Source organism: Sandaracinaceae bacterium (genome assembly GCA_016706685.1).
Lineage (GTDB): Bacteria > Myxococcota_A > Polyangia > Polyangiales > Houyiibacteriaceae > JADJJE01.
In genome coordinates this window covers 1-229,862 of record JADJJE010000005.1, presented here as the reverse complement: position 1 = coordinate 229,862, position 229,862 = coordinate 1, and the positions used below count along the sequence as shown (strand labels likewise).

General features: G+C 69.8%; 197 protein-coding genes, 5 tRNA genes and 3 pseudogenes (1 of these 205 running past the window's edge). 107 read left to right on the top strand and 98 right to left on the bottom strand.

The window, feature by feature from the left end; translation table 11 throughout:
* On the top strand, window positions 1–79 hold the 3' portion of the coding sequence (locus IPI43_10595; protein MBK7774574.1) for a TetR/AcrR family transcriptional regulator. 521 nt of this gene lie to the left of the window's left edge; the window shows 79 of its 600 coding nt (coding positions 522–600); its start codon lies off the left edge, out of view; the stop codon is at window positions 77–79.
* A 428-nt stretch (window positions 80–507) separates the two neighbouring features.
* Here the strand turns inward: IPI43_10595 and IPI43_10590 are convergent, their stop codons facing one another.
* The 11 genes from IPI43_10590 to IPI43_10540 form a co-directional block, all read right to left on the bottom strand.
* Window positions 508–1,659 (bottom strand): hypothetical protein, encoded by a 1,152-nt coding sequence (locus IPI43_10590; GenBank protein MBK7774573.1) that lies wholly within the window; start codon window positions 1,657–1,659, stop codon window positions 508–510.
* A gap of 4 nt (window positions 1,660–1,663) precedes the next feature.
* On the bottom strand, window positions 1,664–2,908 hold the full coding sequence (locus tag IPI43_10585; protein ID MBK7774572.1) for a PrsW family intramembrane metalloprotease: 1,245 nt from the start codon (window positions 2,906–2,908) through the stop codon (window positions 1,664–1,666).
* Between the two features lie 43 nt (window positions 2,909–2,951).
* Window positions 2,952–3,365: a peptidoglycan-binding protein gene (locus IPI43_10580; protein ID MBK7774571.1), complete on the bottom strand. Its 414-nt coding sequence runs from the start codon at window positions 3,363–3,365 to the stop codon at window positions 2,952–2,954.
* Window positions 3,366–3,597: 232 nt separating this feature from the next.
* On the bottom strand, window positions 3,598–4,686 hold the full coding sequence (locus IPI43_10575) for a c-type cytochrome (protein ID MBK7774570.1): 1,089 nt from the start codon (window positions 4,684–4,686) through the stop codon (window positions 3,598–3,600).
* A gap of 124 nt (window positions 4,687–4,810) precedes the next feature.
* On the bottom strand, window positions 4,811–6,109 hold the full coding sequence (locus IPI43_10570) for a HupE/UreJ family protein (protein ID MBK7774569.1): 1,299 nt from the start codon (window positions 6,107–6,109) through the stop codon (window positions 4,811–4,813).
* Window positions 6,106–7,002, bottom strand: a complete 897-nt coding sequence (locus tag IPI43_10565; protein ID MBK7774568.1) for a peptidyl-prolyl cis-trans isomerase — start codon at window positions 7,000–7,002, stop codon at window positions 6,106–6,108. The genes IPI43_10570 and IPI43_10565 overlap by 4 nt, the downstream gene beginning before the upstream one ends.
* Window positions 6,992–9,274: a DUF3604 domain-containing protein gene (locus IPI43_10560; GenBank protein ID MBK7774567.1), complete on the bottom strand. Its 2,283-nt coding sequence runs from the start codon at window positions 9,272–9,274 to the stop codon at window positions 6,992–6,994. The genes IPI43_10565 and IPI43_10560 overlap by 11 nt, the downstream gene beginning before the upstream one ends.
* Before the next feature lie 64 nt (window positions 9,275–9,338).
* Entirely contained in the window at window positions 9,339–10,436 is a 1,098-nt protein-coding gene (locus tag IPI43_10555; protein MBK7774566.1) for a hypothetical protein, read from the bottom strand.
* A gap of 12 nt (window positions 10,437–10,448) precedes the next feature.
* Window positions 10,449–13,085: an AAA family ATPase gene (locus IPI43_10550; protein MBK7774565.1), complete on the bottom strand. Its 2,637-nt coding sequence runs from the start codon at window positions 13,083–13,085 to the stop codon at window positions 10,449–10,451.
* A 153-nt stretch (window positions 13,086–13,238) separates the two neighbouring features.
* Window positions 13,239–13,685 carry a hypothetical protein gene (locus tag IPI43_10545; GenBank protein MBK7774564.1) on the bottom strand — a complete coding sequence of 149 codons (447 nt, stop codon included), beginning with the start codon at window positions 13,683–13,685 and terminating at the stop codon, window positions 13,239–13,241.
* A 538-nt stretch (window positions 13,686–14,223) separates the two neighbouring features.
* Window positions 14,224–14,694 (bottom strand): hypothetical protein, encoded by a 471-nt coding sequence (locus IPI43_10540; protein MBK7774563.1) that lies wholly within the window; start codon window positions 14,692–14,694, stop codon window positions 14,224–14,226.
* A gap of 467 nt (window positions 14,695–15,161) precedes the next feature.
* Between IPI43_10540 and IPI43_10535 the strand changes: the two genes are divergently transcribed.
* On the top strand, window positions 15,162–15,569 hold the full coding sequence (locus tag IPI43_10535; protein ID MBK7774562.1) for a ribonuclease E inhibitor RraB: 408 nt from the start codon (window positions 15,162–15,164) through the stop codon (window positions 15,567–15,569).
* A gap of 20 nt (window positions 15,570–15,589) precedes the next feature.
* Here IPI43_10535 and IPI43_10530 read toward each other — a convergent pair whose 3' ends face one another.
* The 3 genes from IPI43_10530 to IPI43_10520 are packed head-to-tail and all read right to left on the bottom strand — an operon-like array spanning window position 15,590 to window position 18,058.
* Window positions 15,590–16,699, bottom strand: coding sequence for a mechanosensitive ion channel family protein (locus IPI43_10530; protein MBK7774561.1), 1,110 nt, complete (start codon window positions 16,697–16,699; stop codon window positions 15,590–15,592).
* A 25-nt stretch (window positions 16,700–16,724) separates the two neighbouring features.
* Window positions 16,725–17,534 carry a thioesterase family protein gene (locus tag IPI43_10525; GenBank protein MBK7774560.1) on the bottom strand — a complete coding sequence of 270 codons (810 nt, stop codon included), beginning with the start codon at window positions 17,532–17,534 and terminating at the stop codon, window positions 16,725–16,727.
* A 59-nt stretch (window positions 17,535–17,593) separates the two neighbouring features.
* The gene (locus IPI43_10520; protein ID MBK7774559.1) at window positions 17,594–18,058 is read right to left on the bottom strand and encodes a cyclic nucleotide-binding domain-containing protein; all 465 of its coding nucleotides are present in this window, start codon (window positions 18,056–18,058) and stop codon (window positions 17,594–17,596) included.
* 124 nt (window positions 18,059–18,182) lie between these two features.
* On the opposite strand from IPI43_10520, the gene rplU reads away from it, so the two are divergent.
* From rplU to IPI43_10460, 12 genes are all read left to right on the top strand, one after another.
* Complete coding sequence (gene rplU / locus IPI43_10515) at window positions 18,183–18,491, top strand: 50S ribosomal protein L21 (protein ID MBK7774558.1); 309 nt, start codon at window positions 18,183–18,185, stop codon at window positions 18,489–18,491.
* A gap of 18 nt (window positions 18,492–18,509) precedes the next feature.
* On the top strand, window positions 18,510–18,791 hold the full coding sequence (rpmA, locus tag IPI43_10510; protein MBK7774557.1) for a 50S ribosomal protein L27: 282 nt from the start codon (window positions 18,510–18,512) through the stop codon (window positions 18,789–18,791).
* A 122-nt stretch (window positions 18,792–18,913) separates the two neighbouring features.
* Window positions 18,914–19,690 carry an SAM-dependent methyltransferase gene (locus tag IPI43_10505; GenBank protein ID MBK7774556.1) on the top strand — a complete coding sequence of 259 codons (777 nt, stop codon included), beginning with the start codon at window positions 18,914–18,916 and terminating at the stop codon, window positions 19,688–19,690.
* 7 nt (window positions 19,691–19,697) lie between these two features.
* On the top strand, window positions 19,698–20,498 hold the full coding sequence (locus tag IPI43_10500) for an NRDE family protein (GenBank protein MBK7774555.1): 801 nt from the start codon (window positions 19,698–19,700) through the stop codon (window positions 20,496–20,498).
* 76 nt (window positions 20,499–20,574) lie between these two features.
* Window positions 20,575–21,426 (top strand): hypothetical protein, encoded by an 852-nt coding sequence (locus tag IPI43_10495; GenBank protein MBK7774554.1) that lies wholly within the window; start codon window positions 20,575–20,577, stop codon window positions 21,424–21,426.
* 46 nt (window positions 21,427–21,472) lie between these two features.
* On the top strand, window positions 21,473–21,814 hold the full coding sequence (yhbY, locus tag IPI43_10490; protein MBK7774553.1) for a ribosome assembly RNA-binding protein YhbY: 342 nt from the start codon (window positions 21,473–21,475) through the stop codon (window positions 21,812–21,814).
* Between the two features lie 155 nt (window positions 21,815–21,969).
* Entirely contained in the window at window positions 21,970–22,191 is a 222-nt protein-coding gene (locus IPI43_10485; protein ID MBK7774552.1) for a hypothetical protein, read from the top strand.
* A complete protein-coding gene (locus IPI43_10480) occupies window positions 22,188–22,691 on the top strand; it encodes a hypothetical protein (GenBank protein MBK7774551.1) in 504 nt (167 codons plus the stop codon). Before IPI43_10485 ends, IPI43_10480 begins: the two co-directional genes overlap by 4 nt.
* Window positions 22,692–22,819: 128 nt before the next feature.
* Window positions 22,820–23,752 carry a hypothetical protein gene (locus IPI43_10475; GenBank protein MBK7774550.1) on the top strand — a complete coding sequence of 311 codons (933 nt, stop codon included), beginning with the start codon at window positions 22,820–22,822 and terminating at the stop codon, window positions 23,750–23,752.
* 57 nt (window positions 23,753–23,809) lie between these two features.
* The gene (gene pyk, locus IPI43_10470; GenBank protein ID MBK7774549.1) at window positions 23,810–25,219 is read left to right on the top strand and encodes a pyruvate kinase; all 1,410 of its coding nucleotides are present in this window, start codon (window positions 23,810–23,812) and stop codon (window positions 25,217–25,219) included.
* 32 nt (window positions 25,220–25,251) lie between these two features.
* Window positions 25,252–26,190, top strand: a complete 939-nt coding sequence (locus IPI43_10465) for a hypothetical protein (GenBank protein ID MBK7774548.1) — start codon at window positions 25,252–25,254, stop codon at window positions 26,188–26,190.
* A complete protein-coding gene (locus tag IPI43_10460; protein MBK7774547.1) occupies window positions 26,187–26,783 on the top strand; it encodes a hypothetical protein in 597 nt (198 codons plus the stop codon). The genes IPI43_10465 and IPI43_10460 overlap by 4 nt, the downstream gene beginning before the upstream one ends.
* An 835-nt stretch (window positions 26,784–27,618) precedes the next feature.
* On the opposite strand, the gene IPI43_10455 is transcribed toward IPI43_10460, so the two are convergent.
* From IPI43_10455 to IPI43_10425, 7 genes are read right to left on the bottom strand one after another with little or no spacing between them, the layout of a single operon-like run.
* The gene (locus IPI43_10455; GenBank protein MBK7774546.1) at window positions 27,619–28,251 is read right to left on the bottom strand and encodes a protein kinase; all 633 of its coding nucleotides are present in this window, start codon (window positions 28,249–28,251) and stop codon (window positions 27,619–27,621) included.
* Between the two features lie 57 nt (window positions 28,252–28,308).
* Window positions 28,309–28,998: a hypothetical protein gene (locus IPI43_10450; GenBank protein MBK7774545.1), complete on the bottom strand. Its 690-nt coding sequence runs from the start codon at window positions 28,996–28,998 to the stop codon at window positions 28,309–28,311.
* A gap of 40 nt (window positions 28,999–29,038) precedes the next feature.
* Window positions 29,039–31,039 carry a molecular chaperone HtpG gene (gene htpG, locus IPI43_10445; protein ID MBK7774544.1) on the bottom strand — a complete coding sequence of 667 codons (2,001 nt, stop codon included), beginning with the start codon at window positions 31,037–31,039 and terminating at the stop codon, window positions 29,039–29,041.
* 54 nt (window positions 31,040–31,093) lie between these two features.
* A complete protein-coding gene (locus tag IPI43_10440) occupies window positions 31,094–31,669 on the bottom strand; it encodes a thioredoxin family protein (protein ID MBK7774543.1) in 576 nt (191 codons plus the stop codon).
* 48 nt (window positions 31,670–31,717) lie between these two features.
* Window positions 31,718–32,380, bottom strand: a complete 663-nt coding sequence (locus IPI43_10435; GenBank protein ID MBK7774542.1) for a methyltransferase domain-containing protein — start codon at window positions 32,378–32,380, stop codon at window positions 31,718–31,720.
* 7 nt (window positions 32,381–32,387) lie between these two features.
* Entirely contained in the window at window positions 32,388–33,068 is a 681-nt protein-coding gene (locus tag IPI43_10430) for an L-2-amino-thiazoline-4-carboxylic acid hydrolase (GenBank protein MBK7774541.1), read from the bottom strand.
* Window positions 33,065–33,367 carry a hypothetical protein gene (locus tag IPI43_10425; protein ID MBK7774540.1) on the bottom strand — a complete coding sequence of 101 codons (303 nt, stop codon included), beginning with the start codon at window positions 33,365–33,367 and terminating at the stop codon, window positions 33,065–33,067. Before IPI43_10425 ends, IPI43_10430 begins: the two co-directional genes overlap by 4 nt.
* Window positions 33,368–33,435: 68 nt before the next feature.
* Between IPI43_10425 and IPI43_10420 the strand changes: the two genes are divergently transcribed.
* Genes IPI43_10420 through IPI43_10410 form a run of 3 tightly spaced genes read left to right on the top strand, consistent with a single transcriptional unit; the run spans window position 33,436 to window position 35,387 of the window.
* Window positions 33,436–33,783 (top strand): GntR family transcriptional regulator, encoded by a 348-nt coding sequence (locus IPI43_10420; protein ID MBK7774539.1) that lies wholly within the window; start codon window positions 33,436–33,438, stop codon window positions 33,781–33,783.
* A complete protein-coding gene (locus tag IPI43_10415) occupies window positions 33,780–34,760 on the top strand; it encodes a hypothetical protein (protein ID MBK7774538.1) in 981 nt (326 codons plus the stop codon). Before IPI43_10420 ends, IPI43_10415 begins: the two co-directional genes overlap by 4 nt.
* 39 nt (window positions 34,761–34,799) lie before the next feature.
* A complete protein-coding gene (locus IPI43_10410) occupies window positions 34,800–35,387 on the top strand; it encodes a chalcone isomerase family protein (GenBank protein ID MBK7774537.1) in 588 nt (195 codons plus the stop codon).
* 90 nt (window positions 35,388–35,477) lie between these two features.
* Here the strand turns inward: IPI43_10410 and IPI43_10405 are convergent.
* A pseudogene (locus IPI43_10405) lies at window positions 35,478–36,712 on the bottom strand (dicarboxylate/amino acid:cation symporter).
* 151 nt (window positions 36,713–36,863) lie between these two features.
* Between IPI43_10405 and IPI43_10400 the strand changes: the two are divergent.
* Both IPI43_10400 and IPI43_10395 read left to right on the top strand, forming a co-directional pair.
* Window positions 36,864–37,181, top strand: coding sequence for a hypothetical protein (locus IPI43_10400; GenBank protein MBK7774536.1), 318 nt, complete (start codon window positions 36,864–36,866; stop codon window positions 37,179–37,181).
* A gap of 62 nt (window positions 37,182–37,243) precedes the next feature.
* On the top strand, window positions 37,244–37,672 hold the full coding sequence (locus tag IPI43_10395; protein ID MBK7774535.1) for a hypothetical protein: 429 nt from the start codon (window positions 37,244–37,246) through the stop codon (window positions 37,670–37,672).
* 7 nt (window positions 37,673–37,679) lie between these two features.
* Here IPI43_10395 and IPI43_10390 read toward each other — a convergent pair whose 3' ends face one another.
* The gene (locus tag IPI43_10390; GenBank protein ID MBK7774534.1) at window positions 37,680–38,882 is read right to left on the bottom strand and encodes a hypothetical protein; all 1,203 of its coding nucleotides are present in this window, start codon (window positions 38,880–38,882) and stop codon (window positions 37,680–37,682) included.
* Between IPI43_10390 and IPI43_10385 the strand changes: the two genes are divergently transcribed.
* Window positions 38,797–40,701: a glutamine--tRNA ligase/YqeY domain fusion protein gene (locus IPI43_10385; protein ID MBK7774533.1), complete on the top strand. Its 1,905-nt coding sequence runs from the start codon at window positions 38,797–38,799 to the stop codon at window positions 40,699–40,701. The genes IPI43_10390 and IPI43_10385 overlap by 86 nt on opposite strands.
* A gap of 129 nt (window positions 40,702–40,830) precedes the next feature.
* Entirely contained in the window at window positions 40,831–43,092 is a 2,262-nt protein-coding gene (locus IPI43_10380) for a response regulator (GenBank protein ID MBK7774532.1), read from the top strand.
* 20 nt (window positions 43,093–43,112) lie between these two features.
* Here the strand turns inward: IPI43_10380 and IPI43_10375 are convergent, their stop codons facing one another.
* The 5 genes from IPI43_10375 to IPI43_10355 form a co-directional block, all read right to left on the bottom strand.
* Complete coding sequence (locus IPI43_10375) at window positions 43,113–44,711, bottom strand: GMC family oxidoreductase (protein ID MBK7774531.1); 1,599 nt, start codon at window positions 44,709–44,711, stop codon at window positions 43,113–43,115.
* Window positions 44,712–44,957: 246 nt separating this feature from the next.
* A protein-coding gene (locus IPI43_10370; GenBank protein ID MBK7774530.1) for an IS3 family transposase occupies window positions 44,958–46,129 on the bottom strand; the annotation gives its coding sequence in 2 pieces (ribosomal slippage) (window positions 44,958–45,874 and window positions 45,874–46,129; 1,173 coding nt in all).
* A gap of 400 nt (window positions 46,130–46,529) precedes the next feature.
* Window positions 46,530–46,745 (bottom strand): hypothetical protein, encoded by a 216-nt coding sequence (locus IPI43_10365; protein ID MBK7774529.1) that lies wholly within the window; start codon window positions 46,743–46,745, stop codon window positions 46,530–46,532.
* Window positions 46,746–46,790: 45 nt separating this feature from the next.
* The gene (locus IPI43_10360) at window positions 46,791–47,123 is read right to left on the bottom strand and encodes a transposase (protein MBK7774528.1); all 333 of its coding nucleotides are present in this window, start codon (window positions 47,121–47,123) and stop codon (window positions 46,791–46,793) included.
* Between the two features lie 71 nt (window positions 47,124–47,194).
* A complete protein-coding gene (locus tag IPI43_10355) occupies window positions 47,195–47,512 on the bottom strand; it encodes a helix-turn-helix domain-containing protein (GenBank protein MBK7774527.1) in 318 nt (105 codons plus the stop codon).
* A 152-nt stretch (window positions 47,513–47,664) separates the two neighbouring features.
* Between IPI43_10355 and IPI43_10350 the strand changes: the two genes are divergently transcribed.
* Window positions 47,665–47,979 (top strand): hypothetical protein, encoded by a 315-nt coding sequence (locus IPI43_10350; GenBank protein ID MBK7774526.1) that lies wholly within the window; start codon window positions 47,665–47,667, stop codon window positions 47,977–47,979.
* Window positions 47,980–47,998: 19 nt separating this feature from the next.
* Here IPI43_10350 and IPI43_10345 read toward each other — a convergent pair whose 3' ends face one another.
* On the bottom strand, window positions 47,999–48,721 hold the full coding sequence (locus IPI43_10345) for a hypothetical protein (protein MBK7774525.1): 723 nt from the start codon (window positions 48,719–48,721) through the stop codon (window positions 47,999–48,001).
* A gap of 25 nt (window positions 48,722–48,746) precedes the next feature.
* On the opposite strand from IPI43_10345, the gene IPI43_10340 reads away from it, so the two are divergent.
* Entirely contained in the window at window positions 48,747–49,370 is a 624-nt protein-coding gene (locus IPI43_10340; protein ID MBK7774524.1) for a thymidine kinase, read from the top strand.
* Here IPI43_10340 and IPI43_10335 read toward each other — a convergent pair.
* The 4 genes from IPI43_10335 to IPI43_10320 all read right to left on the bottom strand — a co-directional run bounded on the left by IPI43_10335 (window position 49,342) and on the right by IPI43_10320 (window position 55,649).
* On the bottom strand, window positions 49,342–49,785 hold the full coding sequence (locus tag IPI43_10335) for a tellurite resistance TerB family protein (protein ID MBK7774523.1): 444 nt from the start codon (window positions 49,783–49,785) through the stop codon (window positions 49,342–49,344). The genes IPI43_10340 and IPI43_10335 overlap by 29 nt on opposite strands.
* Window positions 49,786–49,814: 29 nt before the next feature.
* On the bottom strand, window positions 49,815–53,720 hold the full coding sequence (purL, locus tag IPI43_10330) for a phosphoribosylformylglycinamidine synthase (protein MBK7774522.1): 3,906 nt from the start codon (window positions 53,718–53,720) through the stop codon (window positions 49,815–49,817).
* Window positions 53,721–53,889: 169 nt separating this feature from the next.
* Window positions 53,890–54,957, bottom strand: a complete 1,068-nt coding sequence (locus IPI43_10325) for an isocitrate/isopropylmalate dehydrogenase family protein (protein ID MBK7774521.1) — start codon at window positions 54,955–54,957, stop codon at window positions 53,890–53,892.
* A complete protein-coding gene (locus IPI43_10320; protein MBK7774520.1) occupies window positions 54,957–55,649 on the bottom strand; it encodes a hypothetical protein in 693 nt (230 codons plus the stop codon). The genes IPI43_10325 and IPI43_10320 overlap by 1 nt, the downstream gene beginning before the upstream one ends.
* Before the next feature lie 73 nt (window positions 55,650–55,722).
* Between IPI43_10320 and IPI43_10315 the strand changes: the two genes are divergently transcribed.
* Together IPI43_10315 and IPI43_10310 are read left to right on the top strand one after the other, a co-directional pair.
* Window positions 55,723–56,490, top strand: a complete 768-nt coding sequence (locus tag IPI43_10315; protein MBK7774519.1) for a serine/threonine-protein phosphatase — start codon at window positions 55,723–55,725, stop codon at window positions 56,488–56,490.
* Window positions 56,491–56,661: 171 nt separating this feature from the next.
* The gene (locus tag IPI43_10310) at window positions 56,662–57,105 is read left to right on the top strand and encodes a hypothetical protein (GenBank protein ID MBK7774518.1); all 444 of its coding nucleotides are present in this window, start codon (window positions 56,662–56,664) and stop codon (window positions 57,103–57,105) included.
* A gap of 57 nt (window positions 57,106–57,162) precedes the next feature.
* Here the strand turns inward: IPI43_10310 and IPI43_10305 are convergent, their stop codons facing one another.
* The 3 genes from IPI43_10305 to IPI43_10295 form a co-directional block, all read right to left on the bottom strand.
* Entirely contained in the window at window positions 57,163–57,990 is an 828-nt protein-coding gene (locus IPI43_10305; GenBank protein MBK7774517.1) for an SDR family oxidoreductase, read from the bottom strand.
* A 108-nt stretch (window positions 57,991–58,098) separates the two neighbouring features.
* A complete protein-coding gene (gene serS / locus IPI43_10300; GenBank protein ID MBK7774516.1) occupies window positions 58,099–59,424 on the bottom strand; it encodes a serine--tRNA ligase in 1,326 nt (441 codons plus the stop codon).
* Window positions 59,425–59,478: 54 nt separating this feature from the next.
* The gene (locus tag IPI43_10295; GenBank protein MBK7774515.1) at window positions 59,479–60,177 is read right to left on the bottom strand and encodes a metallophosphoesterase; all 699 of its coding nucleotides are present in this window, start codon (window positions 60,175–60,177) and stop codon (window positions 59,479–59,481) included.
* Window positions 60,178–60,253: 76 nt separating this feature from the next.
* Between IPI43_10295 and IPI43_10290 the strand changes: the two genes are divergently transcribed.
* The gene (locus IPI43_10290; protein ID MBK7774514.1) at window positions 60,254–61,339 is read left to right on the top strand and encodes a UDP-N-acetylmuramate dehydrogenase; all 1,086 of its coding nucleotides are present in this window, start codon (window positions 60,254–60,256) and stop codon (window positions 61,337–61,339) included.
* Window positions 61,340–61,351: 12 nt separating this feature from the next.
* Here the strand turns inward: IPI43_10290 and IPI43_10285 are convergent, their stop codons facing one another.
* A complete protein-coding gene (locus tag IPI43_10285; GenBank protein MBK7774513.1) occupies window positions 61,352–61,783 on the bottom strand; it encodes a hypothetical protein in 432 nt (143 codons plus the stop codon).
* Window positions 61,784–61,956: 173 nt separating this feature from the next.
* Window positions 61,957–63,330 (bottom strand): glycosyltransferase, encoded by a 1,374-nt coding sequence (locus tag IPI43_10280; protein ID MBK7774512.1) that lies wholly within the window; start codon window positions 63,328–63,330, stop codon window positions 61,957–61,959.
* A 271-nt stretch (window positions 63,331–63,601) separates the two neighbouring features.
* On the opposite strand from IPI43_10280, the gene IPI43_10275 reads away from it, so the two are divergent.
* Both IPI43_10275 and IPI43_10270 read left to right on the top strand, forming a co-directional pair.
* Window positions 63,602–64,276: a hypothetical protein gene (locus tag IPI43_10275; protein MBK7774511.1), complete on the top strand. Its 675-nt coding sequence runs from the start codon at window positions 63,602–63,604 to the stop codon at window positions 64,274–64,276.
* The gene (locus IPI43_10270) at window positions 64,269–65,324 is read left to right on the top strand and encodes a hypothetical protein (GenBank protein MBK7774510.1); all 1,056 of its coding nucleotides are present in this window, start codon (window positions 64,269–64,271) and stop codon (window positions 65,322–65,324) included. Before IPI43_10275 ends, IPI43_10270 begins: the two co-directional genes overlap by 8 nt.
* A 47-nt stretch (window positions 65,325–65,371) precedes the next feature.
* Here the strand turns inward: IPI43_10270 and IPI43_10265 are convergent, their stop codons facing one another.
* From IPI43_10265 to IPI43_10250, 4 genes are all read right to left on the bottom strand, one after another.
* Window positions 65,372–66,691, bottom strand: coding sequence for a flotillin family protein (locus IPI43_10265; protein MBK7774509.1), 1,320 nt, complete (start codon window positions 66,689–66,691; stop codon window positions 65,372–65,374).
* Window positions 66,692–66,747: 56 nt separating this feature from the next.
* Window positions 66,748–68,100 carry a flotillin family protein gene (locus tag IPI43_10260; protein MBK7774508.1) on the bottom strand — a complete coding sequence of 451 codons (1,353 nt, stop codon included), beginning with the start codon at window positions 68,098–68,100 and terminating at the stop codon, window positions 66,748–66,750.
* Window positions 68,101–68,146: 46 nt separating this feature from the next.
* Window positions 68,147–68,767 (bottom strand): NfeD family protein, encoded by a 621-nt coding sequence (locus IPI43_10255; GenBank protein ID MBK7774507.1) that lies wholly within the window; start codon window positions 68,765–68,767, stop codon window positions 68,147–68,149.
* Between the two features lie 159 nt (window positions 68,768–68,926).
* Window positions 68,927–69,964: a helix-turn-helix domain-containing protein gene (locus IPI43_10250; GenBank protein ID MBK7774506.1), complete on the bottom strand. Its 1,038-nt coding sequence runs from the start codon at window positions 69,962–69,964 to the stop codon at window positions 68,927–68,929.
* A 119-nt stretch (window positions 69,965–70,083) separates the two neighbouring features.
* On the opposite strand from IPI43_10250, the gene IPI43_10245 reads away from it, so the two are divergent.
* Window positions 70,084–71,157: a class I SAM-dependent methyltransferase gene (locus IPI43_10245; protein ID MBK7774505.1), complete on the top strand. Its 1,074-nt coding sequence runs from the start codon at window positions 70,084–70,086 to the stop codon at window positions 71,155–71,157.
* Window positions 71,158–71,235: 78 nt separating this feature from the next.
* Here the strand turns inward: IPI43_10245 and IPI43_10240 are convergent, their stop codons facing one another.
* From IPI43_10240 to IPI43_10225, 4 genes are all read right to left on the bottom strand, one after another.
* On the bottom strand, window positions 71,236–72,192 hold the full coding sequence (locus IPI43_10240; protein ID MBK7774504.1) for a hypothetical protein: 957 nt from the start codon (window positions 72,190–72,192) through the stop codon (window positions 71,236–71,238).
* Between the two features lie 484 nt (window positions 72,193–72,676).
* Complete coding sequence (mvaD, locus tag IPI43_10235) at window positions 72,677–73,675, bottom strand: diphosphomevalonate decarboxylase (protein MBK7774503.1); 999 nt, start codon at window positions 73,673–73,675, stop codon at window positions 72,677–72,679.
* Window positions 73,672–74,601, bottom strand: coding sequence for a mevalonate kinase (gene mvk / locus IPI43_10230; GenBank protein MBK7774502.1), 930 nt, complete (start codon window positions 74,599–74,601; stop codon window positions 73,672–73,674). The genes mvaD and mvk overlap by 4 nt, the downstream gene beginning before the upstream one ends.
* Window positions 74,598–75,635 (bottom strand): polyprenyl synthetase family protein, encoded by a 1,038-nt coding sequence (locus IPI43_10225; GenBank protein MBK7774501.1) that lies wholly within the window; start codon window positions 75,633–75,635, stop codon window positions 74,598–74,600. The genes mvk and IPI43_10225 overlap by 4 nt, the downstream gene beginning before the upstream one ends.
* Before the next feature lie 78 nt (window positions 75,636–75,713).
* On the opposite strand from IPI43_10225, the gene IPI43_10220 reads away from it, so the two are divergent.
* Complete coding sequence (locus tag IPI43_10220) at window positions 75,714–76,754, top strand: type 2 isopentenyl-diphosphate Delta-isomerase (GenBank protein ID MBK7774500.1); 1,041 nt, start codon at window positions 75,714–75,716, stop codon at window positions 76,752–76,754.
* A complete protein-coding gene (locus IPI43_10215; protein MBK7774499.1) occupies window positions 76,751–77,872 on the top strand; it encodes a DNA replication/repair protein RecF in 1,122 nt (373 codons plus the stop codon). Before IPI43_10220 ends, IPI43_10215 begins: the two co-directional genes overlap by 4 nt.
* Before the next feature lie 91 nt (window positions 77,873–77,963).
* On the opposite strand, the gene IPI43_10210 is transcribed toward IPI43_10215, so the two are convergent.
* The gene (locus IPI43_10210) at window positions 77,964–78,644 is read right to left on the bottom strand and encodes a GGDEF domain-containing protein (GenBank protein MBK7774498.1); all 681 of its coding nucleotides are present in this window, start codon (window positions 78,642–78,644) and stop codon (window positions 77,964–77,966) included.
* A 361-nt stretch (window positions 78,645–79,005) separates the two neighbouring features.
* Here IPI43_10210 and IPI43_10205 point away from each other — a divergent pair, with 361 nt between their 5' ends.
* From IPI43_10205 to IPI43_10155, 11 genes are all read left to right on the top strand, one after another.
* Window positions 79,006–80,325 (top strand): tryptophan 7-halogenase, encoded by a 1,320-nt coding sequence (locus IPI43_10205; protein MBK7774497.1) that lies wholly within the window; start codon window positions 79,006–79,008, stop codon window positions 80,323–80,325.
* Entirely contained in the window at window positions 80,322–81,116 is a 795-nt protein-coding gene (locus tag IPI43_10200) for a fatty acid desaturase (protein MBK7774496.1), read from the top strand. Before IPI43_10205 ends, IPI43_10200 begins: the two co-directional genes overlap by 4 nt.
* Window positions 81,117–81,123: 7 nt before the next feature.
* On the top strand, window positions 81,124–82,140 hold the full coding sequence (locus IPI43_10195; GenBank protein MBK7774495.1) for a hypothetical protein: 1,017 nt from the start codon (window positions 81,124–81,126) through the stop codon (window positions 82,138–82,140).
* Window positions 82,141–82,264: 124 nt separating this feature from the next.
* On the top strand, window positions 82,265–83,629 hold the full coding sequence (locus tag IPI43_10190; protein ID MBK7774494.1) for a sigma-54-dependent Fis family transcriptional regulator: 1,365 nt from the start codon (window positions 82,265–82,267) through the stop codon (window positions 83,627–83,629).
* A gap of 4 nt (window positions 83,630–83,633) precedes the next feature.
* The gene (locus IPI43_10185; GenBank protein MBK7774493.1) at window positions 83,634–85,640 is read left to right on the top strand and encodes a hypothetical protein; all 2,007 of its coding nucleotides are present in this window, start codon (window positions 83,634–83,636) and stop codon (window positions 85,638–85,640) included.
* Window positions 85,641–85,671: 31 nt separating this feature from the next.
* On the top strand, window positions 85,672–86,259 hold the full coding sequence (locus tag IPI43_10180; GenBank protein ID MBK7774492.1) for a hypothetical protein: 588 nt from the start codon (window positions 85,672–85,674) through the stop codon (window positions 86,257–86,259).
* Window positions 86,260–86,263: 4 nt separating this feature from the next.
* Entirely contained in the window at window positions 86,264–87,382 is a 1,119-nt protein-coding gene (locus tag IPI43_10175) for an SDR family oxidoreductase (protein MBK7774491.1), read from the top strand.
* Window positions 87,379–88,473 (top strand): DUF3419 family protein, encoded by a 1,095-nt coding sequence (locus IPI43_10170; GenBank protein MBK7774490.1) that lies wholly within the window; start codon window positions 87,379–87,381, stop codon window positions 88,471–88,473. Before IPI43_10175 ends, IPI43_10170 begins: the two co-directional genes overlap by 4 nt.
* Entirely contained in the window at window positions 88,470–88,727 is a 258-nt protein-coding gene (locus IPI43_10165) for a hypothetical protein (protein MBK7774489.1), read from the top strand. The genes IPI43_10170 and IPI43_10165 overlap by 4 nt, the downstream gene beginning before the upstream one ends.
* A gap of 9 nt (window positions 88,728–88,736) precedes the next feature.
* Window positions 88,737–89,606, top strand: a complete 870-nt coding sequence (locus IPI43_10160) for a diiron oxygenase (protein ID MBK7774488.1) — start codon at window positions 88,737–88,739, stop codon at window positions 89,604–89,606.
* Complete coding sequence (locus IPI43_10155) at window positions 89,599–90,516, top strand: hypothetical protein (GenBank protein ID MBK7774487.1); 918 nt, start codon at window positions 89,599–89,601, stop codon at window positions 90,514–90,516. Before IPI43_10160 ends, IPI43_10155 begins: the two co-directional genes overlap by 8 nt.
* Here IPI43_10155 and IPI43_10150 read toward each other — a convergent pair.
* The 3 genes from IPI43_10150 to rimO form a co-directional block, all read right to left on the bottom strand.
* Window positions 90,483–91,058 (bottom strand): peptidylprolyl isomerase, encoded by a 576-nt coding sequence (locus IPI43_10150; protein ID MBK7774486.1) that lies wholly within the window; start codon window positions 91,056–91,058, stop codon window positions 90,483–90,485. The genes IPI43_10155 and IPI43_10150 overlap by 34 nt on opposite strands.
* Before the next feature lie 153 nt (window positions 91,059–91,211).
* Entirely contained in the window at window positions 91,212–91,988 is a 777-nt protein-coding gene (locus IPI43_10145) for a DUF695 domain-containing protein (GenBank protein ID MBK7774485.1), read from the bottom strand.
* Between the two features lie 46 nt (window positions 91,989–92,034).
* Entirely contained in the window at window positions 92,035–93,465 is a 1,431-nt protein-coding gene (gene rimO, locus IPI43_10140) for a 30S ribosomal protein S12 methylthiotransferase RimO (GenBank protein ID MBK7774484.1), read from the bottom strand.
* A gap of 138 nt (window positions 93,466–93,603) precedes the next feature.
* Here rimO and IPI43_10135 point away from each other — a divergent pair, with 138 nt between their 5' ends.
* Entirely contained in the window at window positions 93,604–94,332 is a 729-nt protein-coding gene (locus IPI43_10135) for a hypothetical protein (protein MBK7774483.1), read from the top strand.
* A 22-nt stretch (window positions 94,333–94,354) separates the two neighbouring features.
* Here IPI43_10135 and IPI43_10130 read toward each other — a convergent pair whose 3' ends face one another.
* The gene (locus IPI43_10130) at window positions 94,355–95,959 is read right to left on the bottom strand and encodes a hypothetical protein (GenBank protein ID MBK7774482.1); all 1,605 of its coding nucleotides are present in this window, start codon (window positions 95,957–95,959) and stop codon (window positions 94,355–94,357) included.
* 215 nt (window positions 95,960–96,174) lie between these two features.
* Between IPI43_10130 and IPI43_10125 the strand changes: the two genes are divergently transcribed.
* The 6 genes from IPI43_10125 (at window position 96,175) to IPI43_10100 (ending at window position 102,653) form a co-directional block, all read left to right on the top strand.
* Window positions 96,175–97,836, top strand: coding sequence for a putative metal-binding motif-containing protein (locus IPI43_10125; GenBank protein ID MBK7774481.1), 1,662 nt, complete (start codon window positions 96,175–96,177; stop codon window positions 97,834–97,836).
* A gap of 74 nt (window positions 97,837–97,910) precedes the next feature.
* The gene (locus tag IPI43_10120; GenBank protein MBK7774480.1) at window positions 97,911–98,699 is read left to right on the top strand and encodes a 2-oxo acid dehydrogenase subunit E2; all 789 of its coding nucleotides are present in this window, start codon (window positions 97,911–97,913) and stop codon (window positions 98,697–98,699) included.
* Window positions 98,700–98,917: 218 nt separating this feature from the next.
* Entirely contained in the window at window positions 98,918–99,922 is a 1,005-nt protein-coding gene (locus tag IPI43_10115) for a glutamine synthetase beta-grasp domain-containing protein (GenBank protein ID MBK7774479.1), read from the top strand.
* 129 nt (window positions 99,923–100,051) lie between these two features.
* On the top strand, window positions 100,052–101,545 hold the full coding sequence (locus IPI43_10110; protein MBK7774478.1) for an ABC transporter permease subunit: 1,494 nt from the start codon (window positions 100,052–100,054) through the stop codon (window positions 101,543–101,545).
* A 6-nt stretch (window positions 101,546–101,551) separates the two neighbouring features.
* A complete protein-coding gene (locus IPI43_10105; protein MBK7774477.1) occupies window positions 101,552–102,289 on the top strand; it encodes an amino acid ABC transporter ATP-binding protein in 738 nt (245 codons plus the stop codon).
* Window positions 102,290–102,398: 109 nt separating this feature from the next.
* Window positions 102,399–102,653: a hypothetical protein gene (locus IPI43_10100; protein MBK7774476.1), complete on the top strand. Its 255-nt coding sequence runs from the start codon at window positions 102,399–102,401 to the stop codon at window positions 102,651–102,653.
* 141 nt (window positions 102,654–102,794) lie between these two features.
* Here the strand turns inward: IPI43_10100 and IPI43_10095 are convergent, their stop codons facing one another.
* Together IPI43_10095 and IPI43_10090 are read right to left on the bottom strand one after the other, a co-directional pair.
* Complete coding sequence (locus IPI43_10095; GenBank protein ID MBK7774475.1) at window positions 102,795–104,438, bottom strand: protein kinase; 1,644 nt, start codon at window positions 104,436–104,438, stop codon at window positions 102,795–102,797.
* A gap of 12 nt (window positions 104,439–104,450) precedes the next feature.
* Window positions 104,451–104,873 carry a PaaI family thioesterase gene (locus tag IPI43_10090; protein ID MBK7774474.1) on the bottom strand — a complete coding sequence of 141 codons (423 nt, stop codon included), beginning with the start codon at window positions 104,871–104,873 and terminating at the stop codon, window positions 104,451–104,453.
* 293 nt (window positions 104,874–105,166) lie between these two features.
* On the opposite strand from IPI43_10090, the gene sctR reads away from it, so the two are divergent.
* The 4 genes from sctR (at window position 105,167) to IPI43_10070 (ending at window position 109,243) form a co-directional block, all read left to right on the top strand.
* Window positions 105,167–105,814: a type III secretion system export apparatus subunit SctR gene (gene sctR / locus IPI43_10085; GenBank protein MBK7774473.1), complete on the top strand. Its 648-nt coding sequence runs from the start codon at window positions 105,167–105,169 to the stop codon at window positions 105,812–105,814.
* A 31-nt stretch (window positions 105,815–105,845) separates the two neighbouring features.
* On the top strand, window positions 105,846–106,922 hold the full coding sequence (locus IPI43_10080; GenBank protein MBK7774472.1) for a YkgJ family cysteine cluster protein: 1,077 nt from the start codon (window positions 105,846–105,848) through the stop codon (window positions 106,920–106,922).
* A gap of 75 nt (window positions 106,923–106,997) precedes the next feature.
* Window positions 106,998–108,098: a hypothetical protein gene (locus tag IPI43_10075; protein ID MBK7774471.1), complete on the top strand. Its 1,101-nt coding sequence runs from the start codon at window positions 106,998–107,000 to the stop codon at window positions 108,096–108,098.
* A 2-nt stretch (window positions 108,099–108,100) separates the two neighbouring features.
* Window positions 108,101–109,243 (top strand): peptidyl-prolyl cis-trans isomerase, encoded by a 1,143-nt coding sequence (locus IPI43_10070; protein MBK7774470.1) that lies wholly within the window; start codon window positions 108,101–108,103, stop codon window positions 109,241–109,243.
* A 10-nt stretch (window positions 109,244–109,253) separates the two neighbouring features.
* Here IPI43_10070 and IPI43_10065 read toward each other — a convergent pair whose 3' ends face one another.
* The 3 genes from IPI43_10065 to IPI43_10055 all read right to left on the bottom strand — a co-directional run bounded on the left by IPI43_10065 (window position 109,254) and on the right by IPI43_10055 (window position 124,271).
* Window positions 109,254–114,905 (bottom strand): hypothetical protein, encoded by a 5,652-nt coding sequence (locus IPI43_10065; protein MBK7774469.1) that lies wholly within the window; start codon window positions 114,903–114,905, stop codon window positions 109,254–109,256.
* A 246-nt stretch (window positions 114,906–115,151) separates the two neighbouring features.
* Window positions 115,152–122,282 carry a hypothetical protein gene (locus IPI43_10060; GenBank protein ID MBK7774468.1) on the bottom strand — a complete coding sequence of 2,377 codons (7,131 nt, stop codon included), beginning with the start codon at window positions 122,280–122,282 and terminating at the stop codon, window positions 115,152–115,154.
* Between the two features lie 1,317 nt (window positions 122,283–123,599).
* Window positions 123,600–124,271: a 2TM domain-containing protein gene (locus tag IPI43_10055; protein MBK7774467.1), complete on the bottom strand. Its 672-nt coding sequence runs from the start codon at window positions 124,269–124,271 to the stop codon at window positions 123,600–123,602.
* An 87-nt stretch (window positions 124,272–124,358) separates the two neighbouring features.
* On the opposite strand from IPI43_10055, the gene IPI43_10050 reads away from it, so the two are divergent.
* Complete coding sequence (locus IPI43_10050; GenBank protein MBK7774466.1) at window positions 124,359–125,018, top strand: tetratricopeptide repeat protein; 660 nt, start codon at window positions 124,359–124,361, stop codon at window positions 125,016–125,018.
* A gap of 4 nt (window positions 125,019–125,022) precedes the next feature.
* Window positions 125,023–126,498, top strand: a complete 1,476-nt coding sequence (locus IPI43_10045) for a 1-acyl-sn-glycerol-3-phosphate acyltransferase (protein ID MBK7774465.1) — start codon at window positions 125,023–125,025, stop codon at window positions 126,496–126,498.
* Window positions 126,499–126,646: 148 nt separating this feature from the next.
* Here the strand turns inward: IPI43_10045 and IPI43_10040 are convergent, their stop codons facing one another.
* Window positions 126,647–127,156: a VOC family protein gene (locus tag IPI43_10040; GenBank protein MBK7774464.1), complete on the bottom strand. Its 510-nt coding sequence runs from the start codon at window positions 127,154–127,156 to the stop codon at window positions 126,647–126,649.
* A 41-nt stretch (window positions 127,157–127,197) separates the two neighbouring features.
* Between IPI43_10040 and IPI43_10035 the strand changes: the two genes are divergently transcribed.
* The 7 genes from IPI43_10035 to IPI43_10005 all read left to right on the top strand — a co-directional run bounded on the left by IPI43_10035 (window position 127,198) and on the right by IPI43_10005 (window position 132,198).
* Entirely contained in the window at window positions 127,198–127,779 is a 582-nt protein-coding gene (locus IPI43_10035) for a hypothetical protein (protein MBK7774463.1), read from the top strand.
* Between the two features lie 227 nt (window positions 127,780–128,006).
* Entirely contained in the window at window positions 128,007–129,194 is a 1,188-nt protein-coding gene (locus tag IPI43_10030) for an acyl-CoA dehydrogenase family protein (GenBank protein ID MBK7774462.1), read from the top strand.
* A 15-nt stretch (window positions 129,195–129,209) separates the two neighbouring features.
* Window positions 129,210–130,325, top strand: coding sequence for an acyl-CoA/acyl-ACP dehydrogenase (locus tag IPI43_10025; GenBank protein MBK7774461.1), 1,116 nt, complete (start codon window positions 129,210–129,212; stop codon window positions 130,323–130,325).
* 80 nt (window positions 130,326–130,405) lie between these two features.
* The gene (locus IPI43_10020) at window positions 130,406–130,579 is read left to right on the top strand and encodes a hypothetical protein (protein ID MBK7774460.1); all 174 of its coding nucleotides are present in this window, start codon (window positions 130,406–130,408) and stop codon (window positions 130,577–130,579) included.
* Between the two features lie 206 nt (window positions 130,580–130,785).
* Window positions 130,786–131,313, top strand: coding sequence for a hypothetical protein (locus tag IPI43_10015; GenBank protein ID MBK7774459.1), 528 nt, complete (start codon window positions 130,786–130,788; stop codon window positions 131,311–131,313).
* A gap of 8 nt (window positions 131,314–131,321) precedes the next feature.
* Window positions 131,322–131,624: an acyl-CoA/acyl-ACP dehydrogenase gene (locus IPI43_10010; protein MBK7774458.1), complete on the top strand. Its 303-nt coding sequence runs from the start codon at window positions 131,322–131,324 to the stop codon at window positions 131,622–131,624.
* Between the two features lie 127 nt (window positions 131,625–131,751).
* On the top strand, window positions 131,752–132,198 hold the full coding sequence (locus tag IPI43_10005; GenBank protein MBK7774457.1) for a TM2 domain-containing protein: 447 nt from the start codon (window positions 131,752–131,754) through the stop codon (window positions 132,196–132,198).
* Here the strand turns inward: IPI43_10005 and IPI43_10000 are convergent.
* Window positions 132,188–134,476 (bottom strand): CRTAC1 family protein, encoded by a 2,289-nt coding sequence (locus IPI43_10000; GenBank protein ID MBK7774456.1) that lies wholly within the window; start codon window positions 134,474–134,476, stop codon window positions 132,188–132,190. The two genes, IPI43_10005 and IPI43_10000, sit on opposite strands and share 11 nt — an antisense overlap.
* Window positions 134,477–134,604: 128 nt before the next feature.
* Here IPI43_10000 and IPI43_09995 point away from each other — a divergent pair, with 128 nt between their 5' ends.
* Complete coding sequence (locus tag IPI43_09995; GenBank protein MBK7774455.1) at window positions 134,605–137,553, top strand: hypothetical protein; 2,949 nt, start codon at window positions 134,605–134,607, stop codon at window positions 137,551–137,553.
* A 144-nt stretch (window positions 137,554–137,697) separates the two neighbouring features.
* Complete coding sequence (locus tag IPI43_09990; GenBank protein MBK7774454.1) at window positions 137,698–138,384, top strand: hypothetical protein; 687 nt, start codon at window positions 137,698–137,700, stop codon at window positions 138,382–138,384.
* 39 nt (window positions 138,385–138,423) lie between these two features.
* Here the strand turns inward: IPI43_09990 and IPI43_09985 are convergent, their stop codons facing one another.
* Window positions 138,424–139,041, bottom strand: coding sequence for a sigma-70 family RNA polymerase sigma factor (locus IPI43_09985; protein MBK7774453.1), 618 nt, complete (start codon window positions 139,039–139,041; stop codon window positions 138,424–138,426).
* A 254-nt stretch (window positions 139,042–139,295) separates the two neighbouring features.
* On the opposite strand from IPI43_09985, the gene IPI43_09980 reads away from it, so the two are divergent.
* From IPI43_09980 to rpoC, 16 genes and pseudogenes are all read left to right on the top strand, one after another.
* Window positions 139,296–140,429: a tetratricopeptide repeat protein gene (locus IPI43_09980; GenBank protein MBK7774452.1), complete on the top strand. Its 1,134-nt coding sequence runs from the start codon at window positions 139,296–139,298 to the stop codon at window positions 140,427–140,429.
* A gap of 92 nt (window positions 140,430–140,521) precedes the next feature.
* A tRNA-Thr gene (locus IPI43_09975) sits at window positions 140,522–140,594 on the top strand.
* A gap of 22 nt (window positions 140,595–140,616) precedes the next feature.
* A tRNA-Tyr gene (locus tag IPI43_09970) sits at window positions 140,617–140,701 on the top strand.
* 30 nt (window positions 140,702–140,731) lie between these two features.
* Window positions 140,732–140,807, top strand: a tRNA-Gly gene (locus IPI43_09965).
* 36 nt (window positions 140,808–140,843) lie between these two features.
* Window positions 140,844–140,915: transfer RNA gene (locus tag IPI43_09960), tRNA-Thr, on the top strand.
* Between the two features lie 48 nt (window positions 140,916–140,963).
* Window positions 140,964–142,154 (top strand): elongation factor Tu, encoded by a 1,191-nt coding sequence (tuf, locus tag IPI43_09955; GenBank protein ID MBK7774451.1) that lies wholly within the window; start codon window positions 140,964–140,966, stop codon window positions 142,152–142,154.
* Window positions 142,155–142,161: 7 nt separating this feature from the next.
* The gene (rpmG, locus tag IPI43_09950; protein MBK7774450.1) at window positions 142,162–142,320 is read left to right on the top strand and encodes a 50S ribosomal protein L33; all 159 of its coding nucleotides are present in this window, start codon (window positions 142,162–142,164) and stop codon (window positions 142,318–142,320) included.
* Between the two features lie 73 nt (window positions 142,321–142,393).
* Window positions 142,394–142,466 (top strand) — tRNA-Trp (locus tag IPI43_09945).
* A 32-nt stretch (window positions 142,467–142,498) separates the two neighbouring features.
* On the top strand, window positions 142,499–142,909 hold the full coding sequence (gene secE, locus IPI43_09940) for a preprotein translocase subunit SecE (protein MBK7774449.1): 411 nt from the start codon (window positions 142,499–142,501) through the stop codon (window positions 142,907–142,909).
* A 14-nt stretch (window positions 142,910–142,923) separates the two neighbouring features.
* The gene (nusG, locus tag IPI43_09935) at window positions 142,924–143,454 is read left to right on the top strand and encodes a transcription termination/antitermination protein NusG (protein MBK7774448.1); all 531 of its coding nucleotides are present in this window, start codon (window positions 142,924–142,926) and stop codon (window positions 143,452–143,454) included.
* Window positions 143,455–143,574: 120 nt separating this feature from the next.
* Window positions 143,575–144,003, top strand: coding sequence for a 50S ribosomal protein L11 (rplK, locus tag IPI43_09930; GenBank protein MBK7774447.1), 429 nt, complete (start codon window positions 143,575–143,577; stop codon window positions 144,001–144,003).
* Window positions 144,004–144,151: 148 nt separating this feature from the next.
* Window positions 144,152–144,850, top strand: coding sequence for a 50S ribosomal protein L1 (locus IPI43_09925; GenBank protein ID MBK7774446.1), 699 nt, complete (start codon window positions 144,152–144,154; stop codon window positions 144,848–144,850).
* A gap of 4 nt (window positions 144,851–144,854) precedes the next feature.
* A complete protein-coding gene (locus IPI43_09920) occupies window positions 144,855–145,424 on the top strand; it encodes a 50S ribosomal protein L10 (protein ID MBK7774445.1) in 570 nt (189 codons plus the stop codon).
* Window positions 145,425–145,566: 142 nt separating this feature from the next.
* A complete protein-coding gene (rplL, locus tag IPI43_09915) occupies window positions 145,567–145,938 on the top strand; it encodes a 50S ribosomal protein L7/L12 (GenBank protein MBK7774444.1) in 372 nt (123 codons plus the stop codon).
* Between the two features lie 249 nt (window positions 145,939–146,187).
* Window positions 146,188–150,332 (top strand): annotated as a pseudogene (gene rpoB / locus IPI43_09910) (DNA-directed RNA polymerase subunit beta).
* A 3-nt stretch (window positions 150,333–150,335) separates the two neighbouring features.
* A complete protein-coding gene (rpoC, locus tag IPI43_09905; protein ID MBK7774443.1) occupies window positions 150,336–154,511 on the top strand; it encodes a DNA-directed RNA polymerase subunit beta' in 4,176 nt (1,391 codons plus the stop codon).
* A gap of 46 nt (window positions 154,512–154,557) precedes the next feature.
* Here rpoC and IPI43_09900 read toward each other — a convergent pair whose 3' ends face one another.
* The 3 genes from IPI43_09900 to IPI43_09890 are packed head-to-tail and all read right to left on the bottom strand — an operon-like array spanning window position 154,558 to window position 157,324.
* The gene (locus tag IPI43_09900; GenBank protein MBK7774442.1) at window positions 154,558–155,613 is read right to left on the bottom strand and encodes a histidinol-phosphate aminotransferase family protein; all 1,056 of its coding nucleotides are present in this window, start codon (window positions 155,611–155,613) and stop codon (window positions 154,558–154,560) included.
* Window positions 155,607–156,548: a cobalamin biosynthesis protein CobD gene (gene cobD / locus IPI43_09895; protein ID MBK7774441.1), complete on the bottom strand. Its 942-nt coding sequence runs from the start codon at window positions 156,546–156,548 to the stop codon at window positions 155,607–155,609. The genes IPI43_09900 and cobD overlap by 7 nt, the downstream gene beginning before the upstream one ends.
* A 23-nt stretch (window positions 156,549–156,571) precedes the next feature.
* Entirely contained in the window at window positions 156,572–157,324 is a 753-nt protein-coding gene (locus tag IPI43_09890; protein MBK7774440.1) for an adenosylcobinamide amidohydrolase, read from the bottom strand.
* A gap of 255 nt (window positions 157,325–157,579) precedes the next feature.
* Between IPI43_09890 and IPI43_09885 the strand changes: the two genes are divergently transcribed.
* Window positions 157,580–158,008: a hypothetical protein gene (locus IPI43_09885; GenBank protein ID MBK7774439.1), complete on the top strand. Its 429-nt coding sequence runs from the start codon at window positions 157,580–157,582 to the stop codon at window positions 158,006–158,008.
* The gene (locus IPI43_09880; GenBank protein MBK7774438.1) at window positions 157,981–159,015 is read left to right on the top strand and encodes a hypothetical protein; all 1,035 of its coding nucleotides are present in this window, start codon (window positions 157,981–157,983) and stop codon (window positions 159,013–159,015) included. Before IPI43_09885 ends, IPI43_09880 begins: the two co-directional genes overlap by 28 nt.
* 12 nt (window positions 159,016–159,027) lie before the next feature.
* On the opposite strand, the gene IPI43_09875 is transcribed toward IPI43_09880, so the two are convergent.
* The 3 genes from IPI43_09875 to IPI43_09865 form a co-directional block, all read right to left on the bottom strand.
* Entirely contained in the window at window positions 159,028–160,104 is a 1,077-nt protein-coding gene (locus tag IPI43_09875) for an FHA domain-containing protein (GenBank protein MBK7774437.1), read from the bottom strand.
* A gap of 17 nt (window positions 160,105–160,121) precedes the next feature.
* Window positions 160,122–160,844, bottom strand: coding sequence for a tetratricopeptide repeat protein (locus tag IPI43_09870; GenBank protein MBK7774436.1), 723 nt, complete (start codon window positions 160,842–160,844; stop codon window positions 160,122–160,124).
* A gap of 64 nt (window positions 160,845–160,908) precedes the next feature.
* Window positions 160,909–162,258 (bottom strand): protein kinase, encoded by a 1,350-nt coding sequence (locus tag IPI43_09865; GenBank protein ID MBK7774435.1) that lies wholly within the window; start codon window positions 162,256–162,258, stop codon window positions 160,909–160,911.
* Window positions 162,259–162,346: 88 nt separating this feature from the next.
* Here IPI43_09865 and IPI43_09860 point away from each other — a divergent pair, with 88 nt between their 5' ends.
* Window positions 162,347–163,165 (top strand): glutamate racemase, encoded by an 819-nt coding sequence (locus IPI43_09860; protein ID MBK7774434.1) that lies wholly within the window; start codon window positions 162,347–162,349, stop codon window positions 163,163–163,165.
* Between the two features lie 22 nt (window positions 163,166–163,187).
* On the opposite strand, the gene IPI43_09855 is transcribed toward IPI43_09860, so the two are convergent.
* On the bottom strand, window positions 163,188–163,751 hold the full coding sequence (locus IPI43_09855) for a hypothetical protein (GenBank protein ID MBK7774433.1): 564 nt from the start codon (window positions 163,749–163,751) through the stop codon (window positions 163,188–163,190).
* Between the two features lie 105 nt (window positions 163,752–163,856).
* Between IPI43_09855 and IPI43_09850 the strand changes: the two genes are divergently transcribed.
* Window positions 163,857–165,143, top strand: coding sequence for a L,D-transpeptidase (locus tag IPI43_09850; GenBank protein ID MBK7774432.1), 1,287 nt, complete (start codon window positions 163,857–163,859; stop codon window positions 165,141–165,143).
* Here IPI43_09850 and uvrA read toward each other — a convergent pair.
* Both uvrA and IPI43_09840 read right to left on the bottom strand, forming a co-directional pair.
* Window positions 165,124–168,018: an excinuclease ABC subunit UvrA gene (gene uvrA / locus IPI43_09845; protein ID MBK7774431.1), complete on the bottom strand. Its 2,895-nt coding sequence runs from the start codon at window positions 168,016–168,018 to the stop codon at window positions 165,124–165,126. The two genes, IPI43_09850 and uvrA, sit on opposite strands and share 20 nt — an antisense overlap.
* Before the next feature lie 62 nt (window positions 168,019–168,080).
* Window positions 168,081–168,671, bottom strand: coding sequence for a hypothetical protein (locus tag IPI43_09840; GenBank protein ID MBK7774430.1), 591 nt, complete (start codon window positions 168,669–168,671; stop codon window positions 168,081–168,083).
* Window positions 168,672–168,746: 75 nt separating this feature from the next.
* On the opposite strand from IPI43_09840, the gene IPI43_09835 reads away from it, so the two are divergent.
* Window positions 168,747–169,199 (top strand): hypothetical protein, encoded by a 453-nt coding sequence (locus tag IPI43_09835; GenBank protein MBK7774429.1) that lies wholly within the window; start codon window positions 168,747–168,749, stop codon window positions 169,197–169,199.
* Between the two features lie 47 nt (window positions 169,200–169,246).
* On the opposite strand, the gene dnaA is transcribed toward IPI43_09835, so the two are convergent.
* Complete coding sequence (gene dnaA, locus IPI43_09830) at window positions 169,247–170,713, bottom strand: chromosomal replication initiator protein DnaA (GenBank protein ID MBK7774428.1); 1,467 nt, start codon at window positions 170,711–170,713, stop codon at window positions 169,247–169,249.
* Between the two features lie 523 nt (window positions 170,714–171,236).
* A complete protein-coding gene (locus IPI43_09825) occupies window positions 171,237–172,124 on the bottom strand; it encodes a hypothetical protein (protein MBK7774427.1) in 888 nt (295 codons plus the stop codon).
* Window positions 172,125–172,976: 852 nt separating this feature from the next.
* Between IPI43_09825 and IPI43_09820 the strand changes: the two genes are divergently transcribed.
* From IPI43_09820 to IPI43_09805, 4 genes are read left to right on the top strand one after another with little or no spacing between them, the layout of a single operon-like run.
* Complete coding sequence (locus tag IPI43_09820; protein ID MBK7774426.1) at window positions 172,977–173,651, top strand: ribulose-phosphate 3-epimerase; 675 nt, start codon at window positions 172,977–172,979, stop codon at window positions 173,649–173,651.
* A complete protein-coding gene (locus IPI43_09815; protein ID MBK7774425.1) occupies window positions 173,648–175,033 on the top strand; it encodes a sigma 54-dependent Fis family transcriptional regulator in 1,386 nt (461 codons plus the stop codon). The genes IPI43_09820 and IPI43_09815 overlap by 4 nt, the downstream gene beginning before the upstream one ends.
* On the top strand, window positions 175,030–175,998 hold the full coding sequence (locus IPI43_09810; GenBank protein ID MBK7774424.1) for a hypothetical protein: 969 nt from the start codon (window positions 175,030–175,032) through the stop codon (window positions 175,996–175,998). Before IPI43_09815 ends, IPI43_09810 begins: the two co-directional genes overlap by 4 nt.
* A complete protein-coding gene (locus IPI43_09805) occupies window positions 175,991–176,374 on the top strand; it encodes a group 1 truncated hemoglobin (GenBank protein ID MBK7774423.1) in 384 nt (127 codons plus the stop codon). The genes IPI43_09810 and IPI43_09805 overlap by 8 nt, the downstream gene beginning before the upstream one ends.
* 16 nt (window positions 176,375–176,390) lie before the next feature.
* Here IPI43_09805 and IPI43_09800 read toward each other — a convergent pair whose 3' ends face one another.
* A complete protein-coding gene (locus tag IPI43_09800; protein MBK7774422.1) occupies window positions 176,391–176,840 on the bottom strand; it encodes a nuclear transport factor 2 family protein in 450 nt (149 codons plus the stop codon).
* Window positions 176,841–176,854: 14 nt separating this feature from the next.
* On the bottom strand, window positions 176,855–178,135 hold the full coding sequence (locus IPI43_09795) for a hypothetical protein (GenBank protein MBK7774421.1): 1,281 nt from the start codon (window positions 178,133–178,135) through the stop codon (window positions 176,855–176,857).
* Window positions 178,136–178,230: 95 nt separating this feature from the next.
* Here IPI43_09795 and IPI43_09790 point away from each other — a divergent pair, with 95 nt between their 5' ends.
* Window positions 178,231–178,695, top strand: coding sequence for a hypothetical protein (locus tag IPI43_09790; protein MBK7774420.1), 465 nt, complete (start codon window positions 178,231–178,233; stop codon window positions 178,693–178,695).
* Window positions 178,696–178,800: 105 nt separating this feature from the next.
* A complete protein-coding gene (locus IPI43_09785) occupies window positions 178,801–179,466 on the top strand; it encodes a hypothetical protein (protein ID MBK7774419.1) in 666 nt (221 codons plus the stop codon).
* Window positions 179,467–179,494: 28 nt separating this feature from the next.
* On the opposite strand, the gene IPI43_09780 is transcribed toward IPI43_09785, so the two are convergent.
* Complete coding sequence (locus IPI43_09780; GenBank protein ID MBK7774418.1) at window positions 179,495–180,931, bottom strand: acetyl CoA carboxylase subunit alpha; 1,437 nt, start codon at window positions 180,929–180,931, stop codon at window positions 179,495–179,497.
* A 58-nt stretch (window positions 180,932–180,989) separates the two neighbouring features.
* Here IPI43_09780 and IPI43_09775 point away from each other — a divergent pair, with 58 nt between their 5' ends.
* The 4 genes from IPI43_09775 to IPI43_09760 are packed head-to-tail and all read left to right on the top strand — an operon-like array spanning window position 180,990 to window position 185,561.
* Window positions 180,990–181,958: a hypothetical protein gene (locus tag IPI43_09775; GenBank protein MBK7774417.1), complete on the top strand. Its 969-nt coding sequence runs from the start codon at window positions 180,990–180,992 to the stop codon at window positions 181,956–181,958.
* Window positions 181,955–183,652 (top strand): acyl-CoA dehydrogenase family protein, encoded by a 1,698-nt coding sequence (locus IPI43_09770; GenBank protein MBK7774416.1) that lies wholly within the window; start codon window positions 181,955–181,957, stop codon window positions 183,650–183,652. The genes IPI43_09775 and IPI43_09770 overlap by 4 nt, the downstream gene beginning before the upstream one ends.
* Window positions 183,649–185,163 (top strand): acetyl-CoA carboxylase biotin carboxylase subunit, encoded by a 1,515-nt coding sequence (locus IPI43_09765; GenBank protein MBK7774415.1) that lies wholly within the window; start codon window positions 183,649–183,651, stop codon window positions 185,161–185,163. Before IPI43_09770 ends, IPI43_09765 begins: the two co-directional genes overlap by 4 nt.
* Window positions 185,160–185,561, top strand: a complete 402-nt coding sequence (locus IPI43_09760) for an acetyl-CoA carboxylase biotin carboxyl carrier protein subunit (GenBank protein MBK7774414.1) — start codon at window positions 185,160–185,162, stop codon at window positions 185,559–185,561. Before IPI43_09765 ends, IPI43_09760 begins: the two co-directional genes overlap by 4 nt.
* A gap of 5 nt (window positions 185,562–185,566) precedes the next feature.
* Here the strand turns inward: IPI43_09760 and IPI43_09755 are convergent, their stop codons facing one another.
* The 10 genes from IPI43_09755 to IPI43_09710 form a co-directional block, all read right to left on the bottom strand.
* A complete protein-coding gene (locus tag IPI43_09755) occupies window positions 185,567–185,806 on the bottom strand; it encodes an acyl carrier protein (GenBank protein ID MBK7774413.1) in 240 nt (79 codons plus the stop codon).
* Window positions 185,807–185,827: 21 nt separating this feature from the next.
* Window positions 185,828–186,457: an iron-containing redox enzyme family protein gene (locus IPI43_09750; protein ID MBK7774412.1), complete on the bottom strand. Its 630-nt coding sequence runs from the start codon at window positions 186,455–186,457 to the stop codon at window positions 185,828–185,830.
* A gap of 101 nt (window positions 186,458–186,558) precedes the next feature.
* On the bottom strand, window positions 186,559–187,371 hold the full coding sequence (locus IPI43_09745; GenBank protein MBK7774411.1) for an alpha/beta hydrolase: 813 nt from the start codon (window positions 187,369–187,371) through the stop codon (window positions 186,559–186,561).
* Window positions 187,368–188,243, bottom strand: coding sequence for an SDR family oxidoreductase (locus IPI43_09740; GenBank protein MBK7774410.1), 876 nt, complete (start codon window positions 188,241–188,243; stop codon window positions 187,368–187,370). Before IPI43_09740 ends, IPI43_09745 begins: the two co-directional genes overlap by 4 nt.
* Entirely contained in the window at window positions 188,240–189,268 is a 1,029-nt protein-coding gene (locus IPI43_09735) for a ketoacyl-ACP synthase III (GenBank protein MBK7774409.1), read from the bottom strand. The genes IPI43_09740 and IPI43_09735 overlap by 4 nt, the downstream gene beginning before the upstream one ends.
* Entirely contained in the window at window positions 189,265–190,644 is a 1,380-nt protein-coding gene (locus IPI43_09730) for an acyl--CoA ligase (GenBank protein ID MBK7774408.1), read from the bottom strand. The genes IPI43_09735 and IPI43_09730 overlap by 4 nt, the downstream gene beginning before the upstream one ends.
* Before the next feature lie 14 nt (window positions 190,645–190,658).
* Complete coding sequence (locus IPI43_09725) at window positions 190,659–190,967, bottom strand: hypothetical protein (GenBank protein MBK7774407.1); 309 nt, start codon at window positions 190,965–190,967, stop codon at window positions 190,659–190,661.
* A complete protein-coding gene (locus tag IPI43_09720) occupies window positions 190,960–193,578 on the bottom strand; it encodes an MMPL family transporter (protein MBK7774406.1) in 2,619 nt (872 codons plus the stop codon). Before IPI43_09720 ends, IPI43_09725 begins: the two co-directional genes overlap by 8 nt.
* 42 nt (window positions 193,579–193,620) lie before the next feature.
* A complete protein-coding gene (locus tag IPI43_09715) occupies window positions 193,621–195,456 on the bottom strand; it encodes a hypothetical protein (GenBank protein ID MBK7774405.1) in 1,836 nt (611 codons plus the stop codon).
* 83 nt (window positions 195,457–195,539) lie between these two features.
* Window positions 195,540–197,483 carry a hypothetical protein gene (locus tag IPI43_09710; protein ID MBK7774404.1) on the bottom strand — a complete coding sequence of 648 codons (1,944 nt, stop codon included), beginning with the start codon at window positions 197,481–197,483 and terminating at the stop codon, window positions 195,540–195,542.
* Between the two features lie 303 nt (window positions 197,484–197,786).
* On the opposite strand from IPI43_09710, the gene IPI43_09705 reads away from it, so the two are divergent.
* On the top strand, window positions 197,787–199,145 hold the full coding sequence (locus tag IPI43_09705; GenBank protein ID MBK7774403.1) for a sigma-54-dependent Fis family transcriptional regulator: 1,359 nt from the start codon (window positions 197,787–197,789) through the stop codon (window positions 199,143–199,145).
* 34 nt (window positions 199,146–199,179) lie between these two features.
* On the opposite strand, the gene IPI43_09700 is transcribed toward IPI43_09705, so the two are convergent.
* Window positions 199,180–199,680 (bottom strand): hypothetical protein, encoded by a 501-nt coding sequence (locus tag IPI43_09700; GenBank protein MBK7774402.1) that lies wholly within the window; start codon window positions 199,678–199,680, stop codon window positions 199,180–199,182.
* Window positions 199,681–199,871: 191 nt separating this feature from the next.
* Between IPI43_09700 and IPI43_09695 the strand changes: the two genes are divergently transcribed.
* The 8 genes from IPI43_09695 (at window position 199,872) to nadB (ending at window position 207,728) form a co-directional block, all read left to right on the top strand.
* Window positions 199,872–201,419, top strand: coding sequence for a response regulator (locus tag IPI43_09695; protein MBK7774401.1), 1,548 nt, complete (start codon window positions 199,872–199,874; stop codon window positions 201,417–201,419).
* 36 nt (window positions 201,420–201,455) lie between these two features.
* Complete coding sequence (locus tag IPI43_09690) at window positions 201,456–203,201, top strand: zinc-ribbon domain-containing protein (protein ID MBK7774400.1); 1,746 nt, start codon at window positions 201,456–201,458, stop codon at window positions 203,199–203,201.
* A gap of 75 nt (window positions 203,202–203,276) precedes the next feature.
* Entirely contained in the window at window positions 203,277–203,603 is a 327-nt protein-coding gene (locus IPI43_09685) for a hypothetical protein (protein MBK7774399.1), read from the top strand.
* An 80-nt stretch (window positions 203,604–203,683) separates the two neighbouring features.
* Complete coding sequence (gene fliQ / locus IPI43_09680) at window positions 203,684–203,953, top strand: flagellar biosynthesis protein FliQ (protein MBK7774398.1); 270 nt, start codon at window positions 203,684–203,686, stop codon at window positions 203,951–203,953.
* Window positions 203,950–204,783, top strand: coding sequence for a flagellar biosynthetic protein FliR (locus tag IPI43_09675; protein MBK7774397.1), 834 nt, complete (start codon window positions 203,950–203,952; stop codon window positions 204,781–204,783). Before fliQ ends, IPI43_09675 begins: the two co-directional genes overlap by 4 nt.
* A 31-nt stretch (window positions 204,784–204,814) precedes the next feature.
* Window positions 204,815–205,342 carry a hypoxanthine phosphoribosyltransferase gene (gene hpt / locus IPI43_09670; GenBank protein ID MBK7774396.1) on the top strand — a complete coding sequence of 176 codons (528 nt, stop codon included), beginning with the start codon at window positions 204,815–204,817 and terminating at the stop codon, window positions 205,340–205,342.
* Window positions 205,339–205,650: a tetratricopeptide repeat protein gene (locus tag IPI43_09665; protein ID MBK7774395.1), complete on the top strand. Its 312-nt coding sequence runs from the start codon at window positions 205,339–205,341 to the stop codon at window positions 205,648–205,650. Before hpt ends, IPI43_09665 begins: the two co-directional genes overlap by 4 nt.
* 458 nt (window positions 205,651–206,108) lie before the next feature.
* The gene (nadB, locus tag IPI43_09660; GenBank protein ID MBK7774394.1) at window positions 206,109–207,728 is read left to right on the top strand and encodes an L-aspartate oxidase; all 1,620 of its coding nucleotides are present in this window, start codon (window positions 206,109–206,111) and stop codon (window positions 207,726–207,728) included.
* A gap of 191 nt (window positions 207,729–207,919) precedes the next feature.
* On the opposite strand, the gene IPI43_09655 is transcribed toward nadB, so the two are convergent.
* The 7 genes from IPI43_09655 to IPI43_09625 form a co-directional block, all read right to left on the bottom strand.
* Entirely contained in the window at window positions 207,920–208,765 is an 846-nt protein-coding gene (locus IPI43_09655) for a hypothetical protein (protein MBK7774393.1), read from the bottom strand.
* A 92-nt stretch (window positions 208,766–208,857) separates the two neighbouring features.
* Window positions 208,858–209,304 (bottom strand): nuclear transport factor 2 family protein, encoded by a 447-nt coding sequence (locus IPI43_09650; protein MBK7774392.1) that lies wholly within the window; start codon window positions 209,302–209,304, stop codon window positions 208,858–208,860.
* 16 nt (window positions 209,305–209,320) lie between these two features.
* Window positions 209,321–210,280, bottom strand: a complete 960-nt coding sequence (trxB, locus tag IPI43_09645) for a thioredoxin-disulfide reductase (GenBank protein ID MBK7774391.1) — start codon at window positions 210,278–210,280, stop codon at window positions 209,321–209,323.
* A gap of 14 nt (window positions 210,281–210,294) precedes the next feature.
* Window positions 210,295–211,458: an NAD(P)/FAD-dependent oxidoreductase gene (locus IPI43_09640; GenBank protein MBK7774390.1), complete on the bottom strand. Its 1,164-nt coding sequence runs from the start codon at window positions 211,456–211,458 to the stop codon at window positions 210,295–210,297.
* 7 nt (window positions 211,459–211,465) lie between these two features.
* Window positions 211,466–213,961, bottom strand: coding sequence for a transglycosylase SLT domain-containing protein (locus tag IPI43_09635; protein MBK7774389.1), 2,496 nt, complete (start codon window positions 213,959–213,961; stop codon window positions 211,466–211,468).
* Between the two features lie 106 nt (window positions 213,962–214,067).
* Window positions 214,068–214,265: a hypothetical protein gene (locus IPI43_09630; GenBank protein MBK7774388.1), complete on the bottom strand. Its 198-nt coding sequence runs from the start codon at window positions 214,263–214,265 to the stop codon at window positions 214,068–214,070.
* A 5-nt stretch (window positions 214,266–214,270) separates the two neighbouring features.
* A complete protein-coding gene (locus tag IPI43_09625; GenBank protein ID MBK7774387.1) occupies window positions 214,271–216,034 on the bottom strand; it encodes a proline--tRNA ligase in 1,764 nt (587 codons plus the stop codon).
* Between the two features lie 108 nt (window positions 216,035–216,142).
* Here IPI43_09625 and IPI43_09620 point away from each other — a divergent pair, with 108 nt between their 5' ends.
* Entirely contained in the window at window positions 216,143–217,759 is a 1,617-nt protein-coding gene (locus IPI43_09620) for a hypothetical protein (GenBank protein ID MBK7774386.1), read from the top strand.
* 87 nt (window positions 217,760–217,846) lie between these two features.
* Window positions 217,847–219,859, top strand: coding sequence for a PAS domain S-box protein (locus IPI43_09615; protein MBK7774385.1), 2,013 nt, complete (start codon window positions 217,847–217,849; stop codon window positions 219,857–219,859).
* Window positions 219,860–219,873: 14 nt separating this feature from the next.
* Here the strand turns inward: IPI43_09615 and IPI43_09610 are convergent, their stop codons facing one another.
* Window positions 219,874–222,090 carry a PilZ domain-containing protein gene (locus IPI43_09610; protein MBK7774384.1) on the bottom strand — a complete coding sequence of 739 codons (2,217 nt, stop codon included), beginning with the start codon at window positions 222,088–222,090 and terminating at the stop codon, window positions 219,874–219,876.
* 168 nt (window positions 222,091–222,258) lie between these two features.
* Window positions 222,259–222,838, bottom strand: a pseudogene (locus IPI43_09605) (superoxide dismutase).
* Window positions 222,839–222,939: 101 nt separating this feature from the next.
* Between IPI43_09605 and IPI43_09600 the strand changes: the two are divergent.
* A complete protein-coding gene (locus IPI43_09600) occupies window positions 222,940–223,494 on the top strand; it encodes a helix-turn-helix domain-containing protein (protein MBK7774383.1) in 555 nt (184 codons plus the stop codon).
* 4 nt (window positions 223,495–223,498) lie between these two features.
* On the opposite strand, the gene IPI43_09595 is transcribed toward IPI43_09600, so the two are convergent.
* From IPI43_09595 to IPI43_09575, 5 genes are all read right to left on the bottom strand, one after another.
* Window positions 223,499–224,926 (bottom strand): hypothetical protein, encoded by a 1,428-nt coding sequence (locus tag IPI43_09595; GenBank protein MBK7774382.1) that lies wholly within the window; start codon window positions 224,924–224,926, stop codon window positions 223,499–223,501.
* A 20-nt stretch (window positions 224,927–224,946) separates the two neighbouring features.
* A complete protein-coding gene (locus tag IPI43_09590) occupies window positions 224,947–225,648 on the bottom strand; it encodes a hypothetical protein (protein MBK7774381.1) in 702 nt (233 codons plus the stop codon).
* Window positions 225,579–226,622, bottom strand: a complete 1,044-nt coding sequence (locus IPI43_09585; GenBank protein ID MBK7774380.1) for a fibronectin type III domain-containing protein — start codon at window positions 226,620–226,622, stop codon at window positions 225,579–225,581. Before IPI43_09585 ends, IPI43_09590 begins: the two co-directional genes overlap by 70 nt.
* A gap of 81 nt (window positions 226,623–226,703) precedes the next feature.
* Window positions 226,704–227,351 (bottom strand): universal stress protein, encoded by a 648-nt coding sequence (locus tag IPI43_09580; GenBank protein MBK7774379.1) that lies wholly within the window; start codon window positions 227,349–227,351, stop codon window positions 226,704–226,706.
* Between the two features lie 91 nt (window positions 227,352–227,442).
* On the bottom strand, window positions 227,443–229,740 hold the full coding sequence (locus IPI43_09575; GenBank protein ID MBK7774378.1) for an acyl-CoA dehydrogenase family protein: 2,298 nt from the start codon (window positions 229,738–229,740) through the stop codon (window positions 227,443–227,445).
* Window positions 229,741–229,862: the final 122 nt, after the last annotated feature.

Below are 229,862 nucleotides of genomic sequence, written 5' to 3'. Positions count from 1 at the left end.
CGACGGGGTCTACGCCGACGGCGCAGACCTGGCCGGGATGACGGCGGCCACGGCGGACCTGCTGGTGGGCGCGGACTGATGAGCTCACCCATCTCGCCAGAGGGCCGATTCGACTTGCTGCAAGCTGCTTTGGGCACCCACGGCTGAAGCCTGGTGGTTCAACACATCTTGCTTGGGGCTCTCTTCGCCTTGCAGCAAGGTTCTTTGGGCACCCCCGGCTGGAAGCCGGGGGCAGCAGACCAGGTCTGGACCTGCCGAAAGTCCGCCCTTGGGCGGACTACGTGGCTGCCAGCAGGGTTTGCCCTACCCAAGGTACTCCGACACTGCGTCCGGCCACCCTTGGTAGAACACCGCCTGTTGTCGACCACGTAGTCCGCCGCCGCCGGGCGGGGGACTTTAAGTGAGTCGAGGCCAGGTTTGCTGCCCCCGGCTTCCAGCCGGGGGTGCACATTGTGCCTTGCAGCAAGGCCAATCGGCCCCCGCGCAGCAGGCGCGGATCATGAGACGTCAGCCCGCCGTCACGCTAGCGATGACGTGCTGCCCGCCGTGGTTGCTCTCGAACGCGCGCTCGAGGGTCAGCCCGAGATCCCGCACGCGCGGCGGTGGTGTGAGCAACGCAGCGTGCGATCCCGGCGGCAGCCCACGCACCAAGGTCCCCACGCGCTGATAGAGGTTCTGCAGCGTGCGGGTGTCCCCCACGCGCAGCCCATACGGCGGGTTCGTGACCACGGTGCGTGCGCCGAGGGTGCCATCCACGAAGATGGGCGCGTCGCTCAGCGCGGCCACCTCGAAGGTGATGAGCTTCGCCACGCCGGCGCGCTCGGCGTTGTCCCGGGCCGACTCGATCACGCCGGCGTCTCGATCCGACCCGAGCAAGCGTGGCAGTGAGGCGCGCGCGGGCACGTCCAGGCGCGCACGCACGGCGGCGAAGCGTGCCGCGTCGTGGCATGGCGCGGCCTCGAACGCGAAGGCTCGGCCCGCGCCCGGCAAGCGCCCGGAGGCCAGCAGCGCCGCCTCGATCATGACGGTGCCCGCGCCGCAGAACGGGTCGCCGAGAGGCGTGTCCCCCGCCCAGCCGGAGGCCACCACCAGCGCGCGCGCGAGGTCGGCCCGCAGCGGCGCCTTGCCCGTGGCCAAGCGGTAGCCTCGCCGGTAGAGGGGTTCGCCGCTGGTGTCCACGCTCACGCTGAACAGGTTCTCGTTGCCGTCCACGTGCACGCGCGCGTGCGGCTCGGTGCTGTCGGGCTCGAGGGCGTCCACGTTGGCAATCCCGAACGCGTCGGCGATGGCGCGGCGCGTGCGGTCGGCGATGGCCTTGGTGTGGTAGAGGCGGCTGCGCAGGCTGCGCACGCGCACGTCCACCGCGACGCCGCGCGGGATCCAGGGCTGAAATGAAAGCTGCTTCAGCTTGCGCACCAGCTGCGGGAACTGCGACGCCGAGAAGCTGCCCAGCTCCACGCGCACGCCGGTGCTGAGCCCAAGGCCCAGGTTCAGCGCGCCGATCACGCTCAGCTGGTCCGCCGGAGCCGCCGTGACGCGCACTCCGTCCGGCGCCACGGACACGGGGCAGCTTGCGAGAGGCAGGCGGCCGAGGAGGGCGCCCACCTCCGCTGCCAGCAGCTTCTCGAGGCCGGGCGCGCAGGTCACCAAGACGGTCATGGCGTCAGCGGTATCCGCGCTGGGCGAGCGCCTGCCGGCCCTTCGCGATCTTCACGCGCAGCGGCAGGATGAAGTCCATGCTCACGGTGTGCGTGTTCTGCGACTGGGCCCGCGTGGTGTGCCACTTGGACAGCGAGAGACGCGCGATGGCGCGGATGAACTCGGCCCCCTGGCTGCCGTACTTCATGCGGAAGTTCAGCAGGCCGAAGGCGCTGGTCACGATGTCGAGCTCGGTCGTGGTGATGTTGCCGAGGGCCACCTCGTCCAGCAGGTGCGCCCGCAGGATGCGCCCGCGGCGGCGCACCAGGGCGATGATCATGCCGATGAACGCGGTGACGAACGCGAACCAGATCAAGATGCTGAAGCAGAAGATGGCGCCGCCCTCTTCGCTCATGCCCGCGAACGTGGCGCCGCCGTTCCACATGGCGTGCAGCATGACCGCGAGGCCGTAGCCCACGAGCGGCCCGAGCACGCGGATGGCCTTGTGCCGCCCCTCGCGCGCCAGGCCGAAGCCGATGCCCGTCATGGAGGTGTAGACCGGGTGGCCCCACGGAAAGAGGATGCCGCGCAGCACGAAGTTGGCGCCCATCCCGGCCAGGCCACCGTCGGCCGCAGCCCGCCCGTAGTAGAGGACGTTCTCCACGGCGGCGAAGCCCAGGGCCACGAAGCTGGCGTAGATGATGCCGTCCACGATGCCGTCGAACTCGCGCTTGAGGAAGTAGAACATGCCGAACACGGCGAGGCCCTTCCAGAACTCCTCCACGATGGGTGCGCAGATGACGGCGCCCACGATCTCGCCTGCTTCCGCGCCGTAGACGTTGGCCACGCCCTCACCCACCAGGCTGTTGATGGTGACGGAAAAGCCGCAGGCCGCGATGCCGCCCCAGAAGAGGCAGCCCAAGAGCGCGTACCACGGCTCGGGGTCGTAGCGGTCCAGCAGGCGCGGGAAGGTCAGGTACATGACGCCGGCCGGGAAGGCGAGCACCGCGCCCATGCACATGTAGGCCAGGATGGCGCCCTGACCGGCCAGCACGGGGAGCCCCACGAACCAGATGATCAGCTGCAGGAAGCCCAGCAGCATCCCGATGATGTAGAGGCCGAGGCCGATGTGCCGACGCGTGCGTTCGGGATCAGGGAGAGACACGCGGCGAGGGTATGACCTGTTGGCGCGGGCGTCTAGCGCGGTGCCCGGGGGGGCTCCGGGTGGTGAAACGCGACGAGCCCCAGGGGAGGGGCTCGGTGCGTGCATGGCGTGCGGCCTGCCGCGGGGGGCTGGCAGGTCGCGGCCGGGATCACTTCTTGGCGGGGGCGGCCTTCGCAGCGGCAGGGGCTGCGCCCTTGTCGGGGGTCTTGGCGGCGGCGGTCTTGTCGGCGGCCGGGGCGGCCTTCGCGGGGGCACCGTCCTTCGCAGCAGCGGCGGTCTTGTCGACCGGCGCGGCCACCGTCTTGCCCTGGGCCTTCTGGGCCTTCTCGTAGGCGTCGGGGGCGGTGGCGTTCCAGCCGTAGCCAATCTGGGCGTCGATCAGGCCCTGCGTGCCGGGGCCCACGATGCCGTCGGTGTCGTAGCCGAACGAACCCTGCAGGCTCAGGACGGCCTTCTCGGTGCCGGCACCGAAGTCACCGTCCACCTTGATGGCGTAGCCCAGCGTGACCAGCTGCTTCTGCAGCGCCGTGACCGCTTCCCCCTTGGAACCATTCTTCAGCATCTTGCTCATAGTCTTCACCCTTCGTTCGCAATGTTCGCCTCGCGGGCACCGTGCGCGCCGCGTGACGCGACCGCCATCTAAGCACGAAGCAGACCAAGGTGGGCGATCGCAGCGCGCGACGTTTCCGCGACGAAAACGCCGGGTCGCCTCCGCACGGCGATCTCGGTGGGAGATCACCCGTGGGTGCGAACCGGCGCTGTGTGGGCTCGAGCCTACGCCTCGGCGGCGCAGATCACTCGGCGGGCGCGGGAGCGGCGGGGGCCGCCGGGGCGGGCACAGCCCCGGCCGGAGCCACCGCGGGCATGCGGGCGTGAGCGGGCAGCTCGCCGTCCAGCGCGCCGAGGAACGCCACGATGTCGGCCACCTGCGCGTCGGTCAGCTCCAGGTTGAGCTGCACCTGGCCCATGATGCGCACGGCGCTGGCCAAGTCGGCCTGCGAGCCGTCGTGGAAGTACGGCCCGGTCTGGGTGACGTTGCGCAGCGTGGGCACCTTGAAGAAGTGCCGGTCGCTCTCCACCCGGGTGAAGTTGAAGCGGCCCTGATCGGCCTCCGTGAGCTCACCGCCGCGCAGCGCGAAGTAGTCGCGCACCAGGCCCATCTTCTGGAACATCTGGCCGCCGAGCGCGGGGCCCGTGTGGCACGAGATGCAGCCCGAGGTGCGGAAGGTCATGTAGCCGCGCTGCTGCTGCTCGTTCATGGCCGTGAGGTCGCCGCCCAGGAAGCGGTCGAAGGGACCGGGGGTGATGAGCGTGCTCTCGAACGCGCCGATGGCGTCCGTGATGGTGGCCTGCGAGATGCCCTCGTAGCCGGCGGCGCGGAACGCGTCCACGTAGCTGGCGTCGGCGCTGATGCGCGCCACCACGGTCTCCCAGTCGCCGCCCATCTCGATGGGGTTGGTCACCGGGCCGGCGGCCTGCTCGGTCAGGTCGGCGGCGCGGCCGTCCCAGAACTGACGGATGTGCAGGCCCGCGTTCAGCACGGTGGGCGAGTTGATGGGGCCGATCTGGCCGTTGATGCCGGTGGACGTCCGGCGCGGCTCGGCGCCGCCGTGGTCCAGGCTGTGGCACGTGGCGCAGGAGATGGTGTTGTCGCCCGAGAGCGCGGTCTCGTTGTAGAGGCGCCGGCCCAGCTCGAGCTTGGGCACGGGTACCTCGGGCGCCGGCGGCAGCGCAGCCAGCGGGGCGTGGTTGGTGAGCGTTCTGGCCGTCGGCTCGGGGGCCGGCTCCGCGGGCGGCGTGGGGGCGGGTGTCGCCGCGGGCTCGTCGCCACCGCAGGCGCAGAGGCCCGCCGAGAGCAGCGTCAGAAGGGTCAGGGTGCGCATCGAACCTCGCATGGGTGTCCTCATGGCAATGGGGGGAGTCACGACGGGGAGGTCGTCGTGCGAGGTGGAGCGTAACGAAAAGGCGGGGGGCGCACCACGCGACGCAGCGCCTTCGCGCACGTCGTCAGCCCCCGTCGAACACCCGGCTCACACAGGCATACGTGGCTGCGGCTCCGGCCAAGACCGAAAACGCCTGCACAGCGCGCACGCGTCGGGCGGCGTCGGGGCTGCCCAGCCAGCGCAGGAGCGGCCAGCAGAGCGCCACCCAGCCCAGCTGCGCCAGCTCCACGCCCAGGTTGAACGCCACCAGGCGCGGCACGCGCGAGGGGCCCTCCGCGTCGAAGCCGGACGCAAAGCCAAGCCCGTGCACCAGTCCGAACGCCACGGCGAGCGCGAGGCGCACGCGAGCTTGGTGGTCGCTGCCCGGCGCGTTCGTGGGGGTCCCCAGCGCTGCCACGCACATCGCGAACACCGCGAAGTACACCAGCGCGCGCTCGCCACTCAGCAGGCCGAGCCCGAGTCCGCCCAGCGCCACCAGCAGCGGCGCCAACACCCGGACCCGCGGGCGAGCCTCGCCGCGCGCCACGTTCTCGGCGGCCACCAGCACCACCGACGCCGCGATCAGCGACTCCACCGCCACGGCGCGGCTCTCGAGCACGGCCAGCGCGGCCAGCACCAGCGTGACCGCGTGCCCCATGGTGAAGCCCGTGACCAGCACGGCCGCGTCTCGCAGGCGCGGCGCGAACGCCAGCAGCAACAGCACGAAGAGCACGTGGTCCCAGCCCGTCGCCGCGTGCTCGGCGCCATAGCGCAGATAGGCCAGCATGGCCGGGCCCACACCGGGGCTCTCCGCCTCGGGGTTTTCCGCCATGGTCAGGGAGAGCTCGCGCGTCTCGCCCACGATCAGCGTGCCCTCGCGTCCGCTGCCCTCCACGTGCGCCAGGTGGTGGTGCCCCGGGACGGGCCACGGCGTCACCACGTAGCGTGCAGGCTCGGCTCCGCAGTCGAAGGTGAGGCGAAGGCGCAGCTCGGCAGGCTGGCTGGTCAGGCGCAGCGGCGCACGCGGCACGCAGGCGACATCGCCTCGGTCCAGGACGCGGAAGTGCGTGTGCAGCGCCTCCACCAGTGCCTCGGGCAGCGCGTCCGCGGCGGCAGCGTCACGCCCCTCCGCGCGGTCGTGTGCCCACGCGGCCACCTCGGCAGTCAGCGCGCTCAGGTCCACCGTCCGCAGCCGCACCTGTGCGCTCACGGTGGTGCCACGCACGCTCACGCTCGACTGCGACACGCTGCGGTCGTGCGCGAGCGCGTGCGAAGTGGCGAGGAGCAGCGCCGTCGCGAACAGCAGCGCCCCCCCGGCCACCCGAACCACGCACGCGTCCCGCACGTCCCGCGCCACGTGCGGTTGCCGCTGTGCCCGCGTCATTCGACCGCTGCGCCGCGCAGCGTGATGGGCGTGTCCTCGCGCGCGCTCCGCAGGTAGTCCCTCACCGCTTCATCGGCGCGCTCGCGGCGGTAGAGCGCCAGCACCTCGTCGCGCACCTCGGCCAGCGGTGGGGCCTCGGGGGCTTCGCGGCGCAGCACGCGCACACGGTGCACACCGCCGTCGCGTTCCACCGGGGCCAGCCACTCGCCCTCCGCGCCCGCGAGCACCTGCGTGGTGAAGCTGCCACCAAACACCTCGCGCAGGTCGCGGTCGCTCAGCCAACCGCTCGGCAGCGGCAGCGGCGCTGCGTCGATCCCCGCCGTGTCCTCGGCCATCACGCGCGCCATGGCCTCTTCGCCGCGCGCAAAGCGGTGGGTCACCTGCACGCGCGGCGCGCCCCGCAGCTCACCGCGGCGCCCTTCGTAGAACGCGGCCAGCTCTTCGTCGCTCGGCTCCACCAACGCGGCCTCGGTCACCAGCAGCTCGAGCGCGGCCGCGGTCAGGTCCGCGCGCGTGCGTGGGTCGCGCAGCGCGAGCCCCTGCGCGAGCGCCAGCTGCACCAGCAGCGCCTCGTCCACCAAGCGGTCCAGCACGTGCGCGCGGTCGCCGTCGCGCAGCCCCTCGCGGCGGTCGCGCGCCAGCGCTTCGGTGGCCTGGTCCAGCTCGGCGGTCGAGATGGTCATGTCGCCCACGCGCGCCGCCACGTCGTCGGGCAGCGGCTGGTGCGCGCTGGCCACGCGCGTGGTCTCGAGGGCGGCCAGGGCGCCCGACGCCAGCATGCCCAGCGCGAACGCCGCCGTGGCCCACGGCCGCGAGGCGCGCGGCGTCTCGGCGGGGGCGACCGTAGCGGCGCCCAACGTCGGCTCCTGCGGCGCGCTCGGCTCAGCGGGCAACGGCAGGCACTCCAGCGTCCAGCACCTCGGCGGCCGGAGCGGGCGGCGGCGCCTCCCAGCGCACGTAGATGGGCGACGCCCAGGCGCGCTCGTTCGAAGGCCCCGTGCAGTCGTCCTCTGCGTCCGTCCGGTAGTCCCCGTGGCACGGGCGGCACACGTCGCCCTCGCAGCGCAGGCCGCTGGCGTTCACCTCGGTGGTCGCGGCCTGGATGGCACGCACGTAGTACACCACGTCGCGCTCGAAGCTCGGGTACTCGGGATCCGTGAACGACTGCACGCACACGTCGCTGTCGGTCGGGCACGGCAGCACCAGGAACGGGTCGTCGATGAGCCCCGCGACGGGCTCGTCATCGCGCGTCTGCGGGCGGATGCGCACCACCTCGATGCGCTCGATGCGCCGCCGCGCGTCGCCCGGGTGGTAACACTCGCCACGGCACACGCGCTCGAAGCGCTCGCTGCCGAGGGCGTCGATGCGGTCCGGAGGGCAGCCCGGGAGCTGCTCGAAGCTGCCCGCCGCGCGCACGTGGAACGTGGGGGCAACCCCACGACGGACCTCGGAGCCCATGGGCAACGTGGCGGCGCCGTCCTCGATGTCGAACCACAGCAAGATGCGGTCGCCGCTGGTGCCGTACACCCGCCGCGCTTGCAGCGCCTCCCAGATGGCGTCGCGTGAGCGTGACGTGGCGTGCACGGCCACCAGGCCGCCCGTCAGGAAGAACGACGCCTGGCGCTCGAGGTCTACCACGGCGAACGCGGGGATCTCGTCCAGCAGCGAGTCGTCTACCGGGCGGGACTGCGCGGCAGGATCGGGCCGCGCGCCGAAGATCATGTCGCGCGAGGCCTCGTCCACGAAGCCGCTGGCCTCGGTCATCTGCCGCCGGTCGTACGGCTTGTAGCCCGTGCCCGGGCGCGCCGAGTGGTTGTCGCTCGACGCGATGAAGCCCCACGTCGCATGGCGCGGCGGTGCGCCCTCTTCGAAGTGGCCACGCGTCAGGGCGTACTGCACGGACCCGCCGTAGCGCGAGTTGAAGGCCGGCTCGAAGCAGTCGGTGCACTGCCCGCAGTTGCCCCAGTCCTCCACCGAGGCGCCCGGCACGGTGTGGTGCCCCGCCACGCCCGCGTTGGCGTAGTGGCTGCGCGCGGTCTCGGCGCGCCGCTCGCACTCCGCTTCGCTGCCCCCCTCCGCTGTGCAGCGCGCGTGGATGAGCGTGCCCGCGCGCTGACAGCAGGGCTCGAAGCCCGGCACCGTGGGCGGGCAGCGGTAGGTGCCGTCGGCGTTGCGCAGCACGTCGGCCTGGTCGCGGTACTCCTCCGAGTTGCCGTGCCCGCTGTACACCTCCACCAGGCTCTGGCGCGGGCTGTCCATGGCCGGGTCCAGCTGCTTGTCCCACGTGTAGCCCGGCGGCGTGTAGAAGCCCCAGGTGGTGCCGTGCGGGATGACCATGGACTCGAAGCCCCACTCATCCAGCTTGCGGAACAGGATGGCGGGGGTCTCGGCGTACTCGCGGCACTCGGCCGGCAGCCCGGGCGACGGACCGCTGGGGCAGTTCTCGAGCGCCATGTTCTCGCGGAAGAACTCGCCGATGTCGAGGTAGGCCTGACGGTCGCCGAACTCGCGGATGGGGATGCTCAGCAGGGTGGCGATGCTGCCCGGCGCCGAGAACGCACGCTGCAAGAGGCCGCTCGAGGCGATCGCTCGCGCGGGCAGCACGTCGTCGGAGGTGCCCCGGAAGATCACGTTCTTGTGCCCGTAGTGCTCCGCCGGGGTCATGCCCACCTGCGTCCACTCGAAGCCCGTGAAGGCGATCACGTCGGGCTCCGTGCCGCCCGCGCTAGCCAGCGCGTTGCACTCGCGCACGGACCGCTTGGACTCTCGCCACAGGCGCGGCGTCAGCATCTCGGCGTGGTCGGTCAGCGCGTAGAAGTCCAGCTGCGAGCAGTGCCGGGCGTAGTCGCACGCGTCGGCCGGCGGGTGCGCGCCCTCTCCGCCCATCAGCGGCAGCGAGCGCATGAACGCGTCGGCCGAGAACGTGGTGTGCACGTGCAGGTCGCCGAACAAGATGCGCGTGGACCCCGCATCCGCGCCCTCGGGCAGCGCCTCCGCCACGCTCCGGTCGCGCGCGGCCACCACCTCGGCGGGCAGCCGCGGCCCCACCACGTGGCCTGCCGTCGGGGCCTTCCCGCCGCCGAAGATGCCGAAAAGGACGAGGGCGGTCACTGCCAGGCCGCCGGCGAACCAGGCCAGGCGGCGCTTCCACTTGGGGCGGGTCATCTCGCGAAGATGCCCGCATTTTCGGCCCGGCTCAATGGCTCAGGCGAAAATAACAAACAATTTGTCAGGGTGCGTGGTGGGACACCGTGACGATGGGATCCACCTCGGTGGTGCCATCCAGCAAGGCCAGCACCTCCGCATCGTCCGACTGGAGCACATGCCGAATGCCGAAGGCGATGGCGTAGTTGGCGGTGATCCGCCGGCCGAGGGGCAGCGCGAGCGTGGGGCACGAGCCGAAGTTCGTGGACGTGAAGGACTCGTGGCAGGCCCCGTCGAGCTGCACCCAGGTCACGTCCGCGCCCGCCGAGCGGTCGAACAGGTCCTGGTGGCGGGCCATGTCCGCCGGCGTCAGCGCCATGACGGCGGCCTGCATGGAGGTGAAGCCCGTGTCGGCCACGCTGTCGTCGCGGATCTCACCGTCCATCGCGACCACTGCGACCACGCGGGGGTCCGCCTCGTACATGGCGTAGGCGTCCAGCTCGGCCTGCACGCAGGTGGGCGCGCAGCGTGCCTCGATGGCGGTGAGGTCGAGCTCGGCGCCGCCCACCATCCAGGCGGTCTGCCCGCCGTAGCTGTGCCCCACGACCAGGACGCGTGACGTGTCCAGGTGTCCGGCGAGCGGGTGTTCGGCGGGCAGTTCGGCCACCAGGTCCAGCGTCGCGTTCACGTCGTAGGCGCGCACCACGTCGAACTCGAACGGGCGTGGGTCGGTGTTGTCGAGCACCGTGTTTCCGGTGTGATCCACCGCGACCACGATCCAGCCGTTCTGCACGAATTGACGCGCCAACGTGTAGGCGCTCCCACCCCAGCCTTGGTCGCCGTGGGTATAGATCATCACCGGAGCCTGCCCACGCGGCACACGCACGCTGGCGTTCAAGAACGAGTTCCTGTCCACCGAGATGGCGTTGAAGCGCGTCAGCTCGCCCTCCGTGTCCTCGGTGGCGTACCAGACGTTCAGCCGCAGCGTGCGCTCTTCGTTCGTCCCCGGGACCGTGTAGGTGGTCTCCATGAACTCGAAGCCAGCCTTGGGCTCCGCCTCGATGTCCACGAGGGGCACGCCCGTGTTGACGGGCACACCGGGGTCACCATCGCTCCCGCAGCCCGGGAGACCGGTGGCGAGCAGGAGCGAGAGCAGGCAAGCAACGAGCAGGGGGGTGCGCATGGGCGCGTTGTATCACACCTTGGCGAAGGCTAGTGAGCGCCCCGTGCCCTCGCCCACCAGCGACACCTTCACTTGGTCGCCCGGCCCGTAGCCCCCCTTCAGCATGGCCTCGGCCAGCGGGTCCTGGAGCTGCTTCAAGATCACGCGCTTCAGCGGGCGCGCCCCGAACGCGCGGTCGTAGCCCAGCTCCACCACGTAGCGCTGGGCGTCCTCGGCCACGTCCAGCGTGATGCGCCGGTGGGCCAGCATCTTGCCGATGCCGCGCAGCTGGATCTTCGCGATGCCCAGCAGGTTCTCCTCGCTCAGCGGGTTGAAGATGATCACCTCGTCGATGCGGTTCAAGAACTCGGGCTTGAACTGCCGGTGCAGCTCGGCCTCGATCTTCTCGTTGAGCGAGGCGTTGTCGCCCTCGTGGTCCAGGATCAGGTGGCTGCCGATGTTGCTGGTCATGATGACCACCGTGTCGGAGAAGTGCGCCAGGCGGCCGCGGCTGTCGGTCAGGCGGCCGTCGTCCAGCACCTGCAGCAGCACGTTGAACACGTCGGGGTGCGCCTTCTCCATCTCGTCGAAGAGCACCACGCTGTACGGCCGCTGACGCACGGCCTCGGTGAGCTGTCCGCCCGCGTCGGAGTCCTTGTAGCCGAGCGGCGCGCCCAAGAGGCGGGCCACGTTCTGCTTCTCCATGAACTCGCTCATGTCGAGGCGCGTGAGCGAGGCCTCGTCGTCGAACAGGAACTCGGCCAGCGCCTTCGCGAGCTCGGTCTTGCCCACGCCCGTGGGCCCCAGGAACAGGAACGAACCAATCGGCTTCTTCGGGTCACGCATGCCGATGCGCCCGCGCCGCACGGCCTTCGCGATGGCGGTCACGGCGTGGTCCTGGCCGATCACGCGCTCGCCGAGACGCACCTCCATCTGCAGCAGCTTCTCGGTCTCGGCCTCGAGCATCTTGGCCACGGGCACGCCCGTCCAGGCCGCCACCACGTCGGCCACGTCCTCGGCGTGCACCACGTCGTGCAGCACCACGTCGGCGCCCTGGTTCTTGGCGGACGCTTCGGCCAGCTGCTTCTCCAGCAGCGGGATGGTCCCGAAGCGCAGCTCCCCCGCGCGCCCATGATCTTCGCTGGCGCGCACCTGCTCGAGCTCGCGCTCGGCGGCCTGCAGCTCTTGCTTCACGCGCCGCACCTCGGACACGGAGGCCAGCTCCGTCTGCCACTGCTCACGCATGGCCTGTGCCTTCGGGCGCAGCGTCTCGATCTCGGCGGCGATGGCCGTCCGTGCGCGCACGCTCTCGCTGTCGTCGTCATTCGCCAGCGAGGCGTTCTGGATCTCGAGGGCCTCGAGGCGCCGCGTCATGGCGTCCACCGCGCTCGGCACGCTCTCCATTTCCACGCGCACGCGGGCGGCGGCCTCGTCGATCAGGTCTACGGCGCTCTTCGGAAGCTGCACGCCGGTCACGTAGCGGCGCGCGAACTGCGCGGCGGCCACCAGCGCGGGGTCCAGGATGCGCACGCCGTGGTCGGCTTCGAAGCGCCCCACCACGCCACGCAGCACGGCGATGGCCTCCTCGATGGTGGGCGGCTCCACGGGGATGCCCACGAAGCGCTGCAGCAGCGTGGCGTTCTCGTCCTGCGCCTTGCGCAGCGTGGCTGGCGTGGCGATGGCGATGGCGCGCAGCTCGCCGCGCGCGAGGGCCGTGGCGAGCAGCCCACCCGCCGCGGCATCTTGGCCGCCGATCATGGCGCCCAGGTCCGGGATGAACAGCAGGATCTCGCCGCCCGAGTCGCGCACCGTGTCGAGCACGCGGCGCATGCGCTCCTCGAGCTGACCGCGCAGCTTGGCGCCTGCCACCATGGAGCCCATGTCGAGGGCCACGATGCGCTTGCCCTTGAGCATGGTGGGCACGTCGCCCGTGGCGATGCGCATGGCCAGGGCCTGCACGATGGACGTCTTGCCGATGCCGGCTTCGCCCACCAACAGCGGGTTGTTCTCGCGGCGGCGCGCCAGCACCTGCAGCATGCGGCGAATCTCGGCGTCGCGGCCCACCGTGGGGTCGAACTTGCCCTGTGCCGCGAGGCGCGTGAGGTCGCGGCCGAACTCCTCGAGCGGGTCGCCCACGTCTTCGCCGCTGCTCGCGCTGCTCTTGCTCGCGGAGCCCTGCGACGGCTTCCCGCCAGCGGCCGCCGCACGACCCGCGCTGGCGGCCTCGGTCTTCATGGACGTCAGCCCAGCGCGCAGCACCGGCGCGCTCACGCCCACCGCACCGAACACGTCACGCACGGCGCCCGACGTCTCCTGCCCACAGGCCAGCATCAGGTGCAGCACGGACACCGGCACGCCACCATCGCGCGCGGCCTCTCCCTCGGCGCGCCCTAGCAGGTCCAGCAAGCGCGGGGACAAGTACGACGGTGCCCCCTCCACGCTGCGCCGCCGCCGAAGCAGCAGCTCGGCCTCCACCACGAGGTCCGTGGAGTCCACGTTCAAGCGCTCGATGGCCTGTTGCACCACCCGGCTCCGATCGAGCAGCAAGTAGAGCAGATGCAGCGGCTCCACCTCGGGGTGGCGGCGCTCATCGGCCAGGGTCTGAGCAGCGGCCACCAGCTGGCGCGCCTCGGGGTCGTAAGCTTCGAGACGAAGCGTCAGGGTGGACATGCTGGGCAGGTTCCGTCGGCGCGGGGTCCGCGGTCAAGTCCAGTCGCTCGGGACGAGGTGATCGTGGACAGCCGGGGCGGGGCAGGGGTCACGTGGGGCTACGCGACTGGGCTCGACGATGGATGTGGCTGAGCACTTGGGAGGCCGTCTGCGCTATGGGTCTCGCACCTCGTAGTCGATCCGAACTCCGTCGTTGTGGGGAATGGTCACGCAATCGTCGGGCTCGAACACCTCGAGGTAGCCGTCCATCGGGGAGCTTGGATCGGCGTAGGTTGCCTCGGGGTTCGGCATCGCTCGAAAGGTCCACGTGCCCCCACTGGGTTCGTCTTGATCATAGGTCAGCACGCACCCCCCTCGCTGGGCGCCGAACTGCGTCGGCCCGTAGAAGAACGCAGAACTGGCGGTGGTCTCCGCGTCGGCGAACTCACACGAGGCGAACACCGACCCATCCGACCAGTCCACCACCTGGTACCTCACAGTCGTCTCCTCATCGAACTCCCGTTCGCACGACAACGTCGCGATGATGCGCGTATCCGAATCGTCGCAGCCGGCCCCGAACGCGAACGACCCGAGAACCAAGCTCCAGAGCAGATACTTCATCGGCGCCTCCGATCCCATGCTGCCACAGGCTCGCGCGCATCCGCCGAGCAATTCGCGGGTCAGGGGCCTTGGTCGACTGCGCCCTGGTCGTTGCCTTGGTCCACGCCCGCGTCCTCGTCGGGTGGGCACCCGCGCAGGGTGCAGTGCACAAGGCCATCGGTGGAGCACAGACAGGCGTTGCAACCGTCATAGCAGGCGGATGGGCCTTCATGGTCCGGGAAGTAGTTGCCTGCTGGAATCGCCGTACACAGGGTGGAGCACTGCGCCCAGGGCAACAGGGTCGGTCCGCTGCCGGCATCCAAGCACAGAGCGTCGGTGCAATCGCGCGGACCGGAGGCCGTGCACCGACAGTAGTTGCAGCCGTCGTAGCAGACCGAGGGACCCGAAAGTCCAGGTGTTGAACGCGGGAAGCATGCGGGGGCGCACTCCATCGCGGGAACCGAACGCAGCGGGTCTCCGTCGCTCGACGGACTACAAGCGCCCCCCGCAGTGGCACACACGAGGAGCAAGAGGGAGAGCACTAGGCTTTCGCGGGTGTTCACGGGTCTCGCCAATCGAGCTGAGGGGGGAAGGTCACGTCCGAGCACGGGATCGTGGGGCTGTCGGGGAGGCATGCCGAGCGGAAGAGGCGTCCGCCTTCGTCGCAGGCCCACGTCTCGTCCTGCGTCGGGGTGCCGGGCAAGTTGAAGTCGAAGAAGAAGACCGCCGGCTCGTTCGGATCGCAGGCTCTCAACGTGCAGACCGGGCCGCTCTCACCGACGCACTGACACCAGTTGCACCCGTCGTAGAAGGCGTAGAACGGCTGACCGTCGACCACACCGCACGGCGGAGGGCGGCTGATGTCGGGGGCGGTGCAAGTAGAGAGCTGCAGCGTACCGTCCAGACCCCGGATCCAGCGCGCACTGCCGCCGTCGTCCATGCCCATGGCGTCTTCCGACGAGCAGCCCGCCATCGTGCACGCCATCAGCGCCGCGTAGATCAACCCATGCGTCAGTCTCTTGAGGTCCATCGAGCTCCTCCACTCAGCAACGTTCGTGCCACCGGGATCTGAGCCACAGTGTGCCGTATCGCCGAGCCAAGTGCGTTCTGTTGAACCGATTCGTACAGGCCGACGGACCTCCATCACGAGCCCCGAGCGCGTGGCCCCAGCTGGACTCCGTCGAGCACCCCCCGCCCCGGCGAGCCCAGTCGAGCCCACCCGGAGCCAGGCGGGGCTTGCCGCGGGCAGACGGACCCTTCCGCGGCAGAGACGTCAGCAGCAGCCGGGGCGGGGCAGGGGTCAGCAAGGGCGTGGGGGGACCCGGAAATCAAACGCAGCGCGCAGCGCGAAGTGCAGATTTCAAGGGAGTCCCGACAGGACGCGCCAGCGCGTCCGTGCCCGCCGCGACCCCTGCCCCGCCCCGGCGGATCGATCACCCCACCACCCCGAGACAGCCCACATTTGCCCGCGCGCAAACCCCGCCGCATGCTCCGCGCATGAACGACACGTTTTCCGACGATCAACAGGTCCTAGACGCCCTCGCCGCCGACGGCCACGACCTTTCCAGCGAGATGACCATCGACTTCTTCCTGCTGGCCACGGACGAGCCTGCCGCCCACGAGATGGCGGAGGTGCTGACCAAGGCCGGGTACCAGGCGGAGATCGAGTGCGACGAAGACGGCGGTCACGACCACAGCGAGGACGAGCACGCGCCCGACCACGATCACGAGCCGCTCTGGGCCGTGGTGGTGAGCGTGGACATGGTGCCGACCGCGGCCGAGATCACGCGCCTGCAGGGCGTCTTCGAGGGTCTCGTCACGGAGCTCGGGGGTGAGCTCGACGGCTGGGGCACCGTGGGCAACCTCGAAGAGGAAGAGGGCGAAGAGGGCGACGACGAGGCCTGAGTGCCCGCCGCCGCCTCGTGTCATGCGGGGCGGCGCAGCTCCTCGAGCGCGGCCACGGCGATGGGCTTCTCGACGTAGAGCGAGATGGAGGGGAACGCCAGCGTCCAGCCTTCGCGGTCGAAGCGCTGCTTGATGCTCAGGTTCACCTCACTGATGGTCTGCAGGTAGCGGTGCGCGTTGGGCTTGGTCACGAAGAGGGCGAACGAGAACTCGAGCGAGGAGGCCCCGAACTGCCGGAAGTACACGCGGCCGGCGTGCGTGGAGTTGGGGTGGGCGTCGATGATCTCCTGCAGCGCGGCGAGCGCGCGCTCCACCTGCTCGGGCTTCGACCCGTAGGTCATGCCGATGGCGCCCTGATAGCGCCACGAGCCGTCGATGGTGTGGTTGACCACGGGCTTCGCGGCGATGTCCTTGTTGGGGATGCGCACGCGCTCGCCCGTGATGGTGCGGATGCGGCAGGTGCGCAGGCCCACGTCGGTGACCACGCCCTTGTAGCCGTCTACCTCGATCAGGTCGTCCACCTGGAAGGGCTGGTCCGCGAAGATGGTGACCGACCCGAAGATGTTGGCCAGCGTGTCCTGCGCCGCCATGGCCACGGCCAGGCCCCCGAGGCCCAGGCCCGTCAGCAGCGACACCACGTCCACGCCCAGGTTGGAGAAGCAGATCAGCAGCGCGAAGGTCCACACCGCGATGCGCAGCGTCTTCTCCACCACCGGCACGATCTGGTCGTCCAGCTTCGAGTCGCTGGCGGCCACGCGCGGCATGATGATGCGCTCGTGGATCTGACTGATGAGCCGGTTGAGCGTCCACGCCCCCAGCATGGTGAGCGCCACGATCAGCGCGTTGCCGATGGTGGACTCGACGCTGTCTGGCACGCCCAAGAGCTCTACGGCGTAGCGCAGGCCGAAGATCATGGTGCCCAGGTAGATGGGCCGGCCCAGGGTATCCACCAGCAGGTCGTCCAGCTGCGTGCTCGACTTGCTGGCCAGCGCCTTCAGCTTCACCGACACGATCCACTCGGCCAGCTTGGCCAGCACCACCGTGGTGAGCACCGCCCCGAAGAACAGCCCCACGCGCTGCAGGGTGCCCTCGTCGATCGAACTGTTCAGCCACCTCGTCAGCTCTTCCATGCCGCTGACCGAGTGGTACCACGGGTTACCCGAAGACCACCATGGCCTGCCGACTGAGCGCGATGGGCTGGCCGCTGGGACCCCAGATGAAGCACGACTGACTGGTGTAGCCGTCGCGCCCCGCCAGCAGCTCGGCGTCCACTCGCAACCCCTGCATGGCGAAGCCCGTGAGCGTGTCGGTCAGCAACTCCAGCATCCACGTGAGCGAGCTGCCCGGCGCCGGTGTGCGCAACATGGAGAGCGCCAACGGCGGGATGAAGTCCGCTAGCGCCACGATGAGCGCCTCGCTGCTCTCGTGCTCGCCGTGCATGCCCAGCTGCACGCTGGCGGGGGTGTTGGGGCTGCCCGAGAATGGCAGGGCCCCGCTCAGCCAGGTGGCGTCGAAGTGCTGTGTGAAGGTGGGCGTGACCCCCGGGACGAAGCGGAACGGCGTGCGCTTGGACTCGCTCACCTGGGGCATCAGCGGCGTGACCTCCACCACCGAGGCGCGCGCGGCGCCGAACACACCGATCACGATGGCGAGCGTGGCTTCGTCTCCGCTGCCCGCACCGTCGGCACCGTCGAGCAGGCGTGCCTCCACGTGGGTCGCGCTCTTCCCGCGCCGCAGCACCCGCGCCGTCGCGCGCACGCGTGCCGTGGAGGGCGGTGCGAGGAACGTGGTCTGGAGCGTTCGTAGCGGCACCGCAGCGTCCACGACGTCGCGCATGGCCATGAGGCAGAGCGCGGTCTGCAACCCCCCGAACACCGCACGGCCCTGCCGCCAGTCTTCGGGCACTTCCAAGATCCAGTCAGCGGGTGCACGTTCGGCAGTGGCCAGCAGGTCGGTGAAGCGCATGGGGCGAGCTTGACCCATGCCGGGCCGGCGCGCCGCTCACGTGGGCTTGCTGGCCGAGTTCAGCTGAACTGAGCCATGGCGAACATGGCGGTGACCTTGTCGTTGGTGGCCCGCAGGCGCCGCGCCAGGGTGCGCAACATGTTCGACTGGATGGCCAGCGCCAGGTCACGGTCGGTCCCCAGCAGCATGTCCAAGTCCGAGTAGCTGATGGCGTAGAGCACCGAGGCCTCGTGCCCCAGCGCCCGGGCCGCCCGGTCCAGGTCGCGGTCGATGAACTCCATCTCGCCGAAGTAGGCCCCAGGGCGCAGCACGGCCAGCGCCTCTTCCCCGATGCCGGGCACCATCTTGGAGATGCGCACGGAGCCCTCGGCCACCACGAAGATCTCGCTGCCGTTGGCGCCCTCTTCGAACAGGATCTCGCCCCGCCCGAGCTTGCGCTCCTGGGCGATCGAGCGCAGGTGAGCCAGGTGCAGCGGCCCCAGGCCGGCGAACAGGTCGATGGTATTAAGGATGTCGGCGGACATGTCGGTACGCCGAGCATAGCGGTGCTGGCCGGAATTCTCCTCTTTTCCCTTGCAGACCGGCCCGGCACCCTCATAATCCCGCCCCTGCCCGATCACGTCGGGTGGCCCAGATTGGATTTTCAAGATGTACGCAGTCATCAAAACGGGCGGGAAACAGTACCGCGTCCAAGCAGGCGACACCGTCCGCGTCGAGAAGCTCGACGGAGACATCGGTGGCCAGGTCGAATTCGACGAGATCCTCATGCTGGGTGGTGACTCACCGCGCGTCGGCACGCCGACCGTCGGGGGCGCCAAGGTCGTCGCCAAGATCATCGGGCAGGATCGCGCCAAGAAGATCATCGTCTTCAAGATGCGCCGCCGTAAGAACTATCGCCGTAAGTACGGTCACCGTCAGCCCTTCACCGAGCTGAAAATCCAGAGCGTCGTGGGCTGAGCCCAGAGGAATCGTCAGATGGCTCATAAAAAGGGACAGGGTTCTTCTCGCAACGGTCGCGACTCCAAGGCGCAGTACCGTGGCGTCAAGGTCTTCGGCGGCGAGACGGTCAACGCGGGGTCCATCCTCGTGCGTCAGGTCGGCACCACCGTGCACGCGGGCAACAACGTCGGCGTCGGCAAGGACTTCACGCTCTGGGCGCGCATCGACGGCGTCGTGAAGTACGAGCGTCGTGGCCGCACCGCGGGCAAGAAGGTCAGCGTCTACCCGCTCACCGAGCAGGCCGCCGCAGCAGAGTGAGGCGGTGATCGCCTCGGCAGGACGGGCACCCCGAAGGATGCCATAGTCCGCCGATGCGCGAACACCGTCCCAGCTTTACGGCCGCCCTCGTCAGCTTTGGCAGGGGGGTCAGCAGACCGGGCATGAGCGTCGATCCCTTTGCGACCGACCTCTGCCCGTTTCCATTCCGTCCCATGCTGAAGGCCTACGAGGCCACCGGCGCGCTGGGGGAGCCCGTGCGCTCGGTCTACCGGGCGGTGTCCCTGGGGATGGTGGACCACGTCAGCCTGCGCACGTCTGCCATCGACCGCGGCGTGGGCGGGGCACTGGCGGACGGCGCAGAGCAGGTCGTGGTGCTGGGGGCCGGGCTCGACGCCCGCAGCCGCAGGTTGCCGGCGCTCTCCGGTTGCCGCGTCTTCGAGGTGGATCACCCCGCCACCCAGCGCTACAAGCGGGCGCGCATGGGGGAGCACGAAGGGCTCCAGTACGTGCCCGTGGACTTCCAGCACGACGACCTGGGGGAGCGCCTCGCCGCAGCCGGCTTCGAACCGGGCCGGGTCACCGCGTGGATCTGGGAGGGCGTCACCATGTACCTGTCCACACAGGCCGTCACGGCCACGCTGCGCCAACTCCAGAAGCTGTCGCCGCCGGGCAGCCGGGTGCTGGTGTCCTACATGGTGCCCAACAGCGTGCCCGGCGGGCCGGTGGGCGCGCGCGTGGTCCGGCGGGTGTTCGACGCCATCGGCGAGGGGCTGCACGCCAACTACGAGCGCCGCGACATGAACGCGCTGCTGGCGGACCACGGCTTCTCGGTGCTGACCGACACCAACAGCGTGGACTGGGCCGACGCAGCCGGGGTGAGCGCCTGGCAGACCAAGATCTTTCGAGGCGAGCGCTTGGCCATCGCGCGGCGCAGCTGAGGCTCCCATGTGCACGTTGATCGCGCTGCACCGTGTGGCGGGGGCGTCCGGGACGCTGGTCGCCGCCAACCGCGACGAGTTCTACGCGCGCCCCACGCGCCCTCCGGAGCAGCTCGCGCCGAGGGTGGTCGCGGGCGTGGACGTGTCGCAGGGTGGGACCTGGCTCGGTGTGCATGCCTCTGGGCTCTTCGTGGGGCTCACCAACCAGCGCAGCTTCGGCGGGCGCGACCCCAGCAAGCAGACGCGCGGCGCCGTGGTGACCGACGCGCTCGCGGCGGGCGGGCTCGACGCTTCGCTGCAGGTGGTCGCGGGACTCGACGCGCGGGAGTACAACGGCTTCAACCTGCTGCTGGGCGACGGCGACCGCCTCTTCGTGGCCTACGCGCGCCCCGAGCAGCGTGAGGTGGAGCTGCACCCGCTCGCCCCCGGCGTGCACGTGCTCGGCAACGATCGCCTGCAGTCACCCGACTTTCCGAAGGCGGCGCGCATCGCAGCGGACGCCGAGCAGCACGTGGCCACCCACGCGAGCATGCTCCTCCGAGACCAGGTGGAGCCCCTGCGCACGCTGCTCGCCAGTCACACGCAGCCCGAGCTCACCACGCTGCACGTGCCAGCAGGGTCGGTGTTCACCGCCGAGCTGGTGCAGGCGCTCGAGGCCACCTGCATCCACACGCCGCACTACGGCACGGTGTCGGCCACGCTCCTCGCCGTCTCGCCCACCGGGGTCTCCGAGTACTGGTATGCCGACGGGCCACCCTGTCGCACCGCGTTTCGGCCCGTCCCCCTGAGCGCGCTTCTGTTACCTTGAGGTGGCCCCCCGATGGAACGCGACACGTGACCAGTTGGTCGCGGTATCGTGCTAGGGTGTGGCTTCACGAGGACTCATGACGCGCATTGCCCACTCCGTCACCGCACGCCTGCTCGCTGCGGCCCTGCTGTTGGTCTCCAGCTCTTGCGACTCCGAGTCGGGCGGTGGCACTCACGTCGTGCTGATCTCGGAGATGCGTATGGTGCTGGGCACCGACGACGACGGCTCCCTGCGCGGCATGAACCTGGACGACCGCGTGGACGAAGTGGGCTCGCCGGACACCTGCAACAAGGTCGATGGCGTGGCGCCGGACGGAACGCCGGGCATCGACAACCAGTTCAGCATCCTGGGTGGTCTGGTGGTCTCGCAGCTGGGTGGCAACGCCGACGCGCTCATCCAGAGCTCCATCAACGACGGTCGGCTGCTCATCCTGCTCGAGCTGCTGAACGTGGACAACCTCGAGAACGACAACGACGTGACCGTGCGCATCCACGTCGGCTCCGGGCCCGTGGACGTGGGGACCAACGGCCGCCCCGAGCCAGGGCAGAGCTTCGACATCTCGGAGATGAGCGCCCCCATCGAGGTCCGCGACGTGCGCATCGTGGACGGGCGCATCGACATCCACCCCTTCGACATCAACGTGAACGTGGACATCCTGCAAGCGATGTTCTTCCTGACGCTGCTCGAGTCCCGCATCCAGGTGGACCTCCGCGAAGACGGCTCGGGGACGGGCGTGTTGGGTGCCGGCGTGGACTCCGCCATGATCCTGGACATCATCGCCAACGACGAGGTGCTCATGCCCACGCTGGGCGCCGTGCGCGCCGTGCTGCGCGGGCTCGGCGACCTGCAGCCCAACGACATCGGCGGCTGTGACCGCGTGTCCGTGGGCATCGAGATCGACGTGGTGCCGGCGTTCATCCTGCGTTGACGGTGGCGCTAGCAGCCCCGGCCCGCCTTGCGTGTTATGAAGCGGCATGAGTGAGCCAACGGCGGCCCCGGCCCGGCGTCCCCACGAGGACTTGACGGGCAAACAGCGAAGCTATCTGCGAGGGCTGGCGCACCACATCCAGCCCATCGTGCAGCTCGGCCGCGAGGGCGTGACCGATGGGGTGGTGGAGGCCATCACGCGGGCGCTCCGCGACCACGAGCTCATCAAGGTGAAGGTGCAGGAGTCCTCCCCCGAGGACCGGCGCGAGGTCACCCCCAAGCTGGCCGCTGCCTGCGGGGCGCACGAGGTCGGGCAGGTGGGCCGCATGGTCATCCTGTTCCGCGCTCACGACACCGAGCCGGTCATCCGGCTGCCCCGCCGCAGCTGACGCCCCGCCATTCTGTTCATCAGCCATCTGCACGGAAGGGTTGAAATTTTCACCAGACGTGTGACAATCCTGAGGACATGTGGTCGTGGCTACGGCGCCAGCGGGATGCACTGACCCCCGTGATGTTTCGGGTTCGTAACCCGCATGGCGCCGTCGTGGACGTCGTAGAACTGGAGGGTGTGTTCGATCGGCGTGCCCGGGTTCGCAGCCGCAAGCGCACGGCCGATGGCCTTTGCCTGGTGCACTGGCCCGAGGGCTCACAGCAGCTGGACGTCACGTTCCGGCACGATGACGCCAGCGCTTCGGTCACCGTGCGCAGCGACCGCAAGGACCCACACCGCGTGGTGGAAGTGCGGCTCGCGGCGCCCGCCGCGTGAGCCACTCCGAACACCCGCAGTCACCCCTCGAGGTCCGCTGTCCACAGGCCGTGCTCAATGGTCAGCGGCTCTACCTGTTGAACCCGGCCCTTGCGGACGAGCTGCTGGTGACACCGGAGCTCGCCGGGCGGCCGCTCGGGGTGGGGCGGCTCTTTTCGCAGTTCGTGACGCTGGCGCAGCAGACCCCGGGGGTTCGCGTGGCGCTCGGCGACGCGCGCGAGCCCGGCAAGCCGTTCATCCTGTGCCACGTGGTGGAGGTGGACGGAGCGCTGCGCCGCGTGGTGCTCGAGGGGCAGACCTGCTTCGCGTGCGGGTGGCGGGGCATGACCGGCAATGCGCGCGACCTGGCCCTGTACGAAGGGTGCCCCGAGGCCCTCGAGCATGTACGGGCGGCGCTGGCCGAGGCGTCGCTGCCGTGCCCCACCTGTGGCGCGCAGCTCACCCGAGCGTGTGTCTGGCTGCACACCGTGGCCGAGGGCATGGGGCCCGAGCCCACATGACGTGGGAGCCGCACGTGCGCGGCGCTGGGCGCCCGGATTTTCTCCTGCAACGGTCGCAGGGAACGGGTACCCTCGCGCTCGCTCTCGGGCTGCTCGCGGCCCCCTCTCCGGTCTTGGACACGAAGCTCGTGGCATCTCCCCTCCCGCGCCCCCACTCGCGCCCTGCCTGGCGTCCCTCTCCCCACGCGGCGCGCGTCTTCGCGTTGGCGCTCGCGCTCGCGGGGGCGGTCAGCGTGGGCAGCTCGCGTGGGCGGGCGCAGGCACCCGACAGCGCGGATGCTGGCACGGACGCCGAGCCCACGCCGGCCACGGCGCCGGATGCCGCGGCGCCAGCGGATGCCGACGCGGATGCCGATGCCCCACGAGAGTACAATCCGCTCTTCGACGACCCGCCCCCGCCGCCGCCGCGCACCCAGCCGGTGCGCACGGAAGAAGACGAGGACTTCGAGACCCTGCCCGAGGTGGAAGACCCCTGGGTCATGCAGGTCGCGGCGCGCACTGGCCTCGGCTTCGGCCTAGCGTTCGGCGACCTCCCGCGTGAGCTCGTCTGGGACAGCCACCTGCGCGCCGAGATCATGTTCACGCACCGCGGTGACGAGCACTTCTCGGTGGGCCCCTCCATGGAGATCCGTGGCGCCGACATGGACACCTTCGAGGTGGCCGCCGGCATCTCCGCGCTCCTCCCCATCGCGCGCGGCTACCCCCTCGATGTCTCCGCGCAGGTGGGGTACGCCATCCGTCGTGGGCAGCGTCACGGCGGCAGCGCCCCCATCTTCGTGGGCACCCTGGCGGGCGGCTACCGTAGCTTCAACTTCCACCACTGGTGGCAGACCAGCCTGCAGCTCTACGCGCAGGTGCGCATGGACATCACCGAGCCGCGCAACCTGCAGTTCATGATGGGCGTGGAGATCGACTTCGCCCAGGCGGTCATCGTGCCTGCGCTGATGATCCGCATGAAGGTGCGCGGCGGCGACCCGGAGGAGCTGGACCAGGACGAGGATGGCATCCCCGACGCCGAAGAAGAGGACGACGAGGAGTCCGACGACTCCGACGAGGACTGAGCGCGCGTTCGCCCGAAAGTCGCACCCGCTCGTGGCTCGGCGCGGTACAAACGAGGGGTGAGACGCACCAAGATCGTTTGTACGCTGGGCCCCGCGAGCAGCACGCCCGAGGTCCTCGATGCCCTGGTGGCTGCCGGCATGGACTGCGCGCGGCTCAACTTCTCACACGGCGATCACGCCGGTCATGCCGAGATGGTGAAGCAAGTGCGTGCGGCCTCTGCGCGGGCGCGGCGGCCGCTGGCCATCCTCGCCGACCTGTGCGGCCCGAAGATGCGCATCGGCAAGTTCGAGGGCGGGAGCGCCATGCTGGTGGAGGGGGCGCCCTTCACCCTGACCACGCGCGACGTGCTCGGTACCGAGCGCGAGGTGCACATCACCTACGAGCCGCTGCCGCGCGACGCGAAGGTGGGCGACGCCATCCTGCTGGACGACGGCCTCTTCCGGTTGCGCGTGACGGGGCTCACCGCCAACAGCGTGGAGACCGTGGTGGAGGTGGGCGGCGAGCTCAGCGACCGCAAGGGCGTGAACATGCCGGGGGTGGCGCTCAGCACGCCCGCCCTCACCGAGAAGGACAAGCTGGACCTGCGCTTTGCCGTGGACACGCTGCGGGTGGACTACCTGGCGCTCTCGTTCGTGCGCACCGCAGGTGACCTGCACGAGGCCCAAGCGCTCTCGGCCGGCACGCCGGTCATCGCCAAGATCGAGAAGCCCGAAGCCATCGAGAACCTGGACGCCGTGCTGGACGCGGCCGATGGCGTGATGGTGGCGCGCGGAGATCTGGGCGTGGAGCTGGGGGCCGAGAAGGTGCCGCTGCTGCAGAAGCGCATCATCCGCGAGACGAACCTGCGCGGGAAGATCGTGATCACCGCCACGCAGATGCTGGATTCCATGATCCGTAACCCGCGCCCCACGCGCGCCGAGGCGGCCGACGTGGCCAACGCGGTGATGGACGGCACCGACGCGGTCATGCTCAGCGGCGAGACGGCGGCCGGCAAGTATCCCGTGGAGTCCGTGCGCATGATGGACGCCATCGCCCGCGAGGTGGAGCGGGACGTGGTGGAGGACCTCTCGCGCGAGTACCGTCAGCTGAAGGTGGTGCCGCACGAGGACTGGAACTTCCCCACCGCGGCCGCGCGTGCCGCTGCGGTCCTGAGCACGCACTTGCCGCTCCGCGCCATCGTGACGTTCACGCAGGACGGGCGCTCGGCGAGCCTCATCTCCGAGCACCGCCCGCGGGCGCCCATCGTGGCGGTCACCCACAAGGAGCAGGTGGCCCAGCGCCTGGCGCTCGAGTGGGGGGTCATCCCGCGCCTCGAGGTGCGGCCCGAGTCGCTGGACGAGACGCTCCGCATCGCCACGTCGCTGCTGGTGCGCGAGGGGCTGTGTGCGCGCGGGGAAGCGTTCCTGCTGCTCACGGGCTGGCCCCTGTCGGGCAGCACCAACACGCTCAAGCTGCACACGCTCTAGCCGCCCGTCACCGTAGGGGATACGCTGTCTTCGTGTCGGCCCGCGACTCGTGCCTGGTGTTCGTCCTGATCGGTGCGCTGTCTGCGCTGAGCGGCAGCGCCTGCGACACGCCGATGCACAACACGCGCACCCGCACGGCGCGCGGCGTTCCGCGCAGGACGGCCTCGCTCGCGACCGCCGCGCCACCGGGCTCGATGGCCACACCGCGGCCCATCAGCACCGAGCCGCACCCCGTGATGGCCGCCTACCGCGCGGGGCTCACGGAGCTCTTCGGCGAGGAGAGCGTGGTGCTCGAGGAGGTGTCGCTCGAGGGCACACAGCACGGGGACGCCGAGCGCCTGCGCTACATGGCGGCGGATCGCGTGGTGCGGGTGCTGCTGCCGCTGGCGCTCGAGGCGCAGCACGACGTGGTGTTGAACGAGCACGCGCGGCGGCTGCGAGCCCTGCCGCCGATCCTGAACCGTGACGTGGACCTGGCCGTGCTGCCCATCGTGCGTGACGCCATGCGCGCACTGCGGCGCGTGGAGGCCGGCTTCAGCGCCGACCGCGCGCCCATCCGCGGCCTGCCCAGCTCGGGCGACTCTTCCGCCGGGGCGGAGGTGCGTCCCGTCCTCGCTCCCGACGACGAAGCGGTCGCGTTCGACTACGCCGCAGCCGACGTGGTGGACCCTGCCGCCGAGGCCGTCTATGCCGACGCGCTGGCCGAGTACGCCGAGGCGTACGCGCAGCGGCACGGAGTGGGTGACCTGCGCGCCGATGCGGCAGCGGCGGCGGCGGCCGACGCGCTCGCGGCGGGCTCCATGTTCGCTTACGCGGTGGAGCGCTACGGCGTGTCCCGGGAGGACGCCCTGCGTGAGGCCAGCTCGCTCTACGCGGACATGGCCGGCGCCGCGCGGCGTCGTGAGCGCGTGCCGCGGCCGAGCACTCCCCCACCGGCTCCAGCACCCACCGATGGGAGCGCTGCGCCATGAGCGCCGGTGTCGAGCCACGCCGTTCCCCTCTGGACGACGGCCCCCTCGCCGGGCGCTCGCTCGCGGCGTTTCGCTTCGACACTCGGCGTGCGTTGCTGCGCTCGCTCGCTCTGGCCATTCCGCTGATGTGCCTCGGCTCGGCGGCCGCCGTGGTAGGGCTGCGCCTCATCCAGCAGCGCGAGCCCGCCCGCCTCTTTGCGGGGCGCGCCACGTTTCAGCTGGCGCATGCCTCCCCGGCCACCTGGCAGGTGCTGCCGCTCGAGCAGGGCCTCATGGTGGTGGGGCTGCTGCTGGTGCTGGTCAGCAACGTGCTCCTGATCCTGGCGCTGCGGCGCAACCTGGCCACCGAGCAATTCATCCTGCTGCGCGCGGACGGACTGGTGCGCCAAGTGGACACCCACTACACGCACGTCGCGTGGGACGACGTCGAACAGGTCGCTTATGACGCCGAGCGCGGCGCCATCCTGCTCGAGCTGCGCAGCGGTGGCCAGCTCGCGCTCCACGACCGCTACGCCGGGGTCACCCGCGAGGCGCTGGCCAAGCTCATGCGTGACGTGCACCGGAAGGCCATCTGGGGCTTGCTGGTGCTCTGAGGGTGCCCCCGAGCGCCGGCCCTGGTCAGCCTAGGGAGTCGGGGTCGCGGCCCGCAGCGCAGCACGCATGGCGCCAATGTCGGAGTTGCCCGGGTCCAGCTGCTGGGCCAGCCCGAGAGACGCACGAGCGCCTGGGAAGTCGCCGGCTTCGAGGCGTCGCCGAGCGTCGTCGATGGCGTCTTTGGCTGCCTCTTCGCGCTCGTGCGGGGTCATGTTCGCCCCGGGGTCCGGCGGGCCACCAGCGTCCACCGGCTCGGCCGCAGCCGCGCCGCTGCCGCCCGAGTCGGGCACGCTGAGGGCGCTCACGCCGAGATCGAAGCCGTCATCCGCCCCGAAGGTCGCCGTGCCCCAACCCTGGTCCGGTGGGTTCACCACCAAGTCGGCTGCGGTGCGCGTCCCGGCGTCCGGGGTGCCCATGTCCAGTACGGCCCCGTCCGCCAGGGCCAGCTCGTCGTCGCTCGGCCCGGCGAACGCGAAGACCAGCGCCAGCCCCACCACCAGCGTGCCTACCAGCACCGCCGCGAACGCAAACGTTCCGCCGCTCTCGGCGCCCTGCCGCGACGGCTCGAAGGCCCCGCCACCGCCGCCGCCCGCCGTGAAGCTGCGCGAGGGCTCGCGCACCAGGCTGGCTGCCGCATAGGCATCGCGCAGCGCGTCGGCGAAGGCGGGCACGTGCTCATGGCGCGCGCTCGGGTTCTTCTCGAGGCCGCGCATGATGACGGCCTCCACGCCCGCGGGGATGTTCAGCCCGCGTCCGGCCTGGCGCAGGGGCTGCGGCTGCTCGTGCAGCACCTTGTGGGCCACCGCCACCGCGTCCGTGCCCGGGAACGCGCGCTCACCCGAGATGAGCTCGTACAGCATGGCCGCGAACGAGAACAAGTCGCTGTGGGCCCCGTAGCTGCCGCGGTCCAGCGTCTCCGGGGCGGCGTAGCAGGGCGTGCCCAGGAACTGCCCCTCGCGCGTGAGCGTGGCGTTGGGGATGCGCGCGATGCCGAAGTCCGCCAGCTTGGCCCCGCCATCCGGCGTGAGCAGCACGTTGTCCGGCTTGATGTCGCGGTGGATGATGCCGTTCTGGTGGGCCAGCGCGATGGCCGAGGCCAGCTCGTCGGCCACGCGGCACACGGCCTCGGGCTCGAACGCGCCCTGTGCGCGCAGCGTCTGCTTCAGGGGTGGCCCCCGCCACGTACTCGAACACCAGGAACGGCCCCGACGTGGGGTCCTCGCCCACGTCGTAGACGGCCACGATGTTGGGGTGGTGCAGGCGTGCGGCGGCCCGCGCCTCGTTGCGGAAGCGCTCGAGGAACGTGGCCAGGGCGTCCGGGCTCATGCCCAGGTCGCGCACGGTCTTGATGGCCACGGGCCGGTCCAGCTCGGGGTCGCGTCCGAGGAACACGTAGCCCATCGCACCCGAGCCGAGCAGTCGGTCTATGCTGTACCGCCCGATCTGCTTCGGGATGGAGGAGTCCATGCTGACTTCGGCGGTCTACTTCATTCTGGGCCGGATTGCTACGGTGTAGACCGCCCGTCAGGGGCGCGAGCGGGGCGGCTCCCACCCTGCGAAGCGGCCCTCGGACACGCCCAGCGTCATGGCCAGCGAGATGTGCGGCAGCCACTCGGCGGGGGCCGTGCTCACCCCCAGGTCGCGCTGGCTGCGGGCCTCGCGCAGGTGGCGCACGCCGAAACGAAGCCAGATGCCTTGGGAGAAGTGCTTAGGCAGCACCAGCGGCACCTCGAACCCGAGGCCCCAGCCGAAGCTGGTGCGCAGCGTGTCCACGAAGCGCAGCGCCGCCCCAAGTTCGATGTAGAGCGACTGAATGGTGAGGTCGGCCCGCGCGCGTCCCGTGATGATGCCTTGCAGCACCAGCGCGGGGTACAACGGGCGCACCTCGGCCCCCAGGAAGAGGGTGGTGTGCGTGCTGCTCGTACTGGTGCCTACAATGATGCCGGCCACGCCGGTCATGCGCGCGCGCACGTCCACCATCAGCGCCCAACTGGGCTCGCTGTCGATCTCGAAGTCGGGGCTCACCTCGGGGAACAGCCGCACGCCGCCGCCCACCGCCAGCTGCAGGAAGAAGTCGTGGCGCAGGCGCCCGTAGAGGCCGTCGCCCACGCCGTTGTCGGCGCTCGCCCGCGACGCCGTGCCCGCCGCCGTCACCGACGTGAGCAGCGCCAGCAGCAGGGAAAGCGGTCGAAGTGGGGAGGGGCGGCGCGTCACGAAGGTGCTGGAGGCTAGCAGGCCGCGGCCCCCCGCCCAATCATGCCGTGGCCGCGCGCTTCACGGCGTCGCTCAGCAGCGCCGTCATGCGCTGCACCAGCTTGGCCGGGTCGTGCACGGGGCTGCCCTCGGCCAAGAGCGCCTGGTCGTGCACCAGCTCGATCCAGTCCCGCAGCTGCGTGTCGCGTGCGTCGTTGGCATCCGCCCGTAGCAGGTCGCGCAGCCCGGTGACGATGGGGTGCGCCGGGTTGAGCTCCAGCACGCGCTTCTGCACGGGCATGTCGGGGTTCTGCAGGCGCAGCAGTCGCTCCATGTAGGGCGGCAGGCCACCCGCGGGTGACACCAGGCATGCGGCCGAGTCGGTCAGACGGCTGGTCAGGCGCACCTCGGAGACGTGCTCGCCGAGCGTGTCGCGGAAGCGCCGCAGCAGCGTGTCCAGCTCCTCCTTCTCGGCCTCGGTGGGCTTGCTCTCGCCCAGGTCCAGGCCCGCGTCGGTGGCGGACAGCAGCTTCTTGCCCTCGAACTCGCGCAGGCCGTCGAGGGCCCACTGGTCCACGCCGTCCACCATGAGCAGCACTTCGTAGCCGCGCGCCTTGAGCGCCTCGAGGTGCGGGGCGTTCTCCACCGTGGCCCGTGACGCACCCACCACGTAGTAGATGGCGTCCTGCCCGTCCTTCATGCGGCTCACGTAGTCCGCGAGCGATGTCAGCCCCGGCTGCGCGGTGGTCTCGTAGCGCACGAGCTTGGCCAGGCGGTCGGCGTACTCGGGCTCGAAGTGCAGGCCCTCCTTGAGCACGGCGCCATAGGCCGTCCAGAAGGCGTTGTATGTGTCGCGCGTGGCGTTGTCCGCACCCTCGGCCTTGGCGGCGTCGGCCAGCTCCTCGATCATGTCGAGGGTGCGCCGCACCACCTGCTTGCGGATGGTGCGCACGATGCGCGAGTCCTGCAGCAGCTCGCGCGAGACGTTGAGCGGGAGGTCTTCCGAGTCCACCACGCCGCGCACGAAGCGCAGCCACTTGGGCAGCAGCTCGTCGCAGTCGTCCATGATGAACACGCGCTTCACGTGCAGGCGCACGCCGTGGCGCTGGTCCGGCGAGAACAGGTCGAAGGGCGGGCGCTTCGGGATGTAGAGCAGGCCCGCGAACATCTGCGTGCCCTCCACGTGGAAGTGCTTGTGCGCGATGGCCGGCTCCCAGTCGTGCGTGAGGTGCCGGTAGAACTCGTCGTACTGCTCGTCCGTGATCTCGCTGGGACGGCGGCGCCACAGCGCGTTGCTCGAGTTGGCCTGCTCGTAGGTGGGCTCTCCGGACGGCTTCTCGGCGTCCTCCGCAGACTTCTCGCCGTCGTCGTCTTCCTTCTCGTCGTCGGCCGGGCTGGCCACCAGGATGGGGTGCGCCACGAAGTCGCTGTACTTCTTGACCAGCCGCGTGAGCTCGTAGGAGTCCAGCAGCCCCTGCTGGTCGTCCTTCAGGTGCAGCACCACGTCGGTGCCCACGGTGTCGCGCGTGGCCGGCTCGATGGTGTAGGTCTCGCCCGCGTCCGAGCTCCACAGCAGGGCCTGCTCGCTGCCGGCGCGGCGGGTGAGCACGTCCACGCGGTCGGCCACCAGGTAGGCGCTGTAGAAGCCCACGCCGAACTGGCCGATGAGCGACACGTCCGCGCCGTCGCCGGCTTCGGACTTCTTGTCGAGCGCCGCCCTCAGCTTGTCCATGAAGTCGGTGCTGCCCGAGTGCGCCACGGTGCCCAGGTTGGCCACCAGCTCCTCGCTGCTCATGCCCACGCCGTCGTCCGAGAACGTGAGCGTCTTGTGCTCCGCGTCCGGCGTGATGCGGATGGCCAGCACCGCGTCGCCCAGCAGGGAGGCGTCCGAGATGGCCAGGAAGCGCCGCTTGTCGATGGCGTCCGACGCGTTCGAGACCAGCTCGCGGAGGAAGACCTCCTTGTTGGAGTACAGCGAGTTGATCACCAGGCCGAGGACGCGGGTGACCTCGGCTTGGAAGGCATGGGTCTGCTTCTGTTCCGTCATGGTGGGCCGCACCATGACCACGCTCGCGCCGGTGTCAAGGCCGCGAAACTGCTGGGAGTTTCGTGCGCGCTAGCGGAGCGCCAGGCGCATGGCCGCCACCGTGACGCGCGGGTCGCGCTGGTTGAAGAAGTAGCGGAAGCGGGGGTGCTCGCTCACCAGCTGGGTGCGGTGCTGCCCGTTCGAGTCCAGGAAGTAGGTGCGCGGCAGGTACGTCCCGTCCGTGGCGTAGCGCTGGTTGGCCGCGGGGTCGCGGTCGGAGTCCACCAGGATCATCACGAACTGACGGGCCAGTGAGACCACCTCGGGGGCATAGAAGATGCGGGCGTAGTCGTGGCAGGGGCCGCACCACTCGGCGTGCATCACCAGCATGACGGGCTTGCCCGTGGACCGCGCCTCGGCGAGCCCGGCCGCGTGCTCGCGCCAGGCGATGCCGCTCGGGTTCCAGTCGCGCGGGGCCGTGTCGAAGTCGAAGGGGGCCGCGGGGGCGGTGGGGGCAGCCACCTCGCCTTCGGGAGCCACGTCACCCGGGGCAGGCTCGAAGTCCGAGCCGCGGGTGGCACAGCCGAGCAGGGTGCCGAGGCACAGGCAGACCAGCAGCGCGGAGCGCGCAGTCGAAGCGGGAGGGGCACCAGCGGCGCGGAACATCGGCGCGAAGCTACTCGCTGCGGGGGCGTCGGTAAACCAGGCGCGCCATCACAGCCAGCCCAGCAGCAGCCGATTCTTGGGCGTGATGGTCTCGGGGATGGTCTGCGCCAGCACGTGGTACCCGGCTGCCCGCAAGCGCCCGGCGCGCGTCACGTCCATGGCCAGCGCGCCGTCCATCCAGCCCAGCAGCCCGCCGGTATCACCGGTGCGGTCCACGTGACAGCACGGCAGCACGGCCACCCCCGCCCGCGAGGCCAGCGCCACATCCAGCGTGGCATCCGTCAGCCCACCGCACGCATGGGCGGACACCACCAGGTCGCCCTCGGCCGCCTGCACGCTGCGCAGGTCCATCACGCGGCGCTCGATGCGCCCCTCGAGGCGCGGCCACGCGGCCACTAGCGCGGCGTGCAGCGTGTCCGCGCTGGGTGGCGTGCGCTTGTCCACCGCCACGGCGTGCGGCGAGCTGTCGTCCAGCAACAGCAACAGGTGCGCAAGCAGCCCGTGCCCCGCAGCCAGGTCGTACACCACGCCCCCGCGCATGCGCCGCCGCGCGCGCTTGGCCACCTCCCAGCTCTCGTACAGCTCCTTGCGCGGCAGGCACTCGGCCTCGCACACCACGCGGCCCACGCGGTCGAAGAGCGTTTCGCCCGGGAAGCGGCCCACGTCGCGGTGGGTAAGGCGGGAGCGGCTTCCGTCGGAGAAGGAGTGCATCGGCGAGTCAGGAGCGCAGCGTGAAGCGGAAGTCGCAGGGGGCGGCGTCGCGCGCCTGGGTGCGCGTCCGCTTCAGCTCGATCAGGTCACTGCGCTCGGCGAAGAAGCGCGAGTCGGACTCGCAGAACATGGGCGCGAGGTAGGGGCGCTCCAGCTCGTGGCACAGCTCCACGAAGCGGCACGCGCTCACATCGAAGCCCATGGCGACGGCGCTCACGCCCGCAGGCTCGAGCTGCGCGTTGAAGGCCCGCCCGCGCAGGGCCTCCATGAATCGAGCGCGTGCGCTGGGGGCCGCGTCACGCCAGGCGTCGAGGCTGGGGAAGGGCATCGTGTGCTCGATGAAGCGCGAGCCGGTGACCGCGATCACCTCGAGCAGCAGGGCTTGCCGCCGTGTCTCGGGCCAGGCCGGCCCGCGCAGCGCTCGTCTCGTCGCGTCGTCCAAGCGCACGGCGGCGCGCAGCTGATGACGCACCAAGTCCTCCACCAACGGCGACCAGCGAGGTGACTTCGGGAGCGCGCGCAGAGGGTCACGCAGGCCACCCGCCGCCATGGCCAGCGCCACCCCGGCCAGCTCCGCGACCGTCAGCTGGGCGCGCAGCACTCCGAGCGCCGCAGGGATCCCGTGTTGGCGGTCGAAGCGCCGAAGCTCTCGGACCGTGGCGTGGGGCGGGTTGGGCAAGCCGCTCATGACGCTGGCGGCGTGGCGGCGGGGATGGGACGCAGCGCCCGCGGCAGCCACTCGGTGATGGCCACGTAGATGCTGGCCGCGCCGATGGTCAGCCAGAACTCGATGGCGTAGAGGCGGCGCTTCACCACCAGGTCGACGGGCAGGCTTGCCGCCGCACCCCACAGTGGTCCGATGCGGCCGTCTGGCGCGAGCACCACGAACAGCTGGTACATGCAGTAGAAGGTGTTCGTCGCGAAGTTGGCGAGCAGCACGACGTGGAGAATCCGCAGCGCGAGCGGGATACGGTTAGGGGCGTCCATGGGCGCTGAGTATACGCGCTTGCGCGGCTCTGCTTTGCACGATCGGTGGTTCTAGTTATAATAGAACAATGCTCATTCGTGTGGACCCCACCTCCGACGTCTCGCTGTTCGAGCAGATCGCAGCCTCGGTGCGTGGTGCCTTGGCGCGCGGGGACCTTCAGGCTGGGGACCAGCTGCCCCCGCTCCGTGATCTCGCCGACTCGCTGGGCGTGAACATGCACACGGTCCGCGCGGCGTATGGCGTGCTCCGCGAGGAGGGCCTGGTCGACATGCGTCGCGGTCGCAGCGTGACCGTCCTGGGCGGCGCCGAGACACAGGCCACGCTCCTCCAGCTCGCTTCTGGACTGGTGGGCGCCGCCCGTCGCTTCGGGCTCACGGACCGCGCCATCCTCCAGCTCGTCAAGGCCACCCTATGACACCCTTCAGTCGTCGTGCCCTGCTCATCGCCCTCGCGGGTGCGCTGCCCATCGCGGCGCTGCTCCCACTCTGGGTGGCCAGGCACGAGCTGCCTCATGTCGTCGCCACGCACTGGTCGCTCGCGTGGACCGCGGACGGCTTCCAGCGCCTGTCCGACTTTGCAGCGCTCATGGGCACGCTCGCGGCGCTCGGCTCCGGGTTGCTCCTGACGGCCGCCCTCGTTTGGCGCTCGGAGGCCGCATCGCACCAGCTCCTGCGCGCCGGGCTGGCGTTCGTGGGTGCAGAGTCGGGAGGACTGGCCGCCACCATCGCCGGGTGGACCACGCTCACTCAGCGCGGCCTCGCGGACAGTCGCGCGGTGCCCGGGCCCAGCGCTCTCGCGCTCGCGGCCATCATGCTCGTGCCCTTGTTGCTGGGGGTCGCCGCGGCGGTGTTGGCGCGCGGCGCCCGCTCAGGGTCCGAAGACGCCGGCGCTCCGGCATCCCTCGGCCTGCGCGCAGGCGAGTCTGCGGCCTGGATGCGGCGGGTCGCGGCGCCGTGGTCCATCGGAGTCGTCCTCCTGGGAATCGCTCACGTCGTCGTCGGCGTGCTCTCGGAGATCCTCGCGGTGGGCTGTGCTGGCGTCGTGTTGGCGGCGCTCGGGGTGGCCATGGGCTCCATTCGGGTGTCGGCCGATCAGCGTGGCCTGATCGTGCGCTGGGGGCCGCTCGGCCTGCCGCGTACCACGGTCCCGCTGCGCGACATCGTGCGTGCCGAGGCCATCGACATCCGCCCCATGGAGTGGGGGGGCTGGGGCTACCGCGGCAGCCTGCGGGTCCTCGGTCGCGCAGCCATCGTGATGCGTGCCGGTCCTGGCTTGCGGCTGGACCTCACCTCGGGCCGCGTGCTCGCCGTCACGGTCGACGATCCCCGTACGGCGGCCGGCCTGCTCAACGACTTGGTGGCCCGCATCGCCACCGGCCCGGCTCCGCGCTAAGGTGACACCGCGTCGCAGATGACGCCGGAGATCGCAATTATGATTCGCAGCCTCGCCCTCATCCCCATGATCGCCGCCCTCGTGGCATCCCTCGCCTTCCCCACCGCCGCCCTCGCGCGCAGCTGTGGCGGGGTGGACTTCCCCAACAGCGTCACGGTCGCGGGTGAGCGCCTGTCGCTGAACGGGCTAGGCATCCGCGAAGCCACCGTCTTCAACGTGGACGTCTACGTAGCCGGCCTCTATGTCGCCACGCGTGCCCGTACCGCCGACGCGCTGCTGGATCTCACGCACCCCATCGTGCTGGACATCCGCTTCATCCGCGACATCGACCAGGCCACCATGAACGAGGCCCTCGAGCAGGGCTTCACCCGCAACGCGGGCGGCAACCAGGCCGCGCTCCAGGCGCGCATCAACCAGCTCAAGAGCTGGGTGCCCAACCTCACCGAGGGGATGAACATGGTGTTCACCTGGACGCCGGGCACCGGCCTGCAGATGAAGGTGGACGGCCGCGTGCTCGGCACCATCACGGGCGACGACTTCGCGTCGGTGTTCTTCCGCATCTGGCTCGGACCGAACCCGCCCAACCGTGGCCTGCGCACGGGCCTGCTCGGCGGCGCCTGCGAGTGAGCCATCCCCCGCGCGGTACGCGCGGGCTGTGAGGCGGGATGCACGTGGAGGCACGGATCCCGCCGGCTCTATTCCGTCGGGGCCGTAGCGAGGCTCTCCTCGCTGCTGGCTACACACGTGGCGATCACCAGGTCGCCCACCACGTTCAGTGTGGTGCGGCACATGTCCAGCACGCGGTCCACGCCGAAGATGAGCGCTAGGCCCTCGGGTGGCACGTGCACCATGCCCAGGATCATGGCGATGACCGGCAACGACGCGCCCGGGATCCCCGCGGTGCCGATGCCTCCCAGGATGCAGATGACCATCACCACGGCCTGCTGCGACAGGCCGAGGTCCACCCCGAACAGCTGCGCCAGGAAGAGCACCGTCACGCCTTCGAACAGGGCCGTCCCGTTCTGGTTCATGGACGCGCCGGCGGTCAGCACGAACTGAGCCACGGGCTTCGGCAGGTGCAGCTCGTGCTCGGCCGCCTCGAGCGACACGGGCAGCGTGGCGCTCGACGACGACGTGGCGAACGCCGTCTCCATGGGCAGCCGCACGGCGGCGAAGAAGGCCAGTGGCTTGTGCTTCGAGAACAGCAAGAGCAGCGCCGGGTAGCTCACGAACATGTGCAGCGCGATGGCGCCCACTACGACGGCTACGTACGCGCCGATGGCCCCGAGCACCTCGACGCCCACCGTGGCCGTGGTCACGAAGAGCAGCGCGCCCACGCCCACTGGCGCGAGCCGGAGAACCTGTTCCAGCAGGAACATACTCACGTCGAACAATCCCGTGATGGCCTCGGCCAGACGCTGCGTGCCGGTGGTCTTCACCTGCCCGAGCGCCACGCCGAAGCACAGCGCGAACACGATGAGCCCGATCATGTCGCCCGTGGCCGCAGCCTTCACGGGGTTGTCGGGGATCATCTGGATCAGCATGGTGGCGCCGCTGACCTCGGGGGGAGCCACGGCGGGCCGCCCTTCGGACAAGCGCTCGGCCAGCGCGCGCAGGTCGGGCTGGTTCTCGCCGGGGCCCACCACGTTCACGAGCGTGAGACCGATGAGCACCGCTACGGTGGAGGCCAGCACCGTGAGGCCCAAGGTGCGCAGTCCGATGCGACCCAGCGTCTGCAGGTTGAGCTCGGCGATGCCCACCACCAGCGCCGAGAACACCACCGGCACGGCGAGCATGAACAGCAGGCGCAGGAAGATCTGTCCGAGTGGCGCGGCCACGTAGTCGACGAGCGCGGTGGTGACCGCGGCCGGGGCGAGGAGCCGTGCCGCGAGCCCGCCGAGGGCGCCGAGCGCGATGCCCAAGAACACGGTGCGCTGCGAACCAGAGGTCATGCTGCGTGAGATATCACGGTTCGAGGGCTGCGGACGTGCTCACCCACGTGGCACCGGCTTCCCTCGATCGCGAGCGATGTGGTAGTGTCGCGGGCGGAGCGCAGCGCGCGCAGGGCGTATCCGGACTCGCACAGAGAGGGAGAACATCACGATGGCTAGGGTTGATGGTCGAGGGGTTGTGGCGGCGACGTTGCTGGTGGTTTGCGTGCTCGGCTGTGCTGGCCGCATCGCCAGCTACAACCGGCAGGGTGCTGAAACGGTGCGAACGAGGGCTGCGTTCGACTTCGCGTGTAACGAGGAACAAGTCAGCGTAGTGCCGGTCACCACGGGTTCTTCGACAACCGGGTCTGAACGCTATCACCGCGACCTCGTCATCGAATATGGCGCAGCAGGGTGTGGCAAGCGCGCGGTGTTCGTGCGGCTCGACAACGGCCAGTGGCTCCGCAATGGCGAGGTCTCCGTGGACTGACCTCCCAGCCGACGTCCCCGGCGCGCTCTTGTTTGTGACGCGCCGCCGGCTACGCTGAATTCATGCGCACCCTCGTCGAAGACCTCGCCGCCACGCTCGTGCTCGGCGCCTTGCTCGAGCAGCTGAACGCCCGCCACGGGGGCTACGAGCTCCTGGCGCATCACACGCAGGGCGAGTTCCACCACGACGTCATCCTGCGCGTGCTGCAGCGTGGTGAGCTGCCGGGCGACGTGCTGGTGGTGTCCACCAACTGCAACGGTGGCATCAAGGAGGTGCTGGTGTTCGAGGAGGTGCCGTCCACCGAGGCGCTCTGGCATCACCGGTGCCCCACCGAGACCGAATTCGCAGACCTGCCGCTGCCGCCCATGATGGGGCTGGCCCGCACGCTGCACTACTTCGATCCCTGCGAGCTGCTGCGCCCGGATGCCCGCAGTGAGCTGCGCCCCGAGCATCGCCGCCGCCAGCGCGGAGGCGGCTGGGAGAAGGTCTGAGGGGCGACTAGCGCGTGTGGCGCGGGCGTCCTTCGCGCCAGCGCAGCACGTCCACCGTGGCGGGCATCTGCTCTCCGAGGGGCTCGATCTTCAAGCGCGGGTGTCCCATGTGGGCCACCACATCGAAGCCGTCCAGCTGCCCGTCAGCAGCGCCGCGATGCGGACCGTTCGGGTCGCTCCGGTCTTCCCACAGCGCGGCCACGTGGTCCCAGGTGCGCGGTGTGCGGCCCGCATACGCGCCGCCGTAGTCGATGCGAATCAGGTCACCGCGCTGCACCGCCGCGATGGGGCGCTCGGGCTGGCCGCGCTCGCTGATGACCGTGGGCTCGGCCACCACCCGGGTGTGTCGCACGAGCCCGGCCACGTTGGTGTAGCGCACGTCGGTGCGGCCCATGCGTCGGAACGCGCCCACCATGACGTCGGCGCAGTCGGCGCCCGTGAACCGCTCGGTCTGGTGGTTGGCCCCGCCGCCTGCCGAGCCGAACACCTCGGGCACCAGCAGGTAGGCCCCGAGCCAGCCCATGAAGTCGTCCGCGGGGCGCACCGACACGCGGTGCACGCTGGGAAGCAGGCCGAAGCGGTCCACGGCCTCGGCGCCCGGGCTGCTGAACGTGGCGCCGGACGCGAGGCGCAGCTCCACCTTGTAGCGGACCGTGCCCACTCCCTGCACCTGCACGGCGCCCGCCTCGGACGACGTGACCGCCGCGGCCCGTCGTCGTGCCTCCGCGCCTGTTGCCCACGTGCCCTGGACCGTCTCGAAGTAGTCGATGGTGTCGTACCCGAGCCAGCGTCCGAAGTCCTCGGCCGTGGTGGACACGTTCGTGTAGTACGGCGCCGTGGCTCCGTTTGCAGCCGGGCCCACCCGGAAGCCGTGCGGCTCCACGGTGGACCAGCGCACCTCCGCGGGACCCAGGGCCTCCACGTCGCGCCGCTCGCGGTCGGCCACCCGACGACCTTCGATCCGCAGCGGGACCACGGCAGCATCCGCCAGCACCACGCGCCGCCGTCCCTCCCGCGCCAGCACCACCACGGACAGCTCGGCACCGCTGCCCGTTCGCGCCTCGGTGGGGGCATCGGTCCACAGCCCCCCAGGCTCGGCCCGCCCGACCACCAGCACCCGCTCGATGGTCAGGGGTTCCGCAGCCGACGAACTCGCTGCGCAGAAGCCCAGGACCGCCGAGGACGCGAGGACACCCAGGAATCGACGCATCCCAGCAGTATGGCAAGCCGCAGAGCGCCGGCGCCAGACCCGGTGCGGGCACTCCGGGCCCTCGGACGTCCGCAACTACCCTTCCCACGGATCGGGTGTTAGCGTGCGCGCCGTGAGCGAGACCCCCAAGAGCGCCCCCGGTGGCAAGCCCGATGACCGCGCCCCCAATTTCGTCGACGAGCTGGTGCAGGCCGAGATCGACGCTGGCCGAACGCGCCTGGTGACGCGCTTCCCGCCGGAGCCCAACGGCTACCTGCACATCGGCCACGCCAAGTCGATCATCACCAACTTCAGCCTGGCGCAGAAGCTCCCGGGCGCGCACTGCAACCTGCGCTTCGACGACACCAACCCGGCCAACGAAGACACCGAGTTCGTCACCAGCATCCAGGAGGACGTGCGCTGGCTGGGCTTCGAGTGGGGCGACCACTGCTACTTCGCGTCGGACTACTTCCAGCAGCTGTACGACATGGCCGAGAAGCTCATCGTGGCCGGCAAGGCCTACGTGGACAGCCAGTCGCTCGAGGCCATTCGCGATGGGCGCGGCAGTTTCCATCAGGCGGGCGTGGCCAGCCCCTTCCGCGACCGCAGCGTGGACGAGAACCTGGCGCTCTTCCGTCGCATGCGCGCGGGCGAGTTCGACGAGGGCGCCCACGTGCTGCGCGCCAAGATCGACATGGCCAGCAAGGACCTCAAGCTGCGCGACCCCGTCATGTACCGCATCTTGAAGGTGCCGCATCACCGCACCGGCACCGAGTGGCCCATGTACCCCATGTACGACTGGGCCCACGGGCAGTCGGACGCCATCGAGGGCGTGACGCACAGCATCTGCACCCTCGAGTTCCAGAACCACCGCGGGCTCTACGACTGGTTCCAGGAGCAGCTGGGCGTGGTGGACCCGCCACGCCAGATCGAGTTCGCGCGCCTGAACCTGACCTACACGGTGCTCAGCAAGCGCAGCCTGCAGAAGCTGGTGGCCGCCGGGCACGTGAGCGGCTGGGACGACCCGCGCATGCCCACGGTGGCCGGCCTGCGCCGCCGCGGTGTGTCGCCCGAGTCCATCCGAGCCTTCTGCGAGCGCATTGGCGTGGCCAAGCGCGACAGCTTCGTGGACGTCACGCTGCTGGAGCACGCCATCCGCGAAGACCTGAACGCCACCAGCCCGCGCCTCATGGGCGTGCTGCGGCCGCTGCGCGTGGTCATCGAGAACTACCCCGAGGACGCCGAGGAGAGCTTCGACCTGGCGCTCAACCCGGGCGACGAGGCGGCTGGCTCGCGTGCTGTGCCCTTCTGCCGCGAGCTCTTCGTGGACCAGGAAGACTTCATGGAGGTGCCGGCGCCCAAGTTCTGGCGCCTGTTCCCCGGCAACGAGGTGCGCCTGCGCGGCGCCTGCCTGCTCACCGTGAACCGTGTGGTGAAGAACGACGCCGGCGAGGTCATCGAGCTGCGCGCCACGTGGGACCCCGAGTCGCGCGGCGGCAACTCGCCCGATGGCCGCAAGGTGAAGGGCACCGTGCACTGGGTCAGCGCGCGCCACGCGGTGGACGCCGAGGTGCGCCTCTACGACCGCCTCTTCACCGAAGAGAACCCGCTCGGCCACGACGACAAGGACTTCCTCGAGTTCCTGAACCCCGCGTCGCTCGAGATCCTCCCGGGCTGCAAGGTCGAGCCGGCGGTGCGTGACTTCGCGCCGTTCTCGCGGCTCCAGCTGGAGCGCATGGGCTACTTCGCCGTGGACCCGCTCAGCACGCCGGACGGCCTGGTGCTGAACCGCACCATCGCGCTCAAGGACTCCTGGTCCAAGGTGGCCGGTAAGGGCTGACGCCTCGCCGCGCGCTCAGCTCGGCAGACCGTCCCCACTCGCGGGCTGGTGCTCGGCCACGGCCCTATGCCACCATTGGCCATCGGTTCGGCGCTGGAACGCTGCAGCGCGCCTGTTGGAGGAGGGTTCGTGAAGGAAAGGAGCCAACATCTCGTCGCCCGCCCGGCTCCCCCCAGGCACCTGGCGCTGCTGGCCGTGGTGCTCGTGGTGGTGGTGGGTGCGCTGCTCGTCTTCATCAGCCTGGGCGCCCAGATGATGGTCTCCACGCAGGCCTACATCACCGCAGAGGGCCACTACATCAAGGCGCAGAAGGACGCGGTGCGCTACCTCGAGCGCTACATCCGCACGGGCGACGAGCACCAGTGGCGCGCGTACCAACGCCGCGTGGCCGTCCCGCTGGCCGACCGTCGCGCGCGTGAGGCGCTGCAGAGCCACCCGCCCCAGCCGGACGTGGCGGCGGCGGCCTTCGAGGACGCGCTCAATCACCCCGACGACGCGGCCGCCATGGTCACGCTGTTCCCCTACTCGAACGTCATCGAGGAGATGGCCCGCGCCATCGAGATCTGGGAGGCCGGCGACGCCGAGGTGGAGCGCCTGGTCGCGCTGGCCAACCACGTGCGCGAGCGCCGGTTGGCGGGAGCCCGCGTGGAGGACTTCGAAGACGAGTATCACCAGCTCGAGTCGCTCAGCGCGCGGCTCGACAGCCTGGGGGTGCAGTTCTCGGCGAGCCTCAACCAGGGGTCGCGCCGCATCCGTGGGCTGGTGCAGTGGAGCGTGCTCGGGGCTGCGGCGCTCCTGATCCTGATCTCCATCGGCGGGGCGGCCCGCGTGATGGCCCGCACGCGCGACCGCGACGACGCGCTGCGCGCCATGATCAACCACGGCCACGACCTGCTGGCGCTGTTGGCGCCGGACGGGCGCTTCCTCTACGCCAACGGCTCGCTCGAGCGGCGCTTCGGGTGGTCGCCCGAGAAGTACCCCGAGCTGACCCTGCAGCAGTTCGTGGGGCCCGCTGCGGCGGAGAGCGTGGCGCACCTGATGGCGCGCGGCTACGCGTCCGAGGGTGGCGTGACCGAGAGCCTCGAGGTCCTGACGTGCGCGGGCGAGCCCATCGAGGTGGAGCTCACGCTCAGCCAGCTGCCCGTCACCACCTCGTCACGGCTCCTGCTGGTGACCGCGCGCGACGTCACCGAGCAGCGCGCCATGCAGTCGAAGGCCATGGCGGCGCAGCGCATGCAGAGCGTGGGGCGTCTAGCCGGCGGCATCGCGCACGACTTCAACAACATGCTCACGGCCATCATGGCGTCCGCCGAGCTGGGCAAGCGCCACGTCCCGAAGGACCACGCGGCCTTCCTGGACTTCCAGATGATCCTGGACGCCAGCAAGCGCTCTGCCAGCCTGGTCTCGCGCCTGCTGCAGTTCGCGAGCGCGCGTCCCATGGCGGTGCACAGCCTCTCGTGGCGCGAGCTCATGGCGGGGGCCGAGCCGCTGGTGCGACGGCTGGTGGACGAGCGCGTGAACCTCACGCTGGTGCTGCCGGAGTCGCCGGTCATGGTGCGCGGCAACCCCACCCAGCTGGAGCAGCTGCTGCTCAACCTGGTGTCCAACGCGCGCGACGCGCTGGTCGACGGCCAGGGTCAGATTCGCGTCGAGCTGCGGGTGACCGGGGAGGGCGAGTCCGCGCGGGCTCAGCTCATCGTGGAAGACAGCGGAACGGGCATCCACCCGGACATCATGGACCGCATCTTCGACCCGTTCTTCACCACCAAGGGGCCCACCGAGGGCACGGGCTTGGGCCTGGCCAGCTGCCACGGCATCGTGCGGCAGCACGACGGCACCATCGAGGCCAAGAGCGAGCTCGGCCGTGGCGCGCGCTTCACCGTGGACCTGCCGCTCGACGCCGAGGCCACCGCCAGCCAGCAGGAGGCTGCCGCCGCAGTCCCGGCGCCCGTCACGCAGGTGCGCGGTGCCGGGCGACGCCAGACGCTGCTGTACATCGAAGACGAAGACGTGGTGCGCACGAGCGGCGTCGAGATCCTGAAGCGCTTCGGCTACGACGTGCTCGAGGCCGCGTCGGGCGAGCAAGCCCTCGAGCTCTATGCCGCGCACCCGCGCGAGGTGTCCCTGGTGCTGAGCGACGTGGTGCTGCCCGGCATGCAGGGGGTGGAGATCCTAGACGCGCTGCGCGAGCGCGGCGCGCAGATGCCCTTTCTCTTCGTCTCGGGCTATCACGAGAGCCCCACGCTGCGCGCGCGCATGGAGGGCTCGAACGTGTCGTTCCTGAGCAAGCCCTACGACATGGACCAGCTGCGCGACGCCCTGAACGCCCTGCTGCCGGCCTCCGCTCCCCGCGAGGAGGCCCGCGCGGAGCGGGGCGAGGCGTCGCGCTGACGACCAGCGCGGCTCACGCCTCACTCGGCGGCGGCAGAGGCCTCGCCACGAGCCGCGATGAAGCTCATGGCGCGCTCGGCCAGCGCCGTGATGGTGAGCGATGGGTTCACGCCGGGGTTGGCCGACACCGCCGAGCCATCGATGACGTAGAGGCCGTCGTAGCCGAACACGCGGTGCTGCGCGTCGATCACGCCCTCGCTCGCGGAGCGGCCCATGCACGCGCCGCCCAGGATGTGCGCCGTGGACGGTGAGCCGAAGAGCGTCTCGCTCACCATGCTGACCGCGATGCCCTGCACCTTCTCGGCGAAGCGCCGCGCGAGGTCGGTGGCGTCTTCCATGAACGCCTGCGGGGCGTCCTTCGGGTCGTCCAGCACGCTCACCAGCTGGCGCGTGAAGCCGTTGAGCGCGCTGCGCCCGAACTTGAGCGACAGCGTGCCGTCGAGCGTGCGCATGAACAGCAGCGTGGCCGTCTTCTCGGCGAACTCTTCCCGCGGGATGCTGTAGGCGCGCTTCACGAAGCCGGGGCGCTGCGCAAACTGCTTCACCGCACCGCCCAGGCGCGCCACGAAGTTCTTGCCCGGCGCGTGCGGCAGCACCATCCAGCGGAAGAAGTCGCTGCCGTGGCCGTAGCGCACCGGCTCGATGTGGCTGTGGTCGTCCGTGTGCAGGATGGACGTGATGGCGATGCCCTCGGCCATGTTGCCGTCGAGATCCGGCGCCACCACGCCGAAGAGCGCCTCGCTGTTGGTGCGCACGGAGGCGCCCAGGCGGTTGGACAGCTTGGGCAGGCCCTTCGGGTCCTCCTTCATCTTCAGCAGCAGCGGGATGGTGCCCATCACGCCACCCGAGAAGATCACGTTGGCCGCCTCGAACACCTCGTCGGGGCCCTTGGTGATCGACGGCTTGGTCTCCACGCGATAGCCGCCGCCGGCCTTTGGGCGCACGGCCATCACCTCGCGCTCCGGCATGACCACGGCGCCGGCCTTCTCGGCCAGGTAGAGGTAGTTCTGGTCCAGCGTGTTCTTCGCGCCCACGCGGCAGCCCGTCATGCACGCGCCGCACTGCGTGCAGCCCACCCGGTCGGGCCCCTGGCCATCGAAGTACGGGTCCGCGCTCTTCTTACCCGGCTCGCCGAAGTACACGGCCACTTCGGTGGGGCCGTAGTGGTCCTCGCGCCCGATGTCCTTCGCGATCTGCTCGATGATGGTGTCCTGGTACGTGACCAGCGGGTAGCGCGTGGCGCCCAGCATGCGCTTGGCGGTGGCGTAGTGCGGGGCCAGCTCCTGCTTCCAGTTGGCCAAGTGCGCCCAGCTCTTGCTCTCGAAGAACGCCGTCTGCGGGGTGGGCAGCGTGTTCGCATAGGTCAGCGATCCACCGCCCACGCCCACGCCGTGCATCACGGTGACGTGGTCGAAGAACGACATCTGGAAGATGCCGTGCAGGCCCGCCGAGGGCTTCCACATCCAGCGCTTCAGGTCGCGGTTGTCCTTGGGGAAGTCGGCCTTGCCGAAGCGCTTGCCCTTCTCCAGCACCAGCACGCGGTAGCCCTTCTCCGTGAGCCGATGTGCCGAGACGCTGCCCCCGAACCCGGAGCCGATGATGATGTAGTCGTAGGTCATGCGAGTGCTATTGACTGTAGGTCAATAGCAGCCAGCCGCCAAGCCCCTATTGGCCGCGACACGCGGCGCGATGACCAATCTTTCCTACCGTGTTCTGAAGCGTTCGTCGTCGAGGGCGCCCCGCCGACTGGCCCAGGCACGCACCGTGACGCCCACCACGCCGAACCCATAGCGCACGCTCTCACGGAAGCCGATGGACCACGCACCCGCGAAGTTGGAATTGAACCGAATTCGTGGACGGTTTTCTTACGCTGCCAGAATGACCATGGGCTGCTCGCGCCGCTCGAACTCGGCGGGGCTTAGGTAGCCGAGCGCCGAGTGCCGTCGCTGCGGGTTGTAGAATATCTCGATGTAGTTTGCGATGGCATCGCGCACCGCGGCGCGCGTCGTCCAGGGACGGCGGTGGATGAGCTCCTTCTTGATGGTGGCGAAGAAGCTCTCGGCGACGGCGTTGTCCCAGCAGTTGGCCTTGCGGCTCATGCTGCAGACGATGCCGTTGTCGCGCAGCTGCTTGCGGTAGTCGCCGCTGGCGTACTGGCTGCCGCGGTCCGAGTGGTGGAGTAGCCCGTCGTCCGGGCAGCGCCTGCCCAGGGCCATCTGCAGCGCGCTGGTGACCAGCTCTGTGCGCATGTGGTCAGCGGCAGCCCACCCCACGACACGGCGCGAGAAGAGGTCGACGATGACCGCCAAGTACATCCATCCCTCCCAGGTCCACACGAACGTGATGTCCGTGACCCACGCGGTGTTGGGCGCGGCCACCTCGAACTGGCGGTCCAGCGTGTTGGGCGCAATCGCGAGGTCGTGGTTGGAGTCGGTGGTCTTGCGGAAGGCCTTCTTGACGCATCCCTGTAGGCCTTCCTCGCGCATGAGGCGCGCGACCTTGTTGCGGCTCACGGTGAAGCCCTCGGCCTGGAGGTCGGCATGCACGCGCGGGCTGCCGTACGTGCGGCGGCTGGTTGCATGCGAGACCCGCACCTTGGCCCGCAAGAGGTGGTCCGCCTTGGCTCGAGCGCTCTCCGGACGGTGCACCCAGGCGTAGTACCCAGACATCGCGACCTGCATGACCCGGCAGAGTGCCGTGACCGAGTGATTGCCCTTCTCCGCGAGGATGAACTTGAATCTCATCCCCTTTCCTTCGCGAAGAAGGTTGCCGCTTTTTTTAGAATCTCGCGGTCCTCTCTGAGCTGCCGAACCTCGCGTCGCAGCTTTGTGAGTTCGTCACGCTCGGTCGTGGTCAGGGCACCCGGTGTCCCCTTGCCCGCGTCCACCGCCTGCTGCTTGACCCAGCTCCGCAGCACTGACGGGGCCACGTCCAGGCTCCGCGAGACCTCCGCGATCGTCCTCTCCCCGGACTCGAATATCCGGACCGCGTCCTGCTTGAACTCGGTGGTGAAGGTTCTCTTTTTTCTCTTCGTCACTTGGGACTCCTCCTGCGCATCATCGCGATAAACGGGGTGTCCACAAATTCGGGGCAGGTCTAGTACCGCGGATCGGAAGTTCGCTCCGAGTTTCACTCGCGGGGAGCGAGTAGCCAAGGGTAGTCGGTGAGCAGGGCACTGAAGATTTCCATGCGGTTGGCGCGGAGGCCGACCTGCTCCCAGCGGCCGGCGGAGGTGGGTACCTCGGTTCCCACCACTGCTTGGTTACGCGCCGCAGGCTGAAGTGGTTGATGGCGTCGCGCTCTGGGCCCGAGACGACGGTGAGGAACTCACCGCGTCGGCGTGCGCGAAGGTGCTGGAAGCCTTTGCGGCTGTGGAAGAACGAGTGGGTTCCTTCGACGTCGTAGGGCTCAGCGGCGAATTTCGGCATGGCGCCGCATCATGCCGCACGAAGCAGGGGCTGTTCAAAGCAGCCATCGAACGTCCACCGGAAGGGCTTGCGCTCGTAGAGGTTCCAGTAGCGAGCGAAGGCCTCGACCTCCTGCTTGATGCGACCTTGGTGCTCGAAGGAACCGTGACGGATCACGCGACGTTGGAGGATGGAGAACCAGAGCTCGACCTGGTTGACCCACGAGGCGTGCACCGGCGTGTGCACGAACTCGAAGGGGTGCTGCGGTCTGCGTTGAAGCGCTCCCAGCGGTCATCCTTGCCCTCGTGATGGATGTTCAGGTTGTCCCACGACGATCACGCGCTTGCCTCGATAGCGTCGCGCCACGGCCTGCATGAAGCGCGTCAGGGTCGCGGCGTCGCGCTTGTCCACCACCTCGGTGGTGACCTCTCCCGTCACGACGTTCAGCGCCGCGAGCAGGTGTCCGACGCCATGTCGCACGTACTCGAAGTCGCGCCGAACGACACCGTCCGGTCCGACCGTCGTTGGGAACCGGCGCTCCAGCGTCTGCAAAGGCTTCTCGTCGATGCAGAGCACGACGGCGTCGGCAGGCGGGTTGCGGTACAGGTCGCAGATGCGCGCCACCTTCTCGCGGAAACACGGGTCGGGGCTGTGGAGCCATTGCCGCACGCGATGAGGCTTGAGCCCCTTCGCGCTCAAGATCCGCTGAACTGAGCTACGGCTGATTGCGACCCCGTGCGCAACGTGAGAGCCATCGATAGCGCGCCCTGTGTCCAGGTGTCGCGGAAGGGAGTGAGCAGCTTGTCGGGCTTGTCGCATGCGAGCTGGAGCACGGTGCAGCGCGTCTCCGCCACGATCACGCGCGGTCGACCCGGACGGTCGCCGTCGCGAAGAGACTCGACGACAGGGGCCTGCTCCCAGCGCGCCCGCCACTTCCTGACCGAGCGGTCGCACGTGCCCAACGCCCGCGCGGTCTCGGTGGTGCCTACGCCTGCTGCCAGTGAGAGGATCATGCGTGCCCGTCGGACAGCCTCGAAAGGCGCCGTCCGGCTCGAGGCCAGCTCACGAACGCGATGACGCTCAAGCAAAGGGATGAACGTTGTCCGCGCCTTCGGCCCACGACTCATCGCCCCTGAACCCCCCACCGCACACTTCTATTTCCGTCATGCGCAAACTCGGATCGGATTTCCGGGCGGCGGTACTAGTCGACACCTTTCACGGCCACCCTGATCCGTACGCGTGCCCCGAGCACGAGACGCGCCGCTCGATCGCGCTCTACTACTTCACGGAGGGCGAGCCCGTTCGCGTCAGGTCCACCGAGTACCGCGCTCGCCCTGGTGACAGCCGCACGAAACGCGGGCTGATCTGGGCAGACAAGATGCTGCTCCGCGCATACGATCGGGTCAAACGCATCACCGGGATCGACGACCGTGCAGCGAGCCGCATCCTCGCTTGGTTGGACCGATACACACGCCGATAGCCAGCACTCACCGCACGACTCAGCGCGCGGTGTCGTCCGCGTCGTCGCCCTGCAGGATGTCGTCGTTGTCGAGGTCCAGGCACTCCCCGGTAGCCTCGCCGTACGGCGTCTCGCCCAGGAAGTTGCCCGCGGTGCCGTACTCGCAGACCACCACGGTGGCCCCGCCGCAGGTGGCCACGCCGCAGCCGAGCGCGGTGGTGTCGGCCCAGACGATCTGCGTGTAGTGCCCGAAGGCCCCGAAGTTGCCCTGCGTGACGGGCGTGCCGAAGTCGTACTCGCTGCGCTCGCTGGCCCAGTTGGTGGTGGCGCCCACGCCGCTCAGTCCGCCGGTGCTGCCGGCCAGGTTCTGTCCCAGGCTGCTGAAGCCCGCGATGTTGGCGCGGTCCGCGTTGCTGCTGTGCTCGAGCCCGCAGTTGTTGGTGGCGGCCAGGTGGTCGGCCCAGTCCTGCGCGTGGTCGGCGATGCCGTCGTCCCACTCGAGCGGGTCGAGGCCCACGCGGTGCCGCCAGACGTTGTGCGCCTCGGTGGTGCCCGCGAGCGCGGCCGGCTCACCCTGCGAGAGGGCGCTGTCGTGCACGTAGTCGCATTCTGCCGGGACACCCCGATCGGGGCGTGGACCCTGGTCGGCGGGCGTGTTGTCGCCGCCACCACCGCCGCAGCCCATGGCGGCCGGCAGGAGCGTGAGCCAGAGGCTCGCGAGAGACGTTGCAGGCGTGAGGGTGAGTGGGGGTCGACGGCTCATGGGTGCAGTGTAACCTCAGGCGCCCATGGCCAGCCTCTACTTCTACTACTCCGCGATGAACGCCGGGAAGAGCACCACGCTGCTGCAGTCGGCGCACAACTACCAGGAGCGGGGCATGCGCTGCCTGCTCTTCGCGCCGCGCATCGACGGGCGCTACGGCGAGGGCAAGATCACGTCCCGCATCGGGCTCCAGGCCGACGCACGTGTGTTCGAGCGCGACGCGGATCTCTTCGCCAGCGTGCGCGACGACGTGGCGCAGCAGCCGCTGCACTGCGTGCTGGTGGACGAGGCGCAGTTCCTGAGCAAGACGCAGGTGTTGCAGCTGACCCTGGTCGCCGACGAGCTGGACGTGCCCGTGCTCTGCTACGGCCTGCGCACGGACTTTCGTGGTGAGCCCTTCGAGGGCAGCCAGTACCTGCTGGCCTGGGCGGACCGGCTCGAGGAGATCAAGACCATCTGCCACACGGGCCGCAAGGCCACCTTCAACGCGCGCTTGGACGGCACGGGCGCGCGGGTGCTCGAGGGTGCACAGATCGACGTGGGCCACCACTACGTGGCCATGAGCCGCAAGGAGTTCGGGCTGGCCGAGGTGCAGGGCTATGCCCCGGGCGCGGCTCCCGTCAGTCGGGGAGATGATCGCGCGGGTTGACCCCCAGCGCCATGCACAGGTCGCGCAGCGCGCCGATCTCGCTGCGCGTGACGTTCGCGTTGGCCTGCATGGCCAGCTTGGCCGCATCCAGCAGCAGCGTGCGCGTGGCGGCGTCCTTGCCCACCTCGCGCACCAGCTCGAGCGCCCGCGTGCGGCCCACCTGCAAGTCGGTCTGAAGCGCCTCGGCGAAGGTGCGCAGGGCCTGCGCCAACTTGCTCTGGTCCACCTTCTCGAAGCGGGCGTCGCTCTCGGCCAGGCGCACGTACTCGCGTAGCTCGGCGTCGTCCAGGTCGCCGTCCGCGCAGGCGATCAAGCAGTAGGCCGCGCTCACGCCGCGCAGCAAGGGGTCGGTCACGTCCCCGTCGAAGCGAGCGAAGGCGGCGATGGCGATGGCTTGGCTCTTGTCGATCTCCATGCGGGGACCATACACCATCGCGGCGGTGTTCAGCCCACCCAGACGCGTGCGTTGCGGAACATGCGCAGGAAGGGCGCCGCCTCGCCCCAGCCGTCTGGGCGCCAGCTGTGCTGCACGCTGCGGAACACGCGCTCCGGGTGCGGCATCATGATGGTCACGCGGCCGTCCGGCGTGGTCACGCTGGCGATGCCTCCCGGCGAGCCGTTGGGGTTCGCGGGGTAGGTGTGGGCCACGTTGCCGCGGTTGTCCACGAAGCGCATCGCGATGAGGCTCTCGTCCTCCAGGCGCAGCTGGTGGTCGTGCCCCTCGAGCTCGGCGCGGCCCTCGCCGTGCGCCACCGCGATGGGCAGACGCGCGCCCTCCATGCCCTCGAAGAACAGGCTGGGGGAGCGGCGGATCTCCACCAGGCTGAGGCGCGCCTCGAAGCGTAGCGAGCGGTTCTGCACGAAGCGCGGCCAGAGCTCGGCGCCGGGCACGATCTCGCGCAGCGTGCTCATCATCTGGCAGCCGTTGCAGACGCCCAGCGCGAACGTGTCGCGGCGATGGAAGAAGGCCTCGAACTCGTCGCGCACGCGCGTGTTGTAGAGCACGCTCTTGGCCCAGCCCTCACCGGCGCCGAGCACGTCGCCGTAGCTGAAGCCGCCGCACGTGGCGAGGCCGCGGAAGCGCGAGAGCGACACCTCGCCCGAGAGCAGGTCGCTCATGTGCACGTCCACGCACTCGAAGCCGGCGCGGTCGAACGCGGCCGCCATCTCCACCTGCCCGTTGACGCCCTGCTCGCGCAGGATGGCCATGGGCGGGCGCACGCCGGTGTTGATGAACGGCGCGGCCACGTCTTCACCGGGCGCGAAGGGCACGCTCACGCTCATGCCCGGGTCGGTCGGGTCCGTGCGGGCCTCTTGCTCTTCGTCGGCGCAGGTGGGGTCGTCGCGCAGCGCCTGCATGCGGTGCGTGGTGTCGCTCCAGATGTCGCGCAGGAACACGCGCGACTCGTCCAGCACCACCTTGCCGTGCAGGGAGAAGCACAGCTGGTCGTCGTCGCGCAGCTTGCCGATGGCGTGCGCGCAGCCGTTGAGGCCGTGCGACGCGAACGTGAGCAGCACCTCCTCGAGGTCGTCGCTGCGCACCTGGATGACCGCGCCCAGCTCTTCGTTGAAGAGGATGGGCAGCGCCTCGCCGCCCAGGCCGTCCAGCCGGATGTCGAGCCCCGTGCCGCCCGCGAAGGCCATCTCGGCCAGCGTGGCGAAGAGGCCGCCGTCGGAGCGGTCGTGGTAGGCCAGCACGCGCCGCTCGCGGTTGAGGCGCTGGATGGCGTCGAAGAAGCCGATGAGCAGCTCCGGGTCGTCGAGGTCCGCGGGCTCGTCGCCCAGCTGCTCGTACACCTGCGCCAGCGCGCTCGCGCCCAGACGGTTCTGCTCCATGCCCAGGTCGATGAGCACCAGCACCGTGTCCCCGCGGTCGCGGCGCAGCTGTGGGGTGAGCGCCTTGCGTGCGTCGAACACCGGCGCGAAGGCCGTGACGATGAGCGACAGCGGCGCCGTGACGCTCTTGGCCTCGTCGCCCTCGCGCCACGTGGTGCGCATGGACATGCTGTCCTTGCCGACCGGGATGGCGATGCCGAGCGCGGGGCACAGCTCCATGCCGATGGCCTTCACCATGTCGAACAGGCCGGCGTCCTGGCCGGGGTGCCCAGCCGGTGCCATCCAGTTGGCGCTCAAGCGCACCAGCGACAGCTGCTCGATGGGCGCGGCCGCCAGGTTGGTGATGGCCTCGCCGATGGCCATGCGCGCGGACGCCGCAGGCTCCAGCAGCGCGATGGGCGTGCGCTCGCCGAGAGCCATGGCCTCGCCCACGTAGGTGTCGAAGCCGGCGGTGGTCACGGCGCAGTCCGCCACGGGCACCTGGAAGGGCCCCACCATCTGGTCACGCGCCACCAGGCCGGTCACCGTGCGGTCGCCGATGGTGATCAGGAAGGTCTTGTCCGCCACGGTGGGCAGGCGCAGCACGCGCAGCGCGGCCTCGCGCACGTCCATGTCGCTGGTGTCGAGCGGCTTCGGCAGCGTGGCGATGCTGCGCACGTCGCGCGTCATCTTGGGCGGCTTCCCGAACAGCACGGACAGCGGCAGGTCGATGGGCGTGTCGCGGAAGTGCGCGTCCGCGACGGTGAGGTGCTCTTCCTCGGTGGCCTGGCCGAGCACCGCGTAGGGTGCGCGCTCACGCTTGCACATGGCGTCGAACATGGGCAGCGCGTCGGGCGCGATGGCCAGCACGTAGCGCTCCTGCGACTCGTTGCACCAGATGGCCAGCGGGCTCATGCCCAGCTCGTCGTTGGGCACCGCGCGCAGCTCGAACTTGGCCCCGCGCGCCGAGTCGTGCACCAGCTCCGGCAGCGCGTTGCTCAGGCCGCCTGCACCCACGTCGTGGATGGACACGATGGGGTTCGCGTCACCCAGCTGCCAGCAGCGGTCGATGACCTCTTGGCAGCGCCGCTCCATCTCGGCGTTGTCGCGCTGCACCGAGGCGAAGTCGAGGTCCTCGGCGCTCTGGCCACTGGCCATGGAGGAGGCCGCGCCGCCACCGAGCCCGATGAGCATGGCGGGCCCACCCAGCACGATGATGTGCGCGCCCGGCGGGATGCGCTGCTTCTCCACGTGCCCCGCGCGGATGCTGCCGTAGCCGCCCGCGATCATGATGGGCTTGTGGTAGCCGCGCACCTCGGTGCCCGCGGGCCCAGCGCAGCGCTGCTCGAACGTGCGGAAGTAGCCGGCCAGGTTGGGGCGCCCGAACTCGTTGCTGAACGCCGCGCTGCCGAGCGGCCCCTCCAGCATGATGTCCAGGGCCGACGCGATGCGCTCGGGCTTGCCGTAGTCGTGCTCCCACGGCTGGATGGCGTCCGGCAGGCGCAGGTTGCTGACCGAGAAGCCCGCGAGACCTGCCTTCGGCTTGCCGCCGCGGCCGGTGGCGCCTTCGTCGCGGATCTCACCGCCGGCGCCCGTGGCCGCACCCGCAAACGGCGCGATGGCCGTGGGGTGGTTGTGCGTCTCCACCTTGATGAGCACGTGCACCGGCTCGGTGGTCTTCTGGTAGACGCGCCGCTCGGCGTCCGGGAAGAAGCGCTCCGCCTCGCTGCCTTCGAAGACCGCCGCGTTGTCGCTGTAGGCCGACAGGATGCCGTTGGGCGACCGCTCGTGCGTGTAGCGGATCATCCCGAAGAGCGAGCGCGTCTGCGGCTTGCCGTCCACCACCCAGTTGGCGTTGAAGATCTTGTGCCGGCAGTGCTCGGAGTTCGCCTGCGCGAACATCATGAGCTCCACATCGTTGGGGTTGCGGCCCAGCGTGCGGAACGCGTCCACCAGGTAGTCGAGCTCGTCGTCGGCCAGCGCCAGCCCGAGCGTTTGGTTGGCGGCCTCGAGCGCCGCGCGCCCGGCCCCCAGAACGTCCACGCTGGTGAGCGGGGTGGGCACGTCCACGCGGAACAGCGCGCCGGCCTCGGCCTCGCTGCGCAGCACCGACTGCGTCATGCGGTCGTGCAGCAGCGCGGCCACGCTCTTCAGCGTGGTTTCGAGGTCGGCGTCCGGGCGCTCGAGCTCCCCCTTCAGCACGTAGCGCAGCCCGCGCTCGAGGCGCGTGACCTTGGTGAGCCCGGTGATGTGCGCGATGTCCGTGGCCTTGCTGGACCAAGGCGAGCGCGTGCCGAGGCGCGGCACCACCAGCAGCGTGGTCCCGTCCAGCTTGCGGCGCGGCACGCTCGGCCCGTACTCGAGCAAGCGGTCCAGCAGCGCGCCTTCCTTGTCGTCGAGCGCAGCGCTCAGCTCCACGAAGTGAACGTACTCCGCGTAGACACCCCGCACGCCGGGGGCAGCCGCTCGCACCCGCTCGAACAGCTTCTGCGTCTGGTGGTCGGAGAGCGCAGGCGCGCCACGAAGCGTCAGCATGGCCGGGGCATAGCAGCCTCGGGTGGTTCAGGCACGGCGGCAGACGGCTTGCGCTAGAGCGATTGGCACCCCGGACTGAAGCCTGATGATCCTACAGATCTCGCCAGGTGGCCGATTCGCTATGCTGCAAGGTTCTATGGGCACCCTCGGCTTCCAGCCGGGGGTGCCCCTAAGCCCGAATCCGCGACACCACCCAGTCGCCCACCGCGCGCGTGCCCAGCGCCCCGCCCACGTCCGCTGTGCAGTTTCCGTTCAAAAGCCCCTCCCGGACGATGCCGCGCAGGAGCTCCTCATCTTCCGGGTAGCCGAAGTGGGCCAGCATCATCCCCACGCTGAGCACGGTGGCGAACGGGTTGGCTCGGTCTTTTCCGGCCAGGTCCGGCGCGCTGCCGTGCACCGGCTCGAACAGGGCCACGTGCTCGGGCTCGTTGGGCCGCAGGTTGGCGCTGGGGGCCATGCCCATCCCGCCCTGTAGCGCCGCGGCCAGATCGCTGATGATGTCGCCGAACAGGTTGCAGGCCACGATGACGTCGAAGCGCGCCGGGTCCTGCACCACGAACAGGCACAGCGCGTCCACGAACAGCTGCTCGGCCACGATCTCCGGGTACTCGGCGGCCACCTCGCGGAACGTGCGCAGCCACAGCCCATGCGCGTGGGGCATGGCGTTGTGTTTGTCGGCCAGCGTGACCTTGCGGCGCCCGCTGCGGCGCGCGAACTCGAAGGCCGCTCGGATGATGCGCTCCACCCCGAGGCGCGTGTAGACCGCCTCCGTGATGGCCACCTCGTGCGGCGTGCCCTGCTTGAGCGTGCCGCCGATGCCAGCGTAGAGGCCCTCGGTGTTCTCGCGAAACACCACGAAGTCGCAGTCGCTCGCGCTTCGGCCCTTGAGCGGCATCAGCCGGTCGGAGAGGCACAGCACCGGGCGGACGTTGGCGTACAGGTCGAAGCCGAAGCGCATGCCGAACAGGATGTCGTGCGCGTGACGGTTGTCGGGCACGCGGCGGTCCCCCACGGCGCCCAGCAGCACGGCGTGGAACTCGCTCTTCAAGCGGCTGCGCACGTCGTCGGGGAACGTGACTCCGTCGCGCAGGAAGCGCTCGGCGCCCAGGTCGAACGACTCGCACGAGAGGTCACGTGCGCGGACCTCGCGGAGGGCCGCGATCACCTGGGCGCCCACGGCCACCACCTCGGGGCCCACGCCGTCACCGCCGATGAGCGCGATGTTGCGGGCGCTCATCAGAGCTCCTGAAGCTCGGGGGTCGGCGGGGGCGGGGCAGGAACCTCGGCAGGAGCGGGCACGTCGGTCGGCGCTTCCTCGTCCGGGCTGGGTTCGTCGTCGCCCGTGGGGGCCTCCCCATCCAGCGCGGCGGACTGCTCGGCGCGCAGCCGGTAGGTGCGGGCGTTGGCCTCCACCAGCAGCCGGTCTTGGTTGGCGCGCTGACGTTCGGTGTCCAGCTCTTCGTAGCGCCACACGATGCCGTACCAGTCTTCGCCGCCACCCGTGACGCGCAGGGTGCCGCCGCGGGGGGTCTCCACCACCAGCTCGTCGCCATCTTGGCGCTGGCTCAGCGGCGCGCCGATGCGCCCGGCCAGATCGCTCATGCACTCGCGGTCGCAGCGGTCGGCGAACAGCGCGGCGGCGTCCTCCATGTTCACCGCCGAGCCCAGCTCGGCCAGCGCGTCGGCCCGCTGGTCCTCGGGGTAGGTGGTGCGGATCAGCTCGGCCGCTGCGCGCCGATCGGCCACGATGGAGGCCATGGCGTGGCGCGAGCGCGCGTCGATGACGCGGAACAGCGCTCTTGGGTCACGGCGCTCGATGGCGCGGGCGGCGTACTCCAGCATGCCCGGCAGCGTGCGTGGGTCTGGCTCGCCCGTGCACGCTTGGAGCAGCAGCCCGAGGGAGAGGGGAATGAAAATCCAGGTCTTCACCGGGCGCAGCTTGACACATCGGCCCATGCGAGAGACGTTTAGCGCCAATTCCACTTTAGGTTCCGCACCCTTCATGAACTTCATCGCGGCAGGTCTCTCGGACGTCGGTAGGCATCGAGAGCACAACGAAGATAGCTTCTGCATCCTTCCGGAGCACCGCCTGTTCATCGTCGCGGATGGAATGGGGGGCCATCGGGCCGGAGATGTCGCCAGCAAGATGGCCACGCACGCCATCGCGTCCTTCTTCGAAGCCACCAGCTCGGAAGACGCCACGTGGCCGTTCAGCTTCGACCCGCACCTCTCGGTGGACGAGAACCGCCTGCTGACCGGCATCAAGATCGCCAACCGCAAGATCTTCGACGCCTCGGTCAAGCACCGCGAAGTGCACGGCATGGGGACCACGGTGGTCAGCATCCTCCTGAGCCGCGACAAGGGGCAGACGTTCATCGCGCACGTGGGCGACAGCCGTGCCTACCGCGTGCGCCGCGGCGCCATCGAGCTGCTCACGCGTGACCACAGCCTGGTCAACGACTACCTCATGGTCATGCCGGACATGACGGCCGAGCAGGTGGCAGAGCTCCCCAAGAACGTCATCACACGCGCCCTCGGCATGCAGGACTCGGTGGCCGTGGACCTCCTGCCCGACGCGCCGCAGCCCGGCGACGTCTACGTGCTCTGCTCCGACGGCCTGAACGGCATGATCGAAGACGCCACCATCAACGCCATCGCCACGCGTGCCGGGGACGACATGGAGCAGCTGGTGGCCGAGCTGGTGAAGGAAGCCAACGCCAACGGCGGCGACGACAACGTCACGGTGGTGGCGGTGCTCATCACCGAGTGAGCGGTGTCGGGATGACGCCCTGTCATCACCGCTCCACCATGGTCTGCCATTTTGTCTCGCTGCTGGCCCGTCCGTTGGGACCCGGTGGCCGGGATCACGCGCGATATCGCTGAAACCCCGCATGTTCGAGCCCTGTCGCCGGGTGGCATGCAGCGTGCACTACCGTCCCCCGTGCTACGCCGAATCTTCCTCCCCTTCCTGGTGGTCTTCGTCTTGGTCAGCGCCGTCTCCGCGGTGGCCGATGCCTTGGTGGTCACCGAGACCGAGCGCCTCGGGGAGCTCGCCAGTGTGTTCACCAGCGAGGAGCCCGGCCGCCGGGTGGACGAGCTGCTGCGCTACGTGGCACCCGAGCGCGAGGCCCTCGAAGTGACCGTGGGCGGCCGTCACCGGGACTTCGCCGAGGGCGACGAGGTGGACGCCGCCGACACGCTGCGCGCCGCGCTCGACTTCGCCGAGCAACGCGACGTGCAGTCCGTGCAGCAGACCGTGAACCATGACGGTGGCTCGGCCGTGGTGGCCCTGCGCCTTCGTGCCAGCGGCGACTTGCACGACGTGACGCTCTACCTGAACCGCCACGACGACCGCTGGCTCACGCGGCGCATCGTGATCCGCTGAGGGGCGAGGCTCGATTGGGACCCACGGCTTGAAAGACTTCAGTCCGGGGTGCCCACTTCAGTCCTCGGGCACCGGATACGGCGGGTACTGCGGCACGTCGGCAGGGATGAACCACTGCTCGCCCCAGATGCTGGCGCCTCCGTCGATGTACATGGTCTGGCCGGTGATGAAGTCGGCGTAGGTGGAGCACAGGTAAGTGATGAGGTGCGTGACCTCTTCGCCCGTGCCCAGGCGCTTCACCGGGCACGCCTTGATGGCGTTCTCCAGCAGCGAGGGCGGGTACTGCCGGGTGCCGCTGGTCTTGATGACGCCCGGCGCCACCGCGTTCACGCGGATGCCGTGCATGGCCCACTCGACGGCCAGCGTCTTGGTCATGTTCTCCACGCCGGCGCGCGCCGCCCCGGTGTGCACCATGCCGGGAAAGCCCCGCGCGATCTGCGCGATGATGTTCACCATGCGGCCGCGCTTCTGCGGGATGAAGAAGCGGTTGGCCACCGCGTGGGTCATGTTCCAGGTGCCCAGCAGGTTGTTCCGCACCACGGCGCCGAAGCCCTTCGGGGAGATCATGGCCGCGGGGCTCGGGAACTGGCCGCCGGCGTTGTTCACCAGGATGTCCACCTTGCCGAAGCGCTCTTGGATGGCGCTCAGCATGGCGTCGATGGACTCGGGCTCGCGGATGTCGCAGCTGCCCTGGTGCACCTCGATGCCCAGCGCCTCCAGCTTGGTGGCGGCTTCCAGCAGTGGCTCGGGGCGGCGGCCGCAGATGGCCACCTTGGCGCCCAGCCGGCCCAGCTCTTCGGCCACCAGGAGGCCGATGCCCGTGCCACCGCCCGTCACGATAGCGACGTCACCCTCGAACAGACCCGGTCGGAAAATGCTCTCCATGTGTCCTCACAATGAATGACGATTCATTCAGCCGTAGAGTAGGTCGAGGGCCGCCCGGTGGCAAGGCGTCCGCGCACGCTGCCACGATGAGCATGCGCGGCCCGGGGCTCAGCCAGCCGGGGAGATGCGCTCGCGGCCGCCCACGTAGGGGCGCAGGGCCTCGGGGATGATGACCGAGCCGTCCGCCTGCTGATAGTTCTCGAGCAGCGCCACCAGCGTGCGGCCAATGGCCAGACCCGAGCCGTTGAGCGTGTGCAGCAGGCGTGGCTTCTGCTTGGGCGCTGGCCGGAAGCGGGCCTTCATGCGGCGGGCCTGGAAGTCGCCGAACCACGAGCAGCTGGAGATCTCGCGGAACGTGTTCTGCGACGGAATCCACACCTCGAGGTCGTAGGTCTTCTGCGAGCCGAAGCCCATGTCGCCTGCGCACAGCTGCACCACGCGGTAGTGCAGCCCGAGGCGCTTCAGGATCTCCTCGGCGTGGGCCGTGAGCTTCTCGTGCTCGGCTTCCGCTTGTTCGGGGGTCACGAAGCGCACCAGCTCCACCTTGTCGAACTGGTGCTGGCGGATCATCCCGCGTGTGTCGCGCCCGTGGGCTCCGGCCTCACTGCGGAAGCAGGGGGTGTACGCGCAGTACGCGCGGGGCAGGGTGTCGGCCTCCAGGATCTCGTCGGCGTGCAGGTTGGTGACGGGCACCTCCGCCGTGGGGATCAGGTACAGCTCGTGGCCGCTGGCGTCGCTCTCTGCCTCCCACTCCGCGTCCTTGGCGATGCGGAACAGGTCCTTCGCGAACTTGGGCAGGTTGCCCGTTCCGCGCAGCGCGCTGTCCTTCACCAGCGCGGGCACCCAGACCTCCTGGTAGCCGTGCTCGTCGGCGTGGATGTCCATCATGAACTGCATGAGCCCGCGCTCGAGCCGCGCGCCCAAGCCGTGCAGCACCACGAAGCGGGCCCCGCTCAGCTTGGTGCCGCGCTCGAAGTCGAGGATGCCCAGGCGCTCGCCGAGCGCCACGTGGTCCAGCGGCTCGAAGCCGAACTCGGGGCGCTGGCCGTGCACGCGCAGCTCCACGTTGTCGTGCTCGTTCTTGCCGTCGGGCGTGCTGGGCGCGGGCAGGTTGGGCAGCGTGAGCAGCAGCGCCTCCAGCTCGGCGATGCCCGCGTCGGCGGCCAGCTCGGACGCCTTGATGCGGTCACCCAGCGCGCGCAGGGCGTCGCGCTTCTCGGCGAACTCGGGCGAGCGCTTGTCGGCCACCTTGGCCATCTCGGCGCTCTCGCGGTTGAGCTGCTCGCGCAGCGCGTCGGTCTCGGCGATGGCGGCGCGGCGCGCCTGGGCGAGCGCGGCCAGGCGGTCCAGCGTGGCCTCGTCGGTGAAGCCACGGCGGGCGAGCCCGGCTTTGACCTCGGGCAGGTTATCGGTGACGAAGCGCGGATCCAGCATGCCGGCGGGTGTACCCCGCAGGCGCCGCCGGATCCAGCGGAGTTTATGGCCTGCTCAGTACAGGTCGTCGTCTTCGAGGCTGGGGACCGGCAGCGGCTGCGGGAGGGCCAGCGGCTCGCGCTCCTCGATGCGCGCTCCCAGGTCACCGATGTCGAAGCAGCGCACGAGCTTGCGCTCGAAGTCCACCACGATGAAGCCGGGGGAGTCGTCGCGCCGCAGGGTGCCCGCGTTGACCACGACCAGCCCCTGGAAGCGCCGCACCATGCGCTCGTGCGTGTGGCCGGCCAGCATGTACTGCACGCTCGGGTCCAGCATGAGCTCGCGCAGGGCCTCGATCTGGAGGTCGTACCCGCGTGTGGTGCTGCGCAGGAACGACTCGTCGTCCTCGCCCACGGCGTGGCACAGGATGGCGCCGCCGGCGATGGTGGGCAGGCGCAGCGTGCGCGGCAGGCCCTCCAGCATGGCCCGGTTCTCGGGGCGCAGCGTGGGCGTGCAGTTGGCCAGGTGGCGCATCTCGTCGTGCAGGAACCAGCGCTCGTGGTTACCGGCCACCGTGATCACCCCACGCTCGCGCAGGATTGCGAGGGTGGCGTCCGCGTCGCCCACCCCGTCCACGATGTCCCCCACGCACAGGCTCGCATCCACGCCCAGGTGCGCGTCGGCGTGGTCGAGCACGCGCTGCACGCTCTCGGACTCGGCGTGGACGTCGCCGAGCATGAGGAGCCGCGCATAGGGTGGTGTCCCGGGAGACATGGGGCCGCATCCTACGCCAGCCCCCGCCCTCGCGCTCGACATACCCGCTGCGGTCGGTCCTGAGTTATGAAGGCGCATGAGCCGAGTGCCGATCGAACGCGACGTGCCCCTCGCCGGGCGAACCACCCTCGGGCTGGGGGGCTCGGCGCGGCACTTCGCTCGCGCCACCGAGGACGCGCACGTGCTGCAAGCGGTGCGCCACGCGGCGGACCGCGGGATGCCGCTGGCGCTGCTGGGTGGCGGCTCCAACACCATCGTGCCCGACGAGGGCTTCCGCGGGTTGGTGCTCTCCATGGAGACCAGCGGCCACGCGCTCATGCCGCTGGATGACGGGCGGGTGGCGCTGCGCGTGAAGGCCGGCACGCCGTGGCCCAGCGTGGTGAGCGCCAGCGTGGCGCAGGGGCTTGCGGGCCTCGAGTGCCTGGCGGGAATCCCAGGGAGCACCGGCGCTACCCCAGTGCAGAACGTGGGGGCCTACGGGCAAGAGGTCGCGGACACTCTGCTCACGGTGCGCGCGCTGGACCGCAGCACGCTGGACGAGGTCACCTTCACGCGTGAGGCCTGCGAGTTCGCCTACCGAGACAGCGTGTTCAAGCGCGACCCGCACCGCTACGTGGTGCTGGAGGTGACGTTCGCGCTCACGCGTGGTGGCCCACCCGCCGTGCGCTACGCCGAGCTCGAGCGAGCCATCACTGCGCTGGTTCCGGAGGGGCAGCCCACGCTCCAGCAGGTGCACGACACCGTGGTCGCCCTGCGCCGCGCGAAGGGCATGGTGCTGGACCCCGACGACGTGGACACGCACAGCGCGGGCTCGTTCTTCACGAACCCCATCGTGAGCGAGGCGCAGGCCACGCAGGTGCGTGAGCGCGCGGTGGCGGCGGGGGTGGTGAGCGCAGGGAGCGAGCTGCCCAGCTGGCCTGAGAGCGGCGGCCGCGTGAAGCTGGCGGCGGGGTGGTTGATCGAGCGCGCTGGCGTGACGAAGGGGCTGCGGCGGGGACACGTGGGCGTCAGCAGCAAGCACGCGCTTGCGCTGGTGCACCACGGCGGCGGCACCACCGCCGAGCTGTTGGCGCTGGCCGACGAGGTGGCTGCGCGCGTGGAGGCAGCGTTCGGCGTCACGCTGCAGCGTGAGCCGCAGCTGCTGGCAGGGGTGCGCGCCTAGCCGCCGGGCGCCTCAGAGCGGCGTGGAGGCGTCGGGCAAGCTGCTGGGCGAGGACGTGAGCGACATGCTGGTGACCTCTTCGGCCGCCACGGCGGCGCAGAACTTCGCGTCGCGCCGGCCACCCAGGTCGGTGACGCGGGCGAGGCTGGTGCCGCCGCTCTCGAGGCGCGGGTCGTCGTCGGCCACGCACTCGTAGCCCTCCCGGCCGCAGCCGGAGTTGCAGCGCTCCATGCAGTAGGTCTGGGTGGTGCGGCTGGGCTCGAAGCGCCACTCCACACAGACACTGCTGTTGGGGCACGAGTCCGGGTCACAGCCCTGCACGGTGCAGTAGCCGCGCGGCTGGGCGGTGTCGCAGATGCGGTCGCCGTTCACCGAGCAGTCCGTCGACACCGAGCAGCGGTCACCGATCTCCGGTGCGCAGCCCGTGGCGGAGAGCAGCAGCATTGCCAGCGCCGCGAAGGCGGAGCGGGCCAGAATGCGCGAAGAAGAAGGGAAAACGACGGTTCGGGAGGCACGCGACACGGCCGGACGGTAGCAGCACGAAGAAGGCGCCGCCATCCGAGGATGACGACGCCTTTTCGGGTGTCGTGGGCCGCCCCAGCGAGGGGCGAGCCGGGTCAGCGCGTCTGGTACAGGCTGAGCCCACCGACGTAGAGGAAGCCCACCATGAAGAGAATCAGGAAGGGCACGCTGATGTAGTTGCCGGTGGCGATGGCGAGGCCGATGGTGACCACGAAGTAGAGGCCGAAGGCCACCTCGAGCAGCGAGTGCATGGACCAGTTGCCGCGGTAGGCGGCCGTCTTCCACGTGGGGCGCTTGTTGGTGTTCTCGATGCCGTGCTTGGGCGTGCGGACGAAGGTGATGTCCTTGCCGAAGAGGCCCTCGAGGACGGCGCGGGCGTTGTTGATGCTGAGCCCGATGCCGATGGCCATCATCATGGGGAGCCGCTTCACAGCCGCCATCCAGCCGCCGTAGAGCTCCTTCTGGGTCACCAGGTAGAACACGCAGATGGAGCCGCAGGTGGAGAGGAAGAGCGGCACGTCGAGCAGCAGGAGCTCAGGGTGCTGCATGTCCTGGCGCATCAGCATGTTGGGCAGCTGGAGCATGGCCAGCACCACCAGGAACAGATAGGCGAAGTTGTTGGTCAGGTGGAAGACGCACTCGATCTTCACCTTGAGCGGGATGTCGGCCTTCAGCACGGTCCAGAGCAGCTTGCGGGTGGTCTGCGCCGAGCCCTTGGCCCAACGGAACTGCTGCGTCTTGAAGCTGTTCATCTCGCAGGGGATCTCGGCGGGCGCCACGGCGTCCGGCACGTAGACGAACTCCCAGCCCTTGAGCTGCGCGCGGAAGCTGAGGTCCATGTCCTCGGTGACGGTGTCGTGCGCCCAGCCACCCGCGTCGGCGATGGCCGCGCGGCGCCAGATGCCTGCGGTGCCGTTGAAGTTGAAGAAGCGGCCCGAGCGGTTGCGCGCGATGTGCTCGATGCAGAAGTGGCCGTCCAACATCATGGACTGGCACTGCGTGAGCGTGGAGTACTCACGGTTGATGTGGCCCCAGCGCGCCTGCACCATGCCGACCTTCTCGTCCGTGAAGTGGTGGATGAGGTTGCGGATGATGCTGGGCGTGGGCACGAAGTCCGCGTCGAACACCAGGAGGAACTCGCCCTTGGCCACCTTGGTGGCCTCGGCCAGCGCGCCGGCCTTGTAGCCCGTGCGGTCGGTGCGGTGCAGGTAGACCGCGTCGAAGCCGCGGGTGCGCAGCTCTTCCACCTTGGCGGAGGCGATCTGCACCGTCTCGTCCGTGCTGTCGTCCAGCACCTGGATCTCGAGCTTGTGCTTCGGGTAGTCCAGCAGCGTGATGCTCTCGAGCAGACGCTCGGCGACGTACATCTCGTTGAACATCGGCAGCTGCACCGTGACCATCGGCAGGTCTTCCTCGGCGTAGGGGGTGGCCGGCTTGCGGATGTTCTTGCGGTGCTTCCAGTACAGCATCAGCAGATGGCCGCGATGGAAGCCGTAGATGCCGAGGATGGCGAGCGTGATGAGGTACAGGATGATGATGGCGATTTGCACGGTTAGCTCCGGTGGCCAGACGATGAGTCCTCCTCGGATCGGCGGCGACCTGGCAATTGTCACCAAGATGTAATTCGTTGTTTGTGCTTGTGTCTGACGGTCGGCGCTGCGCCTGAGCTGCCGCAGACGGGCGCAGGGGGTTGATCAACGTCAAGACAAGTTGGAGCCCGCGCGTCATGCTTGGCCCACCATGACTCGTCTGATCGAGCGCTGGCCGACGGTGCGCGCCGCCCTCCTCACGCTGGTGATCGTTCACGCGGTCCTCTTCGGCGTTCAGATCCCCGACTTGGACGAAGAGCGGCTGGAGGGTGACTACTGGCAACCGTTGGTGCAGCGCGTCCAGAGCCTCACCGACGACACCCAGGCGGAGAGCCGCGCGCGCATCGCTCGGCACAGCGCGCAGCTGATTTCGCTCCGGGCCCAGGTCACGTGGCCGCTGGCGTGGATCTATCGCGGGCTGCGCGCAGGGCAGACGTGGAACATGTTCGAAGGCGCCGAGAAGCAGAACTTCGCGCTGCACGTGGAGATGCGCCGCGCTGGCCGCGACGAGTTCGAGACGCTCTATACGGTTCATGACCCAGACGCGCGCTTCGAGGCCGAGCGCATCGAGTACCGCCGTGTCCACGCTGCCTACATCGCCTTCGACAACGGCACCCCCGGGCCGTATTACGCATTCTGTCGCTGGGTCGCGAAGCGGGTGTTCTACACCTACGACGACGCGGTCGAGGTGCGCGTACGCATGAAGCGCCTCGACTACCGCGACTACGCGGAGCGGGTGGCGCACCCCGAACGCAGCGGGTGGGCCAACGGCATCCGCATCACCCGAGAACAGTTCCAGGAGGATATGCAGGCCCCCCGTGACTGACGCCTCCGTCACCCCCGGGCGCCTCGCGCGCTACGTCGCATTCTGGAACGAGCGGGAGCCCGCCACCGCGCTCGCCCTGCTGCGCATCGCCATCGGGTGCGTCCTCGCCTACGACCTCATCTACCTGGCGTGCCTGGACCTCGAGCTGACCATATTCGGCGACGCGGCCGAGTACAACATGGGCTACACCCGCTCACTCGACGTGCAGCCGCTCGTGCGAGAGGTCTTCGGGCCCGGCCCGCTCGCCGTGCACGTGGCCGTCTACGGGGGCATCGCCGCGGCCGTCTGCTTCGCTCTCGGCCTGCTGACGCGCGTGTCGGGGCTGCTGGTCATCGTGACCCAGCTCCAGCTGGCCGCGCTCTACGGCGAGGGCGATCGCGGCATCGATCAGCTGCTGCGCCTCGCCACCATGATCCTGGTGCTCAGCCAGAGTGCCGCCACGCTCTCGCTCGACGCGCGCCTGCGCCACGGGGCCTGGGCGCGCCCCAACGTGCTGGTGCCGGCCTGGCCGCGCTACCTGATCATCGCGCAGCTCGTCTGGCTGTACACGTCGGCTGCCCTCAGCAAGGACCACTCGCTCTGGTCCGCGCGCGGCGACTACATGTCGCTCTTCTACATCCTTCGCTATCAGCACTTCGTGCGCTGGGACATGACCTGGGTACCGGCGTGGGTCACGCAGGTGGGCGCGTTCACCACCTTCTGGTTCGAGGCGCTGGCGGGGCTGATGGTGGTGGCCTGCTCGCACACCCGGAGCGACCCGGACCTGCTGCTGCGGAGCACGCGTGGCTGGTGGGCGTTCAAGCGCACGTGGATCGCCATTGGCCTCGGGCTGCACACCACGCTCTGGATCCTGATGAACATCGGGATCTTCACCACGGGCTTGCTGGCGATGTACGCCTGCTGGGTGAACCCTCGGCTGCTGCAGCGCCTGCCCGCCACGCGATGGTGGAGGGCGCTGCGCTTCGTGCCCGAGGCGGCCTCACCGGCTGGCGCGCAGCCCGATGAACCGGCCAGCGCCCCGCCGCCTGCCGCTCCGCAGGGCGCCTAGCCTCGCGGCGCGCGGAGCGGCGGGCAGGGCGCCCAGGGTCGAAAACCTCAGCCCGCGGGCCGCCGCGTCACGGGGCCGAAGTTCTGCGGCGGCGTGTTGGCGCGCGGGCGGTCCGAAGGAGGTTTGGGTGCCGCAGGGATCTGGCGCGGCGCCACGGCCGCACGCGGCGCAGCAGGCTGCCCGAGCTTGGTGCGCAGCGCCTCGCCCAGGTCCACGCCCACGGCGGCCTTGACCTGCTCGTTGGCAGCCACCAGCTGCCCCGCGAGCGAGCCACCACCACTCTTGTTGTTGCCGTCCTGGCCGATGACCGTGAGGCGGTCGACCTTGATCTCGCCGATGGTGCCGCTCACCTGCCGGAGCACCGGCAGCAGCTTCTGCATGAGGAGCACGTCGCGGCCAGAGCCGCCGCTCTCCGTATAGGTGCGGGCGAGGTCGGTGAGCACCTGGGCGGTGGCCTTGCCCATCTCGATGCTGGTCACGGCGCCGGCCTGAGCCTGCGCGATGGCCTCGGCGCACTGGGCGGTGGCCGGCTGGATGATGTCGCCCTGCAGCCGCAGCTGCACCTGTGCGATGCGCGCTTCCTGCATCTGCACCTCGGCGTGCGCCTGGGCCACGTCGGCCTGCACGGCCGCCAGCTGCTCGGCGATGACGGCCTGACGGCGCGTGCGTGCGTCCGCGATGCGGCGGTCGTTCTCCTTGCGGGCGATCTCGATGGCCGTCTCGAGCTTACTGACCTCACCGCGCATCTGGCTGGTCCACTTCACCTCGGAGGCCTGCGCCTGGGCTGCGGCTTCGGCGATGGCCGCGTCGCGCCGGATGTGCGCGCTGCGCATGCGCCCGATGGCGTTCAGGTAGCCCACGTCGTCCGACACGTTCTGGATCTTGAGGGTGTCCAGCACCAGGCCGATGCGGTTGAGGTCGTGCTCGGCCTCTTCGGTGAGCTTGCCCGCGAAGGCTTCTTTGTCTTGGTTGACCTGCTCGGGGGTGAGCGTGGCGAGCACGCCGCGCAGGTTGCCTTCGAGCGTCTCGCGCGCCACCTGCATGACCTCCTGCCGGCTGCGGCCCAGGAAGCGCTCGAGCGCGTTGTGCAGCAGCGGGAGCTCGCCCGGGATCTTGATGTTGGCCACGCCGTTCACGCTGAGCGGGATGCCGCCCTTCGAGTACGCGTTGGTGACCGACACCTCGATGATCATGTTGGTGAGGTCGATGCGGTCCACCGCCTCGATGATGGGCTTCCGAATGGCGCGGCCGCCCTTGATGATGCGGTAGCCGACGATGCCCACGGAGGACTGCCGCGTGGTGCCCGAGAACACCAGCACCTCGTTGGGCTGGCACACGTAGAGCAGGTTGCGGATGACGAAGAGCATGACCAGGAACGCGACGAGCGCGAGCCCGAACAGGACTACCAGGGCGACGAAACCGGTCACGACACACCTCGCTCGTTGAGGATGGCAGGGATGTTGACGCCCGTGCTCTCGGCCAGGGCTTGCATGACGCGGCCCACCATCATGGGGTACGCGGCGGCGTAGCTCGCGAGGCCGCTGCCGTCGCCTTGGTCGATGACGGTGACCTCACCGACCGACACGTCTTGCAGGTTGGCGACGACCGCGCCCACCAGCTCTTCGAGGTGCTGGATGACGTAGAGCTCCTTCGCGTGGGGCCCCATGGTCTGCCAGGCCTCGCTCAGGAGGCGCAGCACCTCCACCGCGGCGCGGCCGTTCTCGGCGGTGGGAGCCGCTTCACCCACGGCCAAGATGGCGCGGGCCTCGCGGTTGATGTTGGCGGGCACCACCACGTCGGCCTGCAGGCGCCGCTCTTCCACGGCGTTGCGCAGCGAGTAGAGCTCTTGCTCGGCCTGGGCACGCGCGGTCTTGGCGGCCATCTCGGCCTCGCGCTCGATGGCCAGCGCGGCACCGTCCAGCTCGGCGCGCACGCGGCGCAGCTCGTTCTGCTTTTCGATGGTGGCCGTCTCGGCCAGGGCGCGCGAGACCTCCGCCTTCTGGTGCGAGCCGGCCTGCGCGCTCGTGATCTTCTCCTGCGCCTCGTTCTCGGCGTTCTCGGCGTCACGCAAGACGGCCGCGATGCGCGGGCGCCCGAGCGAGTCCAAGTAGCCGGTGTCGTCGTGCACGTTCTGGATCTTGAGCGTGTCCAGCATGAGCCCCAGCTTGTGGAGGTCGTCTTCGGCTGCGTGGATCAGGTTCTCGGCGAACTTGAGGCGGTCTTCGTTGACCTCTTCGGGCGTGAGCGACGCGACCACCTCGCGCACGGCGCCTTCGAGCGTCTGCTGAGCCACCTGCTGGATCTCACCGAGCGAGCGCCCCAGGAAGCGCTCGATGGCGTTGCGGATGAAGGTGTCGTCCGAGTGGATCTTCACCGTGGCGATGGCGTGGATGTGCAGCGGGATGTTGCCCGCCGAGTAGGCGTTCTGGATGCGGATGTCCACCGGCAGGAGGCGCATGTCCATGCGGTCCACGCGGTGCAGGATGGGGATGCGGATGCCGCGCGCGCCCTGCTTCACGATGGCGTACGGGAGCGTCTCGCCGTTGGGCCCGCGCGACTTCTTGCCGCTGAAGACCAGGGCCTCGTTGGGCCGCGAGATGAGCAGGAACTGGCGCAGCAAGAACACCAGCATCAGCAGCAGGAAGGCCACGAAGAGCCCCGCCATGCCCGCCTTGATGAGCAACTCGATGGCCTCCACGGCGGCGCTCGGCTCTTCGATGGGAACGGGAGTAGTGGGGTACGCCGGAGGGGTGTAGCCCGTATATGGTTGCGTCATGTGAAAACCCCAGCTGTCTATGGTTGAGTGGGCCGTGTGGCCGGGCTCAGTCGTTCTCGGCGGCCATGACCTTCGCGACGCGGGCGGTGGTGCCGTCCATCTCGATGATCATCACTTGGTCTTGGTTGCCCACGTTGTCCTCGTCCGTGGTGGCCAGGACGTCCACCAGGTTACCGCCGATGTCGATGCGGACCTTCCCCACACCGCCCGGCTTGGGCGCCACGAGCACTCGCGCGCTCTTGCCCACGTAGTCTTCCGACTCGGCCACGCGGGCCGACGTGTCGGACCCCAGCACGCGCATGGCGTAGGAGATGCCGAAGCCTGCGCCGCTGCCCATGCCCACCGCCAGCACGGCAGAGATGGCCTCGTGCGGAACCAGCGAGAAGCCATCGAAGATGAGGCCCGTGAGCCCGAAGAACGCGAGGAAGAACGTCCAGAAGCGCACCGACGTGAGCGACCACATGAGGAAGTCGGCGCCGCCGCCCAGCTCGAGGTCCTTGCCGGCGTCAGCCCCGTGGGCCTCCACCTCGGCGTGCACGTCGGCCCCCGCTTCCAGGTCGGGGGCATCGGACTCGGCCTCGATGCCGTCCTTCCCGCCCAGCAGGATCGACGCGCCGAGCAGCACACCGCCGAGAGCGAGCGAGAACATGTAGACAGAGAGCAGCATCGAACGACCCCGTGACCCCGATGGGAGTGTGTGTGGGCAGCCTACCATGTGAACGCGCGAGCGGGAGATGCGTTCCATCCGCTGGGCCGTTTCCGGCAGATAGCCTGTCGGCGGCGGCGGAACCCTCGCCCCGGTCACATTCGGGGGCTGCGGCCGCTCTCACGAGGGCCGCGCGAAGTCCGGGATGCGGAACCGCTTCCGGTACGCACCTGGGGCCATGCCCGTGACGCGCTTGAAGAGGCGACGGAAGAATGCTGGGTCTTCGTAACCCACGCGCCAGCTGATGGTGTCGGCTGGTTCCTCCGTGCGCTCGAGGCGGCGCTTCGCGTCTTCGATTCGGAGGCGCTGCACGTACTCGATCGGCGCGAGGCCCGTGGCTGTGACGAAACGGCGCTTGAACGTGCGCTCTGCGAGCTTCGAGCGCTTGATCATCTCTTCGACCGGGCGCGCCACCGCGAAGTGGCGGAGCAACCAGTCCTGCGCGCCGAGGATCTCGCCGTCTCCGTGGTCGCGCTTCCCCTCGAACACGATGTACGGCGCGAGACCATCCTGATGCCACTGCAGCGCGAAGGCCCGCGCGACGTCTTGGGCCATGGTCGCGCCAGCGTACCGGGCGATGAGATAGAGCACCAAGTCGTGCCAGGTCGTCGACGCACCCGAGCACACGAACTCTTCGCGACGCCCGGAGATCACCAACACGCGCTCGGGGTGGATTGCGATCTCGGGATAGAGCGAGGCGAACGCGCCGGCGTAGCCGAAGTGCACCGTCGCGTCCTTCCCGTCGAAGAGGCCCGTCTCGGCGAGCAGGAAGATGCCCGAGCACGCCGAGCATAGGATCGCGCCGCGCGCGTGCATGCGCTTCAGCCATGCGACGAGGCGAGGGTATCGACCCGTCTTCCACTGATGCGATTTCAGGAGCACGGAGGGAACGATCACGATGTCGGTGCGGTCGAAGTCGTCGATCGCGCGCTGGACCTCGATCGGTAGGCCGCTCGCGAGCATCAGCGACCCCGTCTGCTCACCGACCGTCTGCACATGGAACGGTGGCCGCGACTGGCCGCTCGATGCCATCAACGTGGCCCCGTTCATCACGTCGAAGAGGCCGCTGAGGGTGGAGATCACGGCGTCTGGCAGGGCGAGCAGGCTGACGTGCAAGGACGCGGATTCGGCGCGAGGGCTGCGGGCGCGTGGAGCCATGAAACCGACGAGGGTGGCACGAACGGACCGATTCGGGGCGATTCCGACTCTGCCGCGGCTCGGGTCGGGGGCGAATGATGAGCGCATCGAGGAACCACTCACCTGGAGCAGAGATCGCCATGACCACCGACACCACCCCCATTGATCCGTCCAAGCTCGAAGCTTTCGTGATGCGCGCCCTCGGCGACGCGACCGCCGGGTACACCGGCGTGCTCGTCAGCCTCGGCGCCAAGCTCGGGCTCTACAAGGCACTGGCGGGCGCAGGCCCCGTCAGCTCGCGTGAACTCGCCGAGCGCGCGCAGTGCGCCGAGCGCTACGTGCGTGAGTGGCTGAGCGCGCAGGCCGCCGGCGGATACATCGCGTATCACGCCTTCAGCGACACCTACGAGCTCGAGAACGAGCACGCGATGGTGCTCGCGGACGAAGACAGCCCCTACTACATCCCCCACGCGTGGAACGCCCCGGCGTCGATGTGGTTCGACGAGGACAAGCTCGTCGCGGCGTTCCGCACCGGCGCGGGCGTGGCCTGGGGTGAGCGCAACGGTCGGCTCGCGTGCGGGGTGGCTGCGTTCTACCGCAACGGGTATCGCGCCAGTCTGGTCTCCGCCTGGTTGCCCGCGCTCGAGGGCTTGGTCGCGCAGCTCGAAGCCGGCATCGAGGTCGCGGACGTGGGCTGCGGCCACGGCCATGCCACGTTGCTCATGGCGGAGGCGTTCCCGAACTCGCGCTTCGTCGGCTTCGACACCCACGCCGAGTCGATCGCAGCCGCGCGTGGCCACGCCGCCGAAGCAGGCCTCGCGGGGCGCGTGCGCTTCGAGTGTGCGGCTGCTTCCGAGATCACCGACCGGCGCTACGGCCTCGTGTGCTTCTTCGACACCCTGCACGACCTCGGCGATCCGGTCGCGGCGGCGCAGCGCGCGGAAGCGGTGCTTGCGCCGGGCGGCACGCTCTTGCTCGTGGAGCCCTTCGCCCATGACCGCGTACAGGACAACCTGTCGCTCGTGTCGCAGCTCTACTACTCGGGCTCCGCGTTGATCTGCTGCGCGCACGCCATCTCCGAAGGCGGCAAGCTGGTGCTCGGCGCGCAGGCCGGCGAGGCGCGCCTCGCGGATGTCTTCCGCAAGGCAGGGTTCACGCACTTCCGGCGTGCCGCGGAGACGCCGTTCAACTTGATCTTCGAGGTGCGACGGTAGTCATGCTCTCGGGGTGCCCCGGTGGGAGCGACGCGATGGCCCACCCACGAGCGGCGGGTGGGCCATGCCCGACGCCGGCTACTCGAGGCGAGGCCCCGGTGCGCCCAGCGTCAGCGCGAGGGCCTCGAAGCCCGCGGCGGCGAGTGCGTCGTCGAAGGCAGCGAGGTCCTCGGCCGCCGTGAAGAAAGCGATGGCCACATCGCCGCCGCCAGCGCCGCTGGGCTTGGCGCGGCCACCGCACTGCGTGGCGAGGCGGGCGACTTCGGCGAGGCGTGCTTCCACGATGGGCGCGCCCGCTCCTTCTCCGAGGTCGCGCATACCCTCGTGGTAGCGGGCCGTGAGCGTGAGGAGCTCGGCGAGCTGACCGCGCTCGAAGGAGTCGGCGAAGGCCGCGGCGGTCTCCGTGAGTGCGGCGGAGCAGGCCGCGAACGCTCGCGGCTCGCGGGAGGCCCACTGACGCACCTGGGCCACGAGGTCGCTGGTGCGGGCGGCGTGGCCCGTCCAGACCACGCGGGTGAGCAGGCCGGCAGGGGCCGCGAGCGCGCGGCACGCAGGCAGGGTCCCGGGCTCGCGCACGCCCGCTTCGAAGCGCACGAAGCCACCGAGGGCAGCGGCGGCCACGTCGGCGCCGCTGCCGTCGGGGGCGATCACGCGGTGGCCTTCGAACGCCAGCTCGAAGAGCGCGCGGCGGGTGTCCTCGATCTCGAGCGGCAGCCCGGCGTGGGCCAGGGCGAGGCCGGCGGTGGCTGCTGCGGCGGCGGCCGACGAGCCCAAGCCCAGCTTCTGCGCACCGGTCGGGTCGCGCAGCGCGCGCACGTCGATGGTGGGTGGCTCGGCCGGTAGCGCTGGGAAGCGCTCGCGTGCGAGGTTCCAGGTGGCCGCGACCTCGGGAGGGACGCTCGCCGAGTGCGCGTCATCGGCAGCGAGGTGCGCGACGGCGCGCGCGTCCACGGCGGCCACGATGGCGGGGGCACCGTCCAGCACGGCGTACTCGCCGGAGAGCATGAGCTTCCCCGGGGCGGAGACACGGAGCACGCTAGGGGCGCTGGTGGGGGCGCCCCGTGTTTCAACCGGATGATTCATCACAACTCGTGGTGGGCTCTGGTCAGCATGAATCGCGCTTGTTTCATGCGGTATTGGCACCCCGGCTTGAAAGCCGGGGCAGCATCCCTCGCCCGGGCAGGCGCGGAAGTCCAGCCCCTAACGGGCCCGGACTGGGCAGTTCCAAGCAGGAGAACGGTCGAACTCCAAGCGGTGGATGACGCACAACTCGAGACACACCCGAGCTTGAACGACGCAGTCCGCGCCCGGCAGGGGGCGGACTTCCGCAGTCGACCCAGGCCCGGGATGCTGCCCCGGACTTCAGTCCGGGGTGCCCATAGTGCCTGGCAGCACGGCGAATCGGCTGCGAGAGGTGCAGAAGCCTCAGGATCCAACCCGGGGCGCCCAGAGATCCTTGAAACGAGCCCGATCGCGAGTCGCACCAGCCCGCCAAGGGCCACCAGCTCCTCGCTGTGCGCTAGTCCCACTTCAAGATCTCCACGCCGGGACCGGGGGCACTGACGCCCGTGGCGATCACGCCCTCGGTGCGGCCCAGCGCTCGCCGCACCCGCGCAGCGTCCTTCGCGTGGCACAGCGCCTTCACGTGCGGGCCCGCGTCCATGGTGGCGAACACCTCGATGCCGCGCTGCTCGCGCAGGTCGCGCACGGTGGCGAGGGCGGCCAGCGTGGCGGGCTGGAAGTACAGGATGCCTGGCGCGGAGGCCATGGCGCAGGCGTGGAACGCGAGCGTGCTCTGCTCCATGGCGGCCCCCAAGAGCGGTAGGTCGCGCTTCCTTAGCCCGCGCTTCACCTGCTGCGAGAAGCGCGGCGCGCTGGCCACCCACGCCTCGTAGAAGGGCGAGGTCACGCGCGAGCGCTCCATGCCCTCGGTGGAGCCCACCTTCTTGGGGCCCTTGGCGGTCTCGGCCACCACGATGCGCAGGTCCCAGTGATCCTCGCCGTGCAGCTGACGCGCGGCCAGCTTGGCCTGACCGGGCTTGCCGGCGGGCAGCTCGGCGAAGCCCCCGAAGATGCTGCGCGCGGCCGAGGCGCTGGCTTGCCTGGCGAGCGCGCTCACGCGGCGGTCGTCCCACTCGAGGCCCGCAGCGCGCGTGGCGGCAGCAGAGAGAGCAGCAAACCCCGACGCGCTCGACGCGAGGCCCGCCGCGGTGGGAAAGCGATTCACGGAGCGCACCTCGGCGCGCTGCTCGTGCTTGGCGGCGGCGCGCACCTGGTCGAGCATGGCCACCACGCGGCGCGTCTCTCCGGCGCTGGCTGGGCGGCCGTCCAGGAACATGCTGTCGGCGCGCAGGCTCGGGTCGAAGCGCACCTCGGTCTCGGTGACCAGCCCGCTGAGCGTCATGCTGATGCTGGGGACCGCCGGCAGGTTGAGGGCCAGGTCGGACTTCCCCCAGTACTTCGAGAGCGCGATGTTGGCGTGCGCGCGGACCGTGCAACGCCCCGTGGAACCCTTCATGCGCCGACCTCCGTGATGAAGCTCTCGGCGCCCAGGCTCTGTAGCGCCGCGAGGATGGTGTGGGCCGCGCCAGTGTCGGCGGCGAGCGCGAACATGCAGCCGCCGCCGCCCGCGCCGGTGACCTTGGCGCCCAGCGCGCCGGCTTCGCGGGCGGCGTGGCACAGGTCCTCGAGGCGGGGCGTGGACAGCATGAGCGCGCTCAGGAGGCCGTGGTTCATGTCCATGAGCTGACCGAGCGCGCGCAGGTCGCCCGCTTCCACGGCCAGGCGGCCGTTGCGCACCAGCGCCGCGATGGCGTCGAACAGCTCGCCGATGCGCTTGGGTTCGCGCTCGAGCTGCTGCGCCACTAGCCCCACCATGAGCTTTGTTTCGGAGGCCTCGCCGCTGTGGCCGATGACTAGCACCAGGGGCCGCCGCACGCGCACGGGCTCGAGGGGCTGCCCGCGCGTGAAGAACGCCACGCCGCCCACCGCGGCCATGGTGTTGTCCACGCCCGAGGGGTTGCCGTGGAACACGCGCTCCCAGGCCAGCGTCTGGGTGGCTCGCTCCTCCGGCGTGCGGGCGACGCCCAGGTGCTGGTCGAGCGCGGCGCTGACCGCCACGCCCATGGCGGCCGACGCACCCAGTCCGGCCCCGGCAGGGAGCTCGAGCCGCACCGTGAGCTGCATTGGCGGTGGCTCCGTGTAGGTGGCCAGCAGCGCTGCCAGTGCGCGGCCGAGGGAGTGGTCGGCGTCCGGGCTGGCCAGTACGTCGACCTCGGCGGTGTCGAACACGAAGCGCGCGCGTGTGAGGCCGTCGGTCGACGCGCTGACCTCGGCCGTGGCGCCGCGCGACAACCCAGCCGCGAGCGCGGGCCGACCGTGCACCACGCTGTGCTCGCCGAGAAGGATGACCTTCCCGCAGCCTGCGCCGCGGGCCGTGGTCATCGGTCGCGGTCCGTGAGGCGCAGCGCCAGCGCCCGCAGCCGCTCACAGCCAGCGGGCGCGAGGGCCCCGTGGTCCAGCACCTCGAGGGCCACGTCGCGCAGCTCGGCGCAGCGCTCCTCGAGGGCGGCGCGCGCGCCACAAGCCGTGAGCAGCTCCATGGCGTCCGCCACCTGCGCGTCGGTGGCGCTGGAGTTGCCGAACACGGCGGCCAACCGCGCGCGCCCGGCCGCGTCGTCGCGCAGTCGCTGCTCGGCCTCCAGGATGAGCCCGGTGCGCTTGCCGTGGCGCAGGTCGTCGCCCGGCTTGCCCGTGGCGGCGCTCGCGAAAGTGCCCAAGAGATCGTCGCGCAGCTGGAAGGCCTCGCCGAGCGGATCGGCCCAGCCCGTGAGCGCCAGCACCTGGTCGGGGTTGGCGTCGGCCAGGATGGCGCCGAGCGCGGCCGGCCCGCGCACCGTGTAGCTGCCGGTCTTGAGGTGGTGCATGCGCGCCACGTCGCTGTCCGCCAGCACGTCCAGGTGCTGCCCCAGGTAGACCTCGATCTGCAGCGTGGAGAACGCCTCGAGCCCCTCGTCGCGGCGCCACTTGGGGAAGGGCGCCTGGGCCATCAGCTCCCACGCGTAGGTGCCGGCCAGGTCGCCCGTGAGCACCCCCAGGCAGTCGGCGATGTGCACGTCGCGCCCCGGCTCGCGAAACGTGGTGTGCACGGCCGGGCCGCCGCGCCGCTCGTCGTCGCGGTCCATCCAGTCGTCGTGGATGAGCAGGTAGCTCTGCAGCAGCTCGAGCGAGGCGCCCGCCGCGATGGTGTCCTCGAGGTTGCCCTCGGGGTTCACGGCGCTGTAGGCCGCCGATAGCACCAGCGGGCGCAGGCGCTTGCCCCCGCGCAGCGTGAGGGCCGCGGTGGCGTCCACCATCTCCACGCCACGAGGCGAGAGGCGCCGCGTCTGCTCGCGCTTCGTCTCGAAGAACGCCACGAGCCGAGCGTCCACGCGCTCGCGCACAAAGGTCGACCAATCGGGTTCGGTGTGTTGCGTCACGCTGCGCTCCTCTTACGCTCGGGCTATTCCTCAGGCAAGTTGCATGGACCGCCCCCGGAGGCGGAGCGAAAGCTGCGCATGACCGACGAGATTCGACAACGAAAAGCCGACCACCTGGACCTCTGCGCGACGGATCAAGTCGCTTTTCGTGGTCAGACCACGCTGCTCTCGCAGGTTCGCCTGGTGCACCAGAGCCTGCCCGAGCTTTCGCTGGACGAGTTGGACCTGAGCACTGAGCTGTTGGGCAAGGTGCTGCGGGCGCCCCTGGTCATCGCGGCCATGACCGGCGGACACGAGCGCGCCGAGGAGATCAACCGCACGCTGGCGGGCATCGCCGAGCGGCGCGGCTACGCGTTCGGGTTGGGCAGCCAGCGCGCCATGGTGCTGCGCCCCGAGGCGGCGTCCACCTACCGCGTGCGCGACGTGGCGCCCACCGCGCTGGTGCTGGGCAACGTGGGCGTGGTGCAGGCGCGCGAGATGCCCACGGCCGACGTGGCGCGCATGGTGGAAGCCATTGGCGCCGACGCGCTGTGCGTGCACCTGAACCCGGCCATGGAGCTGGTGCAGCCCGAGGGGGACCGCGACTTCCGGGGCTGCCTCGCCACGCTCGCGCGCCTGGTGCGCGAGCTGCCGGTGCCGGTGGTGGCCAAGGAGACGGGCAACGGGCTCAGCCGCCGCACGGTGGCACAGCTCAAGGACGTGGGCGTGATCCACGTGGACACCAGCGGCGCGGGCGGCACTTCGTGGGTGGGCGTCGAGACGCTGCGGGCGGAGGGTGGTCAGCGCGAACTGGGTGAGGCGCTCTGGGACTGGGGCGTGCCCACGGCCGCGTCGGTGGTCTACGCGGCCCGCGCCGGCATGAAGGTGATCGCCACGGGCGGCGTCGCCACGGGCCACGACGTCGCGCGGGCCATCGCGCTCGGTGCCACCGTGGGGGGCATCGCCCGCCCCGTGTTCATGGCGCTCACGCAGGGCGGAGAGCCGGCGGCCGAGGCGTTCTTGGATGGCGTGGAGCGCGAGCTGCGCGCCGTGATGCTGCTCACCGGGAGCCGCACACCCGCAGACCTCGGTGTGGCCGAGCGGCGCATCGGGGCCGAGCTGCGCGAGTGGACGGAGTGAGCGCGAGCGTCCCCAGCGAGGTGCACGGCGCGAGCACGCCGCTGCGCGTGGAGCGCTTGTTCCTGCGGGGCTTCCGCAACCTCGAGCGCCTCGACTTCGAGCCGGGCGCGCGCTTCAACGTCATCCATGGAGACAACGGCGCGGGTAAGAGCAACCTGCTCGAGGCCATTCACTACATGGGCTCGCTGCGCAGCTTCCGGGGCGCCAAGACCGAGGACATCGTGCGCCTGCACGAGCCCACCGCCGTGCTGCGCGCGCGCGTGGGAGGCGACCTGGCCACGCGCACCTACACCATCGGCCTCGAGCGCGGGAAGGCCCGCAAGCTGCAGCTGGACGAGAAGCGCCCGCGCTCGCTCGGGGCCTGGCACGGCACCTTCCCCATGGTGCTCTTCCACCCCGGAGACGTGGAGCTGGCGGGCGGCTCGGCGGAGCTGCGGCGCGCGTTCCTGGACCGCATGCTGGAGCAGCTGGACCCCACCTACGAGAGCGCGCTCGCCACGTACACGAAGGCGCTGCGCAGCCGCAACCGGGTCCTCAAGCAAGACCCCATCGACCCGCGCTCGGTGCGCAGCTACGACGCGATCCTGGCCGACGCCGGGGCGATCGTGGGGCGGGCGCGCGCGTCGCTGGTCAGCAGCCTAGCGCCGCGCGTGGCCCGCGCCTTCCACGACGTGGCCGGCGAGGAGCTGCCGCTCGACGTGAGCTACCAGCCGCGCGTGGCTCCCGAGCGTGAGCTGATCCTGCAGGCGCTCGAGCAGGCTTTCCAGAAAGACTGTGCGCGCGGGTTCACGGCCGACGGGCCGCACGCCGACGACCTGCGCCTCACGGTGCGCGCCATCGCCGCCAAGCACCACGCCTCGCAGGGGCAGCAGCGCGCCATCGTGCTGGCGCTGAAGGTAGCCGAGCTGGACGAGCTGAGCGCGCGTACCGGCAAGGTGCCCGTGCTGCTGCTGGACGACGTGAGCAGCGAGCTCGACCGGCGCCGCAACCGGAGGCTGTTCGACCTGCTCGCGCGCCTCGGCGGACAGGTGTTCCTGACCACCACTCACCCCGAGTTCATCCTGCTGGACGAGCACCGCCGCGACTTCCACGTGGCGGCGGGCGTGGTCACGGGCTGAGGCGGCGCCGAGTTGGCGGCGGAACAGGCCTCGCAGAACGCCGGGATGTGTTGGGGCGCGTGGCGCGACGGGCCCAGACGGGGCCCCCGGTTCACTCCGAACGAGAAGAGAAGAGCACCACCCGGCCCCGCCCGGCGTTCTTGGCTTGATAGAGCGCTCGGTCTGCCTCCGTCAGCGCCTCACTGAATGGCTGCGCGGCGCTCGTGATCACGCGAGCGCCGACGCTCCCACCGACCCTTAGGGACTGCTCGCCAAAGCGGAGAGGCTCACTGACGGTGGCGATCTGCTTGTTGGCGATCAGCAACGTGTTCTCACTTGCGTGAGCCGGTTCGAGGCCTCGAATCACGATCAGGAACTCATCGCCGCCCATGCGCACCGCTAAGTCTCCTGCGCGAACGAGCGACGAGATCCTACTGGCGATCTCCACGAGCACGGCGTCACCGGCGTCGTGGCCGTGGGTGTCGTTGATCGGCTTGAACCCGTCCAGGTCCAGCAGGAGCAGGGCGCTGTTGGCGTGTGTGGGTTGCGTCGAGAGGAAGCGGCGGTTCGCGAGCTGGGTCAGCGGGTCGGTGTTCGCGGTGTGCCGAATCTGCTCGAGCGCCTGGTCGCGTGCATGGATGAAGGGCTTGATCACCCAGATGTGGATCAAGGGCGCCGACACGAGCGTCAACAGGGCGGTGTCGATCAGCGCCCCGGTCAGAGGCGGGAACCTCTCCACCGCACCGAGGACCCACATCGTGGAGAACTCAACGACGCCGAAGATCAGCAACAATCGTGAGATGACCTGCGTAGCCGTTAGGTTTTTGAGTGGCAATACTCGGTTCCCGTTCGGAAGCGGTCGATCGTCAGCCGCGCTACATTGGGCGCCATTTGTCCTCGGCACAACCCGCAGCGCTCCGACGCCCCCTGCCTCGGACGGGAGGCTGGTGCGTGGAGCCGGATCGGTGTGTCGTCGGTCCTGCGGGAGTCATCAATGATTAGTCGAAGCCGGGCCAAGGGGGAGGCTCCAAGCTCACAGCCTTGCCCACGGTTCGTGGCATCCTCCAGCAGGTGCTGCCCACGCACGAACCGAACACCCCACCGCGACCTCGGGTCGCGAGCGCCACACAGCGCGCGTTCACCGCGGAGCTGCCATGACGGCGCCGTGGGACGTGGCCGTGGTGGGCTCGGGCCTGGATGGACTCGCGACAACCATCGACCTCGCGCGAGCGGGGCGGCGCGTGGTGGTGATCCGGCCCGCCGGCGTGCACGCCACGTATGGCGAGAGCCTGGACTGGGAGTCGAACCGCTTGCTCCGTCAGGTGGGGCTCGACCTCGGGGCGCTGGTGCGCGCGGACGACGCCACGTGGAAGCGGGGCGCGGTGGCCAGCTATGCCCCCACGCGGGCGCGCATGACCATCGGCTTCGCGTGGTTCTACCGCGCGCTGATGCGCTTGGTGGGGCGCGACCAGCCCACTGCGCACGTGGACATGGCGGTCACGCGCGCCGCGCTCGAGGGCATCGCGTGCGGCGTCGGCGTCGAGTTCATCGAGGACCGCGTGCAGCGCGTGGAGTGCGATGGTGACCGGGTGCTGGGCCTGCTCCTGGCGCAGGGCGAGCGCGTGGAGGCGGGGTACTACCTGGACGCCAGCGGCCGCACGCGCGTGCTCGGGCGTGCGCTCCACGTCACCACGGAGCCCTTCGGCGAGCGCAAGGTCGCGTTCTCCGCGCGTGCGCCGCACGAGTATGACCAGCTCGGCACCCAGATCTTCCTCGATGACCAGGGTGACTTCGTCCGCTGGTGCTGGGGCATCCACCTCGGCGCTACGCGCGTGGACGTGGGCGTGGCGCTCTTGGCGCGCGAGGTGGCGCTGCTCCGGCGCGAGCGAGCGGATCTGGCAGTGGCGCTGCTGGCGCGCGCGCACCGACACGAGCAGCTGCGCTGGCTGACCCTCGAGTGGGCCGAGCAGGCGAGCGCGCACGCCTGCACCTACCAAGACGACGTGAGTACGCGCCTGCGCGGTCCCAACTGGTGGCTGCTGGGCGAGGCGGCGGCGGTCATCGACCCCATCCTGTCGGGCGGCGTGACGTTCGCGCTGCGCAGTGGCCTTGCGGCCGCGCGCTCCATCCGCACGGGCGACGTGGACCTCGCTGCGCGCCTCGAGCGCAAGCTGCGCATGCACGCGCGCACCACCAACACGCTCGTGGAGCACGTGTGGTACCGGTCCTCCATCCGCAAGGGCATGGGGCTCGCGTGGAACGTGCTGTCCATCTTGGTGCCCAACTTCAACCTCAACCACTTGCACGCGCGCGGCTGGGCCAGCTCCGCGCTGGGGGTGCGGCTCCTCGCCAAGCTGCATCAGGGGCTGGACTGGCTCATCCCCCGCTACGCCCAGCGCCTGGACATGCGCAGCCGCCGCCTGCTGGGTCGGTCGCCGCGGTCACCGCTGCTCACGGGGAGCACGGAGCCATGAGCCTCGAGATCCTCCACGACCCGCGTGTGCGGGCCACCGAGCACCGCGACCTGCACGGCATGGGCGCGGCGCAGACCGCCCTCGAGCTGCTCATGGGGGTGCCCTTCGTGTTGGGCTCCTGGGCCTGCGCGGCGCGCGGCTGGTGGCTCGCTTCGCTCGGACTCGCCTTCGTGTTCTTCCTGGTGGGCCTGCGCCTCGTACACGACGCCTTCCACCGGAACCTGGGGCTCTCGCGCGCCGGGCACGACGTGGTGCTGGTGGTCATGAGCGTCCTGATGGGCGCCGCCATGCACGCCATCCAGTTCAACCACCTGCGCCACCACGCGCACTGCATGGACGACGAGGACGTGGAGGCCTTCGGCGCGCGGCTGCCAGCCCACAAGGCCCTGCTCTACGGGCCCTACTTCCCCTGGCTGCTGCACCGCCACGCGTTCTTGCACGGTGGCCCGCGCGTGCGCCGCTTCCTCGCGCTGGAGCTCGGCCTGTGGCTCGCGCTGGTGGCGCTCGCCCTCGCGCTGACCCTGCCGCTGCTGCGCTTCCACCTGGGGGTCATGCTGGTGGGCCAGTGCCTGACCGCGTTCTTCGCCGTGTGGACGGTGCACCACGACTGCGATCGCTCGCACTACATCGCGCGCACCATTCGGGGCCGCGTGAAGAGCGTGCTGACCTTCAACATGTTCTACCACGTGGAGCACCACCTGTTTCCACGGGTGCCCACCTACCGCCTGCCGGAGCTGGCGCGGCGCCTGGACCAGCGGGCCCCCGAGCTGTCCACGCGGCGCGTGTTCTGAGGCGACCATGACGCGGCAAGCGCAGGTGCTGGTGCTGGGGGCCACAGGTGAGCTGGGCTCTCGCGTGGTGCGGCTCCTGAGCGTGCTCGCGCCCCACGTGCCGTGCGTGGGTGCCTCGCGGCGCGGGCGCGGGGGAAGCGTGGCCCTCGACGTCTCCCGGCCGCCCCCCGTTGGGCTGCTGGGCGCAGGTGACGTCGTGATCGACGTGGTGGGCCCCTACGAGCACGACCCGAGCGCGTGGGTGCAGGCGTGCGCGAAGGCGCACGCCCACTTCGTGGACCTCAGCGAGCGCCCCGAGTTCATCGAGCGAGTGGCCCGCGCCGGGAAGCACAGCCCGTGCGCGGTGCTCTCGGGGTGCTCCACCGTGCCGGCGCTCGCGGCCTCTCTGCTGGGCGCCATGGTGGCGAGCGCGCCCCCCGGCGAACAGACGGAGCGCGTGGAGGTCTTGCTGTCGATGGGCTCGCGCCACCGTCCCTCACGCGGCCTACTCCATAGTCTGCTCCGGCCGCTCGGTCGCGCCTTGCCCGAAGACCCTGCGGCACGTGCCTTCCGCAGCATGACGACGCGCACCCTCGGGTCAGGTGTGCGGCGCCGTTATGGGCGATTCCCTTGCCCCGACCTCGGGCTCGGCTGCCCGGTGCGCTTTTGGTCCGGCTTCGACCGCGGCGCGCTGGTGTGGGCGCTGTCTGCCCTCAGCTGGGTGACCCCGTGGGTGCCTGGCTGGCTCCTGCTCGCGCTCGCTGGTCCCGTCGCGCGGGTGGCGACTCTCACCTCCTTCTTGGGCGGCGAAGCCGGCAGCCTGCGCCTCGAGCGTCACCGGCGTGTCGGTCCGCCCGAGGTCATGGAGATCCACGCTGCGCGCCGCGGTCTCGACGTGCCGGCGCTGCCCGCAGTGTGGGCGGCAGCGCGGCTCGTCGGCCAGTCGTCGTCCAGCGCGCGCCGCCTCGAGGACGTCATCCCTGCTCGAGAGCAGCACCAGGCGCTCGAAGCGAGCGGCTATGTCGTGCAGACGCTTGGTGTGTGAACTTTCCGTACATCGTCTGCTTCTGGATGATGCTCTCGTGACCGCGCTTCATCTGCGCACGGCAGCGGGATAGCATGGGCCCGGCGTGGCCAAAGACCCGGTGAGCACAGAACGCGGACAGTCGATCCTCGTCGTGGACGACGACACCTCGGTCCGTCGTGTGCTCGCGGCTCTGCTCGTGCAGGGGGGCTACGATGTGAGCGGCGTTGGCTCCGGTGAGGAGGCCCTCGCCGCGCTCGATACAGGGTGCTTCGACCTCGTGATCAGCGACCTGCGCATGCGTGGCATGGACGGGATGGCGCTGCTCGCGGCGATCGTCGCCCGGCATCCGGGTCTGCCCGTGATGATGCTGACGGCCCACGGGACGGTGCCGCTCGCGGTGGCTGCGATGCGCAGCGGCGCCGCGGACTTTCTGCTCAAGCCCTTCGACCGTGAAGAGATCCTCTTCGTGGTGGACAAGGCGCTCCGCGCGTCGAGTGCCAATCGAGACGCGCCGCCTCTACCCGTGCTCCACGGAGGCGGCATCATTGGGCGCGCGCCCGCGCTGCTCGAGGTGCTCCAAGTCATCCGGCGTGCAGCGACCGGCACCGCGACGGTGCTCATCCGCGGTGAGAGCGGGACGGGCAAGGAGCTCGCGGCGCGGGCGCTCCACGACGCGAGCCCGAGGCGCGACGGCCCCTTCGTCTCGCTGCACTGCGCCGCGCTGCCCGAGAACCTGCTCGAGAGCGAGCTCTTCGGCTACGAAAAGGGCGCGTTCACCGGGGCGGTCGCGCGCAAGCCGGGACGCGTCGAGCTGGCGGATGGCGGCACGCTCTTCCTCGACGAGATCGGTGACATCTCGCCCGGAACGCAGGTGAAGCTCCTGCGCGTGCTGCAGGAGAAGACCTTCGAGCGCCTGGGGAGTACACGGACGGAGAAGGTCGACGTGCGCTTCGTTGCGGCGACCCACCGTGACCTCGAGTCCATGACGGTGGAGGGCACGTTTCGCGAGGACCTCTTCTATCGACTCAACGTGGTGCCCGTCTGGATGCCCCCGCTGCGTGAGCGGCGCGAGGACATCGATATGCTGGTGCGTCACTTTTGCTCCACCCTCGCCCGTACGAACGGGAGAGGCTCCATGGCGATCACGGATCAGGCTGTGGCGCTGCTGCGCAGCGAGCCGTGGCGCGGTAACGTGCGCGAGCTCGCGAACTTCGTAGAGCGCCTGGTCGTGCTCAGCCCCTCCGACACGATAGACGCGGAGCACGCGGCGCGCGAACTCGCGCGCGTGCCCGTGGCAAAGCGGACGGCCGCGACCACTCGTGAATCCGGAGCGGAATCCGGGGCGAGCCCGCTCGCTGCGCTCGAGGCTCGCCGCCGTGATGGAGAGCGCGACGAGATCCTGAACGCGCTGACTCGTGCTGCCGACAACCGCGCGCTCGCCGCCCGGCTGCTCGGTGTCAGTCGCCGCACGCTCTACAACAAGCTCCGCGAGCACGGGCTGTCCTAGAGCCATGGCGGAAGTCGCCACAGCGCTGCACGAGTGGTTGAGACTCGTGACGTGGGTGGCCGAGTTCGGGCTCGCGTCGCTGGCCCTAGCCCGCGTGCGCAAGAGCGTGCTCGCGCTGCCGCTCGCAATCCTGTGCCTCGTGCTCTTCGCCTGGGGGTTCGCAGAGTGGGCGTATCGCGTCTCGCGCGTGCCCTGGTTTCGGGTCGTGGACCTCACCCTCGCCCCCATGACCACGCCCGCGGCGCTCCACTTCATCCTCGCGTTCACGGGGACGCGTCGAAAGCATCGGCGCGTCCTCATCGTGGTCACGCTCGCGTCCGGTGCGCTCGGGATGGCATGCGCATCCGCTGCGTTCACGGAGTGGGGACGGGACTTCGCACGCTCGGCGCTCCGCGGAGAGATCCAGAGCGCGCTCATGTTCGTCTCGATGTCGCTCGGCCTCTATCTGCTCGTGCAGCATGCGCGCGAGCAGGCGGAAGCGAAGGAGCAGATCCGCGTCCGACTCGTCATCGCGGCGGCGCTCGTCGGAGCCGCGCTAGGCGCTGCAGAGGTGCTCGACGCCTTCGTGCTGCCCATCCCGCCCATGCTGGTGACCATGGCCCTGCTGGCGGTGACGGCGCTGCGCTTCCAGCTCTTCGAGCAGGGTCCGAGTCGTATGTCCGTGCTCTACGCGCTCACGCTCGCCACGCTCTTCGCCATCGCCTACGTCGCCGTCTTCCGGCTGCTGGCGGCGCGCCATGCTGTGCTCGTCGTGGCCCTCGTCGTGGTCACCGTCGCGCTCACCGTGGCCGTCCGGAGCTTCGTGCTCGCCGCTGGGCGCGAGCGTGCACGGAGAGAGCGCCTCTTGGTGCTCGGGCGCATGGCGGGCCAGATGGCCCACGACCTCAAGAACCCCCTGGCGGCGATCAAGGGCGCCGCGCAGGTCCTGCTCGAGGAGCGTGCCCGCGGACGTTCCATCGACGACCAGACCGAGCTGCTCGAGATCCTTGCCGAAGAGAGCGACCGTCTCGCTGCGCTGGTGACGCGCTACAGCCGCGTCGACGCGCTCGAACTGTCCATGACCACTGCGGATGTTCCTTCCATCGTGACCAGCATTGCGCGCTCGAAGGAGCCCATCTTGCCGCCCGGGGCGCGTATGGACGTCGAGCTCGAGCCGGACTTGCCCGCGTGCGAGCTGGACGTGGACCTGTTCACGGCCGCGCTCGAAAACGTGGTCGCCAATTCCATCGAAGCCCTGCGTGCCGGAGGCACGATCATCGTGCGGGTCGCGCGCTCCAAAGACGACCGGGACGCGCTGCGCATCAGCGTCACCGACGACGGCATCGGCATGGACCCGCGCGAGCGCGAGCACGCGTGGGAGGAGCTCTTTACCACCAAGCCCAACGGGAGCGGGCTCCGGGCTCCCGTTCGTGAAGCGCGTGGTCGAAGCCCACGGAGGGACCGTCGTCCTCACCAGCCGCCGAGGCGCGGGGACCACCGTGACCATGCTCGTGCCGCGAGCTCCCGCTCACATGTGAACGTGTGCAACGCGGTGCGCACATGCGTGCAGCGCGTTGCCACCTGGACAGCCTCACCATCTCGGAGGCCCCTCCCGGAGCGCCGAAGCGAAGCACGAGCCGCGGTTGGCACGACCGGTGCACACGGTGATGGCCATGACTCCTGCCCTCGCTGTCGGCATCCAAGCGCTCGGATACTACCTCCCTCCGCGCACCGAGACGGTGGAGACGCTACACGCCAGCGGCCGAACCACGACCCGCCCCGAGCAGCTCCGCGGCCTCGGCTACGCCCAGGTGCACGTGGCTGGCTCGATGACCACGGTGGAGATGGCCCGCAGCGCCATCGCCGACCTCCAGCGCCGGTCGGACGTGGACCTCGGTCGGGTGAGCCTGATCCTCTACGGCGGCGCGCTCGCGACGAGCTCGGTCATCGAGGTGAGCGCCGAGCAGCACGCGGAACTCGAGCGCAACCCGCTCCCGCTCTTTCGTTTCCCCGGTACGCGTCTCCAGGCTGAGCTCGGGCTGCCGCACGCAGCCGTGATCGGCGTGTCCCAGCTCGCGTGCAATGCATTCCACGGCTGTCTCAGGATCGCGCGCGCGCTCCTCGTCGCAGAGCCCGGCCTCGACAGCATCCTCTGCGTGGCCGCCGACAAGTTTCCGGAACATGCGAACCGCGAGGTCGTCTTCAACATCATGTCGGACGGCGCATGTGCCGCCATCGTGCGTCGCGACGAGCCGCGCGGCCGCATCCTCGGCACCAGTCAGATCACACGTGGCACGTATTGGGACGGAGAGTCGCGGCACGACGCGTTGGTCGCCGCCTACTTCCCGCTCGCGCGCCAAGCGGTGTACGAGGCGGTCGCGAGCGCAGGGCTGTCGATCGGAGACATCCACTGCTTCGTCCCGCACAACTTCAGCGTGCGGAGCTGGGAGATCCTGAGCCGCATCCTCGAGATCGATCACGCGAAGGTCTTTCTCGATAACGTGGCGCGCATCGGGCACGTCGTCGCGTCGGACAACGTGATCAACTATGTCGACGCGGTCTCTCGAGGGCGAATCCGCCCGGGCGACAAGGTCGCGTTGTTCGTGACCGGCTTCGGCGCGCACTTCAGCTGCACGATCGTGGAGGCATGACGCCATGGAGACCATCTTCATCACGGGCAGTCATGGGATCGTCGGACGTGAACTCGTGCGCTCGGTCGCACGGGCGTGCACCGGCAGAGCGCGAATCGTGTTGCTCCTCCGGGGCGACGCCCTCGAGGTCCGTGCAAAGCTCATGCGGGTGCGCAGCCACGTCGGCGACGCACGCTGCGAGATCAACGCCGTGCCTGGGGACGTGACGTCGCCCCGGCTCGGCATCGACGAGGGCACGTACGCCCAGCTCACGCGGGACGTCACGATGATACTGCACGCGGCGGCGGACACCGGGTTTCGGCAGAGCCGCGAGGACGCCGGGCGGGTCAACGTGAAGGGCACGGCACACGTGCTCGAGCTCGCGCGCCTCTGCGTCCACAACCCGCGCTTCGGCTACCTGGGCACTGCGTTCGTCGCCGGTGGGCGGACCGGGGAGATCGCCGAGGACGCGTGCGGTGTCGAGGGTCCGTTCTTCACCGAGTACGAGCGGAGCAAGGCGTTCGCCGAAGCGCTCGTTCGCGACGCCTCGCGCTCGCTGCCCGTGAGCATCCTGCGGCTCGGGATCGTCGTCGGGCGACAGACTGACGGTGTCATCGGTACGTTCGACGGTCCCTACCGGGTCTTCAAGCTCGCGCAGCACGGGCTGCTCGCGATGCTACCGGGGGACCCTTCGCAGCCTGTGGACTTCGTTCCCGTGGACTTCGCCGCGGACGCGATCACCTGGCTCATGCGCGACGGCTTTCGAGCGGGTGAGACGTTCCACGTGTGCGCAGGGCCTCACCGCTCGCTCCCGCTCGGTGCGATCATGCCGCTCGTGATGGCGCGCTTCGCCGCGCTCGACCCAGCGTTTCGTGCGCACGGTTATCCGGCGCCGGTGGTGGTGACGCCCGAGGTCTTCCGCGACTTCGTGGACACGATCGAGCAGGTCGGGAATCCGCGGCTGCGTTCGGTGCTCGAGAACTTGCAGACGTTCACGCGGCACCTCTCGGCGCCGAAGCGCTTCAGCACGGCCCGACTCGACCGAGCGCTCGAAGGTTCTGGCCTCTCGCTCCAGCACGCCCAAGACTTCCTGCCCACGCTCGTCGATCACGCCGTCCGCGCTCGCTTCGAGGTGTCCGCATGAGCGCTCCGCTGGACAGGCTCGTCTACGCCCAGAACTGGGAAGACCCTCTGCTGGAGATGGAGGCGCTCGCCATCCGTCCGACCGACGTGGTCGTTGCCACGGCAGGCGGAGGCTGCACCGCACTCTCGCTGCTCGCGTCTGCACCCAAGACGCTCTTCGTAGTAGACCGTAGCGAGGCACAGCTGCGTGTCGTCGCGCTCAAGCAGGCGGCGGTGTGTGCGCTCGGCGAGCGTGCGCTCGAGTTCCTCGACCCGTCCGCATCCTTCGCGCGGGGTGAGTCGTGGCCCGAGGTTCGTGCGCGGCTCCGCGAAGACGACGCGCGCTACTGGGATGCGCGGCTCGGGATGATCGAGCGAGGCGTCCTCGGCGAGGGTCGCGCGGAGCGCTTCATCGCGTTGCTCGGCCGCCTCCTGCGGGCCTTCGTGCATCCGAGGGCGCGCATGGAGCGGCTGCTCCTCGAGGAGGACCGGGAGGCTCGCGCTCGCTTCTACGACGCATCGTGGAACACCCGACGCTATCGCTTGGTGTTTCGCGGGCTCCACAGGCGGGTACTCGAGCGAGCGCTCGGCGGCGAGTTCTACACACACGTTGCGGGTGTGGACGTGGGGGCGGCGCTTCACGCTCGTGCCGAGCGTTGTCTGCGTGAACAGTCCGGTCGCGACAACTATTTCCTCTCACGCATGCTGCTCGGCGTGTTTCCAACGGGCGCCTCGGGACGGCCGCCCTACCTGGCCATGCCCGGTGTTTTGGCCGTGCGCGCATACGGCGACTGCGTGCGTCTCGTTCACTCCGGCATGCTCGAATTTCTGGCCACGCTCGAGGCTAGCAGCGTGGACAAGCTCTATCTGTCGAACATCGACGAGTGGATGAGCGATGACGAGCGCCGTGTGCTCTTCGAAGAGGTGGCGCGCGTGGCTCGTCCGGGCGCGGTGATCACCTCACGAGCGCTGCTCGCCGCCCGCCCGTTCCCGCCTTCCGTGCGGGCCACCATCCTTCCGGACGAAGCGCGCTCGGAGGCACTGGGACTCCGGGACCGCGCGTTCATCAACGCGCGATTCTGTGTGGCCACCGTCAACAAGGAAGTGCCATGACAACCGCTCTCGAACACCGGCGTGCGTCCATCGACACGCTTCGGGCCTGGCTCACGGCCCGGAAGCCGGAGCTCGCCAGGGTGACCTTCGATGACGACACGGACATCGTCGCGGCCGGCATCGTGGACTCCTTCGCGCTCGTGGAGCTGATGATGCTCATCGAAGAGCAGACCGGGGAGCGTGTGCTCGGCGAGCGCTTCGAGCCCGAGAGCGTTCGGACGCTCGGGCGAATCTACGCGCGCTACTACGTCTGAGGAGACCCCATGCGGAAAGACAGAAGAGATCAGGTGCTCCGCGTGCTCGCTCTTCGTTCGCGAGGCGCCGCAGCGCGAACCACGTCTGCCCTCGAGTGGCCTGAACGGCTCAGCGGGGGTCTCTGGTGGACCTCTCCCGACCTCGTGTCGCTGGCGGGGACGGAAGTCTTCCAGTCGATGCCCCTCGACCAGCAGCAAGCGCTCGCGCGGCACGAAGCGATCAACTTCTTCAGCCTGAACATCCACGGAGAGAGGCTGCTCGCCGAGGGCATTCTCCGGTACCTGCATCGCGAGGCGGATCCGCTCCGCCACGCGTACCTGCACCACATGCTCGAGGAGGAGATCGAGCACATGGCGACGTTCTCCCGATTCTGTGAGCGGTACCACGGAGGGTTCTACGAGAGCCGCTACGTGCCCATGCCGCGCGAGCAGAGCCCGCGTGAGGAGGCCCTCTGTTTCTTTGCGGGCATCCTCGTGTTCGAGGAGCGCGTGGACTACTACAACCGTGTGAACGCGGCCGACCCGCGGGTGGAACCGTTGGTTCGAGAGATCAACCGCCGGCACCATGAGGACGAGGTCCGACATCTCGCCTTTGGACGCATCATCGTCCGTGAGCTGGTGGACGAGGCGCAGAGCGCGTCCGACCCGCGCGAACTCGAGCGCGTGCGCACGTACCTGCGGGCGTTCGTGTCGGCGAGCCGACAAGAGTACACGAACCCAGACGTCTATCGCGACGCCGGGCTCGCTTCGCCCTTCGCGGTCCGCCGGGTCGCGCTCGCGTCCCACTCCACGCAGGCTCGCGAAGCACGCGCGCTTCGGCGTCTCCATCGTGTGCTCTCGCCCATGGGGCTCCTCGACGCAGGTGAACTCCATGTGTGACCTCCACGCCGGGATCCATCCCTACGCGGACGGGCAGGTCGCGCTCTCGCACGATGCGCTCTGCGTGCATCGCGCGCTCGACGCGCTCTTCGGTGGTCTCGCGGACGAGCTCTCCGCGAGCGAGTACCGCTTCCCGCCGATGATCGCCGCGGAGGCGCTCGACCGCACCGGCTACTTCCACTCGTTCCCGCACATCGTGTCCTTCCCGGTGTCGCTCCGCGCGGACGAAGCGACCTTGCGCGCCTTCGCGGACGGGAACGTGCTCGACGATGACGGGAGCGTCCGGCTCGGTCCGCTCGCGCCCGTGCACAGCGCGCTGACCCCGGCCGCTTGCTATCATTTCTACGCGCTCCTGGCGGGGCGCGAGCTCCCAGCGCCATTGCGGCTCACGACGAGCGCGACGTGCTTTCGCACCGAGCCGTCTTATGCGGCGCTCGCCCGACAGCGGAGCTTCAGCATGCGCGAGATCGTCTGCATCGGGACGGGCGACGAGGTGGCGACCTTCCTCCTCGACATGCGCGCTCGCATCGAGCGGCTCCTCGACCTCATGGAGCTCCCGATGACGTTCGCTCCCGCGACGGATTCGTTCTTCGATCCCTACCAGGACCCGCGCTTCTACGCGCAGCGCCTCTCACCTCTGAAGACCGAGATCGTATTCGGGGACGGCCTCGCCGTAGGGTCGCTCAATGCGCACGGGTGCTTTTTCGGGCAGACGTTCGGGATCATGCGCGATGGGAGCGCGCTTGCCTCGGGATGCGTCGCCTTCGGACTCGAGCGGTGGTTGCTCGCGTTGTGCACGCAGTTCGGAAGCGTGACGGACCACTGGCCTGCGGGCCTCCGAGACGCGCTCGGCCTCGCCCGCAGGTCGGACGACGCTCAGTTGGGCACGATGCGCGCCGAGCGCACGTAGTCGAGGTTCGGGAAGCTGGCCCGCAGGTACGTGTTGCCCTCGGCGTGCATGCGCCCCTGATCGGGGCCGGCGCCGCGCGGCGCGCCCTCGCCGTAGCCGTTGTAGAGGCTGTCCACGATCGCCATGTCGGCCTCGCGGACGCGCGCAAAGGGTGAGAAGCCCATCCCGTCGAGGTTGCGGTTGTCGACGAAGTTGATGAAGAACTGGGTGGTGCGTGTGTTGGGCCCCCGGGTGGCGAAGCTCAGCATGCCGCGCGTGTTGCTCTGGGTGACGGGGTCGTCCGGGAAACTGTTCTCGCGCCAACGGTTGTTGACGGCCGGGTCACCGTGGATGCCGATCTGGGCCATGAAGCCCTCCACCACCCGGAAGAACGCCACGTCGGTGAAGTAGCCGGCCTCGACCAGCTCACGGAAGCGCGCGGCCCCTAGCGGCGCCCACTCGGGATGCACCTCGATGTGGATGGGCCCCTTGGTGGTGTCCAAGAGCACCGTGAATGGCTGAGCCGTGGCCGGCGCGGCAGCGGCTGGCTGCGGGCGGACCATCTCGGCACGCTCCTCCGTAGAGGTGCGACGCGCGCTACACGCGGCGAGGCCGATGACCGGCAGGAGACAGGCGAGGGAGAACCAGAGCTTCGTCGAACGCATGGGCGCCATGTAACACCCGGGCGGGCCGTCGTCATCTCCCCGGGTGCGGCTCTAGGCGGCGTCTCCCGCCTTCACCAGCGGACAGCCCCAACCGTCGTGGGCGCCATCATAGGATGCGGCGAGGTCCACCAACTGCATCACGGCCTCGTGGATGGCGTCGAGTTCCACGGTGTCCATGCGCTGCAGCGGCACCGACTGCATGCCGTCCACCGCAGGGGGTAGCTCTTCGAGCATCCCGAAGCCGAGCTCTCTGGCCGCCGCACAGAAGCCGCTCACGTCCACGCCCTCTGGGAAGTTGAGAAAGTGGTCCACGGGCCGCTCGGCGGTCAGCACGTCGCCGTGCTGTTGGAGCTGCGCCACCAAGCGACGGTCCATGATCCACTGCAGTCGCTCGGGCGGTGGATACAGGAAGCCCGCGTAGCACTCGCCCTCGGGGTCGTCTTGGCAGCCGAAGCGAAAGCCCCGCGCCTGACCGTCGAGCGCTCGCTCCAAGGTGGCCAGCATGCGTTCCTCGACGACGGGGGGGCCGTACAAGTGCAGGCGCCACTCCCCGTGGTTGCGGAGACGTGCCACGAACACCAAGCCCAGCGTGGCCAGGGCCGGGACAATAGCGTCTTCGCAGACGAAGAGGCTGTCCACGTCCGGCTGCACGCCCATGCCGTGCTCCCCGGGGTGCAGCATCTCGAGCCCCACCCAGTGCAGCACGGGCATCGCGTGTGGGGGCATTGCGTCCACGAACCCGAGGTTCAAGAACATGGAGGCCGGACGGTCATCGACCTGGCACGGGTAGAAGTCCCACTCTTCGCGCACGGGCTGATCTGAGTCCATGACGCGTGTCGTACGCCACGTCCGTCTCCCGTGTCCACGACCCGTTCTACATCACCCGGAGCTGCTTCTTCTTCGGCCGGCTGCGCGCCGTGCGGCGCTCCGGGCGCTCCACGCCGGGCGGCGCGGTCCAGTTCCCGTCACGGTCCAGCAGGTCCGCCACCAGATCGTAGTCCCCCGCGTCGCGCACCAGCGCCCGCCGGATCTCGCCGGGCTCCGCCTCGCCGTTGGCCAGGTAGATCTTGCCGTCCACCTCGGGCGCCTGACCCCACCAGCGGCCCTCGAGCAGAAACTCGCTCTCGTCGCTCTCGCCGTCCACCAGCACCTCGAGCTCGGTGCCCACGCGCGCCTCGAGCTTGTCGCGGCTGATCGGCCGCTGCAGGCCCATCAGCTCTTCGTGGCGCGCCGCGATGACCTCAGGCTCCACCAGGTCGGTCATGGTGCCCGCGTGTGTGTCCTCTTCGTGCGAATAGCGGAACACGCCCACGTGGTCGAACTCGGAGTACTGCACGAACTTCTTCAGCTCGGCGAAGTCCGCGTCGGTCTCGCCCGGGTGCCCCACGATGAACGTGGTGCGGAACACCATGTCGGGGATGTTCTGCCGCAGCGTGTCCACCACGCGGTAGAGCCGCTCGCCCCCGTGGCCGCGCCGCATGCGCATGAGCATGGAATCGGCCGCGTGCTGCAGCGGCATGTCGATGTAGGGCAGCACCTTCGGGTGCTTGGCGAACAGCTCCACCAGCGGCTCGGTGAGCGCCTCGGGGTACAGGTAGTGCACGCGGATCCAAGAGATGCCGCTCACCTCGCCCAGGGCCTCGATGAGCTGCGCCAGGGTGGCCTTCTGGGTGAGGTCGCGCCCAAATGCGATGGTGTCCTGGCTGACCAGGTTGAGCTCCACCACGCCACGTTCGGCCAGCTGCGTGGCCTCCATGACCACGTCTTCCACCGTGCGCGAGCGCTGCTTGCCGCGGATGCCGGGGATGGCGCAGAAGCTGCACTGACGGTTGCAGCCCTCCGCGATCTTCATGTACGCGCTGTGCCCGCGCTGGGTGAGCGTGCGCGGGTCCGTAGCGCGGATGGTCCACTCGGCGGGGTTGCCCACCAGCATGCGGGCGGCGGCGGCCCTCGGGTCCAGCACTTCGCCCAGCTTCAGCATGTCGCTCGAGCCGAGGAAGTGGTCCACCTCGGGCATCTCCAGCTCGAGGTCCTTGGCGTAGCGCTGCGAGAGGCAGCCCGCGACCACCAGCTTCTTGCATGCGCCGCTGCGCTTGAGTTCGGCCATCTCGAGGATGGTGTCCACGGACTCTTCCTTGGCCGCGTCGATGAACCCGCAGGTGTTCACCACGATGACCTCGGCGGCCTCGGGATCGTCTACCGGCGCGAAGCCGGACAGCCCGGAGACGCCCAGCATCACCTCGGTGTCGACGCGGTTCTTGGCGCATCCGAGGGAGATGAAGTGGATGGTCTTCGGGGCAGGCATGGCCTCTCTGGTAGCGCCGACGGGGCCACTCGGCCAGTGGTCGACGCCGTCTCGGCTCGACCGCAGCCATCGCCCGCGGCGTTGCTGGCGTCCGCCAATGTCGATAGCCTCCCCAGGAATCACCGTGGAAGCGATGAGATGAACGGCGGCTACCGCTATCACAGCCACGACCTGGCGAGGGTCCTCGACGCTTGGGGCAGTGCCCTCGGCGACCAGACCAGCGCGCACGTCGAGGGCAGCGTGCTCGAGCTGCGTCGGACGTGGGACTTGCGCGTGGCCGGTGGCTGGGTGCTGGCCGCGCTGGCCCTCGGGGGCGCGTCGGCGCTCGCGGTCATCTGTTTGGTGGTGATCCAGCTCGACCGCTTCGCGCACGTCCACGAAGTGCTGGCGTCGCTTCTCCCCGCAGTGGTCATGGGCGTGCTCGGTGTGCGCCACGCCCGCCCGAAGAAGACCGTCGTGGACCGTGCCACGCGCTCGCTCTGGTCGCGAGGAAAGAAGGGCGCGCTCGACCCGCCGGCGCTGCTGTTGACCCGCCACCAGGTGGACACCAACGCGTTCGATGTACGCCTGGCGCTGCGCCATGGCGGGACCGTGCTGCGGCTCGGCCGTGTCCGCGCGAGCGAGGCGGCGCGCACCAAGGCCATCGCCGTGGCGTTGGCGGCCTGGCTCGACGCGTCCCTGGTCGAGACCACGTCCGAGGCCACCCTCGAGGCGCTCCATGATGCCGATGCGCGACATGGTCTCGTGCTGCCCCGCCCGGCGTCGGACACCCCCGTGGTGAGCAAGGCGCGCGCGCGTGCCCGCAAGAAGGTGGCGAACTCCGTCGACGTGGCGGTCGTCGCCATCGAGCTGCTCAACGCGCTCTGACCCGCGCGTAGGCCTGGCGCGGTCAGCGCACGCAGGTGGGCGTCGTGCCTTCGCTCCGAGCGGCCAGGACCGCGCCGCTCGCCTCCGCTTCCGTGCAGCCCGCCAGCACCAGCGCACGCGCCCAGACCATGTGTGCCACCGGCGCGTTGGTCCTGCTCCAGTCGATGGGGCCGTCCACGGACCGGGCCACCGCCAGGGCCTGGCGGGTGTCGCCCAGCACCAACGCGAGCGCAGCGGCGTTGGGGTCGTCCTGCGCCAACGCTGCGTCCAGTTGTGCTCGTGCGGCGGCGGGCAGTGTCGCCTGAGGGCGCCGCGCGAGCGCCTCGAGGATACGCTTCCGGTCGTGGGCGACGGAGGTCCCGTGCCCTGCAAAGTAGGTCGCGGTGAACGCGCCGGCCTCCTCGCTGCTGGCGGGCGGGAAAGACGAATGAGAGATGGTGGTGGTCACGTCGATGGCCATGGCGCGCGATTCCTCCGAGGCCAGCGCCTCGAAAGCCAGGGCCCGCTCGTCCACGTTCCACATGCGGAGACCCGGCACGAACACGTCGGGACGGGTGTTCATGCCGGCCCGCAGCTCAGCCTGCGTGAGCGGGCCGCTCAGCGCGAAGAGCGCACGGGTGCGGCCGATGCCGGGAGGGCAACCTTCGGCCACGGGGATCCAGTCCTCGGGATGGCTGTGCCGGCTGCCGCTGAAGGGCGTGACCACGGGGACGGTCGTCTCGCTGCCCAGGGCCGCACACCAGGCGTCGAAGTCAGCGCGAAGAAAGCGCACGCGGGCCGGCTCGTCGTGCATGTAGCTCGCGCACGGGTTCATGACCAGCTCGGTCGAGAGCGGACCAGGGCTCACCCGGAGCGATGACACGAGCTCGGTGGCGAGAGGGTCGCTCGGCTGGAACCTGTCGAAGCTGCAGATCTCCCGGAGCACGGAGGACACCTCGGCGTCGTCGTGACGTCGCACCACCTCGCGGACGGCGGCGGCCACCAGCGGCTCGTCTTCGCGTGCCGTCAGCATCTCGAGCAGCAAGGGGCTCCGGCTGCCCGTCTGGGCCTCGAGAGCGGCCTGGTAGCGCGCGACCAGGTCCACCTGGGAGCTGAGCGGGATGGCGACCCGCCCCTCGTCGCTGCCCGCCGAGCTGACGGGTACGGTGGCCACCACGGCCGCGAAGCGAGCGCCGAGCGCTGGGCGCTCGAGGACGGCGACTTCCTTGTACTGCTCTCCATCCAGCAGGCGTCCGAAGACGAGCCCACCCTCGGTGTCGTACCCGCCGATGAAGATCACCTGTTCGCCCCGCCGCACCACGCTGGTGGTGTGGATCCGTGGAACCAGCGCGGCGCCGACGACGACCGGCAGCAGGATCAAGCATGCGATGCCGTGGCAAGCGCCACCGGAGCCCTCGCGCCAGTCGAGCGACCGCTCGACCTTCCCGGTGGCATCTCGGGCCGAGGCCCAGGCGTCCACGTCATCCGAGCGGACCGGCACATCGATGAGCGCTTCCAGGCTGCCCGCCCCGCGTGGCTCCGGCCGGGCGTCGCAGCCGCTCGCGAGCGTGAGCAGCGCGAGGGCCCATGCGAGGCCGTCACGCCAGCGGGGTGCGAGTCGGGCCGCGCGGCGATTGAGCGAAGGCATCGGGTCGACGCTGCTCGCAGGGCCTCGCCCTGTCAACACACGCCTGGGCGCAGCGGTACGCGGGCTCGCGCCGTGACGCGGAAAGCCGTGATCGAAACCCATCGTCGCGCCACCACCCCGGGGAACGGCGCCAACTCCGCGCCACAGAAAGGCCCTCGCCCATGAAGTGCTTCGACTCGCAAGCTCTGCGCTGCGCCCCACGCTCGACGATTCAGATGCCCCGCCTGCTCTGGGCCTTCGGCCTCCTGACCGCCCTCGGGCTCGCCGGCTGTGGCAGTGACGGGGGCGTCGACCCGGACCCAGACCTCGGAGTCGCGGACGACCTGGGCACCACGCCCGACGAAGGTGTGCTGGTGGACACCGGGGTGTGCGTGGACGGCGACGAAGACGGACACGGCGTCGACTGCGCGCAGGGCGCGGACTGCGACGACACCGACGCCAGCAACTGGACCGGCTGCGCCACCTGCGTGGATGACGATGGCGATGGGGCCTTCACGGGCTGTGATGCCTACGTGGACATCACCGGTCCGGACTGCGACGACGCGGACGCGGTCATCTCGCCGGAGGCCTACGAACTCGCCGACGACGGTATCGACAACGACTGTGATGGCAGCGACCTGGTCGCGGCCACGGCCAGCGCGGGCATCTTCGTGGCCGGCGTGGCGGGTTGCTCGGACGTGTCGCCCACGCGGGGCTCGCGCCAGCAGCCCGCGTGCACGCTGAACGGTGCCCTCGGCCGCGCGACCCACGGTGACTACTTCGTCGAATCGAGCACGCAGGACATCGCGTCCGCCGCGTTCTCGGGCGGCAACGTACGGCTCTACGGCGGCTACGACCCCAGCGACTGGAGCCGCAACGCGAGCGACGACCCGACGAGCATCAACGTGGATTCCGTCTCCGCAGGAGACCCCATGATCACCTTCGTGAGCGGCGGGAGCTTCCTCGTGGACGGCTTCGTGATCAACGCCACGCCGGTGGGGGACGGCGTACCGGAGCGCGCAGCCTTCGAGCTGACGCCGACGGAGCGCGCGGACTTTCGGCGCGTGCGCATCGCCACCACCGGCCTCATCGGAGCCATCGCCGTGAGCGGGATCAACGACGACCGCCCCAGCATGTCCATCATCGAAGCGCGCGTCTCCTGCTCGGACACGTCGCTCCTGACCTCGAGCCTCCTCGAGTGCGTGCGTGGCTCCGCGCTCGAGCACGCGCAGCTGGCGTTCTCGTCCTTCCGCACCAACAGCGTCGGACGGAACCTGCACGTGGTGGAACTCCAGGACGTTCGGCACATCGACATCCTGAACAACGCGTTCCAGGCGAGCAGCATGGACAGCTCGTCCCGCATCGTGGTGGCCAACAGCCCCCTGGTGTTCAACGCCATCGCGAACAGCATCGCCATCCGCAGCGCATCGAACTCGTACGCCGGCGTGTTCGAGCTCGGCGAGGTGGGCTCCATCGTGCTGGTCAACAACGCCACCCAGGGCTGGTCGGCTGCGACCGTGTGGCTCTTCGAGAACTCCGACACGCTCGGCGCGCTGACCGCCCGCAACAACCACTTCTACGAGACGGGCACCCCGGCCATGGCGGCGTTCGCCACACGCTTCAACCGCAGCACGGTCACCACCTACACGTCCACCGGCGCCGCCGAGTTCAACGCCTGCAGCATGCAGTGTCAGGACGTGGGCGGGAACTTCGCCGGCGACCCGCTCTTCACGGGTCCCGAGCAGGCCGACTTTCTCGTCTCGGGTGCCTCACCCCTCGTCGACGCCGGCGTCGACCCCGGTCCGTACGTGCGCATCCCCGGTGTCGGGTTCTCGTTCAGTGGCACGCGTCCGCAGGGTGGCCTGTTCGACGTCGGGGCGTACGAGCTAGAGTTCTGAGCCCGTCCGTCGACGCGACGTGTAGCGCTGTTCACGCGTCACCGGGGCGTGGTAGACCCGGGGTAATGCCGAAGATGAGCACGCGCCGGAAGCTGGCCATCGCCACGTGGTCCGCGCCACGCGAGGGGAACATCTACGGGAAGCTCACCGTGGACGCCACGCACGTGCTCGCCTACCTCGAGCAGGTGCGCGCCGAGACGGGTGAGAAGGTCACCATCACGCACTTCGTCGGCAAGGTGGTGGGGGCCGCGCTGCGCGAGGCGCCGGGGCTCAACGGCTTCCTGCGCTTCGGTGCCTTCCATCAGCACAGCACGGTGGACGTGGCGTTCCTGGTGGCCCTCGACGAGGGCAGCGACCTCGGCAAGGTCAAGGTGGAGCGCGTGGACGAGAAGCGCCTCGAGGACATCGCGCGGGAGTTCGGCGCCGCCGCCGCGAAGCTGCGCGCTGGCAAGGACAAGGAGTTCAAGAAGAGCAACAACCTGGCGCGGATGCTGCCCACCTGGGTCATTCGCCCGCTGGTCACGTTCATCGGCTGGCTGACCGGCTCGCTGGGCGTGTCGCTCCCCGGCGCCGGGCTCGAGGCGTTCCCCTTCGGCACCTGCATCATCACCAGCGTGGGCATGCTGGGCCTCGACGAGGGCTTCGTGCCACCCACCCCGTTCGCGCGCGTGCCCGTCTATGTGCTGCTCGGCGCCATCCGCGATCAGGCCGTCGTCGAACACGGCCAGGTGGTGGTGCGCCCCATGCTCACCATCACGGCCACCATCGACCACCGGTTCATGGACGGCTTCCAGGGAGGGGTGCTGGCCCGCAAGGTCCGCGAGATCTTCGCCGACCCCACGCAGCTGTACCCCGAGCGCTGAGCGCAGTGGCCAAATGAGCCCTGTTTTTGCGGTGATTGTGGCTTCGCGGGCGTTTTCCCAGGCACGAAAGCGACACGAAACATTCCTGAAACAATGATCCAGCTATAACCCGCATCGGACACCCAGCGAGACCCTGTCGGACCACGAACCCGACCCTCGCTAGGACACACTACGCGCACCGGGCGGGATGACCCCGCTCTTCAAATCGGAGAATTTCGATGGGTAAGATCAGGGCTGAATACATTTGGATCGACGGCACCGAGCCGACCCCCCTTCTGCGCTCCAAGACCAAGGTCATGGACGAGGGTGACACCCCGCCGGAGTGGGGCTTCGACGGCTCCAGCACCAACCAGGCGACGGGCGACCGCTCCGACTGCATCTTGCGTCCCGTCTTCACGTGCCCGGATCCGCTCCGCGCCGACGGCGACATCCTCGTGCTCTGCGACGTCTACTCGGCCGATGGCTCCGTGCACCCGTCCAACACGCGCGCTGCCTGCGCCGCCGCCGAGACCAAGCACAAGGCCCAGGAGGCCTGGTACGGCATGGAGCAGGAGTACACGCTCATGAAGAACGGGCGGCCCTACGGCTTCCCCGAGGGCGGCTACCCCGGTCCCCAGGGCCCGTACTACTGCGGCACCGGCGCCAGCAACGTCATGGGTCGTGAGCTCATCGAGGAGCACCTCGAGGCTTGCATCATGGCCGGCCTGAAGATCAGCGGCATCAACGCCGAGGTCATGCCCGGTCAGTGGGAGTTCCAGATCGGACCCGCGGGCCCGACGGAAGTGGGCGACCACATGTACATCGCGCGCTACCTGCTCTGCCGCATGGCCGAGTCCTACGGCGTGGACGCGAGCTTCGAGGCCAAGCCCGCCAAGGGCGACTGGAACGGCGCCGGCTGTCACTCCAACTTCTCCACCAAGGCCATGCGCGAGCCCGGTGGCTGGGACGTCATCATCGCGGCCTGTGAGAAGCTCGGCCAGCCCGACAAGATCAAGCTGCACATCGCCAACTACGGCCACGACATCGAGAGCCGCCTCACCGGCAAGCACGAGACCTGCTCCTACAAGGAGTTCAAGTACGGCGTGTCGGACCGCGGCGCCTCCATCCGCATCCCGCTCGCGACCAAGCTCCAGGGCTACGGCTACTTCGAGGACCGTCGTCCGAACGCGAACATGGACCCGTACACCGTCGCTCGTCTGCTCCTCGAGACCACCTGCGACTGATCTGAGCCACTCGGCTCCCCCGAGAGCGCCGCGAGCCACCAGGTTCGCGGCGCTTTTTTCATGGGAGCGCGCGGGGCAGACGGTAGGCTGCGCCCCACCTTGTTTGTGCAGCGTGCGCTCGAGAACGTGATGCGGATCGGCCTGTCGTGTGTGCTGGGCTGTCTGCTCGCGTCGTGCGGCACGAGCGCGCCGCCTTCGGGGCTCGCGCGCGTCCAAGCCGCCGGCGAGCTGCGCTGGGGCGCAGACCTGCAGGGCGGAGACCCATACGTCTTCGAGGACCCGAGCGCGCCGGGTGGCATCTCGGGCTTCGAGTTCGAGCTGGCCAACGCCATCGCACAGGAGCTCGGCGTGCGCGCGCGCTTCGTGCAGCAAGACTGGACCAACCTCGTCCCCGCGCTCGAGCGTGGCACCTTCGATCTGGCGCTCAACGGCCTCGAGGTGACGCCAGCTCGCGCGGGCAGCATCGCCATGACGCGGCCCTACTACATCTTCTCGGCGCAGCTGGTGACGCGCCGCAGCGACGACACGGCGCGCTCCCTGTCGGACCTGCGCGGCAGGCGCGTGGGCACGCTCTCGAGCTCGTTCTCCTACGACCTCCTGCGCGACAGCGGCGTGACCATCGTGCCCTACGAAGGCAACGACGAGCCCTACGCCGACCTCGAGCAGGGGCGCCTCGACGGCGTGCTGCTCGATGACGTGATCGTGGCGCGCTACGGGACCACGCGGCAGGCGCTGCACGTGGTGCAGGACGTGGACGAGGGCTACTACGCGGGAGCGTGCCGGCGCTCCGAGCGCGACCTGTGCGACGCCATCGACGACGCGCTCGAGGCCATCGCGGCGCGCGGTCAGCTCCGCGAGATCCTGACGCGCTACCAGCTGGCCAACGAGCGCCAAGAGGCGCTGCGCACCTGGACGGACGAGGACACGCGGGAGCTGCTGCACACGCGCTCGCAGATCACGTTCTCCGTGCACCATGTGAAGCTCTTCCTGCAGGGGGCGCTCGTGACCATCGGGGTGTCCACGGCGTCCATGCTGATCGCCATCGTGCTGGGGCTGTGGCTGGCGCTGCTGCGGCTGTATGGGCGGCGCCCTCTCCAGCTGCTGGCGTCCGCCTACGTGGAGCTGTTCCGCGGCACGCCGGTGTTGCTCCAGCTCTATCTGCTGTACTTCGGCATCATGCCGTTCGCGCGGGCGCGCATGGATTTCACGTTCGGCACCGAGTACGACGCGCTGGTCGCCGCCATCCTGGGCCTCGGGCTGAACTACGCGGCCTACGAGTCCGAGAACTACCGGGCGGGCTTCAAGGCCGTGCCACCGGGGCAGCTGGAGGCGGCCCAGGTGCTGGGCATGAGCACGCCCCTCTTGCTGCGCCGCATCATGCTGCCGCAGGCCCTGCGCGTGGCGCTGCCGGGCGTCACCAACGACTTCATCGCGCTGCTCAAGGACAGCTCGCTGGTCTCGGTCATCACGGTGGTGGAGCTCACCAAGCACATGCAGATCACCGCGGTGGACGTGCGCAGCTGGGCGCTGCCGGGCGCGCTCTGCGCCGCGCTCTACCTGGCGATGAGCTATCCGCTCGCGCGCCTCTCACGCCGCCTCGAGGCGAAGCTGGAGCGCTCATGACTCCTGGTGGGCGACGCGGTCACGGTCACGGGCCTGTCCAAGCGCTTCGGCGAGAGCGAGGTGCTGCGCCACGTCGACCTGCGCTTCGAGCCGGCCCGCGTGAGCGCGCTGCTGGGGCCCTCGGGCAGCGGCAAGAGCACGCTGCTGCGCTGTATGATGGGCCTCGAGGCGTTCGACACGGGCAGCGTGCGCATCGGCGGCCTGACCCTCGATGCCGGCGTGAACACGGCGCAGCGCCGCGCGCTCCAGCAACGAGCGGGGCTCGTGTTCCAGCAGTGGCACCTGTTCCCGCACATGACCGCGCTCGAGAACGTGATGGAGGCACCGGTGCACGTGCGTCGCGTCGCCCTCGCCGCCGCGCGCACGCAGGCGCTCGCCCTGCTCACGCAGGTGGGGCTTGCTCACCGCGTGGACGCCCTGCCGCGCGACCTGTCGGGAGGGGAGCAGCAGCGCTGCGCCATCGCGCGAGCGCTGGCCATGGAGCCACACGTGCTCTTCCTGGACGAGCCCACCAGCGCGCTCGACCCGCAGCGCGCGGGTGAGCTGAGCGACCTGCTGCGGGGCCTCGTTGCGGCGCGCGGGCTCACCGTGGTGTGCGTCACGCACGACATCGCGTTCGCGGAGCGCGTGGCGCAAGACCTGGTGGTGCTGCACGCGGGCCAGGTGGTGGAGCAGGGTGAGGCCAAGCAAGTGCTGGCGGCGCCGCGTGACCCGCGCACGCGCGAGCTGCTGGGCCTCGGCTGACGGAGTTCGGTCCCGCGTACGCGAGCGCGCTAGTGCCTCGTCGGACCCTGGCCTCGGTGACCACTGGCCGAGGCCCGATGAGTCGCCAGACGTAGACGTGGTCGTAGGCGTGGTCGTGGTCGTCGTCGCACTCGTGCTCGTTGACGTGCTCGTGCTCGTGCTCGTACTCGCCAACACCGACGTCGTCCAAGACGCTCGCAATCCCAAGCCGGCCATCGCCACAGACTTCGCGATCGCACGCGGCTCGGCGATGGAGTGCGCGACAGCGCTCGACGTCGTTCGCCTTCTGGGCGTAGAGGCGGACGAGCTGCATCGCCAGGCGGTTGAGCTGCTGGGGCGGATGGTGTCGAAGCGGTCTCGGTAGCCTGTGGGGGGTGGTGGAGACACGAGTACGAGCACGAGCACGAGCACGAGCACGTCAACGAGCACGCCTACGACCACGACCACGCCTACGACCACGAATACGACCACTCTTGCGACCACGACCACGTCTAGCGACGCAGTCCTAGTCGCAGCGGCCGTTCGCGGCCCGCACCAAAACCTGGATTCGCGCGCGCGCCGGGTCGGTGCGTGGCGCGGCGGCGCAGAAGCGCTCATAGGCCTTGAGCGCGTTGAGCCGGTCGCCCAGCGTCTCGTAGCACTCGCCTTCGGTGCGGTAGTAGAGCGCCGACCCGCCCGCGCGCATGGCCGCCTCCACCAGCTGGGTGCAGGCCAGCGCGTCCCCCCGCTGCTGGGCCGCGAGCGCGTCGGCGTAGAGCGCCTCGGGCGTGCCTGGCTCGGCGCCCGCGCTGTCCGCGGGAGAGGCGGGGCCGGCCTGCGTGCTGGGCGTGGTGGCGGGCGATCCTGGTGAGGCTTCGTCGGGCGCGTGCAGCTGCCGCCAGCCCAGCACGAAGGCCCCCGCCGTGCATGCGCCCGCCAGGAGCGCGGTGCCCAACAGCGCCACCAGCCACACGCGGCTCTTCTTGGCGGGGGCGGCCATGGGGGTGGCGCTCGCGGGCTCTCGCTTGCGCGGCGTGCCGGTGGAAGCCGGTGCCTGGTCGCGTGGGCGCCGCGCCCGCGGGCTCTCGTAGGCCGTCTCGGGCGCGCTGATGCGCTCGGCCGCCACGTGCGGCACCGCCGCCGCCACGACGGGCTTCTTGCTGCCCCCCGGGGCGAAGTCGCTGAAGGAGGCCGGCGGCTCCGACGCGCCCGCGCCTGCCGTGTTGTCCGGCAGCCCGCCCATGGGCCCGAGCACGTTGGTGTGGTCCACCCCCGCGCTGCTCTTCTGCGCGGGCTCTTCGCCCAAGGCCTCGAGCCACGCCGCGAACAGCGCGCGGGCGCTCTCGTAGCGGGCGTCCTTCGCGCGCGCCATGGCCCGGTGCACCACCACCTCGAGCCCGGGCGCGAGGTCCGGCACGTAGTGGCGAATCGGGGTGACGCGCCCGTGGAGGATGGCCTGCACCAGCTCGCTGGGCGACGCCCCGAGGAAGGGCGGGTTCCCCGACAGCGCCTCGTAGAGGATCACGCCGAGCGCGTAGGTGTCCACGCGTGAGTCCAGGTTCTTGTCCGCTGCCAGCTGCTCGGGCGCCATGTAGCGCGGCGTCCCGAGCACCTGTCCCGTGCGAGTGAGACGCTCGTGCCCCACGTGCTTCGAGATGCCGAAGTCCAGCAGCTTGACCTGCACCCCGCCGCCCTCGAGCGCCTGCAGGAAGATGTTGTCGGGCTTGAGGTCGCGGTGCACCACACCGCCCTCGTGCGCCACGTGCAGCCCCGCCACGGCGCCCGCCAGGATGGGCGTCAGCTCGTCCTGCGAGAGCCGCTTACGCGCCCGCATGCGCGCGCCGAGCGTCTCGCCCAGCAGGTACTCCATGGCCAGGTAGATGCGTCCATCCGGCAGGCGCCCCACGTGCTCGATGCCCACGATGGCGGGGTGCGCGAAGCGCGACAGCAGCTCGGCCTCACGGCGCAGGCGCGCGGCGGCCTCGGCGTTGTCGGCGATGGCGTCCTTCAGCAGCTTGAAGGCCACGTGCTCGCCGGTGCTCTCATCGAGCGCGCGGTAGACGTGCGCCATGCCTCCCGACCCCAGCAGCGCTTCGATGCGGAAGCGCTGGCCGAGCAACGTCCCGACCAGCTCGTCGGGGGCAGCGGTGACGGGGGGGAGGGCGGTCATCGCGTGAGTGGCTCAGCCCGAAGGGGAGCTCGGGTTCGTGAGCGCGGGTTTCTCCGCATGCACGGGCTCGCCGGCCATGGCGGCTCCGGACTCGAGGCACAGCATGCGCACCTTGCCGTGGGCCAGGAGGTTGCCTTCGCCGTCTTCGATGCGTGCCTCCCACACCTGCGTGCGTCGGCCGCGAATGAGCGGCACGGCGCGCGCGTGCAGCGTCCCCTCACGGGCGGCGCGCACGAACGACGTGGAGTTCTCGAGCCCCACGGCCGAGCGCCCCGTCGCCAGCGCGTTCAGCGCAGCGCCGACGCTGCACAGCGTCTCCACGATGCCGGCATAGACGCCGCCGTGCACCAGGCCGTACGGCTGGTGGTGCTGGGGTGTGATGGGCATCTCGGCGACGATCTCATCGAGCGTGGCGCGCACGAAGCGCAGCCCCATCACGGAGTCGTAGCCCCCCAGCCGCTCGTTGAGGCCGGGTGCGTAGTCCTTGCTGGCGTCAGGCACGTGGGATCCCTATCACGGCTGCGCGCTGCTTCCTATACCCGCGCCGGCGGGCCGGGCTCGGGTTGACTGTGCTCCGCGCGCCTTCATCATCGCACACCATGCGACATCGCCTCTGGCCCATCGCCACCGCACTCGCGCTCGGGACGCTCGGGTGGACCAGCAGCGTGTTGGCGCAGCCCAGCGCGGCGCCCGAGGCTGGCTCGTTCGCGGGTCAGCCGGTGGTCTCCATGGTGGCGCTCGTGGCGCTCACGCTGCTGCCGTTCGCGTTCATGACCATGACCAGCTTCACCAAGATGTCGGTGGTCTTTTCGCTGCTGCGCAACGCGCTCGGCGCAGGCCAAGTGCCCTCGGGCATGATCCTCTCGGCCCTCGCGGCCGTGCTCTCGCTCTACGTCATGGCGCCCGTGTTCTCGCGCGTGGTGGACGCGGCCGCTCCAGCCATGGTGCGCGTGGACCGTCAGGCTCCGCTCGAGGGCGAGAGCCTGGATGCGGTCTTCGAGGCCGTCACCTTGGGGAGCGCGCCGCTGGTGGCCTTCCTCACGCACAACGCGGGCGAGCGCGAGCGCGTGCTCTTCTTCGACTTGGCGCGGCGCGCGCGAGACCCTGGGGACCGAGACGCGGTGCAGCCCGACGACCTGCTGGTGGTCTTGCCCGCGTTCGTGGTCACGGAGCTGGCCGAGGCGTTCCAGATCGGCTTCCTCATCTTCCTGCCGTTCCTGATCGTCGACATGGTCATCGCCAACATCCTGCTGGCGCTGGGCATGCACATGATGTCGCCCACCACGGTCTCGCTGCCGTTCAAGCTGCTGCTGTTCGTCATGATCGACGGGTTCTATCTGCTCTCCCGCGCGCTGGTGCTGGGGTACGCTCCCTGAGCCTCGTGGTCCGCCGTGCGGACGCTGAACCATGTCATTCTTCCCCCTCCCCAGCCTCGACGGTGCCCTGTGTGAGCCCGTGCGCGTGCGCGAGGGCGCGCGCTACGCCTGCTTCGGCGACGGCTTGTGCTGCACCGACATCCACGCCATCGGGCCCATTCGCCTGTCGGAGCGCGCCCGCCTGCGGGTGCTGCACGACGGCATCGTGGCGCACGACCCGCGCGACGACGTTCACGTGCTGGTCATGCGCGCCGGCTCGGGCACCTGCATCTTCCTCGAAGAGGGCCGTTGTGCTGTGCACGAGCCGCTCGGTGGGCTGCTCAAGCCGCTGGCGTGCAAGCAGTTCCCCATCAGCCTGACCGCCACGCCCGAGGGCGGGCGCGTGACCACCGAGCACAAGTGCCCGTGCCGCACCCTGGGTGAGCGCCCCGTGCTGACCGTGGCCGACGCGCTCCCCGCAGTGACGCAGCGCGGAAAGCTCGCCCCGGTGGCGCGCGTGGGTCGCAAGGTGCCCATCGCTGCCGGCGAGACGCTGCCCTTCGCCGCGTACCGCGAGCAGGAGCGCGCGCTCATGACCGCCGTCGAACGCGCCGCGAGTGTGGCCGAGATCCGGCTGGCGCTGCATCCCGTGTCGTTTCCCCCGCTGCAAAAGGGCAGCTGGCCCGCGTTGGCCAGGCAGCTGCGCGGGCTCTCGGGTCAGACCCGGCTCGAGCACGTCATGCGTCTCCTGGCCAGCGCGATCCTGGCGCACTGCGAGCCCGAGGCAGACGGCGCGACCCGGAGGCCCGGTGCTGCACCGCCGCCCTGGCGCGACGCGTTCGAGCGCGGCACCGCCCGCTCCACGGCTGTGCAGGAGCCACTGACCATGCTCGTGGACTTCGTGCTGGACCAGATCTGGGCCATGCACTGGATCGACGAGTTCCCCTTCGCCAACTTCCGCGCGGAGCTCGCCACGCGCGTGCAGCTGTTCGAGACCGTGCACGCCTGGCTGGTGGCGGACGGCCTGCGCCCCGACCAGGCGGCGGCGGAGGCCATCTTGGTCATCGAGCTGGGCGGTGGCACCGATTGGTGGCAAGACATCGCGCGTGAGGTGATGCTTTTCCCGTGACGCGCTACACTCCGGCCAGTTGCCGTCACTCTTGACTGATCGCGCTCCTGCCACGCTGCAGGGCTCGGAGGACCAATGTCGCAGTACCGCTCGTGGATCTCACTCGTCTTGTGCGTCTTGGGCGTCGCCGCCACCCCGCTCGGTGTGAGCGCGCAGGCCGCCGCGGGCGAACCCCCGGGCACGGATCCGGCTTCCCCCGAAGCGGGCCCCTCGGACCCCGCCACCCCTCCTCCGCCGCCGCCTGCAGGTGAGGGCGACACGGGTGACGGCACCACGCCGTTTGCGCCCACCGAGACCACGCGTCGGCCCGACGGCAGCGTGGACACCGCCGACGTCACGCAGAGCGGCATCATCTCGGACGAGCAGGTCCTCACCGAGCAGGCCTACGGCGTCGAGACCGTGCGCCGCGGCACGGACCCGTACGAAGACCCGAACAAGCGCTACTACTTCCTGGGTGGCTTCTATCGCCATCACTTCATCCCCGCCGGCATGATCGAGCTCTTCGTGCAGGAGGCCCCCTCGGTGGCCAACCCGCAGGCCGGCATCGAGCTCACCATTCGCCGCGACTCGTTCGAGATCATCGCCAGCGCCTGGTACGCGGACTTCACCACGGTCGGTCCCTTCCTCGCCAACGGCGATCCGCCCGACGACGTGGAGATCATCGACAGCAACCTGCGCGCCGTTCTCGTGGGCACCACCTTCCTGTGGAGCACCATGTTCAACGACTACATCGGGCTCGAGTACGGCTTGGGCTTGGGCGTGGGCTACGTGTTCGGTGACATGATCCGCACCGAGGCATACCCCAGTGAGAACGGCGGCTTCGCGGCTTGCACCACGCCCGTGGTCGGGGGCGGGCCGGGCGGCGCTCAGCCCGGCGACAGCATCGACTTCGCGCGCTCCAATGGCCTCGGCATCGCCGGCTACTGCCAGGGGGCCATGGGCGATCCAGGCAACGAGCCCATCACCAACGAAGACGGCGAAGAGGGCGCGCACTACGGCGTCATCGCCCGCCAATGGTTCGACGGCGGCAGCGTGCCCAACCTGTGGTTCCGCTTGGCGCCGCAGATCTCGTTGCGCATCAAGCCCATCCACCAGCTGGTCATCCGCGCCGACGTGGGCTTCGACATCTTCAGCGGCATCTACGTGGGTGGCGGCATCGCTATCGGCGTCAACTGACCATGGTGCGCAGGAAGACCGTTCGCCGGGCGCTCACCACGCTCTCGCTGCTGCTTTCCCTCGGCGGCGCGTCGTTGCTGGGTGACGCCGCGCACGGGCAGGCCCCCACGGCGCCCGCCGCGGGTCGCAGGGCTGCACCGCCCGCTGCTGTGGCTGCGGAGCCCGCGGGTGACACCGAGTCGCAGCCCGTGCCGGCACCGGCGGACGACGCGGCCCGCACGGCGCGGCGGGCCCGGGTGTTCTCGCGGCTGGGGCAGGTCACGCTCACGCTCGGCGAGATCGAAGACGACATCCAGCGACGGTCACCTTTTGCGCGCCGCCAGTTCGAGGACCGCGAGCGGCTGGTCGCCCACGCGCGCGAGCTGTTCCGCGCCAAGCTGCTGGCGCACGCTGCCAGCGAGCGGGGCTATGGAGACAAGGCGTCCGTGCGCACCCTGGTGGACCGCCACCTGGTGGCCGCGGTGGTGCGGCGGCAGGTGGACGAACTGAACGGGCCCACACAGATCACCACCGCAGACGCCCGCGCCTACTTCGACTCGCATCAGGAGCTGTTCGTGCGCGCCGAGCAGCGCCGCGTCTCGCACATCTTGGTGGAGTCACGCGAGCAGGCGGCCGCGTTGCTGACGCAGGTGCGCGCCGGTGACCTGCGCGTGTTCCGCAGGCTGGCGCAGGCCGAGAGCCTGGACACCGAGACCAACCAGCGCGGCGGTGACCTCGGCTTCTTCGCCGCCGATGGGCGCGCTGCGGGCGGCACCGACGTGGCGGTCAACGAGACCATCGCGCAGCTGGCCTTCACGCTCACGCGCGAAGAGCCGGTGGCGCGGGAGCCGCTCGAGCTCACCACCACCGCCGGCCTGCGCTACAGCGTGGTGCGCCTCACGGGCATCCGCGAAGGTGCCAGCCCCAGCTTCGAGGACGTGGAGGCCTCGGTGCGCCGGCGCCTGGCGGTGGAGCGGCGCGACGGAGCCTATCGCGCGTACATCACGCAGCTGCGTGAGCGGCACCAGGTGCAGATGCAGCCCCTCGAGGTGCTGCGTGCCATCACGCTGCCGCCGCCGCCCATGCCCAGCCATCAGCACCGTGGGGCCGAGACCGAGACGGAAGCCGAGCGCGCGGCCGAGGGCGCCGCGCACATGGCGCCCTAGCCGTCCGCCGTCAGAACCCGAAGAGGCCACCGCCCGGGCCGCTGCTGCTGCAGTACCACTGCAGGTACTCGTCCTGGTAGATCCAGGTCCCCGGCGAGCCCTGCGGCATGGTGCCGAGGTCCACGAGGCGCAGTAGGCAGCCTCCACGCCGAGCGCCGTAGTAGCTGGCGTTCGGATTGGAGTTCCAGTTCGGGCAGTAGTAGTCGAATACCGTGTCGTCGCTGTCCTCGGACCACGCCTCGTCGAAGCTGAACGCCCCATAGGTCGAGCCCGTGCCGTGGCAGCCCAGGCATGTGCTGAAGGTCGTGGTGGTGGGCGTGGGGTAGGAGGCGGGCGAACTGCCCGCCGTCATGGACCCGCCCGGGAAGCGGTTCACGCGGTAGCCGCAGGTGCCGCCACCGTCACATTGCGCCACGTGGCACACGTTGTTGCGCCCGCTCGCAGGCGTGGTGCAGGCGGTACCCGCCGAGATATTGGGACACGAGTCGCCGGATTCGTTGCACGTCTCGCACTGCGAGTCGCACGGGCTCCCGCCGCCAGGCGAACACGCGCCGCCCTGGCAGCTGTCGCCCGACGTGCAGAACGCGTTGTCCGTGCACGTGAACCCGTTCGAGCGGTCGACACACACGTCCGACGTGTCGTTGCAAGTCTGACACTGCGAGTTGCACGGGCCTCCCGTGCCACCGCACATGCCCGAGCCGTTGCAGGTGTCCGTGAGCGTGCAGAAGGACCCGTCGTTGCAGGGCGACCCGCCGACCAAGTTGTTCAGCCCGCAGCTGTTCCCCGTGCACGTTCGGCTCTGGCACTGGTTTCCGTTCGGGCACTGGGTTGCCGTCGTACAGTCCACGCACGTGCCCGAGCCGTTGCAGAAGTCGCCGCTGCCGCACGCGGTGTTGATGGCGCTGTTCGGGTTGCTGGGGGTGCCGGACGTACAGATGTCGTTGGTGCACGAGTTGCCGTCGACGAACACGTCGCTGTCCAGCACCGCGTTGGTGGTGCCACCCACACCGTTGCAGCGCAGCTCACGGCAGTTGCCCGTCACCTGCATCCCCGCGGGCAGCGCGGTGCCGTTGGCCATGTTGGACACGCCGCACGTGTTGCTGTTGCACGTGAACGTCTGACAGAAGGTGGTGGTTCCACACTGGCTTGCCATGGTGCAGTCCACACAGCTGCCGGAGCCGTTGCAGAAGTCGCCGGTCCCGCACGCGGTGTTGATGGCCACGTTGGTGAACGTGGGCGTCCCCGCCGAGCACGTGTCCGTGGTGCACGCGTTGTTGTCGTTCGGCACGTCGGTGTTGGCGATGGTGTTCATGGTGCCGCCCGCGCCGTTGCACTCCAGCAGGCGGCAGTTGCCCGCGGTCTGGTCACCCGGCGGCAGGTCCGTTCCAGACGCCACGTTCACGGTGCCGCAGGTGTTGCTGTTGCACGTGAAGCTCTGGCAGAACGTGGCGGTGCCGCACTGCGTGGCGCTGTTGCAGTCCACGCAGCTGCCGGCGCCGTTGCAGAAGTCACCCGTCCCGCACGCGGTGTTCAGGGCCGCCGGCGGGTTGCTGGGTGCGCCGGCCGTGCACACGTCGGCGGTGCACGCGTTGCCGTCCACCGGCAGGTCGCTGTTGAAGGCCCGCGACACGGTGGCCCCCGCGCCGTCGCACTCGAGGCGCTGGCAGTTGCCGGCCGTCTGCCCCGGCAGCGGTGTGCCGTTCGCGGTGTAGGCCACCTGGCACGAGTTGCTGGCGCACGTGTAGGTCACGCAGAAGTTGCTGGTGCCGCAGTTCGCGTCCGCCACGCAGCCCACGCAGCCGCCGTTCAGGCACATGCCGCTCATGCCGCACGCGATGCCGTTGGTGGCGTTGGTGTAGGTGGGCGTGCCCGCCACGCACGTGTCGTTGGTGCACGCGTTGGCGTCGTTCGGCAGGTCGGTGTTGAGCTGCGCAGAGACCACGCCTCCGCTGCCGTTGCACGCGAGCGAGCGGCAGTCGCCGGTCGTCTGACCGGTGGGCACCGTGGCGCCTGCGCCCCGGAAGCTCTCCTCGCACGTGCCGCTGTTGCACGTGTAGGTGTGGCAGAACGTGGTCGTGCCGCACTGCTCGTCGGTCAGGCACTCGAGGCAGCTGCCCGCGCCATCGCAGTAGCGCCCGCCCATGGTGCAGCTGGCGCCCATGGCCGTGTCCGGGTTGCTGGGCACGCCAGCCGTGCACAGGTCGTCGGTGCAGGCGATGCCGTCCACGAACACGTCCGTGTTCAGCGCCACGCTGCGGGGCGCGCCCAAGCCGTTGCACTCCACCACCTGGCAATCGCCCGTGGTCTGGTTCCCCACCGGGAGATCCACGCCAGCGGTGGTGTCCACCTGGCCGCACGTGTTGCCGTTGCACGTGTAGCTGCGGCAGAAGCTGTCGGTGCCGCACTGGTCGGCGCTGTTGCAGTCCACGCACGTGCCGGCGCCGTCGCAGTAGTCGCCGCTGCGGCACACGTAGTTGAGCGGCCGGTTCGGGTTGCTGGGCACGCCTGCGGTGCACACGTCCTGCGTGCAGGAGTTTCCGTCGCTCGGCACGTCGGTGTTGAGGGCCGCCGAGCGCACCGCGCCGCTGCCGTTGCACTCGAGCACCTGACAGTCGCCGGGGGACTGGCTGCCGCCCGGCAGGTCCACTCCCGTGCCCGTGTTGGTCTGCACGCACGCGCCCGTGGTGCACGCGAACTGAGCGCAGAACGTGTTGGTGCCGCACTGGCTCCCGGCGTTGCATTCCACGCAGCTCCCCGCGCCGTTGCAGTAGGTGCCGCCGTCCTCCGCGCAGCCCGTGTTCACCAGGCGGTTGGGGTTGCTCGGCACGCCCAGAGAGCAGATGTCGTCCGTGCACTGGTTGTCGTCGTTCGGGATGTCCACATCGTTGGCCACGCTGCGCGTACCGCCCAGCCCGTTGCATTGCTGCTCCTGGCAGTCTCCGGCCGTCTGCGCGGGCAGGGCCACGCCCAGCGCGGTGGGCGCCGTGCCGCACGTCCCGCTGTCGCAGGTGAAGGTCTGGCAGAAGGTGTTGGTGCCGCACTGGGCCGCCGCGGTGCACTGCACGCACTGGCCCGAACCGTTGCAGCGCGTGCCCCCGTCGGCGGCGCACACCGAGTTCACGCTGGTGGGCGGGTTGCTGGGCGCGCCCGCGGTGCACACGTCGTTGGTGCACGCGTTGCCGTCCACGGGGACGTCGGTGTTCAGCGCGGCGCTGCGCTCGCCTCCCGCGCCATCGCACTCGATGACCTGGCAGTCGAGCGGTGCCTGGCTGCCGGCCGGCAGGTCCGTGCCCACCGCGGTGTTGGTCTGCTGGCAGGTGTTGTTCACGCACGCGAACTGCGCGCAGAACGTGTCGAAGCCGCAGTCCGAGGCCGCCAAGCAGTCCACACACGCGCCGTTGCCGTTGCACAGGTCGAGGCCCGTGTTGCAGGGCACGCCCAGCGGGTTGGGGGTCTGCACGGGCGTGGTGCCGGTGCACGCGCTCACCGTGCACTCGTTGCCGTCCTCGGCCGGGACGTCCAGCGGGTTGGAGTTCACCGTGGTGCCCCCCGCGCCGTCACACACCACGGTGCGGCAGTCGGCCGCCACTTGATCGCCCGCAGGGAGCGCCGTGTTCGCGGCCACGTCGTTCACCTGGCACACGTTCGCGACGCAGGCGTAGGCCCGGCAGAACGTGCCCGTGCCGCAGTCGGCAGCCGAGTTGCAGCCCACGCACTGGCCGGCGGCGTCGCACACCCCCACGGCACCGCAAGACGCGTTCGGGGTGATGGTGTGCTGCGGGGCGCCCGCGTTGCAGCTGTCCGCAGTGCACGCGTTCTGATCGTTGGGCGTGTCCGTGTTGGCCGGCGCGCTGGTGGTCCCGCCGCTGCCGTTGCACTGCACCTGACGGCAGTCGCCCGCGGTCTGAGCGCTGGTCGCTGTGCCCGCCTGCGTGTCTTGCACCACGCAGGCGTGGTTCACGCACAGGTGCTGACGGCAGTCCGTGCTCGTTCCGCACTCGGCGTTGGCGTTGCACTCCACGCACGTGCCTGCCCCGTCGCAGACATCGCCGCCATCCGTACAGGCCGCGCCCGTCTGGAGGGACACGGTGGCAGGGACCCCGGCGTTGCACGAGGGCTGCGTGCACTCGTTGGCATCCTCGGGCGGCACGTCGCCGTTGTCGGAGGCGCTGGTCACCTCGCCCATCCCATCACACTGCAGCTGCTGGCAGTCGCCCTGCATCTGGTCGTCACTCGGGAGTGGGCTGCCCACCGTCAGCGGGGTCACCACGCAGCTCCCCGAGATGCACGCGATGGGCGCGCAGAAGGTGCCGCCGGTGCAGTCCGTGTCCGCGAAGCAGCTCTGGCAGTTCCCGCTGTCGTCGCACATCTGTGAACCCGCTGGCCCGCACGTGCCGCCTGCGTTCACGGGCGGGTTGCTGGGCACACCCGCCATGCACACGTCGCCGGTGCAGTCGTTGCCGTCCACGGGCCGGTCGGTGTTGTCGGCGCTCGACTGCGTCCCGCCCGAGCTCCCGCACGTGAGCAGCTGGCAGTCGCCGGCCACCTGGCTGCCGGAGGGGATGGCCGTGCCCACGGGGGCCACCACCACGGCGCACGCGTTCGTCACGCACACGAACTGCACGCAGGCGGTGTCGGTGCCGCAGTGCGAGCCGGTGTTGCAGCCCACGCAGCTCCCGCTGCCGTCGCAGTACGAGCCGCCCGAGGCGCAGGGCGTGTCGATCAGCGCGGGCGGGAACATGGGCGCGCCGTCCACGCACGCCTGCGTGGTGCACTCGTCGCCGTCGTCTTGGGGAAGGTCCGTGTCCTCCACGATGGGCGCGAGGCCGCCTTCGCCGTCGCAGATCAGCGCCTGGCAGTCGCCCGGCTCCTGGAGCTCGGTGGGGGCCACGCTGCCGAGCGTGGCGAACGTGCGCCCGCACACGCCGCTGGTGCACGTGTTGGCGGCGCAGAAGGTGTCGTCACCGCACTCGTCCGGCGTGCTGCAGCCCACACACTGCCCGCTCGCGTCACAGCTCAGCGTGCCGTCGCCGCACTCGCTGCCCATGCCGCGCATGGTGTGAGTCGGGGTGCCCGCGCTGCAGGTGTCGTCGGTGCAGTCGTTGAGGTCGTTCGGCAGGTCGGTGTCGTGCGGCGCGGACATCACGCCGCCCGCGCCATCGCACTGCAGCTCTTCGCAGTCACGCGGGGTCTGCAGGGCCAGGGCCGTGCCCGACGCCGTGAACTCCTGCCCGCAGGCGTGCTCCACGCAGGTGCGCGTCTGGCACTCGTCGTCCTCGGGTAGGTCTGTGCAGTCGGCCGGCGCGTTGCAGCCCACACAGGCCGGCGTGACGTTGTCGCCGTTGCACACGCTGCCGCCGTTCTCGTCGCAGGTCTGGCCCAGCGGCGCGGGGGTCACCACGGCCACGCCACCGTCGCAGGTGCCCGTCGCGCAGGCGTTGCCCGCGGGCAGGTCGGTGTCGTCGTCGGCGCTCTGCACCGCCCCACCCAGGCAGGTGACCTGCTGGCAGTCACCCGTGGTCTGGGCCACCGGGGGGGCCGGCCCGTCGGACAGCGGCGTGATCACACACGCCGAAGCCTCGCAGGTGACCGTGGTGCACGCGGACTGCGGGCAGTCCGCCGCGGTGTCGCAGCGCCCCGTGGCACTATCGCCCAGGCCCATGTCCTCCGCCGGTGCTGGGCCATCGCCCCCGCAGCCCACGGCTCCCAGCGAGAGCCCCCCCCAGCATCACAACCCAAACCGCGATCCAAGACGTCCGTGCCATCGCTCTCGACCTCTACGCCGAGGGGCTTCGCGGCTTCCGGGGGAGGCCCAGGTCGCGCGATCGGCTAGACCGTCAGACTGCACGATTTCAACGCGCGCGACAATAGCGCCGACTGGGGAGGCCGGCGCTCGGTCGCGGCCCCGTCACCAGTTGTTCACGCCACCCCCTGGGCCCGAGTTGCTGCAGAACCAGTCGAGGTACTCGTCGTCGTACAGCCAGCCCCCTGGGTCGCCGGGCGGCATGATGCCCTGGTCGAGCACATAGAGGACACAACCCGCCCGGAAGTTGCCGTAGAAGGTGCGATCCGGGTCCGTGTTCCAGTCAACGCACTCCGAGTCGAACACCGAATCCGACACGGTCTCCGACCAGAGCTCGCTGAAGCTGAAGTTGCCGGGGGGAGTGTGTGAGCTGTGGCACGCCGTGCACGTGCCGAAGCTCGTGATGTTCGCATAAGAGTACGTGGTGTCGAGCGGGAGGACTCCGTTGTCGAAGCGGTTGATGCGGCGCCCGCACGCGCCCGCGCTGCACTGCTCGACGAAGCAGACGTTGTTGCGGCCCGAGGCGGGGGTGCTGCAAGCCGTCCCAAGCGGGTCGTCGTTGCACTGGTTGAAGAACTCGCTGCACGACTGGCACTGCGAGTCGCAGGGGCTGCCGCCTACGCCCACGCAGGTGCCGCCCGAACACCACGACGACGTGGTGCAGAACTGCCCGTCGTTGCACAGGGTGAAGTTGGCGACGTTGTTGCACGTGTTCATGCCCTCGTTGCAGGTCTGGCAGAGCGTGTTGCAGGGGGTGGTGACGCTGCCGGTGCAGGAGCCCGCGCCGTTGCACGTGTCGGTGTTGGTGCAGAACTGGCCGTCGTTGCACGAGGTCCCGTTCGCCAGGCTGGTGAGCCCGCAGACGTTGCCCGTGCAGGAGCGGCCCTGGCATTGGTTGCCCGTGGGGCACTGCGTGGACGTGGTGCAGTCCACGCAGCTTCCGGAGCCGTTGCAGAAGTCGCCCGAGCCGCACGCCGTGTTGATGGCCAGGTTCGGGTTGGTGGGGGTCCCGGCGGTGCAGATGTCGCCCGTGCAGGCGTTGCCATCCACCGGCAGGTCTGTGTTGAACGTGTTCTGCACCGGGCTTCCGGAGCCGTTGCACTCCCACAGCTTGCAGTCGCCCGTGGTCTGGTTCCCTGGCGGAAGGTCGGTGCCGATGGCCGCGTTGGTAAACCCACACGTGTTGCTGTTGCAGGTGTAGGTGCGGCAGGTCGTGGTCACGCCGCACTGGCTGGCCATGGTGCAGTCCACGCACGCGCCCGCGCCGTTGCAGAAGTCGCCCGCGCCGCACGCCGTGTTCGCCGCCAGCGGCGGATTGCTGGGGACGCCTCCCGTGCAGACGTCGTTGGTGCACTGCAGCCCGTCCACCGGGAGGTCGGTGTTGAACGCCGTGCTGATGGTGCTGCCCGCGCCGTTGCACTCGAGCACCTGACAGTCGCCGGTGGCCTGGCTGCCCATGGGCAAGTCGGTGCCGTTGGCGGTGTTGCTGGTGCCGCAGGTGTTGCTGTTGCAGGTGAAGGTCTGACAGAAGGTGCTGGTGCCGCACTGGCTGGCCGCCGTGCAGTCCACGCAGCTGCCCGCGCCGTTGCAGAAGTCGCCCGAGCCGCACGCGGTGTTGATGGGCGCCGCCGGGTTGCTGGGCACGCCCGCAGTACACACGTCGCTGGTGCACGTGTTGCCATCCACGGGCAGGTCGGTGTTGAACGGGGTGCTGATGGTGCTGCCGGCGCCGTTGCACTCCAGCACCTGACAGTTGCCCGTGGTCTGACTGCCCATGGGCAAGTCCGTGCCGTTGGCGGTGTTGCTGGTGCCGCAGGTGTTACTGTTGCAGGTGAAGGTCTGACAGAAGGTGCTGGTGCCGCACTGGCTGGCCATGGTGCAGTCCACGCAGGCGCCCGAGCCGTTGCAGAAGTCCCCCGAGCCACACGCCGTGTTCGCGGCGAGCGGCGGGTTGCTGGGCGTCCCCGCGGTGCAGACGTCGTTGGTGCACTGCAGGCCATCCACGGGCAGGTCACTGTCCGCAACGCTGTTCATGGTGCCACCCGAGCCGTTGCACTCCTGCAGGCGGCAGTCCCCCGTGGTCTGGTTGCCGCCCGGGAGGTCCGTGCCTACGGCCGTGTTGATGGTGCCGCAGGTGTTGCTGTTGCAGGTGAAGGTCTGACAGAACGTGTCGGTGCCGCACTGCGCCGCGCTGGTGCAGTCCACGCAGCTGCCCGAGCCGTTGCAGAAGTCGCCCGAGCCGCAGGCTGTGTTCGCGGGCGCCGCCGGGTTGCTGGGCACGCCCGACGTACACACGTCGCTCGTGCACGCGTTTCCATCCACCGGGACGTCGCTGTTGAACGCCGTGCTGATGGTGCTGCCGGCGCCGTTGCACTCGAGCACCTGACAGTTGCCCGCGGTCTGACTGCCCATGGGCAAGTCGGTGCCATTGGCGGTGTTGCTGGTGCCGCAGGTGTTGCTGTTGCAGGTGAAGGTCTGACAGAAGGTGCTGGTGCCGCACTGGCTGGCCATGGTGCAGTCCACGCAGGCGCCCGAGCCGTTGCAGAAGTCTCCCGAGCCGCAGGCCGTGTTGGCGGCCGTGGGCGGGTTGCTGGGGGTGCCCGCGGTGCACACGTCACTGGTGCATGCGTTGCCGTCCACCGGCAGGTCCGTGTTGAACGCGGTGCTGACGGTGCTGCCGGCGCCGTTGCACTCGAGCACTTGGCAGTTGCCCGCGGTCTGACTGCCCGGGGGCAGGTCGGTGCCGTTCGGGGTGTTGCTGGTGCCGCAGGTGTTGCTGTTGCAGGTAAAGGTCTGACAGAAGGTGCTGGTGCCGCACTGGCTGGCGCTGGTGCAGTCCACGCAGCTGCCGGCGCCGTTGCAGAAGTCGCCAGAGCCGCACGCGGTGTTGATGGCCGCCGGCGGATTGCTGGGCGCCCCCGCCGTGCAGATGTCGCTGGTGCATTGGTTGCCGTCCACCGGCACGTCGCCGTTTGCCGCGATGGAGATGGTGGCGCCTGCGCCGTCGCACACCAGCGTCTGGCAGTTGCCGCCTGTCTGGCTCCCGCCCGGCAGCGCGGTGCCGTTCGGCGTGTAGGCCACGCCGCACGAGTTGGCGTTGCACGTGTAGGTGACGCAGAAGTTGCTCACGCCACAGTCGGCCGCCACCATGCAGCCCACGCAGTCGCCACCCTGGCACATGCCGGCCGAGCCACACATGGTCCCGTTCGGCACGTCGGTGAACGTGGGCGTGCCCGCCGAGCACGTGTCGCTGGTGCAGCTGTTGCCATCGCTGGGCAGGTCGCTGTTGAGCGCCACGCTGCGCACCGCGCCCATCCCGTTGCACTCGAGCACCTGGCAGTCGGCCGCGGTCTGGCTGCCGCCGGGCAAGTCGATGCCCGCCGTGGTGTTGGTGGTCTGGCACACGCCGGTGTTGCAGCTGAACACCTGGCAGAACGTGCTGGTGCCGCAGTCGGCGGCGGCGAGGCACTGCACACAGCTTCCCGAGCCGTTGCAGTAGTTGCCGCCCATGCTGCACATGGCCCCGGCGGCCACCGGGGGGTGGCTGGGCACGCCCGCCGTGCATACGTCGTTGGTGCACTGGCTGCTGTCCACCGGGATGTCGCTGTTCAGCGCCACGCTGCGCACGGCACCGAGGCCGTCGCACTCGTTCACCTGACAGTCACCGCTCGTTTGGCTGCCGCCGGGCAGGTCGGTGCCCACGGCCGTGTTGTTGCTGCCGCACGCGTTGCTGGTGCACGTGTATGCGCGGCAGAAGCTGTCGGTGCCGCACTGCGCCGCGTTGTTGCAGTCCACGCAGGTGCCCGTGCCGTTGCAGAAGTCACCGCTACCGCAGGCGAAGTTGAGCGCCTGGTTCGGGTTGCTGGGCGTGCCCGCGCTGCACACGTCGTTGGTGCAGGGGTTGCCGTCCACCGGGACGTCCGTGTTGAAGACGGCGTTCACCGCCACGCCCGCGCCGTTGCACTCCTGCACGCGGCAGTCGCCCGTGGTCTGGCTGCCCGGGGGCAGATCCGTGCCGTTGGCGGTGTTGCTGGTGCCACAGGTGTTGCTGTTGCACGTGAAGGTCTGACAGAAGGTGCTGGTGCCGCACTGGCTGGCAGCCGTGCAGTCCACGCAGGCGCCCGAGCCGTTGCAGAAGTCGCCCGAGCCACACGCGGTGTTGATGGCGGTGGGCGGGTTGCTGGGCGTGCCTGCCGTGCACACGTCGCTGGTGCACGCGTTTCCGTCCACGGGAAGGTCCGTGTTGAACGCGGTGTTGGACACAGCTCCGGCGCCGTTGCACTCCTGCACGCGGCAGTCACCCGTGGTCTGGCTGCCCGCGGGCAGGTCCGTGCCCATGGCGGTGTTCACGGTGCCGCAGGTGTTGCTGTTGCAGGTGAACGACTGACAGAACGTGGCGGTGCCGCACTGCGTGGCGTTGTTGCAGTCCACACAGGCGCCCGAGCCGTTGCAGAAGTCACCCGAGCCGCACGCGAAGTCCGCGGGGCGGTTGGGGTTGCTGGGCGTGCCGGCAGTGCACACGTCGTTGGTGCAGGCGTTTCCGTCCACGGGCAGGTCCGTGTTGAAGACCGAGTTCAACACGGCGCCAGAGCCGTTGCACTCCTGCACGCGGCAATCGCCGCTGGACTGGCTGCCTGCGGGCAAGTCCGTGCCAGCCGCCGTGTTGGTGGTCTGGCAGACGCCCGCGTTGCACGCGAAGGCCTGGCAGAAGGTGCTGGTGCCGCAGTCGGCGGCGGTGATGCACTCCACGCAGTCGCCCGCGCCGTCACAGATGTCCCCGCCCATGGTGCAGCTGGCCAGCGGCGGGCTCGCGGGGTTGCTGGGCGCGCCGCTACTGCACAGGTCGTCCGTGCACTCGTTGCCGTCCACGGGCAGGTCGCTGTTCAGCGCCACGCTGCGCGTAGCCCCCATGCCGTTGCACTCCAGAACCTGGCAGTCGCCGCTCATCTGGCTGCCACCGGGCAGGTCGGTGCCCACGGTGGTGTTGCTGGTGCCGCAGCTGTTGCTCGAGCACGTGAACGTCTGACAGAACGTGTTGGTGCCGCACTGGGCCGCGGCGGTGCAGTCCACGCACGCGCCGCTGCCGTTGCAGAAGTCGCCCGTGCCGCACCCGAAGTTGAGCGCGCGGTTCGGGTTGCTGGGCACGCCTGCGGTGCACGTGTCCGCGGTGCACTCGTTGCCGTCCACCGGGACGTCCGTGTTGAGCGCCACGCTGCGCGTCGCGCCCAGGCCGTTGCACTCGATCACCTGGCAGTCGCCACCGCTCTGGCTGCCCGCCGGCAGGTCCGTGCCCACCGTCGTGTTCGTGACGCCGCACTCGCCCGCGCTGCACACGAACTGCGCGCAGAACGTGTTGGTGCCGCACTGGCTCCCGGCGTTGCACTCCACGCAGCTGCCCGTGCCGTTGCAGAAGGTGCCGCCGTCCTCCGAGCAGCCCGAGTTCACGAGCCGGTTCGGGTTGCTGGGCACGCCCAACGAGCACACGTCGTCCGTGCACTGGTTGGCGTCGTTGGGAAGGTCCACGTCGTTGGCCACGCTGCGTGTCCCGCCCATGCCGTTGCACTGCTGCTCCTGGCAGTCTCCGGCCGTCTGCCCGGGCAGGGGCACGCCCACGCCGGTGGGCGCCGTGCCGCACTCTCCGCTGTTGCAAGTGAAGGTCTGGCAGAACGTGTTGGTGCCGCACTGCGTGGCCACGTTGCACTGCACACACTGACCACCACCGTCACAGAAGGTGCCGCCGTCCGCGTTGCACACGCTGTTCACGGGGGTGGGCGGGTTGCTCGGGGTGCCCGCGCTGCACACGTCGCTGGTGCACGCGTTCCCATCCACGGGCAGGTCGGTGTTCAGCGCCACGCTGCGTTCGTTGCCGGTGCCGTCGCACTCGAGCACGCGGCAGTCGAGCGGGGCCTGGCTGCCCGCCGGCAGGTCCGTGCCCACGGCCGTGTTGGTCTGCTGGCAGGTGTTGTTCACGCACGCGAACGTGGCGCAGAACGAGTCGAAGCCGCAGTCCGATGCGGCGAGGCACTCCACGCAGGCGCCGCTGCCGTTGCACAGATCGGCGCCACCGTTGCACGGCACACCGAGGGGGTTCGGGTTCTGCACCGGCGTGCTGCCCATGCATGCGCCCACGGTGCACTCGTTGCCATCGTCGTTCGGCACGTCCACCGGGTCGGGCGTGGGCAGGGTCCCGCCTGCGCCGTCGCACACCAGCGTGCGGCAGTCGGCCGGCACCTGGCTGCCCGCGGGGAGCGCGGTGTTGGCGGCCGTGTTGTTCACCTGGCAGGTGTTGGCCACGCAGCTGTAGGACCGGCAGAAAGAGTTGGTGCCGCAGTCGCTGGCGGCGTTGCATCCCACGCACTGGCCGCCGGCGTTGCAGATGCCGGACGTCCCGCACGACGCGTTCGGGGTGGGCGTGAAGACCGGGTTGCCGCTGCTGCACGTGTCGGCGGTGCACGCGTTCTGGTCGTTGGGCGTGTCCGTGTTCGCCGTGGCGCTGGTGGTCCCGCCCGTCCCGTTGCAGCGCACCTCGCGGCAGTCACCGGCGGTCTGCTCGGTGGTCACCGTGCCTGCCATGACGTTCTGCACTTCGCACATGTGGTTCACGCAGCGGTGGAGCTGGCAGTCGGTGCTGGTGCCGCACTCCGCGTCCGCGTTGCAGGCCACGCAAGTGCCGCTGCCGTCGCACACGTTGCCGCCCACGGTGCAGCCGTTGCCGGTGGGCAGCGGGAACGACCCGGGCACGCCCTCGTTGCACGCGGGGGCAATGCACTCGTTGCTGGTGTCGCCGGGCAGGTCGCTGTTGTCGATGACGATCTCCACCGCGCCGGCGCCGTCGCACTGCGAGCGCTGGCAGTCGCCGTCCACTTGGTCCACGTCCTCCACGGGCGTGCCGGGGGCCAGCGGTGCGGCCACGCAAGCGCCCGCCACGCACGCCATGGGCGAGCAGAACGTCCCGCCCTCGCAGTCCGACGCATCGAAGCAGCTCAGGCAGCGACCCATGTCGTCGCACATCTGCGTTCCGTCGCCGCACGCGCCGCCCGCGTTGATGGGCGGATTGCTGGGCGCACCCGTGGTGCACACGTCGCTGGTGCAGTCGTTCCCGTCCACCGGCAGGTCCGTGTCATCCATGGCGGACTGCACACCGCCGGAGTTCCCGCAGCTGAGCAGCTGGCAGTCGCCCGCCACTTGGCTCTCGCTCGGGATGGGCGTGCCACGGCGCACGCGTTGGTCACGCACGCGAACTGCACGCACGCGGTGTCGGTGCCGCACTGCGAACCGGCGTTGCAGCCCACGCAGGCGCCAGCGCCGTCACAGAACGAGCCGCCGGAAGCACAGGGCGTGTCAATCAGCGCTGGCGGGAACATGGGGGCGCCGTCCACGCACGTCTGCAGCGTGCATTCGTCGCCGTCGTCTTGCGGGGTGTCCGTGTCCTCCGCGATGGGCGCGAGGCCGCCGTCGCCGTCGCAGATCTGCGACTGGCAGTCGCCTGGGTCCTGCAGGTTCATGGGGGCCACGGTGCCGGCCGCCGTGAAGGCGCGTCCGCAGACGCTCGCGGCGCAGGTGTTGGTGGCGCAGAAGGTCTCGGCGCCGCACTGGCTGGGCAGCGTGCAGCCCACGCACTGGCCCGCGCCGTCGCAGGTCAGCGTGCCGTCGCCACACGCGTCGCCGTTGTCGCTGACCGGGTGCGCGGGTGTGCCGGCGTTGCACACGTCGCCGGTGCAGTCGTTGTTGTCGTCCGGCAGGTCCGTGTCGTCCACGGCCGACGTCACGCCACCGCTTCCGTCGCACTGAACCTCGCGGCAGTCGCGCGGCGCCTGGAGCGCGAGAACCGTGCCGGCCGCCGTGAAAGCCTGCCCGCACACGTGATTCACGCAGGTGCGCGTCTGGCACTCGTCGTCTTCGGGCAGGTCCGTGCAGTCGGCCGGCGCGTTGCAGCCCACGCAGGCCGGCGTGACGTTGTCGCCGTTGCACACCGTGCCGCCGTTCTCGTCACACGCCTGGCCCAGCGGCGCGGGCGTCACGATGGGGGTGCCGCCGTTGCAGGTGCCCACCGCGCAGTCGCCTGGCGCGGGCACGTCGTCGCTGTCGATCTGGGTGTTGGGCTGACCGTTGGTGCACGTGATCGCACGGCAGTCGCCCGCCACCTGCGCGGTCTCGGGGGCGGGACCGTCGGCCACGGTGGTCAGCACGCAGCGTGACGCCACGCAATCGGTCATCACACAGGCCGACTGCGGGCAGTCCGAGACGTCATCGCATGCGCCCGTGGCGCCGTCACCGGTGCCCATGTCCTCGTTGGGGACGGTGTTGTCTCCGCCGCCGCAGCCGTGCGCCGCCGCGCCCAGCATCACCGACACACACGCGACCGCGACCCAGCTCTTGCGCCACATGCCCCACGACCTCTCTGCCCGCACCCAGCGCCGTAGGCCACCCCGACCGCGCCGAAAAAAATTCGACTAAGCGGCCGATTTGCTGGATCCCCGCGTCTTCCGCAAGAGCGCTGCTGGGGTCCTGTAGGTGAATTCACCCAGGTCGGGTTGGCGAGTGACTTGGGCGTCAGCGCTCGCGCTCGCGCGGCGCGGTTTGCCGACTCACCGTCTGCTCCTCCACGTGCTCCTGGAACGTCGTCGGACCTGGGCCGGCGGCGCTCGGCGCCACCCGCACCCGCGGACCCGCGCTGGCCGGCCGCACGCCCACGGCGTCGATGCGCTCGGCGATTTTGCGCGCCGCGGCCTCGATGAGCGCCGCCGCTCCGGCCTCCACGGCCTTTGGCAGCTGGCGCTCGCGCTTCTGCCAGTCGCGCTTCTTCCACTCCTTCTGCAGCTGCTTGCGGGCCAGCTTGTCGAGGTCGGCTTCGTCCGCGAAGAACGCGCGCCGCCCACGGAAGGTCAGCACCATGCCCCACACGGCGGCCACGTACGGCACCCACCAGCCGGGGCCCTGCACGTAGTCGATGACCCCGAGGAAGCTGGTGGCGATGGTGGCGTTGCCCACCGCCGCATAGAACCCGCGCTTGCGCTCGCCCACGATGCTGGCCCGGCGCCGATCCACTTCGCGCTCGCGCTCGATGAGCTCGATGGCGCCGTCCAGGTCCGTGAGCGGGATGCCCACCTCGGCGGCGACCTCCGCCAGCTCTTCGCGGGTGAGCCCCTCCACCGCCTCGGCGCGCTGGAGCGCGACCCTCAGGATGGCCTCCACCTCGTCGCGGTCGAACGTGCGTGTGCTCACCGGACGAGTATTGGGCCAAGCGGCGCGCGCGTCGAGAGCGGGGCTGGTTGCCCCCCGGACCACCCGCACGCTAGAAGACCCCACGCGATGGGCTACTGGACGTACTACCTGTTGATGATGGCGCTCTGGTACCTGGTGGGGCACCCCTTCATCCTGGCCGGGGTGGTGGTGCTCTTCCTGCTGCGCGGGTTCATTCCAGACCCCTACGTGTTCATGCGCACGGCCGGTCGCATGCGTGCCCTGCAGGCGCAGATCGCGGCCAACCCCGCCAACGTCACGGCGCGCCGGGACCTCGCGCGCGTCTACCTCGAGCGCTCACGCCCCAAGCGCGCGCTCGAGCTGCTCACCGAGGCGCGCAAGCGGCACCCCAACGACGCCGAGCTGCTGTTCCTCACGGGCCTCGCGCAGGCGCGCACGCGCGCCCACGAGCCGGCCTTGGAGTCGTTGATCCAAGCGGTGGGCATCGACCCCCGCGTGGGCTTCGGCGAGCCCTACCGTGTGGCCGGCGACGTGCTCATGAAGCTCGAGCGCTACGCCGACGCCGAGGACGCCTTCGAGCACTACGTGGAGACCAACAGCTCGGCCATCGACGGCTGGTACAAGCTGTGGCGCGCGCGTCAGAAGCAGGGCAAGGCCGACACCGCGAAGCAAGCCCTCGATGAGCTGCGCAGCACGTGGCGCACGCTCCCCAGCTACCTCCGGCGCAAGCAGTGGACCTGGCGCCTCCGCAGCCTCTTCGCAGGGTGACGCCGTGGCTGCCGTCTACAGCGTGGCGCGTCGCTTCTTCCGCCGGGCCGCGGGCCTCTACTTCGTGGACGTGCAGGAGGAAGGCGAGGCCCACGTCCCGCGCACGGGCCCGGTGGTGTTCGCCGCCAACCACCCCAACTCGCTCATGGACACCGTGCTGCTGGGCTCGCGCGTGCCCCGCAACATCCACTACCTGGCGCGCAGCGGGCTGTTCGCGCACCCGCTCGCGGCGGCCGCCTTCCGCGCCGCCGGCGTGATCCCGGTGCAGCGCGCACAAGACGCGGTGGAGGGTCCCGGTGCGGGCCCCAAGGCCGACAACGACGCGGCCTTCGAGGCCGCCTTCGAGGCGCTGGCCGCGGGCAGGGCGGTGGGCATCTTCCCCGAGGGCCAGAACGCGCCCACGCGGCACGTGCGCGCCATCAAGACCGGCGTGGCGCGCATCGCGCTCGGCGCCGAGGCCAAGCACGGCTTCGCGCTGGGCGTGGTGGTGGTGCCGGTGGGCCTCAACTACGTGGAGCGTGAGCGCTTCCACACGGCGGCGCTGGTGCGCTTCGGCGCGCCCATCCCGGTGGCTCGCTACCGCGAGCAGTTCCAGGCCGACCCACGCGCCGCAGTGCGCGCGCTCACCGACGACGTACAAGCCGCCATGCGCGCCGTGGCCGTGCACGTGCCGGACGAGGCGCAGATCGACCTCGCCGAAGACCTCCATGCGCTCTACGGTGCCCAGCTGCGCGACGACGTGCTGGGCAGCATGCCCGACCTGCGCATGCCCCAAGAGAAGCTGCTGGACCACGCCACCGGGCGCCCCTCGCGGGCCGAGCAGCTGAGCGACCGCTTCCTGGCCGAGCAGCTCATCGCCAACGCCTTCGATTGGTTCCTGCGCACCGAGCCCGCGCGCGCCAAGGCGCTCCAGAAGCGCGTGAACGAGCACGAGCGCCACCTGGGCCAGCTGCGCCTGCGCGGTGACTTCGCGGAGCTCCCGGGCAAGCGCCTCTCCACCCGGGCCGAGCTGCTCAAGCTCACGCTCTACGCCATCTTCATGGCGCCCGTCGCAGCCTACGGCCTGTTCCACAACTTCGTCCCATATCGCCTCACCCGCGTGGCTGCGCGTCGCGCCCCCGACGAGCCCATCCAGGCCATCACCGCCCTCGGCTCCGGCGTGCTCACCTTCGGCGCCACGTATGCGCTCTTCGGCTGGCTCGCCTGGCACGGCAGCGCCTCCCTGCTGGGCGCCATGCTCTACGTGCTCACGCTGCCCTTCGCGGGCTTCTGGTTCTTCCGCTACCGCCGCCGCCTGGGTGTGCACGCGCAGCGCATCGTGGCCCGCACGCTGTTCCGCACGCGGCCCGAGCTGTACCGGGGCCTGGTGCTCGAGCGCGAGCAGCTGCTGGTGGAGCTGGACGCGGTGCGGGCGGGGTACTCGCGGAGCTCGGAGGTCCGTGGCGACTCCGGTGGGGATCCGCCTTCATCGTTGTCGTGATCGTTGACGGCGACGGCGACGGCGACGGCGTCCCTCAGCGGCAGAGGTAGCGGCAGGCACATTCGTCGCCGTCGCCGTCGCCGACAACGCCCACGCCCACGCCCACGCCCACGAGGAGCAAACTCCCTGGCAGCCGTCGTGGTCGCCTTCACGACCCCGTCGCTGCCGCCAACAGTCGCTTCCCGATCACCCGCTTCGCCGCGTGCACCCCGCGGTGGAACAGCGCCAGCGCCTTGATCGCCGGCTCCAGCTTCGCGCTGACCTGGTACTGCGTCACCTCGAACACCACGCCGTCCGGCCCCGTGAAGTACACATACCGCACGGGCGACCCGCCGCGTGGCGCCGAGTGCGGCGTGATCCCAGCGCGCTCCAGCTTGGGGAGCAGCTCGTCCAGGCTGGCCACGTTCAGCCCGATGTGCGCCACGCCGAAGCCAACCTGCAGGGCTCCGTCGCCCACGGCGGGCGGCTCGCGCGGTGTGATTCCGGGCGGGAACGCAGAGACGGCCATGAACTGCCCGCCCAACAGAAGGATGTGGTTGAAGCCCACTTCCTTCGGGATCTTGCCCACCTCTTCGGCGCCCAGCACGGCGGTGTAGAAGTGCAGCGAGCGCGGCAAGTCTTGCGCATAGATATGGACATGGTCGAAGGTGGCGCCCATGGGCATGACGTACCACGCCCGCTTACGGACAGGACGAGACCATGTTGAATGAGCTTCGCTTTGGGTTGCTGGGCTGCGCGCTCGGCTTGCTGATCACGGTGTCGGGCTGCGGCAGCAGCGGCGATGGCCCGGTGGATATGGGCAGCGGGGTGGACGCCAACACCACCGCCGACAACGGCACAACGCAGGACGGCAGCACCACGCAGGACGGCAGCACCACCGACAACGGCACGGCGGACAACGGCACGGACGACCAGGGCACCGACGCCGGTCAGTGCATCGCGCGCTTCAACAACTGCGCGGCGGCGCCCACCACGTGTTGCGCCGGGCTGCTGTGCGACAGCGAGCTCGACATCTGCGTGACCGACACCAACCTCCCGGACGGTGGCATGTGCAGTGGCGAGTTCGACCCCTGCGTACCGGCCAGCTCCACCTGCTGCGCCGACTTGGTGTGCACCACCGTGGCGGGAAATAGCGTGTGCGCGCCGGACTTCACCGCGGACTCCGGCATGTGCGTCTCGGGCAACCAGATCTGCGACACCACGGCCGACGCCTGCTGCGAAGGCACCACGTGCGTGGCCCTGATCGGCACCAACGGCCGCTGCCAAGGAAATGCTCGGTGACGGCGGCACGTGCGTGGCCAGCGGCGAGTTCTGCGCGCCGGGCGGTCAGATTGGCGGCACCTGCTGCTCGGGCACCTGCACGCCCAACCCGCAGTTCCCGCAGATTGGCACCTGCGACTGATGCGGCCCGGCTTGCCATCCCGCGAGCCGTGAACTAGAACGTGTTCTACCTGAGCGCGGCGCCCTGTGGCGGGTGCCCGCTCGCGACGCTTCGCTCGGTAGAACGCATGCACCTCGACTACACCCCTTCTCAGCGCGCCCTGCGAGACGAGCTCCGCGCGTACCTGTCTGGCCTCATCACCCCCGAGCTCGTGGCCGAGCTGGACGTGAACGAAGGCGGCGGCCCGCTCTATCACCAAGCCGTCCAGCAGCTGGGCAGCGACGGCTGGCTGGGCATCGGCTGGCCCAAGGAGCACGGTGGGCAAGAGCGGGGCCCCATCGAGCAGTTCATCTTCTTCGACGAGGTGCAGCGCGCGGGCTTTCCGGTGCCCATCCTCACGCTGAACACGGTGGGCCCCACGCTGCTGAAGTTCGGCACGCCGGAGCAAATCGCGGAGTACGCGCCGCGCATCCTGGCCGGCAAGTGCCACTTCTCCATCGGCTACACGGAGCCCAACTCGGGCACGGACCTCGCGTCGCTCAAGACCACCGCCACACGCGACGGCGACGAGTGGGTCATCAACGGCCAGAAGATCTGGACGAGCCTGGCCGACCACGCCGACTACATCTGGCTGGCCGCGCGCACCAACCCGGACCCCGCCGCGCCGCCGCACAAGGCCATCAGCATGTTCATCGTGCCCACCACCGCGAAGGGCTTCAGCTTCACGCCCATCCACGCGCTGGGCGAGAACAACGTGCACGCCACCTACTACGACAACGTGCGCATCCCCGCGGGCAACCTCGTGGACCGCGAGGGTGGCGGCTGGAAGCTCATCACCAGCCAGCTCAACCACGAGCGCGTGGCCCTGTGCGCCGTGGGTCCCCTCGAGCGCATCCTCACCGAGACCATCGCGTGGGCCAAGGAGACGCCCAACGGGCAGGGCGGCATGCTCATCGATCTCCCCTTCGTGCGCAGCAACCTGGCGCGCGTGCACGCCAAGCTGGACACGCTCAAGCTGCTCAACTGGCGGCAGGCCTTCAACATCGCCAACGACACGCTGGCTCCGGCCGACGCATCGGCCATCAAGGTGTACGGCAGTGAGTTCTACGTGGAGGGCTCGCGCCTGCTCATGGAGGTGCACGGCGCCGCGGGCTGCCTCCACCACAGCAGCGCGGGCGCCATCCTGCGCGGCCGCCTCGAGAAGTTCTACCGCATGAGCCTGGTGCTCACCTTCGGCGGCGGCACCAACGAGATCCAGCGCGACATCATCGCCCAGTTCGGGCTTCAACTTCCCACGGCCGGGCGCCGAGGCTGAGAGCAGGAGAGCGCCATGAAGTTCCAACTGAGCGACGACCAGCAGAGCATCGCCGAGGGGTTGAAGCAGATCCTCTCCGGCATCGTCACCGATGACTCCCTCAAGGCTCTGAAGAAAGAGGGCGGCTGGTTCCACGAGCGCGCGTGGCAGGCCCTGGCCGAGGCCGACATGCTGGGCCTCGCCATCCCCGAAGCGCAGGGCGGCTCGGGCTTCGGCATGCTGGAGCTGTGCCTGCTGCTCGAGCAGGTGGGCCGCACCGTGGCGCCCGTCCCGGCCCTCGAGACGCTGGTGAGCGCGGCCCTGGCCATCGCCCGCTTCGGCACGGACGCCCAGAAGGCCCGCTTCCTGCCCGGCGTCGCCAACGGCTCGGTCATCCTCACGGCGGCGCTGGTGGACGGCGGCTCGCGTGACCCGTTCGTGCCCGCGGCCACGGCCGTGAAGGACGGGCAGGGCTACCGCGTGACCGGCAGCTTCACCAACGTGGCCTTCCTCGACCAGGCGCAGCGCGTGCTGCTGGCGGCCAAGACCGACGGCGGCGTGATCGTGGGCCTCTTGGACCCGAAGGCCGCCGGCGTACAGGTGGCGGCGCAGCGCGGCACCAACACCGAGCCCCTCGCGCAGCTCACCCTCACGGGCGCGCTCATCGCGGCCGACGACGTGCTGGGTGACGCGCAGTCCGGCGTCAGCATCCTGAGCTTCGCCGTGCAGCGCACGCTGGTGGGCATGGCCGCGCTCCAGTACGGCGTGGCCCGCCAGGCCCTGATCATGAGCGCCAAGTACGCCACCGAGCGCAAGCAGTTCGGCATGCCCATCGGCATGTTCCAGGCCGTGAAGCAGCGCCTGGGCGACGCGTTCATCGACGTGCAGTGCATGGAGGTCACCATGCTGCAGGCCGCCTTCAAGCTGGACGCCGAGCGCGACGCCGCAGCCGACATCCTCACCGCCAAGTTCTGGGCCGCCGATGGAGGCCAGCGCGTGCTCTTCGCCGCCCAGCACATCCACGGCGGCATGGGCTTCGACCGCGATTACCCGCTCTTCCGCTACTTCCTCAAGGGGAAGCACCTGGAGTTCACGCTGGGCGGGGCCAACGAGACGCTGGAGCGTCTGGGGCTGCTGCTGGCCGCGAGCTGAGCGGAGCTGCGCCTCGTCGGGGCAAGTGCGTGCGGGCGCGGACGTTTGACAATCCCGCCCACGCTCACGATGCTTGTCTCGTGCACCGCGTTGTAGAAGCCGAACCCACGCTGGACGACCTCAAGGCGCTCAAGCTCGCCGAGCAGGAGGAGGTTCGACAGCGCTTCGAGCGTGGAGAGCTGGTCGAGATCGAGTCGGCTGGGATCTTCGTGGGCTTGCCGCGACCGAAGCTGGTGAGCGAGCCCAGTTGGTAGGTCCTGTGGTGGACGACGGGGACTGGGAGCCTCTACTTCGGGCTGCCGAGGGGCTTCCGGTGGTTCTCGTCGGCGGTCAAGCGGTGCTGGCCTGGGCGCGTCACTATGGTTTGCCGAACGTAGCGACCACTGCCGACCTGGACTAGCATGCGGAGGATCGGCGCGCAGTCCAGCAGTATGCCGAGCGGCTGAACGGCAGTCCGATCGTGAAGGTCGCCGAGGGGGACTTTCATCTCGCCATGGTGCGCGCTGCCGACCGCCGCGGAGTGGAGCGCACCATCGACTTCCTGGCCACCATCTTCGGGGTCGCCAGCAACGAAGGGGTTGCTGCCAAGGCGATGACCATGGATGTCGCGGGGGCGAACATTCAAGTGCTGAATCCCGTTCACCTCCTCTGCTCCAAGGTCGCCAATCTGAGCCTTCCTGGCCGTGGCGGACCGATGGATGTGGAGCAGGCTCGGGTTGCCGTGCGCGTTCTCTCCAGCTTCGCAGAGGCAGTCGCGAAGAGTGACACTCGAAGGGGACGAGCCATCGCGAAGCGGGTCCTGCAGCTGGCCAAGAGTCCGGCTGGTTGGGTGGCCCGAGAGCGCTATGGCGTTGACGCGTTCGAGTCGATTCAGGCGTGGGAGTGCATGGACCGTGACTTCCGTGAGAACTACTTCCCCCGGGTCCGCGGGAAGCTCGATGCAGAGTTTGCCCGGAGGCAGGTGCACCAAGGCCGCCATCGAGACTAGGGTCGGCCGTGAAGCAGCGCCTGGGCGACGCGTTCATCGACATGCAGCGCATGGAGGTCAGCATGCCGCAGGCCGCCTTCAAGCTGGACGCCGAGCGCGACGCCGCCGCCGACATCCTCACCGCCAAGTTCTGGGCCGCCGACGGAGGCCAGCGCGTGCTCTTCGCCGCCCAGCACATCCACGGCGGCATGGGCTTCGACCGCGACTACCCGCTCTTCCGGTACTTCCTGAAGGGCAAGCACCTGGAGTTCACGCTGGGCGGCGCGAACGAGACGCTGGAGCGGCTGGGGCTGCTGCTGGCCGCGAGCTGACGCCCGCTGCTGGGGCACTCCCACGCCCCGCCCCTTGCGGCCGGGTGAATCGTGAACATTCTGCTGGCTTCGTGTGTTCACGAAGTCGGCGAGCACGTTTGCGCGCCGAGTGACCTGGAGGCCCCGCATGTCCCGCACCGCAGAGAGCTCCGACACGCACAGCACGCTGCTGGGCTACATCCTCTGGATCTTCGGGTTCCTGGGCGCGCACCGCTTCTACTTCGGCAAGAAGCTCACGGGCACCCTCTACTTCTTCACGCTGGGCCTGCTGGGTATCGGCTGGCTGATCGACCTCTTCCTCATCCCCGGCATGGCCCGCAGCGCGCGGCAGAAGTATGCCGACGGCCCCGTCGACTACGACATCAGCTGGCTGCTCCTCACCTTCCTGGGCGCCTTCGGCATCCACCGCTTCTACCGCGGCGCGTGGCTCACGGGGCTGCTGTACCTCTGCACCGGCGGGTTGTTGTTCGCGGGCGTCGTGTGGGACTTCTGGTTCCTCAACGAGCAGTGCAGCGCGCGGAACATGGAGCTGGCCCGACCGGCGCCGCGAGTGGAGCGACCGGTCACGTTCTAGAATCGTGGAGAAGCTCGCTCGAGCGCGCCCCGCAGGTCTGCGCGCGCCCTCGACCCCGAGCTGCGCGCGCTTTCCGGCGCCGTCTTCGCAGCGCCGTCGCCGCCACCAACAGCAGCACGCCCCGCGCATCGCCAGGGCCCTCCGCGAGACCCGCGGCGCACCCCTGACCTCGCAACGTTCCGGTCCCCGCGTCCGTTCGTGCGGCGTCTGCGGCGCTTCCCGTGTCCATCATCGTGGCTGCGTCACGCGCCATCCCCGCGTCCCCCACGCTTCCCGCGTCCGGCGCTCCGGTCCCCATGTCGCGGATCCCACCGTCCACGCCCGTGCACGTGGTCCCGCGGCACACGTCCAGCACACCGTCCGCATTGCAGTCCAGCCACGGGCGCAGCGCGATCTCGCACACGTCGAGCAGCGCGTCGTCGTCGCAGTCGCGCGCCGGCTGCGCCTCCACGTCGCACACGTCCGGCACGCCGTTCTCGTCGCAGTCGGTCACGAAGTGCGAGCGGATCTCGCACGAGTCCGGCACCCCGTTGCCGTTGCAGTCCGGCACCGCACCCGTCTCCACGTCGCACGAGTCCGGGCTGCCGTTCTCGTCGCAGTCCACGGCGCACGCGTCGGCCTCACCGTCGCCATTGCAGTCGCGCGGCGTGGCCGGCACGACCGACGGCGGGCTGGGAAAGGGCAGGTCGGGCTCGGTCACGAGCACCTCTTGGTTCAGCGCCACGCCCTCCATAGTGACCTCGTGCCCGCCCAAGAAGCGCACGTGGACGCGCGCCGTGCGCGTGGCGGGGCTGGTGCCCAGACCGAAGTGCGCCACGCGCTCGGACTGCCCCAAGAAGTGCGACACGGACGCGATCTCGGCCACGCGCTCGCGCCCATCCACGGTCACGCGCACCACGGCGCCCAAGGCGTCGCGGTTGCCCCGCGTGCCCCGCGCCCGCACGCGCAGGTACTCGCCCAGCGCCACGCCGCCGTCGTTGCGGTAGAGCAGCGGCGTGCGCCCGTTGCGCACGATGACGATGTCCTGGTCGCCGTCCACGTCGTAGTCCAGCACGGCCAGCCCCATGCCCGGCTCGGTGTCCAGCAGGCCCACGTCTTGGGCAATCTCTTCGAACGTGGCGTCTCCCTGGTTCTGCCAGTAGCGAATAGGGTCCACCGCCGACGAGGGTGAGGGCAGGCCCGTGACCATGGCCATGTCTTGGTCGCCGTCGTGGTCGCCGTCCAGCGCCGCCACGCCCCAGCCCCAGCCGCCAAAGCGCACCTGGCCTGCGTCGGTCGCGTCCAGGAAGCGGCGCTCTCCCGCATAGAGATACAGCCGGTGGCCCCCCGTGGGGTTGCTGCGCTCGGGCGTGATGGCGCTCACGAACAAGTCCAGCCGCCCGTCGCCGTCGAAGTCCGCCACGGTGGAGCCCATGCCGTTGAACTCCGTGGCCACGCCCGACGTGCGCGTGTGGTCGGTGAACTCCCCGCCCGGCCCGCCGAAGAACAGGCGCGAGGTGCGCGCGTCCGACGTGACCAGTAGGTCCGGCCAGCCGTCCTCGTCGAAGTCCGTGAAGCCCGCCCCGAACGACCACGCGAACGGGTTGTCGGCGCGCTCGAGCGTGACCCCGGCGCGCTCCGTCACGTCGGTGAACGCGATGCCGCCAGCGCCCGTGTTCTGGTAGAGCCGCGCGTGCGAGCGCCCGCAAGCGGTCGGGCCAATCCACTCGGTGGCGAACACGTCCACGCTCCCATCGCGGTCGAAGTCGCCCAGGCCCAGCCCGAACCCCGAGCGCAAGAGCAACGCCGACCCCGCGCGCAGCCCCGCGCTACCTGGAACGTCCACCCATGGCTCGGGCCAGCGGTTCTCGAACACGCGGTGGTGGCCCCAGCCGAGCACCGTGATGATGACGTCCGGGTCGCCGTCGTTGTCGAGATCGGCCAGCGCCACACCGTTGGCCCCTGGGACCACCCCGAAGCCGTGGTCGGCTGTGTGGTCCACGAAGGTCCCATCGTGTGCGTTGATGTAGACCAAGGTAGTGGCATTGGGGCGCGTGAAGACCAAATCGGGGTATCCGTCGCCGTTCAGATCGCCCACCGCGACCCCGCCCGTGAACACCCCCAGGCAGCTGAGCAGGCCTCCCGAGCAGTCTCCTTCCCAGAGCCCCACCCGCTGCGGGAGCACCAATCCAGCGGATTGGGCCACTTCCACGAAGGGCTGCCCCAGCGCTGGCAAGGCCACCGAGCCCGCCACCAGGGCCAGCGCCGCAAGCGTGGGAATATATTTGGATCGTTGCACTGGATCTACGCGCCGGGACTCTGATACAACTATACCCGGTGCAGCCTGAGCCGCACCCTTACTGACCTGGCACTAGGATCGTGGAGATTCACATGGACCGTGTGGTTCGGCTTTCTTTTATCTTCCTGATGGGGCTCGCAACGACGGGCTGCAACGGATTCGACCTCTCCGGATGTCTCGACGGCTGTCTCGACGACTGCCTCGCGGACTGCGACAGCTGCGGCGCGTGTGACTGCGCCTGCGACTGCGAGGGTTGCGCCATCCTGCCCATCCCAGGCGGTTTCCCCGTCTCCGAGCGCATCCCCAACGCCACGCAGGTGCGCCTCTCGCCCGACGGCATCCAGTTCATCGAGACCAACGCGGAGGCCCTCGTGGCGCCGCTCCTCGCTGACCTGCTCGGGCCCGGCTCCAGCATGGACGACATCCGCATCTCCATCCCGCCCATCCAGGCCCCGTTGTTCGACGCCACCGTCCTCAACGGCTTCGTCGGCGTCTGCATGGCGCCCAACGCGCTGCGCAGCATCTCGGCCACCTCCGGCGCCGTCAGCAGCGCCTCGGCCACCAGCTCGGCGTTCACCGTCCCGGTCGCCACCGTCGCCATCGCCACCGCGTCGTCGGGGCCCATCGCCCGTGACGTTCAGATTCAGATTCAAGACGGCAACGGCAACTGGTCCAACGTCTGCAACGTGGGCAGCGACTTCCTCATCGGAAGCTTCAACGAGCCCACCTGCGGCGCCAACCTCGTCCCCGGTCGCAACTACCGCCTGCGCACGTCCGTGGGCTGGCCGGTCTCCACCGTCAACGCCAACCTCTACATCGGCGACAACAACAACTGCCAGATCAGCCTCGACCTGCGCAACCTCGACATCTCCGCGGTGGACATGACTCCGGACCGCCTGCGCGTCGACGTGGGCATCCACGCGCGCTCGGTGAACGCGGCCGGCACGGTCACCCCGTTCCCCGTCCGTGGCTTCGGCATCGTGCCCAACTGCACCATCGGCATCAACACCACCAACGGGTCCACCCCCACCATCGACTTCCGCGCCGAGATCGCCATCACGGAGCAGACCACCGGCGCGCGCGCCGGCTACGGTAAGTTCGAGCTGCTGACGGCACGCTTCGTGGGTCAGGGCCTCCAGCAGGAGGACATGGCCATCGGCTGCAGCGGCCTCGTCGGGTCGGTCATCAGCCTGTTCCAGGGCGTCATCTACGGCACCATCGAGATGACGGTCGAAGGCCTCATCAACGAGGGTGACCTCATCCAGCAGTTCGCTCAGCTGCCGCAGCCCGCGCTGGCGGACCCGACGAACAACAACGCCCTCACGCTCTGCCCGGCCGGCAGCGCCGCCCGCGCGTCCGACGGCATCTGCTACCAGGACACCAACAACGACGGCATCAACCAGGCGGGCGAGAGCACCGCGGTGCCCCTCCTGCTCGGCTTCGAGGGTCGCCTCGACATGGGCGGCTTCCTCTCGGCCATCTCGCCCGGCCTGCGTGCGGCGGTGGACATCATCGCCGCCGTGGACGGCGAGGCCCGCGCGGTCAACGTCGTGACCCCCCCCCCTGCGGGCACGCTGGGCTACACCATCGACCTGTTCGGTGGCTTCAACACCCTGCAGGCAAGCAGCTGCATCACGGACCTCGAGAACCCGCCCGCGCTTCCCACCGTCACCGAGGCTGCGGCCTTCCGCGGTGGTGAGGGCGACGCCAACCACTTCTCGCTGGGTCTGTCCGAAGAGGTCATGAACTACGGCGCCTACCAGCTGTGGCGCTCGGGGGCTCTCTGCCTCCAGGTGACCACGCGCCTCGACCAGCTGCTCAGCACCGGTCTCTTCTCGGTGCTCATCGGCTCGCTCAACGACCTGGCCTTCCCGAGCAGCGGCGCCGCCATCGGCATCGCGCTCCGCCCGCAGCAGCCGCCCGTCATCACGCTGGGCGCCGGCACGGAGGAAGACCCCTTCATCACCGTGGCGCTGCCCGAGCTGGCGCTGGACTTCTACGTGTGGAGCACGGAGCGCTACGTGCGGTTCATGACCTTCACCTCCGATGTGGTGGCGCAGGTCAACCTGCCCCTCACCAACGGCGCCATCACCCCGCAGATCGTGCGCGTGTCGCTCGACAACTCGTCGGTCAGCAACAACGAGCTCATCCGCGAGGATCCGGCGCGCGTCACCCGCGCGGTCGAGAGCGTCGTGCCCCTTGCCCTCGGCATGGTCGGCGGCGCCATCCCCACCATCAGCATCAACGACCTGCTCGCCGGCGCGGCCCTGCCCATCGGCATCAACCTGGCCGACGACGCGATTCGCCTCGTGGAGTCGGACGACGAGCGCTTCCTCGGTGTCTTCGTGGACCTCGAGACCGCCAGCCCCACGCCCTTCACGCAGCGCGTCGAGACCGAGGTGGAGCTGGTCACGGTCAACGTGCCCGACTCCAGCATCTTCCACATCGACACGCTCGGTGTGGGTGAGCGGCCCTCCATCGAGATCGCCATCAACGCGGCCGGCCCGGACGGCGTGGAGTACGAGTATCAGCATCGCGTGGACGGCCAGATCTGGAGCGAGTGGACCCGCAGCCCGTACGCGGTCATCTCGCACGACTCCTTCCTGCTCCAGGGTCGTCACTCGGTGGACGCCCGCGCTCGCGTCGTGGGTGGCACCGGCTCCACGGACCTCACCCCCGCGCGCGCCGAGTTCCTCATCGACGTGCTCTCGCCGCGGGTGGAGACCGTCATCACGCAGGACGGCACCGTGCTGCGCGCGGCAGACGCCGTCAGCTACGCCGAGGCTCTCGAGTTCCGTTACCGTGAGCTGGGCGCCACCGAGTGGTCCTCCTGGTCCACGCTCGGCACCCCGGAGCGCCTGGTGGCCGACGCCGCGGGCCAGTTCGAGTTCGAGGTTCGTGACGAGGCCGGCAACGTCGGCAGCAACACCGAGTCGCTTCGTGGCCTCCCGCCCCCCAGCGATGGTGGCGGCTGCGGCGACTGCTCCACGGGCGAGAACGACGCGAGTCGTCCGCTCTACGGCCTGCTCTCGCTGCTGGCCCTGGGCCTGATGCTCCGCCGCAAGCGCGAGGGCTGAGCCCGGCAGGCCCCTCTCGAGGGGCACCCAAACGAGCAACGGCGGCCGCGAGGTCGCCGTTTTTCGTTGGTGCCGTGCACGCGGGGAACACCCCGCCATTCCCCGAGTACAATGGGACTCTCCCCTCACCCTGTGGGCTTGCTCATGACACGCATCCGTTCTGTCGCCTCTCGCCTCTCCCGCGCCAGCCTCTTGCTGGGCCTCGCTGCCTTGGTCCCCGGCTGCACCTTCGAGACCATGACGGTGGAGCTCGGCTGGGGGACGTCCGTCACCACCTGCTTCGAGGCCGGGGTCACCAGCATGGACTACACCCTGGTGGACTCGAGCGGCGTGGTCCGCAGCGAGACCAACGTGCCCTGCGGCGACCTCCAGTTCTCCTCGCTCGCCATCGACAACTACGAGCTGGACATCTACGGCTTCGACCGCTTCGGCAACGAGACCTACGCGGCCACCTGCACGGGCATCTTCTTCAACGGAGACGACATCACCCACCGCTGCACCGTGCCCCCCTCGGGCGACCCGCTCCTGGTGGAGGTCCGCTGGGATCTCTCCGAGCTGCCCAACGACTTTCTCCCTGGCACCTGCGCCCAGGCGGGCGTCCGAGACTACGACGTCACGCTCTTCGATGGAGCGACCGTGGTCTCCTCGTCCGTCGAGGCGCTCTGCACCAACGGCTCCCTCGTGTTGGACTTCGGTCCGCAGCCCGCCGGCAACTACACCCTCGAGGTCACCGGCTACGCGGACGACGGCAACGCCTATTGGTTCGGTGACTGCTTGGTGAGCCCGAGCGCGTTCGGGCAGTCGCGCTGCGACGCCCGCGACGACGGGTAGTCATCGGGGCGTCGCGGCGGCAGGGGAGGGCGAGGCGGCTCAGGCGGCGAAGGCCCGTAGGCGCGCCTCGAGGCGGCTGCGGATTTTGTGCTTCTTGCTGTAGACCGTCTTCACCGAGATGTTCATCTCGGCGGCCACGGCTTCGGCGTCGAGCCCGTCCACGTAGTAGAGCTGCACGAAGGTCTGGTCCTTGTCCGAGAACTCGGCCAGGGCCTGGTTCACCAGGGTCCAGCGCTCGGCACGCGCCATGCGCTCCACGGGGCTCTCTTCGTCGCTCTCGAGCTGGTCGGCCTCGCTCAGCTCGCTCATGTACGGGCGGCGCGAGACGCGGCGCAGGTGGTCCCACGCGGTGTTGGTGGCCAGCAGCCCAATCCACGTGCCCAGCTTGTTGCCTAGCTCGGGCTGGAAGGCCCGCAGGCGCCGCATGTCGCGCGTGGTCAGGTTCAGCAGGAACTGCCCGTAGATGTCGTCCAGGTCATCCTGGCAGAGCACCCCGTGGAAGCGGTTGGTGACCTTGTGGATGCACTTGAAGACCAGGCGGTCGTAGCGTCGGTGGAACTCCCGCCAGGCCACCTCGTTGCGATCCAGCAGTCGCGCGAGGAGCTCGCGGTCGGTCCAGTCGGTGGGGGGCAAGAGAGGGGCGGGGGTGTTCTTCATCGTCGTGACTCCTTGGGACGAGGAGGCACTTTGCAGCTGTCGTGCCAGCCGCTTACTTGCTGAAATCACGCAGCTTTCCGGGCGCGTCACGCTTCGAGCGAGGTTGAGGGACAGAAGCGTTACGCGTCACACCGTAACGCTGCCTGTTACGCCTCCGCGCGCACGAGCGGGCCAGCGGCGACCCCGCCACCAGCCTTCACCGCCCACACGAACGGCCCGTGGAACCTTTCGTCGCGCTACGCTGTCCTCTCATCATGCGTCGCGTGACCCACGGCTCTTCCCTGCTGCCTGTCCCTTTCCTGCTCCTCGCGCTGGGGGTCGCAGTGGCCGGCTGCGCTGGCCGGACGCACGGTCCCACCACGCCTGGGGCCGAGCCGGAGGAGACCGAGGACATGGCCGGCCTGCGCATCCGGTCGGGCGAGGGGCCCGGCACCGTCTACTCCGACGAGGACCTCTTCAACCAGGCCCGCGCGCTGGCCCGTGAGGGCAACTGCCCCGACGCCGTTCTGCGCTACGAGCAGCTGGTCACCGAGTTCGCCAACAGCCGGCTGGCTGCTGCCGCGCTCTACAACGCTGCCCTGTGCCTCATGCGCCTCGACGACCACGCCGGCGCCGCCGAGCGCTACGCCCGCCTGGTGCGCGACTACCCCGGGTCGTCGGACGTGCGGGCGGCCCGCTTCCAGCTAGCCCTCCTGTACGAGCGCCTCGCGCAGTGGGACGCGCTCGTGGCCATCGCGGACGAGCTCCTGGCCGACACGGCGCTCGACGTGGACGACCGCGTGGAGGCCCTGGCACGACGCGCCCAGGGCTTGTTCGGCCAGGGCGAGCGTGCGGCCGCGGCGTCCCAGGCGCGCGACACCCTGCGCTACGTCAGCACACGCCGCGAGGGCAGCGAGGTCCGCGGGTTCTACTTCGTGGCGGCCGCCAACTTCGTGCTGGCCGAGACCGTGCGCCTGAACTTCGACGAGGCCCCCATCCCGCCGGGGGACATCGCCACCCAGCGGCGCGCCCTCGACGTGCGAGCGGCCCACCTGCTCGAAGCGCAGCGCCTCTACTTCGACACCATGCGCTGGTCGGAGCCCTTCTGGACCGCCGCGGCGGGCTACCAGATCGGCTCGCTGTACGACCGCTTCTTCCAGTCCATCCTGGCGGCCCCCGTTCCACCCGCCTCCGAGCCGCTCGAGGGGGCGGAGCTGGCGGACTACGAGCAGGCCTACCGCGAGGCCCTCACCCAATACGTGGAGCCCCTGCTCCGCCACTCCATCCGCTACTGGGAGCTCACGCTGCAGATGATCGAGCGGACGGGCGTGGACACCGAGTGGCGTGCCCGCATCGAGGCCGACCTCACGCGCGTGCGTCAGCAGCTGGGCACCCTGCTGGGCCCCTAGCCGGCCCGACTTTGTTCTTGACACTACTGGACGCGCGCCGTACATAACGCGCCCCCGCGAGTCCATGGGGGGGTTCTGGCACCCGTCCACCTGCTGGCGTAGCTCAACTGGTAGAGCACCGGTTTTGTAAACCGGCGGTTGCGGGTTCAAGTCCCATCGTCAGCTCTGTTGAAATCTCAATCATTCCGGAGAGTTGCCCGAGCGGCCAAAGGGAGCAGACTGTAAATCTGCCGGCAATGCCTACGGTGGTTCGAACCCACCACTCTCCACCACGGACCACTCACTCGGGTGGTCCACGTTCTGCGGGTGTAGCTCAGTTGGTAGAGCGTCAGCCTTCCAAGCTGAATGTCGCCGGTTCGAATCCGGTTTCCCGCTCCAAGGCTCCGCAGAGACTCGCTAGCAAGATAGAAGAACGCCCAGGTAGCTCAGTGGTAGAGCACCCCCTTGGTAAGGGGGAGGTCGTGAGTTCAACTCTCATCCTGGGCTCCGCGTTTCAACACCGCGCACGCAGACGCAGACAGGGATCGCAAAGTCATGGGCAAAGAAAAGTTCGTTCGCAACAAGCCGCACATCAACGTTGGGACCATCGGTCACATCGACCATGGCAAGACCACGCTGACGGCGGCGATCACCAAGGTGATGGCCGACAAGCACGGCGGTAACGTGGTCTCGTACCACGACGTGGCGAAGGGCGGCACCGTCCGCGATGCGACCAAGACCGTGACGATCGCGACGAGCCACGTGGAGTACCAGACGGAGACGCGTCACTACGCGCACGTGGACTGCCCGGGTCACGCGGACTACGTGAAGAACATGATCACGGGCGCCGCGCAGATGGACGGCGCCATCCTCGTGGTGTCCGGCGTCGACGGCCCCATGCCCCAGACCAAGGAGCACGTGCTCCTGGCGCGTCAGGTCGGCGTGCCCACCATGGTCGTCTTCCTGAACAAGGTGGACGCGGTGGACGACCCCGACCTGCTCGAGCTGGTCGAGATGGAAGTCCGCGAGCTCCTCAGCAAGTACCAGTACGACGGCGACAACATCCCGATCGTGCGTGGCTCGGCGCTGCTCGCCATCCAGGGCAAGGAGATGGGCGTCAACTCCATCGTCGCGCTCATGGACGCCGTGGACCAGCACATCCCGACGCCCGAGCGCGACGTGGACAAGCCGTTCCTGATGGCCATCGAGGACGTGTTCTCCATCAAGGGCCGCGGCACCGTGGTCACCGGCCGCATCGAGCGCGGCAAGATCCACCCGCAGGACGAGGTCGAGATCCTCGGCTTCGTGGCGCCCCAGAAGACCGTCGTCACCGGCGTCGAGATGTTCCGCAAGCTGCTCGACGAGGGCACGGCCGGCGACAACGTGGGCTGCCTCCTCCGCGGCATCGAGAAGGACGCCGTCTCGCGCGGTCAGGTCCTCGCGAAGCCCGGCACGTCCAAGACGCACACCAAGTTCGAGTGCGAGGTCTACGTCCTGAAGAAGGAGGAGGGCGGCCGCCACAAGCCGTTCCTCGCCAACTACACCCCGCAGTTCTACATGCGGACCATGGACGTCACCGGCAAGATCAGCCTGCCGGAAGAGGTCAAGATGGTGATGCCCGGCGACAACGTGAAGATGACCGTCGAGCTCATCTACCCCGTCGCCATGGAAGAGAAGCAGCGCTTCGCCATCCGCGAGGGCGGTCGCACCGTCGGCGCTGGCGTCGTCGCCACGATTATTGCGTGAGGTCTGCGTGACCGATAGGGTGCGCATTGCGTTGGTCTGCGATGAATGCAATGCGCGGAACTATCAGACCACGAAGCCCGTCCGGGTCGGACACCAAGAGCGCTTGACGCTCAAGAAGTTCTGCCCCACTTGCAAGAAGCACACGATTCACCGGGAGTCCCGGTGAGTCGAGTCCCCCCGGTCACCGGCCCGGGGGACAAGCACTCCGCCGAAGCCCACCAAGGCCACGCGGGGTTGATAGGTCAGTAGCTCAATCGGTAGAGCAGCGGATTCCAAATCCGCAGGTCGTGGGTTCGATTCCCTCCTGGCCTGCCCCTTTTCCCCCACCCCGAGTGATGGCGAACATGGCGCAAGATAGCATCGCGCAAGAAGACAACCTCCCCGTCACGAGCACGCTCGGCCTCGAGCGGTGGGTTCAGTTCGCGTTCATCGCGGGCGCGCTCGCGCTCTTCTGGTTGTTCGACCACCTGATCATCGTGATCTGGGAGCTCTTCGCGGACTCCGACGGAACCCTGGCCAGCGCCGGCGCGGCCATCCTCGCCATCGTCATCAGCAGCGCGCTGTACAAGCACCCCAAGGTGAACAAGTTCAGCAACGAGGTCGCTGCGGAGCTCGCGCGCGTCAAGTGGCCAACGCGCGAAGAGACCTGGAAGCAAACCATGATCGTCCTGGTCGTGTCGGTGGTCGCGGCGATCATCCTCGGCGTGTTCGATGCAACCTGGTCGAAGCTCTCCGACCTCGTCTACCAGATCTGAAGGACGGAACGGCCATGGCGATGAAGTGGTACACAATTCAGGCCTACTCGAACTACGAGAACAAGGTCCGCCTCTCGCTGGAGGAGCGCATCAAGCGCGAGGGCATGGAGGACAAGTTCGGCGAGATCCTGATCCCGAAGGAGAAGGTCGAGGAGACGCGTGACGGCAAGAAGCGCGTCAGCCAGCGCACCTTCTATCCGGGCTACATCTTCGTCCAGATGGAGCTGACCGACGAGACCTGGCACTTGGTCAACGGAACGCCCAAGGTCAGTGGGTTCCTGGGCGGTCGCACCCCGACCGAGGTGCCGCCCCGCGAAATTCTCGTAATCACCCAGCAAATGGAGGACGGCGCCGCCAAGCCCAAGCCCGCGGTGCACTTCCAGCCGGGCGATCACGTGCGCGTGATCGAGGGTCCATTTGCAAACTTCACCGGATCGATCCAAGAGGTCGCTCCCGATCAACAAAAGATTCGCGTCCTCGTCAGCATCTTCGGTCGCGAGACCCCCGTGACGCTCGACTACGGACACGTCGAAAAGACGGTCTGACGCGTCTCAGGCAGCTCTCCCCGCGGGCGGCCACCTCCTCGAGCCTCCCCCTCCCTCCACGTCTTCGCAGCGACTCGTCGCGGCGCTGCTTCCCCGCCTCCGGGCACCTAGGTAACGGTCATGAAGAAGGTCATTGGACAGATCAAGCTCCAGCTCCCGGCCGGAGCGGCTAACCCCTCGCCCCCCGTCGGTCCGGCGCTCGGTCAGCACGGCGTGAACATCATGGGGTTCTGCAAAGAATTCAACGCCCGCACCGCCAAGGACTCCGGCCTGATCATCCCCGTGGTGATCTCGGTGTACTCGGACCGCACCTTCAGCTTCATCCTGAAGACCCCGCCCGTGCCGGTTCTCATCAAGAAGACGCTGGGCCTCAAGTCCGGCTCTCCCGTGCCGAACAAGAACAAGGTCGGCAAGCTCACGATGCAGCAGGTCGCGGACATCGCGCGCGAGAAGATCGTGGACACCAACGCGGGCTCCCACGAGGCGTGCATGCGCTCCGTGATCGGAACCGCCCGCTCGATGGGTGTCGAGGTCGAAGGCGTCGTCTGACGCTTCCGTCCGCCTGAACTTCGCGCGGCTCCGAGTGCGTCTCTAGCCGCGCCGAACAGCGGATGGTCCGCTGTACCCCGTACCACCTGGGGTCCCTGGTGGGAGGCTGTTCGTCCCAAAAGAGGGCGGACTGTCGTGAGGAGATTTGATGAAACCCGGAAAAAGGCGCAGGGCTGCCGTAGAGAAGTCCGACCGCAACCGGCGTTATAGCCTCGAAGAGGCCGTGAAGCTGGTGAAGGAACTTTCCTTCGCCAAGTTCGACGAATCCGTCGATATCGCGGTCCGACTTGGTGTTAACCCGAAGCACGCCGACCAGATGGTGCGCGGAGCAGTGGTGCTCCCGCACGGCACGGGAAAGACGAATCGAGTCCTGGTGTTCGCCAAGGGCGATAAGGTGGCCGAGGCGGAAGCCGCGGGCGCTGACTTCGTTGGTGGTGAGGACCTGGTCGCGAAGATCACCGAAGGGTGGCTCGAGTTCGACACCGTGGTCGCAACCCCCGACATGATGGGCCAGGTAGGCCGCTTGGGCCGAGTCCTCGGTCCGCGTGGCTTGATGCCGAACCCCAAGGTCGGAACGGTCACCTTCGATGTCTCGAAGGCGGTCTCGGAGGCGAAGGCTGGTAAGGTCGAGTTCCGCGTCGAGCGCGCTGGTATCGTCCATGCTCGTATCGGTAAGCGGTCGTTCGGACCCGAGGCATTGGCCGACAACGCCAAGAGCATCCTGAACGCCCTCGCCAAGGCCAAGCCGGCCGCCGCGAAGGGCATCTACATGCGGAGCATCACGCTCAGCTCAACCATGGGACCCGGCTTCCGAGTCGACCCGCTTTCTCTGACCGTGGAGGCTTGAACCCATGCCGATGACACGTGAAGACAAGCAGGCGCAGGCGGCAAGTGTGCGCGAGACCTGGAACAAGGCCAACTCGGTCGTGTTGCTGGATTTCTCGGGCGTCGACGTGGACACCATCACCTCTCTCCGTGCCGAGTTCCGCAAGGTCGGCGTGGAGTACAAGGTGGTCAAGAACAACGTCGTCAAGAAGGCACTGGATGGGACCGCTATCGTCGGTAACAAGCAGTTCCTGAACCACTTGAAGGGCCCCACCGCGTTCGCGTGGTCCTTTGAAGATGCCTCGGTTGCGGCCAAGACCATCCTCAAGTTCCGCGAAGAGAACGCGGCCAAGCTCAGCCCCAAGAACCTCCCCGAGAAGCTGGTCATCAAGTGTGGCCTGCTCGACGGTGAGGTCATGGACCGAGCGGCGGTCGAGAACACCCTCTCGAAGCTCCCCGGCAAGAACGAGATCCGCGCCATGTTGCTCGCAACGATGATGGCACCGGCCCAGAACCTGGTCGCGCAGCTCAATGCGCCGGCTCAGCGGATGGCCTTGGTTCTCGACGCCAAGCTTCGCAAGGAAGGCGAGGGCTGAGTCTCCGGCAACGAAAGTTGACGGACGGCACGCCCTCCCACATGAACCCCTCAAATTCCCTCATTTCAAACCAATACAAGCAAACTTCGCGCGTCACGAACCTGGTTCGGGGGCGCGCCAGCGGAGAATCAACATGGCGAACATGAACATTGATCAGATGGTCGAAGAGCTCAGCGGCTGGACCGTGAAGGACGTCGCGTCCCTCGTGAAGGCGCTCGAGAACAGCTGGGGCGTTTCGGCGGCCCCCGTGGCCGTGGCGGGCGTGGCGGCGGCTGGCCCGGCGGCGGCTGTCGAGGAAGAGAAGACCGAGTTCGACGTCGAGCTGACCGACGCCGGTGCCAAGAAGATCAACGTGATCAAGACGATCCGTGAGATCACCCAGCTTGGCCTGGCGGACGCGAAGAACCTCGTCGAGGCCGCTCCGAAGATCATCAAGGAGGCCGTGTCCAAGGACGAGGCCGAGAACATCAAGAAGCAGCTCGAGGAAGCCGGCGCCAAGGTCACCCTCAAGTGATCCCGGCGCAGAGGCGCACCCGTCAGCTCGGCCTGCATTTTGCTTGGCCTTCGGCTCAGGGTGGGGTAGACTCCCCGCCCCGCCGGACGGGTGCGCTCTGCGCACTGTGCTCTGGTCCGCTCAGTATCTGAAAAGCGGCGTAGGCCTCCCCCGGAGGCCCACGCCGCAATTCGCATTTTTCTTAGTTAACTTTCGCAACCCGACCACGGACCGCCGTCAGCAGCAGACGGTCCAGGAATCCCGGTGAACATGGCGTCGAAGATCCAGACCAATTTCCGGATTCGTCACAGCTTTGGGAAGATCGAGCGTTTCCTCGACATCCCCAACCTGATCGACATCCAGAAGAAGTCCTACGACAAGTTCCTCCAGTCCACGATCCCCCATGCGGAGCGGACTGACATTGGGCTTCAGGGCGTGTTCCGGAGCGTCTTCCCCATCCGTGACTTCAACGGCACGAGCGAGCTCGTCTTCGTTGGCTACACGCTCGAGCGTCCGAAGTACGACGTGGACGAGTGTCGCCAGCGCGGCATGACCTACGCGGCGCCCATCAAGGTCACCATCCAGCTGATCATCTACGACAACAGCGATGGCGGCGAGCGCGCGGTGCGGGACATCAAGGAGCAGGAGGTCTACTTCGGTGAGATCCCGCTCATGACCGACAGCGGCACGTTCATCATCAACGGCACCGAGCGTGTCGTGGTGAGCCAGCTGCACCGCTCGCCGGGCGTGTTCTTCGACCACGACTCGGGCAAGACCCACTCGTCGGGCAAGCTGCTGTACCAGGCGCGCGTCATCCCCTACCGCGGCTCGTGGCTGGACTTCGAGTTCGACCCGAAGGACCTGCTGTACGTACGCATCGACCGTCGCCGCAAGATGCACGCGACCGTGCTGCTGAAGGCCCTCGGCTACAGCACCCACGACCTGCTGAAGTTCTTCTACCACACGGAGACGATCTTCTTCGAGGCCAAGGGCGCGTTCTCGAAGTCGGTGGAGTACGACATCCTCACCGGCCAGCGCGCCACGCGCGACATCAAGCTGGGCGGCGAGTCGCTGGTGAAGAAGAACCGCAAGTTCACCCGCGCCGTCATCCGCAAGCTGCAGGCGGCGGGCGTGGAGAAGCTGCCGGCCGACATCATCGAGGTGGTGGGCAAGGTCAGCGCCGAGGACGTCATCGACGAGGAGACGGGCGAGATCATCGTGCAGGTCAACGAGGACCTGACCGAGGACAAGATCACCGCCATGCGCGAGGCGGGCGTCAAGCAGCTGCGCGTGCTCTTCATCGACGGCCTCAACGTGGGCTCGTACCTGCGTGACACCCTGCTGGCCGACAAGGTCGCCAGCCAGGACGAGGCCATCCTCGAGATCTATCGGCGCCTCCGCCCGGGTGATCCACCCACGCTCGAGACGGCTCGCACGCTCTTCGGGAACCTGTTCTTCAACCCCGAGCGCTACGACCTCAGCCAGGTCGGCCGCTTGAAGCTGAACTACAAGTTCTACAAGGACCACAGCGAGCGTCCGGACATCGAGCACACCACGCTCACCGAGCGCGACATCCTCGAGACGGTGCGTCACCTCATCGAGCTGAAGAACGGTCGTGGGTCCACGGACGACATCGACCACCTCGGCAACCGCCGCGTGCGCGCCGTGGGCGAGCTCATGGAGAACCAGTACCGCATCGGTCTGGTCCGCATGGAGCGCGCCATCAAGGAGCGCATGAGCATGTCTCAAGAGATTGAGACGCTCATGCCGCACGACCTGATCAACGCCAAGCCCGTGAGCGCCGTGGTCAAGGAGTACTTCGGGAGCAGCCAGCTCTCGCAGTTCATGGACCAGACCAACCCGCTCTCCGAGGTCACGCACAAGCGTCGTCTCTCGGCGCTCGGACCTGGCGGTCTGACGCGTGAGCGCGCCGGCTTCGAGGTGCGCGACGTGCACACCACGCACTACGGCCGCATCTGTCCCATCGAGACGCCGGAAGGTCCGAACATCGGTCTGATCGCGTCGCTCTCCACCTACGCCCGCGTCAACGACTACGGCTTCGTGGAGACGCCGTACCGCACGGTGACCGAGGGCAAGGTGCTCGACTCCGACGTGCGCTGGTACTCGGCGCTCGAGGAAGAGGGCCACTACATCGCGCAGGCCAACGCCGCCATCGAGCAGACCACCAAGATGCTCGAGGGCACCTTGATCAACGCTCGCTACAACGGTGAGCCCGTGTTGGTTCCGCCCGACACGGTCACGCTGATGGACGTCTCGCCGAACCAGCTGGTCTCGGTGGCCGCCTCGCTCATCCCGTTCCTGGAGCACGACGACGCCAACCGCGCCCTGATGGGCTCGAACATGCAGCGCCAGGCCGTCCCCACGGTCCGCTCGCGGGCGCCCATCGCCGGCACCGGCATCGAGAACCGCGTGGCGCGGGACTCGGGCGTGTGCTTGGTGGCCAAGCGCGACGGCGTGGTCGAGTCGGTCGACGCGACGCGCATCGTGGTCAAGGCCGAGGGTGAGGCCGGGGCGTTCCCCGACATCTACCGTCTGCTCAAGTTCCAGCGCAGCAACCAGAACACGGCGTACAACCAGCGGCCCATCGTGCAGCCGGGCGACCGCGTGTTCGTGGGCGACGTCATCGCCGACGGTCCCAGCTGCGACAAGGGCGAAGCTCGCGCTCGGTCAGAACGTCATCTGCGCGTTCATGCCCTGGGGCGGCTACAACTTCGAGGACTCCATCCTGCTCAGCGAGCGCATTGCGAAGGACGACGTGTTCACCTCGGTGCACATCGAGGAGTTCGAGTGCGTCGCGCGCGACACCAAGCTCGGCAAGGAAGAGATCACGCGGGACATCCCGAACGTCGGCGAGGAGGCCCTCAAGGACCTCGACGAGTCGGGCATCGTGCGCATCGGCGCCGAGGTCAACGCGGGCGACATCCTGGTGGGCAAGATCACGCCGAAGGGCGAGACACAGCTCTCCCCGGAGGAGAAGCTCTTGCGGGCCATCTTCGGTGAGAAGGCGGGCGACGTCCGCGACACCTCGCTGCGCGTGCCGCCCGGCGTCACCGGCATCATCATCGACGCCCGTGTCTTTGCTCGCAAGGGCACCGAGACCGACGACCGCACGCGTCAGATCGAAGACGACGAGCGCGCCAAGCTCGAGAAGGACATGGCGGACGAGATCAAGATCATCCGCGACTCCGCCTACGCGCGCATCCAGAAGCACCTCGTGAAGAACACGACCACCGCCAAGCTGGTGGACGACAAGGGCAAGCAGCTCTTGGCGAAGGGCGTGAAGATCGAGGAGAGCGAGCTCGAGCCGATTCCCCGCAAATACTGGGGCGCCATCGAGGTCGAGAAGAACAAGGAGAAGATCGACGCGATCCTCTCCCAGCTCGACGAGCAGACGTCCGCCATCGAGGTCCTCTTCCAGGAGAAGATCGACAAGCTGGGCAAGGGCGACGAGCTCCCCCCGGGCGTCATCAAGATGGTGAAGGTCTACGTCGCCATCAAGCGCAAGCTTCAGATCGGCGACAAGATGGCCGGTCGTCACGGTAACAAGGGCGTCGTCAGCCGCATCCTGCCCGAGGAGGACCTCCCGTACCTCCCCAACGGTCAGCCGGTGGACGTGGTCTTGAACCCGCTCGGCGTCCCCAGCCGCATGAACGTGGGTCAGATCCTCGAGGTGCACCTCGGCTGGGCAGGCTACCTGCTCGGTCAGCAGCTCCAGGAGATGGTCGACACGGGCGTGGACACCGCCGCGCTCCGCAAGCACCTCCAGAAGATCTTCAAGGACGGCCCCGTGCGCAAGCTCGTGGACGAAGTCTCCGAGAAGGACATGGTGCCGCTCATCCGCAGCTGGAAGAACGGCCTGCAGCTCGCCACGCCCGTGTTCGACGGCGCGTCCGAGGAAGAGATCAAGGAGCTGCTGCGCATCGCCAAGGTGCCCGACAGCGGTCAGACCGTGCTCTACGACGGCCGCACCGGCGACGCGTTCCACGAGGACGTCACCGGTGGGCATCATGTACATCCTGAAGCTGCACCACTTGGTGGACGACAAGATCCACGCGCGCAGCATCGGGCCCTACTCGCTGGTCACGCAGCAGCCGCTGGGTGGTAAGGCGCAGTTCGGCGGTCAGCGCCTGGGTGAGATGGAGGTCTGGGCCATGGAAGCCTACGGCGCCGCATACGCGCTGCAGGAGTTCCTCACGGTCAAGTCCGATGACGTGCAGGGTCGTACCCGCATGTACGAGGCGATCGTCAAGGGTGAGCACACCCTCGATGCCGGTCTCCCCGAGAGCTTCAACGTGTTGATGAAAGAGCTGCAGGCACTGTGCCTGAACGTCGAGCTCATCGAAAAAGATCAGATTCGCCGTAGTGACGACGTCGTCGCGGCCGAGGAGGACTGAGCCATGAAGGATATTTTCAGCTTTTTCGAGAAGCCGAAGGACCCGCTCGCGTTCTCTGCCATCCGTATCTCGCTGGCTTCTCCCGAGAAGATCCGCGAGTGGTCGCATGGCGAGGTCAAGAAGCCCGAGACCATCAACTACCGCACCTTCAAGCCGGAGCGCGATGGCCTCTTCTGCGCGAAGATCTTCGGGCCGGTGAAGGACTACGAGTGCATCTGCGGCAAGTACAAGCGCATGAAGCACCGCGGCATCGTGTGCGAGAAGTGCGGCGTCGAGGTGATCCAGTCGAAGGTGCGTCGTGAGCGCCTCGGCCACATCACCCTGGCCACGCCCGTGGCGCACATCTGGTTCTTGAAGAGCCTGCCGAGCCGCATCGGCGCCGTGCTGGACATCACGCTCAAGGACCTCGAGCGGGTGCTCTACTGCGAGAGCTACGTCGTCTTGAACCCCAAGGAGACGCAGCTGGTTCGTGGTGAGATCCTGAGCGAGGACGTCTACCACCAGCTGCTCGACGAGCACGGCGACGACGCGTTCGACGCCGGCATGGGCGGCGAGGCCGTCCTCGAGATGCTCCGCGACGTGGACGTGCACACGCTGGCCGAGCAGCTTCGTCTGGACCTGCGCGAGGCCACCTCCGAGGCCAAGCGCAAGAAGTACAGCAAGCGCCTGAAGGTCATCGAGGCCTTCAAGGACTCCGGCAACCGTCCCGAGTGGATGATGCTCACGGAGATCCCGGTGCTGCCGCCCGACCTGCGCCCGCTGGTGCCGCTCGACGGTGGCCGCTTCGCGACGTCGGACCTCAACGACCTCTACCGCCGCGTCATCAACCGCAACAACCGCCTCAAGCGGCTCATCGAGCTGAACGCGCCGGAGATCATCATCCGGAACGAGCGGCGCATGCTGCAAGAGGCCGTGGACGCGCTGTTCGACAACGGCCGTCGCGGCAAGACCATCACCGGTCCCAACAAGCGCCCGCTCAAGTCGCTCAGCGACATGCTCAAGGGCAAGCAGGGCCGCTTCCGTCAGAACCTCCTCGGTAAGCGCGTCGACTACTCCGGTCGCTCGGTCATCGTGGTGGGTCCGACGCTGCGCCTGCACCAGTGCGGCATCCCCAAGAAGATGGCGCTCGAGCTCTTCAAGCCCTTCATCTACAGCAAGCTCGAAGAGCGCGGTCACGTGACCACGATCAAGAGCGCCAAGAAGCTGGTGGAGAAGGAGAAGCCCGAGGTTTGGGACATCCTCGACGAGGTCATCACGGAGCACCCCGTGATGCTGAACCGAGCCCCCACGCTGCACCGCTTGGGCATCCAGGCGTTCGAGCCCGTGCTCATCGAGGGTAAGGCCATTCGCCTGCACCCACTGGTGTGCACCGCCTTCAACGCCGACTTCGACGGCGACCAGATGGCCGTTCACGTGCCGCTCTCGGTCGAGGCGCAGATGGAAGCGCGCGTGCTCATGATGAGCACGAACAACATCCTCTCGCCGGCCAACGGCAAGCCCATCATCAACCCCACGCAGGACATCGTCCTCGGCCTCTACTACATGACCCGCGAGCGCCAGTTCGCGAAGGGTGAGTACAAGGAAGGCAGCGAGCGGAAGGGTGACTTCCACGGCATCTTCTCGAACGCCGACGAAGTGCGCATGGCGTACGACGCGGGCGAGGTCGGGCTGCACGCCAAGATCAAGCTGCGCTGGCAGGGCGACATCCACGAGACCACCGTCGGTCGCGTGCTCGTCAGCGAGATCCTGCCTCCGGGCCTGGACTTCCGCTCGGTCAACAAGACGCTGGACAAGAAGGCGCTCTCGTCGCTCATCGACGAGTGCTACCGCAAGAGCCGCAACAAGAACACCGTGCTCCTGGCCGACCGGCTGCGGACGCTCGGCTTCGAGATGGCGACGCGCGCGGGTGTCTCGGTGTGCATGGATGACATGCTCATCCCGGACAGCAAGAAGGAGATCCTGCGTCAGTCCACCGACGACGTGGCGACCGTGGTCGAGCAGTACCAAGAGGGTCTGATCACCGACGGCGAGCGCTACAACAAGGTGGTCGACATCTGGGCCGAGGCCTCCGACCAGATCGCCCGCGAGCTGATGGAAGTCATCGGCAGCGAGACCGTCACGAACCCGGACACGGGCGAGTCGGTGCGCGTGCCCAGCTTCAACTCCATCTTCATGATGGCGGACTCCGGCGCGCGCGGTAGCAACCAGCAGATCCGCCAGCTGGCCGGTATGCGTGGTCTGATGGCCAAGCCCTCGGGCGAGATCATCGAGACGCCCATCACGGCCAACTTCCGTGAGGGTCTGACGGTTCTCCAGTACTTCATCTCGACGCACGGTGCCCGTAAGGGTCTGGCCGACACGGCGCTCAAGACCGCCAACTCGGGCTACCTCACGCGTCGTCTGGTGGACGTCGCGCAGGACGCCGTCATCACGGAGTACGACTGCCTCACGCTGGACGGCATCTGGGTCTCGAAGCTCGAAGAGGGCGGCGAGGTCGTCACGCCGCTCGGAGAGCGCATCCTCGGGCGCGTGGCGCTCGAAGACGTGCAGGACCCCATCACCGGTGCCGTGCTGGTGGAGGCCAACCGCGAGATCGACGAGAACCTCGTCAACGTGATCGAGTCGGCGGGCATCGAGCGGGTCCTCATCCGCTCCGTGCTCACCTGCCAGACGCGTCGCGGTGTCTGCGCCGCTTGCTACGGGCGAGACCTCGCGCGTGGCTACGAGGTGAACATCGGCGAGGCCGTCGGTGTCATCGCGGCCCAGTCCATCGGCGAGCCCGGCACGCAGCTCACCATGCGCACGTTCCACATCGGTGGTGCGGCTGCGCGCGGTAAGGTCGAGCAGAGCAGCATCGTCAGCCGCGTCGACGGCATCATCCGCCTCGAGAACACCAAGACGGTCAAGAAGAAGGACGGCAACACCGTCATCATGAACCGTCACGGCGTCCTCAAGATCGTGGACGAGTCCGGTCGCGAGCGTGAGAGCTACAACCTGAGCTACGGCGCCTTCTTGAAGGTGGCGGACGGCGACACGGTCAAGAAGCTCACCACGCTGGCGGAGTGGGACCCGTGGGCCATCCCCATCGTCACCGAGGTCTCGGGCGTCGTGAAGTACGGCGACGTGGTCGAGGGCGTGACCATGGAAGAGAAGCTCGACGAGGTGACGGGTCTGTCCCGCCGCCTGGTCATCGAGTCCCGCGACCCGAGCGCGCGTCCGCGTATCTCGGTGAAGGGCACCGAGGGCGACACGCTGCGCACCGGCTCCGGTGAGAACGTGGCGCGCTACTACCTGCCGGTCGGCGCGAACATCATCCCGGCCGACGGACAGAACGTCGAGGCGGGTGAGATCATCGCCAAGATTCCGCGCGAGACCACGAAGACCAAGGACATCACGGGCGGTCTGCCCCGCGTGGCCGAGCTCTTCGAGGCCCGCAAGCCCAAGGACGGCGCCATCATCTCGGACATCGACGGTGTGGTGCACTTCGGCAAGGACACCAAGGGCAAGCGCAAGGTCGTGATTGTTCCGGAAGTGGGCGAGCCGAAGGAGTACTTGATCGCGAAGGGCAAGCACCTTCAGGTCAAGGACGGCGACCGCGTGCGCGCGGGTGAGCCTCTGATGGACGGCGCTGCGAACCCGCACGACATCCTTCAGGTCAAGGGCGAGAAGGAACTGGCCGCGTGGTTGGTCAACGAGATCCAGCAGGTCTATCGCCTGCAGGGTGTGACCATCAACGACAAGCACATCGAGGTGATCGTTCGTCAGATGCTGCGCCGCGTGCGCATCAAGGAGACGGGTGACACCACCTTCCTGCCGGACGAGACCGTCGAGAAGTCGGTGTTCGGCAAGGAGAACGAGCGCGTCATCGCGCGCGGTGGCCAGCCGGCCGTCGCGGAGCCGCTGCTGCTCGGCATCACCAAGGCGTCGCTCTCCACCGACTCGTTCATCTCGGCGTCTTCTTTCCAGGAGACGACCAAGGTGCTCACCGAGGCGGCCATCGGCGGCAAGGTCGACGAGCTGTACGGTCTCAAGGAGAACGTCATCATGGGTCGCCTGGTGCCGGCCGGCACGGGCCTCTCGGCGTACCGCAAGCTCGAGATCGCGGTCGAGGACTCGCCGGACGACATGGGTGTGGACAACGACGCCGACGAGCTGATGGCGGCTGTCAGCGAAGACTGAGCCTCAGGCTCGCAACACGGGAGAGGGCACGCTTGCGTGCCCTTTTTCAATTGGGCGAGAGCGCGCGCAACGCGTCTACGAAGCGTGCGTTCTGGTCGCTGGCCCGCACGCGGATGTACTCGGGCAGCCCGAAGGATGCCGCGCTGCGCACGAGGATGCTCGCATCGTGGAGCAGGCGGGTGCGCGTGCGCTCGGCGTCGCCCACGTGGACGAGGCCGAACACCGTGAGCGAGGGAACGTGCGGGATGCCTTGCTGCGCGAGGAGCTGCTCGAGCTCACGGCGCTGCGCCAGCCAGCGTGCGCGCACGTCCGCGATGTAGGCTTCTTCGGTGGCGGCCGCGCATGCCGCCGCGAGGGCCAGCGACGAGACGGTCCACGGCGGCTGCTGGGCGGCGACGTGCGCGAGGGTGGCGGGGGCTCCGAGCGCGTAGGCCAACCGCAGGCCCGCGAGCGCATGGTCCTTGGTGAGCGAGCGCAGCGCGAGCGCGTTGGGCGGCAGCGGCGCGCCGGCATCGAGGTGCCGCTCGGACAGCGAGAGGAACGCGTGGTCGACCAGGAACATGGTGCCCGGGTGGCCGGCGATCAGCGCGTGCAGCTCGCCTGCCGGGAGGGCCTGCCCCGTGGGGTTGTTCGGATGGCAGAGGTACGCGAGGGCGGGGCGCAGCTGCGTGAGGGTGCGTGCGAGCGCAGCAGCGGGAGGGGCGAACGCGTCTTCGGCGCAGGCACGCACCTCCACCACCGAGAGCCCGTGCGCGCGGGCGGCGGCCTCGGCCTCGGAGAAGGTGGGTCCGGCGACCAGCAGTGTGTCACCGGGGCGCGAGAGCCCACGCACGGCCGCCCAGATGAGCTCGGCCGCACCGTTGCCGAGCATCAGACTGCCAGGCTCCACATCCAGGCTGGCCCCGAGCGCCTCGCGCGCGGCCGTGGCGCCGCGGTCGGGGTAGGCCACCACATCGGCTTCCCGAATGGCGGCCAGCACGCGCGGGCTGGGGCCGAACGGGCTGACGTTGACCGAGAGGTCGAGCACGCGCGCCGGGTCGACGCCGAGAGCACGCAGCTGGGCCGCGCTGGTGTCCCCGTGGTGCCCGAGCACGTTCACCATGGCCACCCGAGTGGCTCCCAAACGCCGCGCGCGGGGCTGCCGAGGAGCGTGAGCAGCAACGCAGCAAGGCCAGCGAAGAGGGCCGCGAGGCTCACCAACCGGCGCGCCGCCGTGAGCGTGGCGGTGGTGGCGGGTTCGCCCTCGGCACCGAGCACGTAGGTGTCTGCCTTCTCGAGCCGCACGCCGAGCACGCCCGCGAGCATGGCCATGGGGAAGCCGCCGTTGGGGCTCGGGGTGTTGCCTGCGTCGCGCAGGGCCACGCGCAGGCCTCGGCCCACGGGCGCGCGCAGCGCCAAGGCGGCGAGCGCGAGCAGCCCCACGGAGAGGCGCGCCGGAACGATGCCCAACAGGTCGTCGAGCCTCGCCGCGGGCTTGCCCAGCCACTCGTAGCGCCCGCGATAGCCCACCATCGCGTCGAGCGTGTTGACCACGCGGAACACCAGCGCGCCGCCCAGGCCGAAGAGCGCGTAGTAGAACAGCGGCGCCACCACGCTGTCGGAGAGGTTCTCGGCGAGCGACGAGGCCGCCGCGCCCGACAGCTCACTCTCGCTCAGCGCGGCCGACTCACGGCTGCAGAGCGCCCCGAGCCGCGCGCGAGCCAGCGAAAGGTCGCCCGCCACGAGGGCCTGTTCGACGAGCGCGCCCGCGGTGAGCAGGGCGCGCGCGGCGAAGCTGGCCTGCAACCAGAAGAGCGCAGCCAGGTCGGTCAGCAAGGGCACCCGCTCGCGCAGCAGGGTGTCCGTGACCAACAGCACGCCCACGCAGGCCATGCCCGCAGCCACCAACGCGACGCCCCCCAAGAGCGCCGGTGCAGGTGGGGTAAGCGGCAACGTGGCCCGCAGCCGCGCAGCGAGCGCGCCGAACCACGCCACCGGGTGCAGCCGGTTGGGCAGCTCGCCGAATGCACCGTCGATGGCCAGCGCGAGCACCAGCATGACGGTGGCGTGCGACAAGCCCATCAGCCGCCCTCTCCGAAGTGCCGCAGCATCGCGCGCCGCAGGTCGTCGCCGTAGCGCGTGACCCACGACGCCACCCCGGCCGCGACGGCGGTGTGCACCGCCCGACCGAGCACGGCGCCCACGGCCGTGTGCTTGCCCGCGTACGCGCTGCCTGCGCTCGCGCCCTCCACCGAGAGCGGTGTGAGCAGCGCGATGCAGTCGGTGCCCGTGCCAGTGGCGTGCCCGCCGCTGCGCCGCGATGGCAGCCCCGCCGCATGCACCGCCAGGGTGCGCCCCTCGGTGGCGATGGTCAGCGCCTCGAGCCGAGCGCCGAGCATGAGCGGCCGCGAGAGCCAGGCGATCACGTTGATGGTGTCTACCGGCGCCAGCGCGCCGGGTGCGTCGCCCACACGCAGCAGGTTGGAGAGCCCGGTGGTGGCCACCGCCACGGCGCGCACGGGGCCGAGCGAGTCTTCTTCGCGCGCCTCCGCCACAACCGCGTGCTGCAGCGCGCACGCGGTCATCATGGCCACCCCGTCGCGGCCCACGTGGGCGAGCTGGCGCGCCCGTAGTAGCTCGAGTGCGTCTACCTCGAGCGTCAGCTCCGAAGACTGCACGGCGTGGTTGGCCACCACCGACGTCACGGTGTCCCCACCGTGGTGCGGCGCGTACGATAGACACGCGTGTGGGACCAGCGTCTCCACCACCAGCACGCGCTCGCTGCGGGTGATGCGGAGCTCCTCCTGCTGGTGCAACACGACGCTCGTGAACATTCGGGCTCCTTGCTCGTCAGGGCCGAGGCTGTCAACCGCGGCTTGCGCCGCCTCTCTTTGCCGGGAACGCTCTCCTCCATGAACTTCGCGCTCACTTCCTCTCTCGGAACCACCAACGCTGCCACCACGTCCGCCCTCGGGCTCGTGGCGCTGCTGCTCGCGCTCGGGCTCTCGGGCTGCAACCGCGGGGAGGGCGAGGGCACCACCGCCGTGGAGACCAGCGAGGGCGAAGGGCGCGCGTGTGGCTCGCGCGGCATGGAGCCGTGCGGCGAGGGCGAGTTCTGCCACTTCGAGCTCGAGGCCGAGTGCGGCGCGACCGACCGCCCGGGGCGCTGTGAGACCATCCCCATGGTCTGCACGCGCGAGTACCGGCCCGTGTGCGGCTGTGACGGCCGCACCTACCCGAACACCTGCGGGGCGCTCTCGGGTGGCACCAGCGTGGCGCGCGAAGGCGCGTGCGCCGAAGAGCCGGGCGAGCAGGCCGCGGGTGGCTGCGTGCGCGACGGCTGCGGCGGCGAGCTGTGCCGCGGGCCCGAGCAGGAGTCCATGGCCAGCATCTGCGTGGTGCGTCCCGAGCACGCTTGCTACCGCGAGGCACCCTGCGAGCGCCAGGCCGATGGCGCCTGCGGGTTCACGCCGTCCGCCGAGCTGAGCGCGTGCCTGGCGAGCCCGCCCAGCCTCTGAGTCCGGTGCGCCCCGCGTGGGTGGGGCTGGCCATGCGGCTGGCCCCCGACGCGGGTCAGGCGTGGCTGCGTCCGGCTGACCCGGCGCACGCTCGGATGCTGCGGCACCTCGGGGCGCGCGCGCTGCACGAGCCGTTGCTGGCGGAGCTGCCGGTCAGCGCCCCCGGGCTGGACGAGGAGGCCTTCGCGGGTGTGACGCCGCTCGCTGGCAAGGCGCTCCGGGCGCTCCTGCCGGGGCAGCCCAAGCCGGTGGCCGCGCTGACGCGCTCGCCCGAGGTCACGCTGCTGTTGCTGCAGGTGCTCGCCGGGTCGGGCAGCACCCAGGCCGCCACACGCGCGGCGCTCGCGGCGCAGGTGTTGTTCTCGCTCGCGCTGTCTTCGGCGCTCACGGAGACCGTCACGCTGACTGGGCCGCTCGTCCTGCAACACGGCATCACGCGGCGTGGCCTCGTGCTGTCGGCGGGTCAGCGGCTGGTGCTGGAGCGCGACGCGCTGCGCCTGGACGGCGTGCTGCTCGACCCGTGGGGCCCCGAGCTGGGTGCGCTGCTCACGGAGCATCACGGCTTCGCGACGGAGCGTGGGGCACTGGCCGAGCTGGGTGCGCTCGGCGCTGCGCTGCACCTCATCGCCGAGCGCGACCCACATGCGGAGTCGCTCGCGGAGCTGTTCGTGGCGCTGGAGGTCGTGCCCCCATCCGCGGGAGGTTCACGTGAGCTCGAGCTGCCGCTGGCCATCGGCCGTGCCCGCCTCCCGCGCAACGCCCCCGCGCTGACCCTGGCGCGTGCGCTCCTGCGGGAGAGCGCGCTCCACAAGCTCACGCTGCTCCGGCTGATCGACCCGGTGGTGCACGATGAGGCCACGCTCCCCCTGCTGCTGCACACGGTCGATGCCTGGGTGGCCCGTCGCCTCGCGCTCGACGCGGAGCCACCCGACGCAGCCTCCTCCTTGGCCCACCGCTCGGGTGCGCTCACCCCGCTGGGCCAGCAGCTGCTTCTAGAGCTCGGCTAGGGAGCGCCAACCTCAGCGCGCGCTCAGCCACCACAGGCCCAGCGCGCTGAGCGCCAGCACCGCACCTGCGAGCGCGTAGATCACCATGTCGGTCAGCGCGGCGCTCTGCCGCGGGCGGCGGGGCGCACGCGGCTTCGGGTCGGCGATGGCTACCGAGTCGTCGCTCACGGGGGCCGCTTCCCACGGGGTGACGGGGCCGCGGCTCGGGTCGACCTCGTGCGCGTCGGCGCCCTCGGAGTCACCCCGCGTGGCCGCATCGCTAGGCGTGTCGTGGCCCGACAGCTCGTCGTCGAACGAGTCGAACGGGTCGGGTTCCAGCTCCACCGAGAGGTCGGCCTCGGCCTGGATGCGCGCGAGCACGGTGCTGGCCGGGTCTTCGAAGGTCATGCGGGTGGACCCGATGCGCAGCTCGTCGCGGTCCATGAGGCGCCGCTCCGCATAGACGCGCCCGTTGACCATGGCGGGGTTCTTGGCGCCCAGGTCGCGCAGCAGCACCCCGTCGAGGTCACGCAGCAGCTCGGCGTGCTCGCGCGATGCGTCGGCGTCGTTCAGTTGCAGCTCACACTCGATGCCGCGCCCGATGCGCCAGGAGCACGGCGGATCAGGCAGCGTCACACGCTCGCCCTCCCGACTGCCGTTCTCGAACACCAGCAGCGGCGCCGCCACGGGCGTGGTGCCCTGCGAGAGCACGGCGCGCACCAGCTGACGTGCCAGCTCGGCCGTCTCGTTGGCCGTGGTCGCACCGCTCACGGTGGGCGTGAGCTCGAGGCGCAGCGTGAAGCCGCCCAGCTCCACCCGGTCGCCATCGCGCAGCGACTTGGGGCGGTTGGGCGAGATGCGCACGCCGTTGACCAGCACGCCGTTGGTGGAGCCCTCGTCGGTGATGGTGTAGTGCGCGCCGCTGGGCTCGAGGCTGGCGTGCAAGCCGCTCACCGCAGGGTGCGGCAGCAGGATGTCGGCCGTGCGGCCACGCCCGATGCGCACCCGCCCGTGCTCGAAGCTGTAGACCGCTAGGTGGCGCCGGCTCCCGGGGTCGTCCTGTGCTTGCGACTCACCCCAGCGTGAGCGAACCGTGACGCGGATTCCCATCGAGCGACGAGTCTAGCTCAGCGGCCCCGCAGGCGCTCGATCTCGCGCTCTACGAAGCCGCGGTCGGGGGCGTTGGGGCGCAGCCGCAGGTACTCACGGTAGTAGTCGATGGCGTCCCGGCGCGCACCGAGCCGCTCGGACACCACGGCCATGTTGTAGAGGACCTCGGGTAGGGGCGCGAAGCTGTTCGCCGCCGTGAACGCCTGCATGGCGGCCTCGTACTCGCCCCGGCGGAACATGGCGACGCCCCGCGTGAAGAACGTGCGCGCCTCGCGCGTGAGCTCGTCGTCGCTGGGTGGGGCGGTGAACACCTGGTCCCGCGAGCGCCGCTCCGCCGCGCGCAGCGCCTCGATGCGTGCCTCCACATCGGCGCGCACCTCGGCGTCGGGCTGCCCCTCACGCAGGTAGATGCGGAAGTAGCGCACCGCGTCGGCGTACTCGCTCATGCGCTCGTAGACGCGCGCCACGTTGAACGCGAGCTCGGCCGAGTGGGTGATGTCGTAGGCCTCGCGCATCTTGGTGACCGCCTCTTGGAAGCGGCCGGCGTCGTAGGCGGCCTGACCCTCCGTGAAGAGGGTGCGCGCGCGGGCCAGCTGCTCTTCGGTTTGCGCGTGGGCGGTGCTGCCCAGCCCTGGCAGCGCCATGGGGGCGACGGCTGCGGCACCGCTCAGCAGCAGGGAGAGCCACGCGGCGCGGGGCAAGGCACGTGTGGAGCGAAGGGCGAGGCGAGGCGAGCGCATGAGGTAAGCCGTAGACTGCCACGGACGCGGGATATTCAGTACTGACAACGCGCCCGGCGCCCGCTCAGAACTGGGTGGGCCGCTCGGTGCGCTTGTCGATGCCCATGGCGTCGTAGATGGCCGCCGAGAGGCGCTCCTTGAGCTGGGTGCCCTTCTCCACGAAGTGGTGGATGCCCAGCTGGTAGAGCAGCTGCTTGTCGTCGTCCTGCGCGCCCGCGCTGACGCTGATGATGGTGGTGCGCTCGGCCAGCCGCTCGCCCCGCAGCGCCATGCACACCTCGATGCCGTTCAGCTTCGGCATGTGGAGGTCCAGCAGCAGCAGATCCGGCTCGCGCAGCCGGATGGCGCTCATGGCCGCCTCGCCGTCCACGGCCGTGTCGATCTTCACGTTGTCGCCCAGGATCTGCTTCACGTAGAACTGGAGCACGCGCGCCACGTCCTTGTTGTCCTCGGCGATGAGCACGCGCAGCTCGTCCGACTCCGGCACGATGGTGACGGCGCGCTGGGACTCGTGGAAGCCCTCCTGCATGGCGCGCAGGCGCCAGGCCACCGCCTCGGCGCTCTGCGGCCGGTCGTTGGGGTCCTTGGCCAGCAGCTCTTCGATCAGGTCGGCCAGCTTCTGGGGCACGCCCATGCGGCGCTCCCGGATGCGCGCCACGGGCTGCGTCTGATGCAGCTCGTAGAGCTCGGCCACGTTCTCGGCCTCCACGGGCAGCTTATTGGTGAGCATCTCGTAGGCCACCACACCGAGCGCGTACAGATCCAGGAGACGGCCGGCCCCGGGCTGAACCGTGTTGTCGAGCGCCTCGGGCGCCATGTAGGGCGGCGAGCCCGCGATCCGCGTCTGCGTGGCCACGTGGTACTCGGGCAACACCAGGCCGAAGTCCATGAGCACGATGCGGTGATCGGGCGTGAGCATGACGTTGTCCGGCTTCACGTCGCGATGCGCGAGCCCCGCGCGGTGCACCACGGCGAGGCCCTCGGCGATGGCCGTGATGACCTCCATGGTCTCTTCGATGTCCGGCGCGGCGCCGGCGTCGTAGCGCGTGCTCAGGTGCCGGCCGAGGCTGAGGCCGTAGATGCGCTCCATGACCAAGAAGTCGAGGCCACGGTGGTTGCCCAGCGTGTGCACGGTCACGAGGCTGGGGTGACGGAAGGCCGCGAGCGCGCGCGCCTCCTGCCGCAGCAGCGCCACGGCGGGGCCAGGCGTCGCGACCTTGATGGCGACGCGCCGGTCCAGCAGGTGGTCCAGGGCCTCGAACACCTGCCCCATGCCACCCGCACCGAGCAGGCTGCGCACCTCGTAATTGCCCGCGAGGATCTCTCCGACCGGGAAAATTAGCCCGCCCGCAGTGTCGTCGCGCGAGTCGGAAACCTCGTACCAGGTTGGCTGTGGGCGCTCAGAGATTGGCACAGCCTACCATACCCGCCGTTTAGGGATGTAATTCTGAATGAGATCCGAGCACGGCCTGCGTCCGACAGGCTGCTACAATCGGCGCCTCATGGCTGACGCGAGCTCTCCCATCGGTGTGTTCGACTCTGGACTGGGTGGTCTGACGGTGGCCTCCGCCATCATGGATGCGCTGCCCGGGGAGCGCATCGTCTACCTGGGGGACACCGCGCGCGTGCCCTACGGCACCCGCAGCCCTCGCACCGTGCTGCGCTATGCCCGGGCGTGTGCCCGAGCCCTCCAGCAGCACGACATCAAGCTGCTGGTGATCGCGTGCAACACCGTGAGCGCCGTGGCCGTGGACATGCTGCGGGTGGAGCTGGACGTGCCGGTGCTGGGGGTGATTGGGCCTGGCGCTCGTGCGGGCATCGCCGCCAGCGTGAACGGGCGGGTGGGCGTGATCGCCACGCGCGGCACCGTGGCCTCCGGGGCCTACGGCAAAGAGCTGGCGGGGCTGAGCTCGAAGGCGGAGCTCTTCCAGCAGGCGGCGCCGCTGCTGGTGCCGCTGGCCGAGGAGGGCTGGCTGGACGGTGCGGTCCCCACCGAGGTGGTGGAGCACTACCTCGAGCCGCTCGCGTCCGCCGGCGTGGACACGCTCATCCTGGGGTGTACGCACTACCCGCTGCTGGCGGAGGTCATCCGCGAGGTGGCGAGCCGCGTGCTCTCGCCCAACGTGCAGGTGGTGGACAGCGCGGTCGCGACGGCCACCGAGCTCACCGCGTTGCTCGAGGCACGCGGGCTGGCTCGCAAAGACGGGCCGGGTGACCTGCGCATCCTGGTCACGGACCTCCCCGGCCGCTTCGCGGAAGTCGCCAGCCGGTTCTTGGGCCGTGAGGTGGACGAGACCGTGGTGGAGCAGATCGACCTGTAGCCGCTGCTCCCGAGCGCGCCGCTCAGAGGAAGTCGAGCGAGACGTCCGCGCCGGTCAGGACGTCGCCCGTGATGACCCCCGACACGGTGGCGATGGCGTCGAAGGCGGTGCCAGTGGCTCCCGTGCGGGTCATCACAACGGCATAGTCCAGCGAGCAAGCGCCGGTCTCGGGACACAGCGCCGCCGCATCGCCGAGGGTCACGATGTAGCGGTCGTAGGTGACGCCCGAGCTCGTGACCGACTCGGGTGTGCTGTCGGTGGATGCGGTCCCGCCGGGGGGCGTCACGGACACCTCGATGGCCGGTCCACCGCTCACCACATCCACCGTGAAGCCGAGCGACGCGGCCGTCAGTGTCTCCACGCCCGCCGCGGAGACGGTCAGCCGGAAGTTCGTGGTCGCGGAGGTCTGCACGTCGGTGAACGCGAACTCGCGGGTGTCCGAGCCCAGGACCACGCCTCCCGCGCTGCCGTCACAGGCGGTGAGGAGCGGACCCGCGAGCAGCCCAACGGCAGCCAGCAAGAGCGGAGCGACCATGGAGGCGCGCGACGGGACGTTCACGCAGAGAGGCGAGCGATTGGCGTTCATGTGAGGCAGGATACGCGTCGGTACGGAGGGCCACAAGGCGCGGGGCTGGGACTCGGCGCCCCGAAAAGCGGCGGCGCGGGGTGCGGTCGCTATACTGGCGGTTCGGTGTCGATGCGCTTCGCTGGTCGTGGGTTGGTTCGTGCTGCAGGGCTCTTGTGTGCGCTGGGCCTCCTGTGCGCGGGGCTGTCGGGTGGCGGAGGGCCGCAGCGTGCGGCGGCGCAACGGCGCGAAGAGGCCACCGTCCCGCTGCCCGCATGGGTGCGCTCCGTCGAGGTGGTCAACGACAGCGCGCGGGTGTTCCGCGGGCCGAGCGAGGCGTCTGGAAGGCGCGGCACGATCGCGCGCGGGACGCGGCTTCAGGTGCTGCGGCGCTTGCCGGGCATCGACTGCCCCACGGGTTACTGGTTCCAGGTGGGCGAGGAGCTGTACCTCTGCACCCGGCACGCGCAGCTGAGTCAGGAGCTTCCGTCGGGCGTGGCACGGCCCATCGTGCCGGAGGGCTCCATCTTGCCGAAGGCCTACGCGTTCGTGCGCACCGATGGCGCGCGCGCCTACACGCGGCCCTCCGAGTACTTTGCCGATGAGTACGCCATGGCCCTCGGGCGCGGCTTCGGCGTGGTGGTGACGGGGGAGCGCACCGTCGAGGGGATTCGCTTCGTGCAGACCGAGAGCCAGCTCTACATCGAGCGCGGCGACATCGGCTACGCGCGCGGGAGTGACCTCTTCGGCGTTCCGCTTGGCCCCACGGACGACCTCCACTTCGCCTGGGTGCGGCGGGCGAACGCCACGGTGCACGCGCGGCCCAACGGCCCGGTGCTGCGGCGGTTGGGGCGCCGGACGCGCTTGCGTCTCGATCCGAACGCGCCCGCGCGCGAGGGCTGGCTGACGCTCGCCGAGGGCGGTGTGATGCGCACACGTGACCTGCAGCGACCCATCCTGAGCGCGCCGCCGACCGAGGTGCGCGCCAACGAGCGCTGGCTCGACGTGAGCGTGGCCGAGCAGGTGCTGGTGGCTTACGAGGGCGAGCGTCCCGTCTTCACCACGCTGGTCTCCACGGGGCGCGACGACCCGCGGCACCGCACGCCGCTCGGCGTGCACGCCATCTGGATCAAGCTGGCCTTCAGCGACATGAGCAACCTGGGCATCGACGCGCCCAGCGAGTACGCCATCGAGGACGTGCCGTGGGTGCAGTTCTTCGAGGGCAGCAACGGGCTCCACGCCGCGTTCTGGCACGACGACTTCGGCAACGCGCGCAGCCACGGCTGCGTGAACCTCAGCCCGCGTGACGCCCGCTACCTGTTCGACTTCACGCAGCCCGCGCTGCCTGCTGGGTGGAACGCCATCCTGCCGATCGACACCGACCGGCCCACGTTCATTCGAGTGAGGCCCTGAGCTCCCGCTCTGGCTTGGCCAGCGCGCCCTTCAAGAAGCGCCCCGTGTAGCTGCCGCGCACCTTGGCCACTTGCTCGGGCGTGCCCGCCGCCACCACGCGCCCGCCGCCCGCGCCACCCTCGGGCCCGAGGTCGATGACCCAGTCGGCGCTGCGGATGACGTCCAGGTTGTGTTCGATGACCAACACCGAGTTGCCCGCGTCCACCAGCTGCTGGAGCACCCCCAGCAGCCGACGGATGTCCTCGAAGTGCAGCCCGGTGGTCGGCTCGTCCAGCACGTAGAGCGTGCGCCCCGTCTGGCGCTTGGCCAGCTCGCGGCTGAGCTTCACGCGCTGTGCCTCGCCGCCGCTCATGGTGGGCGCGGGCTGCCCCAGCTGCATGTAGCCGAGCCCCACCTGCTGGAGCGTGCTCAGGATCTGCGACACCTTGGGGTGCGCCGCGAACATCTCCGCGCAGTCGTCGATGCTCATGGCGAGCACGTCCGAGATGCTCTTGCCGCGGTAGCGCACGGCCAGCGTCTGGCTGTTGTAGCGCTTCCCCTCGCACACTTCGCACGGCACGAAGACGTCCGAGAGGAAGTGCATCTCCACCTTCACCTGACCGTCGCCGGAGCAGGCCTCGCAGCGGCCGCCCTTCACGTTGAAGGAGAAGCGCCCCGCCGTGAAGCCGCGCGTGCGCGCGTCCGGCAGGTTGGCGAAGACCTCGCGCAGCTCGTCGAAGGCCTTGGTGTACGTGCCCGGGTTGCTGCGCGGCGTGCGCCCGATGGGGCGCTGGTCGATGGCGATGACCTTGTCGATGGCGCTGAGCCCCTCGATGCTGTCGTGCGGGCCGATCGGGTCCGTGCTGTGGTGCAGCAGGCGCCCGAGCGCCGGCAGCAGGATGCCGTTCACCAGCGAGCTCTTGCCGGCGCCGCTGACCCCCGTGACGGCGGTGAAGATGCCGAGCGGGATGGACACGTCGATGCGGTGCAGGTTGTTCATGCGCGCCCCGCGGATGACCAGCTGCGCCTGCGCCTTCCTGCGCTGCGCCGGGCGCGGGATGGTGCGCGCGCCCGAGAGATACTGCCCCGTCAGGCTCTCGGCCACGTCGGTCACCCCGCCCGGTGTCCCGCTGTAGAGCACGCGGCCACCCAAGCGCCCGGCGCCCACGCCGAAGTCCACCAAGTGGTCGGCCGCGCGGATGGTCTCCTCGTCGTGCTCCACCACGATCACGCTGTTGCCCAGGTCGCGCAGGCGCTCGAGCGTGCGGATCAGGCGCTCGTTGTCGCGCTGGTGCAGGCCGATGCTGGGCTCGTCCAGCACGTACATGACACCGCTCAGCTCGCTGCCCAGCTGGCTGGCCAGGCGGATGCGCTGCGCCTCGCCGCCGCTCAGGCTGGGGCCCGCGCGGTCGAGCGTGAGGTATTCGAGGCCGACGTCCAACAAGAAGCGCAAGCGGCTGCGGATCTCGCGCAGCGCGCCCTCCGCGATGGTGGCCTGGTTGCCGGTGAGGCCGAGCGCGTCGAAGTGCGCGGCGGCGCTCGAGACCGTCATGTGCGTGACGTCGGCGATGCTGCTTTTGGCGATGCGCACTGCCAGGCTCTCGGGCCGCAGGCGCCGCCCGTCGCACGTGTGGCAGTGGCGCTCCGCGAAGTACTTGGCGTACTGCGCGCGCATCTGGTCGGACTTGGTCTCGTGGTAGAGGCGCTCCAAGCGCGGGATGACGCCCGTGAACGACACCGCCCAGCTGCCGTGGCTGTCCTGACCCTCGGCACCCCACTCCATGCGGATCTTCTTGCCCTCCACCCCGTACATGACCTGCTGCTTCTTCTTCGCGCTGAGCTTCGAGTACGGCGTGTCGAGGTTCACGCCCACGGCCTTGGCCATGCCGTCGATGACGCGGAAGGTCCAGCCCTCGCCCTTGTCCATGGCGCCCTTCCACGGAGCGATGGCGCCCTCGCGGATGGACAGGCGTGGATCGGGCACGACCAGCTCGGGGTCCACCTCCACGCGCGTACCGAGACCCTGGCAGTCCGGGCACATGCCGAGCGGGCCGTTGAACGAGAAGCTCTGCGGGCTGAGCTCCGGGAACGCGTGGCCGCAGCACATGCGTGACTCGCTGAAGCGCAGCACGTGGGCTGCCGCGTCGGCGTGCGCCTCCACCTCGACCACCAGCTCGCCCTGACCCTCGCGCAGGCCGGCTTCCACCGCCTCGGTCAGGCGCTGGCGGTCTTCGTCGCGGCGCACCAGGCGGTCCACCACCACCTCGAGCGTGTGCTTCTTGTGCTTGTCGAGCGCGGGCACGTCCTCGATGCGCAGCACCTCACCGTCCACCCGCACGCGCACGAAGCCGCGACCGGCGAGCTCACCCAGCAGGTCGCGGAACTCGCCCTTGCGGTGCGTGACCAGCGGCGCCAGAAGCGTGATGCGCGCCCCTTCGGCGACGGCCACCTCCACGTCGCGCACCACCTCTTCGGCGCTGCGCCCGCGCACCTCTTTGCCGCACTGGTGACAGTGCTGCGTCCCCGCGCGCGCGTAGAGCACGCGCAGGTAGTCGTAGATCTCGGTGATGGTGCCCACGGTGGAGCGCGGGTTGTTGCTGGCCGACTTCTGCTCGATGGCGATGGTGGGCGACAGCCCGCGCAGCCGCTCCACCGCGGGCCGCTCGAGGCGACCGAGGAACTGCCGCGCATAGGCGCTCAGGCTCTCCACGTAGCGGCGCTGGCCCTCGGCGTAGAGCGTGTCGAACGCCAGGCTGGACTTGCCCGAGCCGCTGACCCCCGTGAACACCACCAGCGCGCGCTTGGGGAGCGTCAGATAGGGGACGTTCAGGTTGTGCTCACGGGCTCCGACGATCTCGATGTGGTCGGACTCGGTGGCGTAGGGGCGCGTCGACATGGGGGGCCAATAGCATGGCGCGTCTGACAGGAGATGTCAGGAGGACTCGGTGCGGCGGCGCCTCATTGGCAGTGGAGGCTGCCGGGTGGCGGTGCGTCGAAGTCGACCATGCCGTTCTCGCGGTGGACCGCGCACCAGAGCGTCATCGTTCCGCTGACCTCGAGGCTGACTAGCTCGCGCTCGCGGATGTCGGCGCGGCTGCTGACGTCATCGACGTTGGCCGCGTGCACGGTGGCCACGAAGCTCCCGTCTTCGAGCACGGTGAGCACCAACCCTCGGATGGTGAATGTGTGCTCGCCAAGCTGCATGGTTCCCGGCTGGAACCCGTCCTCTGTGATGAACCAGTCCTCGCGCTGGTCGTAGAGGTCATAGGACGACTCGTTCCAGGCGCTGCGCGTCAGCGTCTGTTGAATCGTCAGGCTCGCGACTCCGATGACGTCGCTCCCCTCCATTGCATATCCTGTGAAGGAGAGGCGTTCCTCACCCAAGTCGGTGGTGATGTTCATGTTGCCGCCGTAGGTCACGCCTTCGAACGTGAGCGTGGCGGTGACCTCCGGGAAGCCGCGCGATGGAGCGGGATCTCCCACGGATGATTGATTGCAGCCCGTGGTGAGCGCGCCCAAGAGCAGTACTGACATCGTCCAGCGTCCCATGAGGCCTCCTCGTGCAGGTTCCCCAAGTCTATCAGCGCTGGCAGCGCTGGCCACCGTGGATGTAGAGAGAAACCCTTGGCCGCCAGCTTTGTGGTGTACGGTGACGACATGACGGGCCTCTTCGCGCAGTCCCCCGCTGCCGAGCACCGCAACGATGATGGGCACCTGCGCATGTGGGAGCCGAAGCCGGGCGTGGTGCTGAGCAGCGTCACGGGGCGCTTCTCCGTCGACCTCGCGGTGCCGTTCATGGACTTCTTCGAGGCGCGTGTGAAGCGGCGGGGGGACCGTGGCGTGCACGGCCTGCACGATTGGACGGCGATGACGGGCTTCGACCCGAGCATCCCTCCGCGACTGACGGCCTTCACGCTGCGCATCTTGCATCAGACGCGGCGCGTCGTGATCGCCACGCACTCGCCCATGATCGCGATGGCGGTTCGGGCCGGCAATATCACGCTGCGGCGCATCGAGTTGGTGGAGTCCACGCAGGCGCTCGAGGAGGCCACCCGTCGCGTGCTGCTCGAGGTCTGAGAGCGCGCGCGGCCGAGACGGGTGCCGGAGACGGGTGCGGCGCCCGCTCAGAGACCGAGCTTGCGGTCCACGGCGGTGATGGCGTCCAGCACCTTGTCGTCGTTCTCCTCGAGCAGGCGGCCAATCTTCTTGTAGGCGCTGAGGACCGTGGTGTGGTCCTTGCCGCCGAAGCGGCTGCCGAGGTCTGGGTAGCTGGTGCCCAGGCGCTCACGGCAGAGGTACATGGCGATCATGCGCGGGTGGCTGACCGAGCGCGTGCGCTTCTTGCCCTTGAGGTCCGCCATGCGCACCCCGAAGTACTCGCAGACGGCGCGCTGGATGTCCTCCACGCTGGTGATCTGCTCGAGCTGCGGCATGACCGTGCGCGTGGCTTCCCGTGCCAGGTCCATGTCGATGGGGCGCTGGCGCAGCTCGGCGAGCACGGCCAGGCGCGTGAGCGTGCCCTCGAGCTCGCGCACGTTGCTCTTCACGACCTGCGCCAGGTAGTGCGCCACCTCTTGGCTGAGCTGGATGCCCTCACCGGCGGCCTTGGTGCGCAGGATGGCGACGCGCGTGTCCACCTCGGGCGCCTGCACGTCGGCCACCATGCCGGACTGGAAGCGGCTGATGAGGCGCTCTTCCATCTCCGGGATCTGCTGCGGGTACACGTCCGACGTGACGACGATTTGCTTGTTGGCGTGGTGCAGCGCGTTGAACGTGTGGAAGAACTCTTCCTGCGTCTGCTCGCGACCCGCCAGGAACTGGATGTCGTCCATGAGCAGGACGTCGCAGTGGCTGCGGTAGCGCTCGCGAAACTGCGCGATGCGGTGGTTCTGCAGCGACCAGATGAACTCGTTGGTGAAGCGCTCGGCCGAGAGGTAGAGGATGCTGGCGCCGGGGTTGTTGGCGAGCACCGTGTGGCCGATGGCGTTCACGAGGTGCGTCTTGCCCAGACCGACGCCGCCGTAGATGAAGAGCGGGTTGTAGCGGGTGCCGGGAGACGATGCGACGGCGACGCTGGCCGCGTGCGCCAGCTGGTTGCTGGGCCCGACGACGAAGTTGTCGAAGCTGTACATCGGGTTCAGGTCGGCGACCGGCGGCGGCTGCGGCAGCGTGGACTGCGGCGCGAAGGTGGCGTGGGGCGCGAAGCTGGGGCGCGACGCGAGCAGGCCGTTGGGCGGCGTTTGCGGACGACCACCCTGGATGGACGAAAGCGGGGCGCGCTGCGAGGGAGCACGCGCGGGCTCGGTGCTACGCGCGGCGGTGGCGCGCGCCTGCAGGTTGGCGTCGATGGTGAGGACGATGGAGGTGGGCGCCGCGTGGCTGGTGTAGCGCGCCTCTTCTTGGCAGAGCTCCAGCACGAGCGACTCGTAGTTGTTGTGCACCCACTCGAGCTGGAAGCTGTTGGGAACCCGCAGCGTGAGCTGTCCGTCGATGAGCCCGCCGAACTCGATGTCGGCGATCCAGCTCTCGAAGGCCTCCGGAGAGATCGTCCTTTGGAGGCGGAGCAGGGTCGATTCCCACAGGTCGTTCATGGGCAAATACCTTCACATTGCAAGACGATGCACGCAGTTACCCACACGTGGAACACAGAGGTGTGCGCCACGTCTTGCGTGCAGTTCGGGAGGAGAGTGGATTGCTACCCGGCGGCTGCCACTCTGGACATCCCCACCGAAGGGATCGCGAAACTAGCAGTCCACGATTCATGCGTCTACGGGTTCGTAGGAGGAAAATCCTAACTCACGAGGATCGCGAACGATTCGCAGACAAGTTTCTTTCGATGGGCGAAGAGGCCGGTGACGGTGACGTGTAGAGGCGACACCAAGAACCACGAATACACCTTGAAACAAGTGGTAAACGCAGTTCTGACGGGGCACGTTTCGAGACGCTGTGGATCACCTGTGTGACATGTGGATGAACCACGCCCGGGTTCTGCGCGAGCCCGGGAAGCGCGTGAAGGATTTCGCTGCGCGCGTGTTCAGATCTGCACGGGCGATGCGGCACACGAGTCCCACACAGGTTATCCACAGCTTGTGAACTATGGGTCGCCACGTTCCGCTACTGGACGTCGTAGCGGAAGGTCAGCAGCAGCTCGGTGAGACGGTCGCTCTGACGCGCACGCACGTCGTGGCGCAGCGAGAAGTCGATGCCGAACTTGTCCGCGATGTAGCCCACGCCGAGGCTGAGCGTGTGGAGCTCGCGGCCGCGGTCGCGGCGATAGCCGAGCCGGATGGGCACGAGGTCCGCGGCGGTGTACTCGACCCCGAAGCCGGCGATGATCTGCGCCGAGGAGAAGGTGCTGAGGTCCACCAGCAGGTCGGTGCCGATGCCGAGGCCGAACTCGTCGACCAGCACGCCGATGCTGCCGCCCACCTGGACGGGTGTCAGCGCGGAGTCGAGGTCGATCAGGTTGTACCCCATGACCGAGATGTGCAGCCACTCGATGGGCGTCACCGTTGCGCTGGCGTCCAGCGTGAAGCCACGCGCGTGCTCGCCGATAGGGGTGTCGTTGTCGTCGCGGTCGCGCGGCGTCATGCGCACGTACCTGCCCGACACTCCGAGGGCGATCTGCGGGGCGAGCGCCATGCCCAGCGACAGGCGACCATCCCAGCCGTTGTAGTCGCGGCCATTGCCGAAGAAGCCGCGGAAGCTGAAGCCTGCTGCGAGGCTGTTGCTGACGGAGTCCACTACCGCAGAGCCCACCGTGAACGCGCTGCGCCCCGCCACGTAACCGAAGCCAGCCTCGACGTGGTAGAGGCGCTGGAGCGCGAGGTTGGCGGGGTTGTACGCCAGCGCGGAGGTGCCCGTGGCCGTGGCGCGCGCGCCTGAGCCCATGCCGACGCCGCGCGCTGTCTCGAGGGTATCCTCACGGGCGCGCGCCGGGTCCGAGGTCGCATCCACGCCGCTCGGCGCTTCGATCTGGGCGCTGGCGATGCTGGTCGGCACGGCAGAGAGAGTCAGCCCGACGCAGGCGAACACCACCGCGACGCGCCACCCGCAAGGAGGAGGTGCGCTGCTGCGCCTAGTTCGAGAAGAGCTGACCATCGTGGATCTCCGCATACCCAACCGACGCTCGGACGTCCAAAAATCCGCAGGTGGGCTGTTTTCCAGATGGTGGCGGGATCGAGAGGAGGGGGCGGGGCACCCGGGTCTGCGGGGCCGGTCGCGCAGGCGCTCCCTCTGGTTGACCTCCCCCATTTCGTCGCGTCGTTCCGACGCTAGAAATAGGGCCCCCCCAAGCCCCCGCTGACCCGGGCGCCCCGCCCCCCTCCTCTGGCGACGTCTCTGCGCGACTGAGCCCGACGGATGGTGGATGCCCTCGCTCGGTCGTCGGGGTGCTCAGCTGAGTTCGACGGACTCGGCTGCGCTCGACGAGCGTTGATGCACGCAGTCGGCCCCGACGGCCCCGACTGGGTTCCACGGACTCACCTGCACCCCGTCGCGCCCCGCTGAGCGCCCGGGAGCCCAGGAGGGACTCGACGAGCTCTACTCGGGCTCACCCACGCTCGTCGTCCGCGCGTCTACCCGCGCCCAACGTCGGGCTCACCCGCGTGCTCGGCAACACGTCGCCACCGCCGGGGCGGGGCAGGGGTCAGCAAGGGCGTGGGGGGACCCGGAAAACAAACGCAGCGCAGCGCAGTGCCGTTTTCCAGGGAGTCCCGACAGGACGCGCCAGCGCGTCCGTGCCCGCCGCGACCCCTGCCCCGCCCCGGCGGATCGATCACGCCACCGAGTAAGTGGAGGTGCGGGAGGAGGGTACGTGGTTGACACCCGTGACCCAGCGTGGATTCTACTCGCGTGCCACGCTCGTCGAAGTCGCTCCGCATCGCTCCTTCCATTCTCGCCGCGGACTTTGCCGCGCTCGGTGACGAGGTGCGCCGGGTGGACAGCGCTGGCGCCGAGTGGATTCACCTCGACGTGATGGATGGCCGCTTCGTCCCCAACATCACGTTCGGCCCGCCGGTGGTGCAGGCGCTGCGGCGCGTCACGCAGAAGACGCTCGACTGTCATCTCATGATCGTGGAGCCCGAGCGCTATGTGGAGGAGTTCGCCGCCGCGGGCGCGGACGTCATCACGGTGCACGCCGAGGCCTGCCCGCATCTGCACCGCGTGCTCCAGCAGATCCGCGCGCTCGGCAAGCGCGCAGGCGTTTCGCTCAACCCGCACACCGACGAGTCGTGCCTCAACTACGTCATGGATCAGCTCGACCTGATCCTGGTGATGAGCGTGAACCCGGGCTTCGGGGGCCAGTCGTTCATCCCGTCGGCCCTGCCCAAGCTCGCGCGGCTGCGCGCCATGATCGACGAGCGCGGGCTCGACATCGACCTGGAAGTGGACGGTGGCGTGAAGGTCGGCACGGCGCGGCAGGTCATCGAAGCCGGCGCCGACGTGTTGGTGGCGGGGAGCGCCGTCTTCTCGCAAGCGGACTACGGCGCCGCCATGCGTGCCATTCGAGAGGATGGCGCAGCATGAGCATCGACCCCGGGATGCTGACGAGCGTCTTCGTCGACCCACGGCTGACGTCCCGTCGGCTGCGGCGCAGTCGGCTCTCGGTGGTGAGCGGTCCCAACAAGGGCGCAGAGCTGGTCATCGACCGGGAGCGCGTGACCATCGGGCGCAGCGTGATCTGCGACTTGGTGCTGGCCGACAAGGCCGTGAGCGGGACGCACTGTGAGCTGGTGGCGGACGAGAAGGGCGTGCTGCTGCGTGACCTCGAGTCCACCAACGGCACCAGCGTGGGCGAGCTGCGCATCCGCGAGGTCTGGCTGCGGCAGGGCACGCTGTTCACCGTGGGTCAGACGCAGATCCGCTTCGAGCCGCTCGAGGGCAGCATCGACATCGCGCTGAGCGGCAACGAGACCTTCCACGATCTGGTGGGAACCAGCACGCGCATGCGCGAGATCTTCGCCGTGCTCGAGAAGGTGGCGCCCAGCGACCTCACCGTCCTGGTGCGCGGCGAGACGGGCACCGGCAAGGAGCTGGTGGCGCGCGCCATCCATCGCGCGTCCAAGCGGGCAGCGGCGCCGCTGGTGGTGCAGGACTGCAGCGCCATCCCGCGCGAGCTGGTGGAGAGCACGCTCTTCGGCCACGAGCGTGGCTCGTTCACGGGCGCGAGCGACCGGCACCGTGGCTCGTTCGAGCAGGCGCACGGCGGCACCATCTTCCTCGACGAGATCGGCGAGCTGCCGCTCGACATGCAGCCGAAGCTCCTGCGCGTGCTGGAGAACCGCGAGATCCGCCGCGTGGGCGGGCAGAAGACGCTGCCGGTGGACGTGCGCGTGGTGGCGGCCACCAACCGCGACCTGCGCCAGATGGTGAACGAAGGCACGTTCCGCGAAGACCTCTACTACCGCCTGAGCGTGGTGCAGGTGGAGCTGCCTTCGCTGCGCGAGCGTGCCGAGGACATCCCGCTCTTGGTGCGCGGCTTCCTGGACGACTTCTCGGCGCGGCGCTTCCCGGGTGAAGAGCGCGAGTTCACGGCCACGGACGAGGCCATGCGGCGGCTGCAGAGCTACCCCTGGCCGGGCAACGTGCGCGAGCTGAAGAACACCGTGGAGCGCGCGGCCTCACTGGCCGACGGCTTCGAGCTCGACCGCGCGGACTTCGTGCCAGCCAGCCAGAAGTCGCCGCCCATGACGCTGCCCGGTGGGCGCGCCGAAGAGCTGGTGGAGGAGGGCGTGCCCTTCAAGGAAGCCAAGCAGCGCATCACGGACGCGTTCGAGGCCTCGTACCTGAAGGCGTTGCTGGACAAGTACGGCGGCAACATCACCCGCAGCGCGCAAGCGGCGGGGCTCACGCGCTACCACCTGCGCGAGCTGGCCAAGCGCTACGGCGTGCGGGACACCCAGGTGTGAGCGTTTCCGCTCAGCGCGTCGCCATCGTGGGCGGAGGCGCCGTGGGCCAGGTCTACGGCCTGCACCTCTTGGCGGGTGGCGCTGAGGTCACCTACTTCGTGCGTGAGCGATACGTGGACGAGCTGCGCGCGGGCACCACGCTGCACGCGCTGCCGCGCGGTGGGTCACGCAAGCTGGTGCCCACGCACGTGCGCGCCGACATGGCAGGGCTCGCCGAGGGCTTCGACCAGGTGTGGCTGTGCGTGCCCACCAACGCGCTCACCTCGGGGGCGCTCGACACGGTGCTGGCGGCGGTGGCGCGCGCCGAGCGCTCGTCGCTGGTGTGCATGCTGCCCGGCATGCAGGTGCGCGCTTTGCTGGACGAGCACGTGCCGCGCGCGCGCGTGGTGGACGGCATGATCGGCATGATCGCATATGAGGCGCCCCTGCCCGGTGAGCAGCTCGCGCCGGGCACCGCGTACGTGCTGCCGCGTCTGTCGCCCAGCAAGTTCAGCGGCAATGAACCGGCCCGTGTGCGCGCCGTGACCCAGCTGCTGCGCGCGGGCGGCTGCCCCGCGGGCGAGGTGAAGGACGCGCGCGTGAGCCTCGCGTTCAGCTCGTGCGCGATGATGCCCATGGTGGTGGCGCTCGAGGGCGCGGGCTGGCGCTTCGGCTCGCTCCGCCAGGGCGATTGGCTCACCCTGGCCGCCGGGGCCGCGCGCGAGGCGCTGACGCTCACGGGGGCCGAGCTGGGGGTGCCCGTGCCGTGGTTCCGCCCACTGCTGCGCAGGCCGCTCTTCTCGCTCATCTCGTATGGCGCCGGCTGGCTCGCGCCCTTCGACGCCGAGGTGTACCTCGAGCATCACTTCACCAAGGTGGGGGAGCAGACGCGGCTCATGATCCGTGGCTATCTCGACGGCGCGGCGCAGCGCGGCCTGCCCAGCACGCACATCGCCGAGCTGAACCAGCGGGTGTTCGGTGGCTGAGCCGAGCGACTTCGAGCGCCTGGGTGGCGAGCCCGTGTTGCGCCGCGTGATCGATACGTTCGTGGACCGCTGCTTCGACGACATGATGATCGGCTTCCACTTTCGCGCCGCTGACCGCGAGCGGGTGAAGCGCTTCGAGTACCAGCACGCGGCCAGCTTCTTCGGGGCCGACGTGGCCTACGAGGGGCGACCGCTGACCAAGGCGCACGGGGCCCACAACATCTTGGGCGGTCAGTTCATGCGCCGCCGGCAGATCTTGCTCGAGACCGCGCGCGCCCAAGGCTTGCCCGCCGATGTGATCGAGCGTTGGCTCGCGCACCAGGACTCGCTGCGTGGCGAGATCACGCGGCAGGTGGGCTCGGGCTGCGACGACTGACCGGATCGCTCCCGCGTCAGGACCCAGCGAGCGCCGGACTGCGCGGAACGTCACCGTCGAGCCAGCGCAGGTGCAGCACGCGCGACGTGATGCGCCAGCCCCCCGGGCGGCGCACCAGCTTGTCGTCGTACTCGCCTCCCAGCTGAAAGAAGCGCATTCGGCCCTCGTGCAGATACCCATGCTGCGCCAGCACGTAGGAGCGCGCGGTGGCAAGCTCGCTGTCGTCGTCGTCGAAGTGCACGCGCACGTTGCTGATGAAGTGCTGGAGCCGGCGGTAGCGGCTCAGCTCCTGCGCCAGGAACACCTGCATCTCGGGCAGCGCACAGCACGGGCCACCCGTCTGCCGGAAGTCGAGCTCCGCGTCCGCCGTGAAGACGTGCGCCAGATGGTCGAAGCGCTGCTGGTCGATGGCCTCGCTGTAGGCGAAGAGCCGTTCGTGGATGGCCAGGGTGTCTTCGACGCGCATGGCGGCAGTGTACGTCAACCAACCGCGCGCAGGAGGTCGGCCTCGATGCTCTGCGCTAGGCGCGCCGCGGCGTCGGCCGGCAGCCCGGGGTGCACCGTGCCCACGTTGAGCAGCAGCGCGCCCCCCAGGCCCACGGCGCTGCAGCAGATGTTGCAGGTCATGGAGCCCGCGCCCGCGAAGTGCAGCGCCTCGAGGCCGAGCGGGTGCTCTTCTCCCGGGGCCACACCCATGCGCTCGAGTGGGCCGAGGTTGCTGAGCGCGAAGGCGGCGGCGCCGAAGGGCCCCTCGAACACGCGGCGCGAGAGACCTACGCCCAACGATCGCTGAACCAGGCGCGTGAGTGTGGCGCCGCCCGCGGCGGTGAAGCGGGGCACGCCGGCCTCCATGGCGCCGTGGACCGCCTCGTGGAAACGCTTTGCGTCCACCCACAGGTCGCGCTCGGGCGTGAGCCGCAGGGCCGCGTCCACGAACGAGATGAAGTAGCCCACGCTGTCGGGGATGTGTGCCTCGTTGCGGCGCGCGAGGTAGGTGCGCATGTCCACCGGGTGGAACGAGAGCATGGGCGCGTCCGGCTCGAGCGGCGCCTGCTCGCAGATGGCGCGCGCGATGGCCGCGGCGAGCACGCCGTGCAGCGTGACGGAGTGGCGCTTGGCCAGCACGTGCAGGGAGTGCGTCTGCTCCGCAGAGAGCCGCACGGGTGCCACGCTGAGGCGCCGCTCGGCCGGGGGCGCCGCGTTGCCCTTGCCCCACTTCACGAACCGGCCGATGCGCCCGAGCTCGTTCTGACGCCCCAAGTAGCGCCCGGCGGCACCGGCGCGAAAGTCTTCGGGCAGGTAGTCTTCGAGGTGCGTGGGCGGGCAGGGCGTGATGGCTTCGGCGGGTGCTGCGAGCGTGCTCAGCAGGTCGCGCATGGCGTAGATGCCGGACTTTCCGTCGCTGACGGCGTGCCAGAGCGTGAGCAGCAGCGTGCTCCCGCCGCCCGGGTGCTGCAGCAGGGTGCACCGAGCGGGGGCGCTCTGCTCGGTCCAGTGCCCGTCGCGGAGCTCGTCGGTCATGACGTCGGACCACGCGTCCTGTTCTCCACGGCGCACCGTGAGCGGGATGGTGGCGGGCGCGCGCCCCGTGATGTCGAGCGCCAGCGAGGGGTGCCGCTGCTGCAGCCGCGTGAGGCCGGCCAGGACCTCGTCTTGCGTGAGCGCGCGCGCCACGCGGGCGGCCGTGACGAAGTTCAGCGTATACCCACGGTCGTACCGGAAGCCGAGCTCTTCGAAGAAGCCGAGGGGGCGAGTGCGCATGCCCTTTCCCTGATCCCTCTGCCCCACCTTGTAAAGCGCCCCGTGCGTCGTAGTAGACTGTCAGCCGGAACTCACTGGCCTCGAGGAGCTGAACCATGACCCGTGTCTCGTCCGTCCAACTCGCTGTCGCGCTCGCGTCCACCTGCGCCCTGCTGTCGGGCTGCGGTGGCTTCAGCTTGCGCCCCGTCACCCCCGCCTCGCAGCCGGGATCCGTGCTGGCCACTGGCCACGTCGCCTCGGTGCAGGTGCTGCTCGCGCCGGAGCTCGCCTCCGACAAGGTGGCCATGCTGGTGAACAACAACGTCCCCGGCGAGATGGCGCGCGTGCTGACGGGGGTCGGCTCGGGGCCCACGCCCCTCACGCTGCAGATCTACATCACGCAGTTCCGCAACGGCATCGGCCCCGCCCGCATGCACACGCGCACCATCGTCTACGAGCCCTCGGGCGCGGTGGTGCGCGACTTCGAGAACGAGTCCATGACCATGCGCGGTGGGAACAAGGGCGCGCGCCTCGTGCGCATCTCGCAGCACAACGTGCAGGCCATCGCCGACAGCCTCTGACGGCGGAGACGCGTGGCCCGCTCTCATGCTCACCCATCGCAGCGGCACCCGCGCACGGGAGCCCTTGGGTTCACGCTGCTCGCGCTAGGCGGGTTGATGCTGGGGATGCCGTTGCGGCACGCCGCCGCGCAGACCCCCGGGCCGCAGTGGGTACTCTCGCGCGGGCCGCTCTTCAGCCTGCCCCCGCCGCCCATCGAGGAGCTGCGCACGGGTGGGGCCGGGGCCGCCGAGGGGCTGGTGATGCTGCGGCTGCTGCACGTGCGCGAGCGGCGCCGCGAGGGCGGTGCGCTGCTGACGCTGGGCCTGGTTGGTGTGCTGGGCGGAGCGCTGGTGTCCGTGTTGGGCCGGGACGACCCGGGGCTCCTGGCGTTCGGGCTGACCACGCTGTCGTTCGGCGCCATCAACGTGCCGCTCGGCATCGGGCTGCTGGACCTGCGCCACCGCGCCCGTGAAGACGCGCTCGAGCTGACCGCGGCGAACGCCGACACAGTGAGCGAGCGCTTGGCCGCGTGGGCACGCAGCGAGCGCTGGAAGCGCGTGAGCTTTGCCGTCAACGCGGGGCTGGACGTGCTCTACATGCTGACCGGGGCTCTCTTGGTGGGTCTGGCGGGGCGCACCAACCAGCCGGGCTCGGCGCGTGGCGCGGGCTGGGCGATGGTCACCCAGGGGGCAGCGCTCTTCGTCTACGACCTCTACGGCATCCGCGCGACGACCCGGCGCATGCAGGCCCTGACGGGTGACGCGTGGCTAGAGCCGATGCTGCTGTATTGAGGGCAGCGCGGCGCGACGTGTGTGCGCGTCACGGCGCCAGCAGATGACGCCGCGCCACCGCGGGCCGCTCGCGCTTCTGAGCCAGCCAGTCGAGGTGCTGGATGAGCCGCCCGCGCAGGGCGTCCGGCGTGACCACTTCGTCGATCATGCCGGCTGCGTAGGCCACGGCGGGTGACTCGTACTCATGGAAGTAGCGCTGCCGGAGGCTCTCCTCCGTGGTGTCGGCGCCCGCGTCGCGAAAGACCAGCTGGCGCGCCGCGTCGAAGCCCATGACCGCGATGCGGCTGCCTTCGAGGGCCAGCACCACGTCGCCGTCCTGGCTGCGCGTCTGCAGCATGACGAACGCGGCAGCGCCGTAGCACTTGCGGACCACCACGCTCAGGCGCGGGACGCTGGTGGTCATGGCCTGGCAGAGGTTCGCGCCGTGGCGCAGCAGGCCCGCGCTCTCCTCGGCCACGCCGGGCATGAAGCCAGGCACGTCGATCAGGTTGAGGATGGGGATGTTGTACGCGTCGCAGCGCCGGATGAAACGGGCCCCCTTCCGGGCTGCGAGCGCCGTGATGGCCCCGCCGCTCTCGAGGCTCTGGTTGGCGACCACGCCCACCACGTGACCGCCCAGGTGCGCGAAGCCAGTGAGCATGGCGCCGCCCGTGAGCGCGCCCAGCTCGAGGAACACGGACCCGTCCATCAGCCCCTCGATGAAGCTCAGCATGTCGAACGCCAGCTCGGGCCGCGCAGGCACCTGCGGGAGGGCGGCGCTGGGCTGCACCACGGCAGCGCGCGGCGGATCCATCAGGCGGTGGCTCGGCAGGTAGCGCAGCAGCTCGCGCACGCGCTCCAGCTGGTCCTCGAGCGTGCGGTCCACGATGTCGGCGATGCCCGTGGTCTCGGCGTGCACGCCAGCGCCGCCGAGCTCGGCCAGGGTGGGGGTCTCGCCCAGCACGCTCGCGACCACGGCGGGGCCGGTGACCATCAGGTGGCTGCGCGACTTGTTGAACAACACGAAGTCTTGCAGCGTGGCGCTGTACGCCGGCGCGCCCATGGTCACCGACAGCACCACCGCGATCTGCGGGACCACCGCCGAGAGCCGGATGTTGCCGGTGATGACCCGCGTGTAGGCCTCGCCGCTCTTGAGCCCCTCTTCGACGGACACCCCGGCCGACGCCAGCAGCGCGATGACGGGCACACCCAGCTCTTCGGCGCGGTCCATCACGCGGCGGATCTTGTCGGCTCCCGCGGACGTCACGAACCCCTTGTCATGCGTGGAGTCGATGACGTAGAGCGCCACCCGGCGACTTTCGATGGTGGCGAGCCCGGTGCACACCTCGGGGCCGTAGCGGTAGGGGCTGCTCGCGCCGCCGGGCGTTAGCGGAAGCCAGCTGTCCGCGTCGACCAGCGCATGGATCAGGCTCTCGGGGTCGAGCCCGAGCCGGCGCTTGCGCTCGCTTGGTGGAGACTCGGACATGCAGGCGCGAGTCTGACACAGCGCGGGCGCGCACGCCGACTCCTGATACAGTGGCCCGGTGCCGACGCTCTTGCTCTTCGACGCCAGCGCCGACCCCTTCTGGCGGATGCCCGAGGCCTTCGTCGCGGCCATCGAGGCCGAGCTCGCGCGCCTCCCGGAGTCTTGGGACATCGTGCGTTGTCAGAAGGGCGCCGACCTGGCCACTGCGCTGCGCGACGCCGACGCCTTCGTGGGCTGGGCCTTTCCGCCCGCGCTCATGCGCCGTGCGCCGCGCTTGCACACGCTGCACTTCCTGACCGCCGGGGTGCCGGCTGGCTGGGGCGCCCTCGCCGAGGCGCGCCCGGAGCTGCGCGTCACGCGCTCGAGCGGTATCAACGCCGACGGCGTGGCGGAGCACGGGCTGTTCTTGCTGCTGGCGCTGCTGCGCGGAGTCAGCGTACCCGCGCTGTCGCGCTGGGAGCCCACGGCGTTCGGTGAGGCACGAGCCCCGGCGCGCCTGCGCTGTGGGGTGGTGGGCGCGGGTCCCATCGGCGCCGAGCTCGCGCGCTTGGCGCAGCCGCTGTTCGCCGAGGTGCGCGTCATGAGCCAGACGGCGCGCCCTTCGCTAGAGGCACGTTCCCCCGCTGGCGCGGCTGTATCGCTCGGGCCCGTCACAGGCTTCGAGCAGGCGGCCGAGTTCTTTGCGTGGGCCCACGTGCTCGCGCTCGTGCTGCCGGCCACGCCCGAGACGGAGCGGCTCTACGCGGACACGCTCTTCGGTGCCCTGCGCGGCGATGTGCTGTTGCTCAACCTGGGGCGCGGCGAGTCGTTGGGCGAAGACGCGCTGCTCGCGTTCTTGGACGCGAACCCGAGCGCGCGCTTCGCGGCGGATGTCGCCCCCGTGGAGCCCTACCCCGGCGATGGGCGGCTCTACGCGCACCCGCGGGTGTTGTTGACGCCGCACGTGGCGGGGCGCCGCGCGGGGGTCTGGGAGCTGCTGCTGCCACCCACGCTGGACGCGCTGCGGCTCGGGCTAGGTAAGCCATGACGCGCGCCGAGCTCCTGGCGCAGGGTGCCGACCTCGAGCGCCGCCTGGGCAGTCCGCAAGACCACGCGAGCGTCACGGGTTTCCGCGCTGCGCTCTCGGCCGACGAGCACGAGCGCTTTCCAGACGACGCATGGGACGCGCTGGTGGGGCTCGGCTACTTCGAGCTGTTCGTGCCGCCCGATCTCGGCGGCCGCTTCTCGCAGCTGAGCGAGCTGCTGTTGATGGGGCGCCTGGTCGCGCGCCGTGATCTCGCGCTGGCCATCGCCGCCGGGCAATGTCTGCTGGGTGCGCTGCCCGTGTGGATCGCCGGCTCACCCGCGCTGCGCGAACGGCAGGCCGCGCTCCTCCTCGGCGGGCAGGCGGGCGCGCTGGCCCTCACGGAAGAGGCGCACGGCAGCGACCTCGCGGGCGGCGAGGTGCAGGCCCTGTCGAGCGCACCGGGGGCCTTCACGCTCACGGGCGCCAAGTGGTGCATCAACAACGCCACGCGCGGTCACTCGCTCACCGTGTTGGCGCGCACCGACCCGGCGGGGGGGCCGCGCGGCTTCTCGCTGCTGTTCCTGGACAAGCAGGCGCTCGGGGAGGCAGGCCAGCTCACGCGCTATGTGCCGCTGCCCAAGCTGCGCACGCAGGGCATCCGTGCGGCGGACATCAGCGGGGCGCGCTTCGATCAGCTCGAGGTGCCGCACGCTGCGCTCGTGGGGAAGCCCGGTCGGGGGCTCGACGTGGTGCTGCGCACGCTGCAGGTGTCGCGCACGCTCTGCGCCGCGTTCAGCCTCGGGGCCGCCGACAGCGCGCTGCGGGCGGCGCTCGACTTCGTGAGCACGCGGCGCTTGTACGGGGACGACCTCCTGGCGCTGCCCGCGGTGCAGCGGCTCATCGCCCGCGCCGCGCTGCACCTTCACCAGGCCGACGCGCTGGCGGTGCTGGCCTGCCGCGTGGCCGGCGAGGCGCCCGAGCAGCTGAGCGTGCTCTCGGCCGTGGTGAAGCTGGCGGTGCCGGCGCTCTGCCAGCGCGTCATCGACGACAGCGTGACGCTGCTGGGGGCACGCCACTACCTGCGCGAGGAGCCTTTCGCGCACGTCCAGAAGCTGTGCCGTGATGCTGCGTTGGTCACGCTCTTCGACGGCAGCGCCGAGGTGAACCGGCACGTGCTGGCCGGCCAGCTGGGGGCATTGGTGGCCGCGCGCGGGAGCGAGGTGGAGCTGCGCGGGGGTGAGGCCGAGGCCTTGCTGCGTCGCGCGAGCGCGCTCGACGAGCCCGCTGCGGTGCTGGACCTCGGAGAGCTGCGCACCAGCGCGCGCGGCCGCGACGATGTGCTCAACGCGTTGTTCGCGTTGCCGCCGGAGCACCCCATCGCCGTGGCGCGGGTTCGCTTCGATGCACGCGTGATGCACGCCCAAGCGGCGGGCCATGCCCCGCGCGACGTCGCGTTCTTCGAGCTGGCCGACGACTACGTGCGCTTGGTCACGGCGGCGGCGCTCGAGCACATCCGCCGCGCGCGTCCCACCACGGGGCTGCTGTCCGAGCTGAGCGACGCGGCGCACCAACAGTTCCTCGCGGCGGCCCTCGCGCCCGAGTCCTTCCGCGCCAGCGACGCGCCCGAGCTGATGGCGCAGGCGGTGGCTCATGCCCTGCGCGAACACGCGGCGCAGCGCCTCTTCGGCGCCCTGCCGGTGGAGCTGGCCCAGTGAGCGTGAGCACGCCGCGCGTACCCCGCCTGCTGGTGTTCCAGCGTGGGGAGATCGCCGTGCGAGCGTGCCTCGCGGCGCGCGCCCTGCGGGTGCCCAGTGTGCTGTTCGTGACGCCCGCGGACGTGGACTCGCTGGCGTGCGACCACGCGGACGAGCTCTACCTGCACGACCGCGCGGAGGCGCGCGAGTCGTTCCAGAGCCTCGACGCGTTGCGGGCCGCTATCGCGCGCACCGGGGCCACGCACGTGTATCCCGGCTATGGCTTCTTGTCCGAGTCCGAGACGCTCGCGGCGGCCGTGATCGACGCAGGGGCCACCTTCGTGGGGCCCGACCCCGGCACGCTCGGGCGCTTGGCCGACAAGGGGCGCGCGCGGGAGTTCGCCGACGAGGCGGGGCTGCCGCACCTGGGCGTGTCGCTCGCCACGGTGCCCGGACCGGGCGCCTACCCGCTCATGCTGAAGGCCGCCGCAGGGGGCGGCGGGCGCGGCAACCTGCGTGTGGACCAGCCCGGCGACCTGCCCGCTGCGCGCGAGCGCCTGGCCGCCCGCGCGCAGCAGCTCTTCGGGGATGCCGCGTTGATCGCGGAGCGCTACGTGACCTGCGCTCGCCACGTGGAGGTGCAGTTCTTCGGGTTCGGTGAGGCCGGCTGCGCCGTGCTGGGCACGCGTGACTGCTCGCTCCAGCGGCGCCACCAGAAGGTGCTCGAGGAGGGGCCCGCGAGCGCTCGTGCCCGTGAGCTGCTGGTGCCGTTGTTGCCGGGCTTCACCGCCGCGCTCGCCCGCATGGGGTACTGCGGGGCGGGCACCCTCGAGCTGCTGCACGACCTCGACGCCGACGCGCTCTACTTCATGGAGGTGAACCCGCGCATCCAGGTGGAGCACCCCGTCACGGAGTGCTTGGTGGGCATCGACCTGGTGCGCCTGCAGCTGGAACTCGCGCTCGGTGCGCCACCCGCTGCGCTGCGCGCGCGCATCGTCGATGCGGAGCGAGACACGCTGGCTTCACGCGGGCACGCCATCGAGGCGCGTGTGGTGGCCGAGGATCCCGCCAACGACTACGCGCCCGAGACGGGCACGCTCGTGCGCTTCGAGCTGGGCCAGGCGCCCTTCGCGCGCTGGGATGCGGGCTATCGCGAGGGCGCGCGCGTGGGGGCGCACTACGACGGCCTGTTGGCCAAGCTGATCGTCTGGGGGGCCACGCGAGCGGAGGCGCTCGAGCGCCTGGCCCAGGTGCTGGACGCGACGCACGTGCACGGCCTGCGCACCAACCTGCCCCTGCTGCGCTCCTTGGCCAGTGACGCGACCGTGCTGGCCGATGTGCACGACACGGGCACGCTCGAGCGACGCCCCGCTGTGATCGCCCACGCCGATGTGTCCCCGCTCGACGCGGCGCTGCTGCGCGAAGCCTGGCGCCTGACCGAGGCCGAGGGCGCCCACGCGCACACGGCGCAGCCGGCGCTCAGCAACCATCCATCACTTGGCCAGAGCTGGAAGGATGGGCACCGCCGATGACCCGCTTTCGCACCGACTCGGGCGAGCGTGTGGTGGCCACGCGCGACGAGCACGGCCAGCTGTGGCTCGACGTGCGCAGCCTGCACGGCGAGACGCGACGCTATGGGCCTCTGCCGCCGGAGCGGCCAGAGGGACGCAGCCCGGGAGCGGGTCGCGCGCGCTCGCCCAGCGCAGACACGGGCGACACTCTGCATGCACGCACCGCGGGCCAGGTGGCGCGCGTCCACGTTGCCCCAGGCGATGTGGTCACCGCAGGCGCGCTCTTGCTGGTGATGGAGCTGATGAAGATGGAGGTGGAGCTGCGAGCTCCGCGCGACGGGCGCGTGGCCGAGGTGCACGTGGCCGCAGGCGACGTGGTCGCACGCGCGGCGCTCCTGGTGCGGTTCGAGCCCGCCTGAGGGAACTACTGCGTGGCGATGAACGCCCAGAGTTCACCGTAGGTGCGAATGTTGCGCGCGTCTTCCTGCGTGACCTCGATCTCCCACTCTTCCTCGAGCTCTGTCAGCAGGTCCAGGCTGGCCAGCGAGTCCATGTTGAGGTCCGCGATGAAGCGCGTGCCGTTCGTGATGGTGGCGGGGTCCACGCGGCAGATGTCCGCGATCAGCGCCTTGAGGGCGTCTTCGGTCAGGGTGGAGGCAGTCATGGCGCTCTCTTCGAATGGGGTTCAGCGGCCCGCTAGGGTCTTCTGCACCAGGTCGTCCAGTAGGAAGCGCTTGATGGAGCCACCCAGCAGGATGGTGCGCTCGAGCTCGTCGGCGTCCAGCGGGTCGGTGCAGTAGAGCGCGATCATCTCGCGGCCTTCTTCGCTGTGCTCGGCGTCCAGCTCGCCGTGCTCTTGCACGAACGACACGGCCTTGCGCTGCTCGCCCGTGAGCACCTGAGCCAGCTGCTTCCCCACGATGGGTGCCAGCTTGGCAGCCATGCCCTCGAGGAAGTAGAGCACCCCCATGGCCGCGATGGGGCGGCGGTTGGTGACCTCGTAGTGGAAGAAGTTCACCCAGGCCCACGTGCCCGGCAGCGGGTCGCTGTGCCGCACCGTCTCGCGCGGCACGCCCAGCAGCCCGAGGTCGTCCAGCGCCATGAGCTCGTGGCCCATCTCGTGCGCCGAATGGTGCAGGATCCACTGACGCAGCGCGAGCAAGTCCGGGTCCATGCGCCGCGCCGACAGCGGAGTGAACGACGAGGTCAGCCGCACGAAGTGATAGGCCTGCTGCAGGTACGCCGTGTAGAGCGGCAGCACGTGCTCACCCTTCATGAGGTGCGTCACGAACGCGCTCTCTTCCAGCAACGCCACCGACTTCGCGAGCGCGATGTCCAGGCGGGCGAGCAGCGCATCGGCGGTGGCGGGGCGGGCGACGTTGGTCGTCGGCTGTGATGACTCATGGCGGCGGTCTCCTAGGGTCGGGCGGCTTTCTCGGGTAGCGCACGGCGTACCAGGGCGGCGACCTCGTCGGGCGCCTCGAGCGGCGGGTAGTGGCCCACGCCCGGCAGCAACACCGTCTCGCTCGCGGTGAGCACCTGCGCATAGCGGGCGATGTACCGCGGCGTGAAGATGCGGTCGCGGTCTCCGGCGATGACCAGCGCGCGGATGCGGTTGCTGCGCATCGCGTCCTCGAAGTCGATGGACAGCGCGGCGTCCAACATGGCCACGGCGGCGCGGGCGCGGGCCTCGACGCCTGTGCCCTCCCACACGCGCAAGCGCAGGTGTTCGAGGTACGCGCTCACCTCGGGGGTCACGCGGGCGTAGTGCTGCTCGGCCCCGGCGGCGAGGCCCAGGTGCTCGTGGGCGAAGGGCACGTCGCCCAGCTGGTCCATGGCCGCGCGCACGCCCTGCTGGCGCACGCTGGCCACCCGTCGCCCCCCAGACGCCATCAGCAGCAGCGCCCGTGGCGGCTGCGCCAGCAGGCTGTGCAGCCGCAGCGACAGCGTGCCCCCCAGCGACACACCGCCCAGGACGTCCGGCAGCACATCCCGCTCGTGGAGCTGCGCATGCGCGTCGGCCACCAGCGCGTCCAGCAGCGCCCGGCGCCCGGCGTCATCCACGGCGCGAGCGGCCAGCTGCGGCAGCGTGACGTGGGCGCGCGATCCGAAGCCTGGGTAGTCCAACGCGTGCACGTCCCAGGTGTCCCGCAGGCGGTCTTTGAGGGGCGCGAAGAGCGTGCTGTCGTGCCCGAGCGGCGGGAGGAGCGCGAGCACGGGGCGACTCACGTGGGCTCGCTCTCGGATGCGGAAGCCCGGCTCTCGTCCTCCTCAGCGCTGCCCTCGGCCCCCGCGTGCAGCAGCGCGGGCAGGGCGTCCACGCCCCCCGAGATGCGCAGCGACTGCCCTGTGAGGGCGCACTGGTTGGGGTCCAGGAACGTGAGGGATGCGCGCACCACCTCGTCCACCTGCAGCAAGCGCCCGCTGGCCGCCCGGCGGGCGAAGGCGCGCAGCACCCGTGCGTCCACGCGCGCGCGCACGTTGGCGGTGTCCACGATGCCGGGGTGCACCACGTTCACCAGCACACCACGGCCCGCGAGCTCGCTCGAGAACGCGCGGCTCAGCCCCTCGAGGGCTGCCTTCTCCGTGATGTACGCCACCTGACCCACGCCGCCGAGCTGCGATGCCAGGCTGCCCAGGATCAGGATGCGCCCGAAGCCCGCGCGGCTCATGGGACGCGCGGCGCCGCGCAGGAGCGCGTAGGCCGAGGCCACGTTCACGCGCAGCCCCTCGGCGAGCGCTTCGTGGCCCAGTGAGACCACCGGCGCGTGGGGCACGAAGACGTGCGCGGAGTGCACGAAGAGGTCCGGCGCGTTGGTGCGCAGCAGCTTCACCAACGCCACCACGCTGGCCTCGTCGGCGAGGTCGAGCGCGTGGGCTTGCGCGCGGCGGGGAGTGCGCGCGCGCCCCTGCGCCCATTCGTCGGACGCGGCCTGAATGGCGGCCAGCGCTGCCACGGCGGCGCCTCCGGTAGGGTCGCGCGTGGTGATGTGCACCTCACAGCCGCGCGCCGCCAGCGCCATGGCAAAGCCGTGGCCAATGCCGCTGCTGCCACCGGTGACCCAGGCGCGGCACGCCTCCCACGGCTTCGTCACGATCATGGCAGCTCCCAGCGGAAGAGCGCCGCGCCGGCCGTGAAGCCCCCACCCGTGGCCACGGCCACCACTAGGTCGCCTTGCTGTACCTGCCCCGCCTCTACGGCCAGGCTGAGCACCAGCGGCACCGAAGCGGCGGTGCAGTTGCCCAGCGTCTCGAAGTCCACGCGCGTCTTCGACTCGGGCACGCCCAGCAGTTCGCACACCCGCCGCACGATGCGCCCGCTGGCCTGATGGAACGCGAAGAAGGCCACGTCGCCCAGCTGCACACCGTGCTGGTCGCAGATCTCCTGGGTGAGCGCCGCCATCTCGTCCACCGCGCGTTCGAAGATGCTGCCGCCGTCGCGCATGGTGATGCTGTGCTCGTGGTTGGCCAGCGTCTCGGCGCTGGTGGGCCGCTGCGTGCCACCGGCTGGCACCGAGATGGCCTGCCAGTGCGCGCCCTCGGCGAAGACCTGCGTGTCCACGAGGCCCACCTCGTCTCCGCGCGTGGGCTCGAGCAGCACCCCGGCCGCGCCGTCGCCGAACAGCATCACGGTGCGCCGGTCCTGCTTGTTCAGGAACGCGCTGCGGATCTCGGCGGCCACCACCAGCACGCGCTGGTCGCCGGTCTGCACGCAGCGCCTGCCGTAGTCGAGCGCGTACAGGAAGCCGCCGCACGCGGCCACCACGTCCACGGCGGGGAAGCGCGCTTCGGGCGCGAACAGCGACTGCGTGACGCACGCCGTGCTGGGCGTGGGCACGTCGGGTGACACCGTGGCCACGATCAAGCGGTCCACGTCGCGCGGGGTGAAGCCCGTCTTGGCCAAGAGCGCGCGGCACACCTCGGCCGCCAGGCTGCTGGTGCTCTCACCCGGCTCGCACCAGCGCCGCTCGCGCACGCCGATGTTCTCACGCACCCACGTGTCTTTGAGGCGCAAGCCGTACGTGTCGATGATGTCCTGGTTGCTCCACACGCGCGCGGGCAGGTGGTGGGCCACGGCGGAGATGCGGCAATGCAGCTGTGGGGTAGGGCGCTCGGGGTCGATCACGGTGTCCCTCCGGCAGGGTCGACCTGCGCGTCCAGCAGCGCAAGGGCCTCGCGACGCAGCACCTTGCCGAGCGGCCCGCGCGGCAGGCGCGCCACCGGGTGCAGCGCCACCGGCACCGCGGTGGCAGGCAGCGTCTTGTCGAGGTGCGCCTGAAGCGCGGGCTCGAGCACCGACCACGCGGGCGCGCCTTCGCTCAGCTCGCACAGCAGCACGGGGAGCTCTCCGTACATGGGCGAGGGCCGCGCCACACAGGCCGCAGCAGCCATTCCCTCGATCCCCAGTGCCGCGCCCTCCACGTCTTCCGGGTACACGTTGGTGCCACCGCGCACCAGCACGCCATCGAGCCGCCCACGCAGCACCACGCGCGGCACCTCGTCATCGCTCCCCGGCAGCTCCTCGGCGGCGTCGCGCGTGTCCACGAAGCCGTGCGGTGCGGCACACAGCCCGAGCAGCCCCGAGCGCTCGAGCCGGCCCGCCGACACGTAGGGTGAGCGCACGTGGAGCGAGCCATCGGACACGCGCATGACCACGCCGCGCAGCGGCCGGCCCAGCGTGACCGGCCCGTCCGGTGACAGCGTCCGAGCGTCCACCCGCAGCGTGCTCACGCGCGGCCCCAGCTCGGTCTGCCCGTAGGTGAAGTACAGCTCGGCGTCCGGGAACAGCGCCCGCAGCGCCAGCAGCTCGGCGGCGCTCATGGCGGCGGAGCCCACCGTCACGCGCCGCAGGCTGGCGGGCACGCTGGGAGCCTTGCGGCGCGCCGCCTTCAGCAGCAGCCGCGCCAGCGGCGGCGTGAGCGCCAGGGTGTCCACGCCCCGCTCCTCCGCCACGCGCAGCAGCGTGAGTGGGTCGGGCGTGTCCCGGAACGCCACCAGCGTGGCGCCGCTCACCTGGGCCGCGAGCCAGCCGGCCACCAGGCCGAAGCTGTGCGACAGCGGCATGGGCAGCGCGATGACCCGCGCGCTCTCCCCGCCGATCGACTCGAGGTGGGCACGTGCGTTCTCGCGCGCCGCTTCGGTACGGAAGGCGTACACACGGGGCGCTCCGCCCGTGGTCCCGCTGGTGCACGTGAGGTACCCCGGGAACGAGAGCGCGAGCGGCGTTGTGAGCCGCCGCGTGTGGAGCTGGCCGTCCTGCTCGCGCAGCAGCTGGCTGGCCCCCACGCGCTCGGCCAAGTCGGCCGCGCGCTCCTCGGGCAGCCCCGGCGGGAGCACCAGGGGCACCGCGGCGGCGTCGAGCAGCTGCGTGAGCGCGGCCACCAGCTGCTCAGGGTCATCCAGCTGCAGCGCCACCACCCCACCCGGCGAGAGCACGTGCTCGGGCAGCGTGACGGGGGCGTGCGAGATGGGCGCGCCGCTGGCCGCGTGCGCGAGCACCATTGGGGCCACCAACGTCACCGCGCGGGCCTCGCCCCGCTCACGCGTCGCGCGAAGGCGATGACGTCTCCCACACTCGTGAGCATAGCCACACTCTCGTCGCCACCGTCCACGTCGCCTTCGTCCACGCCCAGCGTGTCCAACAGCGTGTAGAACAGGCTCACGCGCCCAATGCTGTCGATGCCCAGGTCGTCGCGCAGGCGCGTCTCGAGGCCCACCGTCACGCCGCTACGAAGGTAGAGATCCTCCGTGTCGGCGAAGCAACGCAGCACGAACGCGAGCGCGGCCTCGTCCGTCTGCAGGTCGGCCATGGTCGGCTCAGGCATCTGCGGTCTCTCCCTCGGTGGCGACCGCGTGCTCGCTGGGAGAGGGTGACGGTGGCACCGCGTTGCCCTCGGAACCTCGGTACGCCACGCGCAAGAGCGCAGGCGTGAGCACCAGGTCCGCCAGCAGCGCCACCGCCACGGACAGCGTGATCAGCAGGCCGAAGCGCTGCACGTTGACCATCTCGGCGAACCCATAAGCCGCGAACCCCACAGCGAGCACCACGCTGGTGGACACCATGGCCCGCGCGGTGTGGTGGTACGCCGCCGCAATGGCCCCCTCGCCGCCGAGCTCCGGCTCGAACGCGTGGAACTGGTAGAAGAAGTGGATGGTGTCGTCCACCGCGATGCCGATGGCGATGCTGGCCACGAGCACCGTGTTCAGATCGAGGGGCACACCCAGCACGCCCATCACGCCGCCCACCACCATCACCGGCAGCACGTTGGGCAGCATGGCCAGCAGGCCCAGCTTGAAGTCGCCCAGCATCACGATCATGAGCAGCGCGATGACCACGAAGGCCGACAGGAAGCTCTTGGCCAGGTTGTCGATCAGCGCGCTGACTACCTCGAAGTTCGCGTACACGGAGCCCGTCAGCTCCACGTGAGCGGCCGTGCCGATGTGCTCGCGGATGCCTGCCGTGAGGTGCTCCTCGAGCGGCGCATACTCCCCGGCCTCGAGCCAGCGCACGCGCAGCGACATGACCGCGTGCTGGGCGTCCAGCGTGATGAGCTGACGCAGCGGCTCCTCCCCCGCGGACTCGGCCAGCGTGAAGAGGTCCACGATGCCCTGCTCGCTGCCCGGCAGCCCCTCCGCGTCCTGCTCCTGCGCCAGCGCGCGCTGCCCTTGGCGCAGCACGTCCAGCACGCTGGTGACGTTGGTGACCACGCGCTGCCCCTCGCGCCCCGGCGCCTCGTACGCGAGCGCGTGCGCCTCGAGCCGCTCGAGGCGACTGATGACGTCGTGGTGCTTGAGCGTCTGCCCGAGCGGGGCCGAGATGAGCATGTGCACGGTGGCGGTGCCGCCCATGGCGCGGTCCACGGCCTCGAGCGAAGTGCGCGCTTGGTGGTCGGCTGGCAGCCAGCTGAGCGGGTCGTGCCGGCCCTCGAGGCGCATGAGGCCGAACACCGACACCCCCGCAATGAGCAGCGACGCGACGAGCGTCAGGTTGCGGCGCCCATAGCGGCGCTGGCCATCCACCACCACGGGACGAGAGGCCGCGTCGCAGCGGGCCAGGATGCGGTCCAGCATGTCCGGCACGTGAGGCGCGCCGCCCGCTTGCGGGGCCACCGCGCGGGCGCCCAGCCCACTACCCCGGTGAAACGTCAGGAATGCGGGCAGGAACACCAGCGACAGCACCAGCGCAGCCGCGACCCCGAACGCGCCATACGTGCCCATGTCGATGACGGCAGAGAGGCTCGCCGTGCGGAAGCTGAGCAGCCCGGCGATGGTGGTGAGCGACGTCATCAAGACGGGCACACCAGTCACCGCCAGCGCCTGGACCACGGCGTCGCGCGCGTTGGCTCCGTCGCGCCGCAGGTCGCGGAACACAGACTGCACGTGGATGGAGTCGGCCATGCCCACGCAGATCAGGAATGACGCCAGCACGCTGGTCACCCCCGTCATGGGCGCGCCGGCCAGCGCCATGGCGCCGAGCGTCCACACCACCGCCTGCAGCACCACAAGCAGCGGGCCCAACACACCAAAGGGCCCACGGAAGATGAAGAACAGGATGGCCAGCATGGCCACCAGGCAGATGCTCACCACCACCGTGACGTCGCGCTCCATGGTGCGGTTGAGAGCCACCTCGAGCGCCGCCATGCCGGTGAGCCGCAGCGTGAAGGTGTCGGTCTCGGACTCACGCAGGATGCGCTGCAGCGCGTCGTAGACCACCGCGGCGTCGGCTTCGCTCATGAAGTCCGTACGCAGCACGATGGTGGCCATGCGCCCGTCGGCGCTGACCACGTGATCCACCAGCGCCGGGTCGGCCAGCACATGCTCGCGCAGCGCGGGCAGCGCGCTCTCTTCCGGCAACGGGTCGATCAGCCGCTGCTGCTCGAGCCCCTGCTCGGTCTGGCGGATGTCCGTGGCGTTCACCAGCGACGCGATGGCGTGCACCACGTGACGCGGCCCGCCCGGCGTCAGCCCCTGCACCGCCTCGCCGGGTGCCAGCGCCCACGGGTCTGGTGAGTCCGCAGCGGGAGCGTCGGGCGCGGCCGCAGTGGCAGGGGCTTCTTGCGAGGAGTGCGCCGCGCGACGCTCTTCGCGGCGCATGCCTAGCGTGGGCAGGTCCAGCGTGAGGTCCTCGATGCGCCCGTGGAGTTCCGTCAGGCGCGCGAGAAAGTCCGGCGTGAAGACGTCGCCCTCGGCCGCGATCAGGAAGATCTTGTCCTGGCCGAAGTGGTCCCCCAGCCGGTCGAGCGTGGCCATGGCAGGCGAGTCACTGCCCAGCAGCCCCTCGGTGCTGTTGTCCACGTGCAGGCGCGTTGCCGCTGCCCAGCCGCACCCGATGGTGACGGCCAAGCAGCCGAACAGCGCCAACCAGCGCGCGCCCGTCACGCGCCGCGCCAAGCCTCCGAAGACCACTGGACCGACCCGCTCGTGGGGTTTGCTCACGGCGTCACCATACCAGGGCGGCCTTGCAGGCGCGCGGCTGTCTCAGTCGCAGCGCGGGTCCGTGCAGTAGCCCGTTTCGGCGCCCTCCATGATGGCGGAAGGAGCACAGCGGAAGCCCAGCGGGCACTCGGAGTCCGCCGTGCAGCGCAGCTCGCAGAGGCGCGTGCTGGGCTCGCAGTAGAGCGCGGCGTCCGCCCGCCCGAGGCGCACCCGCAAGAGCTCGAGCTCCGCCGGGGTCGTGGCGCACGCCGTGACCGACGTGGGGTCGCAGCCGCTGCCCAGGCTGGGCACCTCGCTGTCGCGGATGTCGTCGAAAACGCACTCGATGCGGAGCTCCGCGTCCGGTGTGGGTTCGGTCGAGGCAAAGTTCAAGAGCTGGGGCCGCGTGGTGGGGCACTGGCTCAGCGCGCGCACGGTGAAGTCGTCGTAGAACCAGCCCACGCCTGCGGGGGCTTCACCGGCGTCGCGCTCTTCCCGCGTGGGAACCAGCTGCGTGACGCGGCAGACCTCGCGCCCCTGCTCGTCCACGCGCGTGAGCGTGCGCCCCGGCACCGCGTCGCAGCGCTGACCGAGCGTCAACGTCTCGTCCATCTGACAGCGCACGCTGTCGTCGGGCAGCCGCCGCAGGGGTGTGGCCAAGCAGGTCTCTCCCAACGCGGCCGCGATGGGCGCCAGTAGCCCGGTCGCCAGCGACGAATAGTCCGCCCGCCCCAGCTCGTCGGCACGGCAGATGCTCTCCAGCACCACCTGTCCGCCGCCGGCTCGCAGCGCCTCGGCCACCCGCACGATGCGGCGTGCGGGCGTCGCGCTGGACGTCAGCGTTCCTTCCTCACGCGTGCACGCCGCCACCAGCGAGGCGGGCGCGTCCGGGTCCGGCCGCTCTTGCATCGCTGCTTCTCCGAGCAGCGCGCCGAACTCGCCATCGCGCTGGAACGCGGCGCTCGCTTCCACCGGCATGCCCACCACGGCCGCAAGCACCACCCCGCGTGTGGGCAGCGCCAGCAGGCCTTCGGCATAGCGCTCGGCGGGGTACTGCGCGTCGCGGTAGCTCGCGCAGCGGCGGTCCAGCAGCGGGGTGGGGTTGCCGACCGGATCGTCGTCGAGGAACGGCCCGGGAAAGGGTCCGCCGTCAATCTGGTAGAGGCGGTCGTCCGGGCTCGAGCAGTCGTCCTCGTCGGTCAGCAGCACCACCACCAGCACCGCGTCCTCGCGCAGGAACCCCACGTTGGCGCCGTCGCCATGACCCACGCGGCCCTCCGCGAAGATGGGCCCCGCCGTGCTGGGCGTGAGCGCCTTCAGCAGCGCCTCGAGCGGCTGCTCGAAGCTGCACCCCTCCGTGCCCACGGTGGCGAGGCACTGCGCCGCCGTCGCCACGTCTTCGGCGCTCTGCGCGGGGAACGCCACGAAGGGGGGATAGGCCGACTCGCAGGCCACGCCGGGCACCACACCCGAGGTCTGCTGCAGTACGCCGTCTTCGCCTCGGCCGCCGGGACACTGGCTCGACACGTACGCCCCGCTGCCCATGTCCGAGCGAATTACCCCCACGTGCAGGTCCTCGAGCCGCTCGAGGTCGCGCAGCCCATCGTCGTTCACGTCACCCGTGGTCAGGATGCGGATCAAGCGCGGGATCTCGCGACGCAGCGCGCGCTGCTCGTCCTCCATGGAAGACGAGTCGTCCACCACCAGCAGGAGGTCGAGGCGCGGCGGCGGCGTGACGGTGATGCGCTCGACCAGGATGCGCTGTGCACACGGTGGCACCACGCCCAGCGTCCTTGCGTACGGGTCGCAGCCCAGCACCAGCACCACGCTCACCACGAGCGCGAGCCAGCGCGAGCGTGCGGCGGCCCTTCGATGCCGGCGAAGTGGAGCGAGGAGCATGCAGAGCGGTGACACGAAAGCGGCAGAAACGAAAACGGCGACCCTCGCGAGAGAGCCGCCGTCCTCAGGGTGTCATGCCGTGCTCAGAACTGACAGGTCGGGCTGATGCAGTACGCGTTCATGCCCAAGTTGCCGTCCTCGGCGTCGTAGCAAACGTAGCCACCCGGGCACTCCGCGTCGGTGGTGCACGCGAGCTGGCAGGTGTTGCTGAGGTCGTCACACACCAGCGTGGTGTCGCGGTCGTACTGCGACTGCAGGCTGTCCAGGTCGTCGCCGGTCAGGTCGCAGCGCGTCTGGTCGAAGCCGGGGCACGCCGTGCCGATGTCGGCGCGGGCACCCGTGGGCACCACCGGGCTCAAGCACTCGAGGCGGAACTTCGCCCCGGGGATCGACTCGGCGCCCGTGGTGAAGCGGATCTGCTGACGGTTGCCCGCTTCGAAGCGCATGCAGTCCATGTCGAGGTCGGCGGAGTAGTCGTCGTAGTACCAACCGAGGCCCGTGGGCTCTTCACCCGCCATCACCTGCGCGTCGGTGGGGGCCTGCTGGATCACGCGGCACACCTCGCGGCCGTCTGCTTCCATGCGCACGGCCACGGGGTCACGGCCTCGCGCTTCCTGCTGCGCGCACGTGGCACCCAGGGGAAGCACCTCGAGGATCTCGCAGGTCACCTTGTCATCACCGCGCCGGATGAGCGGACGCGGAAGGCAGCTGGTGGGCAGCGACGCCGCGATGCGGGCCGCGATGGAGGCCACGGCAGGGCCGAAGTCAGCCCTGTAGTCGGCGTTGTCCGGGTCCACGGACTGGCAGATGGAGGCGACCACACCGCCCACGCCGGCTTCCACCAGGCCCTGGGTCACGGCGAGCAGGCGGCGAGGCGGGTAGGCCTTGTTCTCGTCCGTGGGATCCGACGGGTCATCGGGATCGGGGCGAATGCAGCCCGGCACCAGGTTGTCCCCGCCGGCGTTGGGGCGCTCCTGCATGGTCGGGTCCGCGAGGATGGCGGCGATGTCCGTTTCGACGACGGCGATGCCGTTCTCGAGGGTGGTGTCGCTGTTGGCCTCGAGCACGTCCGGGTCCACACCCGAGATGGTGGCGAAGATGGTCAGGTCGTTCTGCCCCGGGCGCAGCGCGAGGATGCCGTCCACGTAGCGCGTCATGGGGTCGTACTGCACGGAGCGGTACGTGGCGCACTGGCGGTTGGGCGCAATGTTGTTCGCCGCGTCGCGCACGGGCGGGTAGGGCGACGCCTCAGCCGTCAAGTCGAAGCCCACATAGAGGTCGAGGTCGCTGGTGGAGCAGTCGTCCTCGTCGGTGACCATGATGATGGCCAGCAGCGAGTTCTGCCGCAGGAACCCGGAGTTGAAGCCCGTGCCACCATGGCCGGCCGTGTCGCGGACCTGCGTGCCACCGCGGCTCTGCGGAAAGCGAATGGCCGAGTCGGCCGGCGTGAGCGCCTTGAGCACGGCCTCGAGCTGCTGCTCGAACGCGCACCCGTTGGCGCCCGTGTTGGCCAAGCAACCCACCGAGTCGGCGAACGTCAGCGGGTCGTCCATGCCCGCCATGAAGGTGAGGAACGGGGGGGTGGCAGGCTCGGTCGGACAGGCTGCGTCTGTGCCGCGGTGCAGGTCGATGAGGATGCCGTCATCGCCCATGGTGCTGGTGCAGCGCGCGCCCGCGTTGATGTTGACGCCGCCGATGCCCATGTCGCTGGTGATGACGCCCACCTGGATGCTGGCGACCGGATCGAAGTCGTCGGTGGAGCCACCGTTCTGGAGGTCACCGCTGGCCAGGATCTGCACCAGGCGTGGGATCTCGTCGATCAGGGCGTCCTGCTCCTGGCGCATCGAGGCCGAGTTGTCGACCAGGAAGAGCAGGTCGATCTCGTTGATCTGGGTGACCGCGACCTCGTTGACGACACCCGACACCGTGCAGGGGTTCAAGGGCCGCAGGGGACGGTCGAGGCAGCCCCCGAGCAGCACGGTGGCAATCGAGAGTAGGGCTGTGAGGCTGCGTGAGCGCAAGTACATGGTTCCTCCAAGAACGCGAGGCCGCGACAATACCCTCTCTGGCTTCGAAAGATCAACACCAGAGGGTGCCGAGGTCACGAGAGGGAGCTGGATGCTTCGGACGAAAGCGGAGCGATTCCCGTGCCAGCCGAGCGCGGCGCGATCTGGCGGGCTTTCGCGAGGCCACCCTGTCAATCGGGTTGCACATGCCAACAGAGTTGTCACTGCCACGTTGGCCCTCGACGCTGGCACGCCGGTCGGATACCTTTTTCGTATGCTCGCGTGCTCGCGTCGCAATTTCTGCATAGCCTCGCCGAGGCCGCGATGAAGCGCGTGCTGGTCGCCGACGACGAGGAGAACATCCGGCTGGTCCTCACCACCGTGCTGAAGAAGGCGGGCTACGAGGTGGAGGCCGTGGCCAGCGCCGAAGAAGCGCTCACGCGGGTGTCCACGTTCGACCCGGACTTCGTGCTGGCCGACGTGCGCATGGGCGGCATGACGGGCATCGAGCTGTGCACTGCGCTGCGCGCCAGGGGGCAAGACGCCACCGTCATCATCATGAGCGCCTACGGGTCGCTCGAGCTGGCCCTCGACGCGATGAAAGCGGGCGCCTACGACTACGTGGCCAAGCCGTTCAAGCGCGACGAGGTGCTGCTGGCGCTGCGCAAAGCCGAGGAGCGCGAGACGCTGCGGCGCGAGAACAAGGCCCTGCGCGAGGCCATCCGCGAGCAGCAGTCGTTCGCCACCATGCTGGGCAAGAGCGAGGCCATGCGGCGGGTGTTCCGCGTGGTGGAGAAGGTGGCCGGCTACGACACCACCGTGCTCATCCAAGGCGAGAGCGGCACCGGCAAGGAGCTCATCGCGCGTGCGCTGCACGACATGGGTGGCCAGCGCGCGGGGCGCTTCGTGCCCGTGAACTGCGGCGCCATCCCGGGCACCCTGCTCGAGACCGAGCTCTTCGGGCACAAGAAGGGCGCCTTCACGGACGCGCGCGCCGACAAACGTGGGCTCTTCGAGGAAGCCGATGGCGGCACGCTCTTCCTGGACGAGATCGGCGAGCTGCCCCTGGCGCTGCAGGTGAAGCTGCTGCGGGTGCTCCAAGAGGGGACCATTCGCCCGGTGGGCGACGTGCGGGACAAAGCGGTGAAGGTGCGCGTGGTGGCCGCCACCGTCCGCGACCTCGAGCACGAAGTGAAGGAGGGCCGCTTCCGCGAGGACCTCTTCTACCGCCTGAACGTGCTCCAGATCGTAGCCCCGCCGCTGCGCGAGCGCGCCGAGGACGTCCTGCTGCTGGCGGAGCACTTCATCGCGCGCTGCAACTCGCGGCTGGGCACGGACGTGCGCGGGCTCGACGCCGCCGCGAAGAAGCGACTGGTGCAGTACCCCTTCCCCGGCAACGTGCGCGAGCTCGAGAACCTGATCGAGCGCGCCGTGGTGCTCACCGAGGGCCAGCTGCTCACCGAGTCCGACCTTCCCGACCGCGTGCGCGAGCCCACCGACGCCGTTGCCGCCATGCTCGCCAGCGGGGAGCTCTCCATCAAGAAGACGCAGCGCTTCATCGAGGAGTCGCTCATCCGCAAGGCCCTCGAGAAGACCCAGGGCAACCGCACGCAGGCGTCGAAGCTACTGGAGATCAGCCACCGCGCGCTGCTCTACAAGATCAAGGACTACGGGCTGGGCTGAGGGCCGTGAGCCGGCTCCCTGCGGCGCCCCGCGCTCACATGCCGGAGAGGATCAGGTACCGGCTGTTGTCCGTGTCCCACTCGAGCACCATGCGCTTGTCTTCCACCTTGTGGCGCCACTGGTTCTCGCCGCGGTGGTCGGCGATCAGCCAGCTCGCGGTGTAGCGGAACTCCACCAGCACGTCGGTCTCGCGGAAGATGACGTGGCGATAGAGGATCTCGAAGCGCACGTCTTCCACGCGAGCGAACAGCGTGGGCAGGTTGGCGGAGAGGGTGTCGAAGTCGACGTCGTCGTCCCCGTTCGGGGTGCCCGACAGGTCCAGGTAGCGCGGCGAAGCCATGCCCACGAGGGTGGCGACGTCGCGGTCTTCGAGCGCCCGGCGGTACACCTCCATGAACTCGATGACCTCGCGGTTGTCCGCGGTGTCCGGCACGGTGGTGTTGGGGATGTCGCGCGTGCAGCCCCCCAGCACGACGAACGTCAACAGCAGGGCGCTGGTCAGGGAGCTACCGAGGGATGTGAGGACGGGACGCATCGTGAGGCCAATCGAGGTCGCGGCGGGTTCTATTCCCGCTCCGGAGCGGCCATTGTGCGGGGCGCTTCGGCCATCGTCCAGAAGAGCGAGCAGCCCTGGACTCCGTATGCAGTCCGAGGATTTGCAAGTTGTGGAACCGGAGACCCCTGCTGTAGCATTCCGATTCCGATGGGCGACCCCCACCCCCCGCGATGAGTAACGGTTCAGGCGACAAAAAGCAGCTGGGCAAGATCCTGCTGAAGCAGCGGCTCGTGACCCAGGCCGAGCTGGACGAGCTCTTGGCCGAGCAGCGCACGCATCCCGGCCAGCGCCTGGCCACCACGGCCGTCAAGTCCGGCATGGTGGCGGAGGTGGACCTGCTCAAGGCCCTCAGCGAGCAGCACGGGCTCCCGGGCATCGATCTCACGCAGGTCGTCATCCCCACCGACAACCTCAAGCTCGTTCCGGTGGAGATCGCGCGCCAGCACCTGATCCTCCCCGTGCTCGTGAAGGAAGACCGCGTGTTCCTCGCCATGGCGGACCCGAACGACCGGCGCGTGGTGGACGAGATCGAGTTCGTCACCGGCCTGCGCGTCTTCGCCCACGTGGCTCTGCACGAGGCGCTCACCTCGGTCATCGACTTGGCCTACGCGGCGCTCGACGGGAACGAGCCGTACTACATCGGCACCCACGTCACCGACGAGTACCTCGCAACGGTGGGCATCAACGCGCCACCCCGACGGGCCCCGCCGCCGGCGCCCGTGCGGCCGTCGCGCGCGGCCCCCCAGCCCGAGCCGGTCCGTGCCGTGGAGGTGAGCCGCAACGTGGCAGCCCTCGCGCCCCCGCCTGCCGCGCCGCAAGCCACCCAAGACGACCTGGGCATCGATGCGCTGCGCGCACGGGAGACCCGCAAGGAGAGCGCGTCCGCCAGCCTGGACGACGCCTTCGGCTCCAAGATGGCGCCGCTGCCCACGGCCTCTGCGCGTCCGCGCCCCGAGCGCCCCAAGGTGCTGGTGGTCGACGACGAGGACGACATCCGCAAGCTGCTCGTGCGGGTGCTGCAGACCAAGGGCTACGAGGTCATCGAGGCCAAGCGCGGGCTCGAGGCCCTGCAACTCGTGCGCGACAACACGCCGGACGTCATCCTGCTGGACGCCATGCTGCCCGAGGTGCACGGCTTCGAGATCTGCCGGCGCATCAAGGGCAGCAAGCGCTACGGGCACATCCCCATCATCATGGTGAGCGCCATCTACCGCGGCTGGCGCGTGGCCGAGGACCTCAAGTCCAGCTTCGGGGTGGACGCCTTCCTCGAGAAGCCGTTCAAGATGGCCGACGTGCTCACGCACGTGGACGCCGTGCTCGACGGGCGCAGCGGCGACGTCCCGCTGGACGACATGCTCTCGAAGGAGACCTCGGTCTTCCTCGAGCAGGGCATGGATGCGTACCGGGCGGGAGACCTAGACCTCGCCGTAGCCAAGCTCAGGGAGGGGTTGGGTGTCGATCCGGGCAGCTTCCAACTTCACTACCACCTGGGACTCGTGCTCGGCCGGGGTGAGGACATCTTCGACGCCATCCAGGAGCTGGAGACCGCCGTGGACCTGCAGCCCCGACACTTCGCCGCCCTCAAGAACCTGGCCATCCTGTATCAACGGGCGGGATTCAAGTACAAAGCCATTGAGATGTGGGAGCGTGCGCTCGGCAACTCCCCCGACGACGAGACGCGGCAGGGCATCAAAGAGCACCTGATGGCGCTGCTCTGACCGCCCCTTCGAGCGCTTCCCAAGCACCGGCATTCGATGAAATTTCTCTGCGACAACTGTAAAGCGAAGTACCAGATCCCCGACGAGAAGGTCTCCGGGCGCACGCTTCGCATGACGTGCCGCAAGTGCGGCAACGACATCTTGATCCGTGGGGCAGGTGTTGCACCGAGCGTCGTGCCACCCGCCGCAGCTCCGGCTTCCAGCCCCGCGCCAGTCGCAGTGCCCGGTCCCGCGCCCGTGCCGTCCGTCGCCAAGGCGAGCGTCCCCGCACGCGCCCCGGCGAGCGTGCCCGCGAAGGCGCCAGCCCCTGCGGCCGCCGTCCCCAAGAAGGCCGCGGCCGCCGTGCCGGCCAAGGCGGCCGGCGCAGACGCCAGCGGCGCACGCGTGCCGGCCAAGGCTCCCGCACCCTCCGCGGACTCGGTCGCGGCGGCCACTGGGCGGCCCTCCGCGCTGGGCGCAGACTTCCGCAAGAAGGTCGGCAGCGAAGGCCAGGACGCGGGCTCGCTGCGTGCCTCGGCACCTGCCGCGCCACCGGCGGCCGCCGAAGAGTGGCACGTGGCCATCAACGACGTGCCGGTGGGGCCCATCCGCCGCGACGAGATCGCGCGCAAGATCGGCACGGGCGCCGTCACCGGTGACTCGCTGGCGTGGCGCGAGGGCTTCGACGACTGGCGTCCGCTCCGGGACATCCCACAGCTGGCTTCCTTGCTGGAGCAGCGCCGGCGTCCGTCGGTTCCGCCGGCCACCCGCAGCACGCCCAGCAGCACGGCGCCGCGCCCCTCCGGCCCGCGCACACGCTCGGGTGGGTCGGGCGCCTTCAACCTCCCCACGTCCGACCGGTCCAGCTCCAACCTCGTGCCGCTCGGCGGCCGCGCGGTCGCTCCCGTGGCGCCCCCGGCCAACGTCATGCCGGACTCGGACGCTCCCGAAGACGACTTCGCGCTCGAGTTCCAGAGCCCGTCGTCCGCGCCGCCCGCCGCCGCCCCCGTGCCGCGCGCAGCCCGCACGGCGCCCGTCGCGGTGGCTGCGGCCGCACCCGCTCCGTTGGCCGCCACGCCTGCCCCTCGGGTCTCCGAGGCCCCGCGCGAGCGCGAGTCGTCTCAGAAGACGCCCGTGTGGGTCTGGGGCATGCTCGCCGGCGGCATCTTCTTCGGTATCGTGCTGGGCATGAAGGGGTCCGAGTGGTTCGGCTCGCAGGATCCCGTGGTCGCCGCAGCGCCCACCGCCACGCCCGAGGTCGCGGACCCGGTCACGCCGCAGCCGCTCGAGATCCCCGAGGCGCCAGCAACCGTGGACGCCGGCATCGTGGCCGAGCCCGAGACGCCCACCGACACCGTTCGCCACGGCACACCGGGCACACGCCCCGTCACCACCACGGGCACCATGGCCACGGCCACCGCGGCCAATGACTCCGCGTTTGCGGCGTTCGAGTCGCCCACCGGCATGACCGTCACGCCCACGGACCTGACCACCGGGATGTCTGCGGCTGCGGCGCCCCCGCTCGAGGCCGCTGCGGTCCAGCGGGTGGTCACCAACAACCGTCGCCAGCTGCAGACCTGTTACGAGCGCGCGGCGCGCGGCCAGGCCAACCCGCCGCGGGCCCGCATGGACGTCAGCGTCACGGTGGGTCGCAGCGGCACGGTCACCGCCGTCAGCGCTTCCGGAAGCGACTTCGGCGGCCTGGGCGCGTGCATCGAGCAGAGCGTCCGCCGCTGGCGCTTCCCGGCCTCGTCCGATGGTGGCAACACCCGCTTCCCCGTGGTGTTCAGCGCCGGGGGCTGAGCGCACCGTGGCAACCGAAAGTTGCGCAAGGTCCTTGGCAATCTTCCGGTCTTTCTGCGACCATCGAGCTGAGCCGTGACCGACACGACCGACGACAAGTCCTCCGACCCAGGGTCTCAAGCCGACGAGCTGACCGAGATGTGGGACGCGTCAGCGCTCGAGGCGGCGGCTGCAGGCTTCGAACCGCCCGTCGAGGCGCCCAAGCCGGCCGCCACGGCTCCTGCGCGGCGTGACGAGCCTTCCATTCAAGTGGACGTGGCTGCCATCTCGGCGCCTCCGCCAAAGCGCAAGCGCAAGAAGAAGCGCGGCCTCGCGGCCATGGGTCTCCCCATGCAGCTGGCTCTGGCGGTGTTCGTCGCCGTGGGCACCTTCGGCATTGTGCGCCTGCTGCTCGCGCCCTGAGTCCGCGCGAACGGTTGCTCGCGGGGCCATCCGGTGCTCCACTCCGCAGATGTGGGACAACGACCACCTCGGAGTACCTCGTGGAGCCTGCTGAACTCACGCGCCTGACCACCGAGGCGCTCTACCTAGCGTTGATCCTCTCGGGGCCCGCGCTGCTCACCAGCCTCGTGGTGGGTGTGGGCATCGGTCTCGTGCAGGCCGTCACGCAGGTGCAGGAGCAGACGCTCTCGTTCGTGCCCAAGCTCATCGCGGTGGGCCTGGTGCTGGCCATCACCGGCGGGGCGCTGAGCGCCGAGCTGGCGCGCTTTGCCCAGGCACTCTTCGAGGCCCTGCCCGAGCTGGTGCGATGAGCCCCACCGCGCAGCTGATCGGTGAGCTGCTGCGGCCCTTGGGCGTGTCGTGGGGCGAAGCCGATCCCCTTCACGTGGCGCTCCTGGTGTTCGCGCGCGTCACGCCGCTCACCGTGCTCGCGCCTTTCTTCTTGTTGCGGCCGGCGCCTGCGCTCGTGCGTGCCGGGGTGGCGCTCACGCTCACCCTCGCGCTGGTGCCGCTGGCCCTGGCCCATCTGCGTGTCGTCATCGACCCGCTCTCACTGCCGCTCCTGCTGGTGGTGGAGGTGCTGCGCGGCGCGCTCTTCGCGGTGGCCGTGGCGCTGCCGCTGATGGCGCTCGAGGGCGCGGGGCAGTGGCTGGACGCGCTGCGCGGCGCACAGAACGGCACCAGCACGGGGCCCGTGTTCGGTGGGCAGAGCACGCCGCTCGGCGCGCTGCTCGGGCTGCTGAGCGTGGCGCTCTTCTTCACGTTCGGCGGGCATCGCGTGGCGCTCACCGCGTTCGCGGCAGGCCTCGAGCTGGTGCCCATCGGCGCGCCCCTGCCGGGCGAGGCGTGGGCGGCCATCGCCGAGCGCAGCATGCGCTGGGTGGCGGCCGCGCTCTCGCTCACGGTCGCGGTGGCGGCACCTGCGGCGCTGGGGCTGGTGCTCATGGAGCTCACGCTGGGCCTGATGGGGCGCACCGCGCCGCAGATCCCTCTGCACTTCGCCGGCATGCCGCTGCGCGCCGCGCTGGGCCTGGTGGGCCTGCTGCTCACGCTGGGTGTGCTGGTGCCGCACCTGCCGGAGCTCTTCGCCTCGGGCATCGACGAGGCCCGCGCCGTGCTCCCACTCACCGCCGCGCCTTGACATGCGACCCCGCCGCATCGAGTCTCCCGGCATGCCCGTCGAGACCCTGCTCACCGCCGAGACCATCGCCGCCCGCGTCCAAGAGCTGGGGCGCGAGATCTCGGAGCGCCACCAGGGCCGCTCGGTGGTGCTGGTGGTGGTGCTCAAGGGCAGCTTCGTCTTCGCGGCCGACTTGGCGCGTGCCATCGACCAGCGCGTCGCCGTGGAGCTCGAGTTCATGGCCGTGCGCAGCTACGGGGACTCCACCGAGACCAGCGGCGTCGTGCAGATCACCAGCGATCTGACGAACTCGATCGAGGACAAGCACGTGATTCTGGTCGAGGACATCGTGGACACGGGCCTGACCATGGCCTACCTCATGGACAACCTGCGCACGCGCGGCCCCGCCTCGCTCGAGCTCGCGTCGCTGCTACACAAGCCGGCGCGCGCCCGCACGCCGGTCCACATCGACTACCTGGGCTTCACCATCGACGACGTGTTCGTGGTGGGCTACGGGCTCGACCACGCGCAGCAGCTGCGCAACCTGCCGTTCCTCGGCGTGGTCGCGGAGGGTGAATGAGCAAGCGCCTCGACATGTTCGACACGATGATCGCGAAGGGCAGCAAGGACCCGTTCGTGCACTACGCGCGCGCCATGGAGCTGCGCTCGCTCGAGCGCTTCGACGACGCCCTCGCTGCGTATCAGCAGGTGATGCAGGCGTTTCCGGACTACGTGCCCACGTACCTCATGGCAGGTCAGGTGGCCGAGCAGCTGGGGCGCCCGGCCGACGCGCGCGCGGCGCTCGAAGCGGGCATCGCGGCGGCTCAGCGCACGGGAGACGGTCACGCGCTGGGTGAGCTGCGCGGCTTGCTGGCCGGGCTGGACTGACGGTCGGGGCGCGACCGGCATCGACCCGCGAAGCGGCCGTGGCCGCACGCGGGCGTTGTCGTTGACGTACGTTGACGTTGTCGTGGTCGTTGACGGCGACGGCGACGGCGACGAACTGCGACGTCGATCCTCAGCACGCACGAATCGCTCCAAAAACAAGGACAACTGGCACCCCGGACTGAAGTCCGGGGCAGGATCGCAGGCGTGGATTCTGGCGGAAGTCCGCCCCCTGTCGGGCGCGGACTGCGCATGGATAGCCTGGTTCGGCGTTGCCCGAGGTCCTCCGCACCTCCCCGAAATCGCGACTACATCCTTCACCCGTGATCAAGCGCCATTCGTCGCCGTCGCCGTCGCCGTCGCCGTCAACGACCACGCCCACGCCCACGCCCACGCCCACGCCCACGTGGCGGAAACCACCTGGCGGCGTCCTGCCCCAAGCCTGATATGCTGCGCCCTCCATGCGCGTCGACACCGACTTCTTGATCATCGGCACGGGCGTCGCGGGGCTCACCCTCGCGCTCGAGCTCAGCAAGCACGGCACCGTCACCTGCGTCACCAAGCGCACGCGGCAGGACTCGGCCACCAACTACGCGCAGGGTGGCATCGCCGCGGTGTTGGACCCGGACGACAGCTTCGCGGCTCACGTGGCGGACACGCTCACCACGGGGGGCGGGCTCTCGCACCTCGACGTGGTGGAGATGGTCATCGCCGACGGGCCCGCGCGCATCGAGGAGCTGATGAAGATCGGCGCCGAGTTCAGCCGCCAGCGGGACTCGGACGGCAACGAGACGGTGGACTTCGACCTCACGCGCGAGGGCGGTCACAGCGCACGGCGCGTGATCCACGCCGGCGACATCACGGGCCGCGAGGTGCAGCGCGCGCTGGTGGCGGCCGTCGAGGCGCAGCCGCGCATCACGCTGCTCGAGCACCACATGGCCATCGACCTGCTGGAGCTCAGCAAGTTCGGCGGCGAGCGGCGCGTGGCCGGCGCCTACGTGCTGGACGAGGAGAGCGGCGAGGTGCTCACGTTCGTGGCGCGAGCCACCGTGCTGGCCACGGGTGGCGCGGGCAAGGTCTACCTCTACACGTCCAACCCCGACGTGGCCACGGGCGACGGCGTGGCCATGGCCTACCGCGCGGGCGCGCTGCTGGCGAACATGGAGTTCTTCCAGTTCCACCCCACGTGCTTGTTCCACCCGCGCGCCAAGAGCTTCCTCATCAGCGAGGCCCTGCGCGGCGAGGGCGGCATCCTGCGCTTGGCCGACGGCACGGCCTTCATGGAGCGGCACCACCCCATGAAGGACCTCGCGCCGCGCGACGTGGTGGCCCGCGCCATCGACTTCGAGATGAAGCGCACGGGCCAAGAGTGTGTGTTCCTGGACATGACGCACGAGTCGCCCGAGTTCCTGGCGGAGCGCTTCCCCAACATCCACGAGGCCTGCCTCGAGTACGGCGTGGACATGCGCAAGGACCCCATCCCGGTGGTGCCCGCGGCCCACTACATGTGCGGCGGCGTGGTCATCGACCTGGACGGAAAGAGCAGCCTCCCGGGCCTGTGGGCCGTGGGCGAGGTCACGTGCTCGGGCCTGCACGGCGCCAACCGCCTGGCCAGCAACAGCCTGCTCGAGGGCCTGGTCTATGGGCACCGCGCGGCCAGCAGCATCGTGGCGTCCCCCGGGCTCACGGGAGACCTGCGCATCCCCGAGTGGGACACGGGCGCGGCGGCCCCCAGCCACGAGGCCGTCATCATCACGCAGAACTGGGACGAGCTGCGCCGCTTCATGTGGAACTACGTGGGCATCGTGCGCTCCGACCGGCGGCTCCAGCGCGCCGCGCGACGCATCCAGGTGCTGCAGGAAGAGATCCGAGAGTACTACTGGAACCACCTCGTCAACCGCGACCTGCTCGAGCTGCGCAACATCGCCGACGTGGCCGAGCTGATCATCGGCTGCGCTGTCACGCGCGCCGAGAGCCGTGGCCTGCACTACACGGTGGACCACCCCGACCAAGACGACGAGCGCTTCGGCGGCGACACGTACATCGGTCGCGACGTCCCACCGCACATTCGCAAGCGGTGATTGGCGCGGAGCGGCGAGCGCTCACAGGTTGTCGTATCGGTCTTCCGCCTCGCGGGTGACCTCGAAACGGCTCGCTGCTGCGTGCACGAGTCCAAGCGGCTCGATCCGAACGACTCTGTCGCGGAGAACCTCGGATGGTTCTCGGCACACGAAGCACGGCGTTCCACGGGAGTTTGCCGGCGCGTGCTGCGTCAGTCCGGCGGGGTGTCCTGGTACACGTCTTCGTGGCCTGCGGCGCCCAGCACGAATGCCCACCCCGTCGGAAGTGCGAGGTAGGCCCACACGCGGGGGTGGCGGTCGTAGAGGCTTCCCACGTCAACGATGTCGAACCCTTCCTTCTTTGCCGCGACTCCCATGTCGGGATCCGCGGACCAGATGGCCCAACCGCAGTCCTGCTGTTTTGGGTCACGGTGACTGCGCGCATGGACACCATACAGCACCGGAGAGTCGATGGTGACTTGGCGTCCCACCAGGCATCGTGCGAACGCCCATGGCCGTTCGGGACGCGTGCCGAAGCGGCGACATACCTCCGCTTGGGTGGGAGAGATGCTGGGGTCGCGGAGCGGATCCTCGGGGCGCAGCACGGCTGACTCGTCGAGGTGTGGAAAACCAATCTTTGCGAGCGCCTCAATCTCCGACCACATCGACACGGGTGGGACATGCTCGATGTCGATCACGTCGCTGCGACGGAAGCGCACACGCGCGTTGGGCACGAGCCGTGTGTGTGTGGCCACGGGGACGTTCTGCAGCACTCCGACGATGTCGTCCCCCTCGAGACGCTCGACCCAGAGCCACATCCGTTCGTAGTGCACCGTGAGCTCGGGTGCCCCCGTCGGTCCGTAGGGGCTACGGCCATCGCGCACGGTGTCCGCCTGATCAACCACGGCGAAGATGAGCCGCACCGCGCTGCCGACTTCGATGCGCGCCAAGTCTCCTTCGGGCGGGAGCCAGAAGGTGTCGGGGTTGGCGCGACCGCGGGCCTGCACATCGTCCAGGCCCCAACCTCCCCGCGCGATGAGACCATCGACAGTGTGCATGGAACGGGACTCTACCCGCACCGCCGCGACCCAGCACGCGCTTCAGCTGTGGACCCGCCTGCACCCACCGTCGTCAGGCCGGGGACACTACTTCAGCGGCTCAGCTTCTTGGCCAGGTGGATGAGCAACCGCGGCGTGGTGAGCGCGCTGGACAGCAGCAGGCGCGCCCAGCTGAAGCGGTCCACCCAGCGCACGATCTGCCCGTTGCGGACCACGAACTCGCCTTCGACCCACAGGCGCATGCGCCAGCCGTTGCCCGCCAGCGTGTCGTAGCGGTTGCAGAGCACGGTGTCGCCGCGCGTCTCGTAGCGTGCCCCGTCCACCTTGAACTCGGTCATGTGCCGCGCCATCAGGCCCAGCTGCTGCTCGAACTGCTGGCGCCCGCGCGCAGGCGGGAGCGGCACGTTCTGGTAGACGATGTCGTCGCTCACCAGGTCTAGGATGGCGCTCGAGTCGAGCCGCTCGAGGGCGTCGAGGAAGCGCTCCACCAAGAGGACTGCACTCGGAGCGGCGGAGACGTCGACGGCGGGGGATGGCATGGCGCCCAGTCTAGCCTCAGCCGCCGTGCGCCGCGAGGAAGTGTTCGGCTTCGAGCGCGCTCATGCAGCCTGTGCCAGCGGCTGTAATGGCCTGGCGCCACTTCTTGTCCTGCACGTCGCCGGCCGCGAACACGCCCGGCACGTTGGTGGCCGTGGAGTCCGGCTGCGTGACGATGTAGCCCTGGTCGTCGGTGGTGATCTGGCCCGCCAAGAAGCTGGTGTTCGGCGTGTGGCCGATGGCGAAGAAGAGCCCGGTGGCGGCGAGGTCGCGCGTCTCACCCGTCTTGTTGTTCTTCACGGTGATGGTCTCGAGCCCGTCCGAGCCCTTGCACGCGGTCACCTCGGTGTTCCAGAGGATCTCGATCTTGGCGTTGTCGAGCGCGCGCTGCTGCATGATCTTGCTGGCGCGCAGCTCGTCGCGGCGCACCACCAAGTAGACCTTGCTGCCGTACTTGGTGAGGAAGGTGGCCTCCTCCACGGCCGAGTCACCGCCGCCGATCACGGCCAGCGGCTGGTTGCGATAGGCCGGGAGCGCGCCGTCGCACACCGCGCAGGCGCTGACGCCACGCTGCCAGAACTCGCCGTCGCCGGCACCCGGGATGTCCATGCGCTTGGCGGTGGCGCCGGTGGCGAGGATGATCACCTCGGCGGTGCCCTCTTGCGAGTCGGTCTTGAAGCGGAAGGGGCGCTGGCTGAGGTCCACCGACTCCACCGTCTCGGTGTGGATGACGGTGCCGAAGCGCACCGACTGCGCGCGGAAGCGGTCGGTCAGCTCGGGGCCCATGATGCCCTCGGGGAAGCCCGGGAAGTTCTCCACGTCCGTGGTGGTGGTGAGCTGGCCACCGGCCGCCACCCCAGCGGCCATGAAGCCCTCGAACAGCACCGGCTTGAGCTCGGCGCGGGCGCAGTAGATCGCGGCGGTGTGGGCGGCGGGGCCGCTGCCAATGATGACGACCTTGTGAGCGTTCTCGGACATGGGTTTCCCTTGGGTTAGGCGTCGGTTGTACGGGTTTCGAGCCGCGTTGCAACCCACTCGGCGATGGCCAGGCAGGCCGTGAGGCCGGGCGACTCCACCCCCAAGAGGTGCACCATTCCGGGGGCGCCGGTGTCCTCGGGACCCAGCAGCGCGAAGTCCGTGGGCGCGTCTCCCGCGCGCAGCACCTTGGGCCGCACGCCCGCGAATTCGGGCTCGAGGTGGCTCGCTTCGATGCCCGGCAGGTAGCGCTGCAGCGCCTCGGCGAAGCGCTGTGCCTTCTCGCGCCACGCGTGGGGGCTCAGCACGCTCAGCGAGACGTCCGCCGAGTCCACCGCATAGGCGTCGGGGCCCGCGCGCAGCCGGCCTCCGAGATCGCGCGTCAGGTGCACGCCCAGGCCGTGGCGCTGCGGCAGCGGGTACACCAGCGCGCACCTCGGTCGGGGCGCCGCAGGACACACGCTCAGGTAGTCACCCCGGTACAGGCTGGGTCGCAGCCCTCGTGCGTCGAGGTCGACCCCGGCCAGGCGCGCCAGCTGCGGCGCGGCGTGTCCGCAGGCGTTCACCACGGTGCGCGCGCGGACGTGCTCCCGCGCCACCGCACCCGTGGCATCGCTGGGCTCGAGCTCCAGAGCCCAGCCCTGCGGCGCCTGCCGCAGCCGGGTGCAGCGCTGCCCCAGCACCAGCTGGCCGCCGTGGGCGCGGGTGTCGCGCGCCAGCGCCTCGAGCAGCTCGGCCACGTCCACGATGCCCGAGCTCTCGGACCACAACGCAGCCACCGCCGTCAGCGCGGGCTCGCGTGCGCGCAGCTCGCCTCCACTCACCGGCTGCAGCGCCACCCCGTTGCCGCGCGCGTTCGTGAGCAGCGCGTCGAGCGCGGGGCGCTCGCTCTCATCGGTGGCCAGGATCCACTTCCCGGTGCGCTCGTGCCCCACGCCGTGCTCGCGGCAGAACGCATAGAGCTGCGCGGCCCCCGCCGTGCAGAGCCGACCCTTCCACGAGCTGCGCGGGTAGTAGAGCCCCGCGTGGATCACGCCGCTGTTGCGGCTGGACGTGCCGCGCCCGATGCCCGCCTCGGCCTCCACCACGAACACCTCGCGGCCCTGCTGCGCAAAGGCGCGTGCGCACGCCAGGCCCACCACGCCAGCGCCCAGCACGACGACGTCCAGCGGTTCGCTCACGCGGGCCTCAGAACGCGATGGCGTGGTCGTCGCCGCTGGGCAGCGACATGGACAGCGTCTCGGGCGGCAGCTCCACCTGAGCGCGATAGGCCTGGTAGTGCGTCAACACGCGGCGCACGTAGCGGTGCGTCTGCTCGAAGGGGATGAACTCGAGGAACGCGTCCACGGGCTGCGCCGGGCCGTGCGCTCGCAGCCAGCGCCGCACGTTGTGGGGCCCGCCGTTGTAGCTGGCGATGGCCAGCGGCAGGTGCCCGTCGAAGCGCTCGATGAGCGACGCCAGGTACCAAGCGGCGAAGTCCAGGTTGAGGGCCGGGTCCACCAGGTCGCCGGTGTCGAAGTCTTCCATGCCACGGGCCTGCGCGATGAGGCGGCCGGTGCGCGGCATGATCTGCGTGAGCCCGATGGCGCCCGCGTAGCTGATGATGCCGCGCTGGTAGACGCTCTCCACCCGCATGATGGCGAACAGCAGGTTGGGGTCGAGGCCGTGGCGCAGCGCCGCCTGCTCCACCAGGTGAGCGTGAGCGCGCGGCCGTGGGCCCACGTGCGCCCAGCCTGCCAGCCCCACGGCGGTGCCGTGGTCGCCGAGCGTGCCGCTGATCTCGGCCAGCTCGATGCGCTCCTCGGGGGCCAGCGCCATCCGCTCGCGGCGCATGGCGAAGCTCACGCCCGCGCGGCGACGGTCACCGCCGCGGGCCACACCCTCGAGGCCCACGCGCCGCAGCGGCCGCCCGCGCGCGTCACGCCACTGCAGGAACGCCTCGTAGAGCTCGTGGCTGGCGGTGTCGGCTTCGCCGAGGCGCAGCAGGTCATAGGCGCGCGGCAGCGATGGGAACGCGTCGCCGTGCTCTTCGGCCAGCGGCGCCAAGCGCTCCGCCAGGGCGTCCATGTCCACGCGCAGCTGCATGGCCTCGTGAGCCGTGGCGGGCGGGGTGGGGCGCATGCCTTCCGCGTGCGCGGTGGCGGCGGGATCCAGGCGGTGGGCGTCCGTGCGCTGGGCCGCACGCATGGCCGTGAGGCGCACGTCGGACCACATGGCGTAGTAGTGCTGGGGCGTGTTGTCGTGCGCCTTGACCTCGCGGTAGGCGGCGCGCGCTTCGTCCACGCGGCCCAGGCGCTCGAGGGCGCGGGCGCGGTAGTACGCCGCCTGCGTGCCGCGCTGGCTGCGCGTGTTGGCCAGCGGCTCGAACATACGCAGCAGGTCCGCGTCGTCGGCCAGGCCCATGGCCTCGAGCGCCGCGTCCATGCGGGCGTCGATGGCGATGTCACGCTGGGCCAGCGCGTGCGTGGCGGCGCGCACGGGCTCGGCCAGGCCGGCGCGGGCGCCCACGCCGATGATCTGCACCAGCTGCGAGCTGGCCAGCTGGCTGTACTCGCGCCGCCCCACCATGTGCTCGATGCGCTGCGTGGCCAGGGCGACGTCACGCGACAGCGTGGCGGTCATCATGTCGGCCGCCCGCTCGGCGCGCGCCTCGGCCTCTTCGGCCGGCACGGGCGGGCTCTGGCGGATGCCCAGCTGCTGGTGCTCGAGCGCCTCGCGCCAACGCCCCTCGAGGCGCGCCAGGTTGGCCGTGGCCAGGTGCACGCGCGAGCGCAGCGGGCGGCTCAGCCGCACCTCGCCCAGCGCAGCCAGCTCGGTGCGCGCCAGCTCGTGGTGGCCGAGGCTCACCAGGCGCTCTGCCCGGTCAACGCGCTCGGTGGTCAGCTGGCGGCGCACGCGCACGCCGTCGGCGCGCAGCTGCTCGAGGTGCACCAGCCCCGCGAGCGAAGGGGCGCTGCCCGGAAAGTGGAGGTCCAGCTTGCGGAACACCTCGGCGGCCTGCGGGCGGCGCTCGCGGCGCAGCAGCGACTCGCCCAGCAGCAGCCGCAGCTCGGCCTCGGACGGCAGCTCGTGGTAGCGCCCGCACAGCGCGCGCAGCACGCCCTCGGCGCGCGGGTCGTCACGCAGGATGCGCACGCGCACCTCGGCGATCTCGGCCTCCACCCGCACGGCGCTGTCCACGCTTCCGCGGGCCTGGCGCAGGGCTGGCAACGCTTCCTCGTAGCGGCCAGCGTTGATCAGCAGCTCGGCACGCAGCAGCGCCACGCGGTCCACCAGGCGCGGGAAGGCGACCTCGGTCTCGCTCAGCAGCGTGAACGCCGCGTCCAGCTGGCCTTCGGCGGCCAGCGCACGGGCGCGCTCGAACGGCTGGGCGCCCACGGCATCATCGATGGCCGCTGCCGGGGCGGCGGCGCGCGGAGCCGTGGGGGTGGCGGCTGGGGTCCGCTCCAGCTGGGCCTCGCGCAGCGGCGGAGTCCGCGTGATGCTGCTGGGCGCCGAGAGCGACGCGCTGCCGCCGCTGCAGGTGAGGTGGTCCGGGGACGACCACGGGGTCTGCCCCACTTCGCAGCTGCCGCCATCGGCGTGCGCCAGGCCGGGCGCCAGCACCACACCACCGAGCAGCGGCGCCGCGATCGCGGCCCAGGCCAGGAGGGGTGCAGGGTGTCGGGGGGGGCGGCGAGTCACTTCAGCCTCTATTGTGATGAATTGTGGCCGATAACGCAAAAGCTCGGGCCACGCGGCACACCCCCTCCGACGCACGCGGGCCGGGTTTCATTCCAGCCCCGCTGAATCAGGGGGCGGGAGCGACCGGCGCGGGGCCCGGCTGGCCCGGGGGGCTGGCCTCGGCAGCGGCCTGTGCGGCTTCGGGCTCGGGCTCCTGCTCCAGCTCGGGCCGCAGCACGGTGAACACGCCGATGGCCACCAGCGCCGCGAAGGCCAGGCCCAGCAGGATGATGCGGCTGGTGGGCGTCTCGTACTCGTTGGTCACGGAGCTCACTTGCCCAGCTCCCCGCCCAGCTCGAGGACGCGCTCGGTGATGCGCCGGACGACGTCGGCCACGGGCACCAGCGCCACGTCGGCCGCGCTGCGCTCCTTGAGCTCCACGTTGCCCTCGGCCAGCGTCCGCGCGCCCACCGTGACGCGCAGCGGGATGCCCAGCAGGTCGGCGTCCTTGAACTTCACGCCCGGCCGCTCGTCGCGGTCGTCCAGCAGCACGTCCACGCCCGCGCTGCGCAGGCCGTCGTAGATCTGGTTGGCCGTGGCCACGGGCTCCTCGGCGTCGCCCAGGATGGTGACGATGACCTGGAACGGCGCGATGGCCATGGGCCAGCGGATACCCTGGTCGTCGTGGTGCTGCTCGATGGCGGTGGCCATCAGGCGCGAGACCCCGATGCCGTAGCAGCCCATCACGATGGAGCGCTTCACGCCGCCCTCGTCCAGGTACGTGGCGCCCATCTTGTCGGAGTAGTGCGTGCCCAGGATGAACACGTGCCCGCCCTCGATGCCCTTGTAGGTCTCGAGCGGTGCGCCGCACTGAGTGCAGAGGTCACCGGCGCGCACCAGGCGCACGTTGGCCAGCTCGCCCTGGTAGTCCCGCCCGTGCACGATGTGTGCGTAGTGGAAGGGGTTCTCGTTGGCACCGCCGACGGCGCTGGTGACCGCGGCGGCGTCTACGTCCACCACCACGCGGCCGGTGTAGCCCACCGGACCGATGAAGCCCGGGGCGGCGGCGGCGGCGGCCTTCACTTCTTCTTCGGTGGCCATGCGTGCTTCGTCGAAGCCCAGGTGGCGCAAGAGGCCAATCTCGTTGACCTCGTGGTCGCCGCGCACCACCACCAGCACGGTCTCGCTCTCGCCCGTGGCGATCTTGCTGACCACGTAGACCAGCGACTTGATGCACGTGGCGGGCGTGAGTCCCGTGACGCTCGGCACGTTCTCCGCGAAGAACGCCACCACGTCGTCGATGCTCTTCACCTTGGGGGTGCGCACCTTCTCGAGGGCCGGGAGCTCGCCCGCAGCGGCGGCGGCACGCGGAGCGCGCTGGGCCTCGGCCACCTCGGCGTTGGCGGCGTACTCACACGCGGAGCACGCCACGATGGCGTCCTCACCGGTCTGCGTGAGCACCTGGAACTCGGCGCTGGTGCTGCCACCCATGGCGCCGCTGTCGGCCTTCACCACGCGGTAGTGCAGGCCCAGCCGCTTGAAGATGGCGTGGTAGGCGTCACGCATCCCGGCGTAGCTCTTCTCGGCGGCTTCCAGCGAGACGTCGAACGAGTACGCGTCCTTCATGAGGAACTCGCGGCAGCGCAGCAGTCCGCCTCTCGGGCGCGCCTCGTCACGGAACTTCATCTGGATCTGGTAGAGGTTGAGCGGGAGCTGCCGGTAGCTCTTGACCTCGCGGCGCACCAAGTCCGTGATGATCTCTTCGTGCGTGGGCCCCAAGTGGTAGTCGTTGCCGCGGCGGTCCTTGAGCCGCACCAGCGCGTCGCCGAAGCTGTCCCAGCGACCGGTCTCCCGGAAATACTCGGCCGGCAAGAGCGCGGGCAGGAGCAGCTCTTGGGCGCCGGCGCCGTTCATCTCGCGGCGCACGATGTTGCTGATCTTGGTGAGCACGCGGTGGCCCAGCGGCAGCATCTCGTAGATGCCGGCGCCGACCATACGCACGTAGCCGGCACGCAGCAGGAGCACGTGCGAGGGGCTCGTGGCGTCCTTCGGGACTTCTTTGAGCGTCGGGATGAACGCCTGGCGGTAGCGCATGGCGCCTTGTAGCCCGCGTGCGCCCGACTGACCAGCCCAGCCGAGGGCCTGTGGGCCGGGGTGCCCCCCCTGAGCCCGGGTGCTAGAGGCCGGCCCCCGATGGGCCTCATGGCGAACATCTTCGTAGCCGCGTTCTACGGCGTGATGCTGCTGTCGCTGCTCTACTTCATCCACAAGGTGATGTGGTTCATGCGCTTCCGGCAGCTGCAGGCGCAGCTCGCCTCGAACGCCCTCGCCAAGCTGACCGGCCGCGCGGAGACCAGCCTCGTGCGCTTCGAGCAGGGCGCCGACGTCTCGTGGTCCGAGGTGGCCCAGGGCCGTGACCGCAGCCCCATCGCGTACGTGAAGCGCATCGAAGCGCGCCTGCAGGCCATGATGGACGAGCTGACGGCCAGCCGGCGCGAGCGCGTGGACGACTTCGTGGCCTCGCTGGACGAGAACCTGCGGTCGCCCGCGGAGCGTCACGTCTGCGTCCTCGAAGTGCCGCGCGTGTCCGGGCCCCCGCGCGAGGTGCGCATCGATCTCGACTTCCCGCCGGTGGTCATCGTGGGGCAGCCAGACGCCGCGCTGTTCAAGCTGGAGGTGCGCTCGCGCTATGGCGTGGCCCCGCGTCTCTTCGCGTTCGTGTTGGGCGCGGCCGACGTGGTGTATGGCTCGCGCCACGTCATGCGCATCTCGCAGAACGCCAGCGTGCCCTTTGCCGTGCTCATGCGGCGCTTGGGGCTGGTGGCCATCGTGCTGCTGGCGCTGGTGGGCGACTTCGCCTTCTCGGTGCGGCCACGGCTCGTGGAGTGGGCCGAGCGCGAGGTCGCCCGTGGGCTGCGCGTGCCGCTGACGGGGGACTTCGGGCGCTGGCTGAACGACCACCTGGCCACGGCGCTGGGCCTCAGCCTGTGGTTGCTGCTCTACGGCGCCTTCTACCTCACCATCTACCTGGTGCTGTTCGTGCGGTCGCACCGCAACCTGCGCGAGCTGCGGGCCATGGAGCTGGACTTGCCGCGCGTCACGCTGGACATCGAGGCGCGCCACCGCAACCAGCTGGTGGCCTGGGCGCGCGAGTACGGGGGCAGCCTGGACGAGGCCACCCGCGTGGCCAGCAAGCAGGTGCTCATGCTGCTGCAGCGCAGCGTCCACCGGCTGCGTCGGCGCATCGCCAACCGCGCGCTGCTGGAGCAGTCCGACCGCATGGCCGCGGCGTTCTTCAGCCGGCTGCCGGAGTCCAGCAAGGGCTTGCGTGACGTGGCCACGGAGCAGCGCCACACGCGCCTGCACTACCTCTGGCCGCGCGTTGGTGAGATGCAGTACCACGTCCAGCTGGCGCAGTACCGCGAGGCGTTCCAGCAGCTCGAGCTGGGCGGGCAGCGCCTGCGTGGGCGTCGCCCGGACCCGGTCGGGGCCGAGGAGACGTGGCGCAACCTGGTGCGCCTCGCGCGCATGTTCCCCGAGGTGGTCCCTGCCGATGTGCTCGAGGACCTGGGGACCGCCCACGACCGCATGCTGGAGGCCGTGGTGGCCGAGACGGAGCGCGACCTCGAGGAGCTGGACCGGCGGCTGGACGACCTGGCGCACGGCCTGTCGGAGACGCTGGCCTCGGTCACCCCGGTGGTCGAGAGCATGGTGGACCTGACCAGCGAGGCCATCCGCGAAGAGATGAGCGAGTACACCTCCGAGATCCTCCGCGTGCGCGAGCTGGCCCGCGTGGAGGCCATGGCCTTCGAGATCTGACCTGCCATTTCATACCCCCGTTCGAGAGCCCCTGATATGCTGTCCGGAGAGGCTCCGCGCGCTGACCGCTGTTTTCCTTTGTTCCAGATGAATCCCCCCAACCCCGCCGCCTACGTGCTCGACCACGACGCCGCTAGGCGTGAACGTGTTTTGTCCGCGCTGGGCAGCGATGTGCCGGTGCAGGGTTTCGCCTGCGTCCCGGACCTGGTGGCCGCGCTGGCCGACACACCCGTGGCGGACGCCGGGGTCATCTTGCCGCCCGACCCCGAGCTGCTGGCCAGCGTGCAGGCCGCCCTCGGTGGGCAGCTGCCGCTCATGCTCCTGCTGGACGGCACCGAGCCCGAGGCGCCGCACACGTGGCTCACGCGTGGCGCGACCGACGTGCTGCTGGCCCCGCTGGACGGGCGCCAGTGGCGCACTCGCTGGCTGGTCAGCGCCAACGCGCGGGCGCAGCACGCCCAGCTGTTGGAGTCGGCCGAGGACGCAGAGTCCCTGCTCGAGCTCACGCAGCGGCTCACGTCATCGCTCGACTTCCGAGACATTCTGTTCTCCGTGGTGCGCCGTGTGGCGCGCGCCATCGGCTCGTCGCGCATCTCCATCGTGCTGGCCCCCGACACCGACGGCTCTTCTTCGGAGGAGACGGGCTACGTCATGGTGGCCAGCGACGACGAGACGCTCACCAACCTGGCCATCGACCTGGCGGACTACCCCGAGATCCGCGAGGTGCTGCGCTGCCGCGAGCCGCTCACCATCGACGACGTGCGCACTCACCCCGTGCTGCAGGGCGTCACCGTGGCGCAGGACCTGGGCGCCATGGTGCTGATCCCCATCGTGTGGGAGACGCAGGCCATCGGCGTGTTCTTCCTGCGCCTCGAGACGCCCAACCGCGTGCTGCACCCGCGCGAGATGCGCTACTGCCAGGCGGTCGCCAACGCCACCGCCGTGGCGCTGCGCAACGCGCGCGTCATGCAGTCCCTGCGCGATCACACACAAGAGGTCACGTTCGCGCGTTTCGAGGCCGAGCGCCGGCTGGCGGGGCTGGAACGCTACGCCGAGCTCTTCGCTTCGGCCGCCGAGGGCATCGCGGTGTTGGCCGCGGACGGCTCGCTGCTGTTCGCCAACCCGCGCGCCCACGAGATGCTGGGCTACTCGGCGGACGAGATGAAGGGGCTGGCCATCAAGCTGTTGGTGGCCGACGCCGAGCGCGAGCGCACCCGCGCGCTCTGGGACGGCTTCGCGGCGGGCGTCTACCCACGCGGCGCCGACATCCGCTTCGTGCGCAAGGATCGCAGCGAGGTCATCCTCAACTGCTCGTTCGCAGCGCTGGCCATCGGCGACGCCAAGGTGCTGGTGTCGTGCCAGGACGTCACGGTCCAGCGCCAGACCGAGGCCGAGCTCATCAAGACCATGGAGTTCCTGGAGTCGCTCATCGACGCCAGCGTGGACGGCATCGTGGCGGGCGACATGGAGGGCAACATCGTGCTCTTCAACCCCAGCGCCGAGCGCATCTACGGCTACCGCGCCGCCGACGTGGTGGGCCGCATGAACCTGTCCGACCTGTACGACGGCGAAGGCTGGACGCTGGTCCGCGACCGGCTCATGTCCGAGGGGCACGGCGGCTTCGGGCGCTTGGTGCCAACGCGCGTCGACGCCAAGGGCGCGAACGGCGAGCAGATCCCCATCCAGATCTCGGCTGCGCTCATCTTCGAGCGCGGTGAGCCCGTGGCCACCTTCGGCATCTTCACGGACCTGCGCGAGCGCCTGCGCACGCAGCAGCGCCTGGCCGAGGTGCACCAGAAGCTGGAGCACACCGAGCGCCAGGCGGTGCTGGCGGAGCTGGCCGGCACGGCGGCGCACGAGCTCAACCAGCCGCTCACCAGCATCATGGCCTATGCCGAGCTGCTGGAGCGCAAGCTCACGCCGGGCAGCGCCGAGCACCGAGCGGCCGGCACCATGGTCAGCGAGGCCCAACGCATGGCCGACATCGTCCGCAAGATCGGGCGCGTCACCAAGTACGAGACGCGCAGCTACGTGGGCGAGCAGAAGATCCTGGACCTGGACCGCGCCTCGTCGCGGGGCTCGAGCCCCGGCGAAGACTGACGGGCCCCCCGGGCTCAGCGCGCGATCTCGATGTGGATGGCGGCGCCGCGCGCGGACACGCGGTAGGCCGGCGACTGCCCCTCGGCGAACTCGATGGTCAGCGTGGAGTGGTCGCCGTGGTTCAAGATGTGGCTGCGCGCGACCATCGGGTGGTTGCGGCTGATGGTGCGTGCGCCGCTGATGGCGAGCGCGTTCGGGATGTCCACCACGAAGCCGTTGCCTTCGGCGCGGCCACGCAGGGTGCGCACGGGCTGGCTCATGGTGATCTCGAAGGAGCGCGCGTTCGACACGGACTCGGCACCGAACGTGCGGCCCTCTTGGACCTCGGGGGCCGCGGTGGCGCCCTCGGCCTCGCCTTCGGCGTAGGGGGAGTCGCTCGCGACGCTGCCCGGTACGGCAGGGCGCTCTTCGCCGAGCGTGGGGTAGGTGGGCTCGGCCAACGGGCCGGGGGTGGGCCCGCTCGGGACGGGGGCGGCCTCCATGACGGGCGCGGGCTCTGCCAGCTGGGCGCTCGGGTCCACGTAGGGCGAGACCACCGTGCTGGCCGGCGCTGCCGCTTCCATGGCGCTGCTGCTGGGGCTCGCGGTGTCGTCGCTCGCCGTGGCCACCTCACTGACCTCGTCGCCGGGCGTGAGGGCCCAGACGGTGGTGCCCACCAACAGGAAGGCCACGCTCGACAGGAACACGGTGCGACGCCGTGCACGCTGCGGGTCGAGGCGCGTCTCCACCTCGGCCTGCGCCGCCGGGGGACGACCGGTCACGCCCAGGCGCGACTGCTGCTGCCGCCGCACGGGGCGGCCGCCCTTGGTGCCCACGCGCGCACCTTCGCCCGAGCGCAGCCGCGCGACGGTGAAAGCTTGGGTGCGCCCGAACAGCGAGGCCGCCGCGGGGCCGGCCTTCTTGCGCAGCGCGCTGGCGAACAACACGAGCTGCGCGAAAAGGGTGCGGAGCGCGGGCAGGATGCCGCGCGCGCCCTGCTTCGACAGGTCGCGGGCGCGGTCGGTCAGCGGCTTGGCGCGCTCGCTCAGCTGGCGTGTGCGGGTGCGCAGCATGAACGACAGGCGGTCCACTGGAGAGTCTCCCAGCTCGGCTTCGCTCGGGGCGGCGGGGCGCAGGTCCGCCTCTGCGGCGGGGGCCGGGCGGCGCACGTGCACGGCGGCGCCCAACAAGTCGTCGAGGTCGTCGTCCATGGCGTCCACGGCCAGGTCGTCGTCCAGGTCCTCGAGGTCGTCCTCCTCCGCCTGTCGGGCGAAGACCTCGGCGCGGCGCGCGGGCGCGTGCGAGACGCGCGCGTCCACTTGGCGGCCCAACACGGGCGGCTCGGAGTCACGGCGTGCGCTCACGATGCCGGCGGTGGCCTCGGCCGGTGCCGCGGCGCGTGGCGCGGCGAGCTGCTCCACCGCTTCATCCTCGTCCGGCAGCGTGTCCAGCGGGCTGCGCAGCTCGGTCTTGGCGTACGCCACGGCGTTGTGCACGGCCGGTGCGGCACTGTCGTCCACGCCGGGCTGGCTCTGGTCGTCCTTGAAGAGCACGGTCAGCATCAGGCGCGGCACGCCGTTCACCATGCGCAGCTCCACCGAGGCCAGGCGCCCCTTGGGCCCGTCCTCGATGGCGGCGATGGCCGTGCCCACGCTCAGGAAGGGCAGCTCTTGGGCCACCACCAGCGCGTCGTGCGTGGCGTGCACCACGGACGCCGCCACGGGGCTGCTCACGCCGTCGATGAACAAACGGATGGTGTCGGGGATGCCGGGGGGCTTGCTCAGCTCGCGCTGCTCTTCCGCGCTCAGCTCGTAGCCGTCGGACACGCGCGCCTCGTGGCCGGGGTCCGAGTCGTCCACGTAGCCGCCGTCCGAGTCGCCCGGATCGGAGTCGTCCCACTCCGCGCGAGCGCGCGTCTGATGGGCGTCCACGTAGTCGCGGATGCGCTCTTCGTCGAGGCGCGCGATGTCCACGAAGCGCAGCCCGAACTCGCCCGCGTAGGGTCCGCTGTGCTGGGCCCAGACCACCTCGCACTCGGCCTCGATGGACTGCCCGTCCGGCATCGGGAACGCGCAGCGCATCTCCGTGCCCACCTCGGGGAGGATGGACGCCCGCAGCGAGAGTCCGCCCTCGGCGATGTTCACGGCGTCTGCCGGTGCGGTCTCGCCGTACTCCAAGAAGGAGACCTCGACGACCCCTTGATCCATCGGCACGCGCTGCGCGTGCGACCTGCGCTCGATCTGTGGTTGCATGGTTTGCCTCGTCGGGAGCCAGTGCTCCGCACGAGACCCATTTCAGAACGGGCGCCGAGGGTCCAATTTTCGGCAGACGTCGCGAGCCCACGCCGCCTGCCTGCAGACACGAAAACGCCCCCCGTGGAGAGTCCACGGAGGGCGCATGGGCCGCATGGGCGGAAGGGCTCAGCCCAAGTTGGCGTTGGCGAAGTCCCAGTTGATGAGCGAGTCGAGGAAGGTGTCGATGTACTTCGGGCGCGCGTTGCGGAAGTCCACGTAGTACGCGTGCTCCCACACGTCGATGGTGAGGATCGGCTTCTTGTCCGTGGTCAGCGGCGTCTCGGCGTTGCTGGTCTTCACGATCTCGAGCTTGTCGCCGCTCTTCACCAGCCAGGCCCAGCCGGAGCCGAACTGCGTGGTGGCCGCCGCGACGAACTGCTCACGGAAGGCCGCGTAGCTGCCGAAGCTGGCGTTGATGGCGGCCGCGATGGCGCCGGTGGGCTCGCCGCCGCCGCCGGGCTTCATGCTGTTCCAGTAGAACGTGTGGTTCCAGACCTGGGCGGCGTTGTTGAAGATGCCGCCCGACGAGTTCTTCACGATCTCCTCGAGGCTCGCGTTCTCTTGCGGCGTGCCGGCGATGAGCTTGTTCAGGGTTGGTGACGTACGCCTGGTGGTGCTTGCCGTGGTGGTAGTCCAGCGTCTCGGCGCTGATGTGGGGGGCAAGGCTGTCTTTGGGCCAGGGCAGGGCGGGAAGTTCGATGGTCATGGGGCTCCTCCAGGTTGGGAAGCCCGCAAGCTAGAGATCTACTTCGCGCGGATCAAGCCCCGTTGCTCTAGAATATTGATAGGATTCTCCAGGATACCGTCATGAGCCGCAGCCACCTCTCCGCCAACCTCCAGCGACTCCGCCACATCGCGGGGCTCACCCAGAAAGATCTCGCGTTGGCGGCCAACCTCCCACGCGCCACCCTGGCCAGCCTCGAGCAGGGCGAGGCCAACCCGCGCCTCGACACCCTGCTGGCCGTGGCGTCCGCGCTGCAGGTGGGCCTCGACGAGCTGATCGCCGCGCCACCCAAGCAGCGCCTCTACAAGGTGAAGGTCGCCGAAGCGCGCGAGTACCGCGACGACCACGGCCGCTACGTCTCGCGGCTCATGTCGCCCATCGCGTCGCGCGGCGTGCAGATTCAGCGCGTGACGCTGGCGCCTCGCTGCTCGGTGGCCGGGCGCCCGCACCCGCGCGGCTCGCAGGAGTTCTTCGTCGTGTTCTCGGGCGAGGCCGTGCTGGAAGTGGACGGCGAAGAGGTGGCCGTGGAGGCCGGCTCGCTGGTGCAGTTCCCGGGGCACCTGCCGCACCGCTACATGAACCGCGGGAGCGCGCCGGCGGAGGGGTACTCGCTGGTGATCCTGTCGCTCGAGGGGTGAGTCGCTAGCGCGGCACCACCGTGAACACCGCGGCGAACTCGTCGCGGTAGGCCGGGCGAAACTGCGCGCGGTGGGCCAGCAGGTAGTCGTAGAACGCACGGCTGAGCGCGGTGTTCTCCACGTACACGTAGCGCGCGCCGAGGGTCCCGGCGATGAGCGGGTAGGGGTCGCGCTCGAGGCGCACGGCGGCGAGGTAGCGGTGGAACAGCGCAGGGTCCTTGGCGCGCATGAAGCCGGGGTCGAGGCCCAGGGTGTAGACGTTGCGGTCGTTCCGGTAGAAGAGGCGCGGGAAAGCGCCGTAGTCGTGCAGGAAGACCTCATCCCCGGGCTGGCTGTTGCGCGCGAGCCAGGTGGCGCAGGCGCTCGGGTCGATGGCCTCGAAGCGCCGGCTCTGTGCCCATGCCTCGTGCGCGTGCGCGGCGCCGCCGCCGAGGACTAGCAACGCGCCGAAGGCGAGCGCAGCGGTGGACGGCGCGGGCGTGGCTGCCCGGCGGCGCAGCGCCACGGCCACGAACGCGATGGCGGTCGGGACGAAGTAGTCCACGCCGCGCTCGTTGCGCACGTAGACAAGGAGCGTGAGCCCGGCGACGACGGCCCATGCGAGCAGCTCCTCGCGGTCTTCGGGTGATGTGCCCCAGGCGCGCACGGCGCCATGGACGCCCACCGCCAGGACCACGAACACCAGCCAGCCTTCCTTCAAGAGCTGCCCGAGGCCGGGCGACGCGTACTCGAGGTTCAGCCCGCTGCGGTCCACGCTCACGTCGAAGAGCTGCACGGCGAGTAGGTCGAGGTGCACGAAGAAGTTGGGGTGCAGCGCGAGCCCCAGCAGCACCCCGATCACCACACTCGCGGTGGGCTTCCACGCCAGCTCCCGCGCGGTGGCGAAGCGCGCCACGGCGTGCGCACCGAGCGGCAAGAGCAGCAGCGGGAACGCGGCGTAGCTCCATGCGAAGACGGCCCCCATCAGGGCCAACAGCCCGTGGCGTTGCGCCCTCGCGAGCGGGATCACCACGAGCACCGCCGCGGCGGCCCACGCGATGGGGCGCATGCCCATCACACGCAGCAGGAACACCCCGCTCGCCGGCACCACCAGCAGCGACAGCAGCGCGCGCCACGGGTGCTCGCGCCCCGCGATCCACTGCACCGCCAGGAGCAGCATGGCCACGGCCACGGTGGTGCCGAGCTTGCCGCCCAGCGGGCCTCCCAGGAGCGCCACGAACGGCACCAGGTACACGTGGTAGCCGAAGTGCAGGTCGGCGAAGCGCTCGGCCAGGATGGTGTGCTTGGCCCACGGTAGCGCGGTGAGCAGCTCGCCCGTGGCCAGCCGCTCGGTCAGCGCCAGGTGGTAGGGGTCATCTTGCTGGAGGCCCTGCTGCGTGAACTGCAGCAGGGCGAAGACCAACACGGCCGCGCCCCAGCCCAGCAGCGCCACCTTGTCGAGCCGACGCGGGCTCAGCGGAACGTCCGCTCGAAGGCGGAGTACTCGCCCGCCACCGGGTCCCACTCCGTCCACACCACCGTCGCTTGGCGCCGTGAGTCCATGATGCAGGCGAGCGAGCCGTAGCCAACGCCGTCACCGGCTGGCAGGAGGGGCGTGACCGTCCCCCACGTGTCGGTGCCCCCGGAGTAGAGCTGGGCAGCTACCGCGGCGCCGGCGGCCCACGTGAGCACCAGCCCGCCAGTCGGACCGCCTGCCAGACAGAACTCCTGCACGGCCGCCACGGTCTCGAGGGGCGCCTCTGCCGTCCACGTGGTGCTGCCCTCTTCGAGGCGACGCGTCATGAACTGAGACGGGCTGGCGCGCCAAACGGCGTGCACGTCGTTGCCGGCCGCCGCGAGCCTCAAGCTGTTCACGTTGACCGGATTGTCGCTGGCGAGGGTGTCCGCTGGCGTGGACCACGTGGTTCCGCTGTAGGTCCGCGCACGGAAGTAGCCGACCATCGCGGTGTCGTCGTACTCCTCGTAGGCCACCACCACCCTCCCGTCCGCCGTACGCGCGGTCGTCACGTAGTACTGGTAGTTGTCCGTACCGAGCGGCGTCGCCGCCATCCAGTTGTCGAGGGTGGCGTCATAGACCCGTGCGTTCAGCACGCTGTCTGTGCCGGGGTCCTCGCCGAACAGCACCATGTGGTCGCCGTTGGGGCTGCACACCACGTTGAGTCCGGAGAGGTCGAGGCCTCACCGGCGCTGACGAGCGACGTGGTTCCCCACGTGGTCCCCGTGCGGAAGCGGGCGCGCAGCGAGTACGTGCTCGACGCCGTGCCGTCCATCCAGACCACCATGACGTCACCGTTCTGCGCCACGCACGCGAGGGCGTCTCGGGCGTAGTCCGTGTCCAGACCCGTGGCGACCTCGTCGAACGTGATCCCCGAGCCCGGCACGGCCTGGCCAAAGAGCACGTCGGTCGTGGCGTCGCCGTTGCTCCGGAGGCTCGCTCCCATGAGGTTCCCGTCGAAGCCGTAGCCCAGGGTGGGGGTGTAGAACTCTTCGTCGCTCCACGGGGCCGCCCCGGTGAACGCGCCAACGCCGAGGCCGCGCGTGGCGAAGTGAGCGTCCCAGCTGGGCTGCTGGTCCCAGTACGCCAGCACCTCGCCGTCTGGAGCGAGCGCGAGCGTGGAGTAGTAGATGGAGCCGCCCGTGTAGTCCTCGAGCGGCGCTGCGTCCTGCCAGGACCCGTCGAGCGTGGTCTCACTCGCTCCGCCGTACACGGCCACGTTCCCCGCCTCGTCGCGCACGAGCACGTTGAAGAAGTAGGTGGTGTCGAGGGAGAGGCTCTCCACGGTGAACGCGGTGAGGTTGAGAGCCCAATCGCCGGCCGGGGTGCCGTTGCTCTCCACGTCGCCCAGGGTGTCGAGGTTGTCCGTGAGCGAGAAGTAGACGCGGTACTCGAGGGACGCGGCCGCGGTGGTGTCGTCCGTGGCCGCGCTCCAGCTCAGGTCCACGTTGCTGGACGTGGGATTCGAGGCGGTCAGGGTGTTGCCGGGCTCCGGTGGGGTGCCGTCGCCACCGCCGTCGCAATTGCATGCGTCGAGGGGGCCGGCGTCTGCGCTGGTGTCCCCACCGCCGCAGCCCGACGCGGAGACGAGGAGGAGGACGACGGCCAGCGAGGAACACGCGCTACGTTTCATGAACACGTCCGAAGGCAGGGGGGATTGCTCCAGGAAGCGTACAGGAGCGCCCCCGCGCCAGCCCATCGGAAAGGTGTACGGTCACGTGGGGATGTTGAAGCTCGCGGGGTGGCTGCCGCGCAACTCGCTGGGGCCGTAGGTGTGAGGGGCGAAGTGCTCCCGAGCGTGCACCTCGCACCAGACCATGGGGTCTGCCTTCTGCTGACGCATGGCCACGCAGTCGGCGCACAGCGGCACCGGGCGGTCGCTCTTGCGGGCGGATGCATACGAGCGGGGCTTCGCGACCAGCACGGGGCAGCGCGCCTCGCGCACCAACACCTCGGCCACGGAGCCGTGCAGCAGGCGGTCCAGGCCGTGGCGCGCGTGCGTGCCACAGATGAGGATGTGCGCCTCTTCGTCCACGGTGCACTGCAGGATGGCCTCCACTGGGCTCCCGATGACGGTGCGGAAGCGCGGCGTGGCGGCTGGCCAGTCTCCCGCGCCCACGCACACCGCGCGGAAGTAGTCGCGTACCTCGACGGGATCGCTCTCCAGCAGCTTCTCCTCTTCCACGATGCGCTGGACCTCGCCCACGCGCCGTGACTGCACGGTGTGGGCGATGAGCAGCGTGTCTCCGGGCCGGGTGATGCGAACGCCCGCGAGCACCGCCGGATCCGACGCCTCCGTGAGGTCGACGGCCACGACGATGACCTGTCCGAGGTCGTCGCGCTTCTGTGTTTCTCGTTCCATGGGAGCCCCCTTTGAATGGGCGGCGGTCACTTGGATCGCGTCGCACCTTCAACCTAGCCCTCGCGAGAACCGAACGCACGGATTTGCGCGTCTAGCCGGCGCCGCCAGCGGCCAACCCCGACGACCGCAGGTACTCGGCGTCTCCGAGCGGCCCGAGGCAGCTCGCCGGGATGGCGAAGGCCTGTGTCACGCCAAGCGCGGAGGTGCGCAGCTCGCCCACCAGCGCGTTCACCTGGTGACGGATGGCGCGCGCCTTGTCGGGCGCCAGGTAGCCGTTCTCGAGGAACCACGCGAGGTCGCTCTCGATGCGCCACAGCCCGTAGAGCGCGCAGTGCGCCTCGAGCAGCGGCACGCCCTCGGCGCCCTTGCGGAAGGCGTCGTAGATGAACCGCTCGATGTGCGCGCGCGCGAGGGCCAGCGCGTGGTCCTGGCACGCCTCGAACGCTTCTTGCGTGGTCATGCCGGACTTCACGCGGCGGTTCACGCGCTTGGCCAGCGACGACAGCAGTGCGTCTTCCCGGAACTGCAGGGCCTCGCTGTGGAACTCGGGGGAGCGCAGGTCGGCTTCGTCCGTGCTGCGCACCAGCTCACTGACGCGCGCGCTCATGCCGCGGGCAAACGTCTCGGCCAGCGTGCGCACCGGGCTCTCGCCGAGCTTGCGCGCGAAGCGGCCCAGTACGTCTTTTGCGGCGAGCTGCATCAGCACCGTGTTGTCGCCTTCGAAGGTGGTGAACACGTCGGTGTCGGTGCGCAGCGCGTCGATGCGGTTGGACGAGAGGTAGCCCTGCCCGCCGCAGCACTCGCGGCAGAGCTGGAGCGTCTCGATGGCCTGCCAGGTGCCGAGCGACTTGAGGCCCGCGGCGAGCGTCTCCACTTCGCGCGAGGGGTGCGGGTCCTTTTGTGACCGCTCGAACTCCTCCACCAGCGCGTTCTGCGCGAAGCTGAAGGCACACGCGGCCGCCAGGCGCGGCACCAGACGGCGCTGGTGCGTGAGGTACTCGAACAGCGGCTTTTCTTCGCCCTCGGCGTTGGGGAACTGTCGGCGCTGCTCGGCGTACTGGATGGCGATGGCGAGCCCCACCTTGCTTGCCGCGAGCGCCCCGCCGGCCACGCTCACGCGGCCCCCCACCAGCACGCCCAGCATGGTGAAGAAGCGCCGCGACGCGCTGGGGATCTCACTGCTGTAGGTGCCGTCCTCGGCCACCTGCCCGAAGCGGTCCAGCAGCGCCTCGCGCGGCACCCGCACGTGGTCGAACCACAAGCGGCCGTTGTCCACGCCGTTGAGGCCCATCTTCTCGCCGCAGTCCTCGATGCGCACACCCGGCATGGGCTGGCCTTGGTCATCGCGGATGGGTACGAGCCAGGCGTGCACCCCGTGGCCCTCGCCCTGCGTCTCGAGCTGACCGAACACCACGGCCGTCTTGGCGTGCAGCGCCGCGTTGCCGATCCACTCCTTGCCGGCGCTGATGGAGGGCGTGTGGATCACCCACTCCTGCGTCGCCGCGTCATACGTGCCGGTGGTCTCGAGGTCGCGCACGTTGGACCCGTGGCCGCGCTCGGTCATGGCGAAGCAGCCCAGCAGCCGGCCGCTGCCGATGTCGCGCAGCAGCGCGTGGTGCCGCGCGCTGCCGAGCGACGCCACCGCCCCGCCGAACAGCCCGAACTGCACGCCGAACTTCACCACCACGCTCATGTCGAAGCAGGCCAGCGTCTCGAAGCCACACACGAATTCGCCAATCTCGCGCTGCGCGGGGTCGAGCGCGCCGTAGGCCTTCTCGTACAGCTGGAGCGCCGTGAGCGAGCGCACCCACGTCAGCACCTGCTCGCGATACTCGTGGTGGCTCAGGCCCTCGCGCGCGCGGAACTCGGGCCCCGCCAGCATGGCGCGCATGCGGTCACGCGTGGGCGCGTGCGGGCCGTCCAGGCGCTCCTTCAGCGTCTGCAGCTCGGCGTCCGGCAAGGCCACGAGCCGGCCGGCGGTCGGGGTGCCTGCCATGCGCGGCAAGAGGTCGGCGTTGAGGTGGGCTTCGAGCGGCTGGAGCGCGCGGTGCAGCGCGGTGGCCTGCGCCGCGTCTCCCCCACCCTCGGAGAGTGCCGACGTCAGCGCTTCGAGCGTGCGGCGCTGCTCAGCGGGCACCGCCTCGAGAGAGGCTCGCACCGCGCGCTCGAGCGCCAGCAGCGCCTGTGGCGACGGCGGCGCGCTGGGGTCCAGGAAGGCCCGCACCGATGTGCGCTCTTCGTGACTGAGACCTGGGCTGCGCTCCAGCGCGCTGCGAAGGTCCAGCAGTTCTCCCGGCGTGAGCGAGCCGTCTTCCCAGGCGGCCAACACCAGCGGAGCCAGGGGTCGGAGGGCTGCAGCGTGCCAGATGGGGGGGAGACGGGCTGTCATGGTCGTGCTCCTCACTCAACGATACGTAGCCGCGAAGGCGGAGAAGTCGCCACCTTGGGGCGGCCCCATGGTCCAGACGACGGTGGCTCGCCGCTGCGGATCCAAGATGCAGCCGAGCGACG

Bases quoted from the DNA above. Each gene is read 5' to 3' on its own strand.
- IPI43_10590 (MBK7774573.1), bottom strand. From the start codon at position 1,659: ATGACCGTCTTGGTGACCTGCGCGCCCGGCCTCGAGAAGCTGCTGGCA.
- IPI43_10585 (MBK7774572.1), bottom strand. From the start codon at position 2,908: ATGCACGCACCGAGCCCCTCCCCTGGGGCTCGTCGCGTTTCACCACCC.
- IPI43_10580 (MBK7774571.1), bottom strand. From the start codon at position 3,365: ATGCTGAAGAATGGTTCCAAGGGGGAAGCGGTCACGGCGCTGCAGAAG.
- IPI43_10575 (MBK7774570.1), bottom strand. From the start codon at position 4,686: ATGCGCACCCTGACCCTTCTGACGCTGCTCTCGGCGGGCCTCTGCGCC.
- IPI43_10570 (MBK7774569.1), bottom strand. From the start codon at position 6,109: ATGACGCGGGCACAGCGGCAACCGCACGTGGCGCGGGACGTGCGGGAC.
- IPI43_10560 (MBK7774567.1), bottom strand. From the start codon at position 9,274: ATGACCCGCCCCAAGTGGAAGCGCCGCCTGGCCTGGTTCGCCGGCGGC.
- IPI43_10555 (MBK7774566.1), bottom strand. From the start codon at position 10,436: ATGCGCACCCCCCTGCTCGTTGCTTGCCTGCTCTCGCTCCTGCTCGCC.
- IPI43_10550 (MBK7774565.1), bottom strand. From the start codon at position 13,085: ATGTCCACCCTGACGCTTCGTCTCGAAGCTTACGACCCCGAGGCGCGC.
- IPI43_10545 (MBK7774564.1), bottom strand. From the start codon at position 13,685: ATGAAGTATCTGCTCTGGAGCTTGGTTCTCGGGTCGTTCGCGTTCGGG.
- IPI43_10540 (MBK7774563.1), bottom strand. From the start codon at position 14,694: ATGGACCTCAAGAGACTGACGCATGGGTTGATCTACGCGGCGCTGATG.
- IPI43_10535 (MBK7774562.1), top strand. From the start codon at position 15,162: ATGAACGACACGTTTTCCGACGATCAACAGGTCCTAGACGCCCTCGCC.
- IPI43_10530 (MBK7774561.1), bottom strand. From the start codon at position 16,699: ATGGAAGAGCTGACGAGGTGGCTGAACAGTTCGATCGACGAGGGCACC.
- IPI43_10525 (MBK7774560.1), bottom strand. From the start codon at position 17,534: ATGCGCTTCACCGACCTGCTGGCCACTGCCGAACGTGCACCCGCTGAC.
- IPI43_10520 (MBK7774559.1), bottom strand. From the start codon at position 18,058: ATGTCCGCCGACATCCTTAATACCATCGACCTGTTCGCCGGCCTGGGG.
- rplU (MBK7774558.1), top strand. From the start codon at position 18,183: ATGTACGCAGTCATCAAAACGGGCGGGAAACAGTACCGCGTCCAAGCA.
- rpmA (MBK7774557.1), top strand. From the start codon at position 18,510: ATGGCTCATAAAAAGGGACAGGGTTCTTCTCGCAACGGTCGCGACTCC.
- IPI43_10505 (MBK7774556.1), top strand. From the start codon at position 18,914: ATGAGCGTCGATCCCTTTGCGACCGACCTCTGCCCGTTTCCATTCCGT.
- IPI43_10500 (MBK7774555.1), top strand. From the start codon at position 19,698: ATGTGCACGTTGATCGCGCTGCACCGTGTGGCGGGGGCGTCCGGGACG.
- IPI43_10495 (MBK7774554.1), top strand. From the start codon at position 20,575: ATGACGCGCATTGCCCACTCCGTCACCGCACGCCTGCTCGCTGCGGCC.
- yhbY (MBK7774553.1), top strand. From the start codon at position 21,473: ATGAGTGAGCCAACGGCGGCCCCGGCCCGGCGTCCCCACGAGGACTTG.
- IPI43_10460 (MBK7774547.1), top strand. From the start codon at position 26,187: ATGAGCGCCGGTGTCGAGCCACGCCGTTCCCCTCTGGACGACGGCCCC.
- IPI43_10455 (MBK7774546.1), bottom strand. From the start codon at position 28,251: ATGGACTCCTCCATCCCGAAGCAGATCGGGCGGTACAGCATAGACCGA.
- htpG (MBK7774544.1), bottom strand. From the start codon at position 31,039: ATGGTGCGGCCCACCATGACGGAACAGAAGCAGACCCATGCCTTCCAA.
- IPI43_10440 (MBK7774543.1), bottom strand. From the start codon at position 31,669: ATGTTCCGCGCCGCTGGTGCCCCTCCCGCTTCGACTGCGCGCTCCGCG.
- IPI43_10435 (MBK7774542.1), bottom strand. From the start codon at position 32,380: ATGCACTCCTTCTCCGACGGAAGCCGCTCCCGCCTTACCCACCGCGAC.
- IPI43_10430 (MBK7774541.1), bottom strand. From the start codon at position 33,068: ATGAGCGGCTTGCCCAACCCGCCCCACGCCACGGTCCGAGAGCTTCGG.
- IPI43_10425 (MBK7774540.1), bottom strand. From the start codon at position 33,367: ATGGACGCCCCTAACCGTATCCCGCTCGCGCTGCGGATTCTCCACGTC.
- IPI43_10420 (MBK7774539.1), top strand. From the start codon at position 33,436: ATGCTCATTCGTGTGGACCCCACCTCCGACGTCTCGCTGTTCGAGCAG.
- IPI43_10415 (MBK7774538.1), top strand. From the start codon at position 33,780: ATGACACCCTTCAGTCGTCGTGCCCTGCTCATCGCCCTCGCGGGTGCG.
- IPI43_10410 (MBK7774537.1), top strand. From the start codon at position 34,800: ATGATTCGCAGCCTCGCCCTCATCCCCATGATCGCCGCCCTCGTGGCA.
- IPI43_10400 (MBK7774536.1), top strand. From the start codon at position 36,864: ATGGCTAGGGTTGATGGTCGAGGGGTTGTGGCGGCGACGTTGCTGGTG.
- IPI43_10395 (MBK7774535.1), top strand. From the start codon at position 37,244: ATGCGCACCCTCGTCGAAGACCTCGCCGCCACGCTCGTGCTCGGCGCC.
- IPI43_10385 (MBK7774533.1), top strand. From the start codon at position 38,797: ATGGTCAGGGGTTCCGCAGCCGACGAACTCGCTGCGCAGAAGCCCAGG.
- IPI43_10390 (MBK7774534.1), bottom strand. From the start codon at position 38,882: ATGCGTCGATTCCTGGGTGTCCTCGCGTCCTCGGCGGTCCTGGGCTTC.
- IPI43_10375 (MBK7774531.1), bottom strand. From the start codon at position 44,711: ATGACCTACGACTACATCATCATCGGCTCCGGGTTCGGGGGCAGCGTC.
- IPI43_10355 (MBK7774527.1), bottom strand. From the start codon at position 47,512: ATGATCCTCTCACTGGCAGCAGGCGTAGGCACCACCGAGACCGCGCGG.
- IPI43_10350 (MBK7774526.1), top strand. From the start codon at position 47,665: ATGCGCAAACTCGGATCGGATTTCCGGGCGGCGGTACTAGTCGACACC.
- IPI43_10345 (MBK7774525.1), bottom strand. From the start codon at position 48,721: ATGAGCCGTCGACCCCCACTCACCCTCACGCCTGCAACGTCTCTCGCG.
- IPI43_10340 (MBK7774524.1), top strand. From the start codon at position 48,747: ATGGCCAGCCTCTACTTCTACTACTCCGCGATGAACGCCGGGAAGAGC.
- IPI43_10335 (MBK7774523.1), bottom strand. From the start codon at position 49,785: ATGGAGATCGACAAGAGCCAAGCCATCGCCATCGCCGCCTTCGCTCGC.
- purL (MBK7774522.1), bottom strand. From the start codon at position 53,720: ATGCTGACGCTTCGTGGCGCGCCTGCGCTCTCCGACCACCAGACGCAG.
- IPI43_10325 (MBK7774521.1), bottom strand. From the start codon at position 54,957: ATGAGCGCCCGCAACATCGCGCTCATCGGCGGTGACGGCGTGGGCCCC.
- IPI43_10315 (MBK7774519.1), top strand. From the start codon at position 55,723: ATGAACTTCATCGCGGCAGGTCTCTCGGACGTCGGTAGGCATCGAGAG.
- IPI43_10305 (MBK7774517.1), bottom strand. From the start codon at position 57,990: ATGGAGAGCATTTTCCGACCGGGTCTGTTCGAGGGTGACGTCGCTATC.
- serS (MBK7774516.1), bottom strand. From the start codon at position 59,424: ATGCTGGATCCGCGCTTCGTCACCGATAACCTGCCCGAGGTCAAAGCC.
- IPI43_10295 (MBK7774515.1), bottom strand. From the start codon at position 60,177: ATGTCTCCCGGGACACCACCCTATGCGCGGCTCCTCATGCTCGGCGAC.
- IPI43_10290 (MBK7774514.1), top strand. From the start codon at position 60,254: ATGAGCCGAGTGCCGATCGAACGCGACGTGCCCCTCGCCGGGCGAACC.
- IPI43_10285 (MBK7774513.1), bottom strand. From the start codon at position 61,783: ATGCTGCTGCTCTCCGCCACGGGCTGCGCACCGGAGATCGGTGACCGC.
- IPI43_10280 (MBK7774512.1), bottom strand. From the start codon at position 63,330: ATGCTGTACTGGAAGCACCGCAAGAACATCCGCAAGCCGGCCACCCCC.
- IPI43_10275 (MBK7774511.1), top strand. From the start codon at position 63,602: ATGACTCGTCTGATCGAGCGCTGGCCGACGGTGCGCGCCGCCCTCCTC.
- IPI43_10265 (MBK7774509.1), bottom strand. From the start codon at position 66,691: ATGCTCTTCGTCATCCGCAACCTGCTCTACGTGTGCCAGCCCAACGAG.
- IPI43_10260 (MBK7774508.1), bottom strand. From the start codon at position 68,100: ATGACGCAACCATATACGGGCTACACCCCTCCGGCGTACCCCACTACT.
- IPI43_10255 (MBK7774507.1), bottom strand. From the start codon at position 68,767: ATGCTGCTCTCTGTCTACATGTTCTCGCTCGCTCTCGGCGGTGTGCTG.
- IPI43_10250 (MBK7774506.1), bottom strand. From the start codon at position 69,964: ATGGCTCCACGCGCCCGCAGCCCTCGCGCCGAATCCGCGTCCTTGCAC.
- IPI43_10245 (MBK7774505.1), top strand. From the start codon at position 70,084: ATGACCACCGACACCACCCCCATTGATCCGTCCAAGCTCGAAGCTTTC.
- mvaD (MBK7774503.1), bottom strand. From the start codon at position 73,675: ATGAAGGGTTCCACGGGGCGTTGCACGGTCCGCGCGCACGCCAACATC.
- mvk (MBK7774502.1), bottom strand. From the start codon at position 74,601: ATGACCACGGCCCGCGGCGCAGGCTGCGGGAAGGTCATCCTTCTCGGC.
- IPI43_10220 (MBK7774500.1), top strand. From the start codon at position 75,714: ATGACCGACGAGATTCGACAACGAAAAGCCGACCACCTGGACCTCTGC.
- IPI43_10205 (MBK7774497.1), top strand. From the start codon at position 79,006: ATGACGGCGCCGTGGGACGTGGCCGTGGTGGGCTCGGGCCTGGATGGA.
- IPI43_10200 (MBK7774496.1), top strand. From the start codon at position 80,322: ATGAGCCTCGAGATCCTCCACGACCCGCGTGTGCGGGCCACCGAGCAC.
- IPI43_10195 (MBK7774495.1), top strand. From the start codon at position 81,124: ATGACGCGGCAAGCGCAGGTGCTGGTGCTGGGGGCCACAGGTGAGCTG.
- IPI43_10185 (MBK7774493.1), top strand. From the start codon at position 83,634: ATGGCGGAAGTCGCCACAGCGCTGCACGAGTGGTTGAGACTCGTGACG.
- IPI43_10175 (MBK7774491.1), top strand. From the start codon at position 86,264: ATGGAGACCATCTTCATCACGGGCAGTCATGGGATCGTCGGACGTGAA.
- IPI43_10170 (MBK7774490.1), top strand. From the start codon at position 87,379: ATGAGCGCTCCGCTGGACAGGCTCGTCTACGCCCAGAACTGGGAAGAC.
- IPI43_10165 (MBK7774489.1), top strand. From the start codon at position 88,470: ATGACAACCGCTCTCGAACACCGGCGTGCGTCCATCGACACGCTTCGG.
- IPI43_10160 (MBK7774488.1), top strand. From the start codon at position 88,737: ATGCGGAAAGACAGAAGAGATCAGGTGCTCCGCGTGCTCGCTCTTCGT.
- IPI43_10155 (MBK7774487.1), top strand. From the start codon at position 89,599: ATGTGTGACCTCCACGCCGGGATCCATCCCTACGCGGACGGGCAGGTC.
- IPI43_10150 (MBK7774486.1), bottom strand. From the start codon at position 91,058: ATGGTCCGCCCGCAGCCAGCCGCTGCCGCGCCGGCCACGGCTCAGCCA.
- IPI43_10145 (MBK7774485.1), bottom strand. From the start codon at position 91,988: ATGGACTCAGATCAGCCCGTGCGCGAAGAGTGGGACTTCTACCCGTGC.
- rimO (MBK7774484.1), bottom strand. From the start codon at position 93,465: ATGCCTGCCCCGAAGACCATCCACTTCATCTCCCTCGGATGCGCCAAG.
- IPI43_10135 (MBK7774483.1), top strand. From the start codon at position 93,604: ATGAACGGCGGCTACCGCTATCACAGCCACGACCTGGCGAGGGTCCTC.
- IPI43_10130 (MBK7774482.1), bottom strand. From the start codon at position 95,959: ATGCCTTCGCTCAATCGCCGCGCGGCCCGACTCGCACCCCGCTGGCGT.
- IPI43_10125 (MBK7774481.1), top strand. From the start codon at position 96,175: ATGCCCCGCCTGCTCTGGGCCTTCGGCCTCCTGACCGCCCTCGGGCTC.
- IPI43_10120 (MBK7774480.1), top strand. From the start codon at position 97,911: ATGAGCACGCGCCGGAAGCTGGCCATCGCCACGTGGTCCGCGCCACGC.
- IPI43_10115 (MBK7774479.1), top strand. From the start codon at position 98,918: ATGGGTAAGATCAGGGCTGAATACATTTGGATCGACGGCACCGAGCCG.
- IPI43_10110 (MBK7774478.1), top strand. From the start codon at position 100,052: ATGCGGATCGGCCTGTCGTGTGTGCTGGGCTGTCTGCTCGCGTCGTGC.
- IPI43_10095 (MBK7774475.1), bottom strand. From the start codon at position 104,438: ATGACCGCCCTCCCCCCCGTCACCGCTGCCCCCGACGAGCTGGTCGGG.
- IPI43_10090 (MBK7774474.1), bottom strand. From the start codon at position 104,873: ATGGGGCTGCGCTTCGTGCGCGCCACGCTCGATGAGATCGTCGCCGAG.
- sctR (MBK7774473.1), top strand. From the start codon at position 105,167: ATGGTGGCGCTCGTGGCGCTCACGCTGCTGCCGTTCGCGTTCATGACC.
- IPI43_10080 (MBK7774472.1), top strand. From the start codon at position 105,846: ATGTCATTCTTCCCCCTCCCCAGCCTCGACGGTGCCCTGTGTGAGCCC.
- IPI43_10075 (MBK7774471.1), top strand. From the start codon at position 106,998: ATGTCGCAGTACCGCTCGTGGATCTCACTCGTCTTGTGCGTCTTGGGC.
- IPI43_10070 (MBK7774470.1), top strand. From the start codon at position 108,101: ATGGTGCGCAGGAAGACCGTTCGCCGGGCGCTCACCACGCTCTCGCTG.
- IPI43_10065 (MBK7774469.1), bottom strand. From the start codon at position 114,905: ATGGGCCTGGGCGATAGTGCCACGGGGCGCTGCGACACCGCGGCGGAC.
- IPI43_10050 (MBK7774466.1), top strand. From the start codon at position 124,359: ATGGGCTACTGGACGTACTACCTGTTGATGATGGCGCTCTGGTACCTG.
- IPI43_10040 (MBK7774464.1), bottom strand. From the start codon at position 127,156: ATGGGCGCCACCTTCGACCATGTCCATATCTATGCGCAAGACTTGCCG.
- IPI43_10035 (MBK7774463.1), top strand. From the start codon at position 127,198: ATGTTGAATGAGCTTCGCTTTGGGTTGCTGGGCTGCGCGCTCGGCTTG.
- IPI43_10030 (MBK7774462.1), top strand. From the start codon at position 128,007: ATGCACCTCGACTACACCCCTTCTCAGCGCGCCCTGCGAGACGAGCTC.
- IPI43_10025 (MBK7774461.1), top strand. From the start codon at position 129,210: ATGAAGTTCCAACTGAGCGACGACCAGCAGAGCATCGCCGAGGGGTTG.
- IPI43_10005 (MBK7774457.1), top strand. From the start codon at position 131,752: ATGTCCCGCACCGCAGAGAGCTCCGACACGCACAGCACGCTGCTGGGC.
- IPI43_09995 (MBK7774455.1), top strand. From the start codon at position 134,605: ATGGGGCTCGCAACGACGGGCTGCAACGGATTCGACCTCTCCGGATGT.
- IPI43_09990 (MBK7774454.1), top strand. From the start codon at position 137,698: ATGACACGCATCCGTTCTGTCGCCTCTCGCCTCTCCCGCGCCAGCCTC.
- IPI43_09985 (MBK7774453.1), bottom strand. From the start codon at position 139,041: ATGAAGAACACCCCCGCCCCTCTCTTGCCCCCCACCGACTGGACCGAC.
- IPI43_09980 (MBK7774452.1), top strand. From the start codon at position 139,296: ATGCGTCGCGTGACCCACGGCTCTTCCCTGCTGCCTGTCCCTTTCCTG.
- tuf (MBK7774451.1), top strand. From the start codon at position 140,964: ATGGGCAAAGAAAAGTTCGTTCGCAACAAGCCGCACATCAACGTTGGG.
- secE (MBK7774449.1), top strand. From the start codon at position 142,499: ATGGCGCAAGATAGCATCGCGCAAGAAGACAACCTCCCCGTCACGAGC.
- nusG (MBK7774448.1), top strand. From the start codon at position 142,924: ATGGCGATGAAGTGGTACACAATTCAGGCCTACTCGAACTACGAGAAC.
- rplK (MBK7774447.1), top strand. From the start codon at position 143,575: ATGAAGAAGGTCATTGGACAGATCAAGCTCCAGCTCCCGGCCGGAGCG.
- IPI43_09925 (MBK7774446.1), top strand. From the start codon at position 144,152: ATGAAACCCGGAAAAAGGCGCAGGGCTGCCGTAGAGAAGTCCGACCGC.
- IPI43_09920 (MBK7774445.1), top strand. From the start codon at position 144,855: ATGCCGATGACACGTGAAGACAAGCAGGCGCAGGCGGCAAGTGTGCGC.
- rplL (MBK7774444.1), top strand. From the start codon at position 145,567: ATGAACATTGATCAGATGGTCGAAGAGCTCAGCGGCTGGACCGTGAAG.
- rpoC (MBK7774443.1), top strand. From the start codon at position 150,336: ATGAAGGATATTTTCAGCTTTTTCGAGAAGCCGAAGGACCCGCTCGCG.
- IPI43_09900 (MBK7774442.1), bottom strand. From the start codon at position 155,613: ATGGTGAACGTGCTCGGGCACCACGGGGACACCAGCGCGGCCCAGCTG.
- cobD (MBK7774441.1), bottom strand. From the start codon at position 156,548: ATGCTGGTGCTCGCGCTGGCCATCGACGGTGCATTCGGCGAGCTGCCC.
- IPI43_09890 (MBK7774440.1), bottom strand. From the start codon at position 157,324: ATGTTCACGAGCGTCGTGTTGCACCAGCAGGAGGAGCTCCGCATCACC.
- IPI43_09885 (MBK7774439.1), top strand. From the start codon at position 157,580: ATGGAGCCGTGCGGCGAGGGCGAGTTCTGCCACTTCGAGCTCGAGGCC.
- IPI43_09875 (MBK7774437.1), bottom strand. From the start codon at position 160,104: ATGGGAATCCGCGTCACGGTTCGCTCACGCTGGGGTGAGTCGCAAGCA.
- IPI43_09870 (MBK7774436.1), bottom strand. From the start codon at position 160,844: ATGCGCTCGCCTCGCCTCGCCCTTCGCTCCACACGTGCCTTGCCCCGC.
- IPI43_09860 (MBK7774434.1), top strand. From the start codon at position 162,347: ATGGCTGACGCGAGCTCTCCCATCGGTGTGTTCGACTCTGGACTGGGT.
- IPI43_09855 (MBK7774433.1), bottom strand. From the start codon at position 163,751: ATGAACGCCAATCGCTCGCCTCTCTGCGTGAACGTCCCGTCGCGCGCC.
- uvrA (MBK7774431.1), bottom strand. From the start codon at position 168,018: ATGTCGACGCGCCCCTACGCCACCGAGTCCGACCACATCGAGATCGTC.
- IPI43_09840 (MBK7774430.1), bottom strand. From the start codon at position 168,671: ATGGGACGCTGGACGATGTCAGTACTGCTCTTGGGCGCGCTCACCACG.
- dnaA (MBK7774428.1), bottom strand. From the start codon at position 170,713: ATGAACGACCTGTGGGAATCGACCCTGCTCCGCCTCCAAAGGACGATC.
- IPI43_09815 (MBK7774425.1), top strand. From the start codon at position 173,648: ATGAGCATCGACCCCGGGATGCTGACGAGCGTCTTCGTCGACCCACGG.
- IPI43_09800 (MBK7774422.1), bottom strand. From the start codon at position 176,840: ATGCGCGTCGAAGACACCCTGGCCATCCACGAACGGCTCTTCGCCTAC.
- IPI43_09795 (MBK7774421.1), bottom strand. From the start codon at position 178,135: ATGCGCACTCGCCCCCTCGGCTTCTTCGAAGAGCTCGGCTTCCGGTAC.
- IPI43_09790 (MBK7774420.1), top strand. From the start codon at position 178,231: ATGACCCGTGTCTCGTCCGTCCAACTCGCTGTCGCGCTCGCGTCCACC.
- IPI43_09785 (MBK7774419.1), top strand. From the start codon at position 178,801: ATGCCGTTGCGGCACGCCGCCGCGCAGACCCCCGGGCCGCAGTGGGTA.
- IPI43_09780 (MBK7774418.1), bottom strand. From the start codon at position 180,931: ATGTCCGAGTCTCCACCAAGCGAGCGCAAGCGCCGGCTCGGGCTCGAC.
- IPI43_09770 (MBK7774416.1), top strand. From the start codon at position 181,955: ATGACGCGCGCCGAGCTCCTGGCGCAGGGTGCCGACCTCGAGCGCCGC.
- IPI43_09760 (MBK7774414.1), top strand. From the start codon at position 185,160: ATGACCCGCTTTCGCACCGACTCGGGCGAGCGTGTGGTGGCCACGCGC.
- IPI43_09755 (MBK7774413.1), bottom strand. From the start codon at position 185,806: ATGACTGCCTCCACCCTGACCGAAGACGCCCTCAAGGCGCTGATCGCG.
- IPI43_09740 (MBK7774410.1), bottom strand. From the start codon at position 188,243: ATGATCGTGACGAAGCCGTGGGAGGCGTGCCGCGCCTGGGTCACCGGT.
- IPI43_09730 (MBK7774408.1), bottom strand. From the start codon at position 190,644: ATGGTGCTCGCGCACGCGGCCAGCGGCGCGCCCATCTCGCACGCCCCC.
- IPI43_09725 (MBK7774407.1), bottom strand. From the start codon at position 190,967: ATGCCTGAGCCGACCATGGCCGACCTGCAGACGGACGAGGCCGCGCTC.
- IPI43_09715 (MBK7774405.1), bottom strand. From the start codon at position 195,456: ATGCTCCTCGCTCCACTTCGCCGGCATCGAAGGGCCGCCGCACGCTCG.
- IPI43_09710 (MBK7774404.1), bottom strand. From the start codon at position 197,483: ATGTACTTGCGCTCACGCAGCCTCACAGCCCTACTCTCGATTGCCACC.
- IPI43_09705 (MBK7774403.1), top strand. From the start codon at position 197,787: ATGAAGCGCGTGCTGGTCGCCGACGACGAGGAGAACATCCGGCTGGTC.
- IPI43_09700 (MBK7774402.1), bottom strand. From the start codon at position 199,680: ATGCGTCCCGTCCTCACATCCCTCGGTAGCTCCCTGACCAGCGCCCTG.
- IPI43_09695 (MBK7774401.1), top strand. From the start codon at position 199,872: ATGAGTAACGGTTCAGGCGACAAAAAGCAGCTGGGCAAGATCCTGCTG.
- IPI43_09690 (MBK7774400.1), top strand. From the start codon at position 201,456: ATGAAATTTCTCTGCGACAACTGTAAAGCGAAGTACCAGATCCCCGAC.
- IPI43_09675 (MBK7774397.1), top strand. From the start codon at position 203,950: ATGAGCCCCACCGCGCAGCTGATCGGTGAGCTGCTGCGGCCCTTGGGC.
- hpt (MBK7774396.1), top strand. From the start codon at position 204,815: ATGCCCGTCGAGACCCTGCTCACCGCCGAGACCATCGCCGCCCGCGTC.
- IPI43_09665 (MBK7774395.1), top strand. From the start codon at position 205,339: ATGAGCAAGCGCCTCGACATGTTCGACACGATGATCGCGAAGGGCAGC.
- nadB (MBK7774394.1), top strand. From the start codon at position 206,109: ATGCGCGTCGACACCGACTTCTTGATCATCGGCACGGGCGTCGCGGGG.
- IPI43_09655 (MBK7774393.1), bottom strand. From the start codon at position 208,765: ATGCACACTGTCGATGGTCTCATCGCGCGGGGAGGTTGGGGCCTGGAC.
- IPI43_09650 (MBK7774392.1), bottom strand. From the start codon at position 209,304: ATGCCATCCCCCGCCGTCGACGTCTCCGCCGCTCCGAGTGCAGTCCTC.
- trxB (MBK7774391.1), bottom strand. From the start codon at position 210,280: ATGTCCGAGAACGCTCACAAGGTCGTCATCATTGGCAGCGGCCCCGCC.
- IPI43_09625 (MBK7774387.1), bottom strand. From the start codon at position 216,034: ATGCGCTACCGCCAGGCGTTCATCCCGACGCTCAAAGAAGTCCCGAAG.
- IPI43_09620 (MBK7774386.1), top strand. From the start codon at position 216,143: ATGGCGAACATCTTCGTAGCCGCGTTCTACGGCGTGATGCTGCTGTCG.
- IPI43_09615 (MBK7774385.1), top strand. From the start codon at position 217,847: ATGAATCCCCCCAACCCCGCCGCCTACGTGCTCGACCACGACGCCGCT.
- IPI43_09610 (MBK7774384.1), bottom strand. From the start codon at position 222,090: ATGCAACCACAGATCGAGCGCAGGTCGCACGCGCAGCGCGTGCCGATG.
- IPI43_09600 (MBK7774383.1), top strand. From the start codon at position 222,940: ATGAGCCGCAGCCACCTCTCCGCCAACCTCCAGCGACTCCGCCACATC.
- IPI43_09585 (MBK7774380.1), bottom strand. From the start codon at position 226,622: ATGAAACGTAGCGCGTGTTCCTCGCTGGCCGTCGTCCTCCTCCTCGTC.
- IPI43_09580 (MBK7774379.1), bottom strand. From the start codon at position 227,351: ATGGAACGAGAAACACAGAAGCGCGACGACCTCGGACAGGTCATCGTC.
- IPI43_09575 (MBK7774378.1), bottom strand. From the start codon at position 229,740: ATGACAGCCCGTCTCCCCCCCATCTGGCACGCTGCAGCCCTCCGACCC.